This window comes from Roseovarius roseus (assembly GCF_043355935.2).
Lineage (GTDB): Bacteria > Pseudomonadota > Alphaproteobacteria > Rhodobacterales > Rhodobacteraceae > Roseovarius > Roseovarius roseus.
This window is the reverse complement of the sequence record NZ_JBHFPE020000006.1, coordinates 1-192,485: the sequence shown is the minus strand read 5'-3', so window position 1 is coordinate 192,485 and position 192,485 is coordinate 1. Positions and strand designations below refer to the sequence as shown.

At 60.7% G+C, this 192,485-nt stretch carries 169 protein-coding genes, 2 tRNA genes and 4 pseudogenes; 103 read left to right on the top strand and 72 right to left on the bottom strand.

The genetic code is table 11. The annotated features are described in order from the left end of the window. The first annotated feature begins 176 nt into the window (after positions 1-176). The gene (locus ACEWPL_RS12110) at positions 177-806 is read left to right on the top strand and encodes a tyrosine-type recombinase/integrase (RefSeq protein WP_420744348.1); all 630 of its coding nucleotides are present in this window, start codon (positions 177-179) and stop codon (positions 804-806) included. Positions 807-1,984: 1,178 nt separating this feature from the next. On the opposite strand, the gene ACEWPL_RS12105 is transcribed toward ACEWPL_RS12110, so the two are convergent. The 4 genes from ACEWPL_RS12105 to ACEWPL_RS12090 form a co-directional block, all read right to left on the bottom strand. Continuing rightward, the gene (locus ACEWPL_RS12105; protein ID WP_393930287.1) at positions 1,985-2,473 is read right to left on the bottom strand and encodes a VOC family protein; all 489 of its coding nucleotides are present in this window, start codon (positions 2,471-2,473) and stop codon (positions 1,985-1,987) included. A gap of 128 nt (positions 2,474-2,601) precedes the next feature. Beyond that, positions 2,602-2,955 (bottom strand): DUF1428 domain-containing protein, encoded by a 354-nt coding sequence (locus ACEWPL_RS12100; protein WP_393930289.1) that lies wholly within the window; start codon positions 2,953-2,955, stop codon positions 2,602-2,604. After that, the gene (locus tag ACEWPL_RS12095) at positions 2,952-3,671 is read right to left on the bottom strand and encodes a glutathione S-transferase family protein (protein ID WP_393930291.1); all 720 of its coding nucleotides are present in this window, start codon (positions 3,669-3,671) and stop codon (positions 2,952-2,954) included. Before ACEWPL_RS12095 ends, ACEWPL_RS12100 begins: the two co-directional genes overlap by 4 nt. Then, positions 3,661-4,095: a VOC family protein gene (locus ACEWPL_RS12090; RefSeq protein ID WP_393930293.1), complete on the bottom strand. Its 435-nt coding sequence runs from the start codon at positions 4,093-4,095 to the stop codon at positions 3,661-3,663. Before ACEWPL_RS12090 ends, ACEWPL_RS12095 begins: the two co-directional genes overlap by 11 nt. Positions 4,096-4,141: 46 nt before the next feature. Here ACEWPL_RS12090 and ACEWPL_RS12085 point away from each other — a divergent pair, with 46 nt between their 5' ends. The 5 genes from ACEWPL_RS12085 to ACEWPL_RS12065 all read left to right on the top strand — a co-directional run bounded on the left by ACEWPL_RS12085 (position 4,142) and on the right by ACEWPL_RS12065 (position 9,203). After that, a complete protein-coding gene (locus ACEWPL_RS12085) occupies positions 4,142-4,852 on the top strand; it encodes a winged helix-turn-helix transcriptional regulator (RefSeq protein WP_393930295.1) in 711 nt (236 codons plus the stop codon). A gap of 303 nt (positions 4,853-5,155) precedes the next feature. After that, complete coding sequence (locus ACEWPL_RS12080) at positions 5,156-6,799, top strand: AIPR family protein (protein WP_393930297.1); 1,644 nt, start codon at positions 5,156-5,158, stop codon at positions 6,797-6,799. Between the two features lie 74 nt (positions 6,800-6,873). Beyond that, a complete protein-coding gene (locus ACEWPL_RS12075; protein ID WP_393930299.1) occupies positions 6,874-7,140 on the top strand; it encodes a hypothetical protein in 267 nt (88 codons plus the stop codon). 128 nt (positions 7,141-7,268) lie between these two features. Then, entirely contained in the window at positions 7,269-8,684 is a 1,416-nt protein-coding gene (locus tag ACEWPL_RS12070; RefSeq protein ID WP_393930301.1) for an IS4 family transposase, read from the top strand. A gap of 144 nt (positions 8,685-8,828) precedes the next feature. Then, on the top strand, positions 8,829-9,203 hold the full coding sequence (locus ACEWPL_RS12065; protein ID WP_393930303.1) for a hypothetical protein: 375 nt from the start codon (positions 8,829-8,831) through the stop codon (positions 9,201-9,203). Between the two features lie 408 nt (positions 9,204-9,611). Here ACEWPL_RS12065 and ACEWPL_RS12060 read toward each other — a convergent pair whose 3' ends face one another. Further along, entirely contained in the window at positions 9,612-10,271 is a 660-nt protein-coding gene (locus ACEWPL_RS12060; protein WP_393930305.1) for a rhomboid family intramembrane serine protease, read from the bottom strand. A 190-nt stretch (positions 10,272-10,461) separates the two neighbouring features. Here ACEWPL_RS12060 and ACEWPL_RS12055 point away from each other — a divergent pair, with 190 nt between their 5' ends. After that, complete coding sequence (locus tag ACEWPL_RS12055) at positions 10,462-10,731, top strand: acylphosphatase (protein WP_393930307.1); 270 nt, start codon at positions 10,462-10,464, stop codon at positions 10,729-10,731. 386 nt (positions 10,732-11,117) lie between these two features. Continuing rightward, on the top strand, positions 11,118-14,435 hold the full coding sequence (locus tag ACEWPL_RS12050; RefSeq protein WP_393930309.1) for a hypothetical protein: 3,318 nt from the start codon (positions 11,118-11,120) through the stop codon (positions 14,433-14,435). Positions 14,436-15,163: 728 nt separating this feature from the next. On the opposite strand, the gene ACEWPL_RS12045 is transcribed toward ACEWPL_RS12050, so the two are convergent. Next, the gene (locus ACEWPL_RS12045) at positions 15,164-15,853 is read right to left on the bottom strand and encodes a helix-turn-helix domain-containing protein (protein ID WP_393930311.1); all 690 of its coding nucleotides are present in this window, start codon (positions 15,851-15,853) and stop codon (positions 15,164-15,166) included. Between the two features lie 55 nt (positions 15,854-15,908). Then, entirely contained in the window at positions 15,909-16,052 is a 144-nt protein-coding gene (locus tag ACEWPL_RS12040; RefSeq protein WP_420744346.1) for a hypothetical protein, read from the bottom strand. Between the two features lie 460 nt (positions 16,053-16,512). Between ACEWPL_RS12040 and ACEWPL_RS12035 the strand changes: the two genes are divergently transcribed. After that, the gene (locus tag ACEWPL_RS12035) at positions 16,513-17,157 is read left to right on the top strand and encodes a DUF2238 domain-containing protein (RefSeq protein ID WP_393930313.1); all 645 of its coding nucleotides are present in this window, start codon (positions 16,513-16,515) and stop codon (positions 17,155-17,157) included. Positions 17,158-17,349: 192 nt separating this feature from the next. Here the strand turns inward: ACEWPL_RS12035 and ACEWPL_RS12030 are convergent, their stop codons facing one another. Then, a complete protein-coding gene (locus tag ACEWPL_RS12030; RefSeq protein ID WP_393930315.1) occupies positions 17,350-18,000 on the bottom strand; it encodes a DUF1236 domain-containing protein in 651 nt (216 codons plus the stop codon). A 222-nt stretch (positions 18,001-18,222) separates the two neighbouring features. Beyond that, the gene (locus ACEWPL_RS12025) at positions 18,223-19,314 is read right to left on the bottom strand and encodes an IS630 family transposase (protein ID WP_393930317.1); all 1,092 of its coding nucleotides are present in this window, start codon (positions 19,312-19,314) and stop codon (positions 18,223-18,225) included. Positions 19,315-19,950: 636 nt separating this feature from the next. On the opposite strand from ACEWPL_RS12025, the pseudogene ACEWPL_RS12020 reads away from it, so the two are divergent. From ACEWPL_RS12020 to ACEWPL_RS12010, 3 genes and pseudogenes are all read left to right on the top strand, one after another. Beyond that, a pseudogene (locus ACEWPL_RS12020) lies at positions 19,951-20,378 on the top strand (VWA domain-containing protein); the annotation flags it as partial. 101 nt (positions 20,379-20,479) lie between these two features. After that, a complete protein-coding gene (locus ACEWPL_RS12015) occupies positions 20,480-22,810 on the top strand; it encodes an OmpA family protein (protein ID WP_420744345.1) in 2,331 nt (776 codons plus the stop codon). 70 nt (positions 22,811-22,880) lie between these two features. Further along, positions 22,881-23,243: pseudogene (locus ACEWPL_RS12010) on the top strand (XdhC family protein); the annotation flags it as partial. 594 nt (positions 23,244-23,837) lie between these two features. On the opposite strand, the pseudogene ACEWPL_RS12005 reads toward ACEWPL_RS12010, so the two are convergent. Both ACEWPL_RS12005 and ACEWPL_RS12000 read right to left on the bottom strand, forming a co-directional pair. Continuing rightward, positions 23,838-24,905: pseudogene (locus ACEWPL_RS12005) on the bottom strand (IS110 family RNA-guided transposase). Positions 24,906-25,193: 288 nt separating this feature from the next. Continuing rightward, the gene (locus tag ACEWPL_RS12000; RefSeq protein WP_393932264.1) at positions 25,194-26,357 is read right to left on the bottom strand and encodes a serine hydrolase domain-containing protein; all 1,164 of its coding nucleotides are present in this window, start codon (positions 26,355-26,357) and stop codon (positions 25,194-25,196) included. Positions 26,358-27,079: 722 nt separating this feature from the next. Between ACEWPL_RS12000 and ACEWPL_RS11995 the strand changes: the two genes are divergently transcribed. Further along, on the top strand, positions 27,080-27,895 hold the full coding sequence (locus ACEWPL_RS11995; RefSeq protein ID WP_393932266.1) for a hypothetical protein: 816 nt from the start codon (positions 27,080-27,082) through the stop codon (positions 27,893-27,895). Positions 27,896-28,157: 262 nt separating this feature from the next. Here ACEWPL_RS11995 and ACEWPL_RS11990 read toward each other — a convergent pair whose 3' ends face one another. The 13 genes and pseudogenes from ACEWPL_RS11990 to ACEWPL_RS11930 form a co-directional block, all read right to left on the bottom strand. Beyond that, a complete protein-coding gene (locus ACEWPL_RS11990) occupies positions 28,158-28,760 on the bottom strand; it encodes an ANTAR domain-containing response regulator (protein WP_393932268.1) in 603 nt (200 codons plus the stop codon). Between the two features lie 3 nt (positions 28,761-28,763). Further along, positions 28,764-29,924, bottom strand: coding sequence for a transporter substrate-binding domain-containing protein (locus tag ACEWPL_RS11985; protein ID WP_393932270.1), 1,161 nt, complete (start codon positions 29,922-29,924; stop codon positions 28,764-28,766). A 14-nt stretch (positions 29,925-29,938) separates the two neighbouring features. Next, on the bottom strand, positions 29,939-31,060 hold the full coding sequence (locus ACEWPL_RS11980) for an AAA family ATPase (RefSeq protein ID WP_393932272.1): 1,122 nt from the start codon (positions 31,058-31,060) through the stop codon (positions 29,939-29,941). Between the two features lie 71 nt (positions 31,061-31,131). Then, the gene (locus ACEWPL_RS11975; RefSeq protein ID WP_393932274.1) at positions 31,132-32,175 is read right to left on the bottom strand and encodes an aliphatic amidase; all 1,044 of its coding nucleotides are present in this window, start codon (positions 32,173-32,175) and stop codon (positions 31,132-31,134) included. Positions 32,176-32,225: 50 nt separating this feature from the next. Next, on the bottom strand, positions 32,226-32,927 hold the full coding sequence (gene urtE / locus ACEWPL_RS11970) for an urea ABC transporter ATP-binding subunit UrtE (protein WP_393932276.1): 702 nt from the start codon (positions 32,925-32,927) through the stop codon (positions 32,226-32,228). A 3-nt stretch (positions 32,928-32,930) separates the two neighbouring features. Next, entirely contained in the window at positions 32,931-33,659 is a 729-nt protein-coding gene (locus ACEWPL_RS11965; protein WP_393932278.1) for an ABC transporter ATP-binding protein, read from the bottom strand. 2 nt (positions 33,660-33,661) lie between these two features. After that, complete coding sequence (urtC, locus tag ACEWPL_RS11960) at positions 33,662-34,759, bottom strand: urea ABC transporter permease subunit UrtC (protein WP_393932280.1); 1,098 nt, start codon at positions 34,757-34,759, stop codon at positions 33,662-33,664. A gap of 11 nt (positions 34,760-34,770) precedes the next feature. After that, entirely contained in the window at positions 34,771-35,640 is an 870-nt protein-coding gene (gene urtB / locus ACEWPL_RS11955) for an urea ABC transporter permease subunit UrtB (RefSeq protein WP_393932282.1), read from the bottom strand. An 86-nt stretch (positions 35,641-35,726) separates the two neighbouring features. Beyond that, the gene (locus tag ACEWPL_RS11950) at positions 35,727-36,926 is read right to left on the bottom strand and encodes a transporter substrate-binding domain-containing protein (RefSeq protein ID WP_393932539.1); all 1,200 of its coding nucleotides are present in this window, start codon (positions 36,924-36,926) and stop codon (positions 35,727-35,729) included. A 986-nt stretch (positions 36,927-37,912) separates the two neighbouring features. Next, positions 37,913-38,507 (bottom strand): annotated as a pseudogene (locus tag ACEWPL_RS11945) (transposase); the annotation flags it as partial. 387 nt (positions 38,508-38,894) lie between these two features. Next, a complete protein-coding gene (locus tag ACEWPL_RS11940) occupies positions 38,895-41,624 on the bottom strand; it encodes a relaxase/mobilization nuclease domain-containing protein (RefSeq protein WP_393932284.1) in 2,730 nt (909 codons plus the stop codon). Then, positions 41,621-41,992, bottom strand: a complete 372-nt coding sequence (gene mobC, locus ACEWPL_RS11935; protein WP_393932286.1) for a plasmid mobilization relaxosome protein MobC — start codon at positions 41,990-41,992, stop codon at positions 41,621-41,623. Before mobC ends, ACEWPL_RS11940 begins: the two co-directional genes overlap by 4 nt. A 384-nt stretch (positions 41,993-42,376) precedes the next feature. Next, positions 42,377-43,252 (bottom strand): DMT family transporter, encoded by an 876-nt coding sequence (locus ACEWPL_RS11930; protein ID WP_393932288.1) that lies wholly within the window; start codon positions 43,250-43,252, stop codon positions 42,377-42,379. A 284-nt stretch (positions 43,253-43,536) separates the two neighbouring features. Between ACEWPL_RS11930 and ACEWPL_RS11925 the strand changes: the two genes are divergently transcribed. Beyond that, complete coding sequence (locus ACEWPL_RS11925; protein ID WP_393932290.1) at positions 43,537-43,758, top strand: DUF6494 family protein; 222 nt, start codon at positions 43,537-43,539, stop codon at positions 43,756-43,758. Positions 43,759-43,883: 125 nt separating this feature from the next. Here ACEWPL_RS11925 and ACEWPL_RS11920 read toward each other — a convergent pair whose 3' ends face one another. The 4 genes from ACEWPL_RS11920 to ACEWPL_RS11905 form a co-directional block, all read right to left on the bottom strand. Next, the gene (locus ACEWPL_RS11920; RefSeq protein WP_393932292.1) at positions 43,884-44,315 is read right to left on the bottom strand and encodes a hypothetical protein; all 432 of its coding nucleotides are present in this window, start codon (positions 44,313-44,315) and stop codon (positions 43,884-43,886) included. A 404-nt stretch (positions 44,316-44,719) separates the two neighbouring features. Beyond that, positions 44,720-47,020 (bottom strand): AAA family ATPase, encoded by a 2,301-nt coding sequence (locus ACEWPL_RS11915; protein WP_393932294.1) that lies wholly within the window; start codon positions 47,018-47,020, stop codon positions 44,720-44,722. Between the two features lie 101 nt (positions 47,021-47,121). Continuing rightward, a complete protein-coding gene (locus ACEWPL_RS11910) occupies positions 47,122-48,120 on the bottom strand; it encodes a GIY-YIG nuclease family protein (protein ID WP_393932296.1) in 999 nt (332 codons plus the stop codon). A gap of 115 nt (positions 48,121-48,235) precedes the next feature. Beyond that, positions 48,236-48,799: a hypothetical protein gene (locus tag ACEWPL_RS11905; protein ID WP_393932298.1), complete on the bottom strand. Its 564-nt coding sequence runs from the start codon at positions 48,797-48,799 to the stop codon at positions 48,236-48,238. A 129-nt stretch (positions 48,800-48,928) separates the two neighbouring features. Between ACEWPL_RS11905 and ACEWPL_RS11900 the strand changes: the two genes are divergently transcribed. The 4 genes from ACEWPL_RS11900 to ACEWPL_RS11885 all read left to right on the top strand — a co-directional run bounded on the left by ACEWPL_RS11900 (position 48,929) and on the right by ACEWPL_RS11885 (position 52,096). After that, entirely contained in the window at positions 48,929-49,162 is a 234-nt protein-coding gene (locus tag ACEWPL_RS11900) for a helix-turn-helix domain-containing protein (protein WP_393932541.1), read from the top strand. Positions 49,163-49,513: 351 nt separating this feature from the next. Next, positions 49,514-50,434, top strand: coding sequence for a PRC-barrel domain-containing protein (locus tag ACEWPL_RS11895; RefSeq protein ID WP_393932300.1), 921 nt, complete (start codon positions 49,514-49,516; stop codon positions 50,432-50,434). Between the two features lie 291 nt (positions 50,435-50,725). Beyond that, a complete protein-coding gene (locus ACEWPL_RS11890) occupies positions 50,726-51,661 on the top strand; it encodes a nitrilase-related carbon-nitrogen hydrolase (protein WP_393932302.1) in 936 nt (311 codons plus the stop codon). Positions 51,662-51,799: 138 nt separating this feature from the next. Further along, positions 51,800-52,096: a PRC-barrel domain containing protein gene (locus ACEWPL_RS11885; RefSeq protein WP_393932303.1), complete on the top strand. Its 297-nt coding sequence runs from the start codon at positions 51,800-51,802 to the stop codon at positions 52,094-52,096. A gap of 236 nt (positions 52,097-52,332) precedes the next feature. Here ACEWPL_RS11885 and ACEWPL_RS11880 read toward each other — a convergent pair whose 3' ends face one another. Further along, positions 52,333-52,689, bottom strand: a complete 357-nt coding sequence (locus ACEWPL_RS11880; RefSeq protein WP_393932305.1) for a response regulator — start codon at positions 52,687-52,689, stop codon at positions 52,333-52,335. A gap of 404 nt (positions 52,690-53,093) precedes the next feature. On the opposite strand from ACEWPL_RS11880, the gene ACEWPL_RS11875 reads away from it, so the two are divergent. The 11 genes from ACEWPL_RS11875 to ACEWPL_RS11825 all read left to right on the top strand — a co-directional run bounded on the left by ACEWPL_RS11875 (position 53,094) and on the right by ACEWPL_RS11825 (position 63,221). Next, positions 53,094-53,558 (top strand): MgtC/SapB family protein, encoded by a 465-nt coding sequence (locus ACEWPL_RS11875; RefSeq protein ID WP_393932307.1) that lies wholly within the window; start codon positions 53,094-53,096, stop codon positions 53,556-53,558. Beyond that, positions 53,548-54,285 carry a Crp/Fnr family transcriptional regulator gene (locus tag ACEWPL_RS11870; RefSeq protein ID WP_393932309.1) on the top strand — a complete coding sequence of 246 codons (738 nt, stop codon included), beginning with the start codon at positions 53,548-53,550 and terminating at the stop codon, positions 54,283-54,285. Before ACEWPL_RS11875 ends, ACEWPL_RS11870 begins: the two co-directional genes overlap by 11 nt. A gap of 200 nt (positions 54,286-54,485) precedes the next feature. Further along, the gene (locus ACEWPL_RS11865; RefSeq protein WP_393932311.1) at positions 54,486-55,949 is read left to right on the top strand and encodes a glycosyltransferase family 2 protein; all 1,464 of its coding nucleotides are present in this window, start codon (positions 54,486-54,488) and stop codon (positions 55,947-55,949) included. Continuing rightward, positions 55,946-56,914, top strand: a complete 969-nt coding sequence (locus ACEWPL_RS11860; protein ID WP_393932313.1) for a glycosyltransferase family 2 protein — start codon at positions 55,946-55,948, stop codon at positions 56,912-56,914. The genes ACEWPL_RS11865 and ACEWPL_RS11860 overlap by 4 nt, the downstream gene beginning before the upstream one ends. After that, positions 56,911-57,957: a glycosyltransferase gene (locus ACEWPL_RS11855; RefSeq protein WP_393932315.1), complete on the top strand. Its 1,047-nt coding sequence runs from the start codon at positions 56,911-56,913 to the stop codon at positions 57,955-57,957. The genes ACEWPL_RS11860 and ACEWPL_RS11855 overlap by 4 nt, the downstream gene beginning before the upstream one ends. A 3-nt stretch (positions 57,958-57,960) precedes the next feature. Further along, complete coding sequence (locus tag ACEWPL_RS11850; protein ID WP_393932317.1) at positions 57,961-59,061, top strand: acyl-CoA dehydrogenase family protein; 1,101 nt, start codon at positions 57,961-57,963, stop codon at positions 59,059-59,061. Positions 59,062-59,093: 32 nt separating this feature from the next. Continuing rightward, complete coding sequence (locus tag ACEWPL_RS11845) at positions 59,094-59,762, top strand: PIG-L deacetylase family protein (protein WP_420744344.1); 669 nt, start codon at positions 59,094-59,096, stop codon at positions 59,760-59,762. Between the two features lie 11 nt (positions 59,763-59,773). Further along, the gene (locus tag ACEWPL_RS11840) at positions 59,774-60,325 is read left to right on the top strand and encodes an SAM-dependent methyltransferase (RefSeq protein WP_393932321.1); all 552 of its coding nucleotides are present in this window, start codon (positions 59,774-59,776) and stop codon (positions 60,323-60,325) included. After that, entirely contained in the window at positions 60,322-61,434 is a 1,113-nt protein-coding gene (locus ACEWPL_RS11835) for a glycosyltransferase family 2 protein (RefSeq protein ID WP_393932323.1), read from the top strand. Before ACEWPL_RS11840 ends, ACEWPL_RS11835 begins: the two co-directional genes overlap by 4 nt. Before the next feature lies 1 nt (position 61,435). After that, positions 61,436-61,924 carry a YciE/YciF ferroxidase family protein gene (locus ACEWPL_RS11830; protein WP_393932325.1) on the top strand — a complete coding sequence of 163 codons (489 nt, stop codon included), beginning with the start codon at positions 61,436-61,438 and terminating at the stop codon, positions 61,922-61,924. Between the two features lie 196 nt (positions 61,925-62,120). After that, a complete protein-coding gene (locus tag ACEWPL_RS11825) occupies positions 62,121-63,221 on the top strand; it encodes an extracellular catalytic domain type 1 short-chain-length polyhydroxyalkanoate depolymerase (RefSeq protein WP_420744343.1) in 1,101 nt (366 codons plus the stop codon). A gap of 18 nt (positions 63,222-63,239) precedes the next feature. Here ACEWPL_RS11825 and ACEWPL_RS11820 read toward each other — a convergent pair whose 3' ends face one another. The 4 genes from ACEWPL_RS11820 to ku all read right to left on the bottom strand — a co-directional run bounded on the left by ACEWPL_RS11820 (position 63,240) and on the right by ku (position 68,019). Continuing rightward, positions 63,240-63,722, bottom strand: a complete 483-nt coding sequence (locus ACEWPL_RS11820) for a nucleoside deaminase (RefSeq protein ID WP_393932327.1) — start codon at positions 63,720-63,722, stop codon at positions 63,240-63,242. 54 nt (positions 63,723-63,776) lie between these two features. Further along, positions 63,777-64,628, bottom strand: a complete 852-nt coding sequence (locus ACEWPL_RS11815) for an SDR family oxidoreductase (protein WP_393932329.1) — start codon at positions 64,626-64,628, stop codon at positions 63,777-63,779. A 76-nt stretch (positions 64,629-64,704) separates the two neighbouring features. Then, on the bottom strand, positions 64,705-67,191 hold the full coding sequence (gene ligD, locus ACEWPL_RS11810; RefSeq protein WP_393932331.1) for a DNA ligase D: 2,487 nt from the start codon (positions 67,189-67,191) through the stop codon (positions 64,705-64,707). Further along, positions 67,192-68,019, bottom strand: coding sequence for a non-homologous end joining protein Ku (gene ku, locus ACEWPL_RS11805; RefSeq protein WP_393932333.1), 828 nt, complete (start codon positions 68,017-68,019; stop codon positions 67,192-67,194). Between the two features lie 246 nt (positions 68,020-68,265). Here ku and ACEWPL_RS11800 point away from each other — a divergent pair, with 246 nt between their 5' ends. Continuing rightward, the gene (locus ACEWPL_RS11800; protein WP_393932335.1) at positions 68,266-68,874 is read left to right on the top strand and encodes a DUF421 domain-containing protein; all 609 of its coding nucleotides are present in this window, start codon (positions 68,266-68,268) and stop codon (positions 68,872-68,874) included. Positions 68,875-69,236: 362 nt separating this feature from the next. Here the strand turns inward: ACEWPL_RS11800 and ACEWPL_RS11795 are convergent, their stop codons facing one another. Together ACEWPL_RS11795 and ACEWPL_RS11790 are read right to left on the bottom strand one after the other, a co-directional pair. Beyond that, the gene (locus tag ACEWPL_RS11795) at positions 69,237-70,628 is read right to left on the bottom strand and encodes an MBL fold metallo-hydrolase (RefSeq protein WP_393932337.1); all 1,392 of its coding nucleotides are present in this window, start codon (positions 70,626-70,628) and stop codon (positions 69,237-69,239) included. Between the two features lie 144 nt (positions 70,629-70,772). Further along, complete coding sequence (locus ACEWPL_RS11790; protein ID WP_393932339.1) at positions 70,773-71,735, bottom strand: sensor histidine kinase; 963 nt, start codon at positions 71,733-71,735, stop codon at positions 70,773-70,775. Positions 71,736-73,569: 1,834 nt separating this feature from the next. On the opposite strand from ACEWPL_RS11790, the gene ACEWPL_RS11785 reads away from it, so the two are divergent. Continuing rightward, positions 73,570-75,243: a flavin monoamine oxidase family protein gene (locus ACEWPL_RS11785; protein WP_393932341.1), complete on the top strand. Its 1,674-nt coding sequence runs from the start codon at positions 73,570-73,572 to the stop codon at positions 75,241-75,243. 26 nt (positions 75,244-75,269) lie between these two features. Here ACEWPL_RS11785 and ACEWPL_RS11780 read toward each other — a convergent pair whose 3' ends face one another. Then, a complete protein-coding gene (locus ACEWPL_RS11780) occupies positions 75,270-76,070 on the bottom strand; it encodes an IclR family transcriptional regulator (protein ID WP_393932343.1) in 801 nt (266 codons plus the stop codon). 239 nt (positions 76,071-76,309) lie between these two features. On the opposite strand from ACEWPL_RS11780, the gene ACEWPL_RS11775 reads away from it, so the two are divergent. From ACEWPL_RS11775 to ACEWPL_RS11740, 8 genes are all read left to right on the top strand, one after another. Beyond that, entirely contained in the window at positions 76,310-77,251 is a 942-nt protein-coding gene (locus ACEWPL_RS11775; RefSeq protein WP_393932345.1) for an ABC transporter permease, read from the top strand. Beyond that, positions 77,248-78,132: an ABC transporter permease gene (locus ACEWPL_RS11770; protein ID WP_393932347.1), complete on the top strand. Its 885-nt coding sequence runs from the start codon at positions 77,248-77,250 to the stop codon at positions 78,130-78,132. Before ACEWPL_RS11775 ends, ACEWPL_RS11770 begins: the two co-directional genes overlap by 4 nt. After that, complete coding sequence (locus tag ACEWPL_RS11765) at positions 78,132-79,922, top strand: ABC transporter ATP-binding protein (RefSeq protein ID WP_393932349.1); 1,791 nt, start codon at positions 78,132-78,134, stop codon at positions 79,920-79,922. Before ACEWPL_RS11770 ends, ACEWPL_RS11765 begins: the two co-directional genes overlap by 1 nt. A gap of 7 nt (positions 79,923-79,929) precedes the next feature. Continuing rightward, positions 79,930-81,309, top strand: a complete 1,380-nt coding sequence (locus ACEWPL_RS11760) for an MmgE/PrpD family protein (RefSeq protein ID WP_393932351.1) — start codon at positions 79,930-79,932, stop codon at positions 81,307-81,309. Next, a complete protein-coding gene (locus tag ACEWPL_RS11755) occupies positions 81,290-82,849 on the top strand; it encodes an ABC transporter substrate-binding protein (protein ID WP_393932353.1) in 1,560 nt (519 codons plus the stop codon). The genes ACEWPL_RS11760 and ACEWPL_RS11755 overlap by 20 nt, the downstream gene beginning before the upstream one ends. 54 nt (positions 82,850-82,903) lie before the next feature. Beyond that, a complete protein-coding gene (locus ACEWPL_RS11750) occupies positions 82,904-84,199 on the top strand; it encodes an NAD(P)/FAD-dependent oxidoreductase (RefSeq protein ID WP_393932355.1) in 1,296 nt (431 codons plus the stop codon). Between the two features lie 14 nt (positions 84,200-84,213). Beyond that, a complete protein-coding gene (locus tag ACEWPL_RS11745; protein WP_393932357.1) occupies positions 84,214-84,582 on the top strand; it encodes a RidA family protein in 369 nt (122 codons plus the stop codon). 295 nt (positions 84,583-84,877) lie between these two features. Continuing rightward, complete coding sequence (locus tag ACEWPL_RS11740) at positions 84,878-85,360, top strand: GNAT family N-acetyltransferase (protein ID WP_393932359.1); 483 nt, start codon at positions 84,878-84,880, stop codon at positions 85,358-85,360. A gap of 600 nt (positions 85,361-85,960) precedes the next feature. Here ACEWPL_RS11740 and ACEWPL_RS11735 read toward each other — a convergent pair. Beyond that, positions 85,961-86,845, bottom strand: coding sequence for an HAD-IIA family hydrolase (locus ACEWPL_RS11735; protein WP_393932361.1), 885 nt, complete (start codon positions 86,843-86,845; stop codon positions 85,961-85,963). 249 nt (positions 86,846-87,094) lie between these two features. Between ACEWPL_RS11735 and ACEWPL_RS11730 the strand changes: the two genes are divergently transcribed. From ACEWPL_RS11730 to ACEWPL_RS11695, 8 genes are all read left to right on the top strand, one after another. After that, the gene (locus tag ACEWPL_RS11730) at positions 87,095-87,874 is read left to right on the top strand and encodes a DeoR/GlpR family DNA-binding transcription regulator (protein ID WP_393932363.1); all 780 of its coding nucleotides are present in this window, start codon (positions 87,095-87,097) and stop codon (positions 87,872-87,874) included. Next, entirely contained in the window at positions 87,871-88,887 is a 1,017-nt protein-coding gene (locus ACEWPL_RS11725) for an ABC transporter ATP-binding protein (RefSeq protein ID WP_393932365.1), read from the top strand. Before ACEWPL_RS11730 ends, ACEWPL_RS11725 begins: the two co-directional genes overlap by 4 nt. A gap of 60 nt (positions 88,888-88,947) precedes the next feature. Continuing rightward, positions 88,948-90,222, top strand: coding sequence for an ABC transporter substrate-binding protein (locus ACEWPL_RS11720; protein ID WP_393932367.1), 1,275 nt, complete (start codon positions 88,948-88,950; stop codon positions 90,220-90,222). Positions 90,223-90,290: 68 nt separating this feature from the next. Beyond that, positions 90,291-91,184 (top strand): carbohydrate ABC transporter permease, encoded by an 894-nt coding sequence (locus ACEWPL_RS11715; protein WP_393932369.1) that lies wholly within the window; start codon positions 90,291-90,293, stop codon positions 91,182-91,184. After that, the gene (locus ACEWPL_RS11710) at positions 91,181-91,990 is read left to right on the top strand and encodes a carbohydrate ABC transporter permease (protein ID WP_393932371.1); all 810 of its coding nucleotides are present in this window, start codon (positions 91,181-91,183) and stop codon (positions 91,988-91,990) included. Before ACEWPL_RS11715 ends, ACEWPL_RS11710 begins: the two co-directional genes overlap by 4 nt. Further along, positions 91,987-92,784 (top strand): phosphodiesterase, encoded by a 798-nt coding sequence (locus ACEWPL_RS11705; protein WP_393932373.1) that lies wholly within the window; start codon positions 91,987-91,989, stop codon positions 92,782-92,784. Before ACEWPL_RS11710 ends, ACEWPL_RS11705 begins: the two co-directional genes overlap by 4 nt. A gap of 121 nt (positions 92,785-92,905) precedes the next feature. After that, positions 92,906-93,316 carry a sugar 3,4-ketoisomerase gene (locus tag ACEWPL_RS11700; protein ID WP_393932375.1) on the top strand — a complete coding sequence of 137 codons (411 nt, stop codon included), beginning with the start codon at positions 92,906-92,908 and terminating at the stop codon, positions 93,314-93,316. After that, positions 93,313-94,407, top strand: coding sequence for a DegT/DnrJ/EryC1/StrS family aminotransferase (locus ACEWPL_RS11695; protein WP_393932377.1), 1,095 nt, complete (start codon positions 93,313-93,315; stop codon positions 94,405-94,407). The genes ACEWPL_RS11700 and ACEWPL_RS11695 overlap by 4 nt, the downstream gene beginning before the upstream one ends. A gap of 6 nt (positions 94,408-94,413) precedes the next feature. Here ACEWPL_RS11695 and ACEWPL_RS11690 read toward each other — a convergent pair whose 3' ends face one another. From ACEWPL_RS11690 to ACEWPL_RS11675, 4 genes are read right to left on the bottom strand one after another with little or no spacing between them, the layout of a single operon-like run. Next, a complete protein-coding gene (locus tag ACEWPL_RS11690; protein WP_393932379.1) occupies positions 94,414-94,533 on the bottom strand; it encodes a DUF2474 family protein in 120 nt (39 codons plus the stop codon). Continuing rightward, entirely contained in the window at positions 94,533-95,564 is a 1,032-nt protein-coding gene (gene cydB / locus ACEWPL_RS11685; RefSeq protein WP_393932381.1) for a cytochrome d ubiquinol oxidase subunit II, read from the bottom strand. The genes ACEWPL_RS11690 and cydB overlap by 1 nt, the downstream gene beginning before the upstream one ends. A 3-nt stretch (positions 95,565-95,567) precedes the next feature. After that, complete coding sequence (locus ACEWPL_RS11680; protein ID WP_393932383.1) at positions 95,568-97,013, bottom strand: cytochrome ubiquinol oxidase subunit I; 1,446 nt, start codon at positions 97,011-97,013, stop codon at positions 95,568-95,570. Beyond that, a complete protein-coding gene (locus ACEWPL_RS11675; protein WP_393932385.1) occupies positions 96,896-97,285 on the bottom strand; it encodes a helix-turn-helix domain-containing protein in 390 nt (129 codons plus the stop codon). The genes ACEWPL_RS11680 and ACEWPL_RS11675 overlap by 118 nt, the downstream gene beginning before the upstream one ends. A gap of 178 nt (positions 97,286-97,463) precedes the next feature. Between ACEWPL_RS11675 and ACEWPL_RS11670 the strand changes: the two genes are divergently transcribed. The 4 genes from ACEWPL_RS11670 (at position 97,464) to ACEWPL_RS11655 (ending at position 104,707) form a co-directional block, all read left to right on the top strand. Beyond that, complete coding sequence (locus ACEWPL_RS11670) at positions 97,464-97,799, top strand: ABC transporter permease subunit (RefSeq protein WP_393932387.1); 336 nt, start codon at positions 97,464-97,466, stop codon at positions 97,797-97,799. Between the two features lie 226 nt (positions 97,800-98,025). Beyond that, entirely contained in the window at positions 98,026-99,843 is a 1,818-nt protein-coding gene (locus tag ACEWPL_RS11665; protein ID WP_393932389.1) for an autotransporter assembly complex protein TamA, read from the top strand. 5 nt (positions 99,844-99,848) lie between these two features. Next, positions 99,849-104,048, top strand: a complete 4,200-nt coding sequence (locus ACEWPL_RS11660) for a translocation/assembly module TamB domain-containing protein (RefSeq protein ID WP_393932391.1) — start codon at positions 99,849-99,851, stop codon at positions 104,046-104,048. Between the two features lie 155 nt (positions 104,049-104,203). Next, a complete protein-coding gene (locus ACEWPL_RS11655; protein ID WP_393932393.1) occupies positions 104,204-104,707 on the top strand; it encodes an SRPBCC family protein in 504 nt (167 codons plus the stop codon). Here the strand turns inward: ACEWPL_RS11655 and ACEWPL_RS11650 are convergent. Then, positions 104,700-105,938 (bottom strand): flavin monoamine oxidase family protein, encoded by a 1,239-nt coding sequence (locus ACEWPL_RS11650; RefSeq protein WP_393932395.1) that lies wholly within the window; start codon positions 105,936-105,938, stop codon positions 104,700-104,702. The genes ACEWPL_RS11655 and ACEWPL_RS11650 overlap by 8 nt on opposite strands. A 161-nt stretch (positions 105,939-106,099) precedes the next feature. On the opposite strand from ACEWPL_RS11650, the gene ACEWPL_RS11645 reads away from it, so the two are divergent. The 9 genes from ACEWPL_RS11645 (at position 106,100) to ACEWPL_RS11605 (ending at position 114,248) form a co-directional block, all read left to right on the top strand. Further along, positions 106,100-107,029 carry an ABC transporter ATP-binding protein gene (locus ACEWPL_RS11645; RefSeq protein ID WP_393932397.1) on the top strand — a complete coding sequence of 310 codons (930 nt, stop codon included), beginning with the start codon at positions 106,100-106,102 and terminating at the stop codon, positions 107,027-107,029. Further along, positions 107,026-107,787, top strand: a complete 762-nt coding sequence (locus ACEWPL_RS11640; RefSeq protein WP_393932399.1) for an ABC transporter permease — start codon at positions 107,026-107,028, stop codon at positions 107,785-107,787. The genes ACEWPL_RS11645 and ACEWPL_RS11640 overlap by 4 nt, the downstream gene beginning before the upstream one ends. An 88-nt stretch (positions 107,788-107,875) precedes the next feature. Continuing rightward, positions 107,876-108,688 (top strand): S49 family peptidase, encoded by an 813-nt coding sequence (locus ACEWPL_RS11635; protein WP_393932401.1) that lies wholly within the window; start codon positions 107,876-107,878, stop codon positions 108,686-108,688. 173 nt (positions 108,689-108,861) lie between these two features. Then, positions 108,862-109,809 (top strand): calcium/sodium antiporter, encoded by a 948-nt coding sequence (locus ACEWPL_RS11630; RefSeq protein ID WP_393932545.1) that lies wholly within the window; start codon positions 108,862-108,864, stop codon positions 109,807-109,809. A gap of 17 nt (positions 109,810-109,826) precedes the next feature. Continuing rightward, entirely contained in the window at positions 109,827-110,606 is a 780-nt protein-coding gene (locus ACEWPL_RS11625; RefSeq protein WP_393932403.1) for an SDR family oxidoreductase, read from the top strand. A gap of 302 nt (positions 110,607-110,908) precedes the next feature. Then, positions 110,909-112,783 (top strand): excinuclease ABC subunit UvrC, encoded by a 1,875-nt coding sequence (gene uvrC / locus ACEWPL_RS11620; protein ID WP_393932405.1) that lies wholly within the window; start codon positions 110,909-110,911, stop codon positions 112,781-112,783. A gap of 105 nt (positions 112,784-112,888) precedes the next feature. After that, positions 112,889-113,554 (top strand): CDP-diacylglycerol--glycerol-3-phosphate 3-phosphatidyltransferase, encoded by a 666-nt coding sequence (gene pgsA, locus ACEWPL_RS11615; protein WP_393932407.1) that lies wholly within the window; start codon positions 112,889-112,891, stop codon positions 113,552-113,554. Further along, the gene (gene moaD / locus ACEWPL_RS11610; protein WP_393932547.1) at positions 113,551-113,799 is read left to right on the top strand and encodes a molybdopterin converting factor subunit 1; all 249 of its coding nucleotides are present in this window, start codon (positions 113,551-113,553) and stop codon (positions 113,797-113,799) included. Before pgsA ends, moaD begins: the two co-directional genes overlap by 4 nt. 5 nt (positions 113,800-113,804) lie before the next feature. Next, positions 113,805-114,248 (top strand): molybdenum cofactor biosynthesis protein MoaE, encoded by a 444-nt coding sequence (locus ACEWPL_RS11605; protein WP_393932409.1) that lies wholly within the window; start codon positions 113,805-113,807, stop codon positions 114,246-114,248. A gap of 27 nt (positions 114,249-114,275) precedes the next feature. Here ACEWPL_RS11605 and ACEWPL_RS11600 read toward each other — a convergent pair whose 3' ends face one another. Further along, positions 114,276-115,493, bottom strand: a complete 1,218-nt coding sequence (locus ACEWPL_RS11600; protein ID WP_393932411.1) for a UbiH/UbiF/VisC/COQ6 family ubiquinone biosynthesis hydroxylase — start codon at positions 115,491-115,493, stop codon at positions 114,276-114,278. 93 nt (positions 115,494-115,586) lie between these two features. On the opposite strand from ACEWPL_RS11600, the gene ACEWPL_RS11595 reads away from it, so the two are divergent. The 4 genes from ACEWPL_RS11595 to ACEWPL_RS11580 all read left to right on the top strand — a co-directional run bounded on the left by ACEWPL_RS11595 (position 115,587) and on the right by ACEWPL_RS11580 (position 121,648). Continuing rightward, positions 115,587-116,915 carry an amidase gene (locus ACEWPL_RS11595; protein WP_393932413.1) on the top strand — a complete coding sequence of 443 codons (1,329 nt, stop codon included), beginning with the start codon at positions 115,587-115,589 and terminating at the stop codon, positions 116,913-116,915. 367 nt (positions 116,916-117,282) lie between these two features. Then, positions 117,283-120,267, top strand: coding sequence for a DNA translocase FtsK (locus ACEWPL_RS11590; protein WP_393932415.1), 2,985 nt, complete (start codon positions 117,283-117,285; stop codon positions 120,265-120,267). A gap of 80 nt (positions 120,268-120,347) precedes the next feature. Next, positions 120,348-120,962, top strand: coding sequence for an exopolysaccharide biosynthesis protein (locus ACEWPL_RS11585; protein ID WP_393932417.1), 615 nt, complete (start codon positions 120,348-120,350; stop codon positions 120,960-120,962). Between the two features lie 74 nt (positions 120,963-121,036). Beyond that, positions 121,037-121,648: a LolA family protein gene (locus ACEWPL_RS11580; RefSeq protein ID WP_393932419.1), complete on the top strand. Its 612-nt coding sequence runs from the start codon at positions 121,037-121,039 to the stop codon at positions 121,646-121,648. 72 nt (positions 121,649-121,720) lie between these two features. Here ACEWPL_RS11580 and ACEWPL_RS11575 read toward each other — a convergent pair whose 3' ends face one another. Next, on the bottom strand, positions 121,721-122,305 hold the full coding sequence (locus tag ACEWPL_RS11575; RefSeq protein WP_393932421.1) for a transglycosylase SLT domain-containing protein: 585 nt from the start codon (positions 122,303-122,305) through the stop codon (positions 121,721-121,723). Positions 122,306-122,526: 221 nt separating this feature from the next. On the opposite strand from ACEWPL_RS11575, the gene hspQ reads away from it, so the two are divergent. Continuing rightward, positions 122,527-122,853 (top strand): heat shock protein HspQ, encoded by a 327-nt coding sequence (hspQ, locus tag ACEWPL_RS11570; protein ID WP_393932423.1) that lies wholly within the window; start codon positions 122,527-122,529, stop codon positions 122,851-122,853. A 36-nt stretch (positions 122,854-122,889) separates the two neighbouring features. Here the strand turns inward: hspQ and ACEWPL_RS11565 are convergent, their stop codons facing one another. The 3 genes from ACEWPL_RS11565 to ACEWPL_RS11555 all read right to left on the bottom strand — a co-directional run bounded on the left by ACEWPL_RS11565 (position 122,890) and on the right by ACEWPL_RS11555 (position 125,612). Continuing rightward, positions 122,890-124,467, bottom strand: a complete 1,578-nt coding sequence (locus ACEWPL_RS11565) for a gamma-glutamyltransferase family protein (protein WP_393932425.1) — start codon at positions 124,465-124,467, stop codon at positions 122,890-122,892. A gap of 308 nt (positions 124,468-124,775) precedes the next feature. Further along, complete coding sequence (locus tag ACEWPL_RS11560) at positions 124,776-125,252, bottom strand: ATP-binding protein (RefSeq protein ID WP_393932427.1); 477 nt, start codon at positions 125,250-125,252, stop codon at positions 124,776-124,778. 21 nt (positions 125,253-125,273) lie between these two features. Then, entirely contained in the window at positions 125,274-125,612 is a 339-nt protein-coding gene (locus ACEWPL_RS11555; RefSeq protein ID WP_393932429.1) for an STAS domain-containing protein, read from the bottom strand. A 122-nt stretch (positions 125,613-125,734) separates the two neighbouring features. Here ACEWPL_RS11555 and ACEWPL_RS11550 point away from each other — a divergent pair, with 122 nt between their 5' ends. The 12 genes from ACEWPL_RS11550 to ACEWPL_RS11495 all read left to right on the top strand — a co-directional run bounded on the left by ACEWPL_RS11550 (position 125,735) and on the right by ACEWPL_RS11495 (position 136,089). After that, positions 125,735-126,187, top strand: a complete 453-nt coding sequence (locus ACEWPL_RS11550; RefSeq protein ID WP_393932549.1) for a GAF domain-containing protein — start codon at positions 125,735-125,737, stop codon at positions 126,185-126,187. Between the two features lie 94 nt (positions 126,188-126,281). After that, the gene (locus ACEWPL_RS11545) at positions 126,282-126,854 is read left to right on the top strand and encodes a helix-turn-helix domain-containing protein (RefSeq protein WP_393932431.1); all 573 of its coding nucleotides are present in this window, start codon (positions 126,282-126,284) and stop codon (positions 126,852-126,854) included. Between the two features lie 10 nt (positions 126,855-126,864). Next, positions 126,865-127,485, top strand: coding sequence for a LysE family translocator (locus ACEWPL_RS11540; RefSeq protein WP_393932433.1), 621 nt, complete (start codon positions 126,865-126,867; stop codon positions 127,483-127,485). After that, on the top strand, positions 127,482-127,880 hold the full coding sequence (locus tag ACEWPL_RS11535) for a GFA family protein (protein WP_393932551.1): 399 nt from the start codon (positions 127,482-127,484) through the stop codon (positions 127,878-127,880). Before ACEWPL_RS11540 ends, ACEWPL_RS11535 begins: the two co-directional genes overlap by 4 nt. Next, positions 127,874-128,251 (top strand): GFA family protein, encoded by a 378-nt coding sequence (locus tag ACEWPL_RS11530; protein ID WP_393932435.1) that lies wholly within the window; start codon positions 127,874-127,876, stop codon positions 128,249-128,251. The genes ACEWPL_RS11535 and ACEWPL_RS11530 overlap by 7 nt, the downstream gene beginning before the upstream one ends. 16 nt (positions 128,252-128,267) lie before the next feature. Then, positions 128,268-130,709: a GcvT family protein gene (locus ACEWPL_RS11525; RefSeq protein WP_393932437.1), complete on the top strand. Its 2,442-nt coding sequence runs from the start codon at positions 128,268-128,270 to the stop codon at positions 130,707-130,709. A gap of 64 nt (positions 130,710-130,773) precedes the next feature. Next, positions 130,774-131,670 carry a homocysteine S-methyltransferase family protein gene (locus tag ACEWPL_RS11520; protein WP_393932439.1) on the top strand — a complete coding sequence of 299 codons (897 nt, stop codon included), beginning with the start codon at positions 130,774-130,776 and terminating at the stop codon, positions 131,668-131,670. Between the two features lie 15 nt (positions 131,671-131,685). Further along, positions 131,686-134,136 carry a GcvT family protein gene (locus ACEWPL_RS11515; protein ID WP_393932553.1) on the top strand — a complete coding sequence of 817 codons (2,451 nt, stop codon included), beginning with the start codon at positions 131,686-131,688 and terminating at the stop codon, positions 134,134-134,136. Between the two features lie 97 nt (positions 134,137-134,233). Then, positions 134,234-134,656, top strand: coding sequence for a hypothetical protein (locus ACEWPL_RS11510; RefSeq protein ID WP_393932441.1), 423 nt, complete (start codon positions 134,234-134,236; stop codon positions 134,654-134,656). Beyond that, complete coding sequence (locus tag ACEWPL_RS11505) at positions 134,653-135,327, top strand: MotA/TolQ/ExbB proton channel family protein (RefSeq protein ID WP_393932443.1); 675 nt, start codon at positions 134,653-134,655, stop codon at positions 135,325-135,327. Before ACEWPL_RS11510 ends, ACEWPL_RS11505 begins: the two co-directional genes overlap by 4 nt. A 22-nt stretch (positions 135,328-135,349) precedes the next feature. Further along, positions 135,350-135,706 (top strand): ExbD/TolR family protein, encoded by a 357-nt coding sequence (locus ACEWPL_RS11500; protein WP_393932555.1) that lies wholly within the window; start codon positions 135,350-135,352, stop codon positions 135,704-135,706. Beyond that, positions 135,703-136,089 (top strand): ExbD/TolR family protein, encoded by a 387-nt coding sequence (locus tag ACEWPL_RS11495; protein WP_393932445.1) that lies wholly within the window; start codon positions 135,703-135,705, stop codon positions 136,087-136,089. The genes ACEWPL_RS11500 and ACEWPL_RS11495 overlap by 4 nt, the downstream gene beginning before the upstream one ends. 4 nt (positions 136,090-136,093) lie before the next feature. Here ACEWPL_RS11495 and ACEWPL_RS11490 read toward each other — a convergent pair whose 3' ends face one another. Then, positions 136,094-136,711 carry an enoyl-CoA hydratase/isomerase family protein gene (locus ACEWPL_RS11490; protein WP_393932447.1) on the bottom strand — a complete coding sequence of 206 codons (618 nt, stop codon included), beginning with the start codon at positions 136,709-136,711 and terminating at the stop codon, positions 136,094-136,096. After that, entirely contained in the window at positions 136,708-137,472 is a 765-nt protein-coding gene (locus ACEWPL_RS11485; RefSeq protein WP_393932449.1) for an SDR family oxidoreductase, read from the bottom strand. Before ACEWPL_RS11485 ends, ACEWPL_RS11490 begins: the two co-directional genes overlap by 4 nt. A gap of 137 nt (positions 137,473-137,609) precedes the next feature. On the opposite strand from ACEWPL_RS11485, the gene ACEWPL_RS11480 reads away from it, so the two are divergent. The 3 genes from ACEWPL_RS11480 to ACEWPL_RS11470 all read left to right on the top strand — a co-directional run bounded on the left by ACEWPL_RS11480 (position 137,610) and on the right by ACEWPL_RS11470 (position 141,358). After that, a complete protein-coding gene (locus ACEWPL_RS11480) occupies positions 137,610-139,127 on the top strand; it encodes a DUF2125 domain-containing protein (RefSeq protein ID WP_393932451.1) in 1,518 nt (505 codons plus the stop codon). Between the two features lie 124 nt (positions 139,128-139,251). Beyond that, on the top strand, positions 139,252-140,598 hold the full coding sequence (locus ACEWPL_RS11475; protein ID WP_393932452.1) for a TldD/PmbA family protein: 1,347 nt from the start codon (positions 139,252-139,254) through the stop codon (positions 140,596-140,598). After that, positions 140,585-141,358 carry a 3'(2'),5'-bisphosphate nucleotidase CysQ gene (locus tag ACEWPL_RS11470; protein ID WP_393932454.1) on the top strand — a complete coding sequence of 258 codons (774 nt, stop codon included), beginning with the start codon at positions 140,585-140,587 and terminating at the stop codon, positions 141,356-141,358. Before ACEWPL_RS11475 ends, ACEWPL_RS11470 begins: the two co-directional genes overlap by 14 nt. Here the strand turns inward: ACEWPL_RS11470 and ACEWPL_RS11465 are convergent. The 5 genes from ACEWPL_RS11465 to ACEWPL_RS11445 are packed head-to-tail and all read right to left on the bottom strand — an operon-like array spanning position 141,355 to position 145,025. Further along, positions 141,355-141,609: a hypothetical protein gene (locus tag ACEWPL_RS11465; RefSeq protein ID WP_393932456.1), complete on the bottom strand. Its 255-nt coding sequence runs from the start codon at positions 141,607-141,609 to the stop codon at positions 141,355-141,357. The genes ACEWPL_RS11470 and ACEWPL_RS11465 overlap by 4 nt on opposite strands. Continuing rightward, the gene (gene plsY / locus ACEWPL_RS11460) at positions 141,606-142,211 is read right to left on the bottom strand and encodes a glycerol-3-phosphate 1-O-acyltransferase PlsY (protein ID WP_393932458.1); all 606 of its coding nucleotides are present in this window, start codon (positions 142,209-142,211) and stop codon (positions 141,606-141,608) included. The genes ACEWPL_RS11465 and plsY overlap by 4 nt, the downstream gene beginning before the upstream one ends. Further along, on the bottom strand, positions 142,212-143,510 hold the full coding sequence (gene pyrC / locus ACEWPL_RS11455; RefSeq protein WP_393932460.1) for a dihydroorotase: 1,299 nt from the start codon (positions 143,508-143,510) through the stop codon (positions 142,212-142,214). Further along, positions 143,507-144,055, bottom strand: a complete 549-nt coding sequence (locus ACEWPL_RS11450) for a hypothetical protein (RefSeq protein WP_393932462.1) — start codon at positions 144,053-144,055, stop codon at positions 143,507-143,509. Before ACEWPL_RS11450 ends, pyrC begins: the two co-directional genes overlap by 4 nt. A 13-nt stretch (positions 144,056-144,068) precedes the next feature. Beyond that, positions 144,069-145,025, bottom strand: a complete 957-nt coding sequence (locus tag ACEWPL_RS11445) for an aspartate carbamoyltransferase catalytic subunit (protein WP_393932464.1) — start codon at positions 145,023-145,025, stop codon at positions 144,069-144,071. Between the two features lie 169 nt (positions 145,026-145,194). Between ACEWPL_RS11445 and ACEWPL_RS11440 the strand changes: the two genes are divergently transcribed. The 5 genes from ACEWPL_RS11440 (at position 145,195) to ACEWPL_RS11420 (ending at position 152,060) form a co-directional block, all read left to right on the top strand. Further along, positions 145,195-145,962, top strand: a complete 768-nt coding sequence (locus tag ACEWPL_RS11440) for a uracil-DNA glycosylase (protein WP_393932466.1) — start codon at positions 145,195-145,197, stop codon at positions 145,960-145,962. Then, on the top strand, positions 145,959-146,576 hold the full coding sequence (locus ACEWPL_RS11435; protein WP_393932468.1) for a LysE family translocator: 618 nt from the start codon (positions 145,959-145,961) through the stop codon (positions 146,574-146,576). The genes ACEWPL_RS11440 and ACEWPL_RS11435 overlap by 4 nt, the downstream gene beginning before the upstream one ends. A 3-nt stretch (positions 146,577-146,579) precedes the next feature. Beyond that, a complete protein-coding gene (gene moaB, locus ACEWPL_RS11430) occupies positions 146,580-147,122 on the top strand; it encodes a molybdenum cofactor biosynthesis protein B (protein WP_393932470.1) in 543 nt (180 codons plus the stop codon). A 72-nt stretch (positions 147,123-147,194) separates the two neighbouring features. Beyond that, entirely contained in the window at positions 147,195-148,664 is a 1,470-nt protein-coding gene (locus ACEWPL_RS11425) for an efflux RND transporter periplasmic adaptor subunit (protein ID WP_393932472.1), read from the top strand. A gap of 3 nt (positions 148,665-148,667) precedes the next feature. Then, positions 148,668-152,060 carry an efflux RND transporter permease subunit gene (locus ACEWPL_RS11420; RefSeq protein ID WP_393932474.1) on the top strand — a complete coding sequence of 1,131 codons (3,393 nt, stop codon included), beginning with the start codon at positions 148,668-148,670 and terminating at the stop codon, positions 152,058-152,060. On the opposite strand, the gene ACEWPL_RS11415 is transcribed toward ACEWPL_RS11420, so the two are convergent. Continuing rightward, complete coding sequence (locus tag ACEWPL_RS11415) at positions 152,061-152,873, bottom strand: protein-disulfide reductase DsbD domain-containing protein (protein WP_393932476.1); 813 nt, start codon at positions 152,871-152,873, stop codon at positions 152,061-152,063. 119 nt (positions 152,874-152,992) lie between these two features. On the opposite strand from ACEWPL_RS11415, the gene ACEWPL_RS11410 reads away from it, so the two are divergent. Together ACEWPL_RS11410 and ACEWPL_RS11405 are read left to right on the top strand one after the other, a co-directional pair. Further along, positions 152,993-153,583, top strand: a complete 591-nt coding sequence (locus tag ACEWPL_RS11410) for a YqgE/AlgH family protein (RefSeq protein ID WP_393932478.1) — start codon at positions 152,993-152,995, stop codon at positions 153,581-153,583. Between the two features lie 96 nt (positions 153,584-153,679). After that, on the top strand, positions 153,680-154,321 hold the full coding sequence (locus ACEWPL_RS11405; protein WP_393932480.1) for a pseudouridine synthase: 642 nt from the start codon (positions 153,680-153,682) through the stop codon (positions 154,319-154,321). Here ACEWPL_RS11405 and ACEWPL_RS11400 read toward each other — a convergent pair. Then, entirely contained in the window at positions 154,318-155,373 is a 1,056-nt protein-coding gene (locus tag ACEWPL_RS11400) for a serine/threonine protein kinase (protein ID WP_393932482.1), read from the bottom strand. The genes ACEWPL_RS11405 and ACEWPL_RS11400 overlap by 4 nt on opposite strands. A 114-nt stretch (positions 155,374-155,487) precedes the next feature. Continuing rightward, positions 155,488-156,933, bottom strand: coding sequence for an aldehyde dehydrogenase family protein (locus ACEWPL_RS11395; RefSeq protein WP_393932483.1), 1,446 nt, complete (start codon positions 156,931-156,933; stop codon positions 155,488-155,490). A 179-nt stretch (positions 156,934-157,112) separates the two neighbouring features. Between ACEWPL_RS11395 and ACEWPL_RS11390 the strand changes: the two genes are divergently transcribed. From ACEWPL_RS11390 to ACEWPL_RS11380, 3 genes are all read left to right on the top strand, one after another. Then, the gene (locus ACEWPL_RS11390; RefSeq protein WP_393932485.1) at positions 157,113-157,766 is read left to right on the top strand and encodes a peroxiredoxin; all 654 of its coding nucleotides are present in this window, start codon (positions 157,113-157,115) and stop codon (positions 157,764-157,766) included. Positions 157,767-157,902: 136 nt separating this feature from the next. Then, positions 157,903-158,877 carry a quinone oxidoreductase family protein gene (locus ACEWPL_RS11385; RefSeq protein WP_393932487.1) on the top strand — a complete coding sequence of 325 codons (975 nt, stop codon included), beginning with the start codon at positions 157,903-157,905 and terminating at the stop codon, positions 158,875-158,877. A gap of 189 nt (positions 158,878-159,066) precedes the next feature. Continuing rightward, positions 159,067-159,564 (top strand): lytic transglycosylase domain-containing protein, encoded by a 498-nt coding sequence (locus ACEWPL_RS11380; protein ID WP_393932557.1) that lies wholly within the window; start codon positions 159,067-159,069, stop codon positions 159,562-159,564. Between the two features lie 317 nt (positions 159,565-159,881). Here ACEWPL_RS11380 and ACEWPL_RS11375 read toward each other — a convergent pair whose 3' ends face one another. From ACEWPL_RS11375 to tsaD, 4 genes are all read right to left on the bottom strand, one after another. Continuing rightward, a complete protein-coding gene (locus ACEWPL_RS11375) occupies positions 159,882-160,409 on the bottom strand; it encodes a hypothetical protein (RefSeq protein WP_393932489.1) in 528 nt (175 codons plus the stop codon). Between the two features lie 139 nt (positions 160,410-160,548). After that, entirely contained in the window at positions 160,549-160,968 is a 420-nt protein-coding gene (locus ACEWPL_RS11370) for an EVE domain-containing protein (protein WP_393932491.1), read from the bottom strand. Positions 160,969-160,972: 4 nt separating this feature from the next. Then, the gene (locus ACEWPL_RS11365) at positions 160,973-161,242 is read right to left on the bottom strand and encodes a YciI family protein (RefSeq protein ID WP_393932493.1); all 270 of its coding nucleotides are present in this window, start codon (positions 161,240-161,242) and stop codon (positions 160,973-160,975) included. Between the two features lie 60 nt (positions 161,243-161,302). Next, a complete protein-coding gene (gene tsaD / locus ACEWPL_RS11360) occupies positions 161,303-162,382 on the bottom strand; it encodes a tRNA (adenosine(37)-N6)-threonylcarbamoyltransferase complex transferase subunit TsaD (protein WP_393932495.1) in 1,080 nt (359 codons plus the stop codon). A gap of 75 nt (positions 162,383-162,457) precedes the next feature. Between tsaD and ACEWPL_RS11355 the strand changes: the two genes are divergently transcribed. The 6 genes from ACEWPL_RS11355 (at position 162,458) to ACEWPL_RS11330 (ending at position 169,205) form a co-directional block, all read left to right on the top strand. Then, positions 162,458-163,189: a uroporphyrinogen-III synthase gene (locus tag ACEWPL_RS11355; RefSeq protein ID WP_393932497.1), complete on the top strand. Its 732-nt coding sequence runs from the start codon at positions 162,458-162,460 to the stop codon at positions 163,187-163,189. A 47-nt stretch (positions 163,190-163,236) separates the two neighbouring features. Continuing rightward, the gene (locus tag ACEWPL_RS11350) at positions 163,237-164,820 is read left to right on the top strand and encodes a hypothetical protein (RefSeq protein WP_393932499.1); all 1,584 of its coding nucleotides are present in this window, start codon (positions 163,237-163,239) and stop codon (positions 164,818-164,820) included. Positions 164,821-164,834: 14 nt separating this feature from the next. Further along, the gene (locus ACEWPL_RS11345) at positions 164,835-166,319 is read left to right on the top strand and encodes a heme biosynthesis protein HemY (RefSeq protein ID WP_393932501.1); all 1,485 of its coding nucleotides are present in this window, start codon (positions 164,835-164,837) and stop codon (positions 166,317-166,319) included. Positions 166,320-166,532: 213 nt separating this feature from the next. Next, positions 166,533-166,608 (top strand) — tRNA-Thr (locus ACEWPL_RS11340). Between the two features lie 82 nt (positions 166,609-166,690). Beyond that, on the top strand, positions 166,691-168,148 hold the full coding sequence (locus tag ACEWPL_RS11335; RefSeq protein ID WP_393932503.1) for an AAA family ATPase: 1,458 nt from the start codon (positions 166,691-166,693) through the stop codon (positions 168,146-168,148). A gap of 1 nt (position 168,149) precedes the next feature. After that, positions 168,150-169,205, top strand: a complete 1,056-nt coding sequence (locus tag ACEWPL_RS11330) for a 5-methylcytosine restriction system specificity protein McrC (protein ID WP_393932505.1) — start codon at positions 168,150-168,152, stop codon at positions 169,203-169,205. On the opposite strand, the gene ACEWPL_RS11325 is transcribed toward ACEWPL_RS11330, so the two are convergent. Together ACEWPL_RS11325 and ACEWPL_RS11320 are read right to left on the bottom strand one after the other, a co-directional pair. Continuing rightward, positions 169,185-170,480 carry a DNA cytosine methyltransferase gene (locus tag ACEWPL_RS11325; protein WP_393932507.1) on the bottom strand — a complete coding sequence of 432 codons (1,296 nt, stop codon included), beginning with the start codon at positions 170,478-170,480 and terminating at the stop codon, positions 169,185-169,187. The genes ACEWPL_RS11330 and ACEWPL_RS11325 overlap by 21 nt on opposite strands. 14 nt (positions 170,481-170,494) lie before the next feature. Next, on the bottom strand, positions 170,495-171,670 hold the full coding sequence (locus tag ACEWPL_RS11320) for a DNA cytosine methyltransferase (RefSeq protein ID WP_393932509.1): 1,176 nt from the start codon (positions 171,668-171,670) through the stop codon (positions 170,495-170,497). 359 nt (positions 171,671-172,029) lie between these two features. Between ACEWPL_RS11320 and ACEWPL_RS11315 the strand changes: the two genes are divergently transcribed. Together ACEWPL_RS11315 and ACEWPL_RS11310 are read left to right on the top strand one after the other, a co-directional pair. Then, positions 172,030-172,503 (top strand): very short patch repair endonuclease, encoded by a 474-nt coding sequence (locus tag ACEWPL_RS11315; RefSeq protein WP_420744342.1) that lies wholly within the window; start codon positions 172,030-172,032, stop codon positions 172,501-172,503. A gap of 59 nt (positions 172,504-172,562) precedes the next feature. Then, positions 172,563-173,945 (top strand): exonuclease domain-containing protein, encoded by a 1,383-nt coding sequence (locus ACEWPL_RS11310; RefSeq protein ID WP_393932513.1) that lies wholly within the window; start codon positions 172,563-172,565, stop codon positions 173,943-173,945. Positions 173,946-174,099: 154 nt separating this feature from the next. Here the strand turns inward: ACEWPL_RS11310 and ACEWPL_RS11305 are convergent, their stop codons facing one another. The 4 genes from ACEWPL_RS11305 to ACEWPL_RS11290 all read right to left on the bottom strand — a co-directional run bounded on the left by ACEWPL_RS11305 (position 174,100) and on the right by ACEWPL_RS11290 (position 178,634). After that, positions 174,100-176,508, bottom strand: a complete 2,409-nt coding sequence (locus tag ACEWPL_RS11305; protein ID WP_393932515.1) for a bifunctional DNA primase/polymerase — start codon at positions 176,506-176,508, stop codon at positions 174,100-174,102. A 1-nt stretch (position 176,509) separates the two neighbouring features. Then, on the bottom strand, positions 176,510-176,689 hold the full coding sequence (locus ACEWPL_RS11300) for a helix-turn-helix transcriptional regulator (protein ID WP_393932517.1): 180 nt from the start codon (positions 176,687-176,689) through the stop codon (positions 176,510-176,512). Positions 176,690-176,778: 89 nt separating this feature from the next. After that, positions 176,779-177,453 carry a hypothetical protein gene (locus tag ACEWPL_RS11295; protein WP_393932519.1) on the bottom strand — a complete coding sequence of 225 codons (675 nt, stop codon included), beginning with the start codon at positions 177,451-177,453 and terminating at the stop codon, positions 176,779-176,781. After that, positions 177,450-178,634, bottom strand: coding sequence for a tyrosine-type recombinase/integrase (locus ACEWPL_RS11290; RefSeq protein WP_393932521.1), 1,185 nt, complete (start codon positions 178,632-178,634; stop codon positions 177,450-177,452). Before ACEWPL_RS11290 ends, ACEWPL_RS11295 begins: the two co-directional genes overlap by 4 nt. A 346-nt stretch (positions 178,635-178,980) precedes the next feature. Between ACEWPL_RS11290 and ACEWPL_RS11285 the strand changes: the two genes are divergently transcribed. Then, positions 178,981-180,831, top strand: coding sequence for an EVE domain-containing protein (locus ACEWPL_RS11285; protein WP_393932523.1), 1,851 nt, complete (start codon positions 178,981-178,983; stop codon positions 180,829-180,831). 320 nt (positions 180,832-181,151) lie between these two features. Further along, a complete protein-coding gene (locus ACEWPL_RS11280) occupies positions 181,152-181,721 on the top strand; it encodes a T4SS efffector SepA family protein (protein WP_393932525.1) in 570 nt (189 codons plus the stop codon). 13 nt (positions 181,722-181,734) lie between these two features. On the opposite strand, the gene ACEWPL_RS11275 is transcribed toward ACEWPL_RS11280, so the two are convergent. Then, positions 181,735-182,835, bottom strand: coding sequence for a HigA family addiction module antitoxin (locus tag ACEWPL_RS11275; RefSeq protein ID WP_393932527.1), 1,101 nt, complete (start codon positions 182,833-182,835; stop codon positions 181,735-181,737). Positions 182,836-182,864: 29 nt separating this feature from the next. Further along, on the bottom strand, positions 182,865-183,197 hold the full coding sequence (locus tag ACEWPL_RS11270; protein WP_393932529.1) for a type II toxin-antitoxin system RelE/ParE family toxin: 333 nt from the start codon (positions 183,195-183,197) through the stop codon (positions 182,865-182,867). Between the two features lie 1,216 nt (positions 183,198-184,413). Here ACEWPL_RS11270 and ACEWPL_RS11265 point away from each other — a divergent pair. Further along, complete coding sequence (locus ACEWPL_RS11265; protein ID WP_393932531.1) at positions 184,414-185,076, top strand: DUF2971 domain-containing protein; 663 nt, start codon at positions 184,414-184,416, stop codon at positions 185,074-185,076. 61 nt (positions 185,077-185,137) lie between these two features. On the opposite strand, the gene ACEWPL_RS11260 is transcribed toward ACEWPL_RS11265, so the two are convergent. Beyond that, positions 185,138-188,440, bottom strand: coding sequence for a DEAD/DEAH box helicase family protein (locus ACEWPL_RS11260; RefSeq protein ID WP_393932533.1), 3,303 nt, complete (start codon positions 188,438-188,440; stop codon positions 185,138-185,140). 475 nt (positions 188,441-188,915) lie between these two features. Here ACEWPL_RS11260 and ACEWPL_RS11255 point away from each other — a divergent pair. Next, positions 188,916-188,986, top strand: a tRNA-Phe gene (locus tag ACEWPL_RS11255). A 345-nt stretch (positions 188,987-189,331) separates the two neighbouring features. Beyond that, on the top strand, positions 189,332-190,453 hold the full coding sequence (locus tag ACEWPL_RS11250) for a hypothetical protein (protein WP_393932535.1): 1,122 nt from the start codon (positions 189,332-189,334) through the stop codon (positions 190,451-190,453). A gap of 795 nt (positions 190,454-191,248) precedes the next feature. Here ACEWPL_RS11250 and ACEWPL_RS11245 read toward each other — a convergent pair. Together ACEWPL_RS11245 and istB are read right to left on the bottom strand one after the other, a co-directional pair. After that, positions 191,249-191,632: a universal stress protein gene (locus tag ACEWPL_RS11245; RefSeq protein ID WP_420744347.1), complete on the bottom strand. Its 384-nt coding sequence runs from the start codon at positions 191,630-191,632 to the stop codon at positions 191,249-191,251. Continuing rightward, on the bottom strand, positions 191,629-192,465 hold the full coding sequence (gene istB, locus ACEWPL_RS11240) for an IS21-like element helper ATPase IstB (protein ID WP_393930896.1): 837 nt from the start codon (positions 192,463-192,465) through the stop codon (positions 191,629-191,631). The genes ACEWPL_RS11245 and istB overlap by 4 nt, the downstream gene beginning before the upstream one ends. Positions 192,466-192,485 lie beyond the last annotated feature (20 nt).

The following is a 192,485-nucleotide window of genomic DNA, read 5'->3' as shown; positions in this document are numbered from 1 at the left end:
CGGAAGGTCGATCATGGTCTCGGTCATCGTGCTCTCCTTCGTTGTCATCGGTCTTTGAACAACCTCAGACTACGAAGCAGCGCGGTGGCCGCCAGACCCGGCCGCGCGCTGCGCTACGCCAAAAGGCTCCGCGCGCGGCCTCTTACACCACCCCGTGGGGCACTACCTTGACCAACGTGCTCCACACGGTGATCGATGGCTTAGGAATGAATTTGGTCTTGCCAATTCCTAAAAGAAACTGGCGTTTACCTAAGGTCGATGCGGTGTCACCCCCTCCGTTTTCGACCGAATGGATCAGGGATCGCCTCTTGGCGGAAGATGCGCTCGACGGACTCAATCCTGAAGCCAGAGCGATCTTGCTGATCTGTATAAACACTGGCGCACGTCCCTCCGAGGTTGCAACCCTTACGCCGGCGCGATTGGCTTTGAATGCGAACGTTCCGCACATTCAAATCCGGGCAGACGGACGTGTCGTTAAGACAAAGAGAGCAATCCGGGACATTCCGCTCGTTGGTGTGGCTCTCGAAGCTGCACGAGAGTTTCCAAGCGGCTTTCCTCGCTACCGTGAGACACCGTCCTCGCTCTCCGCCGCACAACTCAAATTCTTGCGGAATAACGGACTCATGGAATCCGAGGACCATGTGGTTTACAGCCTTCGGCACGCCTTTGAAGATCGGATGCTTAAAGCTAACTTTCCCGAAAGGGTAAAGGCCGACCTCATGGGACATGACATCAACCGTGAACGCTACGGCGCGGGTTTGCCGCTGGCCGACGCTGCTGCACTTTTGGCCGACATCTCGTTTTGAGCCGCCAACCACGCGCGGGCGCTAGTCTGCGCGTCGGTCTCATTTTCCCGATTCGTAACTGCGACTGCGAGCATTTGCTCTAGTCGCGCCCACACCGGGCCTAAGGCTGCATTATAAGGAAGGGTGTGAGCGATCTTGGTCATGGCGGCTTCAATTCGCGCGATATAAGTGGCATCGGCAGACACTGCGAGCGAAGCGGCTGCTTGTCGCGGCCGCTCCTTCTGCGAGTATGCCTTCCGTTCGCGCGCCATGGCGTGCCGTCTCCGTGCGCCGCAAGCTGCTGAAAGCATGGGCGTTCTTGATGTGTATCTCTATGGGGTCTTCTTGACCGGGCTGTTGTTAGAATAGCGCAAAGGGCATCACGGTTTCGCCTGCTAAAACTAAACCGACGGGTGAAACCTGTGGAAAACTATGAAGAAATCCGGAAAACTCACGCTTGGGAGAGCATCGATATCGGCGATGTAAACAGGCCGGGGCGGGGTGCCACCACCTCAGCTCTTTGCACTAAATGAAGCGGGTCGCAGGGCGAGGATTTATGGCGAAGGCGCCCAGAGTCCCAGGAGACGCCAAATAAACCTTTGGGAGCTCCTGGTCCAGCTGTTCGGGGGGAGGATGGCTAGATCAGCTATGCCGACACAGATGCCGGTCTCTTATCTCTGCCTTGCCGGTGCTATCGGCCTGAACCGGACCTTGGCCGGGATGATCAACGCTGCGATGCAGCTTCCCTGAAGCGCTCGTCCGTGACCTCGTGTAGCATGTACTGGAAGGCCAAGGTCAGCAGTGCAGGACAAAGCAAAGATCTGGACGTTCAATCATAATTTTTATTTTCGCGACATGTTTGGCTCGCAGGCTCGTGAACTCGAGTACGTGACAGAAGCGGGACGTCTCGTCATTCGCCCGGATCACCTCTCCGCTCGCTGCGCCAACCCTGCCATGAGAGATCGCGTGTTCGACATAACCTTCGCCGGCGTTCGTTCAATTCGCAGCGCCTCCAGAACGGTTGTTCTCCCCACGATCTGCCGGGTGGATGAGGTCTCCCAGGTTACCGCTGGATCGAAGGCTTCCGGGTCGTGCATGCCGGTTTCCAGGGTGATCGCGAGATCTTCCGCGAAGCCATTCTTCGGAGAGTTCCCGCAATCCTGGCTTCAGATGATCCGGGGCGTTTGTGACCTCATTTCTCAGGTTGCGCCCTGCAAAGCCGCCTCGATGCCTGCGATATCAATCTTCTGCATCTCCATCATCGCGGCCTGTGCGCGCGCCGAGGCGTCCCGGTCCGGGTGCGACAGCGCGTCCATCAGAATTTGCGGGGTGATCTGCCAGCGATAGCCCCAGAGATCCTTGCACCAGCCGCACATGATGGGCTCTCCGCCATTTCCCACGATGGCATCCCAGAGCCGGTCCGTCTCGGCCTGATCGTCGGTATAGACCTGCAACGAATAGGCATCATTGGGTTGCACATGCGGACCAGCATTGAGCAGCGCATAAGGCAGGCCAAGAAGGGTCATCTCGACCACCTGAACGGTCCCGGCTGGCGCGCTCTTCGCACCTTGGGGTACGCGGATCACGTTGTCCACATGGCTGTCCGGGAAGGTGGTGGCATAGAACTCCGCCGCCGCTTCGGCCTCGGTATTGAACCAGAGGAACACGGCAGCCTTTCGTTTCGTCATCGTCTTTCTCCTTTTAAAGGGCGATCGGGACAGTGCATCGGAGTGTCACGCAGCTATCTGCAGAGACCGTCCGACACCTTATCAGAACTCCAGCCCGTCAGATCGCCAGCCCTTGCATTGATCGCAGTTCACGCACTGTCCTCGAATATCGGGGTAAAGCCGCCCCACATCATGCGCTTGCCATCGAAGGGCATGTCCATCTCCTGCCAGCGCGGGTCGGTCTGCATGCTGGCGCCGCATTTGTCATGCGTTTCCTTGTCCGGCCAGATCATCCACGAAAAACAGACCGATTCACCATCCTCCAAAGCCACCGCGCGATTGAAATCGGTATGTTTGCCGTCGGGGATCTGATCGCCCCAGGTTTCCATGATCTGCAGGGCTCCGTACTCCCTGAAAAGCGGCCAGGCCTTGCGGGCGCTTTCGATATAGGCCTCCTTATTCCCGTTCGGGACGGGGGTGAGGAATCCGGCAATATAGGTCATATCGTCTCTCCGTGTATGGCTTGAAGCTCTGCCATCCATGCGTCGAAGCCGGGCGGCGGATGGCCCGTGAAACCGGCCATCTGCGCGGCCAGTGCTCTCTGAAAGGCGGGCCGTTCGGTGCCCCGCGCCACATAGTCGGCGAGGTTGGGAAAGGTTTCGACCAGCCCTTCGCCTTCTATGATCCGAAGAACGCTGACCATCATCAGATCGCCCGCGCTGAAGCGGCCCGTGAACCACTCCGCCGCCCCAAGACGATCCGACGCCTCCCGCAACCGTTCCGCGATCCGCGTGTCGATCCCCGGCAAACGCGGCGCCGACCAGGGCTCCGTGGCCTCGAAGATCGTCGCCATGGAGCGATCCATGATTGGCGGCTCCAGCGTGTTCAGCGCGGCGAAAAGCCATTCGAGCGCCCGCGGCCGCTCGGCGGGGTCCTCGGGCATGAGGCCGGGAAACCGCCCGGCGATATGCCAGACGATTGCACCGCTTTCAAACAGGGTCAGGTCACCTTCTTCGTAGGTTGGCACCTGCCCGAACGGATGCAGGGCACGATGCGCGGCCTCCTTCTGCTGCCCCTGCGGAAGACAGCGAACGGCATAATCCTGCCCGACCTCTTCCAGCGCCCAGCGAACACGCAGGTCACGAACCTGCCCCTTGGCGAAATCCGGCACCCAGTCATAGGCGGTGATGGTGATCGGAGCGTTCGCCTTAATCGGCATGAGACATCTCCGCTGGCCCCTTCTCGAGCGCCTCGGCGCTCATCCACATCGGCTCCCAGATGTGACCGTCGGGATCGGCAAAGCTGCGCCCGTACATGAACCCGTGGTCCTGCACCGGACAAGGATCGCCCGCGCCGCCCGCAGCCACGGCGGCGTCGGTGATGGCATCCACCGCCTCACGATCCACACGGCTGATACAAAGTAGAACCTGCGCTTCGGACGCGGGGTCGACCCGACGCCGGTCAGTGAAGCTCGACCAGAATTCATGGGTCAGCAACATCACCCGGATCTCGTCCGATAAGACGATGCTCGCCGCGAGGTGATTGGTAAATTTGGCGTTCTTGGTGAAACCGATCACCTCGTAGAACGCCATGGAACGCTCGAGGTCTGCCACCGGCAGGTTTATGAAGATCATCTGTGACATCGCGTTTCCTCCTGAGTCGCGTCGTCGATATGGACAGGCTAAGAGAATGAGATTACAAAAAGCAACCATGAAGTTACAAAAAGAAACTAAACCGGCGAAAGACCTCCATGGCCGCTGGTACGGCGATGCCTGCGGTACGGCATTCGGCCTCGAGCTCCTGGGGGAACGCTGGTCGCTTCTGATCGTGCGCGAGTTGATGTTCGGGCCGCGGCGCTTCAGCGACATTCGCGCAAACCTGCCGGGGATCAGTGCCAAGGTGCTGACCGAACGGCTTGCCGGACTCGAGGCAAACGGCGTGGTCCTGCGCTCGACCGCACCCGAGCCCGCACCTGCACAACTCTACGGCCTGACCGAATGGGGGTATGCCGCGGAACCGGTCATTCAGGAACTGGGCCGATGGGCCGCCGCCTCACCGTTGCACGACCCGACGCTCCCCCTGTCACCGGTTTCCTTCATGCTGTCGCTGCGAACGATGCTCGATGCAGGGGCGGCGCGGGACATGGAGGCCAAGGTGCTCTTTACCATCGGGACTGCGCAATTCACCGCCCGGCTTGCCAACGGTGCGATGCCCGTAATGCGTGGTGGTACGAAAAAACCCGACTTGCAGTTCGAAGCCCCCGCCGCTCCCCCCCTTGCGGCAGTCTTTTATGGTGGAGTGGCCGCCGAAACGGTGGGTGCGCGGATCACGGGTATCCCAAACAGGGTTCGCACGTTCATTTCTCTCTTCAAGCTACCACCCAAGTACGATCAGGCATAAGCGCCAAATGGTTAAAAGCCGCGTGTCGATATCAAGGGTCATAAAGCACTTGGGGTTTGCCTATCCCACGTTTGCGATGATAATCCAGCGAATGGCCTTTCCTTGGTCTTCGGAAAACGGCCCTTACCTGCCGTTCGGCCAGCGTGTTGCGACTGGCCATTCTTTGCATGGCGCGCTTGCCCAACTCGAAATAGACAACTATCAAAGCCGCTGACTCTCCTCATAAACGAGGAAGTAGGGCAGCCTGATCGTATAATAATATCGAACCACGTAGCGTGACAGTTCATCAAAAAGGCAGAAATTATGGCGAACATGTTCGATTGGAACGCTCTCGACCAAAAGATCAATGCAACGGTCGCGGAATACGATGAGCTTAGCAGATCAAAGGCGCTCACCGTTGTCGCAGTTTCCGAGATCATGGAGAACGATATTGATGAAGCTGTCGATGCCATAACCGATGGTGGAAACGACCGAGGTGTCGACGCCCTTTACATTGACGATCGCGACACGAAAAACGATATTCACATATTTCAGGCTAAGTGCGTTAAAGACTTTGAGAAGTCGAAGAATAATTTCCCAGGTGGCGAAATAGATAAACTGACATCTTTCGTGACGGATCTTACCAATCATGATACTGAAGCTCTCGAGAGCGCGAATAGCCTTCTGAAAGCAAAGGTTCTCGACGCACTCGAGATTTTGAAAGAGTCGAATGCAACGATAACGGTGCATTTTGTAGGCAATACCGCGCCTTTGATCGATAAGGAATTGAAACGGATTCGCACGGCATTCTCGAGGTACAAGGCTATCGAATTTAGAATGCACGATCTCGACACACTATCGGATTTCTTCCTCGAGAAACGCGCTCCGGAACTCGTTCGAGAGATCACAGCGATCGATACAAATTTCTTTGACCGGACGGACCAGGATTTGCGCGGGGTTGTGTGCTCGGTCGCAGCCATGGACATCGTAAACGCAATCAGATCAGAAGAAGAGCCCGATCAAGTCGAATCTGGTATCTTCGATCAGAACGTGCGCGTTTACCTGAAACGAAGAAACCGCATCAATCGCAGGATCATTGAGTCCGCGCTCTCTGACCACAACCATATGTTCTGGTATCAGAACAACGGCATCACGATGACGTGCGACAAGGTCGACCTTGGGCCCTCAAGACGGTCGCCAAAGATCAAACTAACGAACGTTCAGATTGTGAATGGTGGCCAGACATCGAACTGTCTTTTCGAGGCGGCAAAGGAAGATAAAGCAAAAGTTGAGGATGTCATTCTGCTTGTTCGGATCATTGAGACATCATCTGAAGATGTAAAAATGTCGATTGCCGAAACGACGAACAGCCAGACACCTATCAACGTCCGCGATCTAAGATCCAATGACAGGCAGCAAAGGCAACTCGAAGAGAGTTTTGCCGATCTCGGTTACTACTATGAGCGGAAGTCAGGGCAACACGCTGACAGAGACTCCTCGAAACGCGTCGATGCTCTTTCTTCAGGTCAGGCATATCTCGCTTACGGGATCGGCCTTCCTGAAACAGCCAAGAAAGACCGCGGGCGGGTTTTCGGAGATCTTTACGACACTGTTTTCGCCGAGGATCTCACGGCGAACAACTTACTGACGTCATTCAAGCTGGTTCGAATCGTGAATGAAAAGAAAATGGAAGTTCGGAAGAAAATCAGAGAGGGCGGCAACCTTGAAGCCGGAGAAATGTCATTGATCGACGGGTCTTTCCATGTGTTGTTCGCGATCCGACAAATCTGCAATCGGGACGAAATTGACATGTGGGTCTATGATCTTGCGAAAGACAAGCTCAACGAGGCCGTCTCCGTGGTTTCGAAGTTGTATTCTGAAGCGCAGAAATCGGACGCAAATTTCTCATCGAACCGTTTTTTCAAAGACGCACGAACGAAGGATCAGGTGACCAAGGCAGTTGGCTGATTATGGCGCTTTGCGGACATTGGCTTCCGTGATCAGTGCTTCTATCATCTACCGTAGATCAAAGAGGTGTTCAGATGGAACGCGAACCCAACCTTGTCATTTCCGGCGCCTCGCAGCGCATCGTTGAGGATGGGGTGCCATTCAAAGTGGACATCTACAAACTCGAAGGCGGGGATGGTTGGTCGCTGGAAGTTTTGACCGAAGACGGGACATCCATTGTCTGGGACGATCTCTTTGAAGACGACCGGGCCGCATTCGACGAGGCAATCAGCACCATTCGCAGTGAAGGCGCAGTCGCTTTTGCCAACGGTGGTTCAAACGTCGTCCCGTTTAAGCAGTAGGCGAACGGCCCACCTTGCAGTTACCCATAAGTTTGGTGCGGCGAATTGATTCACCCATCAGTCGTGCTCTTGCCCGCGCAGCCCCGATCATGATTCGTCATGTGGCACCGAATGAATGAGGTGCAGATATGGGACAGAATTGGGTGGGGACGGAAACTGCCAGATGTGATCTGGGAGATGTTCGATTGAACCGGCGGCTCGAAGCAATGCTCGCGGCCCTTGGAGATCGTCCGGGAAAATCGCTGCCCACGGCGTTTCAAGACTGGTCGAACACCAAGGCGGCATACCGTTTCTTTTCAAATGAGAATGTCAGCGAAGACAAGATTCTTGAGGGTCATTTCGCCGCCACTGGCTTGCGCTTCGAGGCCACCAACGGTCCCATCCTGATCTTGCAGGACACCACGGAATTCACCTTCAAACGGTCCGCTCCGGAGAAGGTCGGGCTCACGAAGATATCCACTGGACGCAAAATGAAAGAGGGCCGATTTCAAAAACATGCCGTCTGTGGCCTCCTGATGCATGCCAGCATGGCCATTACGCCGGATGGACTGCCGCTCGGTCTGACAGCAGCGAAATTCTGGTCGCGGAGCAAGTTCAAGGGGACCGCCGCTCTTAAACGCAAGATCAACCCGACCCGTGTGCCTATTGAAGAGAAGGAAAGCATGCGTTGGCTCGACAATTTGCGCCTGTCCACCGAATTAACTGGGGCACCTGAGCGCTGTGTGCATATCGGTGATCGGGAAAGCGACATCTATGAACTCTACTGCCTGGCCGAAGAGCTCGGGACGGGGTTCCTCGTGCGTAGCTGCGTCGACCGTTTGGCGGAGGATGGCGGAACGCCCATTGCCAAAGTGATGGCTGAAGTGCAATCCAGTGGCACGCATGAGGTCCGGTTCCGCGACGCGCAGGGCAAGGATCATTGCGCCGTGCTGTCTGTCAAACACGCGACCATGACTGTTCGGCCCCCGATCGGGAAGCAGAAGAAATACCGGCATCAGAACCTCCAGATAATCCATGCCGAGGAACTCAATCCGCCAGAAGGCAGAGCGCCTGTCTTCTGGAAGCTGATCACGAACCTGCCGGTTACGACCCATGCCGACGCCGTCCACAAGCTCGATTGTTACGCGTTGCGCTGGAAGATTGAGACCTTCTTTCGAACCCTGAAGACTGGGTGCCGGATCGAGGAACTTCGCTTAGCCACAGCTGATCGGCTGGCAAACTGCATCGCGCTGTGCTGCGTTGTTGCCTGGCGCGTATCGTGGCTGACAATGCTCAGCCGGGAGGCACCGAAAGCATCGCCTGATGCCGTCTTCACCAACACCGAGCGCAGCCTGCTTGAACGCGCAACGCCAGAACGCAAACGTAATATGCTACGCGATTTGAACTTCTATGTCAGGGCCGTCGCGAGGCTCGGAGGCTACCTCGATCGCACATCAGATGCGCCACCAGGGACGACGGTCATATGGCGCGGCCTATCCCGCCTCGCTGATCTTGCCGAAGGCGTTCGTATCGCAGAGGCACAGCCACCAGAGACTTATGGGTAACTGCAAGACGGCCCACACCGGCCATCGATCTTCAACACCGATGTGGCACTGCAGCTGCGACAGACCGGCCAATCGCGCCTTGCGCAGCAATGCAATAATGCTGAACCATTGCGGCACAAGCGGGAAATTTGCGATGGAAGGACTATGAGCAGCACAAGAACAACATGGAAAGACGTCAAGCCGAAGCTGTCCACCTTTTCCTCAAGCCAACTACTGCGACTTGTTCAGGACTTGTACCGGCTAAACAAAGAAAACGCGGCATTCATTCATGCCCGGTTCTTGAGCAATGATTCTGGGCAAGAACACCTTGGCCCTTACATGATGCGAATTCAGGATGCTCTCTGCCCAAAGCAGCCTTGGAAGCAAGATGTAAAGCTGGCTGAAGCCCGAAAAGCGATCAGTGAGTTCAGGAAGGCCGATGGAAACACTCGCGATTTGCTCACCCTCATGGTCTATGATGTGAAGTGTGGTAATGATTTCGCGTTAGAATTTGGGGATATCGACGAAGGCTGTCTATGACAGCTTGTGTTCAATGTTCTCGAGCATTGTCCAAATTTTGTTGAAACAGGATGATCGAGAATTATTTACGGCATTCCTACCGTTACTTGAGATGGAGTTTGCCCGGGTCGATGGTCAAATCGGCTGGGGATACCCAGATGAGTTGTCGGATCACCTTATAGACCTGAACGACGCGTTTGCGTAGATGCTCAACGTCTGTGGCATCTACACTGACGTTTACCTCGACATCGCGCTCGACTGCGCTTCGGACACGGAGGCTGCCCGGCCGCCCTCATCCGGGCAGCACGGGATTTCGTCGACAAGGACCCTGCCTTCGCCGCCCGGGTGGCACTTCTTGCCATTGCGCATCTACCCTTGGGCTGTTGCGAGGCGAAAAGGCCCCCAGATTTGTCTGGTCCGCAGGTTTCCTCAATTCCGTGCGAAGCTTTGCCCCAAAAGCCAGCCGGCGATCCAGCCGCCGAGATGCGCTTGCCAGGCAAGGCCGCCCGAGAAGACCACGAAAAGCGCGATATTGGCCGCAATAAGCCCCAAGATTGCCATGAAAATCGGCTGCAGAGGAAGCTCCGCTCGCCGGCGCATGTGATAGTCCATCGCCTGCCATAGCCCGATCAGGCCAAAGACCGCGCCCGACGCGCCGATCATCGGCGCAGGGTTGGATGACAGCAGCCCGAAACATGCCGCGCCCGCGATCGCCGACAGAAACAACATCAGCAATGTCCGGCCCGCCCCGACATGGGCCGAGACGAATTTGCCCAGCGACAAGAGCACGACGCTGATCATCGCAAGGTGGGCGAGTCCGCCATGCAGAAAGGCGTGGCTGATGAACATCACGGCGGTCTGCCCCGGATAGAGCGCCAGCTCTGTCCCGGCGAGGATTGGCTGCCAGAACGCTCCAAGCGCGAAGGCGGGCCAGCGCAGGTCCTGCCCCCCGAAAACGCCGAATGCCGAAAAGCTGAGGACCAGCTCGATCGCTGTCATGATGCCGACGAGAGACCACAGGAATCCCGGCGCACCGATCTGCTGCGTCGCGCGGGTGAACCGGCGATCACGTGGGGATGTAGGTTTCATGACTGTGAGATATCCCTTCAATGCAGGGGGGCCAAGATTGAAACGTCGATTCAGGCCGGGTCTATCAACATATCCGTCGAAGCTGATCTTGTGCGTATGACCCGATACGACATTGGGAGTGAAAGAGCTTGGCAACCCATGATATTGTCAAGTTGGACGGACAGGAACAATTCGACTAAGGGGGCAGTCCATGACGGCAAAACATGTGCTTATAACCGGCCGCGTGCAGGGCGTGTCTTTCAGAGCATGGACGCGCGAGCAGGCAAAAGAACTCGGCATCTCGGGGTGGATCCGCAACCTTCCGGATGGATCGGTCGAGGCCGTCGTGTCGGGGTCAAGCGAGGCGGTCGAGACGCTGATCGCGGCGTTGCACGACGGCCCGCCTGCGGCAAAGGTCAAGGATGTCCGTGCCACAGAGGCCGAAGTGCATGCTGAGCCAGAATTTCGTATTCATGGCTGAGCAACGAAGGCTTCCGCGTAAATTGGCCGCTATCGACTTGGTCGGCCCATCCCGGACGTTTATCGAGCCGCCTCGCGCCGCATTGCGGTATCTCTGAACCTGCCGTTCGTCGCCAGTCGCAGCATTCTTGACCGGCCAAGATCAGGAGCCGCTTTCCAACCTGAATGACTACCTGAAGTCTTTGGGCGAAGAGAGTGTCGCGACGATCAGCACGGGAACTGCTCAGGCTCCGTTCCCAACAGCCCAGCCCGAAGGGTGTACCCACCACACACGCGCAAACCCCATGGCTGGCGTTGTTCAGAAGGCCTACCGAATCCACTTTCAGGTCATATGGGCAACAACATCTAGCGCTTGCACGGCGCATATCATACCATAAACGAGAGACCTTGCCCAACCACTACATACCACTGGGTTGCGTCTATGGCCGCCTGGAATCCGAGATGAATAATTTTCCTCTACCTTCCGAAATCATGAGGCACAACAGGGCCTATCTATTCTCGGACAGCAAAACCGAGGGGGCATATATATTGGCAAAATCCGAGCTGAGTCATCATCTGGACAGCTTAACTCAGCGGAATCAGCACCAAGATTTTGAGATTTTTGCGCGAAAGCTGTGCGAGAGAGAAATTTGCCCAAACCTTCGACCGCAGACCGGGCCGGAAGGCGGCGGCGACGGAAAGGTAGATACGGAGACTTACTCCGTTGCGCCCGAGATATCAGACCGCTGGTTTCAGGGACTGCCAGACTCAGGCGCGCAAAGGTGGGGATTTGCCTTCAGCGCGAAAGAAAAATGGGCGCCGAAAGTTCGGAGCGACGTCCAGGGTATGGTTGATACAGGACGTACCTACGACAGGATCATATTCGTTACCAGCCGCGCGGCGCGATCCAAGGATCGCCTGCGGATCGAGGACGAACTCGTCAAGAAGTTCAACATTCCCGTCATGATTCATGACAGATCATGGATTATTGACCGGGTTTTTCAGCATGACCACAAGGACCTTGCATATGAGTATCTGAAGGCTGGTCAGTATGACGAGTCCAAGATGGTGGTCGGGCCGCGCGATTTTGAACGAAGAAAGACTCTGGACGCGCTCGAAGAACGGATCGCCAAGGGAGGACAAAACGGCGGAGAGGTTACGCAGCGAGTCGTGGACGCTCTGGAAGCCGCGCAGTTGTCGAGAATGCTGGAAAGGCCGCGGATCGAGACGGCCGGAAGATTTGACCGGGCAATAAAACTGGCAAAGAAGCATGGAACCAGACGGCAGAAGATGCAGGCAATTTATGAGCGTGCCTGGACCGATCTATGGTGGTTTGATGAAATTGACGCCATCAATGACTCCTACGAGGAGGTTGAAGCGCTTGCGTTTGAGGAGAACCACGCGGACGACATAACCAAGTTGTCCAATCTGTACACGGTTCTGACGGCGCGGGTCATGCAGGGCTGGGAAGGCGCTGAGGAACTTGGGGTAGAAGCGCGCGGCGAACGTCTGCGAGTCAAGGTTCAGGAGATTAGCGCAGACGCGTCCCGGCCAAACAATGCGCTTTATGGAAAGGCGCTTGGCCACCTGCTGGAGCTATCGTCTGCATCCGTCAAGACAGATGTAGAAAGCCTGGATGCAGTCTGGAACGGCCTTTCCGATGTAATTGATCAAGCACATGGACTTGGAGAATTTCCTGCTGAGATGATCGATCAAGTGATCGATGCGCTACAGCCCTTTGCTCCTGCCAGCGATGCATTCGATGCTCTGGTGCTTAAGCTAGCCGAGTTCATGGGCGAAAGGGCCAAAGAAGGAAAAGCCGGAAAAATTCTCTTTCGAAGAGGCGAGCAGCGGCTCGAAGCCGAAGAGCCAATTGAGGCCATTCGCTGGCTTGGCAAAGCGTCGATTTATTTCATGAAGGAGGAATACGCGGAAGAGCAGTTCGAAACGCTCTATTGTCTTTCTGTTGCCTATCGCGGCGCAGGCCTTCTGTGGGCAGCGCGCGCGACGTCGCTATCAGCGCTGGTCAGAATGGTCATTTTGTCAGATGGCACTGACGGCCCCAGGCCGGAGCTTGTTCCATCCGCAAGCCTCTTCGCCATGATATCCATACAGCTCGGACGGTTTGTCGATGCGCTGAATGTGATCCTCTGGCTGAACAGCCTGCATGAAGTTCTGCCCTTGTCCGATGAGGGCCGCGAAGGCCTCCGGAACAAGCTGCTTGAGTTTGACCGCCTTCTGATGTGTCAGATCGTCAACCTGGAAGCAGACGATCTCCGTGCGCTGTCCACTGTGCCCGACATGCTTGAGAAGCTGCGTTTGTTCTCGGCTCGCATGGCGTTGATGTTCTTGCTGGGCCATGCCGAAAGCCTGAAGCAGGATGGCTCGATCCCTGAAGAGGGCTCGATAGAAGAACTCAAAGAACTTGCAGAGCTGGCCGTCGTGCAGCCGGCGGCGCGAGACCTTCCCAAGCGCCTTCTAATGTACCAGGACCGCGAGTTTGAGGCCTCAGTGATCCTCCTGGGTGTAGAGGTGAAATTCGCTGCGGACGCGACGGTGTTCGGGCACTTGCTGTGCGAGGCCCATATCAGCGCGCTCGAAGGCTTCCTGGCAACATCTATTGAGACGGGTATGCTCGCCCACGCTTCAGAATTGTCTGTGAGGGTACAGATATGCGAAGGTCTCGGTGAACCTGATATTCTTTTTGATCCGGGTTCAATGGTGCTGACGGTCAAGTGGCCTGTCGAACTGGATGTCAGAGATGTTGCCCACCACCAGACGCTTTGCGATCATCTAATACAGTTTTGCGCGGGGGTTATCGACGCAATTGCTGTGGTGAATCCTTACAAGGACGACGGATTCATGTCGCAGCTCGTGGACGAGTTTGTTATCCAGCGGAGTATCAGCTTCAGCAATGCTTGCATTGGCAATCATCGGCTTTTCGGTACGCATGCATCAACTATCGCGGGACTGCAGTTCCTTTCCGAGAGGGAGTACCAGCTTAAGGGTGATGCGCCGAATCTGATAAGGGGAGCGTTTCTTGATGAGCGGAGCGGAGAGGACGAGGGATTTACGGACCCGGAGAAGATTGTTCAAAGTCATCGGGGTTATGTCGTCGAGTCCATCATTAACTTGCATTTGTGGGATAAGGCCGGATGGAACGGAATAATGTTTGCGGGTTATGGCCCGGCATATCCTCCCATGCTTGCGCTGCTTTTTCGTGATGAACAAATGGCGCGTTCAATATTCTCCGGGTGGCGCGACAAATTCGGGTCGCGTGATGAGGAGGATGCTATTCGGATTGCGCTCCTGAGGGGGGTTGATGCGGAGCATCCCTCACATTACCGCGCGTCGATCTCCAAGAATTTCGACCCCAAGAAATACGGTCTGGACCCAAGCAAGAAGTTTATGCAAGCCTCGCGGTTGCTGACCATGACCCCGCCGAACAGCAACAACTTGGATACGTTTCTATCTGACTTCGAGGAGAAGCAGTGCTTTCTTCTGGCACCTGCAATTCTTGGACCTGGCGGTCAACCGCAGTTTTTCACTGACCTTTCGATTTTGAAGCGAAAGCTCTATGTCAGAGAGGCATGGGAGATCGGCGTTCACGATCAAGACGGCCTGGCACTTCGTACCGACGACAACATCTTAGTGCCGGATGGGATTGAGAACCCGCCATGCTTTGAATTGATGGAATTGAAGAAGCGCCTTCGAGCGGCGAGATAAGACACTTACGCCTACCATGCGATCAACTGATTCTGCCACTCAGGCATCCGCTTCCGCGCAAGCAGGTCATTCGTGCGGCGCGCAGCGAACGGCCGTTTCCCGCCCGCGGTGTCGATCGAGCGGGCTCCAGTCTTAGTTCTTTCATGAATGTCCGCTTCCGCGGTGCGGTCGGGGTGACTTCGCGACCGCGGCGAAGGTCGGCTGTCCGCCCTGCCTGTCGGACTGTCGTGATCGGCCCTGCCATTCACGCCGAGCTTCCCGAATGACCGGTTTAATTGCTCGAGGGTCAATGTCCAAGGACCAGGCACTGACAGCCTTGCGCGGCTGGTCGAGGGATCAAGCTGCGAGGGGCTTCGGAAAATCTTGATCCATCACATACATGATGCCGATAAATCAGAGCAAAGAGATGACTGCCGGTTGCACAATGGTAACCAACTGCTGCGGGAAATGGCCTGCAGAACGTCGAAAGCATCTGCTCCCGGGATTCCGCAGGCTCCCACCCCATACCCCTTGGAAAGAAGGAAGTGCGCGACCTGTTAGGAACGCGCATTGCCCCTTCCGTTCGGACCTTTCGACATCGCAGCGGCGCAGGGGCGAGACGGCCCGCTGCGCGGCTTTGCCTTTTGGCTGCGACCTCTGACACGTTCAACCCTCTGGGTTGACGCCATCTGCCGCCATTTGGGCGGTCATTGGGTGTTCGGGGAGGCTACTGGTGCCTATCAGGAAACTCAAGCTGGTTCAGCCTCAGCAATTGAGTCGGTCAGAGTTTCAAGCCCATCGACAAGATAGCCATGCTTCATCAAAGCGAGCGTCGTCAGGAGACCGAGGCGCTCCAATCCCACATATTCAGTAGCCCAATTCTTTTTGCAAAAATTATTAAGGGTGATCGTCATTTCGAGAAGCTGTTCCTGATCCGCGAAAAGCGCGTTTCCCTCTTCCGGTAAGTACCAGGGCATGTCTCTGCTGCGAAGATTGACGACATTGTACTTGTCCCGCGATCTGGGCAGATGACCAGAGGCATGTTCGATCACCAACGCGAAGCGCCCTTTCATGACCTCCTGAACGGAAATACGGACTGCCTTAGATTGATCTCCGTCTGTAGTGCCGTTTTCAAAGGCTTCTCGCAAGAGAAGGCGTCCTTCGACCTTCAGGAACATCGAGGTCGAGGGAGTGCAATTCTCCGGAATTTTTCTCTGATACAGCTGGAAGGGCGGTCGCTCCATCCTGTCGCCGAATCGCATCAGCAGCGGCTTCACCTGATCCAGTCGGGCCCGAGATTGCCCTTTTTTCCATCGGCTGACTGTCGATTGATCAACCCGGCACAGCTTTGCTATCTCTCCTTGTGTCAGGCCAGACTTTATCACGATATTTACCAGCCGCTGTGTCTGCTCGTATTCCGGCCCCTTTTTTTTCGGCATTCTGCTTTTCTTTCGGATATCTGAGGGTGGGACGCCATGCGCCCCACCCGTATTGTCATGATTTCTTCGGAGTGGAGGGGCGGTGTTTCGGGTTCAATTGCTGGCCTCGATTGCCCTGGTTCTTCGCGTGGGTCTGGTTCTGCCCGGACGTCCCCTTGTTCGCGTTTTTCATGTCTGCAGCGTGGTTCGGTTTTTTCATCATGCTCTCCATTAGCATCTGGTTGACGATGAAGACTTGATGGCATTCTCAGATCATTGATTGAACCTGCGCGCGCCGCATAAACACGCATACTTCTGCATATTGTCGATTTTATGCAATTTGGGGACTGGTTGGAATGGTCATTAGCTGAACTTGCTAATGTTCAAATTGCCTTTCGCTCAGTTAACGCTGCGCCATCATATGAATCTTATTGTCCGCTTCCTGCGCATTGCTGACCTTGGTGGCTGGTGTGGCAGGGCGGTGGGTTGAACCTGAGCCCTAAGCCGCTTAGTCGGCCGCAAACAACCCGTCTCACGCATTCCGAGACCATCATGCTATAGTCTCGGCGCAGCCGAGCCCGTTGATCGAACGTTCCTTAAGCGTGCCCGGGATATTGAGGGGTACAGAAAGCGACACGCGTACTATAGAAAGTAGCACAGGACATATTCGGAGAGCCTGGATGCGCCCCAAGGGCCCAATCGCCGTCTTGCTGATTCGGGGCTTCCTGATTGTCGAGATCGTCACCGGTCTCGCCACTGGCCAGTGGATGCCGGTTTTCGTGGCGCTGGTCACGTTTGCGCTAACTGTACTGCCCTACCGGTTTGCCCAACTTTTCGGTCTGGAACTACCGCGATCAGTGCTGTCAGCTATCGTAATATTCATCTTTGCCACCCTGTTTCTGGGGGAGCTTGCAAATTTCTACGAACGCTTTTGGTGGTGGGATCTGGTTCTGCATTTCTTCTCGGCGCTGTCGATCGCTGCCATGGCTTTTTTGATGATCTTCATGCTTTTCGAGGGCGACCGCTACGCCGCGCCGCCTTGGGCCTTGGCCCTGCTCTCAGCCGCGGTAGCGTTGGCCATCGGTACGCTCTGGGAGGTTCTCGAATATGGATTAGATCAGCTTTTCGGCCTGAATATGCAGAAGTCCGGGCTGGACGACACCATGACCGACTTGTTGATTGATCTGACTGGTTCGGGGCTCGGCGCGCTGTCAGGCTATCTTTTTCTGAAGGGCCGGCAGTCCGGAGGGATAGGCGCGGCGATGGCCGAATTCATGGCGCTGAACCGACGCTGGTATCGGAAACTGCACAATCCGAAAGAATAAGACTTGCGAGCTTTGGCGTCTTCACGAGTTCATCCGGAACGGTCGCGGCCTCGATCTGGGCATAAAGGCGATGCTTCACGCGGCTCACTTCTGCGTGGAAATCTACAGTCTGGCGCCCTCCGCACAGAGGCCGCGCCCTCTCCTGAAAAGGATCGGGCGCGGCCAAACCGCTCAAAGTGACGCGTTACGAGATCAGCGAACGATGTGGACGACGCGCCGATCCGCAGGATCCACCACAGCGCGGACGCCATTTACATAGACATACCCAAACTCGGAATCTGGGATTTTAGAGATTTCGACGGTCTCAGGCAGGCCGGAGCCAACAACAACTTCGCCGTCCAGGTAGACCGGCTCGACCTCGTTCGAGACGACATAGGTCGTTACGCTCTCAGGAGGGGTTGCAACGGTCCCCGCCGCGCCGCCTGCGGCTACGCCGACTGCTGCGCCCACGGGACCCCCAATCAATGCGCCGGCAATGCCGCCAAAGGTGGCTGCTCCGGTCGCATTTTTCGCGATCTCCTTATCGTTGTTGACGGTCTTCACTTCCAACACTTTGCGATTCTCATAAACGACGACGGGCTCGCCTTCGAGGGGCGCTGAGAGATAGTCGCCATAGGCCCACCCGGTGGTGCCGTTGTAAGACACCTCGCACCAGTTATTGGCGTCGAGACAGCCAACGACATCGACCTCGTCGGATGCAGAAATGACGCCAACCACCTCATACTGAGGGCCGGGGCCCGCACGCAGATTGAGGTCTGTGAAGGATGTTGCTACAAGCTCGGCCGACGCTGCTGTACCGACAAGGATCGCGGCTGTAGATATACCAAATGCTAGTTTTCTCATGATTACCCTCTTTGCTCATTTTGCCGCATAGCTGCGACCTTCCGAGCAACTTACAACCAATTGGAAAAGTTTCGGGCAGTGCGTGCGCCGCACAATTTCGGCGATTATCTGCCGGTGTGGAGACAAAGGCCCGGCCCAGAAGGGCCCGGCTGTGCGATAGCTCAATGTGGGCGTTTTGCACATTTTTGCGCTCCCCAACTAGTGCTCTGAGTCTGACGCATCTTACCGGTTTCCTCGGATTTGATCGAGCTTGTCCAAGGCGCGGCGTTCACGGGTGAGAATATCCTCGGCGGTTTTGGTCCATTTGAAGGGCTTGGGCGTCTCGTTGTGGTGCGCCAGATAATCATAGATCGCGGCCTCAAGATCATCGACGCTGGAATAGCTGCCACGTCGGATGCGCCTCGACGTGATCTCTGCGAAAAAGCGTTCGACCAGGTTCAGCCATGACGCGCTGGTGGGCGTGAAGTGCAGCTTGAAGCGCGGGTGCTTGTCCAGCCAGGCCTTCACCTCGGGCGTTTTGTGGGTGGCGTAGTTGTCGAGCGCCAGATGCACATCGCGCCGCGTGGGCACAGCCTTGTCGATCTGGCGCAGGAATTTCAGGAACTCCTTCGCACGATGGCGCGGCATGCAATCGCCGATGACCGTGCCCGATTTCACGTCCAGCGCCGCGAACAGCGTGGTCGTGCCGTGGCGCTTGTAATCGTGCGTTACGGTCGCGGCACGGCCCTTCTTGAGCGGCAGTCCCGGCTGGGTCCGGTCGAGCGCTTGGATCTGGGATTTTTCATCGACACAAAGCACGACCGCCCGGTCCGGCGGGTCGAGGTAAAGCCCGACGATCTCGGTGACCTTCTCCTCGAACATGGGGTCATTCGAAACCTTGAACCCCTTGGTGAGATGCGGCTTGAGGCCAGCTTCGGCCCAAATGCGCCCCACACTTGACGGCGAGATGCCCATGGCTTCGGCCATCAAGGCACGGGTCCAGTGCGTGGCATTGGGCGGTGTTTCCTGCACGGTCTTCGCGATTACCTTCAGCCGGATCTCTCTGGGAAGGGGCGGGACACGCGAGGGCCGCGTCTTGTCGCGCTTGAGGCCCGGCACGCCTTCATCGAGATACCGCTCCTGCCAGCGCCAGACCGTCGGCTTCGACATGCACGTCCGCCGCATGATCTCGACTGTGCCATGCCCGTCCGCCGTCGCCAGCACGATCCCGGCCCGCCAGACCAGCTTGCGCGGCGTGTTGCGGTTGCTGATCAGGGCTTGAAGATCAGCACGGTCGGCGGGGCCAAGGCAAAGGCAGATGTCGGAGCGTCGCATCCGCTGATCATGCCACAGCCGGACATCATTGGGAATCCTATGTTAGGTGGGGAACACTAGGTGTTCAAGTCAGACTACTCATACCATCCGGATCAGGTCGGATCCGATCGCGGGTGGGAAAAATACATCGAGGTCTGTCGAGCGCGGCGGGGACAAATTCAGCCACAGTAGCATCGCGGGCATTGAGCACGATGTCTTCCTGATCATCATCATGCTTCTTATCTTTCGAGCCGCGATTTACGTACCTCTTCATGGTCAGATCGACGCGACAGCATCTGCCTACACTTCGCCGGCCAGTCTTTCGTCGGTCTTCATGCCGGTGGCGCCTTGCCATGCCCGGCAGTTGCGACCACCACGGGTCATACTTTGACGAATTCGGCGGCTTTCACATGGCCCTCCGCACCGGCCCAGGAAGAAACTTTGCAGCCGCCGCATGGCGTTGAAGACTTCGCGCCGACAGCGGAGCTTTCGCCCGAACCAACCCGGGCTTCGACATCCTGCCCAACAATCGAGAAGGGATTGGAGAATTACATCGAGGCCCGCAGCAGGGGCTACAAGACTGTCTCCCTTGAATTCGATGCGGTGTGCGTTGTGGACGACCCGGTCGAGGATGGCGTCGGCAATGGGGGGTTCGCCGATCTGGTCGTGCTTTGTGATATCTCGGGCTCGATGAGCCAATATAGCCGCATGGTGCTGCATCTCGTCCATGCCGTCGCCAATACCCGCGCCGGGAGCGAGGCAGCGGCCAAGGGCGGTTGGGGGCAGGTCCATGCCTTTACCTTCGGCACGCGCGTTTCCAACGTGACGCGGCACCTGGCAACGCGGGATGTCGATGCCGCCTTCGCCGCTGCGGGCCACGAGGTGCAGGATTGGGAGGGTGGCACGCGGATCGGCGATTGCTTGACCGCTTCAGCCGCGACTGGGCGCGCCGGGTGCTGGGGCAGGGGGCGCTGGTCCTTTTGATCGCCGATGGGCTGGACCGGGGCGCGCCGGACGCGCTGGCAGCGCAGGTGCAGCGCCTGAGGCTGACGGCGCGGCGGCTGGTCTGGCTTAACCCGCTGCTCATGTCGGGAACTATCGGGGATATGCGCGCGTTGTAGGTGCAAATTCCCGCCCGGCGCGCCGCGCCGTGCCCGATTGTACCCTAGCCCACAGGAGTATTCACATGATTCGCCATTGGCTGACTTCGACAACCGCCCTAGCCCTCGTCCTGAACGCTGCCGCACCACTGCCCGGTGCCGCCTATGGTAGGGCGCAGCCCCGAGCCGCTGCGAGCAACCCTGCTGTCGACATGCGGTTGGCCGAGAACGAGAATAACCCCGCCGCCCAGGAGCTGATGTCGGATGTTCTGGGTGAAACGGCCACAACCGGTTCAACCGAACAGGAGCCGGACACGGCGGCGGCCCAAGTCGCTGCCGAAGCCGCCGCCGCCGAGGAGGCCGCACAAGCAGCAGCTGCGGAGGCCGCAGCAGAAGAGGCAGCGCCCGTAGAAGCTGAAGCCGAAGCCGCCGCAGAGGCGGAAGCAGCGCAGCAAGCTGAAACCGAAGCGCAGGCGGCCCAACAGACGGAAGGCGAGGCGGATGCAGCCGCGACGGACGAAGCAGATGCAGAAGCCGCCCAGCAAGCCGAAGCGGAAGTAGAGGCGGCCCAGCAAGCAGAATCCGAGGCGCAAGCAGCCGAGCAAGCTGAGACCGAAGTTGAGACTGCCGCAACCACCGAAGCCGAAGCAGAGCAGGCCGCCGAGGCAGAAGCCGAAGCCACCGCAGATGCCGCAGCAGAGGCAGAAGCAGCGCAGCAGGCCGAAGCCGAAGCGCAAGCGGCCGAGCAAGCGGAAGCCGAGGCTGAAGCAGCCGCGACGGCCGAAGCAGAGACAGAAGCAGCGCAGCAGGCCGAAGCCGAAGCAGGGGCGGCTGAGCAGGCGAAGGCTGACGCTGCCGCTACGGCAGAAGCAGAAGCAGCCCAGCAAGCCGAAGCGGAAGCCGAGGCGGCCCAGCAGGCGGAAACAGAGGAAGAAGCAGCCGCAACGGCCGAAGCAGAGGCAGAAGCAGCCCAGCAAACCGAAGTAGAAGCGGAAGCGGCTCAGCAGGCCGAAGCAGAAGCGCAGGCTGCCGAGCAAACTGAGACCGAGGCAGAAGCTGCCGCGACAGCCGAAGGAGAGCCTGAAGCACAGCAGGCCGCCGAGGCAGAGGCCGAAGTTGACGCACAACCCGAAGCCGAGGCTCCGGTCGACGCTGAGAGCGAGGCCGCGGAGGCCGTCGAGGAGGCGGCGCCGGCTCAATCGGGTGAGAATGCTACACCTGAGATCGTCGGCGAGGCCCCACGCACGGAATCTACTGAAAATTCCGCGCCTGATGTCCTTCCTGAGGTCAGCGCCGAAGATCAGGCCAGCGCGGCCGAGCTTGCCGATGAAAGCGCAGCTACTGCTGCCGCTGCATCGGATGAAGGCGAAGTGGTCGAGACTCAAGACGTGACCGTGACCGAAGAGGATGCGCGCGCCTCTAACGAGGAATTCACCACCTCCGCTAGCGGCCAGAATGCTGCTGCGGCGCAGACTGTTGCGCCCAATACTGCGGATGATGACAATGATTTGCTGCAGAACCTGGGCATCGCCGCCGCAGCGGGACTTGGCGCCTATGCGATCGGCCGGATGCTGGATGGCGGCGGGCAGGTTGTCTCGAATACCGGCGACCGTGTCGTGGTGCAGGAGCCTTCGGGCGGCTACCGCATCATCAAGGATGACGATACACTTCTGCGCCGTCCCGGCAGCGATGTGCAGACCCAGACCTATTCTGACGGGTCGACCCGCAGCGCTGTGACCGCCGCCGATGGCAGCCAGACCGTGACCATCCGCGCCGCCGATGGCAGGGTTCTGCGCCGCACACGGATTCTGCCCGACGGGCGCAGTGTCGTGCTGTTTGACGATACCCAGAGCTTTGCCCGCGTCGATGTGAACGAGCTGGAGCGCGCGCAGGCCAACCGCGCAAGCGATTACGACTACAGCACATCTGACGTGGATCAGCTGCGCGCTGCGCTTGATTCGGCCAACGGCACGCTGCCCGACCGGACCTATTCGTTGAACCAGATCCGCCGCATCGACGCGGTGCGCCACCTGGTGCCGGTGATCGCGCTGGATGCGATCAACTTCAAGACCGGCTCGGCCGTGATTGGATCGGAAGAGGCGCAGGACTTGGCAGATCTGGGACGCGCGATGGCCGCCGCGATTGAGGAGGACCCCGGACAGGTCTTCCTGATCGAGGGCCATACCGATACCGTGGGCGACGCAAGCTACAACCTCGCCCTGTCGGACCGCCGCGCCGAATCGATCGCTCTGGCGCTGACCGAGTATTTTGACGTGCCCGCCTCGAACATGATCGTGCAGGGGTATGGTGAGCAGGATCTGCGCATTCGCCAAGAGGGCGATGTTCGCGCCAACCGCCGCGGCGCCGTGCGCAACATAACGCCGCTGCTGGGCGGAGACCGCCAGGCGCAACAGTAACCACCCGCCACGCGAGTTCCGATTGAGTGTTTCGGCCCTCCGCCCCATACTGGGAGCGGAGGGTCTTTTCATGGATGATCTGGACGACATTCCTCGCATCGCACTGGATTAGCACTGGGATGGGCGCGGAGCTGCGCTGGCCACCGTGGTGCAGACATGGGGCAGAGCGCCGCGCCGCATTGGCGGGATGCTGGCCATCTCGGGCGCGGGTGACATGGCGTGCTCCGTCTCGGGGGGCTGCGTCGAGGGCGCGGTGGTCGCCGAGGCGATCGCGGCCATATCCGAGGGCGCGGCCCGGATGCTGGAGTATGGCGTGGCGGATGGTGATGCCTTTGCCGTGGGCCTCGCCTGCGGCGGCACGATCCGGGTTTTGGTGCAGCCCGTGGGAACGGCCCTGCCCGAGGCGGTGCTGGCCGAGTTGGTGGAGGCTCGCTAGCGCGTCGTGCCATGCTTGCGCGCCACATCGGCCACCCTCACCCGGCATCATGCTTTCCGCCGCGATGTGCGCCTACTCCGCCTTCGTGCGCCGACGTCGCCCAGTCGGCCCCTCGATCACACGTCCAGCCGGGAAACCCCAACAACCGTCGAGCCGTCCAAATGGACGCCCATTTTGCCGTCTCTTTCCAAACTCCAGCACCTCCGCCACGCAAATGCGCGCAGAATGCCCTGATCAGTTCAGCGATGGCAGGAGGGGGTCGACGTCGCGCCTATGATTCACATTACTCAGCTGCGTATACTTTCATTGTATAGAAATCGGGCGTCTAAGAGATTTGGTGGTTCCGGCCCAAATGTATGTGTCGGCTGCTAATCGCAATCGAGAATTTGGCACGATTTCGGAAATCGCTCATATGTATCCGGCCTGTTGATCAGCTCGCGGGCCGTGGCCTTGATGGGGTTACGCACGCGCCGTCGTCTCATTACCGGCAAGGTCCATGATGACCATTTGGGCCGTCAGACTCTGGGGGCGTATTTTCTCCGTTCCATGCTGTTCTCTCTATCGCGAACTCCTTTGTGACCGTGGAAGGCATCAGATCGCTTCCATGGCAGCGTCTTTTGGCGCATCGAACCGGGTGCCGTGCCGCAGTAGGCTCCAGGCGGTTCGAGCGAGCTTGTTGGCAAGCGCGATGGCCGCCTTGTTTCGGGGCATGCGTGCCACCGCTTCGGTCAGCCACGGGCCGAAACTGAAGTCGGCCCATCGGTGTGGCCGCATCATGATCACTTTCGCCGCTTGCACGAACAACATCCTCAAATAGCGGCTGCCGCGTTTGGTGATCCGGCCGAGAATGGTGCGACCGCCGGTGCTGAATTGTCGGGGCACCAAGCCCACCCATGCCGCGAAATCGCGCCCCCGGTCGAATGCCTCGCCTTTGCCGACGGCCGCGACCATCGCCGTCGAAATCATCGGGCCGATGCCGGGGATCGTCATGATGTTGGCGCAGTTCTCCTCGGTGCGGCTGATCTCTTCGATCTCGCCAGAGACATCCTCGGTCCGTTTGTCCAGCCAGAGCCAGTCGCCATAGAGCCCGATCAGGATGCCGCGCATCCGGGGCGATATCTCATCCCGTCGCTGTTCGAGGATCGTCTCGAAGGAATTCTTCAGTGCCCGAAGCCCCGAACGGACGGTGATCCCCTGCTCGATGAGAAAGGCCCGGATCTGGTTGATGGTGGCCGTGCGCCGCGAAACCAGCCGTGCCCGGACTCGGTGCAGGGCCTGAAGGTCGAGCTGATCCTGGTCCTTCTCAGAAACGGTCCGGAGGTTCGGCCGCAACGCGGCCTCCGCGATGGCCTCGGCGTCGTTGTAATCGTTCTTCTGGCCCTTGTTGAACGGCTTGACGTAAATCGCCGGGATGATCCGCGGCTCGAATCCCATGCCCCGCAGTGTTCAACTGACAAAATGGGCGCTGAGGCAAGCCTCCATTCCCACCAAGCAGCGTGGTAGCCCTTCGAAGGTGGCGTTCAGGGCCAAGCGCTTTATCTGCTTGCGCATGACCAGCTGGCCAGACCGGTCGAACCCGACCAGGTGAAAGGTATCCTTGCCGATGTCGATCCCGACGACGGCGAGGTCTCCAATGTTTCCTGTCTTCTTTGCACACATGGCTGCTTCTCCTTGTTGCGCGGTTGATCCCGGTTAAGGATAACCCAACGGTGGGGAAGCAGCCGACACATCCCATTACCGGCCGTTCGTCCCAGCGATCGATGCTGCGGTACGGCCCATAGAAGGAGACATTCACTGCCCGGTCGGATTGATAGCATGCGGAATAAGTAGGGATTCTTCCTAACGTTTAGAGCCGACCCTTTCGATGCAACAATGGCTTGCGGATGTCTGTTCTCTACCCTTCGATCATTGCACAATCGATTGGTGGTATAGTTTCCTTTTCAGTCTTTAAGAAGGCAACGCTCGAATTTTTTCGATCGTCGCAAGCGTTTTTTCAAAAGATTCACTGTCTATAGGGCTGTTCTGGCTGGCAAACCACGCAACAGACAATTTTCTCGCAGGGTCCACGAACAAAAACTGCCCATGAATTCCAATCCCATAGATCATCGGCTTTGCGTCACGCTGGATGTACCATTTGGTACGATAATGCATATCCCGTTGTCCCAGATCATCGTAAAAATCTCCGTCTTTCCAGGCTTGGGGATCGCCGTTACTGACGATGTCTTCTATCCAACTCACCGGCACAACTTGCTTTCCATCACGTTGCCCACCGTTGGCCATCATCATGCCCACGCGCGCCAAATCCCTCGCGAGCAAGCATTTACCACCCGCTGCACGTGCGCCACCAATAAGATCCACGGTTATATAACCCGAGGCTTCTGCCCCTAGCGGTTTCCACAACCTTTCGGTCACAAGGTCGACGTAACGCATGCCACTCGCACGCTCAAAAACCCAAGCCAGCAAGTCCGTGTTCGGCGAAACGTAGTGAAACCGACCGCCGTGCGGCCCGTCAGCCTTGGTTAGCATCGACATGAAAGACCTTAGATCACCGGCTTCTTGATCTTTTGGAACCGGGTTCCAATTCGCCGCAAAGCGGTAATCGACAATCGGACCTTCGGTCGCAAGGTAGTCTTCGTCAAACAAAACGCCAGCACGCATGTCCAGCAAATCACGTATGGTCGCACCAGCATAAGCGGTATTCGAGACCTCTGGCACGTGCTTTGTAATCAGGTCATTTTCGGCCAATTCGCCACGCTCTACCAGTGTTCCTGCAACCAAGCCCAGCAGGGATTTTGATACGGACATCAGAATATGCGGATCGCGCGAGGTCATTCCATTGCGATAGGATTCATGGACCAATTTGTTTTTGTGCAGAATGACGACTGCATCGCAGTCTGTCTCAACCATAGCGTCATCGATCCCCAAGCTGGACGTATCCATGGTGCCGGGCTCCAGTTCCCAAACGTCTGTTGGGTCGTTTTGGATTTCAGCAGAAGGAATAATCTCTCGCACATGATGAAAAGCCCAGTGGCAAAAAGGCGCTTTGCGCCAATTGGCGAGAGAAGCGCGGTCTGGTTCCGCAGGCGGAAAGCCTTGCATGACTTTGGACATTTCAAATCTCTTGGTTGTGACCTGACAAACGTGGCACCAATATGAAAGGGATTCAATGATCGAAGTAGGGGCCCCTTTAACAGTCGGCTTTGTACGTCATTGCACCCGCAGCGAACGACCGCTCTCCGCCCTCCCTTTTGGTGGCATTCGCAGCCGCGGCGAGAACTGAGCACATGCGGCGAAGGGCTGGAAGGTCCCGCATCTCAGTCACTCGACTGCGCTGCCATCAAGGTCCGCTTTGGCCAGCTCAGACAGAAGCCTTAATGACCGCTCAGGGCTGACAGCGGTCATCGGGGCAACTCCTCAGGGGCGATGATGGTCCAGAATCGAGTGCTGCACCGCCGCAAGTCAGCTTCGAGCCCTCTTTACCAATTGCCGTCCCGCAGGATTTCGCAGGTGCAGGAAATCCAGTTCGCTGAGAACGGCCCAGACTTGCCGTTCAGTCCCTGGCCGATCGCCGCGGTGCAGCTTCACCAGACCGGCCATTCGAAGTATCGTGCAGCACGGTCTGGTAAGTGGCGGTCCGCAGTGCGAGCGGAGCAGACCTCGTAGATTTAAAATTGAGTGCATGCTTTCTCAGATTCGAGGCAGGAGACGGTATCCGCTGCAAAATTTTCGATTGCCAACACGGTCTCCACGAAATATCGCCGCGATAAAAATTTCACAAAATGTCTGGCGATACTTAGTTATTTATACGGCGTATGCAGGTTTGGAAAAGGCGGATGACGGTCAAACGGAGAAATCATGAAGTGCCGAAAGGCCTCTTGAAGAATTGGTTAGGCAACCGAGGCACTGTTAAAGGTTTTCACCATGTAGACCTATCCACTCAAGACCTTCGTTTTGAGGAAGGACGAGAAGCACAATTTGCAATTACGGACTACCTCTATGTACCAAAGCGCATTGACGGAAGGCGCGATGATTCATTAGAGGATTGGTTTTCGGTCGATGAGAATGGACTTGCTCAGTTTGCGCGAAGTGCTGCCGCCGGAAAGCTGCAGAGCTTCAAAAACCAAAAGCTCCTTAATCAAGCTATTCGTGGCTGTATCGCCCTTGGTAGTCGAAATGCATACAGCATGTACATGGCGACACAGGCCATGCATCCCGTGAATCAATCGATGCATGAGCTATCCGTGGCTAATGTGTTGAATTCGATAGCGTTGAAGTTCAAAATGTTTGCCTCTTGGCAATTCACAATTTTGTACGATCTTCCTGTACCACTCTTGATCAATGAGAGACCTTTCATGGAGACCACGCCGCTACGACTTGAATCAGTCGCTATGCCGCTTAGTCCGCGCACATTAATGGTCGGAACACCCAATGGTGTACCAGGCGAAACCAGGATGAAAATCTCGTGGTTCCAAGCCGGCCCTGAGCACTGTAACATTGCTGAAATCGTCAACCACTTTACACTGGAAATGGCGAGGCAATGGATAGTCGCGAATAGCTATGAGGAATTAGACGGCCTTCAATCTGAGTTAACTTCCGAGAGGCTTGGCGAGCGAATGCAGACGGATAAAATAATTGGCTTCCAAACTTAAATCATAAGCTGTAGCTATGTGTGTTTCTGAATCTGCACTGCGGGAATCCGATAAAATGGGCTCCAAGCGTGTATGCAGGGGCGCGCGGGGCAGCCGTCCGGCCTGCATCAGAGGCGGTCCATCAGAGACCGTCGCTTCCGGCCCATTACGGACTCCCGAATTGCGTTCATATTCTGCGCTGCAGCTTTGGCAAAGATGTCGTTCCCGCGACGCACGCTATGTCAGACGGACGTACTCACTGATCAGGAGGGACCGATATATCTTAGTCGTCGCCAAGGTTGCGCAGGATCCCATCAGCATTGATAATTGACTGGGCAATCTCGAACGTAGTCGTCCGTTTGGCCATCGCCTGCTTTCGAATGACTGCGTAGGCTCCCTTTTCGTCTATACCGTGATGTCGCATCAGGATGAACTTCGCGTCGTTGATTTTTTGCATGTTGCCCAGACGGTCGCGCAACTTGGACAAGTCTTTTTGAAATTTAATCTGTTCGGCCCAGTACCGCCGCGCCATGAGCATACTGCTGAGAACACCGGCGGCACGTATCGGCTTCGTGATCAAAGCGTGGGCACCGATCTCGAATATCGATTCCAGTGTGGAAGGATTCTCGTATCCGATTACGGCGACCACTGTCGGCGGCTCGTGCCCGCTGCTGCTCAAAAAGGCCTTGATACGACTGGTCGGTTGATCCGTGACATCAATGAACACCAGATCAAATTTCTTTTGCAGCACCTCAGGCAATGGCCACGCATTCTCGAAATTGCATCCGATCCGATTGACCTGCTGTAGCAGGTCGTCCGCGCTGCGGTCTCTTTGATGAACGACCAAAGTGTGGAGGTCCCTCAACTCCTGAATGAAATCACTCATGTATCATAGCGTTGTTTGGCTCACCTTCTGGGTCCTGAAGCTGCGGTCATGAATCTCAGGATACACCAGATAGGGGTCGGGCTTGATAGATCGGCGTAGTTTGTTTTCGATGACGAATTCGCCATTCGCGTCGACCCGTGCGATGCGCGATTGAAGGTACGTGTGGTTGTTGTCAGGGTCGATCTTGATCTGCCCTTGCGGGGCATCAAATGTCAGGCCAAGCAAGGCGTCGTGTAGTCTCTCGGTATCCATCTCGCCGACCTCTTCAAGAACGGCGGCAAACAAATGCACCTGGCTGTAAGCCGCCTCACAACCACTGGTCACGTCGCTAACTGTACCGAACTTCTCTTTGTAAGCTTTCAAGAACTTTCGGTTAGCAGGTGAGCTAATCGTGCGAAAATACGGCGCGGCAGTGATGTGCCCCACAGCGGACTCTGGGCCAATTGCGGCTATTTCGGCCTCGTTCGTAGTAAGGCTACCGATCGGGCATAGGCGTCCATCGCCGCCAGCTGCGTGATAGGCGCGATAGAAATCGATGCACATTTGTCCTACGACAGTCGAGAAGATCGCATCAGGCTCCATGTTCACGATTTCACGAGCGATGTCGGCGAAGCCCTCTGCGTCCGTGTCAAAGCCAAGATAGTGCTCACCCAGAATTTCGCCGCCGCCTTGGCGTACCACGTTTCGCATCACTCGGTTTGATTCGCGTGGGTAGATATAATCGGACCCTACAAAAAAGATGCGCTTGCCGAACGTGTTCATCAGGTAGTTTGCCAAAGGCACGCTGTTCTGGTTGGGCGTCGCGCCGCCGTAAATCACGTTGGGCGAATACTCGAACCCTTCATAGAGGGTGGGGTAAAAAAACAGTGCGTTTCGCCGCTCGACGATCGGCAAAACTTCCTTGCGCGAAGACGACATGTAACAGCCGAACAGCGCCGTGATCTTGTCGTCAACGATAAGCTTTTCGGCCATCTCGCCGTAGTTGGAGACAATTGAGCCGGGATTGTAGCTGATTGGTTCGATTATGCGTCCCCTCACACCTCCGCGCGCGTTGATTTCACCAATTGCAAGAAGAGTGCCGTTGAGCTGCGATTGCTCGATGATCGCCGTCACACCTGACGTCGAAAAGAGCGTTCCGATTTTCCAGCTCTCCTGCTTAGTCACTACATTTATCCCTTTCAAACATGCCCAAAGACGATTTTGTCGACGTTCAGGCTGGCGGTCAGCCTGATCGGGCTGGCTCCCTCGGACATATCGCCCTTCATACCCGGCTCCAGCAGAAAGGTCGCCAGTGGAAATTCCAGATGCCGCCGCATGGCACGCCTCAGTCCGCGCGCGCCAAAGCGCTTGTCGTAGCCCTGTTCTGCCAAGTACCCGCGCACGGTATTGTCGATGCTAATAACGACGTCATGTTTGCGCAATCTTCGGTTGAGGCTTTCCATCTCGACGTCGACAAGATCCGGCATCGTGTCACGGCCCAGCCAGTTGAACGTGTCGACATGGTCGATACGGTTCACGAACTCGGGTGGAAAACGATCCAGCAGACACTTCATCACAATATCCTGCGCACGCATGCGCGGGTCCTTGGCCTGCCCTTTGAACCTCGACAACAGTCCGGTTCGTCCCTCCTCCAGATCCATCAATTCGCGGGCGCCAAGGTTGGATGACATGAAGATGATCGCATTGCGGAAAGAATAGGTCCGCTCACCGGAGGCGACCGTCAGCAAACCATTGTCGAACACATTGAGCAGCGCCAGAACCACCTCGTTGCTGGCCTTTTCTAGCTCGTCCAGCAAAACGATACCGGGCAAGTTTCGGGTCCCTTCGATCTTTTCCTGATCAAGGATCGTGGTGCCCTCCTTGGAGCCAACATACCCTGGAGGGGCGCCCGTAAAGGAAGCCGCGTAATGCTCTTGTGCCAGCGTGTTCATGTCGATCCGGCACATCGCATCCGCATCACCATAGAGGGCGCGGGCGACAGTCCGGACTGTCTCGGTCTTGCCAACGCCGGTGGGTCCACAGAACAAGAGCGAGGCGAGTGGCTTGCGCGGATCGCCGATATCGGCGCGCACCACCTTGAGGATTTCCAGAACCTCGTCGATGGCGCTGTCCTGGCCGATTATCGAACTGCGCAACTCCTTCTCGACCACCCCCATGTCAAATGAGAAGCGCGAGTTGAGATAGCTGGACTCCGACTTTGCAGCCGCATGGCTGATGTCACGTGTATTCTCGTCTGCCAGGGCGCTTTTGAGTTGGTCGTCGCGCTGCACTGCATGCAGGCGGTCGGTCATGAATGGCATGGACGCGGTCCTTCAAAGTATTCCGGGCTCGAATGCGCGGCGCCCATTGGCGCCGCGCTTCAGCTCGCCGTTTAACCGGCCTCTTTTTCCTTGGCACCTGTCGGCAAGTTGCCTACGGGACATTGAGCTGTGCCAATTGTGTCGCGAGTAAATGCCTCCACATCCTCGCGGGTTTTCTCGGCGTCGTTCACCCAGTTGCGATAGAACTCGAACGGGCAATCCGCCACGCCCTTGTCGCCGTCGCCCGAGTTGTGCATGCCGGTGTATCCGCGGTGCAGAAGTTTGAAGAGGTGGTTCTGCGACTGGTCGTTCTGGCGGGCGTCGCGAATCTGCGAAACTGACAGCTGCGCATATTGGATGCCCATTTCCTCTGTGCCGCACTCGCCCAGTGTCCGCCCGTCGAACCCGATAAGCGATGAGTGGCCAAAGTAGCTGTAGACCCCGTCGAACCCGGATGCGTTGGCGACCGCAACATAGCAGTTGTTCGCCCATGCCATCGTCTGCGACATGCGAACCTGCTGTTCCTTTGCAGGATACATGTAGCCCTGGCAGCGCACGATCAGTTCGGCACCGCGCATCGCGCAATCGCGCCAGATTTCCGGGTAGTTGCCATCGTCGCAGATAATCAGGCTGATCTTCATTCCCTTGGGGCCGACGGCGACATGGGTGCAGTCACCTGGATACCACCCCTCGATCGGGCACCACGGCAGGATCTTGCGATACTTCTGCACGATCTCACCCTTGTTGTTCATCAAGATGAGGGTGTTGTAGGGCGACTTCTTGGGGTGCTCTTCGTGCCGCTCGCCGGTGATCGAGAATACGCCCCACGTGTTTGCCTTGCGGCACGCGCGCGCGAACACCTCGGTCTCGTCGCCCGGAACGGTGGCGGCGGTTTCCATCATCTCGTCAGGATCGTACATGATCCCTTGGGTGCTGTATTCCGGAAAGACCACCAGATCCATGCCGGGCAGACCCTGCTTCATTCCGATGATCATGTCGGCGATCTTTTCGGCGTTCTCCATCACCTCCGCGCGCGTGTGCAGGCGCGGCATCTTATAGTTTACGACCGCAACGCCAACGGTGTCGTCGCTGCTCGAAATATCTCCATGTCTCATGTCCTATCCTTTCATAGCGGTGGTTAGATTGTGGTCTTGAACCTGCGATCTCAGAACGTCAGGTGTTCCTCCACGACGGAGTCTGTCAGCTCGGAAGAGGTGCCGCTCAGAACGACGCGCCCCTTGTCGAGCACGAGAAAGCGATCGGACGCAGCACGCGCGAATGGCACGTTCTGCTCGACCAGAATGATCCCCAGTCCCCGGTCGCGGTTAAGCTGGATGATCGCATCCTCGATCTGTTTGACGATGTTGGGCTGAATGCCTTCGGTCGGCTCATCCAGCATCAGGATCTTGGGATCCATTGCCAGAGCGCGGGCAATCGCCAATTGCTGCTGCTGCCCCCCGGACAGATCGCCCCCCTTGCGCGAAATGAAATCGCTAAGCATCGGGAACATATCAAAAAGGTATTCAGGAATGTCGCGTTTGCCGTCGGAGCGCGCGAAGGTGCCCATCATGATATTCTCGCGCACGGTGAAACGCGGGATGATTTCACGCCCCTGCGGGATATAGCCGATACCCTGAATGGCCCGCTGCGGCGTCGAGCATTTCAACAGGTCGGTGCCGCCAAACTGCAAACCGCCCTGGCAACTGTCGGTAAGGCCCATGATGCTCTTGAGCAGGGTCGTTTTGCCGACACCGTTCCTGCCCAATACCGACAGAAACTCACCTGGTTTCAGATCAAAGGTCACACCCTGCAGGATTGGGCTTTTGCCGTAGTAGGAATAAAGGTTGTTCGCGCTCAGATGTTCCATGTCTCAGTGCCCCAGATACGCGGTCTTGACCGCTTCATTCGCCTCGATCTCTTCGATCGAGCCTTCGGCCAGCTTGGTGCCTTGATTCATCACGATGATCCTGTCGGCGACGGTGCGCACGAAGGACATGTCGTGCTCGACGACGATCAGAGTGTGGTTCGCGCTGAGCGAGCGGAAGATCTTGGCGGTGCGGTCCGTCTCCTGGATCGTCATGCCAGCTGTCGGCTCGTCCATCAGGATCAGGCGGCTGTCCTGGGCGATCAGCATGGCGATCTCGAGCCACTGCGTCTCGCCGTGCGACAGGTTACCGGCAGGTTCCCCCGACTTGTCCGCCAACCCGACCAGATCAAGGATATCCCGCACCTTGGCGTTGCGGCGCACCGACGGATTGGTCAGCGCGTGCCAGATGCCAGGTCTCGACGATCGGGCAACAGACAGGTTTTCGGCGACTGTGAGTTCCTTGTAGACGGACGGCACCTGGAACTTTCGCCCAACCCCAAGGCGCGCACGCTCAAATTCCAGGAGCGTCGAGATCTCTGTATTGTGCAGCTTGACCGAGCCGCCTGTGGGCTGGGTCTTGCCACATATCAGGTCCAGTGTCGTCGACTTGCCTGCACCGTTGGGTCCCAGCAAACACAGGATCTCACCCTGCTCGACATCGAAAGTCATGCCATCGACCGCCCTCAAACCGCCAAACGTCACTTGCAGATCTCTGACTTGAAGCTGCGCCATGATCAGCCCTCCTGCTTTGAATTGAGGGGAGCGTCGGCTTGCGGCGTCTCGCGGCTCGGCGCCTTGCGGCGCAGCGCACGGCCCGTGTCGACGATGACACCGTAGATGCCGCGCGGCATGAACATGACCACGAGCAGAAACATCACGCCCAACATCATGTGCCAGCCTTCGACGAATACGTCCGACAAACGGCCCTCGGCCAAGTTGACGAGGATCGCCCCGACTGCTGCCGCCAGCACGGATTCGCGCCCACCGACCGCGCACCAGATGACGATTGCCAGGCTGAACGAAACGCTCATGTAAGTGGGCGACGCGAACTCCAGCACCAGCGCGTAGAGCATTCCCGCCAAGCCGGCGAGACCCGCCGAGATGCAGAAAATGACCGTCTGATAATTGGCAACGTTGTAGCCGAAATATCGGGTCCGCTCCGGATCCTCGCGGATGGCGCGCAGGATCAGCCCGAACTTGGAATGTGTCAGGTAGAGGCCAAAAGTCAGCGCAGCCATCAAGCAGCCAGCAACAAGATAGTAGAAGGCAACGCTGTAGATATCGACAGCCCAGCCGAACAAGATCAGCGGCGCCAGCCCGGTCAGACCATTTTGCCCACCGGTGAAGCCCTGCTGCTCGATCACCAGCAGTTGGAATGCCACGAGGAATGCAAGCGTGATCACGGCAACGAACACACCCGCAATCCGGGCGCGGAACATGAAGATCGCGATCAGTCCACCCACAGCCGCAGGGACAAGAAGCCCGGCCAACAGGGTAAAAGCAAGCGAGTGAAAGGGCACCCATAGCAGCGGCAGCGCCTCTACGTTGTTCCACCCCATGAAGTCCGGCAGGCTCCCGCCGCTGGCCTTCAACTTCAGGTGCATCGCCATGGCGTAAGAGCCCATGCCGAATGTCGCGGCCTGCCCGAGGTTCAGCAATCCGGCCGTGCCCCAAGACAGCGCCAGTGCCATCGACACGATCGCCAGGCTGAGGTAGCGCGAGAAAGTGTTCAACTCGAACGCATCGTAGCCGAAGAAGGCGGGCACTGCGAAAAGGACCACCGCAGCAAAAATTGCCAGCCCCATAATATCATATGATAGTCTTGTGTTCATCAACTCGCTCCTCAGCGGCGTGTGTCAGAGGGGAAAAGACCGCGCGGGCGGAAGCGGATCAGCACAATGATCCCCGCCAGAACCGCGATCCGCCCCAGCGTGTCGTTGATCACGATCGAGAAAAGCGCGGTCACCTCGCCAATCAGCAGCGCAGCAGTAGCCGTGCCGACCAAGCTGCCAAGACCGCCGACGATCACCACGAGAAACGCATCCACGACCAGGCCCGTGCCCATTGTGGGAATAGTGCTGAACAAAGGCGTTATAAGCGCGCCCGCGATACCCGCCAGACCCGCGCCGTAGGCGAACGTGACCGAATAAACTTTTTTGGCTTCGATCCCGTAGCACTCGGAAATTCTGCGGTTCTGGATGACAGCCCGCAGCTTCATGCCAAATTCGGTCCGGGTCATCAGCAGCCATGTGCCCGCCAGAATGAACAGCGAGAAAGCGATAACGAAGAGCCGGTAATTGGACATAACAAGAGCGCCGATTTCGACATTGCCCGATAGCCACTCGGGGCCGCGCACAAATTTCGACTCGGCGCCGACACCCAACCGGATCGCCTGTTGCAGGATGATCCCGATACCCCAAGTCGCAAGAATAGTATCCAGCGGGCGCGTGTACAGTCGCTGCACGATGACCTTTTCGATTACCCAGCCCGCCGCAGCCACCGCCAGGAAAACCAATGGCAGCGAAGTGATCACGCCCAGCCCCGCATGGGTCTGTAACGCCCAAGTGGCATAAGCGCCCAGCATGACGAATTCGCCATGCGCCAAGTTGATCACACCCATGGTGCCGTAAATGATTGCAAGGCCCAGAGCGATGATGAGCAAGATCGAGGCGATACTCAGACCGGCAAAAACCTGGTTAAAAACTACGTCCATAGGACAGCCCTCTTCGTTAGTCCGGCTCAAGATGTGAGCCGGACTGTGTTGGGTGTTGAGGTTTCAGGTGGCGCGAAAGGCCAGGATCAGGCTTTGACCAGACCCTCGCCGGTGCATTCCTGCCCCGGATAGGCCGCGAAGGGCTTTGGTGCTATGCGCTCATCTGATTGCAGGATGACCTTGGCCTGCCCGTCCGACTGCCACTGGCCAACCTTTGGCCACAGATGGGCGTGCAGGTTATCGTCGATCAGAACTTCACCCTGCGGCGCCATGATGGTCATGCCCACCGATGCATCGCGGATCGCCGCGGGGCTCATGTTGGCCGGGTCAAGCTTCTCGAGCGCTGCCTTGAATTGATAGACTTGGAAGTAAGCCGCCTCACTGACGAAGTGCGTGACCTCGTCCGCGCCGAACCGTGCCTTGTAGCTTTCGACGAACTTCTCGTTCTCGGCCGATTCATGGCCCATGAAATACGGCGCAGAAGAGAAGTGGCCAGCCGCCGCCTCGCCGCCGATGGCCTTCACCTCGACCTCGGACCGGGTCAGGCTACAAACCGGCATCTTTTCGGGATCGAGTTCAGCCGCGTGATACTGACGGGCAAAGGCCACGTCCGAGTCGCCAACGAGGGTCGTGAATATCACGTCAGGTTCTTCGGCACGAATGCGGTTGATTGCCGAGCTGAAATCGGAATGACCCATCGGCACGTATTCTTCGTGTACAACCTCGCCACCGAGCTCATTCAAAAGGATGCGGCAATAGTTGTTTTCCTCTTTCGGATAAACGTAGTTGTTGCCGATCATGTAGAATTTTTTGCCAAAATTCTCGACCAGCCATGGAAGAAGGATGTCTTGCTGCTGGTTAGGGACCGCACCGCCATACATGATGTTGCGCGAACACTCGCGTCCCTCGTAGAGAGTCGGATACCAATACAGATTATTGCGCTGCTCGGCGATGGGCAGAACTGCCTGGCGACTGGACGAGGTGTAGGAGCCAAAGACGCTTACACATTGATCACGGATCATCAAACGGCGCGCACGATCGGCATAGGTCGCCGGGTCCGAGGCAGGATCTTCGATGATCGGGCGCAACTGCTTGCCATGTACGCCCCCTGCGGCGTTGATCTCTTCGATCGCCATCAGCGCGGCGTCATGCAGAGTATGCTCCACAACGGCCACAGCGCCCGTTAGCGAGAACAGCAGCCCGACCGGAATGTCGTCACCTGCTGCATATGCGCGGCTCGCGCTGCCAAGCAATGCCGGCATCGACAGCCCACCTGCCAAACCCATGGTTCCGGCAGCCCCCGCACGTCCAAGGAAATCCCGTCTCTTCATTGTTTCACTCCCCATTTATCTCACGACCGCGTCATGGTTAAACGCAAAAAAATAGCCCTCGACCGCAGTTGACGCTGCGATTGAGAGCTACATTGCTCGTAAATTTATGTATGAGCTCGCATTTGAACTCGAACTTATAGTTCAAGAAAAAGCGATTCTATGCAAGATAATTATTCACGCCGGCCTACAAGCTCGAGCTTCCAGTCGATTTCAGGGAACCGGATCTGGTACTAATGAACAACCTCTCTAAGGTGATTGTCTTGTCACTTGGGAGGGATATCTGAACGACGTAAACTTGAGCTTCTCCCCATTCTCTAGACATAATCATGCGGTAACTAAGCTGATACTTTGTATCTTCTGCTTCGGCTTGGTTGCGTCAGCTCACTTCTCGAGACAATAGCTGGCGGCTCGCTGCTAAAAGCGGTGTGGGGCATTGGAGATGCAGAAGGTCACCCATTTCCGGATGCCTGATTTCGCCCCGAAGCCACTCTTCGAGTTATGCGGTTAGACACGGTCAATTTTCACGCTCGGCAATATCCGCTTGGTGACGTTTTTGCTGAGGAAACGCATCTTGCTGTCAAATGACCTGTCCATAGCGGTCGGACACCGCCGAGGTGCTCAGGCAAAGACCGTGAACTCCTTGCTAAATCATTGTCGAGGGTCCTGAAGACCATGTTCTTCACGCCTTTGGCCTGCATCGCAAATGTCTTGAGAGCGAGTTGAGACGTTGCGATAGCTTGAATCCGCCCGTGGTGTCGACCAGAGGCCGTCGGCTTGGGTGCCCAGCTGAATGTCAGCTTCCGCAGTTGACCGGGGGTGCGCTCGCACCTGCAGCGAATGACGGGAATCCGCCCATTCTGTAAAAAAATTAACGTTTGCGAGCGCAGAAATGGCTTTTCCAAATGCGGCGCGAGCGCCCTCTCTATCAGGCTTTTTTGCGTTTGCTGCGGTGCGGGAAAGACCTTGGTCAGTTTCCGGAGGTTTTGGGCGGTGGCGGCGAGGAGGAATTCGTCACTTCCACCGCATGGGCCACGTAATCGCAGGCGCCCATACCGAGGATGCGTTTGAGGTGGGCGAAGAGCATCGCGACCTTTTTCGAAGCTTCATCCAGGTGTCGTATAGGCGGGTCTTGGCGATGTCGCGGGCGACCTGGCGGGCGTCTTCATGCTCTTCGCGGGTAATCTTGCGCGCCTCGGGGTTGGGGCAGCATTTGGCTTTGGATGGGCACGCCTGGCAGACGTCCTTCAATGCGCGGTAGCGGGCCGTTCCTTTGCCGGTCGGTCCCCGGCTCGGGTCTGAGTAGTTCCGGCGGAACTGCTTGAGCTCATGGCCTTCGAGGCAGGTGAATTGGTCGTTTTCGGCGTCCCACTCGAAGTCCGCCCGCGTCTAGGTGCCGCCACTGTGCCCGGACTTGTCGAACACCGGTATGTGCGGCGCGATCTCGCTATCGACCAGCCAGCCCAGCATCGGTCCGGTGCCGTAGGCCGTATCTGCGATCAGGCGTTCGGGATGCAGACCGAACCTGGCCTTCATCCTAACCCGACCGTCTGCTTTATCGTGGCGCGCTGCCGAACGCTATCGAGCCGCCAATAAGCCGCATCCTTGAAAAAGAATTGCGCAAACTGGCCTGACAGGCGTGCTGGCTCAGAGCTTCCCTTCATATAATATTGGAAAACCTACACTATGGATGCACAGCGGCTCAGGGCTACCGCAGGGTAATCGCCGCTCTGCGGCGGCGCGCGGCGGGCGTCCCGCGAAATAGTATATTGAGTTAAGCGCCGCATTTCGCCCTGACTGAGGTCGTGGCTCGTAAAACTATTTCGCAAACGAACTTGATGAAGCCCGTGGGTCAGGAGAACTTCCAGCCAGCTGAAGCCGAACGGGCCATGAGACGTCTCCGGGCTCTCCCGGTATCATTCGCTGTCAGAAGCTGGGCCCATCATTCGTCGATGGGAATGGCTGGTCGGCCGGATCCTCATCCACAGATACGGGCTCGGTCTCTCTTTCGGGCGGCACGTCACATCCGGTTTCCATCCTTTGCGGATCGGCGCCAACGGATTTAAAGGCAACCAGGACATCGAGCCAGTCCTTGCAGACACCCGCCGCACCCTCGACACGCGATGGTGGAGCAAGACGCTCGGCAGCAGGAAAGATTGCCCGGAGCTTGCCATCGAGCAGGCCCCCGGCGGCGTCATTGTCGAAACCGGAATGCACCGTCTTGCCTCGTCCGTGCTCGCGTAGTGCGGCTTCCGACAATGGACCGAAGCCGCCGCCCGTGCTGACGTAGATCGTGTCGCTTCGGTCCTCCATTTCGGCGAGGGCGAGGGCATCGAGCCCTCCTTCAAAGACAACCATTCGTGTGGCGATGGAGGAATCGCCAAGGACGTTCACGGTCTTGCGACCCCCTTTCGCAAAGCGGGCCGTGTTCTTCTCGCCATTCTTCTCCCAGCGTTGCTCGAACCCCTGGATGTCACCTGTCACGGGGTTTCGGTGGGCGAAGTAAATCCCGCCGAAGGCATCAGCTCTCACATCGCGGCGGAACCGAATGAGTGTCTTGCGGTCGATCCCGCGGGTCTCTGCATAGGATCGCTGGCGCCCGATATACGGCGCTTCCTCCCATCGGCGACGCGCGTCGGTATGATCCCCGTCGGGGCTATCGTTCACGGAAGGTGCAGACGCTGCCAGTGCGGGTGGGTTGCCTATGATGTCGCGGAAGGCCGCGCGTGCGCGCCCGAGGGTCTGGCCGGGATTGTCATGGAGCCAGAGATCGACGACCGAACCGCTCGTCCCCGACTTGTTGGACGTCCAGAGCCACTTCCCCTCGACCAGGCTTGCTTTGATCGTATCGCTGCCGCGTTGGTAAATCCTGAACCTCAACCCCTGCCTGTCGGCGCTATCGGGGTGCGTGCGAGATACATCTGACCAGCCGCCCATTCCCGCAATGATCTCGATATCGCAACGCTTCATCTCCTCAATCTCGGCCTGGTCATTGCCGCGAAGCTGATGCGCGATCCGGCGCCGCCCTTTGTCGTCCTGTTTCGCCATATCGGGCGCTGGCTGAGGGTTCGACACGGTCTGCATATCCGGAAGAGATGCGATCCAGTCATTCCGTTCCTCCCGATTGATCTTTCGGAGCGTTGATGGTCCTGGACCCCGGCCGAAGCCAATCGCCTCCTGCGCGGCCTTGGCTTCGGCCGTGATGTCTGCGACCATCAGGGCCTTCCACCTGCGCTCCTGCGCGTTTGTCGCGATCATGTCTTCTCGCTCTTTCAGGTCTGCCATGTGGCCCCTCTGCATGTTCCGGGCAGCTCGCTCAATACGGCGCTGGCGCTTTTCGGTCTGCTCAAGGGCTCGATCTGCCAACTCCTGGATGTCCAGCGGCACGCCGTGGACAGGAAGGCCCGCCGCGGCGCAGTCCAGCGCCGCTTGCCGAATGAACTCAAGGGTTCCAATGGGACGCACGGAAGACCAGCCTTTTGCTTTCGCCATGGCAATCATCGTGGCACGGGTCTCTGCCGTGCTCTGCGTTGTCGACAGCCTGCGGCCGAGATCGACAACGGCTGACCCATCCGCAAATGAGATTTCCGGAGGCGTGTCGGCAAGATTCACGAAGCGGATTGCCCGTGCTACTTTCGGATCGATGTGAATATCGGTGTAGATCCGGCGCAGCAGGGTGAGCTTGAAAGCAGATGCGCGCGTAGCCTTCTCATCTTCATCCGGCGGCGGCGCGACCAAGGCAGCGACCTCGACGCGGTTCACTTTCAGATCGTTCTGATACTCGGTTTCGGGCGGTTCGTACGGACCGAGTGATCTCTCCATTTTCGAGATGCTGAACTTCGATCCAAAAGCTGACGCTTTCGTATATTCGCTCGAGCCCATGATACCGACGCGCGCGCCGGATCCAGACTTGTAATATGTCAGGCCATACGCCCCGAGGGCTGCGTGGAGTTCCGTCCAACTGGAAGCCGCGCTTTCCAGCGCTGCAAATTTCTGCCTGAGACCATCCGGAATGCCGTGCTCGAACGTCTCGAAGCCTGTCGATTTTTCAAACTTGATATCAGCGGAGGATTTCGGGCGTTTTCCTGCCGCGCGAGCCTGCTTCTTCTTCTCCCAGGCGATGGGGTTTTTCTTCAGCTTGGCAATTTTGCGATCGTCTTTTTCGATGACGTCGAAGTCGAACCGTCCTCGATCGTGCGACCATCCCTGATCCAGCTCGATCTGACGGCAGGCGGCTTCCGCCTTCGCATGGTCATTCGACTTGGACCACACCTGACCCGTGAGAGGGTGGACCGTATTCACTATTGCATGAATGTGCTTGCGCGGCGTGTCATTATGCGTGCCGATCACGACCTGATGCTCAGCAAGCCCCAGCGAGTCAATCAAATACTCCATGGCCTCGATCATCTGCGCGTCGGTCGGCCTCTCCGTTTCATGCCATGACAAGACGAGGTGGTAATAAGGTTTCTGAACCCTCTCCGAGAGCTCCGAGGTCAGAAGCATCTCTCTCGGGGTATTCTTCCAGCTGGAGGATAAGAGATTGCGCGCCTCGATCTGACTGGCCTTTCTGCAGACATAATGAACGCCGGGTACGAATGCCTCACGGCCTCCACCGCTTCCTTTCTCGCCAGTCTTGCCAATAATTTCGCAGATCATTTCTGCAGAGCTTTCTGGACGCTTTCGCCGACCTGCCTAACTGCAATCCATGCGGCTTCGATGATCTTGCGTTCCTCCGGTCCGAGGGCAGTCAAGCGCCCAGCGTTCACTGCGCGCGCGAGCTGGTTGAGGTTGGAGCCGATTTTACCGATGTGGCCGAGACCCTGCACCGCGACCTTTCTTGCCGCGAGGTCCGGCTCGATCTCGCCAGTGATGAAAGCCGTCAAATATGCCTGATGATCGGCGTATCCGGCTGCATCTGCGCGCTCCATGAAGTCTGCCAGAACTTCGGGGGTCACGCGCTTGTAGATCTGCCGTGTAGCGCGCCGCTTGCTTGATCTTCTCTTGCCGTCATGTGCTCGTGCCATTGTTTCTTACTCAGGTAATTGCAGTTCCCTGATTTTAATCGACCCCCGTGAAAATCCTCCCACGCCTTTTTTTGGTATTCTCCTCCTACCGCCCAAATCTGACCCGCCGGCACCGTGAGGCGAAGAAGAGGTCAGGTCGTGAAAAACGATACATGACGACTGCCGCTCCCATCGGGATTGCCTGCCGAGGGATTTGGATCGACCGCATTTGCGAGATACGCTGAAGCGTCGGCACGCTTTGTCCGCAATGGTGTAGACGACGATCTCGCCAATCGTCTTTCGCGCAATCGGGATCCGACTGCGCCCAGTCCCTTTCAAGCCGGGGAGGGGTGTGCGGCGCTTGCGAAAATCTGACGCCGCCCATGAGAACATCGTTGGCGCGTGTCAGCCGTCCACGCGGTCCCCACGGTAGATGATGAACACACCGCTTGCCACGATTATGCTACCGCCGAGGAGGGTGGCCAGATCGGGAATGTCGCTCCAGACGAGCCAGCCGAGCAGCGTCGCCCACAGAAGTCCGGTATATTCGAAATGTGCCACGAGTGACGCCGAGGTGAAGCGGAACGCCTGCGTGATCAACGTCATGCCCGCCGTCCCCGCGACCGCGATGCCGGCGAAAAGCCAGAGATCGCCGGGCCGGATCGGGGTCCAGAAGAACGGACTGAAGATGCCGCTTATCAGCGCCCCGGCTCCGACCAGGTAGAGCATGAGAGTCCAGACGTTCTCGCGCGGGTCCACCCAGCGCGAGCCGATCATCAGAACCGCGTAGAACAGCGCGGTGCCCACTGGGTAGAGAGCCACCGCCTGAAAAGCCTCGCTGCCCGGGCGCACCACGATCAGCACGCCGACGAAACCGACGATCACTGCCGACCAGCGCCGCCATCCCACATGTTCGCCCAGCAGCAGGCTGGACAGCGCGATGATAAAGATGGGCGCCGCGAAGACCAGTGTGGTGGCTTCGGCAAGCCCGAGATGCCTCAGGCTGATGAAGTAGAGCACTGCCGCGCAGGTCCAGACGCTTCCCCGAAGGAGGTGGGCCATTGGCCGATGGGAGCGCAGGGCCACCTTGCCACCCATTGTCATCGCGATGGCGAGCGCGGGCGGTAGCGCGATGAGATTGCGCAGGAAAAGGATCTGGACCGGCGAATATCTGTCTGTCAGCAGCTTGGCGATGGTGTCGTTGATAGCAAGGCAGGCGATGCCGACGCACATCAGCACGATCCCCGAGCCGGATCGCATCGGTTCCGAGTCCGCTGGCATGATACAGGATCCTCATCGCTTGAATTGATGACACGCCCACCGTCTGTCGGAAATCGCAGGGCTTCAACCATGAACCCACTTGCCCCGGCTGCCGTGATGGATCCTGTGACCCCGCGTCGAAAGCAGGGCTCACTCGGCGCTCGCCTCGGAAACCTTTTGGCGGTGTTGCCCGCGACCGGTGCCGTGACATAGGCTTCGGTATCGATAACTGCGTGACTGCCGCTGACGCTGGACCCGGCAGAAAGGCGCCTGCCATGTCACGATTACAAAAAGGGAAGAGCTTCATGACCGATGACGATTTCAACATGTCGATGCGCAAGTTCCTCAAGCGCGTTGGCGTGACATCGCAGCAGCAGATAGAAGAAACCGTGCGTGCCGCCCGCGAGGCGGGTACTTTGCCCGGAGGCGCGCTGCACGCGGAGGTGGTGCTGAAAGTCGAGGGGCTCGACCTGTCACACCGGATCGAGGGCGAGATCAACCTGCCGGACGAGTCCCAAGGATCCTGACCCGTCAACAGATGTCTGATCCGGTGCGGCAAAGGCCGCCGACTCGTTGGTGTGCGCGACGACTGGATCCGCTTGTTAAGGGACTCCCCGGGTATTGTTTGCAACTCGTCATGGTCTGCTTACATCTAGTTGGAGGAAGTGTTTATCTGGGGATCATCGGGATCATCAGGAAATAAGTCATCCGCGGCGATGGTACTGGCGGATGATTTGATGGCAGAAGTGTTCCTGATGACCGCTTCGAGGGTTTTCTGCGGGTCATCGGCAGCGGCCTCGCGCGGCCCCTTCCGGCCGCTGGCTTTGATCGGCTCGAGCCTTAATTCGTCGCGCGCGTTCCGCCAATATTTCTTGAAGGTCGATTCCGTCAGCCTTGCCTCTTTGGGCAGCTTGGCTCTTACTATCTCGTAAATCGTCATGAGCTTGACGCCCGCGCTCATTTGCTTGTGGATGTCCGGAGCAAGGGCGACCTCGATCTTTTTCGAGGTCATTTTCCGATCTCCGGTTACGGACTTTTCGAGGTCTTTTCGAATGTCGTCCAAGGTATTCTTCGTAATTTCCATGTCGCTTACCGATCCATTTTTGGGTGTCCTTCCAATACTAGGTTCGTCTCTAGCCGCTGTTTTTCAAGGTTATTTCGAGGAGCTAGCAAATCTCCTAGCAAGGTGACTTCTCCGAACTGGCTGCCATACTTTTAGCAGGGTATGGGGACGGCAAGCCGTCCCCCCGGGGGCGCAAGCGCCCCGGCCTGCCCACATCTTCGGCGCCACCCCTGACGGGTGACTTCTCGATGCGGGATTGGAGACTTCTCGGCGCTTCTGAGGCAGCTTCTCGGCGTCAGGATTGGGCAGTAGGGCGGGAAGAGTTAGAGGTCTGAGGGTAGGGCAAGACAGTACTATTGCCCGGAAGTGCAGATCCGATTGCGCTCCGAAGCGATCCGCGGCGGGGGGCAAAACAGGTGCGAGTGTCAGGGGGATCGCTCATCTCGGAACGTTGCGTCGCCGTCTTCGACATGGCCGATTCCATGGCTCTTCACCGGGTCCGGACATCCTGGCATGTCCCGACCTAGCAAGCGGGATCCGGCCGGATGGACCTCCGTCCGGACCTCCTCCAGCCACGCCTCGAGCCTGTCGCCTTCGAGCATTCCCACCTCGACCAGATCCTCCGTCATCCGGATCAAGAGGTCGCGCTTTTCTTCGAGGATCCGGATCGCCCGGGCTTCGGCCGCCTCGAGGCGGGCCCGGATCCGGGCGGCGTTGTCCGGGACCCGGAGATAGGCGGCGGAGGTCATGTCGAGCCAGACGGGTCCCTCGGCGCCGAGGCCAAACCGCAGATCGATATCCGTTGCCGTCTGCGTTGCACGCGCGAGGTCCGACATCGCGTTGCCGCCCGCTCCGGCGGCCACGGTGCCGAGGATCAGCCGCTCGGCTGCGCGGCCCGCAAGTGCGTAGGCCAACTCATCCTCGATATCCGAGAGGACCGACTTGCCCGTAGCGTAGGACATCCAGGCCTGACCGCCATCGCGGGTCAGAACCACGCGCTTGACCCGGCCGATGCCCAGACATGTGCCAACGATGGCGTGTCCGCATTCATGCAGTGCGACCCGGCGCTCCCAGGCCGGATTGGCCTCCTCGGTCGTGTCGCCGAGGGCCCGCTGAAGGTCCTCTACCGTCACCTCGCGCGCCTCGCTCCGGGCGACGCTACGCGCCTGCCGCAGAGCGCCATCGACATCCGCAGCCGTGCCGCCGGTGGCCGCACGCACGAGGCGCGCCATCTCGGAGGAGGGGATCTCGGCGCCAAGCCCGCCCCGGAGCATCCCCTCGAGGGCGCGCAGGCCGGGCAGGGGGACGTTTGCCTTGGCGTCGATCCGTCCGGGCCTCAGGATCGCCGCATCGATATTGTCCGGGTAGTTGGTCGTGGCGACCAGCATGACGCCCTCATTTGAGGCCAGACCATCGAGGGCCAGCAGGAAGGCATTGATGACCTGCGTGCGGTAGTTTGTGTTATGGCGCTCAGGGTCGCCACGGTCGCCCACGGCATCGATCTCATCGATGACGAGGATCGCAGGTGTGGAGGCCGCAGCTTCCGCGAAGCACGCGCGCATGGCGCGCAGCATGTCTCCAAGATGACCGCATGCCTGCCATTCCGCAAAACTTCCGCGTACGAGCGCTACGTCCGCGCTGCCCGCCATGGCACGGGCCAGATGCGACTTACCGGTGCCGGGCGGCCCCCAGAAGAGCACGGACCGCTGGACATCGTTCCAATCGACCTTGCCCTTAGCCCACGCCTGTAAATCGGAGACCATGCGACGGGCAACCGCCTCGGCCTCGCCATATCCCTCGATGTCATCAAGGCTCAGCGCGGGGCGGGGCACCGGCTCCTCCACTAGTTCCGACAACCGCGCCGCGATCGCCCTGGGCGTGCCGGCGCGCAAGGCAAACATCAAGGAGGCGCCCGGCAGGCGGGCCAGATCACGATCGGGCGGCAGCAGATCGTAAACGAAGGGGTCGATCTTGCCCGCCCTGCTGTTATGCGCCGCGAGTAGGGCCATAAGGATATCGCGCGACAGAGGCGCAAGCCGAAGCGGTTTCGGGAGCATCCGCTGGATCTCCGCCGGAATCGCGGCGCGGTCCTCGGCGAGGATCAGGACGGGGCATGGCGCCTCGAGGCCCTGCGTCAGGGCTTCGGTGGTCCCCTGAGTGCTCCGGATTTTTCTGCGGTCATCCGCGCCCACCTCCACGACGCAAAGATCAGGGCTGTATGTCGGATCGCAGATACGATCCGGCGGGAGCAATTCCGTGTCCTCGGGCAGGATCGTCGCCGCGAGCATGAGGCGCGCATCGATCACATCCAGATCGCCTCCCGTCTCGATCAGCGTGACGGCGCCCGGCGCCATGATCGCGTCGAGGCGGGCCATAGAGCCAAGCGTCGCGCAGAGCCGGAACATCAACGCCAGATCCGTTCCGGGCACATGCACAACCGGGCGATCCAGACCGTCCGCATCGACAGTGAGAGGATCGCCGCCTGCGCTCCGGACGGCTTCCTGCTCCTCGAGCAGGATCTGTGTCGCGGTGGGCGATGTGGCGAGCCAATCGAGGGGACCGGAGCCGCGGTCAGACATCTTGCGGTCCGGGCGCCGGGCACGATCGCGCCGCTGCCACGGGCGGCCCTCGAGGCGCAGGTCATCCGTCGCATGCAGGTATTCATTGCGCAGGCGGGCCAGCGCGGCAGCCGCGAGAGGGGCCCATTCGGGTGGCGTGTAGGGCATGGCGAGATCCTTCATGAAGGCAATAGTCGGGTGGCCCCGCGCCGAGATGCGGCGCGGGGGAAGTAGAGCTGTAGAGGGGGCGGTGTGAGGGCCGTCTGACCTCAGTCTTCGCAGGAGCTCTCGGTCTTGTCCTTGCGCGGCCAGTGCGTGCTCTCGACCTCGTCGAGCATACGCCGGATGATCGGCTCGGCTTCGGCGGTGTAGACCTCTGACGTCACGTTGATCCAGGCCGCCAGCTCATCGCGCGGAATGACCTTCTCAGGGTGCTCGGCCCTGAGCTCCCGGTGCAGGGCGCGCTCCATACGCAGGGCAACTTGGCCGCTCCGCACCGGCACCTCGTCGATAAGCTCGGCCTCCACGTCCTCGCGCAGGCCAAGCTGGTAGCGCATCCGCCTTCCCGGATAGCGGCTGTAGCCGAGTTTGACGAACCACCCCAGCCCAGGCACCCAGAACCGCACCATGTAGAGCGCGCTTGGCGCCGCGGACCAACATTCGCCGCAGCCGCCGCAGTTGAAGCGGCCGGTCTCGAGATTGGCCGTGGCTACGCGCTGCGAGTGGCCACAGGCATCGTGCCACAGCAGGCGGTAGTTGGGGTTCCCCTCGGTGTCGGCGCCGATCAGGGTCCAGCCCCAAGTGGACGCCAGACGTTCGAGCTTCTTCGCGTAGCAGGTATCACAGTGATACCCGCGACCCTTGGGCGCGGGGCCCTCTTTCGCAAGCTTGGCGACGCGGCCCCACTGAAGCCGCGCGTCATGACCGCAGGGCAGCGTATAGATGGCATAGTGACGATCTTCCTCATCGCGCCTCTTGAAGACAAAGCCTGCCTTTGCGGCATCATCGAGCCGCGCCGCCTGCTGACAGCCGCCGCAGGCGGGCTGCGCGGAGCGAAGGTTGGAGACCCGGTGTGCCGTATGCGCGCCGCAGGTCAGACATTCGAGGACGACATGCAGGTGATCGAGGACACGGCGATCGATGCGATACCCTTTCTCTTCGGCGATGATCTCCCAAAGCTCGGGGATGGGACGGCGGAATTCCGACCACTGGTCATCAGCGATGTTGCGGGAGCCGTGGGGGATGTGGAGAGGTTTCTTGTGGAACATGGCGAAAGATCCTTTTGAACACGTCTGGAGAGGCCGCGCCCATGAGGGGCGGCAAAATGAGGAGGAGTGCCGCACGTGCGCGGCGATCAATTTTTTGGGGGGTGCTAAGGGAGCGTCAGCAGGCGTCTGCCCACATCTCGCTCAGTGCGTACGGCAGATCGTCCGGGTCACAGGCAGGCTGATACAGATCGAATGTAGCGATAGCCGCGAGGTGTTTCTGACATTCATCGAGCATTTGATTGATGTGCTGTGACAGCCGACTAGAAGCTGAGATGCGACGCCCAAACGCCGCGAGGCGTGCGCCGTCAAAAACAGTGTGGAAGTCCAGGAGGGACTGCGTGCTCATGAGCGTCGTCGTGCTCTTGGCCATATTCACCAAGGCGCGGTGAGATGCGTCATGCGCAGGTTTAGCGGTCAAAGCCGCGAGGACTTTTTCTACCGCGATCCAGGCCGCCTCAGCTTCACGCACCCAATCATCTACTGAAGGGTCACTCCCGTTGCGGTGGTCAAGCGCCCGCTCTGCTTCAATCGCGTAGTCGAGCGTATCGTTCAAGTGAGCAAAAGCCTTGATCACATCTGTAGGGACCAGCGGACTTGCTGAGTGCGTGGCATCTTTGCCAACCTCTGCGTGGAGAGGAATGGAAGGTGCTTTGTTATGGATGGGTGTTGACCAGGGCATTGAGTAATCTCCTTGACTTGCTTAGTTGCTGCCTTGTGATAATAAGTTAGCGCATCGTGCTGACATTGTCAACACACAGTGATAACTTTTAAGCACAGGGATATTAAATTGACCCCGGAGCAATTGAAGATGGCGCGGAACGCCGTGCGTTTGGGTGTTCGGGAGTTGGCAGAATTGGCAAATGTCGCCCCCGCCACTATCAGTCGATTTGAAAGCGGCCGGGGCGGAATGCAGATGCGCTCCGTAGACGCTCTGCAGTCTACCCTCGAGGGACTCGGCATTCAGTTTCTATCGACAGGTGATGTAGCGAAGGCGCACGGGGTAGCATTCTGCGATCGACCCTCTGACGCTGAAGCCCCATGAAGAGACTTAGTGATAAGCCGACCTTTATTTCAGCGAAGGGTTAGCCTGAAGCGACTTCGGAATCCGGGGGCTGGGAACGAAGGAGGGGTGTGCGTTCCGGATCTGGAGGACGGATTTTAATATCAGATTGACGCCGCGCTCGGCATTCGGATGCGTGATACGCGTTCATTGGCCGTCCACCTCGCCCAAGCTGGGGTTTGCCGTGTTGGGCAAACCCAGAGAGTCAGATGATGCGCCTTAGCAGACAGACATCATTGCGACCGGCAAGAATTTCTATGCGATACGGAACCGCGGGCCCCGCGCGATGTTGTGCTGGCGACGTGTTCGTCATGCAACAAACAGGAGTCTTCCATGAAACGGTTTTTGACTACGACGGCCATCGTCCTTGCCATGACTGGTGTGGCACAGGGCCAGACCAACGAGGGTAGCTTTGGCGAGGTCAAATATCAGCAGGGCGATTTCTACGCCTCTGATTTGATTGGTATGCGCATCTACAATTCTGAGAATGAGATGAACGCCGATGCGACCATCGCGGATGGCGGCGAGCAGGAATGGGACGACATCGGCGAGATCAACGATCTCATCGTCACCAAAGACGGTCAAGTCAGCGCAGTGGTTCTGGGCGTCGGTGGATTTCTTGGCATGGGCGAGCGCGATGTGACTGTTTCCATGGACGATATCACTGTCGTTCGAGAAGAGGGAGACGGCGACGATCGCTTCCTCGTTGTATCGACTTCCAAGGAGGCTCTAGAAGCGGCGCCTGCTTTTGAGCGCGATATGAACAATGGCCGGGGCGACCAGACTGCTTCAATGGCGGCTGAAGAGGACGGCACGAAAGTCGAGACGTCCGAAGCCGAGATGGCACAGACTCAAGAGGCATCAAAAGAGGCTGACGCGAATGCCAGCAATGATGATGCAGCGGTGGAAAGTGACCGCCCAATGCTGACGCGCCCGGCTGTCGAGCGCGAAGGTTATCGGGAAGCTGACATGGGAGCAGTGCGTCAAATGACGTCTGAAGACCTTGAAGGCACTCTGGTGTACGGCTCGAATGACGAAAGCGTCGGCGAGATTGAATCCCTTGTCCTCGGCGATGGCGGAAAAGTGGATAGGGTCGTTATCAACGTTGGCGGGTTTCTTGGCCTTGGCGAAAAGCCCGTTGCCGTGACCTTTGACGAACTGCAAATCTTGCAAGCGGAAGACGGTGACGATTTGCGGATCTACATCGAGAGCACCGAGGAAGCGCTGGAAAACCAGCCTGAATTTGAAGGCTAATTTCTGTCGTAACTGAAGACGAGCTAAGGGGCCCATCTCTCGCGGATGGGCCTCTCTTTTGTGGCGGACCGGAAGTCACGGTCGGACTGCCAGCAGCGTCGGAGGCTCGAGTCGACCGGAATGCAGAGCAGGCCTAAGAATGATGCTCTGTTGCATATAGTTTGATGAATGTGTGCCAGGTAAAGTTCATACCGAAACAAGACCGACATCCAATCCCGGGGGTCGGTTATGCTTCTTAGCTGATCCTGAAAGCGGAACCACGCTTGCCGGATCGCTCTTCAGGAAAAAAATATGGAAACCGTTTCGATCGACCTCTGGGCTGCCAATCTGGAGCCCGTAGTACCGGATTTGAAAAAATGGCTTATCGAACTTGAAGCGCGTGTTGCGCAGACGGCGGCGCGCGGTGGCCACATGCTGGTCCTTCCCGAGTTCGCCTGCGCGCAATGGCTGAGCTTTGCTCCTTTGGATTTGCCCAAGAACGATGTCATGGGCTGGCTGTTTGATTGCGGGCAGATCGCGCTTGAGTCAATTGCCGTGATGTCCACCACGCACGGGGTATCGATCCTTGCGGGCACGATCCCTTTTGCTGCTGGCGATGCGGACGGCGTACCCACTTTCGTGAATCGCGCGTGGTTGCTGACGCCGGAAGGCGATCGTCACAGCCAGGACAAGCTAAGCCTGACGCCCCTGGAAGCCCAAGGTTCCGGCGGAATAACGGTTCGTGGCAATACCATCAATGTCATCGAATGGAACGGTCTGCGTGTCGCTATGATAATCTGTCTGGACAGCGAATTTACAGACCTCTGGTCTCGCCTGGGAGGCCTCGACCTTGACCTGATCATCATCCCTGCCAAGACGGATATGATCACCGGCTACAATAGGGTGTTCAGCTGCGCACGGGCGCGCGCTATCGAACTTCAGACTGTGGTATGCGTCCTCGGGGCTGTCGGTGTGCCATTTGGTGAGGCAGTGACTGATACCGGGGTCGGCGGGGCCAGTGTCTTCACACCCTGTGATGTTGGAGTGTCTCTCGATGGGATACATGCCGCCCTCGCGCCGCAAACTGCTGCGCTCATGACCGACCACGTTCTTGTTGCGGCGGATATTCCGGTCGGTGCGTGCCGCCGATTGCGCAATGGCCATGCCGAGGCGGAAGTTTGTCCCGCCCTGTGGGACGCCGCTCATCTGGCAATAAACGATCCCTGCGTTTCGAACTTGGGCTATTAGATCATTCAAAAACACTAATGGCAGATGTTCGCGCGGATTTCCGCTCGAAAGTTTTAGCCACCTGCAAATGGAGGAACTCGGCGGGCAAGAGATTGTTGGATCTGTACTAGACATCATCAATCTTAGCGAGGTGCTATAATGGACCACTCCAAGCATACCCCTATCCGTGCAGATGAGCTGAATTCTATGAATGTGGATGGCGCCAATGTCTACGGCCCGGATGACAGTCATATCGGGGACGTGTCACATTTCCATGGCTCAGGCCAGTCGGCTCAAGCCATTGTAGATGTGGGGGGATTCCTGGGCATTGGGGCAAAGCCAGTTTCCCTGCCAATCTCCTCCCTGAACTTCATGCGCGACGAAAATGGAAATGTCCACGCGACGACCGCCATGACAAAGGACGAGCTGAAAAACCTGCCTGAGCACGAGCATTGAATTAGAACGCGCTCGCCCATCAATGAGGTGAGGGCTGACAATCCCGTATAAGTGTGTCAGCCCTTACCGTCACACGGGTCGAGGATTACGGTTAACTGCCTCCCAAACCTAATGAATTCTCCTTCCATCTCGCGTTAAAAAATGACTGCGCGACATTCAGTCAGTTGAACTGCCTCAGACCATTTCGGGATAGCTAATGTTTAAGCAACCCGACCAAATCTGGCCCCATGCCGGATTTATTTTCTTAGCATTTCATTTACAACGGCTAAAACTCTCGTGGGGTCAAACGGCTTGACCACCCGTGGCCGGTCGCCAAAACGTTGTCCGAGTTTTTCGTCGAGGTGATCATACCCGGTAAGAAAAGCGAAGGGGACAGATAGATATTCCAGACTTGCTGCGACAATAGCGCTGGTTCGAGCCTGTCCGAGATTGACGTCAAGCAGCGCACCATCCGGAACACTCTCCTCAATAGCCGCCAGAGCTGCATCGCTGTCGCTATAGGGCCCACAGACACTAAAACCCTCGTCCTCAAGTATCATGGACAGGTCGAGAGCGATGACAGCCTCGTTATCGAGAACCAGGATTCGGGCCATCACCATTTTTCCTCAATTGCCTCTAGGGAGACAAGCTGACGGACATTGAAACTAATGGCGGCAGGCTGCCTGCGGCAGCTCGGCCTAGACAGAGTTGAGCGCATTCGCCTCATGACACCTTGTCCTCCAGCCGTCTCAGTTGAGCACAGAGGTAATCCTCAACGATACCATTCCACACCGGTAGAGCGGAAAGTACTGAACCAGTTCAGTCAAACTCTACCGGGCTGAACAGTGCCGCCATTGAAAAGAGCATCACAACAGACCCCACAAATCCCATCGTACGATACACGACCATAGCCTCCTGACGCAGATCCTGCTTCAATACAGTTTAAACTGAAGCCTCCCACTTAGCGGTTAGAAGATGAGCGTGAAGCAGCAACATCGAATTTGAGAGTCCGTGGAAGATGGTCGATTTCAGTGAATTTATACTCCGTGTCCTGTTTTCCGGAGCATGTGGGCTGGTCGTCGGTCTCGATCGCGAGTTCAAGGGAAAGCCGCTGGGGGCCGGTGCCTACGTCCTGGTCGCGATCGGCTCGGCTGCCCTGATGACTGTCACCCTGAACTTCGCGCTGAGCGGCATGGCCGAAGATGATGCAATTACCATCGACCCCACCCGACTGATTCAGGGTATCGTCGGCGGTATCGGTTTTCTGGGAGCAGGAGCAATCATGTCGCCAAGCGATGACGGGCGGCTGAGAGGTGTCCGCAGCGGAGCAGCGATTTGGGCGGTCGGATCGATAGGTATCGCGTGCGGGCTGGGTTTCTTGAAAGAAGCGGCTTTCATATCGGCACTGATATTCGTGGTCCTCAATGTTTTTGGCTGGCTCCATATCCGGGGCAATAAAAAGGACGAGCTTCATGACCAGTAAAACAAGCTGCCTTATCACCAAGTTATCGCATTATGTCACTCTATCCGACGCTGACGCGCTACGACTGGCCAAGCTGGAAAAGGCCGAGCAGACGTTTGAGCGGGGGCAAGAGGTCTATCAGGGCGGAGACCAGAACAAAGATCTCTATGTTGTCAAGCACGGGTGGGCCTTCAGCTATACCGATTTGCCCGACGGTCGGCGTCAGATCGTCAAGATCCATCATCCGGGCGATATTATCGGCTTTCCAGATGTCGCCTTGAAGCACACCACAACCACCCTGCGTACAGTAGAAGACCTATGCTTGTGCCCATTTCCCAAGTCATCGTTGGATGAAATCCTGCGCGAAGCACCGAGACTTTCGGCGCTTTTGCTGTCGATCGCGTTGCGGGATCAAGTCGTTCTACTCGATGTGTTGAGGGCGATGGGCCGTATGAGCGCGCAGGAGCGGATCAGCTACATGCTTCTCGATATGATTTCGCGGCTGAGGATAACCAACCACGGTCTGACTGACACATTGCGGATGCCCATGACGCAGAGTCATATCGCAGATTACCTTGGACTGACCAATGTCTACATCAGCAAGACATTGCTCCAAATGGAAGAGAACGGTTTTATCCGCAGGGATCACGACCGCGTCCAAATCTTGCGGGAAGATGATATGATCAGGCTTACCGACTTCCATGATCGATACGCCGAGATGGATACCTCTTGGTTTCCGCAAGCTTGATCGTTTCAGCCTGATTCAATCCAGTTGAAAGCCAGGCCCGGTCCCCTTGGGCAGTATTGGGTCTCTGCGTGTGCCTCCATCAGTCATGCGCGAGGGAACCAAAGGCAACGGAGATCGTTGCATATTCGGTGACGGCTGGAAGTAGGCAAGTCACTGAAATTTAACAGATAAATCACGCTTAAACGCCTAGGGGGCGAACGATGAAACTTGGGCTTCTCACTGTGTGTGCCGTGTTGATTCTGTCAGCTGTCATTCCGGCGGTAGGCCTGGTAGTATGTTTGGTAATCATGGCAGTTCAGATCACGCTGATGGCGCTTCGGCCGATTGTCGCCTGTCTGCCGACACGATTGCCCAGAAGTCGGCAGAATGTCGCTGCCCCACGATTTTCGATCCACGTCGCAACGCATTCCGAGCCGCCTGAACTCGTGATCCGCACCCTGCGTGCGCTTTTGGATCAGGATTGGCCTCACGGCGACTATGAGATCATCGTGATGGATAACAATACTGCCGACCCGTCACTGTGGCAGCCGGTCCAGAGGTTTTGCGCCTCCTATCCTGACCGTGTGGTGTTTCTCCATCAGACCGGAGTTCAAGGCGCCAAGGCGGGTGCTTTGAACATCTCCCTGGAACACACCGATCCCAAGGCGACCCACGTTGTCACCGTCGATGCCGATTATAGTGTCCACCGCGATTTTCTAAGCCTTGCCGCCGAGGCGCTCAGAAGGACCGGAGCTGATTTCGTGCAGTTTCCGCAATCCTATGCGGGCACCGCCACGACCGCACCGGGGGTCGATGCCGAGCTGGAGGAGTATTTCCGCACAAACGCCGCAGCGGCGGATGAGGCTGAAGCTGTCCTGCTGACCGGCACACTTTGCGTAATTTCCAAAGAGGCTCTGATCGCCGTCGATGGATGGTCCAGTGCGACCACGACAGAGGATGCGGAACTCGGAGTGCGGCTTTGCAATGCCGGATATGCAGGCCGTTTCATCAATCAGGTCGTCGGGGAAGGCTTGCTGCCATTTTCACTCAAGGACCTCGAAAAACAGAGATATCGTTGGTGCAGTGGAAACGTTCAAACGCTTTTGAGACACATCTGGACGATCTTGATGCCTGCAGGCGTCTTCAACGCCCACAAAAGGCTGGTCGTCGTCTCGCAATTGACGGCTTGGTTCAATCTGACCCTCATCCCTTGCGCATTGCTGACGCTGTGGCTGTTGACCGGGCATGGTCACTCCTTGGCTGCCACAGTCGCTGCCAGCATCATTGTGCTCGGTCTGAGTGATATTGCAATGCGGGTTGCAGCGCGCGCTCTGCGCGACAATCAGCCACCCTCGGTTCTCTTTCACGCGCTTGCCTGCCGTATCGCGCTTGCTCCGCAATCGGCAAAGGCCACGTTTGACGCGCTGACCGGGAGCCACCTGAGCTTCATCGTGACCGACAAGTTTTGCGGCAAGGACGCATCTGCCCACGAGCCGCATTCTTGTCACATTCTTCTTTTCCTGACAGCGACCATTCTCCTGATCACGGTGCCGTCCGCCAACCCATTGGTTGTCGGCGCGTTAATGACCCTGATGTTGCCGCTGCCCGCCGCGCTGGTGACTGATCGAAGCCTGCATGCTTACCGAGAGACAATTGTCACATCCTTTACGGAGATCACCGCATGAGATCCGATCCGCTTGCCCCATTGGTCGACGTCATCATTCCGACCTTCAATCGCGCGCATCTGATCGCGAGGGCCATTCGCGCCGCGCTCGACCAGACTTGGTGGAATATTCGGGTCACAGTGATCGACGACGCCAGCACCGATACGACCCTGGAAGCTGTCCGCCCATTCTTTGAGAACCCGAATTTTAACTATGTTCGGCTGTCGGGCAACCTCGGTACGGCCCATGCCAAGAACGTCGGCTTACTGATGACGGATGGCGATGCCGTGACCTTTCATGACTCGGACGACGTGCCGCACCGCGACAAGGTTCTGCACCAGGTGCGCGTTCTGACAGCGCCTGACATTGGCGCCGACGAATGCTTGAACTGGAGCTTGTCGGGCAGGAAGGCTGGCCAGAGATTGGAGGTCAGTGCGGCGCTCACCCATCATGAACTGATCCTGCCGGACGGGCGCCGTGTCGAAATCAGGCGCGATATTTCTCTGCTGGACGACGTCTTTCCGAACCTTCAGATGGGCAGTCAGGTGCCGGGCGAGTGGACCCACATCAATTCCGGCCTGTTCCGCGCCGATGTGTTCGGGCGGCTCGGAGGGTTCGAGGAGTGCATCGAGGAAGATCGCGAATTCCGTAACCGTCTGATCCTGAATGGCGAGATCATTTGGATCATTCCCGAACTCTTGCTGACGAAAATCGAAACGCCAGGCAGTCTCACGCAGTTAGAGGTCTCGGATTACGATAGCGCCCTGCGCAAGACGGACCGCCTGATGGTCTGGGGAAAGGTCGAGGAATGGCGGCGCGACGGCACTGTCAGCCCGGTGCCTGTAGATATCGAGACCTTCGATGTCAGCTTTGTAAGCCGCCCCGATCTGCTGCGTCGCCGTGACGTTCCGATCGCTCCGCATACGTCGTCACAAGTGGAGAAAATCCTTTCATCGATTTCAACAGCACGAGTGGCTGCACAATGAAACAATTGCGCCATGAAACGAGAGCCGCCCGTATCGCTTTCGTCGATCCCTGCAGTGCCGCAGGCTATGATCTGTGTGACTTGGAGACTGGCGGGTTGGGAGGCACCGAAGCAACCATCTTGCGTGTGACGGCTGCGTTAAGGGCGCAATTCGAAATCACTCACTACCAGAGAGGGCGCATCCATCGCCACCTGTCCAGAGTTGGATGTCTCCGTCCTTTGGCAGAACTGCGCATTGCACCCCAACACGATGCCATCATTGTCATAAACCGCTGGAAGGTGGCGCTGAAACTGCGCAAGCAACATCCGGATGTGCCTATCTTCCTATGGCTGCATGTCTATCCCGGCCGGCACAATCGCAAGATGGGTGCGGCGCTGAAGGCCGTCGATATATCCGTGATATGCGTATCGGGTACACATGCCAGGGAACTCGGCGCCTTTCTGGGCGTCAACGATACCCCCCGGCTGCGTGTGATCTACAATCCACTGAGTGAGGACTTGTGTCCTGATGAGACTGCTCGCGATCCCAGGAGGCTCCTTTTCGCAAGCTCGCCCCACAAGGGACTGACCGAGGTGTTCCATCAGTTTTCCGTATTGCGACAAAGCCTGCCGGATCTGACGCTTGCGGTTGCCGATCCTGGATATCTTAGATGGAATATCGGATCCGTGCCCGACGGAGTGTATTTCATTGGATCCCTGTCTCATTCGGCGCTCATTCGGCAGATGCGGCGGGCGCTGTGCCTCTTTTATCCCCAGACCAGTTTCGCCGAGACATTCGGTCTGGTTCTGGCCGAGGCCAATGCGGTCGGCACCCCGGTGCTGGTTCACGCGGGGCTCGGCGCCAATGACGAGATTGTCGGATATGCGGATCAAAAGGTGGATGGGCGCGACCCTGAGCAGATACGCGCGCGCATCATGGCATGGCGTCGCGCGCTGCCGGTGGTCACGGCGAACCCCGACTTCCGAATACACAAGGTCGCGCAAGAATGGGCGGAGCTTCTTCAGTACGCCACCATGGTCCGGTCTCATGCAGGTTCGGAGTAGAAGATGAGAATACCCCAATCCCTCCATGCAGCGCCCTCGTCACCGGATGGCAATCACCCGGTTCCGCTTGGGGTGCTGGACGCCTTGCTTGCATCCGCCTCTGACGAGGAACGCGGGGACCGCTCTGTCACAAGCTCGATCGATTTGTTGCGCGATGCGGATTTGCTGGCGGATGACGGTGCGTCCGATCCCGCTCGGACTGCGCGGGCTTTGATGCAGGTTGGTGCGGTAAACCTTGGCGTCGGGCGTCTTTGGGAGGGGCATATGAATGCCCTGCACCTGATCCGACGCTACGGCACGAGCGGGTTGAAAACCGAGGTGGCCCGCCAAATCGCGGAAGGCGCCTTCCTGGGTGTCTGGGGGGCGGATGGAGAGGTACCCGTTACGCTGGATGTTTCTGGCAGGCACCTTAATGGACGCAAATGCTTTGCTTCGGGCCTCGGGGCAGTGACGCAGGCAGTTGTCACAGTCGATTCCGGACCAGATGTGCGTCTCGCGTTGGTCAATGTCACAGACGCCGGTCACGCGGATCCGTCCACGTGGAGCATGCGCGGAATGCAGGCGACGGCTTCGGGGAGCTACGAATTTACCGGCCTTGCCACCGAAGATATTGAATGGCTCGGCGGGCCGGGTGACTACCTGCAAGAGCCGCATTTCGTGGGAGGTGTCTGGCGTATCGCAGCCTTGCAAGCGGGGGCTGCGATCGGCCTCCTGGACACGGCAGCCGCACAGCTTCGTGCTATGGACCGGATGCAGGCCGAGGCGCAAAAGACCCGCCTGATGACCGTTTTGATGCGCGCCTGGGCCGGTATGGCGCTGACCGAGAGGGCCGCCATCGCAACGACCGATCGCCGGATCGAGACGGAGGAGATCGTGGCCGCCTCGATTGCGGCACGTCTCTTCACCGAGGAGGTAGCGCTCGATGCCATCCGGGCCGTGGAACAGAGCATCGGCTTGCGGCACTTCGAGACCGACTCGGAGACGGGGCGCATGGCTCGGGATCTGGCCGTTTATTTGCGGCAGGCCGCACGGGATGCATTTCTGCAGCGGGCGGCGCAGACCGCCTTGGGACAAGATGGCCGAAGCTGGGGGATTTTCGGATGAATGTCATGCGAAGCCATTCCCTGTCTAATGTCTTGCAGGGCCGCGAGCCGCTTGTCGTGCTGGCCCCCCATCCTGACGACGAATCTCTTGGCTGTGGCGCATTGCTGGCGCGTGCCTTCGCCGGTGGCGGCGCACATGTCATTTGCCTGACGGACGGAAGCGCCAGCCATATCGGCTCGACCCAGTGGACGCCTCAACGGTTGGCTCGTCAGCGCCGTGCGGAGTTGACCGAGGCGGTCGGGCATCTTGGTGGATCCGCACGCGATCTGACTTGGCTTGGCATGGCGGATAGCCGTCTCTACCAAGCGGATGCGACAAGCGTTGCGATAGAGCTTGAAGAGATCATTGCTAGATGCGGCGTCCGGCACGTCTTTGCGCCCGCTGCCGAAGATCACCATGAGGATCATCAGGCGACCGCAAGGATAGCCGCAGCGCTCCGTGCCCGCCGGCGCGATTGGTCATTCTTCAGCTACCCGGTCTGGTGCAGATGGGACGAGCCCGACTTTGAGCAAAAGATCACTCGTCACACTCCTGCATTTCTGAACCCCCGCAGCCTGCGTGCCACGAAGCGCGCCGCGATCCACGCGCACAAGAGCCAACTGGGCCAGATCGTTACTGACGATCCTTCAGGGTTCGTTCTGCCTGTGGAGTTTATCGAGAAATTCGTGAGGGAAGACGAAATCTTCTGGAGGATGCCCTGATGAGTGTAAGCTTGGACCATCTCCGTGCCCTCTACGCTGATACCTCGGATCCTTGGGGCTTCGAGCATAGCGACTATGAGCAAGCGAAGTTCGCGGCGACACGGCAGGCGCTTCGCGCGCCGCACTACACATCTGCCTTTGAATTGGGCTGTGGAAATGGACAGCTCGCAAAGCATCTGGCGCAGATCTGCGAGTGCTATACTGGGATGGATGCGGTTGGCGTGGCGATCGAGGCCGCAAGGCTGGCAGTTCCCAAAGCCCGGTTCGTCCATGACTTCTATCCTTGTCCGCTACCCAGCGGCGAATTCGATCTGCTCATCCTGTCCGAGATACTCTATTTTCTTGATGATGACAGTCTGCGGAGACTGGCTTCCGATGTTCAAACCTTCTGGCCGAAGGCGGAGGTTCTCTGCGTGACTTGGCTTGGCGAAACCGGCCATGATTTGCAGGGAAAGGAGGCCTTGGACGTCTTTTCGAACGCACTCGCATGTCACAATTTCGACTGTGTCGAGAAAACCGATAGGTATCGTATCGACCGCGGCTTGCCGAGAGGGCAATTATGAGCCGCTCGAAGGAAAAAGACATCGCCATCGTTATTCCAGCCCGTAACGAGGAGCGCCGGATCGGCACTTGTTTGAGCGCACTTGCCGGCCAATGCCCGGCCCGTGTCAAAGTCATTGTGGTCGTTAATAATTCGAACGACCAGACATGCGAAAGGGCTCGGGACACCGCCGCTGATTGCGGACTTCACCTGATAGCGCTGGAGCGCACCCTTGCGCCGGATCAAGGTGTCGGGACCGCTCGCCGCATTGGGTGCGATCATGCTCTCAACACGATGCCAGACCTTCAATATCTTCTTACCACCGATGCGGATTGCATCGTGGCAGGGGACTGGGTCAAGCGCAACCTGATGCATCTAGGAGCGGTGGATGCTGTTTGCGGCAAGATCGGCCTGATTGCGCAAGAGGCGAGCGTTGTCGACGCCATGGATCGCCGGCTTGCGACCCTGGAAGGCATCTATCGTGAGTTGGTGCAGGCCCTCTATGCCCGCCACGCCCCAGGTTGCCGTGATATCCGGAACACTCACGGCGAAGCGGCAGGGGCAAGCCTTGCCTTCTCCAAGCGGGCCTACCTCGCTGTCGGCGGGTTCGAGCCTGTCATGTGCGGCGAAGACCGAAAGATCGTGCGGGCACTGCGCAGCACTGGCCATAAGGTGCGACATGCCTCAGACGTCACGGTGCAGGCCTCCTGCCGCTTGACGGGCCGCGCAGTGGGCGGGATGTCGGATGCGCTGAAAGCGCGGACTACCGGTGTCAATTATGTGGTCGATGACTGTCTGCCGTCGGCCGACTGGCTGATAACGCACACCAAGGATAGCAGACTTGGCCCTTGGCCGCCGCTTGTACCCGCGAACGGCCGCCTCAGGGTGCGCGATCTTCCAAGACATATTGAGATGCTAATGCAGTTCGAGAATTCGAGCGGTGTCATACCCGCCTCGATTGCTGCGGTTGAACCAGTGTCAATTACTGACCCTGGCAGGCTGCAGCTGGACAGGGGGTCCGCGACGATCGCCGCCGACCCCGGCCTGCAGGCCCTTCTGATCCGCAAGGAGGGCAGGCCTGCCACCACTCAACCAAAGGCGTCGGTAAACCCGACCGCGAAAGGAGCGTAAGATGACAAAGTTGAAAGACCTGTACATTGAAGAGCTGCAGGATCTCTGGTCCGCAAACGATCAGATGTCGGAGGTGGTATCAGCCATGGCCGACAAAGCCTCCGATACCAAGCTGGCCGACCGGCTGAGCTCGGCTAAGGATGGAATCGATCATCACACCCGCCTGCTTAAATCTCTTCTGGAGGAGACCAATGCCGAGGCAAAGAAGGAGCACTGCAAGGGTATGGAGGGTCTCGTGAAAGAAGCGCGGAAACACGCGCTCGACAGCGGCATGACCGGTGCCGCGCTTGATGTTGCCATCATCGCGCAATATCAGCGCCTCTGCCACTATGGCATCGCCGGTTTCGGCACGACCAAAGCGTTTGCCGAAGCCCTCGGCAATAAAGACGCAGCCGGAAAGCTCGACCAGGCATTGGACAATATCTACGGGTCCGATGAATTCATGAGCGAGTTGGCTGAACGGTCATTGAACGTGGACGCCACGGCCTGATGCTTGAAAAATCTTGGTTAGGCTGTTTCGAAACAGCCTAACCGGGGTAATTGCAAGTTCTGAAGACATTGAGCGCGTTCGCCCGACCCCGGTGACGAAGTTTCGTTGGATCCGCTCTTTCAAACATTGTTCAGCTGACGGAAATGGCGCTGCACGCAATTGCGCTGATTTCAGATGTTTGTCGCCGAGGGGGCAGATGCGGATGTACGATCCTTTCAAACGCATGCGGTCCAGGATGCGGCGCAATATGCAGCGCGCGACATCGAAAGCCATGTCGGATGCATGGGACGCGGTGGTGCCTGCCGCCAAGCCAAAAAAGCGGAAGGCTGCGGAGCCTGCTCGGCCGGTCGATCGAGGGCCGAGGCCTGCCGCTTCGCCGCAAAGGCGAAGCGGGTCTCGCTCCGTGTCCAAGCCGCATCCACAACCGCGTGGCGCTGTGTTTGCCGCTGCAACATACACCTGCGATTTCGGCACACGGCCTTTCCGGCTATACACCCCCGCCTCAGCCAAGAGGGTGACCGGCCCACTGCCTCTGATCGTGATGCTGCATGGCTGCGGCCAGTCTCCCGAAGGTTTCGCGAAGGGTACCGACATGAACCATCTGGCGGAGGAATTCGGTTTCCTTGTCCTTTATCCTGGTCAGACGCGGGACGCGCATGCAGGCCGCTGCTGGAACTGGTTCAGGGCCTCGGATCAAAGGCGCGGTGCTGGTGAGCCAGCCCTGATTGCAAGCCTTACGCATTCCATCATGTCGGAAAGGCAGGTGGATCCTGCCAAGGTCTACATTGCCGGCCTTTCGGCGGGCGCTTCTCTCGCGCTGATCACCGCCGTCGCCTATCCGGATATATTTGCTGCAGTCGGGGCTCATTCCGGACTGTCTGTCGGGGCGGCCCACGACGCGCCTTCTGCAACGAACGCGATGCAGCACGGGGCAGCTGGGCGGCGGCATGTGTGCCGCATGCCGACTATCCTCTTTCACGGCGGGGCGGACAGGGTCGTCAACCCGCGAAATGGGCGCCTCGCAGCACTGCGCGCTACCGAGCCATTCGGCGGTCTGCAAGCTACTGAAAAAACCTTGAATAGCCCCCATGGCCGAGACTGCATTCGCACTATTCACCGCATCGGAAAGGGGCGACCCTACGTTGAACACTGGCTCATCAAGGGGTCCGGGCATGGCTGGTCAGGCGGTGCGGGGTCCGCCAGCTACACCGATCCGACGGGGCCGGACGCCTCACGCGAGATGGTACGGTTTTTCCTGCGGCACCGGACTACGAAACAGAAGCGCAGGAGTAAGTGAACGCGCCAACCAGCTGTTCTATTCCCGTCCGTCTTTATAAAGTGACAGAACGGCGGCCTCGCCGACGCCGCCGATATGCTCGAAAGCCTCTCCCGCAGCAGCGAAATCGGCGATCCTGAGCCTTGGGAAAACAAAGTACTTCCCTGCCACGCGTTCCTGCCGAGCCGCAAAGATCACGCGGCGTATGCCGGCGAACCGCATGGCCGATAGGCACATCTCGCAGGGTTGGAGCGTCGAGATCAACACACAATCGCCCAGATCTTCGCGATCCTCGCGCTGCGTAAGTGCGGCTATTGCCACCATCTCGGCATGCTTGGTCGGATCGCTCGCCGAATGCACCACGTTTTCGGCCACTTCAAGAATACGCTCGCCCGCCACAATCGCGGCGGCGATGCCAGTGCGACCGGATGATGCGGCCGCTTCAAGTGCGCGGTCTATGGCGCCCTGCAACGCCCTGGCTTCCGTCGGTGTCAGGCGAGGATCCGAGATTTGTGTGCTCACCTTGTGCCGTCTTTCATCTTCAATACCTTCGTGTGATCGCCTCGCCGCCGAGGTCTAGCTGCCCACCAGATCGCCGCCATTGGGATGCAGGACTTGGCCCGTGACATATGATCCATCATCGCAGGCCAGAAACAGGTACGAGGGGGCGACCTCATTTGGCTGGCCGGGCCTGCCCAGTGGCGATGACTTGCCGAACTCCGCAACCTTGTCAGGCGGAAAGGACGCGGGGATGAGCGGCGTCCAGATCGGGCCGGGCGCCACCCCATTGACGCGGATGCCTTCGGGCGCAAGTTTCGACGCCAGCGCGCGCATCATCGACAGTACTGCGCCCTTGCTGGAGGCATAATCGATCAGAAGGTCCTGGCCGCGATAGGCGGTGACAGACGTGGTGCAGATGATCGACGCGCCGCGCGACAGGTGCGGCAGCGCCTCTTGGATCACAAAGAACTGACCGGCCAGATTGGTGCGGAACGTGCGAAAAAGCTGCTCTTGCGAGATATCCGTGACGTCTTCGCGGGCATGCTGCTCGGCTGCGTTGGTGACAACAATGTCGACGCCGCCAAATTCCTCGACGGTCTTGCGAACCACGTCGGCGCAGAACTCCTTTTGCCCGACATCTCCGGCCAGCAGCAATGCCTTGCCGCCTTCCTCCTCGACCTTATCGCGCGTCAGCTCGGCATCCGAATCTTCTTCCAGATAGACAACTGCCACATTGGCCCCTTCGCGTGCGAATAGGATCGCCGTGGCTCGCCCTATGCCGGAATCCCCGCCCGTGATGATGGCGCTCTTGCCTTTCAGACGCCCGGAACCCGGGTGTCTCGGCATGTAGTCCGGCTCGGGGTCCATCCGGTGCTCACGGCCCGGCTGGGGGTCGGTTTTCATCTTGTCCAGCTCGCTGCTGCCCATGGCAAGCTCCTCCTTGGCGTGATGTGAGGCGAACGTGCGGTCAGCCCCGAGGGTTCCCAGCCGCGCCGGCGCCCGTTCACGTTCTCTCGGACCAGTCCTGAAGCGCCTCGATCACCCCGTCGGTCAGCGATTGCAGGTTGTCCTGTAGTGCCAATGCAGGGCAGTCGGCCTGCAGCCGCGTCTTCATGTCGCTCATCCGGAAGGCGGCGGGGCTCTCCAGTGTTTCCAGCTCGCCCCACGTCACCGGAACGGCAACGGGCGCGCCGGGGCGGGCCCGCAGCGAATAGGGCGCGATCGCGGTCGCGCCACGCTCGTTGCGCAGCCAGTCAATGAAGATGCGCCCCTTGCGCCGCGCTTTCGACATGGTTGCGGTATAATCGTCGGGCTGCTGCGCGGCCATGACATGTGCGAAGGTCTTGGCAAAAAGCTTGACCGTGTCCCAGCCCCGCGTCCGCCGCAGCGGCAGCCAGACATGCACACCCTTGCCGCCGGTTACCAATGCGCCTGATGTGAGTCCCAGCGTATCGAGCGCGTCCCGCACCTCGACCGCCGCCGCGCGGACCCTAGGCCAGTCCAGGCCCTCATCGGGGTCAAGATCGAAGATCAGTCGGTCGGGCCGCTCCAGCCGGTCGATCCGCGCGCCCCAGCCGTGGAATTCGATCGTGCCCATCTGCGCGGCCGAGATCAGGCTTTCGGGCCGGGTTGCATATAGATAGCCGGCCGTGTCGCCGTCGCTCTCTTTGAGGTTGATCCGGCTCAGGGCATCGGGCATCCCACCACTGTCGTGCTTCTGGAAAAAACAGTGGCCCTCAAGCCCTTGCGGGCAACGGAAGAGCGACAGGGGCCGATGCCCGACAAGCTTGATCATGCGGGCGCCGATCCGGTCGTAGTGGCGGGCGATATCGCCCTTGGTGCAGCCGGCATCAGGGAAAACGCGCCGGTCTGCGCTGCTGATCCTGACGCCGCCGACAAGAGCCTCCGAGACGGAGTCCCCGGTCTTGCGCTCTTTGTCCTCGGCCTCTTCATCCGGCATTTCCAGTTGAACCTCCGCTGCCGTCTTGTCCTCGCGCAACCCCAGAAAGCTGCCGTGGCGGACATATCCCTCATCGGTGAATTCGGTGAAGGACACCTCCGCCACCAATTTTGGCTGCACCCAATCCGCATCTTTGGCGATTTCGCGCGGGACATCCTTCACGGGAGGCGTCTTGCGTGCGGTCAAGGCCTTTGAGATCCGGTCCATCGCGTCCTCGGTAAAGCCGGTCCCGACGCGGCCCTTGTATCGCAGAACGCCGCCTTCATGCGTCGCAAGCAGAAGGGAGGCGAAGGCGCGGCCTTTCTTTTCGGACGGGGTCGCGCCGATGATGACGAATTCCTGCCGCCGCGTGCATTTCACCTTAAGCCAGCTTTTGCTGCGGGTGCCGCGATAGGGCGCATCGATGCGCTTGCTGATGATCCCTTCACCGCCGGATTTGCAGGCTTCGGCAAAAATCTCGGGGCCGTGGCCAATGATGTGACCGCTCATCCGCAGCGGGCCGTCCTGCGGCGCGGCGGTTAAGAGCTCGGCCAGCTTTTCACGCCGCTCCAGCTGCGGCGTCTTCTTCAGGCTCGCCGCGTCCAGCGACAGCAGATCGAAGGCGTAAAAGACCAGCGTCCCGCCCTCCTTCAGCGCCTTTTGCAGCGATGAGAAGGCCGAGCCGTTGATCTGCGCGGCCATCACCTCGCCGTCGATCAGGGCGGCGTCGCAGGGCAGGGGATCGAACGCCCCTGCCAGCCCGGCAAACTTCTGGGTCCAATCCTTGCCCGACCGCGTGAAGAGCCGCGTGCCGCCCTTGCCGAGCGCGGCGAGGCAGCGATAGCCGTCGAATTTCGTCTCGTGCAGCCAATCATCGCCCTCGGGCGGCGCATGGACCAACGTGGCAAGCTGCAAAGGCTCGAAGGCGGGGCGTTTGCCGCCGTGACCCGCGGCTGCGGCGACAGGCTTGGCCTTGGCGTCCTTCGCGATTTCGTCCATCGTACGACCCGTCGTGACCGACAGAGCCTCGCCGGTGGTGAAGGCATCGGGCTTCGCGCGGGCGTGATCGTCGCGCTCCTTGATCAGCAGCCAGTTCTCGCGCTTGCCCTTGCCGCGCATCCGCACCAGCGCCCAGCCGCCACGTAGGTGATGGCCGCGCAGCGTGAACTTCAGCTTGCCGTTCTTGAGGCCTGTCTCGACATCCCCCTCGGGCGTCCAGGTGCCCCGGTCCCACAGCATCACGGTGCCGCCGCCATATTGGCCCTTGGGGATCGTGCCTTCAAAGCCGCCGTAATCCAGTGGGTGATCCTCTGTGCGCACCGCCAGCCGCTTTTCCGTGGGATCGGGCGAGGGGCCCTTGGTCACGGCCCAGCTCAGCAGCACGCCGCCCCATTCCAGCCGGAAATCGTAATGCAGGCGCGTCGCCGCATGTTTCTGCACGACAAAGCTATGCGCGGCAGGGCCTGCGCCCGCCATTCCCTGCGGCTCGGAAGTTTGGCCGAAATCGCGTTTTCGCTTGTATTCTGCCAGCTTGTCGGGAGTGTCGGACATTTACGAGGCTTTCTTCCCACGGCCCTTCTTCTTGGGGGTCTCGGTCTTCTTGAGGCTTTCCTTGAGCGCGCTCATCAGATCCACGACATTCTCGCCGCGCTCGGCCTTGTCACCTTCCGCCTGCACGCGCGGCGTCTTCTTGTCCTTCCGCTTGGCCTCCAAAAGGTCCCTCAGCGCCTCGGCGTATTTGTCGGAATAGTGGCTTGCATCGAAGGGCGCCGTCTTGCGGTCGATCAGCGAGGTCGCCACCTCAAGCAATTCCTTGTCGGTTTCATCATCAGCAATATCGGTAAACATCTCATCCGCCTCGCGCAGCTCATCGGCGTAATGCAACGTCTCCATCAGCAGGCCGTCCCCGCAAGGCTTGACCACAGCGAGGTATTCCTTGCCGCGCATCGTCATCTGCCCGATCCCGACCTTGCCGGCCTGCCGCAGCGCATCGCGCACGACGCGGTAGGCGTCCTGGGCCAATTCGTCCGAAGCGGTGATGTAATAGGGCTTGTCGAAGTAAAGCGGCGGGATCTCGCAGGCCTCGACAAACTGGACCAGCTCGAAAGTTTTCTTGGTCTCCAGCTTGATTTCGTCCAACTCATCGGGGTCGATCAGAATGTATTCGTCATCGCCCACCTCGTAGCCCTTGACGATATCCTCGCGTTTCACTGGTCCGATGCCGTCAACGGATTTCTCATAGCGAACGCGCTTGCCCGAGGGTTTGTGGATCTGACGGAATGTGACGCGCGCCCCGGTTTTCGTGGCCGAATAGATCTCAACGGGTATCGACACAAGTGACAGGCGAAGCTGGCCTTTCCAGAGTGCGCGCGGTGCCATCAGATCCCCCTCTTTTCAATATGTTGCTCGCCGGCAGGGTCGCTAGAGATTCTGGCGCAGCTCCCAGCCCACATAGCGCGGCGGTGTCTCCCGGATTTAGGACAAAACCTCTAACGTGCCGTGCGGTTCCCCCCAGCGCCTCATCGACGGCAAACCGGACGTCAGAGCGATTTCAGCATGTGGTCGATCTCGCGCGGGCAATAGCGAAGCGTTTCTGTGCGTCTTGAAGCCCGGAACGATCCACGCATGCTTCACGTTTCCGAGTTAAAATCTGCCCGGGCCGATCCGGGCCTTGGGTTTGACAATGGAGAATCCCGTATGTTTTTTGAGCCGCCTCTTCTGGATGCTGTCGCAAAAGGCGTTGTTCTCAGCACAGTAGGCATCGCTTGGCTCATCCTGCTGGTCCGTATTGTAGGGTTACGGTCATTTTCCAAGATGACGAATTTCGACTTCGTCATGACGGTCGCGATGGGATCGCTTCTGGCTGGCGCGTCGCAGTCGAGTGATTGGCCACCCCTCTTGCAGACCTTTGCCGCGATGGCGGCTCTGTTCGCGGTGCAATACGGCGTCTCGCGATTGAGATATGCGTCGCCCCGGTTCGACGAGGTTGTGCAGAACACGCCCGTGCTTTTGATGAGGGATGGGGTGATTTTTCACGACGTATTGCGCAATACGCGCGTTACCGAAGACGACCTTATCGCCAAGCTACGTGAAGCCAATGCGGCTGATTTGTCGGCCATTCGGGCAGCGGTGCTGGAAACGACGGGAGACATTTCGGTCATCCACGGCGTACATATGGACGAGGTTGTCTTGCAGGGTGTGCATGATCCGAATTGCCGCACTTGCACCAATTAGGATACCTGTCCGCAACTGATTTTTCGCGGGTTCAGCCAGCTGCGGCGCAGCCTGCCTTGGGAACGGTCCAACTGTTATCTTCGCTTCATGGAACCGACAAGTTCTGTTGTCCTGCTCCGAACTGTAACAACCACGTCAGCTGAGAGTTTCTCAACGTCAGCCGGATGGAGGAGATGGGTCCGCCGCGCCTCCTCGGCTTTTCGGCACTCCTCATGCGGTTTCATCTTCAGCTTCCTGTCCTTATCGTTGGCCTGCAAGTTGATGAGGAAGCACAAGCCTTACTGATCTGATCGTCGTCCGGTGTGAATTATGCGGCGTGGAAGCGCTCTTTGGTCTGGACTGTCTCCTGCAAGAAGTTCTGCTCAACCTGGGCGGCGAGTTTCGTACCCAGCGGCTTGCCACGCCTTCCAGCTTCCAGGGACATTGCGCACGTTGTCAAATCCGTTCTTCTTCAGCAGGCTGGCCGCGATCGATGCGCGGAAGCCGCTGGCGCAGTAGGTCGCATAGGGGGTGGCGCGGTCGAGTTCGTCCAAAGTCTGCCGCAGCTTGCCGAGGAAGGCGTGGTGGGCGCCGGGGATGTGGCCACCCTCCCACTCATCGGGCTTGCGCACATCGAGCGGCGTCAGGCTTTCGGCATCCTTCAACTGATGCACTGATATTTGCGGGATCTGCGCGAAGTCACGCCCGGCCTCGCGCCAGGCGGCCATACCGCCGGCAAGGTAGCCGCCGAAATCAGTGAAGCCCGTGCGCCAGAGCAGGCGCAGAACGCCAGGCAGGTCAGTATCGTCATGCAGCACGAGATGGATCGGCTCGTCCGGGTCGAGCAGCCAGCCGGCCCAGACAGAAAGCTCGGGCTCTGCACCGATGTTCAGACTGCCCGGCACGTGGCCGGCGCCGAAATCCATCATGTCCCGCACGTCGAGGACCTGCGCCCCGCCGTCGATTGCCGACGCGAAACGCTCAACCGCCATCGGCTCGATCCGTGGCAGGTTGCGAAGCACCTCCGGCCCGTCGGAGTTCACTTGCTTCATGCGTGGGTAATGGGTCGGCACCGGAGGCGCGTCGCCAAGGATCGCCTCCTTGAAGTCTTCCAGATCCGGGATCCGCGCATAGCTGTTGAAGCGTCGTTCATAGCCGATCGTGCTCGACATCCGGTCCCCGATGTCTGGCCCGCAGGCCGATCCGGCGCCGTGACAGGGATAGATGATCACGTCATCGGGCAATGCCATGAAGACATCGCGCACGGTGTGGAACAGCTTCTCTGCCAGTTCCTCGGTCTCGTCCTGCCCAAGCAGGTCTGGGCGGCCGACGCTATCCACAAAGAACGCATCTCCGGAGAGGACACCCCAAGGGGTCTCGGTGTCCCCGTCGAAGAGCAGATAGGACATGTGCTCCGGTGTATGGCCGGGAGTGAAGCGGGCTTTCATCTTCATGCCGCCGAAGGTGAATTCGTCGCCATCGCGCACCGGCTCATGGTCGAACCCGTATTCGGCGCCAGCTTCCTCGCTGACATAGAGTTGCGCCTGTCCGCCTAGGCGGTCAACCAGCTCGCGTGCGCCGCTCAGGAAATCGGCGTGAATATGCGTTTCAAAAACATGGGTGATGGCCATGCCGAAACGGCGCGCCGCCTCGAGGTAGATCTCTACATCTGGGCGAGGATCTACCACGGCGCAAACATGCGCCGCATCGTCCCCCAGGATGTAAGAGCATTCCGCGACACCATCTGCCAGGATTTGTTCAAAGCGTAATGTCATATCAAATCCTCCTGGACGGAAGAACGCGATGCTCAAACATCGGTTCCTGTGGCGCTTTCTGGAACGCGCCTATGCCCCTTCACGATGCTGCGCTCAGGAGACAAACAAGCCTGCTTCCATCAAAAGGGGGATGGCACCGTCGGGCTATTTCGTCTCGAGCGACGCGAGGTCGAGATCGATTACGGCGGTCAATCCGGAGGACCGAAATTGTCGGTTGATCGTGCCTCCGAGGGAGGCTTGTACCACGCTTTCGCACATCTGCGTCCCGAAGCCTTCTCTCTGCACTTTCTGAGGATCGAGGCAGCAACGTTCCTGCCATTCGATCACCAACCGATCTCCACGGCGGCGCGCTGAGATCACAAGTTCACCGTCGCCCTGGCAGAATGCGCCGTACTTTGCAGCATTCGTGCAAAGCTCGTAGAAGACAAGCGCCATCGGCGTGAGTGCATCCGGAGCGATGGCCAGATCCTCCACCTTCAACTCAAATAACTGACCAGCTGTGAACGGCTCGACGATTGACGCGATGAGATCACGCAGCGATGTGCTGCTTGCATATTCTCCCTGGCGACCAGCGACCGCCAGCCTGTGTGCATCCGATAGCGCCATCAGACGTTTCCGCATTAAGGTGGCAAGTTCGTCAGCTGTCTCTACCTGCCGCGCATTGACGGTTATAAGGCTCCCAGCCACTGCGAAGCAGTTGCCGACCCGGTGGCGCATCTCGCCCAGAAGCATATTCTGCCGCTCGGCCGCCTGTCGTTGCTGTGTAATGTCACGCGCGATTTTCGAAGCGCCAATCACCTCGCCCGATGGGTTGCGGACAGGTGAGATCGTCAATGAGATTGGCACGAGCGTCCCGTTCTTGTGACGTCTTAGAGTTTCGAAATGCTCGATGCGTTCCCCACGACGAAGCCGCGAAATGATGTCTAACTCCTCGTGCTGTCGTTCCTCCGGGATGAGCATTGTGATCGGTTGCCCGACAACCTCTTCCGCAGTGTAGCCGAACAAGCGCTCGGCACCCTTGTTCCAACTTCGGATGATGCTGTGAAGGTTCTTGGTAATGATTGCATCATCGGAACTTTCGACGATCGCAGCAAGATACTCGTTCAAGTTTTGCGACATTTTAGTCTACTGCCCTTAGTGACCAGACGCTGGCCTGTATCACAGGTTTTCTTCTAAGACTTACTGTCCAACGCGTACTTTCAAAACGGCGGAAGATTGCTGTAAAAAGTTTTAACCGGTACTTCGCCTTACCGCAATCACACAGCCCTAAAAGGAATACTACCGCTCTTGCAGGAGGGAGCGCGGTCATGACAGCCCCGAACTTTCTATACGTGCGACGGCGCTGAGAGGGATTTTACATTAGGACGGGTCATGCTTTGAGAACACGAGGAGATCTTTGACGTATACCGTTGCTGCCGGCGGCGATCATGCGGCGCATTCGCTCCGGATGGTGGTTTCCGAGCCTGACGTTTGATGTCTTGTTTCCGGTGTAGAGCTCTAGGACTTGCACCGGGGCAGTGCTTCTATCCGTTCATAGAAGCATAATCCCTAGCAAGCTGAACGCTTCTTAGGAATCCGATCAGAAAAATCGTCTTTGGTTCGGTCAAAACCAATGCGACCTCCCCAGTTGACACACATCACGTCAAGCGTTCACAGCTAGGTTCGCAATGTGGACCCTAAGTTCTGCATGACAAATTGCATGACATTTTGGATGACGAAGATTTGTAATATAAAGCATTATCAATGCATTGCGTTAAATATCTCGGAGTGGAGAATCCTCCTCGGTCCGCCACGATTTTTCATGGAAATTGACGTAAGCCACTGAGCTCGTAGCATAAACTCGCACCTATTGCGCCCTGGTCCCCTCTGCATGAATGATAAATTGCATGACATTGGTCTATAAACATGGAGCCGGAGTGATGGGATTTCGCGATGCAAAAAGATCTGAAACTGACCAATCGGCGCGGTGTCTGGCACTTGGTGAGGCGCATCCCGCAGAGGTTTGAAGTGGTCGAGACGCGTAAGCGCATCGTGCCACTCCCACTTGAAACAGATTCCCACCGACTTGCACGAGAGAAGGCGGCGAGCGTCTGGCAGGTGTAGCTTGACCATTGGCAAGCGAAGATTGACGGCGGTCTGCCGATGCTCGTCTTGCATATGAGGCAGTCCAAAGGTGGCATAAGGATGAGGCTTCAACTCCCTTCCGATGGAGCGAGTCGCGACTTTTACTGATGACGCGCTGTTGCACCGGATTGAGGCCATGGGAGAAACTCAGAGCGTTTCATAAGTCGCGACGAGACCTGCCCATACCGAAGAGAGTCACTATCTTCGGTCCGGTCGGGCCTAAGGGCGGTTGAGACCGAGGGCGGATCATCTACTGATGGCGTGGCTGATTTTCAAACCCGCACACGGCGTTTGTGTCGCCGTGTGCCACGGCGCAGCATCGGCAGCACCCCTCTTGTAAAGGGCTTGGAGGTGGATCACGCAATCATCGTTCAATACGCCGATATGCCCTGAGAGAACTTGTATGTCGCCCCAACAAGAGCAACGAAGTCGGTTATTGTCTCATTCAGCCTTTACACCCACGGCGACAAGGTGAGACTCTCGAACGATTGCTCATTTTTGATTTCTCTGGTTCATTAACGTTAGAGGCCACGCTTGTTGGATGTCGCTGAGAACTGCCCCCTATGGAACCTTGCCCCTGATGGGATCTTCCGGGCCTACGCCAATTACATCGGAGAAAAGGCGACTTCACCTATCGTGGGTTTTCGTGCATTTGCGGCCCTGCGGGCGTTGATCTGGCCCCCACCGGGAGGGGGCGATCCTGATCGCCGCCACTCTGGACCTTGCTGGCATCGATTAGGTGCGAGAGGGAGGAATAATTTTTGGGACCGGCGACGCGAGCTAAACCTATCTTCGACCACCACCGACGAGGCCAAGGATGAATGAAAACAACAGACCGCGCCCCGAGGTGACCGCCTTCGGTCCCGATTTCACCTTTGCCTACGATTCATGGATAACCCATGCTGACGGGATCGGCAGCATTCCTGCGGAAAACCACGGCAAGAAGGTCGGGATCATCGGGGCGGGCATGGCCGGAATGGTCTGCGCCTATGAGCTGATGAAGCTTGGCCTGCATCCGGTTGTCTATGAGGCGGGGCAAATGGGCGGGCGGTTACGCAGCCAGGCCTTCGAAGGCGCCAACGACGCGATCGCGGAGCTCGGCGGCATGAGGTTTCCGATCTCCTCGACTGCCTTCTATCACTATGCCGATACCCTGGGACTTGATTCGCGCCCCTTTCCCAACCCGCTGACCGATGCGGCGGGATCGACGGTGATCGACCTTGCGGGCGAGACACTCTACGCCGAATCCCTCGACGACCTGCCGCCACTCTACCGCGAAGTGAGCGCCGCTTATGACGAGGCGCTGGAGGATCATGCGCAATTCTCCGCGCTGCGCGATGCCGTGAAGGATCGCGATGCCGCACGGGTGAAAGAGCTCTGGAACCCCATTGTCCGGGATTGGGACGACCGCAGTTTCTATGACTTTATCGCCTCCTCAGACGCCTTTCGGCGCCTGTCCTTCCGCCACCGCGAGGTTTTTGGTCAGGTCGGCTTCGGCACAGGAGGCTGGGATAGCGACTTCGGCAACACCATGCTGGAAATCCTGCGGGTCAACCTGCTCGGCTTCGATGACGATCAGCGATACATTATCGGCGGTGTCCAGCAGGTGCCAAAGGGCCTCTGGAAACGAGAGCCGGACCGCATGGCCCATTGGCCCGCCGGCACGTCGCTGCAAAAGCTCCATGGCGGCTCTACGCTGCCGGGCGTAGTGGCCATTCACCGCGAGGGCGAGACGGGCCCCTTCATCGTCCGCGACCGCTGGGGCCGTACGGAGCGCTACGACGCCTTGATCAGTACCTGCCAGAGCTGGGTACTCAGCACCGCCATCGATTTCGACGAACGGCTGCTCAGCCAGTCGATGTGGATGGCGCTCGATCGGACCCGCTACATGCAGTCTTCGAAAACCTTCGTGATGGTCGACCGTCCTTTCTGGCGGGACCGCGATCCCACGACCGGCCGCGAGCGGATGAGCGTGACCCTGACGGACCGGATGACACGGGGCACATATTTCTTCGAGAATGGGCCTGACGAGCCTGCAGTCATCTGCCTGACCTACTCCTGGATGTCGGATGCGCTGAAGATGGAACCTCTCTCGGTCGAGCGGCGGGTCGAGCTGGCCCTCGATGTGCTCCGCAAGATCTATCCCGACGTCGATATCGCCCGCCATATTGTCGGCAACCCGATCACGGTCAGCTGGGAGAGCGACGCGAACTTCCTCGGCGCGTTCAAGGGCGCCTTGCCCGGGCATTACCGTTACAATTACCGCATGTTCGGGCATTTCATGCAATCCGGGATGCCGCCTCATGAACGCGGCCTCTTCATCGCCGGTGACGGGGTGAGCTGGACGCCGGCCTGGGTCGAAGGTGCCGTTCAGACCGCGCTGAATGCTGTGTGGGGGGTGATGACGCACATGGGCGGGGCCTCGCCGGACACCAACCCTGGGCCGGGCGATCTCTATGCTGACCACGGACCGATCGATCTTGGCGACTGAGAATGCGCTGAGCCTGTCGGTAGGAATCATCGGTCTAGTCCATCTAAACGCTCTGTTCTGGCGCAAGTGGAGGGCAGCGAAAGGCACTCTCGGAGTTCCCTAACAATCTCCTCGATCCATGCATCATTCATCATTTCCAAAGGCGCATTGAACGAAACGGCTAAATTTACGTCGGATGAGTCGCGCCGCGGGATCGGCAGGCCTAGACCACCTTCCCCTGGAAGATAGTACGCCATGTTCAGGGCATAACCGCGCCTTCGCGCCTCGCCCACGTGTTCGGCGATTATCATCTTGTCGATGTAACGTTGCGAGGGATGACGCAGATAGCGCTCGGCATTGGACTCGATTATTTGGGCTGCGGCCTTTTCGGGTAACATGGACAAGAGCGCTAGGCTGCCGGCCGCTACGCCCATCGGCACTCTCCCTCCCAAGCCGAGTGAAAAATGCCGACGCGAGGAGCGGCTGACCATTTCGGCACACGCGGCATCGACCCCGGCCTGCACCATCAGAAAGACTGTAAAACCTGTTCGGCGCGCAAATTCTGTCATGCCAGGACGAAGCTTTTGGATCTGCGGTTCAAGTCGTTCCTGTCGCTGGGCGAGCATCGAGACTGCCGGCCCAAGCCTATAGTAGCCGTAGCGCCCGGTCGGTTCCGCGAAGCCCTTGTTCAGGAGAGAGGCAATGGAGCGATGCGCCGCTGATTTCCCGCCACCGATCCGCTGCACGATCTCTGAAAGGCTGAGTCCTTCAGGTCCGACCTCCCCCAGTGCAAGCAGAATATCGAGGGCGCGCTCGGCATTGAGAGACGATGTTCGAGAAGCGGTCATATTGCACAGATATTCCGTTTATTGGAACGGTACGTTAATTTTTGTTCCGATAGAAGGAATAATTTGACAGGTTGCGTGTGTATTAGTCTTGTATCGATGTGGAGGTTGGATGAGCTCTCTATGGGGGCTCGTCGACCGGAGCGGCTTTCCGCATCTCACAATCAGTGTGGGGAGGGCGTCGCTCTGGATTTTCACGTGAAGTGACTGCCGGGCATCCCGGCAACGCGAGGGGGAGGCAAATGCTGCCATTTCTGATCAAGCGTCTTGGCTTTGCGACGATCACACTCTTCAGCGCTTTGACGCTGGTGTTCATCCTCGTGCGCATCCTACCTGGCGATCCGGCAATGGTGATATTGGGTGACCAAGCAAGTGCCGCCAATATCGAGGCGTTGCGTGATCGGCTTGGCTTGGATCAGCCGCTGCTCGTGCAGTACGGGACATTTTTGCTTAATGCAGTGCAGGGCGACCTAGGCAACTCCTTGGTTACTGGAAGGCCTGTCATGGAAGAGATTCTGGCGGTTCTTCCTTATACTCTGGAGCTGACCATCGCCGCGCTGCTTCTCGGCGTCATGCTCGGCGTTCCGGCCGGGGTCTGGGCTGCAGTGCGACGCAACCGACTTCCCGATTATGTCTTGCGGTTCATCTCACTTTTGGGCCTGTCGCTGCCGGCGTTCGTCGCAGCAATCGTTCTCTTGATGATCTTTGCGATCCATTTCAGGTGGTTTCCGGTCATCAGTGCAGGCTCCGGAGATACGATCGGCGATCGATTGCGCCAGATGGCCTTGCCAACATTGGCGCTGGCACTGATCATGATGGCTTACATCACCCGTGTTACCCGCTCTGCCATGCTTGAGGTGCTGAACCAGGACTTCGTCCGTACGGCGCGCGCCAAAGGTGCCAGTTCAACTACGGTTGTCTGGACCCATGCGCTTGGTAATTGCATGATCCCGATCACCACGGTCGTAGGTCTCTATCTGGGGATCTTGATCGGTAATTCAGTTCTCACCGAGATCGTCTTTTCTCGGCCTGGTCTCGGCAAGCTTATTCTCACCGCTCTGACGCAGCGCGACTACACGCTGCTGCAAGGAATGATCGTCATCTACACGCTGATGGTCGTCGTGGTGAACTTGCTGACCGACCTGACCTATGGTTTCCTTGACCCGCGGATCAAATACAAATGACCCAACCAGTCTCCACTCCCATTCCTGAGCCTGTCGTTCGTCACAGTGGTTTCCAGAGCTTCTTTGGCAAATTGAATGTTTCGACTTGGATCGGCTTCACCATAGTCGTTGCACTGATATTGATGGCTACGTTTGCGCCGCTGCTGGCCACGCATGATCCGGCTCGACAAAACATCATGGATACGTTGACCATGCCAGGGTCGGACTACCTTTTGGGTGCTGACCAGTTTGGTCGGGATATTTGGTCGCGGCTTATCTACGGGGCACGCTATTCCCTTACGATCGGCTTCTTTGCGATCGTCATCGCTATGGTTGTAGGCACTTTGATCGGCATGATCGCGGGCTATGTCGGCGGGCGGATCGACATCATCCTTATGCAGATTATGGATGTCGTGCTGGCCTTCCCCGCATTGATCTTGGGCCTTGCGATGGTGGCGATGCTTGGCGCAACGTTGACCAATATCATCATCGCCATTGCGTTCACCGCGACCCCGGCTTTTGCGCGGATCGCGCGCGGGGGCGTCATCGCACAGCGCGATCGAGAGTATGTGGAGGCCTGTCTCGCGATGGGATTTTCGGGACCTCGCATTCTCTTTCGACATATCACTCCTGCAATCCTGCCCGAAGTCATGGTCATGGCCTCGCTCTGGATGGCGACGGCCGTACGAACGGAAGCTTCCCTCGCATTCATCGGACTGGGGCTTGCACCGCCCACCCCAACGTGGGGAGGTATGGTGCGAGACGGCTTCGACAACATTCTGAACTCGTTTCACTTGGCGCTTATGCCCAGCCTGGCAATCCTTATCTTGGTTCTCGCCTTCAATCTGATCGGTGACGGTCTGCGAGATGCGATCGACCCGCGTCTGAAGGATGCCTCCTAATGCCAGCAGATCCTATCCTTTCCGTGCGTGATCTAAACATCTCCTTTGGCAGCGCGACCGTTGTAGACGACCTGAATTTTGAAATCGCTCCAGGCAGTACGCTTGCCATGGTTGGCGAGTCGGGATCGGGCAAATCCGTCACTTCACTGGCAATCATGGGGCTTCTGCCCGATCGCGTTGGCCGGGCAGAGGGATCGATCAGGTTTGATGATCGAGAGCTTCTGACACTCCCGGAATCCGAGATGCGTCAAGTTCGTGGCGACCGGATCAGCATGATTTTTCAAGAACCCATGACGTCTCTCAACCCTGTACAGCGGATTGGTGATCAGTTGGGTGAGGTCATTCGCATTCACCGGGGGTTGAAGGGCGCCCAGTTGAAAGCGGCAGTCCTTGAGATGCTGAAAAAGGTGCGCATCCCCGATCCTGAAACTCGCATGCGTCAGTACCCGCACACCTTTTCGGGGGGTATGCGTCAACGCGTGATGATCGCCATGGCACTGGCTTGCGATCCGGCGCTGATTATCGCGGACGAGCCGACTACTGCGCTTGACGTAACAGTCCAAGCCCAAACGCTGGCGCTCTTGAAGGATTTGCAGCGGGAGACAGGAGCAGCGGTTCTTTTCATTACCCACGATATGGGTGTCGTGGCCGAGGTCGCTGACCATGTATTGGTCATGCGACATGGGCGCGAGATTGAAAGTGGCACGGTTCACGACGTATTCTCGAGTCCCAAGGACCCTTATACAAAGAGCTTGATTGAAGCTGCGCCCAGTGTCGCAGGTAAGCGCGCTGATGGCACCATACCCGCTCGCCCGGTGGATGGCGTGCCAATATCATTCTCCGGTGATCAACCCGTTTTGAAAGTCTCCGATTTGTCGGTCCGCTTTCCAATGCACAGCGGGTTTCTTGGTCGGGTGACGGGCATCGTCCACGCAGTCGACGATGTTTCGTTTGCAATTGGGAAGGGAGAGACATTGGGCTTGGTGGGCGAGTCCGGCTCAGGAAAATCTACGATTGGCAAGGCGATCATCAACCTCGCCCCAATCCACTCCGGCGAGATAAGCGTCTTGGAACAGCCCATCAACTACCATGATCCGCGCAGCTTGGCGCGGCTACGCCGTGATGTGCAGATGATTTTTCAAGACCCATATGGTTCGCTCGATTCCCGGCAGACTATTGGATCTGCAATCATTGAGCCAATGTTTGTACATGGCCTAGCCAAGGGCCGCGAAGCTGTCGAGAAAATGGAATGGCTGATGGAACGCGTCGGTCTCGACCCCGCCCGCGCCTCAAGCTTGCCGCACGAGTTTTCAGGCGGGCAGCGCCAGCGGATCTGCATTGCGCGGGCATTGGCGATGTCCCCGAAACTAATCATCGCAGACGAGGCGGTCTCAGCGCTCGATGTATCGATCAAGGGGCAGATCATCGAACTGATGATCGATCTGCAACAGGAATTCGGAGTTTCCTATCTCTTCATCAGCCACGATATGGCTGCGGTTGAAAGGATCTGCGACCGCGTCGCGGTGATGTATTTCGGCGAGATTGTCGAGATAGGCAATCGCAACGATGTGATAGGGCGACCCGGGCATGATTATACTCAGCGCCTTCTGTCGGCCATTCCTATCACCCATCCCGACCAGCGCGACACGCGCGTTCTTCCCACACTCGATTCCACCGCGCCTCGTAGCCCGATCAAGCCGCTGGATTATCGTCACCCTGCTCCGGAATGGAATGTGGCTGGCGAGAACCACTTCATTCGTCGGGCCTCGTCTGACATCTTAAACAAATAGGTTTCATATGCATGTGATAGAGGAACTCGCAGTCTTCGCGGCCGATCATCCGCAGGGTTGCCTCCCGCGAGAAGCCAGCGCGGCGGTTTCCTTACTTGTGACCGATTTGCTTGCCGCCACTGCTGCAGGGTTGCAGATGCCGCTCTCTGCAGCAGCTCGAGCAGCAGCGCCCATGCTGTACGGTAGCGGGCCGGCTCAGGTTTGGTACACTGATCTCAAGCTCTCGCTTGCCGGGGCGGCCATGGTCAACGCCGCCGCTGCAAGTGCTCTCGATATCGATGATGGACACCGCGGCGCCGCCGGACATGCAGGTGCGGGAGTTATCCCCGCCGCGCTAGCTGTGGGCCAGACGCTCGGGTCGAGCGATGCTCAGATTTTTGATGCGATTGCACTCGGATATGACGTGGCGCTGCGGATCGCTTCTTCGCGACCGACGGGAACTTTCGATACATATAGCAGCGGTCGCTGGGTCGGTTATGGCGTTGCGGTAGCAGCCGGACGGCTTCTGGGTCTTGATGCTCGGAAGATGGCCTATGCGATGGCCATCGCTGGCGCCGAGGGTCCGATCAGCTTTCCCACGGGTAGCTCGAAATACCAAGGCAGTACTGTGAAAGAGGGTATCCCGCCTGCTGTCACTGCTGGGCTGACAGGCGCGTTCAGGGCCCATGCCGGCGCGACCGGACCGATTGATCTTCTGGACCGCGAAGACCGCTTCAAGCGCGCCACCCTGACAGATGGCTTGGGTGAGGAGTGGTGGCTGCACCAGTGTTATCTAAAGCCCTACGCGTGCTGCCGCTACATGCATGCCGCAGTGGATGCGATCACTGAGCTGCGCCACCCTGGAAAGCCCATTATCAGCCTGCGGATCGAGACCTTCCCGCAGGGATTGAAATTGTCGAACTCCCGGGCTCCTGCGACGCTCGAAGCCGGGCAATACAGTTACTACTTTAGTTGCGCTCTTGCTGCGCTGAAAGGTTCCACTGCCCTCCAGCCAGTTGATCCTGCTTGGCTGACCGACGGTGCAGTATTGGAGTTGGCCGGACGGATTGAGCTGGCGGCGCATGAAGATTTTGATTCCTCGTTCCCCGTCGGAACACCTTGCCGTGTCATCATGGATCAGGGGGAGGGTCCGCAAAGTTTGACCGTGCTGCATGCCTTGGGGGATGTGGCCAACCCAATGTCGCGCAAACAAGTTATCGAAAAATTCCGCCGCATTGGCGCTGCTAATGTCACCGACGCACGCCAAGAGGCAGTTCTCAGTGCGCTCGATGGGCTTATGGACCATGGATTTGCACCGCTTTTTGCGGCTCTTGATGTGGATGCTGCGCAGACTGACCAAACGATTCATCAACAAGGAGGTAATAAAGATGAACTTCTCTTTTCCTAAGGGGCACATGCTCGCCGCCATTCTCGCGGCAACAGCGATTGCACCACTGTCGGCGTTCGCCAATACAGAGCTAAAGCTTGGGGCTGCTGCCGCTGATATCGGCAACCTGGACCCGCACTACTCATCCAGCACTACAGACCGGACGCTGGTTGCTTGGGTCTTTGGCGGCCTCGTTCGTTTTGCGCCCGGCTCCACTGATCCAGCCACAATCGAAGCTGATTTGGCTGAAAGCTGGGAAGCCAGCGAGGACAACCTTGTCTGGACTTTCAAGCTGCGCAAAGGTGTGGAGTGGCATCACGGCTATGGTGAGGTTACAGCCGATGACGTGGTCTTTAGTCTCAATAAGTCTGCGGACTCTGAGCGGTCGGCCTTTGCCAGCGATTACTCCGCCATCAAAAGCGTTGAGGCGGTCGATTCCCACACTGTCCGCATTACGCTGAACCAGCAGATACCCAGCGTTCTGGGATTGCTGGCCAACTACGCTGGCGGCTTCATCATAAGCGAAGACGCCTATGAAGAGCGCGGCGATGAGTTTTCGCGCCGTCCCGTTGGCTTTGGCCCCTTCCAACTCGATTCCATTGAGCCGGGCGTTGCCGTCCATTTTACTGCACATAAGAATTATTTCCGTGGCACGCCCGAGCTTGAGAAGATTACCTATCGCTTCCTCTCCGCGGCTTCGGCACGCGATCTGGCGTTCCTTTCAGGTGAAGTCGATGCAATTACGGGGCTTGCGGATCCGCGTTGGTTGGAGCGCACGACCGCGATTGACGGGGCAACTGTCGACATTTTCAACCCGGCAGAGCTCTCTCTTCTGCACATAAACACCACACGCGAGCCGTTCGACGATATCCGCGTGCGCCAAGCTCTGGCCTATGCCGTGGATGCAAGTCGGATCGCACAGTACCGCGGCGACGCGTTCACTCGGGTGGCGAAATCCGTCGTCCCGTCGAACAACCTCGGCTACACTGAGGATAATGGTCATGTCAGCTTCAACGCGGACCGCGCTCGCGAACTACTGTCCGAAGCGGGTTATCCCGATGGGCTGACCGTGCCGATGATCGGGAGCCAGCTTCCCAGCTATGAATCGTCTAACCAGGTTCTGCAGGCACAGCTTTCTGAGGTGGGTATCACGTTGGAGCTGGAGCCTGTCGAACACGCGACCTGGCATCAGATGATCCGCCAGGATCTAAGCCCGCTCGTGAATTACGGTGCGGCGCGCTTCCCGGTTGCGGATGTCTATCTAAGCCAGTTTTTCCATTCGGACGCTATCGTTGGCACGCCAACCGCAGTGACCAATTTTAGTCATTGCGATGTGGCCGATGAGCAGATCGAAGCCGCACGTACGGAAACCAATCAGGAGCGGCAGATCGAACTCTGGGAAGAAGCGCAGCGCGTGATTTTGGAAGAGGTCTGCGCGATCCCGGTGACCGAGACCGCCGGGGTCTGGGCGCGACGTGAAAACCTCAATTGGGGCCATGACTTCAATGGGTCGATGTCCCTTGGTCCGCTCGTGACTGAAGAGACGCACTTCACTGATTAATAAACCTCAGGGACCGCGGGAAACCGCGGCCCTTTCTCTTGACACGTGGCGACTATGTCCAAGCTTCCATTTCCGACTTATTCCAATATCTGCGGTTGGAACGCCATGTTGCCGATCCGTCGTCCGCACACTCCCGTTGCGGGCGATCAAACCTTTGATTACGCCGTGATCGGCGCAGGCTTTACCGGGCTTGCAATCGCGCGTCGCCTGCACGAACTGGATCCTCAGGCGCGGATCGCTGTTCTCGAAGCCACCACGGTCGGTGAAGGCTCATCCGCGCGCAACTCAGGCTTTACCGCCGCAGAGGTCCTGCCCCGTACTGCAACCATGAAGGGCGCTGAAACCGCACGGCGGCAGAGCGCGCTGATTGGACCAGCTTTCCACTGGCTAACCGGTTTGATCGAAGAAAAGGGCATCGACTGCAATATGCGGAAAGTGGGATCCATCCGCGCCGCCGCGACCGAAGCCGGCGAGGTCTCGCTGCGCAATGTGATAGAGGTCGCGCAATTTAACGGGATAAAGCATACGGTGCTCGGTCAGGCTGAAATCGCAGATCGGATCGGATCGGACTACTATCGCCTCGGCATCTATGTGAATGACACCTATCTCATACAACCCGCCGCCCTTATCCGCGGTTTGGCCGATACCTTGCCGGAAAATGTGTCGCTTTACGAGAACTCTCCGGTTCTCGGGATGACACGTGAGAACTCCGGTTGGGCTTTGACGACCAACGGAGGCATGATCCGCGCCAGTCAAGTTGCTCTGGCCAATAACAGCTTCATTCGCAGCTTTGGTTATCTGAAATTGCGTATGGCTACGATCTACACCTATGCTGCGATCACCGCCCCGGTCCCCGAGGCCGATCTTGGCCAATTGGGCAGTGCGGAAAATTGGGGTCTTTTGCCAGCACATCGTCTGGGCACCACGCTTCGGCGCATCGGACGAGACCGGCTGATGGTGCGATCACTTTATGCATACGAATCTGAGGTGAGCCAAGATGAAGCCATCTCCAAGCTGCGCAGCCGGTTCATAAACCGATGGCCGGACCTTGCGCACGTCAATTTGGAGTATGTCTGGGGCGGCACCACGGCCTTCACCATGAACGGGGCTCCTTGGTGGGGTCGACTGGAACCTGGGCTCTTCGCTTCGGGCGGCTGCAACGGTAGCGGCATAGCCAAGGGTACAATGCTGGGTCGGCACTTGGCCGAGCTGATGACCGGCGCCGGCACACCTGAGGCAGTCACCAAAGCCATGGGCACCGCGAGCCTGATCGCACCAGAGCCGTTCCGAAGCATCGGCTTCCAAATCATATCCGCCTTGGAAAGCCGCAAGGCCGGGCGCGAAACCTGACGAAAGGGCAGACAATGAAACTTGAGCGATTTGACGTTAATTCCCGGCGCAGCCGGATGACAACTTATAACGGCGTTTGCTACCTCTCGGGGCAGTTCTCGGACAACGTCGGAGACGTGGCCATGCAAACCCGCGAAACACTAGCCAAAATCGACGATCTACTAGCCCGGGTGGGAACCGATAAGTCACGATTGCTGACAGCAGAGATATGGATCACCACCATGGCAGATTTTCCCGCCATGGATGCGGTCTGGAAAGAGTGGGTAACTCCGGGCAATCCACCTCCCCGCTGTTGTTGCGCGGTCGAACTAGGTGACCCCGAAATGCGCGTGGAAATCATGGTTACTGCAGCTCTTGGCGAAGCCATTCTGAGCGATACCTGAGCCATCCGTAGAAATTTTGTCACTGGATTAGGCTGCGACTTGCAATCTGCTAATCTTTGATGGGAAAGAGATTGATGATGTCCCGATGCAAGAAGCCCGCGCTGGATCTCAAGTGAAGGCGGTTCTGGACATTCCGAAAGGTAGCATCGGCGCTGGCTCCCAAACTGGTCGAAGATGTGATCCTCGTAACAAGGCAGCTTGCCGAGGATCACATAACATTGTTCATCGTCATGCACGAGGTTTACGGACTCCCTCTAGCATCGCGTGTTCACACGGCGTGGAGGGGGCTTGATCTGTGGGCGAGATCGTGATGGCACCAGTAAAGCCAGACCACATTGACATGCTGGACTCTGCCCTGCGGCAGCTGGCGTTTGAACTGGGTGACCCCTATACCGCCGACGCCGCGATACTGGCCGAAGCTGTCTGCGGTCCCGCAGCATCTTGCCTTGCACTGCTCGCCATTCGCGGTGCCAAACCGGTGGCTGCCGTGCTTGCTGCGCCAGCTTTCTCGACCAGCCAGGGTGGTGCGGGCATCTTCGTCAGCGATCTCTGGGTCGCGAAAAATGCGCGCGGTCTGGGACTGGCCCGGCGACTGCTGGCCGCGACCATTCGGGAGGGTAGAAGCCGGAATGCCGGAAGATTTTTGAAACTCGCGGTTTATCATGACAGCCTTGGCGCGCGCGCAGCATACGACCGGCTTGGCTTCATCGCATCGACCGACGAAATAAACATGCTGTTAACCGGCGCAGCTCTCGAAGCGCTGAGCGAGAGGACATGAAACATCTGGAAGGCCTAAAAGATTGCACGACATTTGGGTGGGTGGATCCTACTCGGCTGGCTGGAGTTTCTTTTTAAGGCATTGAAATTAAACATCTTCTTGAATATATTTCGCTACACCACCATAATTGCCACCATATAGCCCGTTAGCTTGTCCTATGATGCAAGCGATTGCTGCGATGCGAACTTGGAGTTCGGCGATCTGGCGGTCGAACTTCCTCGCCATGAGACATTACCCCCGGCAGTTTCACACAGTGCATCATGACACCGCTCCATTCTTGGAGCCGTGAACCACGCAATGCGCCCAAAATCAATGGGTCCAGAGGCTAGCCTAGCAGAATGTACGCCAACTTCTTAAAGTTGCGGATCGCGGCTATGTCTTGGAGCATGGCCGGGCCGTTCTGGAAGGTGGAGCTGCAGACCTTGAAGGACACCCCACGGTTCGCAACGCATATCTAGGGTTCTAACACGCGGCCGAAGACGCATGCTCAATTGCGATCTCTGCTTGAGTGTTGGCAGGAAGGTGAGCTTGGCTCTCTGCAGGCTCAAGATGACCCACATGTGCCGGATGCCCTTCAAAAATGCCTGGTTGCGCTGTGGCTTAGATCCGCGGCAGTCGCCAATCGGGGTGCAGCGCGGCACGATTGCAGAAATCGGCGGTGTCGTAGCCGGCGAAGAGACCATCGCGCGCAACCAGGACAGTGCGCCATTCACGCGCGGCCGCTCCGAGGATGTCGGTGTGCAGCGTGTCACCGCACATGACGATCCGGCCGGGTGGAGTGCCGGTCAAGGTGGCTTCAACCAAGTCATAGACCTCGGGGAAGGGTTTGCCGAAAAAGCGCACCTGACCCGCCCCGCCATCCAGCAGGAGGTGGCCGTAATGGCCGGGCTCAAGCGAGAAGCCGTCATCGCGCGGCGCGACCAGATCAGCATTGGCGATCAGGACGGGGCGGTCATGCGCGGCGAGGGAGGCTTGAAGCAGGGCCTGCCGCGCATCAGTCCAGTCGCTCGAGGATAGAAACAGGAAGCCGTCGGCGCGATCGTATGGCGCGGGATCATCGCCGAGACGCAGGACGTCCTGGCCGATATCCTTCAAACTGTCCTCCGGTGCGGCGATAGCGCCCCACACGCCCGGCGTTAGCGCGCCCAAAGCGGCGTCGCGGCTAGTGATGATCTCATCGGGCGCCACGTCGATGCCGAGTTTGGCGAATTTGGACACCGCCCCCGCGCGGTCATAGCTGGCGGCATTGGTCAGGATGCGGATCCGGCAACCGAGGGCGCGCAGCTGATCAACGCGCCGGTCGGCGCCTTCAATCAGAGTATCGCCCACATTCAACACCCCGAACGCGTCAAACACAAAAGCTGCGGCCTCGCTTGCGATGTCGGTCAGCGCCGTGATGTCCTGCGTGCCGGACCGAGGCGGGGCAGAGGGCAGGCGCGGCCTGATCTGCTCGTATCGCTCAAAGATCGTCGGTGCGCTCAGCATGGGTGGTCTGGTCCCTCAGTATTTGCTGCGGTGCCTCGCTCGGGGAGGGCTGCGATATGAGCTGACTGTAGGGATTGGGCTTGAAATGACAAAGAGACAAAGCGCTCAAGGCCACATTTTTTTCGAGCGTTTGCTTGTTATTTAACCGTCTTTCAGGTGCAGCATTACTGTTACATGGGAGATTTATGTTGTTTTGAGGCTTTGGCGTCTCTAGCGTTTGAGGCGGTATATCAGCCGTTGGGGGGGGTGATGTCTGAACGTAAGCTCAAGCGGCGCGACACCATTCTGAAGATCGTGCGCGAGCGCGGAATGGTGACCGTCGATGCCCTGGCCGAGATGCTGGGCGTGTCGATGCAGACCATCCGCCGCGATATCGACATCCTGTGCGAGGATGACACGCTGCAACGCCGCCACGGCCGGATCGAATTGGCGCATCAGTCGCAGAACACGCCCTTCGATCTGCGCGCGGCCACGAACCCTTCAGGCAAGCACCGGATCGGCGAGGCGGCGGCGCGGCTGATCCCGGACGGTGCGACGATCTTCATCTCGATCGGCTCTACAACGCTCAGCGCCGCGCGGGCGCTGCGCAGCCGACGCAACCTGACGGTCATCACCAACAATCTCAGCGCGGCGATGGCGCTGAGCGATGAGATGTCCAATCGCATCATCCTACCGGGCGGCGAATTGCGCCTGCCGGACCGGGACATTCTGGGGAGTGATGTGGTGGATTTCTTTGACCGCTATCGTGCGGAATATGCCATTTTCGGCGCGGCAGGCGTGGCCGAGGATGGCAGCCTGCTGGAGTTTCACACCGTCGAGGTGCGCGCCCGCGAGCGGATCCGCGAGAATGCGCGCAGCTCGATCCTAGTGCTGGACAGCACCAAGTTCGGCCGCCTTGCCCCCGCGGCGGGTGAGAATATTCGCGAGGTCGATCACCTTGTTCTGGACCGGATGCCGGGGGATGACTTTGCCGCCATCGTTGGGGATATGGGCGCGCGTCTGATCCTCGCCGAAGGGAGGGCAGCATGACGGGCGCGCCTTATGTCAGCCTTGCCGGCATCGCCAAACGCTGGAACGGCCAGCTTGGGGTCGAGGACATATCGCTCGACATCGATGAGGGCTCGTTCGTCGCCCTTCTTGGCCCCTCGGGCTGCGGCAAATCCACCACCTTGCGCCTTCTGGCCGGGCTCGAGTTGCCCGATGAGGGCACGATCCGCATCGATGGGCGCGACGTGACCACGAGCGCTGCGTCGGGCCGGAACCTGTCGATGGTGTTCCAGTCCTACGCGCTTTTCCCCCATCTGTCGGTGGCCGAGAATGTCGTCTTTGGTCTCAAGGTGCGCCGCGTGCCCAAGGCCGAGCGGCAGGAGAAGATGGCCCGCGCGCTGGAGATCACCGGCCTCACCGGCCTTGAGGCGCGCAAGCCCGCCGAGCTTTCGGGCGGCCAGCGCCAGCGCGTCGCGCTGGCCCGCGCGATCATCGCCGGGCAGCGCCTGTGCCTGATGGACGAGCCGCTGTCGAACCTCGACGCGAAACTGCGTAATGCGGTGCGCAAGGACATCAAGAAGCTGCAGCGCGATCTGGGGATCACGGTCGTCTATGTCACCCACGATCAGACCGAGGCGATGAGCATGGCCGACAAGGTGGTGCTGATGAAGGAGGGCCGCATCCAGCAGATCGGCTCGCCCGATGATCTCTACAACCGTCCGGCCAACACTTTTGTTGCCGAATTCGTCGGCGCGCCGCCGATGGCGCTGATGCCGTCCGCGCAGGTGCCGGGGTTCCAGTCGAACCTGACGCTGGGTCTTCGGGCCGAGCATGTGCGCCTTGTGCCGCGCGGCGAAGGGCGGCTGTCCTGCACCGTGAGCGAGGCGGAATTCCTCGGCTCCGAGACGCTGATCGGCCTTGAGTGCGCCGAGGCATCCGGCCTGTCGCTGCTGCTGCCGGGGCTGCATGTCATGCCCGAGGGCGAACATGTGGATGTTACATTCAACGATGAGGATCTGCACCGATTCGACCCCTCTGGCAGACGCATCGCGTGATGCGCGGCGGGAGGCCGAAGACCAAGGACGACGACTTCACATCTCTAGGGAGGACCTGACATGAAACATTTTACCAGACTGACCACCACGCTGAGCCTGACCACCGCGCTGGTCGCGGGTGGTGCGTCCATGGCCGCCGCCGAGACCGAGCTGACCATGTATTATCCCATTGCCGTCGGCGGCGCGCTGACCGATGTGGTCGACGGCATCGTCGCCGATTTCGAGGCTGAAAACCCCGACATCAAGGTGAACGCGATCTATTCGGGCAATTACGACGACACCCGCGTGCGGGCCCTGTCGGCGTTGAACTCGGGCGAGCCTGCGCAGCTGGCCGTCATGTTCTCGATCGATGCCTATGACCTGATCGAGCAGGATCTGATCGTGCCCTTCGACGATCTGATCGAGGGCGAGGATGGCACGGAGTGGCTGAACAGCTTCTACCCCGCGCTGATGGCGAACGGTCAGGTCGAGGGCCAGACATGGGGCATCCCGTTCCAGCGCTCGACCATCGTGGCGTATTACAACAAGGACATGTTCCGCGAGGCGGGTCTTGACCCCGAAGCGCCGCCCAGCACATGGGACGAGATGGTCGAGATGGGCAAGGCCCTGACCAAGGACGGCACCAGCGGCATCATGATCCCCTCGACGGGCTATCCCTACTGGATGTTCCAGGCGCTGGCGATCCAGAACGGCAAGGAACTGATGTCGGATGACGGCCTGACCACCTATTTCGACGATCCGGCCGTTGTCGACACGCTGGAATTCTGGAAATCGCTCTCGACCGAGCATGGTATCATGCCCGAGGGCACCGTCGAATGGGGCACGCTGCGCCAGGCGTTCCTTGAGGGGCAGACGGCGATGATGTGGCACTCCACCGGCAACCTGACGGCGGTCAAGGACGCGGCCAGCTTTGATTTCGGCGTTGCCGAGCTGCCCGCGAACGAGCGCAAGGGCTCGCCCACCGGGGGCGGCAACTTCTACATCTTCAAGGATACCAGCGACGAAGAGCGTGCTGCCGCGCTCAAGCTGATCCGCTTCATGACGGCGCCCGAGCAGGCGGCGGAATGGTCGATCGCGACGGGCTATATGGGCGTATCGCCCGCCGCCTATGACACCGAGGCGCTGAAGGCCTACACCGAGGAATTCCCGCCCGCACTGGTCGCGCGCAATCAGCTGGAATCGGCTGTCGCCGAATTTTCAACCTTCGAGACGGCGCGCGTGCGCGAAGGGCTGAACAACGCGATCCAGTCGGCCCTGACCGGCGCCAAGGAGCCTGCCGAGGCTTTGGGCGAGGCGCAAACCGCGGCCGAGCGGCTGCTGAAGCCGTACCAGTAATCCGACCCTGCGCCGCCGCCTTGCCCCCGGAGGGCCGGGCGGCGGCACCTCATCAAAGGCCGCCCCGCATGAGCAGACATGTCAACATCGAACGCCGCCGCCAAGCCATCTACGGATGGCTGCTGCTGTCGCCTGCCGCGCTGCTGCTGTCGCTCTTTGCGTTCTATCCGTCGGTGGCCACATTCTGGTCCAGCCTCTTTTCGCGCGGCACAAGGCGCAACCCGTCCGAATTCATCGGCGGCGAAAACTATGCCGATCTCTTTGCCGACCCGACATTTTGGCTGGTGGTAAAGAACAACCTTTTCTATGCCGCAGTGACCATCCCGGTTTCCATCGTCATCGCGCTCGCCATGGCGCTTTGGGCAAATTCCAAACTGCCCGCGCGGGGGTTTCTGCGCACCGCCTATTTCACGCCCACCGTGCTGCCGATGATCGCGGCGGCGAACCTTTGGCTTTTCTTCTACACGCCCGGCCTCGGCGTGCTGGACCAGATCGGCGCGCTCTTTGGCCTGCCGTCGGTCAACTGGCTGGGCCAGCCGGAAACCGCGCTTTGGGCGATCATCATCGTGACCATCTGGAAGGAGGCAGGGTTCTTCATGATCTTCTACCTCGCGGCCTTGCAGACCATCCCCGAGGACCTGAAGGAGGCCGCCGACATCGAAGGCGCCAGCCGCTGGACCTATACGCGGCGCATCGTGCTGCCATTGCTGATGCCGACGACGCTTTTCATCATGGTCAACGCGATGATCAACTCGGTCAAGCTGATCGACCACCTTTTCATCCTGACCAAGGGCGGCCCCTCGGATGCGTCCAAGCTGATCCTCTATTACATCTGGGAAATGGCCTTTGCCTTTTTTGACCGGCCCCACGCGGCGGCGATGACGATACTTGTTCTTGGAGTGCTGTGCGTCGTGGCGGCGATCCAGTTCTTCTATCTTGACCGCCGGACGCATTACCAATGAGCGGGCTGGCCCGACATATTGAGGGCGCGGGCGCGTTCCTGTTGGCAGTGATCTGGATCTCGCCGCTGGTCTTTGCCTTCTGGGCGGCGTTTCATACGACCTCGGACGCGGTGAATTTCAACCTCGCCGCGCCCTGGACGCTGGACAATTTCCGCACCGCCTGGACCGGTGCGCCGTGGATGCGCTATTTTCTCAACACGTTCCTTCTGGTCACCATCGTTCTCATCGGGCAGTTCATCCTGACCACCCTCGCGGGCTTCGCCTTTGCCAAGCTGGAGTTTCCGGGCAAGAACCTCGTTTTCATCCTCGTGCTGATGCAGCTCTTCATCCTGCCCGAGGTGCTCATCATCGAGAATTACGCGATGATCTCGCGACTTGGGATGTTCGATACGATCCTCGGCGTCGGAATGCCCTACATGGCCAGCGCCTTCGGCATCTTCCTGATGCGGCAGGCGTTCAAATCCGTCCCGATCGAATTGCACGAGGCGGCGCGGATCGAAGGCTGCGGCCTTTTGGGCATTATCTGGCGGGTCTATGTGCCGCTGGCCAAGCCGACATATCTTGCCTATGCGCTGATCTCGGTCTCGACCCATTGGAACAACTTCCTCTGGCCGCTGATCGTGACCAATTCGCCCGATACGCGGCCCCTGACGGTGGGTCTGTCGATCTTTGGCGCGCCAGAGAACGGCGTCGATATCAGCGTCATCTCGGCGGCCACGATGATGACGGTCGCGCCGCTCTTGCTGGCCTTCCTGCTGTTCCAGAGGCAATTCGTGCAAGCCTTCCTGCGGGCGGGGATCAAGTGACAAGCGTTCTGCAAATCTCGGATCTGCACCTTGTGCGCGAGGGCGAACTGGTCTCGGGCCGCCTCGATACGGCGGCGTCGTTGGAGCGTCTGGTGGCGCGCATCGCCGAAATCCGTCCGGCCATCGACCCGCTGGGCGCGATCCTGATCAGCGGCGATCTCAGCGATGATGGCAGCGCCGAGAGTTACGCCCTGTTGCGCCAGAGCCTCGCGCGGCTAAACCTGCCGCTCTATGCGATACCGGGCAATCACGATCTGCGCGAGCCGATGCGCGCGGCCTTCGCACCGGACGGGTATCTGCCGGCCTCCGGCGGCCTGCACTGGACGCTGCGGTTGGGCGATGTCGACCTGATCGGCCTCGACACACTGGTCGAAGGGCAGGGCGGCGGTGCCTTGGATGCCGCGGCGTTGGTTTTTCTGGAGCATGCGCTTGAGGCCGCGAATGGTCGCCCGGCATTGCTGGCGCTCCACCATCCTCCCTTCCCCAGTGGCATAGCCTTCATGGACCGTATCGGGCTGTCCGGCATTGACGGGCTGGAGAGGGTTCTTGCAGCCACCCGGTCCGAGGTCCGTATCGTCTGCGGTCATATACACAGCACCATGATCGCATCGGTCGCCGGCAAAGTTGCGCTATCCGCGCCCTCGCCATGCAGCAGCTTTGCGTTCGATGCCCGCGCTGAGGCGCCGGTGGGCTATCATATATGCGAGGACGGGATGCTGCTTCATACTTGGCACGGCACATTCCGGTCGGTGCGGATTCCGATGAAGGGCGGGACGGGGCCATTCTCGTTCTGAGACGGCCACCTTGGCACGGCATCGACCCCTCGGGATTTGCCAAGGGGCGGCGCGGTAAACCCCTTTGCGGGCGCAGCGCAGATGTTATACCCAACTCAGGCCAATTCAGGAAAGACCGCCCATGCCGCTTAGTGACTGCCGGATCATAGATTTGCCCAAGATCGCGGATGCGCGCGGTAACCTTACCTTTGTCGAGGGGGGCAACCATATCCCCTTCGATATCAAGCGGGTCTATTACCTCTACGATGTGCCCGGCGGCGCGGACCGGGGCGAGCATGCGCATAAGGGGCTGCACCAGTTCGTCATCTGCATGTCGGGCAGTTTCGATCTGCTGCTGGATGACGGGTTCGCCTCCAAGCGGTTTCATCTGAACAGATCGTATTTCGGCGTCTATGTCTGCCCGATGATGTGGCGCCATCTTGACAATTTCTCGTCCGGATCGGTTTGCATGGTCATGGCGTCCCACGCCTATGACGAGGGCGATTACATTCGCGACAGGTCCGAATTCCTTGCAGCAGTAGGTGCGACATGAAGGTGCCATTCCTCAATCTCGGCGCTGCCAGTGCGCCGATCCAGCCCGCCATCGAAGCGGCGCTTCTGCGCGCCGCGCGTTCCGGCTATTTCATTGGCGGCCCCGAGCTTGAAGCGTTCGAGGCGGCTTTCGCCAGCTACCTTGGCAGCCCGCATTGCCTGGGTGTGGCGAATGGGCTGGATGCGCTTTATCTGGCGCTGCGGGCCATGGGGATCCAGCCGGGCGACGAGGTGATCGTGCCCTCGAACACCTATATCGCCACCTGGCTTGCCGTCTCGCAATGCGGCGGTGTGCCCGTTCCGGTCGAGCCGCGCGAGGATACCTACAACCTCGATCCGGACGGCGTTGCCGCCGCCATCACGCCGCGGACCCGCGCCATCCTGCCCGTGCACCTTTATGGACAGCCCGCGGACATGGACGCGCTGAATGCCATCGCGGCGCAGCATGATCTTCAGGTGCTCCAGGATGCGGCGCAGGCGCATGGTGCCAGCTACAGGGGGCGCAAGGTGGGCGCGCAGGGCACCTGCACCTGGAGCTTTTACCCTTCGAAAAACCTTGGCGCGCTGGGCGATGGCGGGGCTGTCACGACCGATCAGCCCGAAATCGCGGAGGCCGTGAACCTGCTGCGCAATTACGGCTCGGCCGTGAAATATGAAAATGACGTCAAGGGCGTGAACAGCCGCCTTGACCCCATTCAGGCCGCCGTATTGGCCGTCAAGCTGGAGGCGCTGGACACTGCCACCGCGCGGCGGCGCGAGATTGCCGCGATGTATAGCGCCGCTTTTGCGAAGGCGGGGCTGGATCATCCGCATGTGCCCGAATGGGCTGACCCGGTCTGGCATCTTTACGTCATCCGCCACCCGCAGCGGGATGCGTTCCAACAGCGCCTCGCCGAGGCCGGGATCGGCACGGTGATCCACTATCCCATCCCGCCGCATCTGCAAAAGGCCTATGCCGATGAAGCCCACGCCCCCGGCAGCCTGCCCCTGGCCGAGCGTCTGGCGCAGGAGGTTCTGAGCCTGCCCATGTGCCCGGCGCAGACGGATGAGCAGACGGAATATGTCATCGACCGCGTCATCGCCCTGGCCTGACAGGCGCTAGAACAGGAACAGCCTGATCCCGTAGGCCACCGCGCCCAGCACGGCGATGGACGCCAGCCATAAGGCGCCAAACCACGCCAGCCGTTTCCACAACGGGCCAGGTGCGCGCCCTGCCATCAGTGATAGCCCGCTTCCGGGTCGATCTTGCCGCGGAACACCCAGTAGGCATAGGCGGTGTAGGCCAGAATGATGGGCAAGAGGATGGACGCGCCGACCAGCATGAAGATCTGGCTGCGCGCCGGGGCCGCCGCCTCGTAAATCGTCACCTCGGTCGGTACGATATAGGGGAACATCGACACACCCAGCCCCACAAAGCAGAGTGCAAAGAGAGTGAGGGCCAGCACGAAGGGCCGGTATTCATGCTTGTGGATGGTGAGCGAGCGGAACATCATCGCGGCGATCAACAGCACCGCCGCGCCCACGCCCACCGCCAGCAGGATGTTCCAGCCGCCGAACCAGCGGCTGTAATAGCCGTCCTGCAGGAACGGCGTCCAAAGGCTGACCAACCCGATGAAGACGAGGGTGACAACGCCCAGCGGCCAGGCGCGCTTGCGCATCCGCTCTTGCAGCGGGCCTTCGGTCTTGGCGACCAGCCAGGTCGCGCCCAGAAGGGTGTAGCCGACCATCACGGCGATACCGACCGTCAGCGAAAAGGGCGTGGCCCAGTCCCACCAGCCGCCCGAATAGGCGCGGGCGGCCTCGTCGATCTGGATGCCTTGCAAGAGCGCGCCCAGCGCGATCCCTTGGCTGAGAGATGCCACCGCCGAGCCACCGATGAACGCCGCATCCCACGCCCAGCGTCCCCGCTCGGTCCGCCAGCGGAATTCGAACGCAACACCGCGAAAGATCAGCGCCAGCAACATGGCGATGATCGGCACGTATAGCGCGGGCAGGATCAGCGCATAGGCCAGTGGAAAGGCGGCAAAAAGGCCGCCGCCGCCCAGCACCAACCATGTCTCGTTCCCGTCCCATACGGGGGCGACCGAGTTCATGATGACGTCGCGGTCGCCCTTCTTGCGCTCGACCGCGAAGAGCATCCCGAGGCCCAGATCGAACCCGTCGAGCACGACGTAGACCAGCACGGCAAAGGCGATGAGAAACGCCCAGATGGTTGTCAGATCCAGTGAAAACCCTTCGGTGATGGGCATGGCTCAAGCCTCCTTCGGGGCGTTCGGGCGGCGCACCGCCTCTTCGGGGGCGGATGTGGTGCCGGCGGTGCGTGTCGGCCCCTTCACACTGTCCTTGAGGCGCTCTTCGTCCGACTTGGGTGGGCGCGACATCAGGCGCATGATGTAGAACGTGCCTGCGCCGAAGACCGCGAAGTAGATCACGATGAACGCGACCAGAGATGCCCCAACAGCAGGCGCATCCAGAGGCGCCGCGCTGTCTGCGGTGCGCAGAAAGCCATAGACCGTGAAGGGCTGGCGGCCAACCTCAGTCGTGACCCAGCCCGCCAGTACCGCGATCAGGCCCGATGGCCCCATCGTCACTGCCGCGCGGTGCAGCCATGGCGCGTGGTAGAGCTGGCCGCGCCAGCGCGCGATCAGCGACCAGATGCCGAGGCCCAGCATTGCAAAGCCCAGCGCCACCATGATGCGGAACGACCAAAAGACGATGGCGACGGGGGGCTGATCGGCGTCCGGGATGGTGTCCAGCCCCGCCAAGGGCGCGTTCAGGTCATGCTTTAGGATCAGCGAGGACAGCTTGGGGATGCCCACCGCGTAGTCCAGCGTCTGCGTCTCGTCATTCGGCAAGCCAAAGAGGTAGAGCGGCGCGCCGTCCGGATGGCTCTCGTAATGGCCCTCCATCGCCATGACCTTGGCGGGCTGATGTTCCAGCGTATTTATGCCGTGCAGATCGCCCAAGTAGATTTGAACAGGCGCCACGATGGCCGCCATCCACATCGCCATCGAGAACATGGTGCGCGTGGCGGGCGTCGCCGCCTCGCCCCGGCGGCGGTGGCGCAGAAGGTGGAATGCCGCGACCCCGCCCACGATGAACGCGGTCGTCAGGTATGCCGCAGTGACCGTATGCATGAGGCGATAGGGGAAGGACGGGTTGAAGATGATCTGCCAGAAATCCTCGGGCAGGAACTGGCCGGTGTCGGGGTCGATGCTGAAGCCCACGGGCGTGTGCATCCAGCTGTTCGCCGACAGGATCCAGAACGCCGAAAAGAATGTGCCAAAGGCGACGGCTGTGCAGGCCACCATGTGCAGCGTCTCGCCAACCCGCTCGCGGCCAAAGAGCATGATGCCCAGAAAGCCCGCCTCGAGGAAGAAGGCCGAGAGGACCTCGTAAGCCATCGGCGCGCCGATCACGGGGCCGGCCTTGTCCGAAAATACGCTCCAGTTGGTGCCGAACTGGTAGGACATGACGATGCCCGATACGACGCCCATCGCAAAGGCGAGGGCAAAGATCTTGACCCAATAGCGGAAGAGATCGAGGTATTTTTGCTGCCGTGTGCCCAGCCAGAGGCCGTTCAGCACCGCGAGGTAACTGGCGAGGCCGATGGTAAAGGCCGGAAAGAGGAAGTGAAAGGAGACGGTGAAGGCAAACTGGATACGTGCCAGCAGCACCGCGTCGAATGATCCAAGCATGGCATACCTCGCAATAGCCGTTGGCACTTGACGTAGCGGGCAGGGGGTGGGCGGCAAGGCGGACGCGCGGCTTTGGGGCGCGTCAAACGGACGCGCATGCTGCGGGGCAGCATAGGCGCCTCATGAGGAATGTTTCGTCGTCGCTTGGCATAGGCGTGGCGACGGTGGACCTTGACTGTATCGGCGCTGATATCCAGCTTGAGCGCGATCGCCTCGGTCGAGTGGCCCTTGAGCACCAGCGCGACGACCTGTCTCTGGCCGTCCGACAACACCGTCTCGCCCAGCGCGGGAGCCGCAGCTTCTGCTGGGCGTCGCCACGCTTCTGTGTTTCTCGGTGCTGGGCGGGTGGCTCAATTTCTCGCCGGAGCTCTGGACGGCGGTCGTCGGGCATGTGGTCTATATCACGCCTTTCGCGCTGATCGTCACCTGCGGTGCAGGTGCATGGCTTTGATGACACGCTCGAAGATGCGGCGCGCGATGCGGGGGGCGAATAACTGGCAGGTCTTCTGCAAGGTGACGTTGCGGCTAGTCCTGCCGGGTGTCATGTCTGCTGCGATCTTTGCCTTTCTGCTGTTCTGGGGCAATTTATACGTCACCCACAGCCTTGCGGGCACGGCGCGCACTCTGCCCTCATTTGCCTTCAGCGGCATCGCCGTCGGCTCCTCCCCGGGCTATCCAGCGCTTGCCACGGATACCGTGGTGCCTGTCCATTTGCGTCCGGGCCTTGCGGACTGGTTCCGCCGCGGCGCCGCCGCCAGGCAGGCCAGCAGCTTCAAGAGCAACTGATCAGCGATCACGATTATGTCAGTTGCGCCGCACGGACCCCTGCATGTGGCGTGCAAGTCCCTGAATTACATTGCGGACCTTTGCTCATTGCCCCGGTGCGGCTTGGTGATCCATCCCCATGACAAGTTTCGCACCGGAACCCGCTGGCCGGAAGGCGGTTGATACCCTAGAATCAGTCGAGTTGGCGCCCAATGTCAGCCGCGAACAGGGACATAAGGATATATCAGTGGGTTTCAGAACGGATGCGTTTACTCTGCCGAAAATTGCGGCGGTCGTCGCCTTTGCCCTCGCCGGATCGGCGGCCCACGCCGTTGACACGCTTAGATTCGTAATCCCCGCCGATGACGAGGATCTACGCCAGACCCTGATCGACGCCTCCCTCGTGCTGGCCGCCAAGCAGGACGGCCGCACGGACCCGCAGGATATCATCGCCGCCGCCAATGCCGATTATGCGCAATTGCTCGGGGTCCTTTACAAATACGGCTATTACAGCGGAGTGATCCGCATCCAGGTCGATGGCCGCGAGGCCGGAAGCCTGTCGCCCTTCGCCAAGCCGTCGGGTGTGCGCGAAGTGGTTATCCGGGTGGAGCCCGGCCCGCTCTTTGCCTTCTCGACCGCGCGCGTTGCGCCGCTCGCCCCCGGAACGGAATTGCCCGAGGATTTTGCGCGCGGTGAAGTCGCACGTGCGCCCATTGTCGGCGCCGCTGCGGATGCGGGCATCGAGGGCTGGCGCGAGGTTGGCCGTGCCAAGGCCGAGATTGCCGGGCAGGATATTGTCGCTGATCACAGGTCAAACACCCTGTCGGCGCAGGTCGCCTTGCGGCCTGGCCCCGTCGTCACCTTCGGCAATCTGGTTCAGACCACGAACAGCGCGGTGCGCCCCGAGCGGTTGCAGCAGATCGCAGGCCTGCCTACGGGCGAGCGGTTCTCGCCGGACGAGCTGGAGAGGTCGGCCAAGCGCCTGCGCCGCACCGGTGCGTTCAAATCCGTGGCCCTGACCGAATCCGAGACGCTGCGGGACGGCGACGTGATGGACATCCGGATGAATATTGCAGATGAAAAGCCGCGCCGCTTCGGCTTTGGCGCCGAGGTGTCGAGCAATGAGGGCGTCACCCTCTCGACCTTCTGGTTGCACCGCAACCTTCTGGGCGGTGCCGAGCGCCTGCGTTTCGGCGCCGAGATTGGCGGGCTGGGCAGCCAGACCGGGGGTACCGACGGCGGCGTCGACTATGAGGTCAGCGGCCGGTTCGAGCGGCCCGCGACATTCGGCGCGGACACGACCCTTTATATCGAAGGCCGGATCGCACGCGAGGACGAGCCGAACTACCTTGCCGACGTGGCCGAGCTGGGCTTCGGTTTCAGCCGGATCGTGACCGAGGAGCTGACGCTGGAGGCCGGTCTGGGCCTGCGCTATTCGGACGAGACGGACATTTTCGGCAATCAGGAGTTTTTCCACCTGCTGATCCCGTTCAAGGCGACCTATGACAGCCGCGATGACCCGCTCGACCCGTCTGGTGGCTTTTACGCACAGGCGGAAGCCACGCCGTTTATATCGCTCAACGGCGCTGACAGTGGCGGGCGCATCTTTCTGGACGGGCGCGCCTACCGCGAGATCGACGAGGGCGGTTTCCTCACGTTGGCCACGCGGCTGCAGTTCGGCAGCATCATTGGCGCCAGCCTGTCCGACACGCCGCAGGATTTCCTCTTTTACTCGGGCGGCGGTGATACCGTCCGGGGGCACCCCTACCAATCGCTGGGCGTGGACGTGGGTAACGGCCTGACCGGCGGGCGCACCTTTGTAGGCGCCTCTGCCGAGGCGCGGATCGACCTTGCCGGGAATTTCGACCCGGTGGCCTTCTTTGACGTAGGCTATGTCGGCCAAGAGAGTATTTACGACGATAGCGGCCGCTGGCACAGCGGCGCGGGCCTCGGAATTCGCTATGATACCGGCATCGGCCCCATCCGCTTTGACGTGGCATTGCCCGTGACGGGCAGCACCGGGGACGGCGTGCAGATCTATATCGGCATCGGACAGGCATTTTGAGACATATGATACAGTCACTCACAATCCGGGCCCTCCAAATCTGCGCGCTGGCCGCCGCGCTGCTGCTGCCGCAGGTGGCGGCGGCTCAGGACGATGATCGCGGCCTGCTGCAGGGCTTCATCGAGGACAACCTCTCCAGTGCGGGTCGAGAGGTCCGCATCGAAGGCTTCGAGGGCGCGCTGAGCAGTCAGGCGACGCTGGAGCAGTTGACCGTGGCGGATGACGCGGGCGTCTGGCTGACCCTGCGCGACGTGACGCTGGATTGGAGCCGCCTTGCCCTGCTGCGGGGCCGTTTTCAGGTCTCGCAGCTGACCGCTGGCGAAATCCTGTTGCCGCGTCTGCCTCAGGCGGACGATACCATCGACGTACCGGATGCCGAGGCGACGGGATTTTCGTTGCCCGATCTGCCAGTGTCGGTAAATGTCGACGAAATCGCAATCGAACGGCTGGTTCTGGGTGCGCCTTTGCTGGGCGAAGAGGTGACGCTGTCGCTTTTGGGCGCGCTGGAGCTGGCAGACGGCGCCGGCGCGGCAAAACTGGAGATCAGCCGTCTTGACCGTGCGAGCGACGCGATCACGCTGGATGTGGCCTATGCCAACGAGACGCGGAACCTTGGGATTGACCTGAACTGGACCGAGGCCGAGGGCGGCATCGCGTCCAAGCTGATGGGCATTCCCGGCGCACCGTCGCTGATGCTGGCCGTCCAGGGCAATGCGCCCCTGTCTGATTTCACTGCCGATATCGCGCTGGATACCGACGGCGAGCGTCGCCTGGGCGGCACGGTCAGCGTGGCCGCGCCCGCCCCCCAAGAGGGCGAGACCGACGCGCCGCTGAGCTTTGCCGCCGATATTCGCGGCGATATCGCGCCGGTCTTTGCTCCCGAATACCGAGATTTCTTTGGCACCGAGATGGCCCTGGTGGTCGAGGGATCGAAACCCGCCAATGGCGGGCTGGGCATCGAGACGCTGTCGCTGACCGCCGCCGCGCTGACGCTGGACGGCAGTCTGCAGATGGGCGCCGATGGCTGGCCCGAGCGGTTCGACCTGACCGGGCGTCTGGCCGCGCAGGATGGCAAGCCGGTGCTGCTGCCCTTGGCGGGCGAGCGCACGACCATGAACGAGATGGACCTCAGCCTGACCTATGATCTGGATCAGGGCGAGGAGTGGACGCTGTCGCTGACCGCAGACGGGCTGGAACGGACGGATTTGAACGTCGATCAGGCCTCGCTTGAGGGGGGCGGCACCATCTCCAAGGGCGATGGCTCGGCGCCGGGGCAGGTCGATGGTGCGCTTGATCTGGCGGTTGAAGGGCTTGCCATGATCGACGGCAACCTGTCGCGCGCTTTGGGCAAGACTCTGCGCGGCGATATCGTCTTTGACTGGACCCAAGGCGACCCATTCAATCTCAGCGAGCTGTCACTGACCGGCAGCGATTATGACATCACCGGCAAGGCCGCGCTAATTGGGCTGGGCACCGAGGAGGCGCCGCGCATTACCGCTGATGTCGCCGTCGAAGCCGATGATCTGTCGCGCTTCGCAGGGCTTGCGGGCGCGGATCTGGAAGGCGCCGTGCAGGTGCAGGTGAATGGCGGCTACACTCCGTCGGAGGGCACGATGGAGGCCACTGTCACCGGCAGCGCGCAGGACCTGGCTGTAGGTCAGCCCCGTCTCGATCCGCTGCTGCGCGGGCGCACACAGCTTGACGTGGCGGCGCGGCGCGGCAAGGACGGCACGTTCCTTGACCGGCTGAACGTCACCTCGCCCTCCACTGAATTGACCGCTACCGCCGCCTACAAATCCGACGGCAGCATGGCCGATCTGGAGTTGGCGGTGGACGATGCCTCGCTGATCGAGCCTGCCTTGCAGGGGCCTGCGCGCCTCACGGCGCGCGCCGATCAGGACGGCAATGTCTGGACCATCAAGGCCGGCGCCTCGGGCCCCGGCGAGGCCACCGTCACGGCGGATGGCACGGTAAACATGGTCGGCGGAAAGCCCGGCATTTTCGACATGCGCGCCAGCGCGGTCGCCAGCGATTTCGCGCCCTACTCGGCGCTTGCCGGGCGCGATCTGGGCGGCGCGGCCAGTCTGGTCGTTGATGCGCAAGGCAATCTGGGACAGCTGAGCGGTCAGGCTGACTTGGTTCTGAACGGTCAGGATCTGGCCGTGGGAGTTCCGCAGCTGGATCCCATCCTACGCGGTACGTCGACCGCCGAAATCTCGGCGCAGCGCAGCGCGGATGGCGCGCTGACGCTCAGCAAGGGGTTGCTGACCACGCCCAAGATCGATGCCGACGTGCAGGGCTATCTGGGCGCGGACGGCACGGCGCAGGGCACGGCGGATGTCACAGGCACTGATCTGGCCGTGGATATTCCGCATGTCGACCGCATCCTTGCCGGACGCTCGCGCGCGCAGATCGAGGCTGTCCGCAGTGCAGAGGGCACCATCACGCTGAAGCGCGGCGAGGTCGAGACCCCGATGCTGGATGCGGCGGCAAGCGGGTTCTATGCCGCCGATGGTGCCGCCGAGGTGCAAGTGGACGTGACCGGAGATGATCTGGCCATCGGCATTCCGCAGGTCGATCAGCTCTTGCGCGGCGCCTCCAGCCTCAATGCGGATGTGGCGCGCAGTGCGAATGGCAGGATTACCATTGACCGCGCCGACCTGGACACGTCGCAACTGACCGCGAGCGCCTCGGGAACGCTGGGCACTGACGGATCGTCGGCGGCCAAAATCGACGCGCGGCTGGCCAATGTCGCCCTCTTTGCGCCGGGCATTCCCGGCCCGGCGACGGTCAACGGGACGGTACGCGGCGATGGCAGCGGCTATGTCGTCGATCTGGCCGCGACCGGCCCGGCGGGCATTGCCGCAGATGTCTCGGGGCGCGTCGCCAATGGTGGGACTTTGGACCTGAGCGTGAACGGCCGCGCGCCCCTTGCTCTGGCCAATTCCTTCATCAGCCCGCGCAGCCTGTCGGGCGTCGCGCAGTTCGATCTGCGCGTTGATGGCCCGCCGGCGCTGTCGTCGGTGACCGGCACGATCAGCACCAGCGGCGCGGGCCTTGCCCTGCCCAAGGCCAAGCTGGCACTGGAGGGTATCAGCGCCAATATCAATCTCACCGGCGGAGCTGCGCAGATCGATGTGGGCGCGGGCGTCAACACAGGGGGGCGCCTGGCCGCGAACGGGCGCATCGGCCTTGCCGCGCCATATCAGGCGGATCTTGCCGTCGATCTGCAGAATGTCGGCATCACCGATCCCGGCCTGTATACCACCACGGCGAATGGGCGGATTACCTTCAACGGTCCGGCCACGGGCGGCGCGAATATCGCCGGGACGATCAATCTGGGCGAGGTCGATGTGCGCGTGCCCAGCGGCTCGATCGCGTCGGGCGCCAGCCTGCCGGGGCTGGAGCATGTGAACGAGCCTCAGGCGGTGCGCCGCACACGCGCCTTTGCCGATCTGCTGGACACCGGCAACGGCCCGGGCGCGGATGGGGCAAACGGGGGCGGTGCGGCTTATGGCATGGATGTGCGCATCAACGCGGAGAACCAGATCTTCATCAGGGGCCGCGGCCTTGATGCCGAGCTGGGCGGCGCGCTGCGTCTGCGGGGCACCACCGCGAACATCATCCCCGAGGGCCAGTTCGATCTGATCCGGGGCCGGCTGGACCTTCTGGGCAAGCGATTGGAGCTGACCGAGGGATATCTGCGGATGCAGGGCAGTTTCGTGCCCTATCTCTATCTGGTCGCCCAGACCACCAGCGGCGATATCCAGGTGTCGATCACGGTCGAGGGCCCGGCGGACGAGCCTGAGATCACCTTCTCGTCCCAGCCCGAGTTGCCCGAGGATCAGGTTGTCTCGCAACTAATCTTTGGCCGCGACCTCAGCCAGATTTCCGCCTTCCAGGCGCTTCAGTTGGCCTCGGCAGTGGCAACGCTGACGGGCAATGGTGGCGGCGGTCTGGTGGGGAGTCTGCGGCAGGGCGTCGGCCTCGATAATCTGGACGTGACGACGAATGCCGATGACACGACCGAGGTGCGCGCAGGCAAATACCTGTCGGAGAATATCTATTCCGAAGTCGAAGTGGACAGCGAAGGTCAGACGCAGATCAATCTGAACCTAAAGATCAGCGACAACGTCAAGGCCAAGGGGAGCTTTGGCGCAGAGGGCGATAGCGGTCTCGGCGTGTTCTTCGAAAAGGACTACTGAGCGCGCGTCGCGCTTTGGTGTTGGAAAGGCGGCCCCATCCGGGCCGCCTTTTTGCAGTCCGGCCGGTCGCGTCGCGGGCCCGCTTTTTGCCAGCTTGGCGGGGCGGACGCCTTGCGCTAACCTTCCCCGGACAGGGGTCAGGGGAGGATGCTGAAATGCAGATGAGTGACACGAGAACGATCGAGGCAGACAAGGCCACCGTCTGGGCGGCGCTACTCAGCCCCGAGGTGCTGAAGGAATGCGTGCCCGGCGCGACCGAGGTCACTGGCAGTCCCGAGGAGGGATTTGAGGCAGTCGTCACGCAGAAGGTCGGCCCCGTGAAGGCCACGTTTCGCGGCCATGTCACCGTTAGCAACTTGGTAGAGCACGAGAGCCTGACCCTGACGGGCGAGGGCAAGGGCGGCGCCGCCGGTTTTGCCAAGGGCAGCGCTGATGTGCGTCTTGACGAGGCGGACGGCGTCACCACGCTCAGCTACGATGTCGAGGCCAAGGTGGGCGGCAAGCTGGCTCAGCTGGGCAGCCGCATCGTCGACGGCTTTGCCAAGAAGATGGCCGATCAGTTCTTTTCCCGCCTCGAGGAAGTCATTGAGGGCCCGAAGGAAGAGGACGAGGCCCCCGAGGCCGAAAAGAAGGGCTGGCTGAAAAAGCTGATCAGCTGATCTTGGATGCCATCTGCGCGGCCACATCCCGCCCACTGGCATAGGCGCCATGCGCCGTGGCCTGCCATTGCGGCGAAAACGCCTCGCCCGCGAAGGCGACGCGGCCGGTGTCGCGAGTGATCATCTCGCGCCGGAACGCTGCCGATCCGGGCCGCGCATGCGAGTAGGAGCCAAGGACGAGCGGATCATTGGTCCAGTTCGTCGTGGCGCTGCCGGTGATGCGGCTTTCGATCTGCGCACCAAAGGCCTGTATCAGCGCGCCGCGCGCGTAGTCGATCATCGCGTCCGGCCCTGCCATCACCAGCGCATGCGCCTCCGCTCCGGCCATGTGGCACAGCATCATCGGCGCCTCGCCCGGCACGATCTGAAAATTCGTTGCCATGTCGTGCCCGCCCTGCTGGACGGTCAGAAAGCGTGTCTGTGCCAGCTCTTGGGGCAGCGCATCCATGGCGAAGGCGACCTTCTCGTAGACGCCGCAGGGCACGCGGTCCAGCGCGAAGGCCAGATCGGCGGCGGGCCCGTCGCTGAAATGGATGCCCCCGCGCGCCAAGACGTTGGTCGAGGCGGTGACGATCACGCCCGCGGCCTCCAGATCGCCCTCGTTTGTGACCACGGTCGCCCCATCGGGGCGCTGGTGAATGGCGCGGACGGGCGTGCCTGTGTGGATATTCAGACCCTTGGCCATCGCCGTGACAAGCGTGCCGTAGCCAGACAGAACAGGCCAGTTGTGGTCGGTATCGTCATAATCAGCATAGGCCTCGGCGGATACGCCCTCGGCATCGTCGCCCGCCATCAGCGCGAGGATCAGGCGCACGGTGGGTGTCCAACGGCTTGCATCGGGCAGAACCTCGGGGATCGGCACATCGCGGCCGGCGGTCTCGACCGCGTCGAAGGCGCGGGTGATCGCGGCACTGCAAAGCGCTGTCGTCTCTGCACTTTGTAGCGCGCCATCATCCCACACGGAGACGTTTGAGCCCAGATCGCCCTGCCGCGAATACCTCGCCCCCAGCTTGTCGGCCCACTCAACCAGCGGATTGACGTCCGCGCAATGCAGCCAGTGACAGCCGTGATCCCAGGGCGTCGGCAGGCCCGCTGCCGCCGTGTAGGCCCGCCCGCCCACGCGGTCCGATGCCTCCAGAACCAGATAGGGTATGCCGCGCGCCGCACATTCCAGTGCTGCGCCGATACCGGCCGCACCGGCGCCCACGATTATGATCTTCGGATCGCTCATTCGTCCTGCCCCTTCGTTTGGCGCAGCATACAAGGGCCGGGCGTTCCCGCAAGCCTGCGCGCAGGTTTGTGCGCCGGTACAGACATGGCCCTTGGCGCATGCGCGATTGCCTCCGCGCCCGAATAGTCTAGGTTCGCAGCGATCAGACAGAGGGGGCGGGCATGACGGCCATCGTCGACGTGCAGAACATGGGCAAGGTCTATGACGGGGGCTTTACCGCGCTCGGGGGCGTCTCGCTCCAGATCGAGGAGGGCGAGATCATCGCGCTGCTTGGCCCTAACGGCGCGGGCAAGACGACGCTGATCTCGGCGCTGTGCGGCATCGTCACGCCGACCAGCGGCCATGCCCTGGTGGGCGGGCATGATGTGGTCACCGGCTATCGCAAGGCGCGCGCGATGATCGGCCTGGTGCCGCAGGAAATCGCGCTGGAGCCGTTCGAGAAGGTCATCAACACCGTCCGCTTCTCACGCGGGCTTTTCGGCAAGGGGCGCGACGACGCGCTGATCGAGCGAATCCTGCGCCAGCTCAGCCTGTGGGACAAGCGCAACTCCCGCATCCGCGAGCTGTCGGGCGGGATGAAGCGCCGCGTGCTGATCGCCAAGGCGCTTTGTCACGAGCCGCGCGTTCTCTTCCTTGACGAGCCGACGGCAGGCGTCGACGTCGAGCTGCGCCGCGACATGTGGGAGATCGTCGAGGACCTGCGCAAGTCCGGCGTCACCATCATCCTCACCACCCATTACATCGAAGAGGCCGAAGCGATTGCCGACCGCATCGCCGTAATCAACAAGGGCCAGATCCTGCTGGTTGAACCCACCGCCGACCTGATGGCGCGCATGGGCCAGAAGACGCTACGGATCGACCTGATGCAGAAACTGGACGCGGTCCCGGCCGCTCTGGCCGAGTATGATCTGGCGCTGGCCGAGGATGGCCAATCGCTGAGCTATACCTACGAGGCCGGGGGCGAGCGCACGGGCATCACCCGCCTCCTGCAGGCCATCGCGGCCGAGGGTCTGGCGCTGCGCGACATTCAGACCACGCAAAGCAGCCTCGAGGAAATCTTCGTAGGTCTCATCAAGGAGGGCGAGGCATGAACCTGCCGGCAATCTGGGCGATCTACCTTTACGAGATGAAGCGCTTTTTCCGCACCCTGATGGAGAGTCTGCTGTCCCCTGTCATTTCTACCTCGCTCTATTTCGTGGTTTTTGGCGCGGCCATCGGCAGCCGCATCGACGAGGTTGAGGGCGTAAGCTATGGCGCCTTCATCGTGCCCGGCCTCATCATGCTGAGCGTGATGACCCAGTCGATCAGCAACGCGTCCTTCGGCATCTATTTCCCGAAATTCATCGGCACCATCTTCGAGCTGCTGTCGGCTCCGGTGAACTTCCTCGAGATCGTGCTGGGCTATGTCGGCGCGGCGGCGACGAAATCGCTGATCATCGGCATCGTGATCTTGGTCACGGCGGGCTTCTTTGTGGAAATCCAGGTGCTGCACCCCTGGGCGATGCTGGCTTTCCTCTTCCTGACCTGCATCAGCTTCAGCCTTTTCGGCTTCATCATCGGCATCTGGGCCGAGAATTTCCAGCAGCTGCAACTGATCCCGCTGCTGGTCATCACGCCGCTGATTTTCCTTGGGGGTGCGTTCTATTCCATCTCGATGCTGCCCGAAAGCTGGCAGACCGTCGCGCTGTTCAACCCGGTCGTCTACCTCGTCTCGGGCTTCCGCTGGTCATTCTTTGGCGTTGCGGATGTCAGCGTGGGCTGGTCTCTGCTGGCCATCGCTGCCTTTACCGGCATCTGCTTGGGGATCGTCTGGTGGATCTTCAAGACCGGCTACCGGATAAAATCCTGAGCGGTTTGCCCTACCTTTTTCATCACAGGAGCGCGCGATCTGGCGCGGCTGCCTTGTCTCGGACCCTTGGGGATTATACATCCCCGGAATGACAAATTGGTCCACGCTCAAATCCCGTCTACCTTTCCTCAAGTCCCGCCCGCGCGTCGCGGTCGTCCGGCTGAAAGGCACCATCGGCACCAGCCGCATGGCCCTGAATGATGAGGCGCTGGCGCCCATTCTGGAAAAGGCGTTCAAGCGGGGCAAGCCGAAGGCCGTCGCCCTAATCATCAACTCGCCCGGCGGCTCGCCGGTGCAGTCCTCGCTGATCGCCGCGCGCATCCGCCGTCTGGCCGAGGGAAAAAAAGTGCCCGTCCATGCCTTTGTCGAGGATGTGGCGGCATCGGGCGGCTATTGGCTGGCGGCGGCGGCGGACGACATCTGGGTCGATTTCGGCTCGATCGTCGGGTCCATCGGGGTGATCTCGGCCGGTTTCGGCGCGCCGGTCTTCCTCGCGCGTCAGGGGATCGAGCGGCGCGTGCATACCTCGGGCAAGTCGAAATCGACGCTGGATCCGTTCCTGCCCCAAAAGGAAGAGGATGTCGCGCGGTTGAAGGACATTCTGGAGGATCTGCACAGCGGTTTCATCGACTACGTCAAGGAGCGGCGTGGGAACAAACTGGCCGACAACGCGGATATCTTCACAGGCGAGTTCTGGCTGGGCCGCCGCGCAACCAAGCTGGGATTGGTCGATGGCGAGGCGCATATGATGCCCAAGCTGAAAGAGCTGTACGGCAATGACGTGCGCCTGATGCGCTATGGCCTGAAGAAGGGCCTCTTTGGCCGCTTTGGCGCAACCCTGGCTGAGGATGCCATCGCCGCCGTTGAGGAGCGCAGTCACTACGCGCGCTTTGGGCTGTAGCCCGTGATCGTCAAGATCGTCTCACTTTTCCTTGTCGGCATGGTCGTTCTGGCCATGTTCGGAAAACTGCGTTTTCCCGGACAGAAACGGCTGGCGGCGGCAAAATGCCCGAAATGCGGTAAATTCAGGATCGGCAAGGGGCCATGCTCCTGCCAGAAGGGGATTGGCAAGTGATGGTCTGGGCGCTCGCGAGCCTCGGTCTGGTTATTCTGCTGCTGGCGGGGGATGCGCTGGTCAAGGGCGCGGTCAATCTCAGCCTGCGGGTGGGCATACCGGCGCTGATCGTCAGCCTGACCATCGTCGCCTTCGGCACCTCGGCGCCCGAGCTTCTGATTTCGATCGATGCCGTGCTCACGGGTATGCCGGGGCTGGCGCTGGGCAATGTCGTTGGCTCGAACACGGCCAATGTCCTTCTGGTTCTGGGCATTCCTGCGATCCTCTCGGTGCTGCACACTAGCGGCTGCGAGACGCGCAAGACCTATATCTTCATGTTGATCGCATCGGTGCTGTTCATAGCGCTGGCGTTTTTCGGCATCTTCACCTTCTGGTCCGGCCTGATCCTGTTGGCGGCGCTGGCCTACATGCTGTTCGATGCGGCGCGCGATGCGACCCGCCACCGGCGGGCCGAGCGGTCGGGCCCCGTGGAGGAGGAAGTCGAAGGCGCGGATCCCGACATGCCGTGGTGGCGCATCGCGGTGTTTCTGGTTCTGGGCCTCGTCGGTCTGCCGCTGGGCGCCAGCCTTCTGGTTGATAACGCGTCGATCATTGCACGGCAGTATGGCGTCAGTGACAGCGTGATCGGCCTGACGCTGGTGGCCCTGGGCACATCGCTGCCCGAGCTTGCGACCACTGTCATGGCCGCGCTGCGCAAGCAGGCGGATGTGGCGCTCGGCAATGTGATCGGGTCGAACATGTTCAACCTGCTGGCCATCATTGGCATTACCTCGCTGATCGGGCCCATCCCGGTGGGCCGCGAATTCCTGACCTTTGATCTGTGGGTGATGCTGGCCGCGTCGCTGGCGCTGATCCCCTTCGTCTTCTTTCGGGTGGATATCGGCCGCGTCTGGGGCGTTCTCTTGACGGCGGCATATCTGGCCTATGTCACCATCGTATTGTTTTGACAGAACAGGGGGCTGGCATGGGTCGCGCATTGGTAACCGGGGCAGGCAAAAGGCTGGGCCGCGCGATGGCGATCGAGCTGGCGCAGCAGGGCCATGACGTGGCCATCCATTACCACAGCTCGCAAGATGAGGCCGAGACGGTTGCAGTCGAGATCCGCGATCTGGGCCGCAAGGCCGTCACCCTCAGGGCCGATCTGCTGGCCGAGGATGAGGTGACGCCCCTGATTCCGAACGCCGCCGAGGCGCTGGGCGGGCCGATGACCGTGCTGGTCAACTCCGCCTCGATCTTTGATCACGACACCCTTGCCAGTGCCACGCGCGATAGCTGGGATCGCCATTTCGAAAGCAACCTGCGTGCGCCCTTCGTGCTGACGCAGGCCTTGGCCGATCAGGTGCCGGACCCGCTGAACGATGAAAATGGCGAGCCAATGGCGCAGGGTCTTGTCGTCAACATGATCGACCAGCGCGTGCGCAAGCTGACGCCCGAATTCATGACCTACACGCTGGCCAAGATGGGGCTTTGGGCATTTACACAGACCGCGGCGCAGGCGCTGGCTCCGCGCGTGCGGGTCAACGGTATCGGCCCCGGACCTACCCTACGCGCCGCCCGCCAGAGCCGGGAGCATTTCGCATCCCAGCGCGCCGCGACGGTACTGGAACGGGGGGCGAACAGCTCGGACATCACCGGGGCGCTCAGCTACTTCCTGAACGCGCCTGCGGTCACCGGGCAGCTTCTGTGCATCGATGGCGGGCAACATCTGTGCTGGCAGACACCCGATGTTCTGGGCGTCGAATAGAGCCGTTTCGCAGCGCCGCCGGCAAAAGTTTTGCACCGCGGAAGTGACGGTCACGAAACCGTTACAAAAAGCCTAGCGTTTTCAGTATATTGCGCTGCAGCGTAAAAAATCCACAGTGATATCAGTCGCTTGTGTGCATGCCCAAAAAACAGGCAAATCGGCGAAGCCCGCGGTGCTAAAGGGAAATTCGAGTATGCAAGAATGTTACCCGCAGAGTTATCCACAGAAATGGTGGAAAGGATTCCCCTTGTGCGCGCCCTTCCAAGATTGCAGCCAGACGGCAGAATCATATCTATAGACCCATGACCGACCAGACCCCGCAAACAGCCGCTGTGCCCACCGGCCACAAGGTGATCCAATCCTACCTGCGCACTCTGGATGCGTCGCCCGGCGTCTACCGGATGCTGGATGCGCAGGCGCGCGTTCTCTACGTGGGAAAGGCGCGCAACCTCAAGGCGCGGGTCAGCAGCTATGCGCGGCCCACGGGGCATACGGGGCGCATCATGCGGATGATCGACGCCACCGCGTCGATGATGTTCTTGACCACGGCGACAGAGACCGAGGCGCTGCTTCTGGAGCAGAACCTGATCAAGCAGCTCAAGCCGAAATATAATGTGCTGCTGCGCGACGACAAAAGTTTTCCGAACATCCTCGTCACCAAGTCGCACGACTACCCGATGATCAAGAAGCACCGCGGCGCCAAGCGCGAGAAGGGGGCCTATTACGGCCCCTTCGCCAGCGCGGGCGCAGTCAACCGCACGCTCGCGCAACTTCAGCGCGTGTTCCAGCTGCGCAATTGCAGCGACTCGATGTTCGAGACCCGCACGCGGCCCTGCCTGCAATACCAGATCAAGCGCTGCACCGCGCCCTGTGTCGGCTATATCTCCAAGGCCGAGTATGCGGCGCAGGTCAGCGATGCCGAACGCTATCTCAGCGGCAAATCCACCGAGATTCAGGAGAAGCTTGCCGCGCAGATGGCCGAGGCCAGCGAGGCGATGGAATTCGAGCGCGCGGCCGCCCTCCGCGACCGGATCAAGGCGATGACGCAGGTGCAGACCGCGCAGGGCATCAACCCGCGCTCGGTCGACGAGGCCGACATCATTGCGCTGCATCTGGAGAACGGGCAGGCCTGCGTGCAGGTGTTTTTCATCCGCGCGGGACAGAATTGGGGCAACCGCGACTTCTACCCCCGCGTCGGCGCGGATGTGGAGGCGCCCGAGGTGCTGGAGGCCTTCATCGGCCAGTTCTACGACACCAAGGAGCCGCCCCGCCAGCTGATCCTGTCGAACGAAATCGAAAGCCCGGATCTCATGGCCGAGGCGCTCAGTGGCAAGCTGGGCCGCAAGGTGACGCTGACGGTGCCCCAACGGGGCGAGAAGGCCGAACTGGTCGAGTCCGCCCTGCGCAACGCGCGCGAAAGCCTGGCCCGCAAGATGGCCGAGAGCGCGACCCAGGCCAGGCTCTTGCGCGGTGTCGCCGATGCCTTCGGGCTGGATGCCCCGCCCGAGCGGATCGAGGTCTATGACAACAGTCACATCCAGGGCGCCCATGCCGTCGGCGCGATGATCGTCGCAGGCCCCGAGGGGATGCTGAAGAACCAGTATCGCAAGTTCAACATCCGCGGCGACGACCTGACCCCCGGCGACGATTTCGGCATGATGAAAGAGGTGCTGCAACGCCGCTTCAAACGCCTGCTGAAAGAGGATCCCGATCGCACCAAGGGCACTTGGCCGGGCCTGTTGCTGATCGACGGCGGGGCCGGGCAGGTCAGCGCCGTGCGGGCCATCATGGACGAGATGGGCGTCAGCGACATTCCCATGGTCGGCGTCGCCAAGGGGATCGACCGCGATCTGGGCAAGGAGGAGTTCCACCGCACCGGCCAGCGCCCTATCGCCCTGCCGCGCAATGACCCGGTGCTGTACTTCATCCAGCGCCTGCGCGACGAGGCGCACCGCTTTGCCATCGGCACGCACCGCGCGAAACGCTCCAAGGCGGTCAGCGCCACGCCGCTCGACGATGTGCCGGGCGTGGGGGCCGCGCGCAAGCGCGCGCTTCTGTCGCATTTCGGCAGTGCCAAGGCCGTGAGCCGCGCCAACCTTGCCGATCTCAAGGCGGTGGACGGTGTCAGCGAGGCGCTGGCGCAAAAGGTTTATGACTATTTCCACGACAAGGGCTGAGCGCCGGAAAATTCAAATTTTCCGAGCTGTTTCCGTGCGGAAAACAGCCGCCCGGTTGCCAAAGCGGGGCTTTCGCAGGTGCGGCTGGCGGGGTAGAGATAGGCCATGACATGGACGATCCCAAATCTGCTGACGCTGTTGCGTCTCTTGGCTGCCCCCGGCGTGGCGGTCATGTTTCTCTATTTCACGCGCCCATATGCGGATTGGTTCGCCTTGCTGCTCTTTGTCACCGCCGCGATTACCGACTGGTTCGATGGCTATCTGGCGCGCTCATGGAAGCAGGAGACGCGGCTGGGCGCGATGCTGGATCCCATCGCGGACAAGGCGATGGTGGTCATCGCGCTGATGGTCATCACCGGTTTTTCCGGGATGAATGCGTGGTTCCTGCTCCCCGCGACGGTCATCATGTTTCGCGAGGTGTTCGTTTCGGGCCTGCGCGAGTTTCTGGGTGATACAGCGGGCCTTCTGAAGGTTACGAAGCTGGCCAAGTGGAAGACGACATTGCAGATGGTTGCCATCGCCGTGCTCTTCTCGACCGGGGTGTTCGAGCATAATATCCTCGACCGGACGCGGGGCATGGATACGGCCATGGTCGACGATATCATGGCGGGCCGCGTCGCTGATGAGGTCGGGCTGGTCTGGAATTATTACGCAGCCATGATCACATGGTGGTGCGGTGTTGTCCTGCTGTGGCTGGCTGCGGCGCTGACGCTGATGACCGGCTGGGACTACATGGTCAAGGCATTGCCCTATCTGAAGGATGATCGCTGATGGATGTGCTATATTTCGCATGGGTCCGCGAGCGGATCGGCCTGCCGCGCGAGACGCTGACAACGGATGCTGCGACAGTGCAGGATTTGGTGGATGAGTTACGCGGGCGCGAGGCGCGGTACGACATGGCATTCAGCGATCTGGCCGCCTTGCGGGTCGCCGTCGATCAGGAACTGGCCGGATGGGATACATCGCTGGCAGGCGCGCGCGAGGTCGCGTTCTTTCCGCCAATGACCGGGGGCTGATCCGCATGGATGTGCGTGTGCAGGAGGCGGCGTTTGATTTCGGGGCCGAGGCCAATGCCTTCGCCGCGCGCCAGAGCCGCATGGGCGCCGTCGTCACGTTTACCGGCATCGTGCGCGATCTGGACGGCGACCTCGATCACATGCAGATCGAGCATTATCCCGGCATGACGGAAAAGGCCCTGCAGGAGATTGCCGAAAAGGCGCATGCGCGCTGGGATCTGGGCGATAGCCTGATCATCCACCGCTATGGCAGGCTGAGCCCCGATGACATGATCATGATGGTCGCCACCGCCTCAAAGCACCGTAAAGATGCATTCGAGGCGGCAATGTACCTGATGGACTACCTCAAATCCCGCGCACCTTTTTGGAAGAAGGAAGTGGCCGGGGGCGATGCCGCATGGGTGGCGGCGCGCGAGGAAGACGAGGATGCGCTCAAGGATTGGGAGTGACGCCTGACGGGTGCGCGCGCCTCGCGGCTATCGCATCAGCTCGGGCAGATCGCCCGTCAGTCCCGCCGCTTCGCGCATCATCGCGCGGCGCAGTGGGGCGACGGCCTGAATGGCGCCCATGCCCAGATCGCGTAGACCGCGCAGCAGAGGATTGTCGTTGGAAAAGAGCCGGTTGCTGAAATCGGTCGTTGCCGCCAGCGCCGCGATATCGAACCTGCGCCAGCGCTGATAGCGCTCCAGCACGCCCGCATCGGCGATATCCTCGCCCCGCGCGCGGGCCTCGCCCAGAACCTGGGCCAGGGCGGCCACGTCGCGCAGCCCGGCGTTCAGACCCTGTCCGGCGATGGGATGCATCCCGTGCGCCGCATCGCCCACCAGCGCAAGGCGCGGCGCGATCAGGCTGTTCGCCAGGCTCAGGCCCAGAGGATAGGTGTATCGCTTGCCCTTGATCGAGATATCGCCCAGAAAATCGCCGAACCGGGGGCGCAGCACGGCCAGAAAATCCTCGTCATCCAGCGCGGCAAAGGCGGCGGCGGTGCGCGCGCTCTCGCTCCACACGATGGACGACACATTGCCGGGCAGAGGCAGGATGGCCAGCGGGCCGGGCGGCATGAAGAACTGATGCGCAATGCCGTGATGCGGCAACTCGTGTGCGACGGCGCAAACCAGCGCGGTTTGCCCATATCCCCAGCCGGTGCGCGTGATACCCGCCCGCTGCGCGGTACCCGAGGCGCGCCCGTCCGCCCCGACAATGAGCCGCGTGCGCAGGCTGCGGCCCGAGGCAAGCGTCAGTGTCGCGCCGGTGCTGTCCACCTGTTGCGCGGTGACAGCATCGCCGGAAATCGTGGTGATGCGGCCCTCGGCGTCCATCGCATCCAGCAGGGCAGGGCGCAGGACGCGGTCCTCGCACATATGGCCCATTGGGCCTTCCTCCAGCTCGACATGGTCGAAATGCAGCGCGAAGGGCGTGAGCGGCCCGGCGCCCGCGCGCCCATCACTGACCTTGATTTCCAGCATCGGTTGGGTGCGGTCCTCGATCCTGGCCCAGACACCCAGACGGCGCAGCAGGCGCACCGACGCCATCGCCAGCGCATAGGCGCGCCCGTCAAAATCGCTGTCCGCACGGTCCGGGCGGGGCAGGGCGTCGACGACGGTCACGCCCACCCCCTGCTGCGCCAAGGCCAATGCCAAGGCGGGGCCACCCAGGCCGCCGCCGACGATCACGATATCACTATCCATTTTCATGGCCCTCAATATGGCCGCGAATGCGGGATTGTCCATGCGCTACCCTGCCGCTACGGTCTGTCCGATTTCAAATGTTTCAGGCGGAGACGGGCGATGCAGGACTGGCTAATCATGAGCGCGGCGGATCTGGGCCGCGCGATCGGCGCGGGCCGCATTGATGCGGTCGATCTGACCGAGGCATTTCTGGAGGCGATTGCCGCGCATCCCGCCGCGCCGCGCATCTATTCCGCAGTCACCGAAGCCCGCGCCCGCGCCGAGGCGCAGGCCGCCGCCACCCGCGCCAGAGAGGGCCAGCGGCGCGGTCTGCTCGATGGCGTGCCGATCAGCTGGAAGGATCTTTTTGACAGCGCTGGCACCGTGACGCAGGCGGGTAGCCGCCTGCTGGAGGGCCGCGTGCCGGAGCGTGACGCTGAGGTGCTGGCCAATGCCACAGCAGCCGGCCTCGTCTGCCTGGGCAAAACGCATATGAGCGAGCTGGCCTTTTCGGGCCTCGGCCTCAACCCGATGACCGCCACGCCGCCTTGCGTGAATGACCCAGAGGCGGTCGCGGGCGGCTCGTCCTCGGGCGCGGCGGCCAGCGTGGCGCATGGGCTGGCCGCGGCCGGGATCGGCAGTGACACGGGCGGCTCGGTGCGGGTGCCTGCGGCTTGGAACGATCTGGTGGGCCTGAAAACCACGGCCGGGCGCGTCTCGTGCAAAGGCACGGTTCCTCTTGCCGCACGTTTTGACACGGTCGGGCCGTTGACGCGCAGCGTCGAGGATGCGGCGCTGCTGCTCGCAGTGCTGGAGGGTCGCACGCCCGTAGATCTGCACGGCGCCTCGCTCACGGGCATGCGCTTTGCCACGCTGCAAAGTACGGTGATGGAGGGTCTGCGCGACGCGCCTGCGCGCGCTTACGCAGAGGCCTGCCAGCGCCTCGAGGCCGCGGGCGCCACGCTGACGCCGCTTACAATGCCCGAGGTGGACGAGGCGATGGACCTTTCGGCCACGCTTTTCTCGGCCGAGGCCTATGGCACCTGGGGCGACGTGATCGAGGCGGATCCGGACAAGATGTTCGGCCCCATTCGCGACAGGTTCAGAAGCGGGCGCGATGTGACCGCGCCGCAATTCGTTGCCGCCTGGCAGCGGCTGGACGCCTATCGGGCCATCTGGGCCGAGCGTGTGGCCGGCTATGACGCCGTGCTGATGCCGAGCGCGCCCAACCTGCCGCCCGATGCCGCGCGCCTGATGGACGACGGCGACTACTATGTCACCGAGAACCTTCTGACCCTGCGCAACACCCGCGTAGGCAACCTGATGGGCGTCGCAGCCATCACCTTGCCGACGGGCGTGCCCAGTTGCGGGATCATGCTGTGCGGCGCGGCAATGGGCGAGGAGCGCCTGCTGCGTGTCGCCAAAGCGGCGGAGGCGGCGCTGGGCTAAGCCGTTGGAATTGGATATTTTCCCCAAGAAAATGCCATCCTTGCCAAAAATACCACAATCGCGCGGCTGCGAATATGGTTTCGCTGGACGGACGCGGGCAGAGCGCGTAGTTTTGAAGGATACGGGGCGAAAACGATCCCGAACCTGAGGCAGTAGACATGTATTCCGAGCGGTTTTCGAACCTTGCGGCCCCTTATGTGGTGCGCCTTTGCCATGCGGCGGGCGCGCAAGCCGGGCGCGCGCTGGCGCGAATTCCCTTTCCTCAGGTCAAAGATGAAATCAGCCGGGCCGCGCGCGCATGCGCGCTTGGGGCCGGGCAGGGCGGCGCATCGCGCGGCACCTGCAGGGCGTAAGGACGAGGGACGAAATGGCATATCAGACACGCGGGCGCGATCCTCTTCTGGACAGCAACATGGCGCTGGCCATCGAGAAACGCGGCAAGGAACTGCTGGGCCTCGGCCTTCTGGGTGTGGCGGTTCTGGCCGCTATGATGTTCGCCTCCTACAGCCCCGACGATCCCAGTTGGCTGTCGGCGGTGGACACGCCGGTGCAGAACTGGATGGGCCAGACCGGCGCGACCATCGCGGCCACGCTTTTCATGGTGGTTGGCCTTGGCGGCTGGGGTGTCGCGGTCGTGCTGGCAGCCTGGGGCGTGCGTTTCGTGCTGCATCGCGGGCAGGAGCGGGTGATGGCCCGCATCATCTTTGCGCCAATCTGGGTCGCGGTCTTGTCGCTTTATGCCGCGTCGCTGACACCGGGCGCCGAATGGTATGCCAGCCACAGCTTTGGGCTTGGCGGAATTTTTGGCGACACCGTCATGGGTGCGGCGCTGGGTATCCTGCCCATCGGGGCGGCTGCGGGGCTCAAGCTGCTGTCGCTTGTTCTGGGCGGTGTCATGCTGGCATTGGGCGCCTTCGTCACCGGGTTCGAGCGCAGCGAGATCCGGCGCGGTCTGCGCTGGATGATTTTGGGCGTCGTCATGGCCTATTCGGCCTTGGTCGGCCTTGCCACGCGCGGTGCGGCGGGGGCTGCGGGTGCGGCGCGGCACGCGCGCGCCTCGGCGCAGGCGCGCCGGGCCGAGCCTGCCATGGCCGAGGCCGCCGAGGAAGCGCCGCGCGTCAGCCGCAGCGCCCATGCCAAGGTCTACGACGAGGCCGCCGAGCCGCCCCTCTACGCGCAGAGCGCACCGGGACAATCGCTTCATGCGCCGCAGCGCGCGACGCCGCGCGCGCCTGAAAAGCAGGGCGGGCTTCTGGGCCGGATCAACCCGCTGGCGCGCAAGCCCGAGGCGATGCCGACCCCCGAGTTGGTCGAGCCGCAGTCTGTCGCGGGCGATTACGCCATGCCGGGCGAGGACCGTATCAAGGAAAAGATCGCCGATATCATCAAGTCGCGCGTGCGCTCCGGCCCCGCCGCCCCGATTCAGCAGGCGGCTGCCGCCGCCATCGCGCGCGGTGGGCGCCGCGGGCCGACGCCGCTGGTTCTGGACACGTCGCGGCCCGGTTACCTGCCGCCCGAGCCGCCGCTGACGGCGGGCGCCGCCGCGCTGCCGCCTGAGCCTCGCCTGACTGCGTCCCGCGCAGAGATCGCGCCCCCCCGCGCGCCGGAGCCTCAGCCGCACCATGACACGCTCGATGATGCCTATAGCGCGGACGATATGGACGAGGCCGTGATCCTCGATGACAGCGCGCCCGCCACGCCGCAGCCTGCCCCGCGTGCACAGGCGCCCGAGCCGCGCAAGGTGGTTCAGCACCTTCAGCGCAAGGCGCCCGCGCCGTCAGCCCGCGCCGTGGCCGAGGCACAGCCCGCCCTCCAATTCGAAGAGGCGCCCGGCGTCGAATACGAACTGCCCCCGCTCAGCCTGCTGTCGAGCCCGGATACCATCACGCGCTATCACCTCAGCGACGAGGCGTTGGAGGAAAACGCGCGGATGCTGGAGGTCGTTCTGGACGATTACGGCGTGAAGGGTGAGATTGTTTCAGTCCGTCCGGGCCCCGTCGTGACCATGTATGAACTGGAGCCTGCGCCGGGTCTCAAGGCAAGCCGGGTCATCGGCCTTTCGGACGATATCGCGCGCTCCATGTCTGCGCTCTCGGCGCGCGTCTCGACCGTGCCCGGACGCACGGTGATCGGGATCGAGTTGCCCAACGACAACCGCGAGATGGTCAGCCTGCGCGAGATCCTGTCGAACCGCGATTTCGGCGATGGCAATCACAAGCTGCCGCTGGCCCTGGGCAAGGATATCGGCGGCGACGCGATGATCGCGAACCTGGCCAAGATGCCCCACCTTCTGATCGCGGGCACCACGGGTTCGGGCAAGTCGGTGGCGATCAACACGATGATCCTGTCGCTCTTATACAAGCTGACGCCGGATGACTGCCGGATGATCATGATCGACCCCAAGATGCTGGAACTCAGCGTCTATGACGGCATTCCGCACCTGCTGAGCCCTGTCGTGACGGACCCGAAAAAGGCGGTCGTGGCGCTGAAATGGACCGTCGCCGAGATGGAAGAGCGCTATCGCAAGATGTCCAAGATGGGCGTGCGCAACATCGACGGCTACAACTCCCGCGTGGCTGATGCGCTGGCCAAGGGCGAGATGTTCAGCCGCACGGTACAGACGGGATTCGATGACGAGACCGGCGAACCTGTCTTCGAGACGGAAAAATTCGCGCCCGAGAAGATGCCCTATATCGTTGTGATCGTCGACGAGATGGCCGACCTGATGATGGTTGCCGGCAAGGAGATCGAGGCCTGCATTCAGCGCCTTGCGCAGATGGCGCGGGCGAGCGGCATCCATATCATCATGGCCACGCAGCGCCCCTCGGTCGATGTCATCACCGGCACGATCAAGGCGAACTTTCCAACGCGCATCAGCTTCCAGGTGACGTCCAAGATCGACAGCCGCACCATCCTGGGCGAGATGGGCGCCGAGCAGCTTCTGGGCATGGGCGACATGCTCTACATGGCCGGGGGCGCCAAGATCACCCGCTGCCATGGCCCCTTCGTTTCGGACGAAGAGGTCGAGGATGTCGTCAACCACCTCAAGAGCCAAGGCCCGCCCGTCTATGTCGGCAGCGTGCTTGAAGGCCCGGATGAGGACAAGGCGAGCAATATCGACGCCGTTCTGGGCCTCTCGACCGGGGGCAATACGGATGGCGAGGACGCGCTTTACGATCAGGCGGTGCAGATTGCGATCACCGATCGCAAATGCTCGACCTCCTATATCCAGCGCAAGCTCGCCATCGGCTATAACAAGGCCGCGCGCCTTGTCGAGCAGATGGAGGATCAGGGCGTGGTCTCGGCCGCGAACCACGTGGGCAAGCGCGAGATCCTCGTGCCCGAGCAATAAGCGGAGCCCCATCCGGGCCCCGCACTGACCGGAACTGCACTGATGCACGCCGCGTTGATCGACAAGCTTGAGGGGTCAGCATGGCAGCAGCGCGAAAAACCAGTGCGGTCGAGGATGTCCTCGACAATATCCGCGACTTGGCGGAGCAGGACGGCAAAGAGGACGTCTCGATCGGGGACGTGACCGAGGCGATCGGCGGGCGCGGTTTTGGCCCGCTAATGTTCGTGCCTGCGCTGTTTGAGGAAACCCCTATCGGCGCCATTCCCGGCGTGCCCACCATCATCGCGTCGATCTGCGGGGTCTTTGCCATTCAGCTGGTTATGGGCCGCAAACATGCCTGGCTGCCCGGCTTCATTGAGAATCGTTCGGTCAGTGCGCAAAAAGTGCGCAATGCCGTCTCATCGCTGCGCGGACTTGCGGAATGGATGGACCGGCATTTCGGCAGGCGGCTGGACCCTCTGGCCGGACCGGTTGCCGCGCGTCTCGCCGGCATCGTCATTCTGGGCCTTTGTCTTACCGTGCCGCCCCTGGAACTGATTCCATGGGCGAGTTCGGTGCCGATGCTGTCCATCGCCTTTCTGGGGCTCGCGATGACGGTGCGCGACGGATTGCTCATGCTGCTGGGCTTTGCGGGGGCGGCCATGGCCTCGGTCGCGGTATACTGGTTTCTTGCGGGCAGCGGGGCCGGGGGATGACGGGGATGTTATCGCATATCACCGCGAAACCTGCGACAAGCGACACTGAAACTCCCAAGGACAGGGGCTACGCCATGTATCCATTACGCTATATCGCCGCCGCCATGGCGCTGATCCTCGCAACCGCGCTGCCCGCAGCGGCCGAGAAGCTGCCGCTGACCGAACTGTCGCGCTATCTGAACAGCTTTCAGACGGCCAGCGGCGCATTTACCCAGATCAACGATGACGGCACCATCAGCGAGGGCCGCATCCTGATCAAGCGCCCGGGCCGCGTGCGGTTCGAGTACAAGCCCCCCGAGGACATGCTGGTGGTCGCCGATGGCGACACGGTGGGCATCATCGACGGCAAGTCGAACGAGGGCCCGCAGGGCTATCCATTGAACCGCACGCCCCTGTCGATCATCCTTGCGCGCAACGTGGATCTGACCCGCGCGCGTATGGTCACGGGCCATAGCAGCGATGGAAACACGACAACCGTGCGCGCGCAGGATCCCGAAAACCCGGACTATGGCAGCATAGATCTGGTGTTCACCGCCAACCCGACCGAGTTGCGCCAATGGGTGATCAACGATTCCGGCGGCAGCCGCACGACCGTCATTTTGGGTGATCTGACCACGGGCGTCAGCATCGGCAATGACAGCTTCGTCATTCCGGGCATCGGCACGGGCAGCACGGGAGACCGCTGAGGCGGTTTCGCCCCGACCAAAAAGGGCGGCGCAATGCGTCGCCCTTTCTTCGCCTGATCACGGCTTATGCCGTCAGTTGCAGCGCTGCAACTGGGCCTGGTAGCGCGCCGCGCGCTGCTCGACCGTGCCGGCGACGCGGACCAGCCACGCCTTGTTGTTGTAGGTGCCGCGCGAATATCCCGTGCGGCCCTCGTGATAGGCAAGGTAGTGATTGCGGGCGTCATACATCGGGATATTCAGCGACGCCCGCGATTTGGACATGTACCAGCCCATGAAATCGGTCGCGTCATGGATATTGTCCCGCCGCGCCCGGCGCGAGCCGGATTCGGCGACATATTCATCCCAGGTGCCATCCAGCGCCTGGCTATACCCGAAGGCCGAGCTTTGCCGGCCCATCGGAATCACGCCCAGCGTATAGCGGTACGGAGTGCGCGCGTCCGAGACGAACTTGCTCTCCTGGTAGATGGTCGCCATCTGGACATGGGTGGGTACGCCCCAGCGCCGCTCGGCGGCACGGAAGGCGCGTCTGTATTCGGGACGTTCCCGCAAGATTGCGCAAGCATCCTCCATCTGGCGGGGAGATTCCCCATAGCCGCCACCGCGCCCGCAGGCCGCGACCAGCACCAAAAGAAGGAGCGCGCGAAGCTGTCTGCTCATAGCTGCCTCTGCTCTCGTTTTTGCGGCAGTCTTCGCTGCCTTCGTTTATAAGGTCAGCTTACCCAATTTCTTGCAAATGGGAAATCACGAATTTCGCGTGCCGCGCGCGGTCGCCGATGCGCGCATTTCATGGCTGACAGACTGTTTCCAACCAAACATGCAAGATCGTTGGACAAAGCATGCTTGAAACCATTACTCTCAACGTTTAAGGGCTGCAGGCTATGCTAAAGACACGTGCAAAATATCACCTCGGGCAAGTTGTCCGTCACAAGAAGCACCCGTTTCGCGGTGTCATCTTTGACGTCGACCCCGAATTTGCCAATACTGAGGAGTGGTATTCCTCCATCCCCGAGGACAGCCGCCCGGTCAAGGATCAGCCCTTCTATCACCTTCTGGCCGAGAACGAGCAGAGCTATTACGTGGCCTATGTCAGCGAGCAGAACCTGATCGCCGACTATTCCGGCGAGCCGGTCGAGCATCCCGATATCGACGACCTTTTCGGGCCGTTCGAGGACGGCCATTATCCGCTGCATTTCCAGCTGAACTAGGGCCGCCCCGCGCGGGCAGGGCAGCCCGGCCCGGCGCTAGTATCCCAGCGCGCAGCCATCCTTGCGCGGGTCCGATGCACCCTCCAGCACACCATCCTCGCGGATTTCGATCGCCTGCGCGCCGCCGATCGCCTCTTGCGGAATCACCACCTTGTGCCCGCGCTCGGCCAGATCGGCGCGCACGGCGTCGGAATAGCCGCGCTCGACCCGCATCTCGCCCTTGTCGGCAAAGGCACGGGGCGCGTCGATGGCAGTCTGTGGATCCATCCCGAAATCGGCAAGGTTCGAGACGAACCGCGCGTGTCCGGTAGACTGATACGCGCCGCCCATCACGCCAAAGGGCATGACGGCGCGGCCTGCATCGCACAGCATGCCGGGGATGATCGTATGAAAGGGCCGCTTGCCGCCGGCCAGTTCGTTCGGATGCCCCTCAGCCAGCGTAAAGCCCGCGCCGCGGTTCTGCAGCAGGATGCCGAATTTCTCGGACGCGATGCCCGCGCCGAAGCCGTGGAAGATCGAGTAGATCAGCGACACGGCCATGCGGTCCTTGTCGACGACGGTGATGTAGACGGTGTCACGGTGCATCGCCTCGGTCATCTGCGCGGCGGAGGGGATCGCACGCTTCATATCGATCATCGCGGCAAGGCGCTGCGCGGTGTCCATGCTCAGCATGAATTCCGTGCGCGTGGTGTGATCGGGATCGGCGATGATGCGGTTGCGGGTGTCATAGGCCAGTTTGGTCGCCTCGGCCTCCAGATGGACGCGCTCGGCCCCCAGCGGGTCCATCGCGGCCACGTCGAACTGCGCGAGGATGTTGAGGATGAGGATGGCCGTCGCGCCCTGCCCGTTGGGCGGATGCTCGACCAACTCGCGGCCCTTGTAACTGCCGCTGATCGGCTCTGCCGCATCGCTGCGATTTGCGGCGAAATCGGCGGCGGTATGCACGCCCCCGGCGGCGCTGAGCGCGGCCAGCATATCCTCGGCGATCTCGCCCTCGTAAAAGGCGCTGGCCCCCTTGGCGGCGACGCGGCGCAGCACCTCAGCCTGACCGGGAGCGCGGAAAAGCGTGCCCGCCTTGGGCGGCGTGCCGCCGGGCAGGTAATGCCCCAGCGCGTGACCCTGGAGCGCGGGGGCGGACTCTACCCAATCCCAGGCCACGCGCGGGGCGACCGGCACGCCCTCATCCGCATACCGAATGGCGGGGGCAAGGATCGCATCGAGGCCCAGCTTGCCGTGCTGCGCGCTCAGCTCGCAAAAGGCGTGGATCGCACCGGGGATGGTCACGGCGTCGGCGCTGCGCAAGGGCACCGCATCGAGGCCGCGGTCGCGGAGGGCCTTGGCATCGGCGGCAGCGGGCGCGCGGCCTGAGCCGTTGAATGCTTGCGCGCCCTCCTTGCCGGGCACGGTGAAAAGGGCAAAGCAGTCACCGCCGATGCCCGTCATCTGGGGTTCGCAAATGCCCAAAAGGACAGCGCCCGCAATGGCGGCATCCATGGCGTTGCCGCCCCGTTCCAGAATATCGACCGCGGTCTTGGCGGCCAGTGGATGAGAGGTGGCACACATGCCGCTGGAGGCCAGAACGGGCGAGCGGCCGGGCAGATGAAAATCGCGCATGAAAGCTCCTGCATTTGGATCTGCCGGTACGTTAGGACGCGGCTGCGCGATTGCCAAGAGATCAGGGACTATAGCAGGGAGAGCGGGACTACATACCCGAGCGATGCAAAGGGGCCTCGACGCTGCGCACTGGGTGGGGGCAATTAAACACAGCGCCGAGGGAAGCTTTTGCAGCTACATCAGTGTTCTGGCTGTGCACTCTGTCGGGAATGAGAAAGGAAAGCGGCAAGTTTGCGGCACCGGGGATTTGCCGTGATGTCCGGGTGATATGGCCGGACGCGTCGATACGGGCCACGGCTGGGAATTGCTTACTCCTGACCGGTCACATCCAGCGCCAGGTGGAGGTGATTGCGCCCATTGCGGCGCCGATAGCTGATCGCCGATGTCAGGCTGTGGATCATGAACCATCCGAACCCGCCTTCGGGCAGCTCGGTCTTCGGCCTGGTGATTAGCGGAGAGCGCCCGAGAGGCAGGCGGAGGCCGGGCAGGGGTGTGCCCTCGTCGGTAATGTCGACGGTCAGCCGCGTTTCATCAAGCATCGCTTCGATCCGGATCGGGCCGGGCTTGCCCGACGGATATCCATGCTCGGCCACGTTGTTGAGCGCTTCGGCCAGGACGATCTCGGCCGTGCCGCAGACATCGGCGCCTAGACGCGCCGCGCTGAGGAAGTCTCGCAGCTGGGCAAGGCCGTCGCGCACAGCGCCGGGGGACGCGCTGATGGTCAGGCCCAGGTGCCGGGGGCGTGGCGCGCGCCCCGATGCGGCGCGATTGGCTGCAGCCGTCATGGCATCTCCAATTCGGGGGGTCTACCCGGCCCGCCGGGGGGCTGCATCCTCGAGCGCCTCGTGGATGGTGAAGATTGTGTTCATCCGGGTCAGCCGGAACACCTTTTCCACACCGGGTGTCAGCCGCGCCAGATCGAGGCGGCGACCGGGACCGACCAGCTTGAGCGCCGCGACGATGGCGCCAAGGCCGCTGGAATCGATGAACTCGACCGCGCCGAGATCCAGAAGGACATCCTCGGCCCCCTCTGCCGTTTGCACGCGCAGCGCCTCCTTGAAGGCGATAGCCGCCGCCGCGTCGATCCGCGGTGCGTTGACTGTGATGACTTGGTAGGCGCCTTGCCTGTTGCTGGTCAGATCCATGTATCGCTCCGCTACAATCCTGTTGCTTCGCCTCACGCTAGGTCCAATTCGTTACCATCTGGTTCCCGCCTTCCGAAAAAGTTAGACGGGCCGTCAAAGACGCAGCAAATGGGGCGATGACCATGCGGATAGACTATGACGAGATGTCGAGGGTGCTGGCATCCCTGACCGAGGGCGAGGACGATACCGTATCCTTGATGGCGACGATGGCATGCGAGCTGCATCACGCCGATTCACGCTTTGACTGGACGGGATTCTACCGGGTGACCCAGCCCGAGCTGCTGAAAATCGGTCCCTATCAGGGTGGGCATGGATGCCTTGTCATTCCCTTCTCACACGGGGTTTGCGGCGCTGCCGCGCGCACGGGCGAGGTGCAGCTGGTCGATGATGTTGAGGCGTTTGCCGGGCATATCGCCTGCTCCAGCAGCACCCGGTCCGAGATCGTTCTGCCTGTACGCAACGGGGCGGGCGATCTGATCGGTGTGCTGGATATCGACAGCGATCGTGTCGCGGCCTTTGATTCTAGCGATGCCGAAGGCCTGACGCACCTGCTGAGGCAAACCTTCGGCGGCTAGACCGCCCGCAATTCGGCGTGAAATTATTCTTGCGTTTTTCACTGTTCAAGAGCAGCGTGAAAAAGTACAGCATAATTTCACGCCGAGTCGCCAGATGCTTCAGTCCCAGATCACTGCGCCGCATGCCTCAGGGGCCGATCTGCGCGCCCTGCGGCGGTCGCGGGGCGTCACGCTGGCGGATCTGGCGCGGCGCCTAGGGCGCTCGGTTGGTTGGCTCAGCCAGGTCGAGCGGGACCTGTCCCAGCCCAGCATTGCCGATTTGGAACTGATGGCCAAGGCGCTGGACGTGCCCCCATCGCTCTTGATGGCGCAGCCGGCGGCGCCCGAGGATGAGGCGGGCTATATCGTGCGCCGCGGCGCGCGCCGCCCCATCGACGCGGGCAGGCCGGGCCTTGCCGAAGAGCTTCTGTCGCCTGACCTCACCGATGATTTCGAGATGATCCACTCGACCTTCGCGTCCGGCGCCACCGCGCCCGAAACCGTCACTCGGCCCACGCAGGAAGTGGGCTATATCGTATCGGGCCAGCTGGACCTGACCATCGCGGGGCGCGACTTCACGGCCCGCGCGGGGGACAGTTTCCGCATCCGGGGCGAGGCCTTTTCCTGGCGCAACCCTTATCCGAAACCTGCCGTCGCGATCTGGGTCATCGCGCCGCCGGTCTATTGAGGGGCCCGCGATGAGCTGGGAGGGCTGGACCGTCTTTGCGATCTTCTGGGCAGTCTTCGTGACGACGCCCGGTCCGAACGCTGTCAATTGCATCACCAACGGTGTCACCCTGGGCTTTCGCCGGTCTCTGCCCGGTGTCGCGGCGATCCTGACACAGGCGGCGCTGTTTCTGGCGCTCTCGGCGCTGGGCGTGTCGGCCCTGCTACTGGCGTCGCCCATGGCATTCCAGGTGGCCAAGCTGATCGGAGCGGCGTTTCTGATCTATCTGGGCGTGCGCACATGGCGCCAGGCGGGCCGCGCGCTGCGCGCGGCGGATGTCGGTGGCGGCACGGTCTATGCGCGCGCCTTCCTGATCGCCACAATCAATCCCAAGAGCGTCGCGGGCTACCTTGCCGCCTTCACGCAGTTCGTGCAACCGAATGTGCCGATCGGAGAGCAGATGTGGGTGATCGTGCCAACGGCGCTGTCGCTGACCGCGCTCAGCTACATGGGGTACACGGCGCTGGGCGCAGGTATCGGCCGCTCGGCGCTGGGCGCGGTGGCAAGCCGCCCGCTGCGCCGCGGGCTGGCGGTCTGTTTCATGGTCTACGGCGCGCTACTGGGCGCAACAGCCATGCCTTGGAGAACGTGAATATGCTGCGCGGCGCGTGCCTCTGCGGTCAGGTGGCCTTCACGGCGGGGGCGCCCACCGGCACCGCCATCGCCTGTCATTGCGACGAATGCCGCCGCCAGTCGGGGCATCATTTCGCGGCCGTTCCGGTGGCCAAGCGCAGTCTGCGAATGACGCGCCAGGAGACGCTGCGCTGGTATCGCGCCTCACAGATCGGCAAGCGCGGGTTCTGCGGCGCCTGCGGCTCGACGCTGTTCTGGCGCGGGGATGAGGGCGCGCATGTACATCTGCTGATGGGCGCGCTCGATGCGCCCACCGGCCTGCGGCTGGGCGCGCATGTCTGGGTGCGCGAAAAGGGCGACTATTACGAGATCGGCAGCGATCTGCCGCAATATCGCGAGGATGAGACATGCTGAGCGGGCGGTGCCTTTGCGGTGACATCACGTTCGAGGTGAGGGGCGCGCCGCAGGGCGTCACGGTCTGCCATTGCGGCCAGTGCCGCAAGCAGTCGGGCCATGTCTGGGCCTCGGCCCATGTGCCCGAGGCCGATCTGACCATCACCGGGGCGCCCGAGTGGTTCGCGGCGAGCGAGGCCGCCATGCGCGGGTTCTGCGCGCGCTGCGGCAGCTTCCTTTTTTGGAAGGCGCATGACGAGGACACGATCAGCTTCGCCCTCGGCGCGCTGGACGCGCCCACGGGGCTATCCTTGGAGAAGCACATCTTCTGCGACGACAAGGGCGATTACTACGACATCGAGGACGACCTGCCGCAACTGGCGCGGTCCTGAGTAGGGAGACGGAACCATGAGCAACTTCCCCAGCACGGCCCGCGTGGTCATCATCGGCGGCGGCGCGGTTGGCGCGTCCGGCCTCTACCATCTGGCCAAGGCGGGTTGGACCGACTGCGTCCTTCTGGAAAAGAACGAGCTGACGGCGGGCAGCACGTGGCACGCCGCCGGGAACGTCCCGACGTTCAGCACCTCATGGGCGATCATGAACATGCAGCGTTACGGCGCCGAGCTCTATCGCGGCCTCGCCGAAGCTGTCGATTACCCGATGAACTACCACGTCACCGGCTCGCTGCGCCTTGGCCATAGCGAGGAGCGGGTGCAGGAATTCCAGCGCGCCTGCGGCATGGGCCGCTATCAGGGCATGGACATGCGGATGCTGACGCCGGACGAGGCGAAGGCGATGTATCCCTTCCTCGAAACGCACGATCTGAAGGGCGTTCTCTATGATCCGAACGACGGCGATATCGACCCATCGCAGTTGACGCAGGCGCTGGCCAAGGGCGCGCGGGATTTGGGCGCGCGGATCGAGCGGTTCTGCCCCGCGACGGGCGTCACCCGCGACGGCACGGAATGGATTGTCCACACGCACAAGGGCGATATCCGCTGCGAATATGTGGTGAATGCCGCAGGTTACTACGCGCAGAAAGTCGGCGAATGGTTCAAGCCCTATGGCGGGCGGACCGTGCCGATGATGGTCATGAGCCATCAATACCTTCTGACCGACGAGATCCCCGAAATCGCCGAGCATACCGCCAAGCACGGCAAGCTGCCGCTTCTGCGCGATGTCGACAGCTCCTACTACCTGCGGCAGGAGAAAACCGGCCTTAACCTCGGACCTTACGAGCGGAACTGCAAGGCGCATTGGATCACGCCCGATGACCCCTTCCCCGAGGATTTCAGTTTCCAGCTTTATCCCGACGATCTGGAGCGGCTGGAATGGTACATCGAGGATGCGATGGCGCGCGTGCCTTTGCTGGGGCAGGCGGGGATCAACAAGGTCATCAACGGCCCAATCCCCTATGCGCCCGATGGCCTGCCGCTCTTGGGCCCGATGCCGGGCGTGCCCAACGCCTTCGAGGCCTGCGTCTTCACCTTCGGCATCGCGCAGGCGGGCGGCGCGGGCAAGGTGCTGGCCGAGTGGATCACCGAAGGCAGCACCGAATGGGACATGTGGTCCGTCGATCCGCGCCGGTATACCGATTACACCGATAATGACTACTGCATCGCCAAGGGAATGGAGGTCTATGGCCACGAATATGCCATGCATTTCCCGTGGCATGAATGGCCCGCTGGCCGGGACAAGAAGCTCGGTCCGAACGATGCCATCGTGCGCGAGATGGGCGGCGTCATGGGCGCCTATAACGGGTGGGAGCGGGCCAACTGGTTCGCACAGCCGGGCGACGATCTGAGCGAGGAGGCGACCCAGACCTGGAACCGCGCCGGCCCGTGGGAGCAGCGCATCCGCGAGGAATGCGAGGCGGTGCGCGATCATTGTGGCGTGCTCGATCTGCCCGGCTTCTCGCGCTTCTGGGTGCGGGGGCAGGGTGCGGACGAGTGGCTGCGCGGCTGGGTGACTGGCAGCCTGCCCAAACTGGGGCGGATGAACCTCGTCTATGTCTCCGACAATCTCGGCCGCATCCTGACCGAGCTGTCCTGCATCCGGCTGGCCGAGGACAGCTTCGTGCTGATCACGGCGGCCACCGCGCAATGGCATGATGGCGAGCTGATACGTCGCGCTGTTCCCAAAGGCGTCACCGTCGAGGAGACGACGAGTGAGCGCAGCGCGCTGATCGTCACCGGCCCCGAGAGCCGCAACCTGTTGGCCCCGCTCACCGATGGCGATTTGACGCTGCCGTGGCTCAGCCACCAGCATTGCACCGTCGCCGGGCGCAAGGCGTTCCTGATCCGCGTCAATTTTGCCGGGGAATTGGGCTGGGAAGTGCATGCTGCGAACGAGGACATGCCCGAGATCTACCGCGCGATCCTTGATGCTGGCGCCAAGCCCTTCGGGATGTATGCGCTCAACAGCTTGCGCATCGAGAAAGGCTACCGCGCCTGGAAGGGCGACCTGAGCACCGATTATTCGTTGCTGGAAGGCGGGCTCGAACGCTTCGTCAAGTTCGACAAGCCGCAGGACTTCCCCGGCAAGGCGGCGCTTCTGAGCGAGAAGCAGCAAGGCAGCAAGAAACGCTTTGTCACGCTGATCGTGGAGGCGGGCGGGGCCGATGCGCCCTATATGTCGACGCTCTGGCATGGCGGCGAGATCGTGGGCGAAACCACCAGCGGCGCCTGGGGCTACCGCGTGAACGCCTCGGTCGCGCTGGGCATGATCCGCGCCGATCTGGCCGAGGCGGGAACCGCGCTCGAGGTCGAGATCTACGGCGAGCGCTTCGCCGCCACGGTCCAGCCCGACGCGCCGCTTTGGGACACCGATAACGAACGGATCCGCGCCTGATGTCCGCCCCTCTCAACAGAGGCCTCGTTGCGGCCATCCCTGCGCCATCGGTCAGGGTGCCCCTGTGAGCGAGATTACCCTTCTCGACGGCTCGATCGGGCAGGAACTGGTCAAGCGCGCCGGGGACGCGCCGACGCCGCTTTGGTCGACCAGCGTGATGAAGGCGCATCCCGGCCTCGTCGCCGAGGTGCATCGCGCCTATTTCGACGCGGGCGCGACTGTTGCCAGCACCAACACCTACCCCGTTCACCGCGACAGGCTGGTGCGCGCGGGGCTGGAGGGCGATTTCGCCGCGCTGATCGACTGCGCACTGAGCGAGGCTGAAACCGCGCGCACGGCCCATGGCAGCGGCCGCATCGCAGGCACCCTTGGCCCGCTGGGCGCCTCCTACCGCCCGGATCTCTGCCCGCCGCCCGAGGAGGCCGCGCCCCTTTATGCCGAACTGGTCGAGTTGATGCGTGGGCGCGTGGACATCCTGCTGGTTGAGAGCGCCGCATCGGTCGCACAGGCCGAGGGGGCGCTGATGGGCTGCAAGGGCGTGGATGTGCCCGTCTGGCTGGCCGTGACCGTGATGGATGACAACGGCAATCGCCTGCGCTCGGGCGAGCGCGTCGATGAGTTGGCGGATGTCATCGCCACCTACAGACCCGAGGCCGTGCTGATCAACTGCACCCGCCCCGAGGCGGTCGGCGCGGGGCTGATCCGCCTGCGCGAATTCGGGCTGCCCTTCGGTGCCTATGCCAACGGCTTCGATCACATCGCCGAGGGTTTTCTCAAGGAAGCCCCCACGGTCGATGCGCTGAGCGCACGGCGCGACCTCACGCCGGACCTCTACGCCGATTTTGCCATGGGCTGGATCGCGCAAGGGGCCACGATCGTCGGTGGCTGCTGCGAGGTCGGCCCCGATCATATCGCCGAGCTTGCCGCGCGTTTGCGCACCGCCGGTCACACCATTGTCTAACTACAGGAGGTTTGCATCATGGATCTGCCCACAAAGGCCCGCGTGGTCATTATCGGCGGCGGCGTCGTCGGCTGTTCGGTCGCCTATCACCTCGCCAAGCTGGGCTGGAGCGATGTCGTGCTGCTGGAGCGCAAGGCGCTGACCAGCGGGACAACATGGCATGCCGCGGGCCTCATCGGGCAACTGCGCGCGTCCAGCAACATGACGAAACTCGCGCGCTATTCGGCCGAGCTTTATACCGGGCTGGAGGAAGAGACCGGCGTGGCAACGGGGTTCCGGCAGGTCGGCTCGATCTCGGCGGCGCTGACCGGCGAGCGGCTGGAAGAGCTGCATCGGCAGGCCGCGATGGCCCGCGCCTTCGGCGTGCCGGCCGAGGAGCTGACGGCGGACGAGATCAAGTCGCGCTATCCGCATCTGAGTATCGACGGCGTGACCGGCGGTGTCTGGTTGCCGACCGACGGACAGGCGGACCCCGCCAACATCGCGCTGGCACTGGCCAAGGGCGCCCGCCAGCGTGGCGCGCGCGTGCAGGAGCGTGTGCGTGTGATCGGCATTGCGAAGACGCGGAATCGCGTCACCGGCGTCGATTGGGCCGCTGATGATGGCAGCGCAGAGGGCCATATCGAGTGTGACATGATCGTCAACTGCGCAGGTATGTGGGGGCACGAGGTGGGCCGCATGGCGGGCGTCAACGTGCCGCTCCACGCCTGCGAGCATTTCTACATAGTGACCGAGCCGATCGAGGGGCTGAGCCAGCTTCCCGTCCTGCGCGTGCCGGATGAATGCACCTATTACAAGGAAGACGCAGGCAAGATGCTGGTTGGCGCGTTCGAACCTCTGTCCAAGCCCTGGGGTATGGACGGCATCCCCGAGACCTTCGAATTCGATCAGCTGCCCGAGGATTTCGACCATTTCGAGCCCATTCTGGAGGCCGCCTGCAACCGCCTGCCCATGCTGGCCAGCGCGGGCATTCATACCTTCTTCAACGGACCCGAGAGCTTTACCCCCGACGACGCCTATCACCTTGGCCAGGCGCCGGGGATGGACAATGTATGGGTGGCGGCGGGCTTCAACTCGATCGGCATCCAGTCGGCGGGCGGCGCGGGCCATGCGCTGAGCCTCTGGATGGAGAGCGGCGAGAAACCCTTTGATCTGGGCGATGTGGATATCGCGCGGATGCAGCCCTTTCAGGGCAACAAGACGTATCTCTTTGAGCGCAGCAAGGAAACGCTGGGCCTGCTCTACGCCGATCACTTCCCCTATCGCCAGAAGGCTACGGCGCGCGGTATCCGGCGCACCCCCTTCCACCATCACCTGCTGAGCGAGGGCGCTGTCATGGGTGAGGCGGCAGGCTGGGAGCGCGCTAACTGGTTCGCGGATGAGGGCCAGGAGCGCGAGTATCGCTATAGCTGGAAGCGGCAGAACTGGTTTGAAAATGCCGCAGCCGAGCATCGCGCGATCCGTGAGAACGTCGGCATGTATGACATGTCCTCCTTCGGCAAGCTGCGCGTCGAAGGGCCGGATGCGGAGGCGTTCCTCAACCATATCGGCGGCGGTGATTTCAGCGTGCCCATCGGGCGCATCGTCTACACGCAATTTCTGAATAGTCGCGGCGGGATCGAGGCGGATGTGACCGTCACGCGCCTTTCCGAGACGGCCTATCTGGTCGTCACCCCCGCCGCCACGCGGCTGGCCGATCAGACATGGATGGAGCGTCACAAGGGCGCGCATAACGTCGTCATCACCGATGTGACGGCGGGTGAGGGCGTGCTGGCCGTGATGGGTCCGAACGCGCGGAAGGTGCTGCAAGCCGTCTCGCCCGCCGATTTCAGCAATGATACTAACCCCTTCGGCACTGCGCAGGAGATCGAGCTCGGGATGGGTCTCGCCCGCGTGCACCGCGTCTCTTACGTGGGTGAGCTGGGCTGGGAGGTCTATGTCAGCGCCGACATGGCCGGGCATGCCTTCGAGGTGCTGCATGAGGCGGGTCAGGCACATGGCATGAAACTCTGCGGCATGCATGCGATGGACAGTTGCCGGATCGAAAAGGGCTTTCGCCATTTCGGGCATGACATCACCTGCGAGGACCACGTGCTGGAGGCGGGCCTCGGCTTTGCGGTCAAGACGGGCAAGCCGGATTTCATCGGGCGTGACGCGGTTCTGCGCAAGAAGGATGAAGGGCTGGCGCATCGCATGGTGCAATTCCGCCTGACGGACCCCGAGCCGCTGCTCTATCACAACGAGCCGCTGCTGCGGGATGGCGAGATCATCGGCTATGTCAGCTCGGGCAATTACGGCCATCATCTGGGCGGCGCCATCGGGATGGGGTACGTTCCCTGCAAGGGCGAGAGCGTCGAGGAGGTGCTGGCCTCGACTTATGAGATCGACGTTGCGGGCACGCGGGTGCGGGCCGAGGCGAGCCTCAAGCCCATGTATGATCCCAAGAGCGAGCGGGTGCGCATGTAGCGGCGCGCCCCCACCGGGCAAGGCGATCCTACATTGCCATGATGCGCCTCATATGGTGAAAAGCTGGGGCGTATCCGCAATGAGGGAGAGACGATCCATGGCGCTCCGCCCGATTTTGACGACTATTGCCCTTCTATCGGCTCTCCCCGCCGCCGCCGAGGAAGAGGTCGGTGCGGCCGTCTCGATCGAGCTGAACGCGGCCAAGACGGTCGAGGGGGCCTGCACGCTGTCATTTCTGGTGCAGAGCGGCCATGACGCGCAGATCGACCAGGCCATCTACGAGACCGTCCTTTTCGATGCGTCGGGGCAGGTCGACCGGCTGACCCTCTTCGATCTGGGCAGCCTGCCGCCCGGCCGGCCCCGCGTTCGCCAGTTCTCGGTCGCTGGGGTAAGCTGCGAAGGGATCGGCAGCATCCTCTTCAACGGGGCGCAGACCTGTAGCGGCGCGGGCCTGCCCGAGGGCGCCTGCGAGCGGGGTCTGATCCTCTCCAGCCGCACCGATATCGAGGTGATGGGATGAACACCCTTCTTGATCCGTTCCGCCAAATTGCCGAGATCGGCGGCCCGGTTGTCATCCTGCTGATCGCGGTGTCGGTCGTGACGCTGGCCGTGATGCTCTACAAGATTTGGCAGTTTTCGTCAGCCGGAGTGGGGCGACATACCGCGCTCAAGGATGCCGTGGCCGCGTGGGATCATGGCGACCGCGAGGGCGCGCGCGCTTCGCTGGCCCGGTCGCGCAGCTACCTCGCGCCGGTGGTCGAGATGGCCTTCACCTCAGGGCCCGCCGATGCACAGCGTCTGGACGCGGAGGCCGAGACGCGCTTTGCCGGGCTGGAGCGTGGGTTTCGCCTGCTCGACTCGGTCGCGCAACTTGCGCCTCTTTTGGGACTCTTCGGCACGGTTCTGGGCATGATCGAGGCGTTTCAGGCGCTGCAGGATGCGGGCGCGCAAGTCGATCCGTCGATCCTGGCGGGTGGGATCTGGGTCGCGCTGCTGACGACGGCTGTCGGGCTGGTCGTGGCGATGCCGACCGCCCTTGTCCTCAGCTGGTTCGAGGGCCGCATGGATGCCGAGCGCGTTACCACCGAGCGGGCGCTGGCCACCATCCTGCACCCGCGCGGCATCCGCAACCACGAGGCCGCTGTGGCCGAGGACGCGGCGGCGGGCGGGGCGGCGCCGCAGCGTGCCTAGACGCCGCCGGGTGCGGCGGCGGCTGTCGATGACCTCGCTCATCGATGTCATCTTCCTGCTTCTGCTCTTCTTCATGCTCAGCTCGACCTTCTCGAAATTCTCGGAGGTCGAGCTGAGCGCGGCGACCGGTGGCGCGGCGCAGGAAAGCGGTCAGCGCCCCCTTTTCCTGCAACTGCGCAGCGATGATCTGACACTGAATGGCGAGGCATTGGCGCTGGGCGCACTGGCCGAGACGCTGCGTGCGCGGCCAGCCTCGGACGCGGCGCAGCCCTTGCTGATCGCCTTGGGCGATGGCGTCACGGCGCAGCGTCTGACCGATCTGCTGGTCGCGTTGCGCGGTATCCCCGGCATCTCTCCGACCGTTCTGGGCGGCGCATGAGACGTGCGCGCCCCTCCTCGCGGCGCGAGCCGACAATCGCGTTGATCAACATCGTCTTTTTGATGCTGGTCTTCTTCATGGTCGCCGGCACGCTGGCCCGGCCGATGGACAATGATGTGACCCTGGTGCGCACCGATGCGCTTGAAGGGCGCCCGCCGCCCGATGGGCTGGTGATCCGCGCCGATGCCACACTGAGCTATCGCGGCGAAGAGTTGGCCTCCGCAGGCGCGCTGCTGCCGCGCCTCGGCACCGAGGCCAACCCCGAGGTCCGGCTGGTGCCCGACCGCGACCTGCCGGCCGCTCAACTGGTGCGCATCGCGCGCGATCTGCGCGCGGCGGGGGCGGGCCGCATCGTGATCGTGACCGAGCGCGGGTTGAACTAGGCGCTCAGCGGATCAGCCGCTTGATTGCCACCACATGTTCGGGCGTCGCTGACAGGGCATGTTCGGCAAGGTTCATCACGGACTCCATGAGCGCCTCAGGCTCTGCAATCCGGTCGAAGAGGCCCCAGTCCAGCGCCGTCTGCGCCTCCAGCCGCTCACCGGCCAGAAGGACGCGCCGCGCGCGCCCTATCCCCACCAGCGCCACGAGGCGCGCGGGATCGGAGGGTTGCGGCAGATATCCAAGCTTCATCACCGGGTAGAAGACCTGCCCGCCGGGCACGGCGACGCGAAAATCGCAGGCCAGCACCATGCCCATGGCGCCGCCCGCAACCGTGCCGTTCAGCGCCGCGATGCTGAGGCAGGGCAGGGCGGCGATGGCCGATGACAGACGCTCCCACACCGGATGGGTGGCAAGACCGCCTTCCACCGCGGCCAGATCGGCACCGGCCGAGAAGACCTTGCCCGCGCCTGTCAGGATCAGCAGGCGTGCGGCACCGGGGCGGCCCGCGGCCTCGGCGATCTCGGCCAGCCGGATCAGCATGTCCTCGCTCAGGGCGTTCGCCTTGGCGGCGCGGTCGATGGTGACGGTCCAGATGCCGCCCTGCTCGTCCAGCGTGATCATGCCGCGTCCCCGAGGCCGATGGCCTTGCGGATCGCCGGATCGCGCAGCGAGATTTCCTGCCCCAGATGGGCATCCGCCCCCCCGCCGCACATCCAGAGGAGCGCGCGGGCAGGCCAGTCCGCCGGGATATGGTCTGACCAGTCCAACTGGCTGACCGGGTTGATCCCGCTGGCGCGGATGTCGCGCTGCATGTCGGTGGCGACCGTGCCGGGCGACAGCCCCATCGCGCGCAGCCCGAAATCCGCGCCCTCTGCATGGGCCGAGGCGGTCAGCATGGCCGCGCCCGCCTTGGAGGCGCAATAGGCGCTCCACCCTTCGAGCGCGCTATGCGCGGCGCCGGAGGATACCGCCAGAATCGTGCCGCCGCCAGCCTGCCGCATTCCCGGCATGGCGGCGCGCATGCCGTGAAAAACGCCCTTGAGGTTGATATTTATGGCGCGGCCCCATTCCTCCGGATCGGCGCTTTCCAGCGGGCCGATCGGCCAGATGACGCCGGCATTGCCGATCAGCACATCCAGACGGCCAAATCGCTCCTGCGCCTGCTCGACCGCCTGCGCGACATCGCCGTAGCGGGCCACATCGCCCGTGACGGCCAGCGCGTCCAGCGGACAGGCGACCTCCCCCAGCGCGCCTTCCGACCGTGCCATGAGCACCAGATTTGCGCCCGCCTCGGCAAAGACGCGCGCGGCTTCTGCGCCGATGCCCCGGCTGGCGCCGGTGATCAGCACGGTTTTCCCGGTCATATCTGGGGCGGATGTCATGGCTCTCTCCTGCGGTAATTGTAGGCTCTCGGACCTGAGTAGCGCCGGCCACCGCCATGGTCCAGTCCGCGGCTCTTGACGCTGGCCCCTATTGGCCCGAAGCTGAGCGCAAATTTTCAGGATAAACGAGGTCTCACATGAATTCCTATGGCACGCAAAGGGCCATGACCGCCGCGATGGCGCTGATGGTCACCGGCAGCGCGGCAATGGCCGACGTTACCCCCGCAGATGTCTGGGCCGACTGGCAGAATTACCTGACCGGTTTCGGCTTTGCCGTGACGGCGGATGAGGCGCAGACGTCATCGGGGCTGGAGCTGACGAATATCGTCCTGACGCAGACCCTGCCGGATGAAGGGGGCGAGACCACGATCACGATCCCGCAGGTCGCGCTGAATGACAATGGCGCGGGCACCGTGCGCATCGTCTATCCTGGCGAGATGCCGATCACCATCGCCGCGGATGCGCCCGAGGCCTATACGCTGGAGCTGCTCTACCGCACAGAAGGTATGGACAGCGTCGTGTCGGGCACCGCTACGCGGATGAGCTATGATTACACCGCCGATAGCATCGGCTTGGCCATGGGTGGCCTGACCGCCGAGGGCGAGCCTGTCGATCTGGGCGATATCCGCTTTGACATGCAGGACGTCGAGGGCCAGACGGTGATGATGCTGGAGGACGGGCGCGCCGCCGAGCAAACGGTGCGCACCGGTCCCGCAACCTATACCGTGAACTTCGCTGACCCCGAAGGCGGCGCCGTGGCCATGTCAGGTGAGTTCGAGACGCTGGAGATGATGGGCAATGTCATCATCCCGGACGCCGTTGACATGAACGACATGGCCGCCGCGCTGGAGGCGGGCTTTGCCATGGATGGCGGCTATATCTTTGGCCCCGGCAACAGCCGCTTCGAGTTCACCGACGAGGGCGCCGTGACCAGCGGCACCTCCTCCAGCCAGGGTGGCCAGTTGACCGTCCGCATGGACATGTCGGGCCTGGCCTATGGCGGCACGACCAAGGGCACGGCCATCGAGGCGATGGTGCCGCAGATGCCCTTCGCGCTGTCGATGGAAATGGACGAGAGCGCCTTCGATCTGCTGGTGCCGCTGGCCGAAGGGCAGGAGCCGCAGGATTTCGGCCTGAGCTTCCTGCTGGGCGGGGTAACGTTGGGCGATACCGTCTGGGCGCTTTTCGATCCCGAAAGTGTGCTGCCGCGTGATCCGGCCACGGTTGCGCTGGATGTGGATGGCAAGGCCAGTGTCTTTGTCAATGTCATGGACCCTGCTGCGATGTCCCGGCTGGAGTCGGATGACGCGGCCGCCCCCGCCGAACTGAACGCGCTGACGCTGAATCGCCTTCTGATCAGCCTCGCCGGGGCGGAACTGACCGGGAAGGGCGATGTCACCTTCGACAACAGCGATATGGTCAGCTATGGCGGCCAGCCCAAGCCGGTGGGCAACCTGTCCTTCGTCCTGACCGGCGCAAACACGCTGATGGACAAGCTGATCTCGATGGGCCTTCTGGCCGAGGATCAGGCGATGGGTGCGCGCATGATGCTGGGCATGGCTGCCGTTCCTGGCGAGGGCGAGGATGTGCTGAAATCCGACATCGAGTTTACCGAGGATGGCGGGATTCTGGCCAATGGCCAGCGGCTGAAGTAACACCGCTCAGGCGGATTGCAGACGGGCCGGGGGTATCCTCCGGCCCGTTTTGCGTTTGCCGCCCGCCCTTGTGCCGGGGGCCGGGGCGGACTACCTCACGAGGTGCATTCGAAAGGCTGATTTTATGACGCATACCCATGATGATCTGGCGCAGGCCCTTCTGGCGGCGGCGCGCCGCGCGGGCGCGGATAGTGCCGATGCGATGGTCGCCACAGGGGCGAGCCAGGTGATCGACGTGCGCGGCGGCGCGCTGGAGCAGGCGGAGAGGTCGGAGGCGACCGATCTGGGGCTGCGCGTGCTGGTCGGGCAGAGGCAGGCGAATGTGTCATCCTCCGACATCCGGCGCGAGACGCTGGACATTCTGGCCGAGCGGGCCGTCGCCATGGCCCGCGAGGCACCCGAGGATCCACATGCCGGGCTCGCGGATGCAGATCAGCTTGCCCGCGATTGGGACATGGGCGCATTGCAGCTGGCCGATCCCGCGCCCGAGCCCGAGCCTGCCGAGCTGCAGCGCCGCGCCGCCGAGGCCGAGGCGGCAGCCCTTGCCGTGGAGGGCGTCAGCCAGGTGCAGGCCTCGACCGCTGGGTATGAGCGGCGGCGCGTCTGGCTGGCTGCCAGCAACGGCTTTGTCGCCGGGCACACGCGCACCGATTGGTATGTCTCCTGTGCCGCCATCGCCGGGACCGGCGCGGGAATGGAGCGCGACTCGGACGGAGACGCGCGCATCTGGGATGCGGACATGCGCAGCGCCGCTGAGATCGGCACCCGCGCAGGTCAGCGCGCCGCCGAGCGCCTTGGCGCGCGCCGCCCCAAGACCGGCGCCTATCCGGTGCTTTTTGACGAGCGGATTTCGACCTCGCTGATCGGGCATCTGCTGGGCGCGGCCAATGGCGCCGCTGTCGCCCGTGGCGCGACATGGCTGCGGGACAAGCTGGGTCAGCAGGTTTTGCCGGACAGCCTCAGCATCATCGAGGACCCGCATCGGCCCCGCGTCGCCGGATCGCGCCCCTACGACGGAGAGGGCCTGCCGACCCAGCGCCGCGCCATCGTGGAAAACGGTATCCTCACTGGCTGGATTCTGGATCTTGCCAGCGCGCGGCAGCTGGACATGCAATCGACCGCCAATGCCAAGCGCGGCATGTCCGGCCCGCCGCGCCCCGGCACCTGGAACATCGCGCTGACCCAAGGGAGCGCCAGCCGCGAGGATCTGATCAAAGGCATGGGCACCGGGCTGCTGGTGACGTCGATGATCGGCTCCACGATCAATTCCAACACCGGGGATTACTCGCGCGGCGCCTCCGGTTTCTGGATTGAGAATGGCGAGATCGCCTACCCGGTGAACGAGCTGACCATCGCGGGCAACCTGCATGACATGCTGATGCGCCTCACGCCTGCCAATGACGCGCGCAGACATCTCAGCTCGGTCGTGCCGTCGCTCTTGGTTGAGGGGATGACCCTTGCCGGCACGTGATCTGCCCCTTCTGATCGACGCCGCCCGCAGGGCGGGCGAGGTGGCGACGTCCTATGTTGGCGGCAGCGTGCGGCGCTGGGACAAGCCTGAGGAAGCCGGCCCTGTCACCGAGGCGGATCTGGCCGTGAACGACGCGCTGGAGGCCAAGCTGCGCGGCGCGCGGCCCGCCTATGGCTGGCTCAGCGAGGAAAGCGCGCATGACCCGCTGCGCGCCGCCGCGCCTCGCACCTTCATCATCGATCCCATCGACGGCACGCGCAGCTTTATCGACGGCAGCCGCGCCTGGGCGCATGCGCTGGCCGTGGTGGATGAGGGGCAGGTGACCGCCGCCGTCGTCTACCTGCCCATGCTGGATCTGATGTATGCCGCCGCGCTGGGCGAGGGGGCCACGCTGAACGGCGCGCCAATCCGTGCCAGCGCAATGGACCGGGCCGAGGGCGCGACCCTTTTGGCCGCGCGCCCCATGCTGGAGCCGCGGCATTGGCGCGGCGCGGTCCCCGCCTTCAAGCGCGAGCATCGCCCGTCTCTGGCCTATCGTCTCAGCCTCGTGGCCGAGGGGCGGTTCGATGCGATGCTGACCCTGCGCAAGACGTGGGAATGGGACGTGGCCGCGGGCGATCTGATCCTGCGTGAGGCGGGGGCGCTCTCGACCGACCGGCGCGGCAACGCGCTGCGCTTCAACAACCCCGTGCCGCAGGTGGACGGAATGGTCGCGGCGGGGCCGCTCTTGCACCGCGAAATCGTGGGCGGGCTGGTTTAGCGCCGCTCCAGATCCAAGACAAAGCGCAGCACCTTCTCCTCGGGCATCTCGCACGGCTTCAGCTGCGCGCCTGAAGCCAGCCGATAGAGGTTCATGCTGATATAATCACTGTCGCCCAGTTCTTCGGCAACCAGCTTTTGCGCCGCGCCGCCGGAAAAATCACTGCGGGTGACGACATAGCGCCGCCCCTCCGCCACGCCGTGAAACGTGCCGAGGGGAAGCGCATCCCACGCCTCCAGAAACAGCGTCACTTGGCGCCGATCTTGGGCTCGGTTCCGGCGCGCAGACGCGCGATGTTGCTGCGGTGCCGCCAGAGGATCAGCGCGGCCAACACCAAGCCCAGCACCAGCATCGACCAATAACCCAGCAGCAGCATCCAGACCGGCGCGCTGAGCGCCGCCACCAGCGCCGAGAGCGACGAGATGCGCAGAACCGCCGCCGTCGCCAGCCACGTCGCGCAAGCCAGCAGGCCCACCGGCCATGCCAGCGCCAACATCAGGCCCAGAAAGGTCGCCACGCCCTTGCCACCGCGAAATTTGAGCCAGACCGGGAAGCAATGGCCGAGGAACGCGGCGAGACCCGCGAGTTGCGCCGCATCCTCGCCCGCGATCCAGCGCGCCAGCAGCACGGCCACGGCGCCCTTCAGGCCATCCAGCAGCAGCGTCGCCGCCGCCGCCTTTTTCGAGCCGGTACGCAGCACATTGGTTGCGCCGATATTGCCCGATCCAATCTCGCGCAGGTTGCCCAGCCCCATGGCGCGGGCAAGGATCATGCCCGACGGAATCGATCCCAGCAGGTAGCCGATGACGGCCCAGAGGATGAGGATGACGGCGGACGTCTCGATCAGGGGCATCTATTCGGCCTCGTAGACTGCGGCGCCGCCGACATAGGTAGCGAGCACGCGCCCCTGCATCCGGGCGCCATCGAAGGGCGTATTCTTGGATTTCGATCGCAGCGCGAACCGGTCGAGCACGAAGGGCTTGTTCGCATCGAAAAGCACCAGATCGGCGGGCGCGCCTGCCGCCATGCGCCCCGATTGCAGGCCAAGGCGCTTGGCCGGGTTCAGGGCCAGCGCGCGGAAGAGCGTCGGCAGATCCAGGTCGCCCGAATGATAAAGGCGCAGCGCGGCGGGAAGCAGCGTCTCGAGTGCCACGGCGCCCGATGCCGCCTCCTCGAACGGCAGGCGTTTGCTCTCCTCGTCCTGCGGTGTGTGCATCGAGCTGATCGTGTCGATCAGCCCGTCGCGCACTGCCTCGATGATCGCCTGCCGGTCCTCCTCGCTGCGTAGCGGCGGCTTGACCTTGAAGAAGGTGCGATAGCCCGAGACGTCCAGCTCGTTCAGCGTCAGGTGATGGATCGACGTGCCTGCGGTGATGTCGAGGCCGTTGCGCTTGGCCCTTTGCAGCGCCGGGAGGGCGCGCGCCGTGGTGATCTGATCGGCGTGGTATCGCGCGCCGGTCATCTCCAGCAGCGCGATGTCGCGGTCGAGGCCCATCCGCTCGGCCATCGGGCTGACTGCGGGCAGGCCATAGAGCGAGGCGAACTTGCCCGATGTGGCGGCGGCGCCCGCCGACAGGCCCGGCTCTTGCGGGTGGGCGATGACCAGCGCGCCGCAGGCGCGGGCATAGGTCAGCGCGCGGGCAAAGACCTTCGTGCTTTGCACGACATGGTCACAATCGGTGAAGGCGACGGCACCGGCATCCATGAGAAAGCCGATCTCGGTCATTTCCTTGCCCTCGCGCCCCTTGGTCAGCGCGGCCATGGGCAGGACATTGACCGGCGCCGCCTCGTTCGCGCGGCGGCGGGTGAATTCCAGCACTTCGGGGCTGTCGATCGCGGGCAGCGTATCGGGGCGCGTGGCCATGGTGGTCACGCCCCCTGCAGCCGCGGCCAGACCGGCGGAGCGGAAGGATTCCTTGTGCCGCTCGCCCGGCTCGCAGACCTTGACGCCGATATCGACGATGCCGGGCGCCAGATGCTTGCCCCCCGCATCGACCACATGCGCGCCGGAGGGCGTGCTGGCCTCCGTCACGTCCGGGGTGACCCGGCTGATGCGCCCCTCTTCGATCAGGACGCTGCCGCGCGTGACGGTGCCGGCCTCGGGGTCAATCAGTTGGGCGTTGATAATGAGCGTGGTGCCAGTGCCCGTCATGCAGCGATCCACACCATCACGGCGACCAGAAGGGCCAATACCAAGAGCACGATCATCGCGACGCGGCCCGACATGGCGGCGTCCGAGGGCGTCTTGCGCTCAGGCGTCTCTTCATATTCGGGCGTGCGCGCCGAGGCATCGGGCAGGGCGCCGAAGGTGACGGGGTCATGCGGCTCCTGAAAGGTGGCGATCAGGCGCACGGGCGCGCGGGGCGTCAACACCTGCGCCGTGCCCTGAAACGCGCGGGACGTGATGACCATCAGCGTGCCCTCCTGCGCCATGAGCTGCGCGCGCATCGGCTCGATCTGGTCGTCCGGGATGGCGTGCCCGTCGGCAAGGTAGCCGGGCAGGCCGACCCCGGTGAGGTCGGAGGCGTCGAACACCTCGATATGGTCCGCATCCAGCGCATCGGCCCCCAGCGCATCGCGCAGGGGCCAGCGGCCATTGCGCGCGGTGAAGGCCGCGATCTGGTCTGCCGGGATATCAACCGCAAACACACGCACGATGCCTGTCTCGCTTGCCTTGATGTCTATCTTGTCGCTCATGTCAGCACCTTTCTCAGACCATCACCGTTTTCGGGGTCGCGCGGGCGCGCAGGTTGCGCGCCAGAAGGTCCATCGCCGCCATCCGCACGGCGACGCCCATTTCCACTTGCTGCTGGATGACGCTGCGGCGGATGTCATCGGCCAGTTCGCCGTCGATCTCCACGCCGCGGTTCATCGGGCCGGGATGCATGACAATGGCATCGGGCGCGGCATGGGTCAGCTTTTCGGCGTCGAGGCCATAGCGGTGGTAATATTCGCGCTCGGACGGAATGAAGCCGCCATCCATCCGCTCGCGCTGAAGGCGCAGCATCATCACCACATCAACCCCCTCGAGGCCTTTCTTCATGTCGTCATAGACCTCGACCCCGAAGTCGTCGATGCCTGCGGGCATCAGGGTGGGCGGGCCAATGAGGCGGATGCGGTTCTCCATCTTGCCCAGAAGGATGATGTTCGAGCGCGCGACGCGGCTATGCGCGATATCACCGCAAATCGCGATGTTCAGGCGGTGCAGCCGCCCCTTGGCGCGGCGGATCGTCAGCGCATCCAGCAGGGCTTGCGTGGGATGCTCGTGCCGCCCGTCGCCCGCATTCAGCACCGCGCAGTTCACCTTTTGCGCCAGAAGGTCCACGGCGCCCGAATGCGGATGACGCACGACCAGAAGGTCGGGATGCATCGCATTCAGCGTCATCGCGGTGTCGATCAGCGTCTCGCCCTTCTTGATGCTGCTCGCCTGCATCGCCATTGACATGACATCCGCGCCCAGACGCTTGCCTGCCAGCTCGAAACTGGCCTGCGTGCGGGTGGAGTTCTCGAAAAACATGTTGATCTGCGTAAGACCCGCCAGCGCATCGCCATGCTTGGCGCCGCTGCGGCCCTGCTCGGCGTAGATGTCCGCCAGGTCCAGGACCGCGCGGATATCATGGGGGGCCAGAGGCTCGATCCCCAGAAGGTGGGTGTGGGAAAAGGTCACCGGCATCTCCTGATAAGCTGTGCGCCTTATCGCATGGGCGGGGGCGGCGTTCAATCGGCAAGCCGGGGGCGCGCGGGGCGGGGGGCGGGATTTTGAGTATTTTCGCCAAGATGAAGCTGCGGCGCTTTCGGTGCTTTCGCAGGTGGGGCGGTGGGGGTAGTTTGGCGGCATGGATTCGGCATTGGATTTTCACGGGCTGCGCGCGCTCCTGCAATGGCAGGTCGAACTGGGCGTCGACGAGGCGATTTGCGACGCGCCGATCAATCGCTACGAGGCGCCTGCGGCTGCGCCCAAGGCGGCGCCGGCTGCTGCTGCCGCGCCCGTCCGGCAGGAGGTCGGGCCGGATGCGGTGGAGGCCGCCCGGCAGGCGGCGGGCGCTGCGCAGGATCTGGACGGTTTGCGCGCCGCCCTTGCGGCCTATGAGCATTGCGAGCTGAAGCGCGGAGCGCGCAACCTAGTCTTCTCGGACGGGGTGCCGGGCGCGCGCGTGATGGTCATCGGCGAGGCGCCGGGGCGGGACGAGGATCGCGAGGGGCGGCCCTTCGTCGGGCGCGCGGGCCAGATGCTGGACCGGATGCTGACCGCCATCGGGCTGAGCCGCGAAGAGAACGTCTACATCACCAATATCATGCCGTGGCGCCCGCCCCAGAATGCGGACCCGAAGCCGGACGAGATCGACATGATGCGCCCCTTCGTGCAGCGCCATGTCGAACTGGCGGGGCCCGACATCGTGATCCTCATGGGCAATATCAGCTGCCAGACCGTGCTGAACACGCGCGGCATCACCAAGCTGCGGGGCCAGTGGCACGAGGCCTGGGGCAAGCCGGTGATGCCGTTGTTCCACCCGGCCTACCTCTTGCGCCTGCCGGCCGCCAAGCGAGCGGCATGGGCCGACCTGCTGGCGGTGCAGGCGCGATTGCGGGAGGGGGCGCAATGATCGACCCGTGGCTCTTGCTGGCCTTCCTGCCAGCCGCGCTGGCGCTGAACCTGACGCCGGGGGCGGACATGATGTTCTGCCTTGGGCAGGGGCTGCGGGCGGGGCCGGTGCCCGCGATGGCGGCAAGCGCGGGGATCGCGCTGGGTGCGCCGGTGCATGCGGCGCTGGCTGCACTGGGCGTCAGCGCGCTGGTGGCTGCGGCGCCGTGGCTTTTTGACGTGATCCGCTGGGTGGGCGTGGCCTACCTGATGTGGCTGGCCGTCGGCGCGCTGCGCATGGGGCCGCTGCGCGCAAGGGGCCGCCCGATGAGCGCTATGCGCGCCTTTCGCGAGGGGCTGGTGGTGAATCTGACCAATCCCAAGGTGATCCTCTTCGTCCTCGCCTTCCTACCGCAATTCGCCGATCCGGCGCGCGCCCTCTTGCCGCAATTCATTGTGATGGGCGTCATTCTGGGCCTTGGCGGGCTCATCATCAACGGTGCGGTCGGCGTCTTTGCCGGGGGGCTTGGGCGGCGCGTCGCCGCATCGCCACGCTTTGCGCGGACCCTCGGCTGGGCCTGCGCGGCGATATTTACCGCGCTGGCCGCGCGCCTCGCCATTCTTGAAAGGGTCTGAACCATGAGCCGCATCGACGAGAGCCGCGAATTCATCCCCGTGCGCATCGCCATCCTGACGGTCAGTGACACGCGCGCCGAGGCTGATGACCGCTCGGGCGATACGCTGGTGCAGCGGCTGGAGGCGGCAGGTCATGTCCTGGCCGCTCGCAACATTGTGAAGGATGAGCGGGACGCCATCGCGGCGCAGCTGCGCGCGTGGTGCAACGACGCGGGCGTCGACGCCATCATCTCGACCGGGGGCACGGGCCTGACCGGGCGCGACGTGACCGTCGAGGCGCACCGCGATGTCTATGAAAAGGAGATCGACGCCTTCGGCACCGTCTTTACCCATGTCAGCATGGCCAAGATCGGCACCAGTGCCGTGCAGAGCCGCGCGACGGCGGGTGTGGCATACGGCACCTACCTCTTTGCGCTGCCGGGCAGTCCGGGCGCCTGTAAGGACGCCTGGGACGAGATCCTGTCGCTGCAGCTGGATTACCGGCACCGTCCCTGCAACTTTGTCGAGATCATGCCGCGCCTTGATGAGCATCGGCGCCGCAAGTAGCGCGCTTGGTATTCGGGCGCGCTGCCTTATATATATAGCGCTTGAAGACACCCCCGCGAGGACAGCCCCGCCATGCATTTTCTGCGCCGCAGCCTGACCGGCCTGATCCTGATGTCGCTGACCTTGGGCCTCTTGGCCTATGCGGGCTATATTTTGAGCGCATCGGTGCAGGCCCGGATGGAGCGCACACTGGGCGCCGGCGCGCGCGAGGAGCGCGAGTTTGCCGTCAAAGTGGCACTGGCCACGCCCCAGACCATCGCGCCGACCCTTACCGCCTATGGCGAGGTGCAGAGCCGCCGCGCGCTGGAGCTGCGGGCCAAGGCGGCGGGCACGGTGATTGAGCTGGCCGAGGATTTCGAAGAAGGCGGGCAGGTCGAGGCCGGTCAGCTTCTGGTGCGGATCGACCCGGCGGATACACGCTCTGCCCGCGACCGGGCGGAAAGCGATCTGATGGATGCCCGCGCCGAGGCGCGCGAGGCGGAGCGGGCGCTGGAACTGGCCCAGGATGAGCTGAGCGCCGCGCGCGATCAGGCCGATCTGCAGGAGCGCGCCCTGCAGCGCCAGCGCGATCTGGCCGAGCGCGGGGTGGGCACCGCCGCCGCCGTTGAAACCGCCGAGCTGGCCGCCGCCGCCGCGCGCGGGACAGTGCTGACCCGCAGGCAGGCGGCTTTGGGCGCTGAGGCGCGCATAGACCAGGCCGCGACCGCGACCGCGCGCGCCGAGATCGCGCTGGCCGAGGCCGAGCGGCGGCTGGCCGAGACCGAGATCCGCGCCGAGTTCGCGGGCGCGCTGTCGGATGTCACCGTGGATGAGGGCGCTTTGGTCTCGAATGGCGAGCAACTGGGCACGCTCATTGACCGCAATGCACTTGAGGTCGCGTTCCGCGTCTCGACCGCGCAATTTGCCCGGCTGCTGGACGAGGATGGCCAGTTGCGCCGCGCGCCGGTCACCGCCGTTCTCGAGGCCTCCGGCGCGCGGCTGACCGCGCCCGGCACGATCACCCGCGCCAGCGCCGCAGTGGGCGAGGGGCAGACGGGGCGTCTGGTCTTTGCGCGGCTGGACGCGGCGCAGGGGCTGAAACCCGGCGATTTCGTCACTGTCGAGGTGGCCGAGCCGCCGCTAAGCCAAGTCGTGCGCCTGCCCGCCAGCGCGCTGGGCAGCGACGGCGCGGTGCTGGCGCTAAGCGAGGATGGCCGGCTTGAGCCTATCGCGGTGACGCTCCTGCGCCGGCAAGGCGATGATGTGCTGATCCGCGCGGCCGAAGGCGCTCCGACGCTGGCGGGCAGGCGAGTCGTGACCCAGCGCTCGCCGCTACTGGGCGCCGGGATCAAGGTGCGCGCCTTGGGCGACGCGGCCGAGGCTGCAGATGACACCTCTGAGATGATGGACCTCAGCGAAGAGCGCCGCGCGCGCCTGATTGCCTATGTCGAGGGCAGCCGCGACATGCCCGATGCCATGCGCACCCGCCTTCTGGACCAGTTGGCACAGGCCCGCGTGCCGGCCAGCGTGGTTACGCGGCTGGAAAACCGGATGGGCGGCTAGGGCATGGCGCGCGGGATCGGCGAGCGCCCGGGCGGCATCCTGTCATGGTTCACGCGCCATCCCACGGCGGCGAACCTGCTCTTGGTCGTCATGGTCGTGCTGGGCCTTGCTGCCGTGCCCAACATGCGCGCGCAGTTCTTTCCGGATGTGATCATCCAGAGCGTCACGGTTTCCGTAGAGTGGGACGGCGCGGGGGCCGAGGACATCGACGCCGCTATCGTGCAGGTGCTGGAGCCTGACCTGCTGGCTATCGAGGGCGTCGAGAGCACGAATGGCTCATCCCGCGAGAATTTCGGCACCATCGCGATCGAATTCCAGCCCGGCTGGGACATGTCGCGCGCCGCGACGGATGTGCAGGCCGCCGTTGATGCGGTGACGACCCTGCCCGATGCCGCCGAAGAGCCCGAGGTGCGGCGCGGCACATGGTCCGACCGGGTGACGGATGTGGTGATCACCGGCCCCGTGGGTGCTGATCAACTGGCGCTTTATGCGGACGAGCTGGTCACGCGCCTCTTTGCCGAGGGCGTCACGCGCACCACGCTCAGGGGGGTGGCCGCGCCGCAGGTCATCGTCGAGGTGCCGGCTACGCAACTGATACAGCATGACATCACCCTGACCGAGATTGCCGCAGTCATCGCCGCCGAGGTCGACGCCAACCCCGCGGGCGATGTCGAGGGCGCAGGCACCCGCGTGCGCACCGGCAGCGAAAAGCGCGACCCCGAGCAGATCGCCGCCATCACCCTGCGCGGCGGCATCGGCGATACCCGCCTCACCGTGGGCGACGTGGCAAAGGTGCGCGTTCTGGGCGCCGCGCGCGAGCGGACGTATTTCGTGGGCGACAATCCGGCCATCTCGCTGCGCGTCGACCGCTCGGAAGGAGGCGATGCCATCGGCATTCAGGAAACGGTGGAAAAGGTCGCCGCCGAAATGGCCAGCACGCTGCCCGAAGGGGTCAGCGTCGATCTGATCCGCACCCGGTCCGAACAGATCTCAGGGCGCCTGACGACGCTGCTGGACAATGCGGCGACGGGTCTGGTGCTGGTGGTGGCGCTCTTGTTCCTCTTCCTCAACGCGCGCACGGCCTTCTGGGTGGCAGCGGGCATACCCGTGGCCCTTCTGGCCGCTGTCGCGCTGATGTATGCGGCGGGGATCACGATTAACATGATCTCGCTTTTCGCGCTGATCATCACGCTGGGCATTGTCGTTGATGATGCCATCGTGGTGGGCGAGCATGCGGATGCGCGTGCGCGAAACCTTGGCGAGTCGCCCGTCGTTGCCGCCGAGAATGCGGCGCGGCGCATGGCGATGCCGGTCTTTTCCGCCACGGCGACGACGATCATCGCCTTTGGCGGGCTGATCACCATCGCGGGCCGGTTCGGGGATCTGATCGCCGATATCCCCTTCACGGTGATCGTGGTGCTGATCGCCTCGCTGGCCGAATGTTTCCTGATCCTGCCCCACCACATGAGCCATGCGTTGACCGCATCCAGCCGCAGGCACTGGTATGATGCGCCCTCGCGGACGGTCAATCGCGGGTTTGAATGGGCGCGCGAGCGTGTGTTCCGCCCTGCCATGGCCGGCATCATCTGGGCGCGCTATCCGGTGCTGGCGGGCGTCATCCTGATCTTGGCGTCTCAGGCTGCGCTGTTCGTGCGGGGCGACGTGACATGGCGGTTCTTCAACGCGCCCGAGCAGGGCAGCGTCACCGGCAATTTCGCCATGGCGCCGGGGGCCACGCGCGAGGATTCTCTGGAAATGCTGCGCGAGATGCAGCGCGCCACGCAGGAACTGGCGGATGAATACGAGGCCGAATACGGCGTCAGCCCGCTGGACTATGTCATCGCCGAGATCGGTGGCAATGCCGGGCGCGGCCTTTCGGGCGCCGAGACGAAAGAGCCGGATCAACTGGGCGGCATTTCCATCGAGCTGATCGAGTCGGACCTGCGGCCCTATAGCAGCTTTGCCTTTGCGGGCGATCTGCAGGAGCGGATCGTGCCCCACCCGCTGGCCGAAACGGTCAGCTTTCGGGGCTGGCGTAGCGGGCCGGGGGGCGATGCGCTGGACGTGCAATTCTCGGGCGCGGATGCGCAGACGCTCAAGGCCGCATCTCAGCGCCTGAAAGAGGCGCTGTCGACCTTTCCCGAGGTCAGCGGCGTTGAGGACGATCTGGCCTATGACAAGCAGGAGCTGGTTCTGGACCTGACGCCGCAGGGCGCCGCGCTCGGCTTCGGCATCGACGATCTGGGGCGCGAGCTGCGCGCGCGGCTGAACGGGATCGAGGCCGCGACATATCCCGTGGGGCCGCGCAGCGCCGAGATCCGGGTGGAGTTGCCCGAGGGCAGCCTGACCGCCGATTTCCTGGAGGAAACGCAGCTGCGCACGCCCGGCGGTGCCTATGTCCCGCTGGCCGAAATCGTCTCGGCCGAAACACGCGACGGCTTCTCGACCGTGCGGCGCGAGAACGGCGTGCGGCTGATCAGCGTGACGGGCGACATCTCGGAGGATGATCCGGCCCGCGCCTCCGAGATACAGGAGCTGGTGCGCGGCGACATCCTGCCCCGCATCGCCGCCGAGTTGCAGGTGGATTGGGCCATGTCCGGCCTTGCCGAGCAGGAGAGCGATTTTCTGAACGACGCGCTTCTGGGCCTGATGCTGACCCTGATCGGCATCTATCTGGTACTGTCGCTTGTCTTTGGCAGTTGGACGCGGCCCATGGTGGTGATGGCGATCATTCCGTTCGGCCTTGTCGGCACGATCTATGGCCATCACGCCTGGGACGTGCCGCTAAGCATGTTCACAGTTGTCGGCCTTCTGGGCATGACGGGCATCATCATCAACGACTCGATCGTGCTGGTCACCACGATCGACGAGCATGCCCGCACCCGTGGCCTGATCCCGTCGATCATCGACGGCGCCGCCGACCGTCTGCGCCCCGTGCTGTTGACGACGTTGACGACCGTTCTGGGCCTCACGCCGCTTTTGTTCGAGCGGAGCCAGCAGGCGCAATTCCTGAAACCCACGGTGATCACCTTGGTCTATGGTCTGGGCTTTGGCATGATACTGGTGCTGCTGGTCGTGCCCGCGCTGATGGCGGTTCAGCATGACGTTGCGCGGCAGATGGCGGCACTGCGGCGCGGGATGCGCTTTCGCGATGGGCGTGTGCGCGCCGCGATGCTGGCCGGTGCGGCGCTGATTGCCGTGTGGTTCGCGGTGACGATGGGCTGGGCGATCTTGGCGGGCGCTCTGCCGGGCGCAGTGGCGGCCCTCATGCCCTTCGCTATGAGGATGGGTGCGGTGCCGGGCGCACTGCTGGTCTTTTCGCTTGGCGCGGTGGTGCTGGCATTTCTGCTCTACGCCGTGCTGGCCATCGCGCAGGCACTGCGCGCGCGGGCCTGATCAGCCGCCGGGGCACCCCTGGATATCGACCGCGCGGCCTGCGCCAAGGACGGTCAGGCGCAGTCCCGAGCGGTCAAGTGCAAAGGGCCGGCCTTCGACATGCGCCAGCCGCGTTTCGGCGACCATCCAGTTGCCCTGACGGGCGGTGCGGGGCGGGGCGATCCAGATATTGGGATCGCTAGCCTCGATCACCAGCATCTCGGAGGTTGCAATGGGCGGCATGGTGAACTCGGCGCGCAGGGTCAGACCGTTTTTCTTGCCCGGCGCGACGATGCAGCGCACCTGGCCCACCCCTGCCTCTGCGGCGCTCATCGGACGGTCGGCCAGCGCCGCGATGATGCGCGGATCACGCTTTGCATCGGCGGCGGGCAGATGCGCGCCAAGATCCAGCGTCAGGGGGATGCATACGTCCCGGCAGACGCCGATATCGACGGTGCCGCCGAGCGTGATATCGCGCCCGTTCGATTGCGCCAGTACGTGCAGCGGCAAAATGACAGTGCCATGATAGCCTATGCTGGCAAGGCCGCCCTGATCGATGCGCTCTGGCGTGGGCCAAGCCACCTCGACCCCTGCCAGATTGCGCGAGGCGCGCCAGTCGAAGCGCGGCGGAATGCCGAGATCGCCGGGCGCGCGCCAATAGGTTTTCCATCCCGGCGCAAGGCGCAGCTCAAGCGCGGCCATGTGTGTGCCATCGTCCATGCGCCAGCCGGGCAACAGCCGCGCGGACTGCACCGCATCGAGCGATTGGGCGGCGGCGGGCAGCGCGGCAAGGCAGAGCACGGCGGCAAGAAGGCGTGAGGCGAGACGTTTCATCCCTCTCCTTTGCGCCAAGTCGGGGCGAAAGCCAATTCACAATCAGGTCAGACGCGCGCCCCGCCCAACTGGATGTCCGGCCTCTTGTAATGGCCGGGGCGAGCCGCCATTGTTGAGATATGATGACCACTTTTGATACTGCCTCGCTGACGGGCATGGACCTGACGGGCCGCATGCTGATTGCAATGCCGGGCATGGCCGATCCGCGTTTCGATCAATCGGTGATCTTTGTCTGCGCGCATTCCGATGAGGGCGCGATGGGCCTTGTCATCAACAAGATGGCCGACGATCTGAAGCTGAGCGACCTTCTGGAACAGCTGGATATCGAGGCCGCGCCGGGCGCGCGCCGCCTGCCCATCCATTTCGGCGGTCCGGTCGAGCCGGGGCGCGGTTTCGTGCTGCACGATGCCGGATATGCGTCGTCCATCTCGACGCTGGAGGTCAGCGAGGCATTCGCGATGACCGCAACGCTGGACATCCTCGAGGATATGGCGTCGGGCGAGGGGCCGGACAGCGCGCTGATCGCGCTGGGCTATGCCGGCTGGGGACCGGGCCAGCTGGAAGGCGAGATTGCCGAGAATGGCTGGCTGATTTGCGATGCGAGTGCCAAGCTGGTCTTTGGCACCCGTACGCCCGATAAATGGACGTCGGCGCTGGCCACCTTGGGGATCAGCCCGCTCGCACTTTCGGCGGAGCACGGCACGGCGTGAGGGCGTGGAACGCGCTGCGCGCTGGAGTCTTTTTGCCAAGATGAATGAGGGCGCGCGCGCTGGACGGCCCGCGCTGCGCAGGGTAGAGCGGACGGCATGCAGACACCTTATGATCCGCCCATGACTCCGCTGGACGTGGTCCACGAGGACTACGAAGTTCTGGCCGTGATGAAGCCCGATGGCCTTTTGTCAGTGCCGGGCAAGGGGGACCATCTGGCCGATTGCCTTCTGACGCGGGTGCAGGCGGCCTTTCCGACCGCGCTGCTGGTGCACCGGCTGGACCGCGATACCTCGGGGGTGATGGTGTTTGGCCTCACCGCCCATGCGCAGCGGTTTCTGTCCGAGCAGTTTCGCGAGCGAAAGGCGCGCAAGACCTATGTGGCGCGTGTGGCAGGGCGCATGGAGGGCAAGAAGGGCGAGGTCGATCTGCCGCTGATCGTGGATTGGCCGAACCGGCCGCGCCAAATGGTGTGCCATGAGACGGGCAAGCCATCGCTGACCGAGTATCGCGTATTGAAGGCCGGGGATGACGAGAGCCGTGTGCGGCTTTGGCCCAAGACGGGGCGCACGCATCAGCTGCGGGTGCATATGCTGGCGCTGGGGCATCCCATTCTGGGCGATCCGCTTTATGGGCCGGACGATGGGCAGGCGCGGATGATGCTGCATGCCGAGGAGCTGCGCATCAACCATCCCGAGAGTGGGCGCGGCATGTCCTTTCGCGCCAAGGCGCCTTTCTAACGCAGCACGCGGTCGGTGAGGTTGAGCCGGTTCGCGATGATCGGGGCGAGGGTCTTGGCCAACTCAGGCTCGCGCTCCTGCAACTGTGCCAATTCATCGAGGCGGTTGGCGGCGATGAGGGCCAGCGCATCCTCGCGGACGCTGCCATCGGCGTGGCGGGGCAGGGCGGTGACGGGCTGAATCGCCTCCGGCTTCGGCTGGGGCGCGAGGTCGGTGAGCGCATCGGTGCCGAGGGTGGTTTCCACGAAAGCATAGAGCCCGACGCCTTTGGCGGGGAGGGCATAGGTCGCCAGCGCCACATCGGTCACCTCTGGATGCGCCATCAGCGCCTCGCGCACGGCGGGGCCGTCGCGCTGGATTCTATCCTCGGTGCCCTCGCCGTCGGACCAGTTCATCAGGCGGCGGGTGATGAAGTTGTAGGCGCGCTTGCCCGTGGCCATCCAGATACGCGAGGGCAGCGCCTTTTGCGCCAGCATGCGCTGCTCGGACGGGGTCAGCAGATCCGGCGCATAGGCGCGTTTCTGTTTTAGCAGGTGGCGCAGATCCTCGCGCGCCATCACCCGGAAAAGGCGCCCGCGTCGGCGGTGGACCGAGGCAAGCTGAAAGTCGATCACGGCGGCGCGGCCATCCGGTGTCATCAGCCAGTTCTGCGGCTTGGCGATGTCGTTATGCGTGACACCTTTGCGCCGCATCTCGCGCAGGAGGCGGCGCGCGTCACGGTACCAGGCCGCATCGGAAGGCTGCGCCAGTTGCAGCGGCGTGCCGCGTGTCCAGCTGCGCAGAAGGCCCGTGCTGTCGGCGCGCACGAGGGCCGGGCAGCCCTCAATCCCCTGCACGGCGCGCAGGCCGCGGATTTCCTTGCGGGCAAGGGCCCATGCGATGGGGCGCGCATACCACGGCACGGTGTCGAGCTTGCGCAGGACCACGGGGTAGTCGGGGATGCCCTCAAGATCGCCTGAAATCGTCTCGGAGAAGATGTCGCGCTTGTGCACCGTCTTTGGAACAAAGGCGGCGGAGGCGATGCGGTCCGGGGAGTGCTCTGGCAGGCTCATGGCCCCTGTCCTAGACGGTTTTGTGGCGCGGGCCTAGACCTGCCGCGCAGGCGACGGCGCGCAAAGCGAAAGGGCCGGATTGCTCCGGCCCCTTGCATCTGGTTTTCGGCCCGATCAGGCGGCGGCGGGATCGTAGCCCGAGACCGACTTCACCTCGATGAAATCCTCGATGCCCCAAGGGCCGCCCTCGCGCCCGTTGCCGGACTGTTTCATGCCGCCGAAGGGCGCGCCCTCGCCGCGGCTCTCGCCATTGACCTCGACCATGCCGGCGCGCAGGGCGCGGGCGACACGGGCGGCGCGGCCCTTGTCCTGCGTTTGCAGATAGTCCGTCAGGCCGTAGGGCGTGTTGTTGGCGATCTGGATGCCCTCTTCTTCGGTGTCGAAGGGGATGATCGAGAGGACTGGGCCAAAGATCTCCTCGCGGGCGACGACCATGTTGTTGTTCACATCCGCGAACACCGTCGGCTTGACGTAAAAGCCGCGGTTCAGGCCATCTGGGCGACCGACGCCGCCGGCGACAAGGCGCGCGCCCTCGTCGATGCCCTGCTGGATCAGGTCCTGGATCTTGTCGAACTGCACCTTGTTGACGACCGGGCCGATGTGATCGCCCTCTTCGCTGGCGGGGCCGACCTTGATCGAATTGGCGATGTTGGCGGCCTTTTCGACGGCGGCGTCATAAACCTCGCGCTGGACGATCATGCGGGTCGGTGCGTTGCAGGACTGACCCGAGTTGTTCATGCAGTGGCGCACGCCGCGCTCGACCGCTGCATCATCGGCATCGGCAAAGACGAGGTTGGCGCCCTTGCCGCCCAGTTCCAGCGAAACGCGCTTAAGCGTGTCGGCAGCGGCCTTGGAGATCAGCTTGCCCGCGCGGGACGAGCCGGTGAAGCTGATCATGTCGACGTCGGGATGCTCGGTCAGTTGGGTGCCGACACCGGGGCCGTCGCCATTGACCAGGTTGAAGACGCCGGGCGGGAAGCCCGCCTCGTCCATCATCTCGGCGAAGACGATCGAGGACAGGGGCGATTCCTCGGAAGGTTTCAGCACCATCGTACAGCCCGCCACGGCGGCGGCGATCACCTTGAGCGTGACCTGGTTCATCGGCCAGTTCCAGGGCGTGATGAGGGCGGCGACGCCGATCGGTTCGTTGCGGATATAGCTGCCGGGGGTGTTCGGATCGTGCGGATGCTCGAACTCGTATTCCTTGGCGGCCTTGAGGAAGGCAGCGATATGCCCGGCGCCCGCGGCGGCCTGCTGCTCGCGCGCGAGATCGATGGGCGCGCCCATCTCGAGGCTGATGGCCTGCGCCATGTCCTCGGCGCGGGATTCGTAGACCTTCTGCAGCTTTTCGACCAGCGCGATGCGCTCGGCAGGCGAGGTATTCATCCACGCGGGGAAGGCGGCCTTGGCGGCGGCGACGGCGGCATCGGTATCGGCCTGACCGCCGAGGCTGATGATGGCGCAAGGTTCTTCATTGGAGGGGTTGATGACCTCGTGGTCGCTGGGCGATGCGGGGTCGGACCATTTTCCGTTGATGTAGAATTGGCGCTTCTCGATCATGTCGTGTCTCCCTTGAATTCATGCGGTCTGCTGGCGCGGCGCGCCTTGCCCCAAGACATAGACCCGGCCCATGACACCTGCAAGGTGGGCCGCATGTGTCGGGGGGTGCAATCCGCCCGGACGCATCCTATCTTGCGCCTTGGAAGCCCCGTTTACGCAACAAGGAAAGGACAGCCGACATGGCACTTCGTATCAACGACACCGTCCCCGATTTCACCGCCGAGACCGATCAGGGCAAAATCAGCTTTCACGATTTCATTGGTGATCACTGGGCGATCCTTTTTTCGCACCCCAAGGATTTCACCCCCGTCTGCACCACCGAATTCGGCGCCGTTGCGAAACTGGCCGATGAGTGGAAGAAGCGCGACACGAAGGTAATCGGCGTCTCGGTCGACGGGGTCGAGGAGCACAAGAAATGGAAGGGCGATATCGAGAAGGTCGCGGGCACCTCCGCAGGTTTTCCGATCATCGCCGATGAGGGCCTGGAAGTATCCAAAGCCTTCGACATGCTGCCGGCTGAGGCCTATATGCCCGACGGCCGCACGCCTAATGACAGCGCCACGGTGCGTGCTGTGTTCATCATCGGGCCCGACAAAAAACTGAAGCTGTCGATGACCTATCCCATGAATGTGGGCCGCAACTTTGCCGAGGTGGTGCGCGCGCTCGATGGCCTGCAAACGGCGGCGAAGGCCGGGGTGGCGACGCCTGCCGACTGGCAGGTGGGACAGGATGTGGTCATCCCCACCGCACTCAGCGATGCAGATGCCAAAGACAAGTTCGGTGAGTTCGATACCGTTCTGCCCTATCTGCGCATGACCAAGCTGAAGGGCTGAGGGCCGCCCGGCCTGCCGCCTGTCGCGCATGACGCGGCGGCGGGCCATACCGCCCGGTTTGCGCCACCAAGTAAGTGGTGGACAGTGCCGGTGATTTCCTTCTCACTGCGGCCAAATCACCGCGAGGAGGAAAAAAATGGCACTGACGGCAATCATCGAAGCGTATGGCGGACCAGAAGAATTCAAGCTGGTCGACCGCGAGGTGGGCGAGCCCGGCAAAGGTGAGGTGCGCATCGCGCACAAGGCGGCAGGCCTCAATTTCATCGAGGTCTATCAGCGCACCGGCCTCTACCCGTTGGAGTTGCCTCATGCGATGGGTATGGAGGCCGCCGGCGTGATCGAGGCGGTGGGCGAGGGTGTGACGCATCTCAAGGTCGGGGACCGCGCCGCCTATGCCTCGCAGCCGCCGGGCGCCTATGCCGAGGCGCGTGTGATGCCTGCCGCGCAGGTCTGCCCGCTGCCCGAGGGCATTTCGTTCGAGGAAGGCGCGGCGATGATGCTGAAAGGCATGACGGTCGAATACCTGTTCCACCGCACGACACCGCTGAAATCCGGCGATACGGTGCTCTTTCACGCGGCGGCGGGCGGCGTGGGCTTGCTTGCCTGCCAGTGGGCGCGTTCGGAGGGGATCACCCTGATCGGCACCGCTGGCACGGACGAGAAATGCCAACTGGCGCTGGATCATGGCGCGGCGCATTGCATCAATTATCGCACCGAGGATTGGGTAGCCAAGGTAAGGGAATTAACCGGCGGCAAGGGCGTCGACGTTGTGATGGATGCGGTCGGCAAGGACACGTTCAACGGCTCGCTTGATTCGCTGAAGCCGCTGGGGTTGATGATTTCCTTCGGCAATGCCTCGGGGCCGGTGCCGCCTTTCGAGGTGGGCATCCTGGGCAAGAAAGGCTCGCTCAAGATCACACGCCCGACGCTGTTCACCCATATTTCGGACCATGAGACCTGCCAGGCGATGGCGGCGCACTTGGCCAAGAAGGTGCTGGCCGGAGACGTAAAGATCAATATCGGTCAACGTTTTGCCCTGCGCGATGTGGCCAAGGCGCATGAGGCGCTGGAGGCGCGCAAGACGACCGGCAGCACCATTCTGGAAATCTGAGGGCGGGCTTGGGTGCGCATTGAACTCACGGTGCGCAGCCGGCTGACGCATCGTCAGCTTTGGGCGGGGCTTTGCCTGCAGCCCCCGTGAACGGGCGAAATCCCGCGCAGGCGGACCCGCCAGACTTGCCAGATGCGGGGTCTTTGGTCCTTAACGATTCTGGAGATTCCCTTGGAGACACCCCGGATCATGATTTTGCGCGCCGTTCTCGTCGCCTCGCTCGGCTTTGTTGCCGCCTGCGCCAGCACCCCGCCCAAGGATGCACCAACCATTTCCAGCAGCTCGCCCGCCGCGCTCTATCCCAACGAGACGCCCGAGATTAGGCAGCTGGTCAACAGATACGCCGATCATTATCAGGTGCCGCGCCCGCTGGTGCACAAGGTCATCCAGCGCGAAAGCGATTATCGGCCCAAGGCGCGCAACGGCCCCTATTACGGCATGATGCAGATCCTGCCTGCAACGGCGCGCGGCATGGGGTTTTCCGGCCAGAATGCGGATCTTCTGGATGCCGAGACGAACCTTCATTTTGCGGTGAAATACCTGCGCGGGGCCTGGATGGTGTCAGATGGAGACATGGACAAGGCCGTGATGTGGTATGCGCGCGGCTACTATTACGAGGCGCGCAACCGCTGCCTTCTGGTGGAAACCGAGCTGCAGACCCGCGAAATCGCCAAACACTGCCGGTAATCGGCGCTGCCGGTTCTCGCGGCCCCGCGGATGTTGAGATAAATTTGCGGCACTTGGTCTTTGCTTGGTGGCGCAGGCTGGGGTAATGTCAGCTTATCGGGCCAGGATGGCCGGAACCTAATCCAGATACACGTGTGGTGCGTAGGGAGCACGTGGGGTGGCGGAGGGTTTCGGCATGGGCCGGAACCCTCCGTTTTTATCTGCTCTCCGGTGGTTGCCATGATCGGCACCCGCAAAGGAACAAGGCCCCGCGATGCGGGGCCTTTTCCGTTGATGCGATCTGCTTGCGGCGCGGCAAGTTGGGCGCGTCCTTCAGCTCAATTCTGGCCCAGTTCCGTTGTGCACTTGCGCACTTCGTAGACGGCCGCCGAGGCGCCGGACATGTCCACAATATAGGTCTTGGGCGTTTCAGGGAACACGACCAGCTCTTCGCCAGCTTCGATATCCTTCACGAATTCGGCGTTGTTCACCAGAACATAGCCGCCTTCATAGCTGTCCTCGATGCTGGCGCCCACGCCGGTTGCCATGCCGGAATAGAGGTTGCCATTCGCAATGAACGCAACCGCCTGATCGCCGGGGACGACATCGGCATTCTGGCCGAAGAGACCAAGATAGCCCGCGCTTTCGTCCTTAGTGAAGCCGAACTGAACAATGGCACCCGACTCTGACTTGTATGACGCAAAGCATGATCCGCGCGTCACATTCTTACGGATTGTCCAAGCACCTGCGTCGCGAAATTTGCTGATCTCATCGCCGCGTGCGGGCAGAACATCGTCAACGGCGGCTGCGAGCGGCGTTGCAAGGGCGAGGGACAGAGCGCCGATGGCAGTAAAAAGCTTGGTCATGTGAAGTCTCCAGAAAATTATTGTCGCAAGATGCGCGACGCTAGGTCGGCGGGCATTTCAGCCCGCTTGGTTACAGCGTTAAAACGTTGGATCCGAAATTTGGTTCCAGACGCCCCTTAATAGCGCCCCCGTCCTTGTTTCAGTCAATGATTTTCGTCATTTCACAGATGATGCGCCACGCCTCGGGCGACACAGGCTGGACCGACAGGCGCGGCTGGCGCACCAGCGCCATGTCCGCAAGGCGCGGATCGGCCTTGATCTGGTCCAGGGTCACGGGTGTGTCCACCGGCTCTACCGCGCGGATGTCGACGCATTCCCAGCGCGGATCATCCGATGTGCTGTCGGGATGGATGGTCGCGCAAACCTCGACGATGCCGACAATCGCGCGCTCGTCTTGGCTGTGGTAGAAAAAGGCGCGATCGCCCAGTTCCATCTGCCGCATGATGTTGCGTGCCTGATAATTGCGCACGCCGTCCCATTCCTCACCCGCGTCGCCGCGCGCCTGCTGGTCGGACCAGCTCCAGGCCGAGGGTTCGGATTTGAACAGCCAGTATTGCATCGTCTCAGATCACTTTTTTCCACGGGATCAATTCGACGCTCTCGAAAAGGCCCGCATGGGCATAGGGATCCGCCTCGGCCCAAACCCGCGCCGCGTCCATATCGGGCACGTCCAGCACCACGAGCGAGCCGCACATCTGCCCGTCATCGTCCAGAAGCGGCCCGGCCTGCGACACCGGACCCGAGGTTTTCAGGTAATCGACATGCGCATCGCGCGTATCTAGGCGGATTTGCAGTGCGCCGGGTTTGTCGCGGGCGATGAGGGCGATCAGCATGTCAGGCTCCTGTGTAGGCTGTTTGCGCGCAGACTATCGCGGCGCGCTGACTTGCGCAATTTACGCCTTGGCGCCTTTCTTGCCCGAGCCGAGCATAGAGGGCGCGGCGCTGTCCAGCGGCCAGCGGGGGCGGGCAGACAGGGTCATGTCGTCGCGTTGCCCGGCGCGGTACAGCTCGGCCCCCGCATAGGCGATCATCGCCGCGTTGTCGGTGCAAAGGGCCAGCGGCGGCGCGATGAAGGCCGCGCCCGCCTCGTCGGCCACCTGCATCAGCGCGCTGCGAATGGCCTGATTGGCCGCGACGCCGCCCGCGACGGCGATCACCCGCAGGTCAGGGCAGGCGGCCAGCGCGCGGCGCATCTTTTCGGCCAGAACATCGCGCATCGCGGCCTGAAATCCGGCGCAAAGGTCGCGCCGGTCCTGCACCGTCAGCCCGCCATTTTCCGCTACGATCCCGTCGCGCGCCCGCAAGAGCGCAGTCTTGAGGCCCGAGAAGGACATATCGCATCCGGGTCGGTCCAGCATGGGACGCGGGAAAGCATGGCGCGCGGGATCGCCCAGGGCCGCCTCCCGCTCGACCGCCGGGCCGCCGGGCTGCGGCAGGCCCAGAAGGCGCGCGGTCTTGTCAAAGGCCTCGCCGGGCGCGTCGTCGATGGTGCCGCCAAGACGGGTGAAGTCCTGCGGGCCGTCGACGCGCAGAAACTGGCAATGGCCGCCCGAGACCAGCAACATGAGGTAAGGATAGGCCACGTCATCAGTGAGGCGCGGGGTCAGCGCATGGCCCGCCAGATGATTGACGCCGATCAGCGGCAGGCCCGCCCCGGTCGCCAGACCCTTGGCGCACATGACGCCCGACATCACGCCGCCGATCAGGCCCGGCCCGGCAGTGACCGCGATGGCATCCATATCGCGAAGCTTCAGCCCCGAGGCGCGCAGCACCTCGGCCACGCAGAGGTCCAGCTTTTCCGCATGGGCGCGGGCGGCGATTTCGGGGACGACGCCGCCGAATGCCGCGTGAAGCTGGCCCTGGCTCTGAACGGTCTGGGCGAGGATCCGGGCGGTGCCGTTTACGCGCAGGATGGCCGCCGCGGTGTCGTCGCAGCTGCTTTCAATCCCGAGGATGGTCAGGGTATCGCTCATCTTGTCCGCCCGTTGCGTGACCGCCGCCATCCGCGTATCACTTGGCCGACCCTGCCACAACTGCGGAGCCGCGCCTTGTCCCCTTCCGTCCTGATCACGCGGCCTGCGCCCTACGGGGCCCAATTTGCGCAGGAATTGCGGGCGCAGCCGGGGGGTGACATGCCGATGATCCTGTCGCCCGCGCTGGTGATCGAGGGCACGGGCACGCTGCCGGATCTGGATGGGTATCGCTGGCTGATCTTTACCTCGCGAAGCGCCGTGCGGGAATTTGCGGCGCGCAGCGACCGGCGCGATATTCCAGCCTATGCCGTTGGTGATGCCACCGCCCAGGAGGCACGGCGTGCCGGCATGACGGCCACGTCCTGCGGCGGCGATGCCCGCGAAATGGTGGCGCGCATCGAGGCGGATCAGGCCAGTGGCCCGATGCTGCATCTGCGGGGCGCACATGCCGCGGCGGATGTTGCCGGACTGCTCGGCAGCGCAGGAATATCCGTGGATGAGGCGGTGATCTATGCGCAGCACCTGGTGCACCTGACCGCTGAGGCGCAATCCTGCCTTGCGGGCACCGCGCCTGTGATCGCGCCCGTCTTCTCTCCGCGCAGTGCCGCCGCGCTTTTTGCCGATGGCGCGCCCAAGGCGCCCCTTGTCGTGCTGGCGATCAGTGCGGCCGCGGCGGCACGGGTGCCCGAGGGGGCGGCGCAGGCCGTGATCGTGGCGGACCGCCCCGATACCGCCGGAATGTTGCGGGCCTGGCCCGAAGCGGTCGCGGCGGCCTATCGCCTTGAGGGAACAAAGAGCGCGCAGTAAGGTTGTCAAACCGGGTAGTTGGGGCAGATTCGAAAGGGGCAAGCGACGTGGCAGATAAAAAAGGGTCCGAGGACAGCCCGCGCGCCGATACTGGCAGCAACAAAGCGGCGAAACCCACCGACACCAAAGCGACCGACGCCACACCGACAGGCCCGAAGCCGGGCCCGCCCTCAGCTGATAGTGCCGCGTCCTCCGGGAGCTCTGCCGAGAAGGCCGCCGACAAGGGCAAGGAGAAACCTGGGTCAAACAGCGCGCCCAAGACATCCAAGACGGCGGCCAAATCTGGCGCAAAATCGGCACCGGCCAAGTCATCCGCGCCCCAGACGACCGCGAAATCGTCGAGCGCAAGCGCAGCGTCGAAGGGATCTAGCGCGGCCTCCAGCACGAAGGACACGGCGCCGAAGGCTGCTGATACCAATGAGCCTGCCAAGGCGGCGGACAGCACGTCTGAGAATACATCCTCCAAATCCGGCGCGACGACGGCGACGAGCGTGCCCAAAACCCAGACATCCAAGCTAAGTGCGGGCGGCGGTACTTCATCCGCGAAATCGGATGACAAGCCGTCTGACGACAAGCCCAGCACCACCGCGCAGGCAGGCCAGACGCCCGCCTCGGACACGAAACCGGCAACGGCCACCACCGGTTCTGGCGCCCCGCGCACTGCCGAGAAGCCGCAAGCGACTCCTCCCGCCCGCAGATCGGGATTCCTGGGGATTTTCCTCGGGGGTGTCTGCGCCGCGGCCCTCGGGTTTGGGGCCGCCTACTACCTACTGCCGCAAATGGGGCTGATGACGCCGGTGGGCGCAGGCAGCGATCAGGCCGCGCGGATTGACGAGCAGGCGCAGCGGATCGACGCACTGGCCAGCCAGGTGGCGGCCTTGCCCGGCACGCCCGATGCCCCCGATCTCAGCGGAATCGAAGGCAGCCAGCAGGCGCTGGAAGGCTCGCTTGGCGGTCTGTCAGAGCAAATCGCGGAACTGACGGCGCGGCTCGATGCGGTCGAGAACCAACCCGCCGGTGACGGAAACGGCGTCTCGTCCGGGCAGTTGAATGCCCTGCGCAGCACTATTGAGCAGCAGGGTGAACAACTGGCCGCGCTGACCCAAGAGGCCGAAGAGCGCGACAATGCCGCGCGTGCTGCCGCGCAGCAGGCGCTCCGCCGCGCCGCGCTGACCCGGATTCGCACGGCGCTCGACACCGGCTCGGAATTCGCCTCGGCCTTGGGTGATCTGGAGAGGGCGGGCCTGCCCACCCCGGACGCATTGCAAGAAGTGGCCGAGACGGGTGTCGCCACCCAACCGGACCTGCAGGAGGCCTTTGCCCCTGCGGCCCGCGCCGCATTGACGGCTGCACGCCGCGACGGCGCGGATGGCGCGGCGGACGGGGTCTGGTCCTTCATGTCCGATCAACTGGGCGCGCGCTCGCTCGAGCGCAAGGAGGGGCCGGGCACGGACGCCATCCTGTCGCGGGCCGAGGATGATCTGCGCCAAGGCAACCTGCAAAGCGCCCTGTCCGAAATCGAGACCTTGCCCGAGATCGCCCGCGCCGAGCTCTCGGACTGGACCGCAGAACTGCGCGCCCGCATAGAGGCGCTCGACGCCTATGACGCGCTCGCCGCGAAACTGAACTGAAAGGGCCCGCCTCAATGCTGTGGTCAATCATCAAGATTGTAATTTTCCTAGCCCTCGTCGTGTTGGTCACCTTCGGCGTAACCAAACTGCTGGACCTGGACGGCGGCGTGCGTATCGTCATGGCAGGGCTGGAGCTGAACCTGACGCCGCTCACGGCGGTGATCGCGCTGTCGCTGCTGATCCTCGGGCTGTGGCTGCTGCTGAAACTGGCTGCGCTCCTGATCGCGCTGCTGAAATTCATCAATGGCGACGAGACGGCGCTGTCGCGCTATTTCGACCGCAACCGGCAGGAAAAGGGCTATCGCGCTCTGTCCGAAGGGATGATGGCCCTTGCCTCGGGCGAGGGGGACATCGCCATGGCCCGCGCCGCCAAGGCCGAGCGCTATCTGCGCAAGCCCGCGCTGACCAATCTGGTCACCGCACAGGCGGCCGAGATGCAGGGCAACCGCGCCAAGGCCGAGGAGGTCTATAAACGCCTGCTCAAGGATGACCGGACCAAGTTCGTCGGGGTGCGCGGGATCCTGCGGCAGAAGCTGGCCGACGGCGACACCGACACGGCGCTGAAATTGGCGCAGACCGCCTTCGGCCTCAAGCCCGCGCATGCCGAGATTCAGGATACGCTTCTGCGCCTCCAGACCGGGCAGGAGGATTGGGCCGGTGCCCGCGCGACGCTGGGCGCCAAGCTGAAACACGGCAATATCCCGCGCGACGTGCACAAGCGCCGCGACGCTGTGCTGGCGCTGTCGGCGGCGCGCGATATCGCCGTCGAGGGCAAGACCGTCGAGGCGCGCGAGGCCGCGATCGAGGCGAACAAGCTGTCGCCGCACCTCATCCCCGCCGCCGTCATGGCCGCGCGCAGCTATATCGCGCAAGGCGCGCCGCGCTACGCCGCCCGCGTAATCCGCAAGGCGTGGGACCAGCAGCCGCATCCGGACCTTGCCGCTGCCTTTGCCGCTATCGCGCCGGACGAGACGCCTCAGCAGCGGCTAAAACGCTTTGGGAAGTTGATCAATGCGCGCCCCGATCACCGCGAGTCAAAGCTGGTCGAGGCCGAACTGAACCTCGCTGCCGAGGATTTCCCGGCCGCCCGACGAGCGCTGGGCGATCTGGTCGAGAAAGACCCCGATGCGCGGGTCCTCACCATCATGGCCGCGATCGAAAAGGGCGAGGGCGCTGCCGACCGCGTCGTCAAGGGCTGGCTGGCCCGCGCGATGGCGGCCCCGCGCGGTCCGCAATGGATCTGCGGCAAGTGCCAGCATATCCATGGTGAGTGGGTTCCAGCCTGCGAGCATTGCGACGCCTTCGATACGCTGGAGTGGAAATCGCCCCCGCAAAGCGACGTGACCTCGCCCACCGGCATCGAGATGCTGCCCCTCATCATGGGCGGCGATCTGGACGAGGCCAGCGCAACCGATGTGGCCCGCGTGGTCGACGCCGAGGTGGTTCCGGACACGCCCGAGGAGGACACGGCCAAGGAAACCGCCGAGGCCAAAAAATAGACTTGGCCCGCCTCGGCACCGGTGCTATAGCGCCGTCACCCGAGGCGCCTTGCCGATGTTTTCACACGCGCAAGGCCCCCGCCAAGGGCCGCTGTAGCTCAGCTGGTAGAGCACGTCATTCGTAATTAGCGGGTCCGCTAGCGATTGACGTTTTCAACCAGTCAGTTAGAAGCACCGGCGTAGAACTAGTAGGGCCATAGTAGGGTCCAGGAAGCCGCTGTAGCTCAGCTGGTAGAGCACGTCATTCGTAATGATGGGGTCGGGGGTTCGAGTCCCTTCAGCGGCACCAGTTCTCTCCAAAGCTTTTCGTCTGTGAATAACTCCACAGTTCATCTAACTTCAGTACAAATTGGTATTTGACTGAGGCTACGATGAGCACGGATAGAGATGAAGAAGGCGTTCCCGAGTTAGAATTGTCTGATGCGACAGAGTCGCCTGCGGACCTAACGATCTTTGATCACCTGGGCGAAGCGTACAGTGGAACCGGTAGAGCTCAACTGACAAACGAGCAAAAAGACGGTTTCTCGAAACCGCTTGCTGACGCAGCGGAAATTCCACGTGACCACATCGACATTCGCGCGCTAAATGACGAAAAGCAGACACGCAGGGCGTTGTCGGAATCCACTTTCTCTCGTGTGCAATCAGACATTGAAACCCTTGATTGGGTGTTCGTCGGGCGGTGCACCGGCGAGGAGGATTCCTACCCCAAGATACTTAGCTATATGTCCGAAAACGTGCAGATCCTGGCCGGCATCTCGGTTTTCATTGGAGCGCAGCCAGAGTGGCACGTAATTGGCATGTACTATGACGAAGAGTTGAGGGAGACTGCCAAGAAGATTGCAGAGCGTCTCGGGTACGACTTCAAGAACACTGAAATCGTAAAAGTTCGTGATCGAAGAAATTTGACGAAGAACCTTAGCGACTATGATGACCCCTTGTCGTCGGATGTTTTCCTAACCGCATCAGCACGCTCCGAAATGGTTTCAGAGATCATGCGTAAGAAGTGCGTCGCTATCCAAGGCCCCCCTGGCACTGGGAAAACGGTGATCGGCAAGAGTATATCCTTGGAAATAGCAGGGGAAGAATCGCGAGTTCTTTCGCTTCAATTTCACCAGTCCTACTCATATGAAGACTTCGTGAGGGGCTGGCGGCCTTCGAAATCAGGCGACCTCGTCCTGAAAGATGGAACATTTTTACAGTTCTGTAAGCGAGCGGAAGGGGACCCGGGAAATCCGTATGTTGTCTTCATCGACGAGATCAATAGGGCAAACGTTTCTCAGGTCTTTGGTGAAGTACTCTCCCTCATAGAAGCAACTAAGAGAGACGCTAAATTTGCGGTGGATCTGGCTTATAGCCACGAAGAAGGCGACTCCGGATTTTATGTACCTAAGAATGTCTTTCTTATTGCGACGATGAACACAGCCGACCGGTCCCTCGCGATAGTGGACTATGCCCTTCGGCGGCGGTTTTCCTTTATCGACCTTGAGCCTGCTTACGGGGAAGACGAATTTTTAAAATTTGTAAGCGAGAATGGTGTAAATCGAACTATCGCCGAAGAGATTTCAGCGAGAATGATTGAGCTTAACAAGGTGATCAGCGAAGACACCAGAAATTTAGGTCCTGGGTTTGCGATTGGACACAGCTATTTTTGCGGCAAGGTGCAAGAAGGCGCTGATCTGTGGCGATGGTACATGAACATAGTTGAGCATGAAATTGCACCGTTATTGAGGGAATATTGGTCGGAGGAAGGCGACATGGCCGAAGAGCGCATCTCATTGCTATCGCAGCAGCTCCCTTCGCCCAGCTCGACGAGTGAACAGACTTCTTAGCATGACAAGTTCGACGCCAAGAATTTCAATATCAAACTTCTTCTACATGTTGATCTATGCCTGGTCTCATTACAGGCCAGATCAACTTAAGCTGTTTGGAAAAGATAGCTATGATAAACCGGTAAATTTTCTATGTTCGCTTTTGTGTCAAACAGTGAATCAAACTATCGTTCACGATCTTGCAACAGAGCACCAGCGTAAAACAGAACGTCTGCGTACAGTTCGCGGACGGATTGAGCTTAAAAGAACATTATTGTCGCCAGATTGGAAAGCTGGCGTAGTTGTTTGCAATCATCCGGTGGTGGTGACCGACACTCTGGAAAATCAGATTATTAAAGCGACTTTGCGACTGTTATCTGTATCGTCCGACTTGGATAAGTTCCAAAGAAGCGATGCAAGAAGAATTTGGTCAAAACTGACCCAAGTCTCTGATGTCGCACTTACGCGATCAGCGTTACGGAGAACTATTTTAGACCGGTCGATGCGCAGGTATCGTTTTCCGTTATCAATATGCGAACTACTGATTGATCAAGTTATGGTAAGCGATGGTAGCGGGAAGAATTGGTTCTCCAGTTATATCAGAGATGAAGTCGCGATGAGAAAATTGTTTGAAGCTTTTGTAGTCGGTTTGCTCCGGCATAAATTGAAGGGGCGGTTTCAGGTCGGGAGCCGTAGGTTCCCGCCATATATGGTGGATATTGAAGAGGGCGACGGGTCTCTGGTCCCGTCGATGAGAACTGACGTTACTCTGAAATCGGCGTCGAACATTCTGATTATTGATACGAAGTACACTCCGCAGGCATTTCAGGAACATTATGGAAGCCGAACTATTCGATCCGAGCATTTTTATCAGATTCAGGCCTATATCGAACATTCAAGCGCACACTTTCCGAAACACGATGTTTCAGGGGCGGTATTGTATCCAAAGGCCGGAACCGATCTTGACTTGAGCTTTAGATCTAAAGGTCGGAACTATACCTTCAAAACCGTAGACTTGTCTCAAGATTGGCGGCGCATTGAGAATGAAATCCTTAAACTAGTGCAGGATTGCGTCTAGGGATGCTAGTCCAACATAGTACGCCAACAGCGGTGGAACGGCATTTCCTATCATTCTGGCAAACATGCCTCTTTTCTGAACCCCGAAATCAAAAAAGTCAGGAAACGTCTGAATCCTCGCTCCCTCGTGAGGCGTGATTGTTCTTCGGCACGTTGGGTGAATAAATCTACCCTGCCCCATTACCAAAAAGCCAGTTGTCATGGTCGGGGCAGGCGTATCTGGTCTCATACGGCCATAAACTGAATTATAGCTATGTGATTTTAGCTTGTGACAATCTGGTCTCATTGAGTTGTCTAATTCGTACTTACTATTTTCAAAAAGCCAGTCGACCCGTGCTTGGCTTTCTTCGGACAGGGTAGATGCTTCGTCAAACGATCTTTGTGGCTCCAAATCCACCAGGTCCTCAATTGCCCAAAGGGGCGTTCTCGCCCTCTGGTCCACCAACCCATCCAGGTTCGCCTCCCATCTGCGAACCCGATCCGCGCCGTTGGCAGCAAAAACAAAAGTGCGCTTTCGGCTTTGTGGTACACCATAGTCTTTTGCATTTACGGTCCGGATCGCTACCGAGTATCCAAGCTCTTCGAGAGACCGTATGGTCGCTCCAAAGTTGCCGGTTCTGTCTCGTCTGACGCCTGGTACATTTTCAATGATTACCGCATTTGGCCTGAGAAGCTCTGCTGCGCGTGCCATCAAAAAGTATAGTGAATTTCTTGGATCGTTCCGGCGAGTATAGTTGTTTAGGTCAGAGTGGCCTTGGCACGGAGGGCCCCCACAAAGAAGATCAAGATGGCCAACCTTATCGATCAGCTCCTTTTCGTTGGCAGTCGGAGGTTGCCCAAATGCACCGTTAAATGCTTTGGCGATATCGCCAATGTGCAAGTTTTCCGGACGAAGATTATGCCCATAAACTTCTGCAATTTTTTGGTCGTGCTCTGCTGCAAATACGTGCCTTACATCGCAGCCAGAAGCTAAAGCTGCTTCCGCAATGCCTAGGCTCATTCCTCCACAACCGGAAAACAGATCAGCAATATTTATAGTAAGGCCGTTTGAATGTGAAAGAGATTGTGCATCTTTCCGAAGCCACGCTTGATAAAACAAATCTTGAGGACGCAAGCATTGATCTGCGAAAAATTTCTGATCTGGAAATGCAATCGTTCTTTCACTCAGAGGTTTCGATTCCCGCAACACCTTTCGTCTAATTTGGCCATCACTCGGAACGAAGCCTTCTGCAATTCCTTTACAAAGAAGCGCGTCAAATGAAGTCTGATGCAACATGTCAATCACGCCTGCTATGCCGCTTCCGTTTTTTCCACCAAACCTGCAGCCATATTATCAGCATGCAGCTCTATCGCGTTCAAGAAGCCTTCCGCAAATTTGAGTTTTCCTTCGCGCGCTCTCTTTAAGAAGCCTCTAGATGCTCTTTCAGATAGGGGCTTCACCGAGTGCTGAAGAAAGTTATCGATGCCATCACAGTGTATTGCCTCCGGAAACTCCCCGATGTCTACCTTCATGACGCCCCCACCAATATCAAAGGCGGCATTTGGCCAAATCCTGCTCGACCATTTTGAGGAAGAGTACTTTGCTGGGTCATCGCCAGGCTGCTTGAGCCTCGTGCATACCCAATTTGCAAGCCCGACAGGTATGGCGTTACCAACCAACTTCCAGCGAGCGCCAAGCTGGCCTCTCGGGCCTGTTGCTACTGAGGTCCAGCCAGCACTAAAACCCTGTAGGCGTTCGGCGTCTTCTATGCTCGGAGTTCCAACAAGACCGGATTCGCGAAACCATATCGCTGGAGGCGAGGGTACACCTACGCGAGAACCACCCTTTATCGTCGGGACACAGTTCGGTGCCCACCCAAGACCGTATCGGCCTTCGGTCCAGGAAAAGCCGCAAGGAGACTTTCCATCATCATCAATCCAGCTTGGCGTGTCCACGTCATCGCTAAAGAGAACTGTTCGGGGATCATGAATTCTTGATGCGACGATAACTACTCGCCGGCGCCGCTGGGGAACTCCAAATGCCCTTGCGTCGATAACTCGGTAAGCCCAGCGGTATCCGATTTTTCGCAGCGATTCAGTGACAAACCGTATGGCTTCTCCTTTGTGCTGCCAGAGCATAAACGGGACATTTTCCAGGACCACCCAATCGTGGCGTTTTGACCTTTCAAGAAGTTTGAATAGATCAAGGACGATCTTGGTATCGCGGCCCTGAATTCCACTATTGTCACCCACAAGACTTAGGTTCTGGCAAGGGAACCCTGCAGTTATGGCAAACGCAGCGGGCAAATCACTGAGAGTTGAAACGTCTGAGTGCATCTCCGCATCAGGGAATTGCTGCTGAAGGACCGCTTGCGCGCTGGCTTCAATTTCGCAAGAGAGTACAGTTTCAAGTCCATTTTCGCTGGCGCCTAGTTCGAAGCCGCCAATGCCCGCGAACAGGCTGACTACACCGTTGCCACTGTCCACTTAGCTTACCTCCCTCACGTCTTCCAGGCCATCAAGAGCTCATCATATCGCCATCTGTAACCAAGAAACAACTAGATATCGAGCAGTTTTGGCGTCGTTCTGGCAGCTTTCGTTCCATCGAAGCCGTTGCCTTGCATCTGGTAAGTTGTTGACATCTGGTCATTGAGACACATATTTGTTCTGCCTTTGTTCTGAATCTGGGTCAAGTTAGTTGTTTTTGCCTACTTGGCCAGGCTTGGATGAACTGTCCGAACATACTCCAAGCTGCGGCAAGCTACCTGTTCGGATATCGCTGCTCTTTCTAGTCCCGATGTTCTACTATTTCACTAACTTGGGCGGCCTCGTCTCCATTGAGGTGAATGCCAATGTTATCAAGAGAACGGATCATCATGGCTGACACAGTTGAACCTGAAGTACGTTCGAAAATTATGTCACGCGTACGTCGGCGTGACACCAAGCCGGAAATGGCTCTTCGCCGAGCCTTGCATCATCAAGGTTTTCGCTACCGCATCGACTATAGAGGATTACCCGGCTCACCGGACATCGTGCTTCCCAAGTGGCGGACTGCACTCTTCGTTCATGGGTGCTACTGGCACAGACACGCAGGCTGCCACAAGGCATCCACCCCTTCAAGCAATGTGGAGTTCTGGGAGGAGAAGTTCCACCGGAACGTGGAACGGGATGCTCGAAACTTGAGGCAACTGACGGATGCGGGCTGGCGAGTCGGGACCGTGTGGGAATGTGCGATTGGGCGGGAGCCGTCGAGCGATCTTGTGGATCGCCTCTGCGAGTTCATTACTCGGGGACAAGACTCCCGGCGCGTCTTTGAATAACTCAGCACCAGGCAAACGCTATGTTCAAAGTGAATAGTTAGGATGCTTAAGCGCACAAAATGTCCTTCATCTTCTACGACACCGAAACCACCGGCACGGACACCACTTTCGACCAGATCCTGCAGTTCGCAGCGATCCGGACTGATGACGATCTGAACGAACTCGACCGTTTCGAAATCCGCTGCCGCCTGCTGCCTCATGTCGTCCCGGCACCGGGTGCCCTGCTGGCCACTCGGGTGACGCCAGCGATGCTGACAGACCCCAGCCTACCGTCCCACTACGACGCCATGCAGACCATCGCGCAGAAGCTGCGCGAGTGGTCGCCGGCGATCTTCACCGGGTACAACACCTTCGCGTTCGACGAACCGCTGCTGCGGCAAGCATTCTATCAGACCGTGCAGCCGACCTACCTGACCAACACGAACGGTAATCAGCGGGCCGACGTGCTGCGCCTGGCGCAAGCGACGGCAGCGTTGGCACCCAACGCCATCACAGTACCGATCAACCACAACGAACGCCCCACGCTGAAACTCGACACGCTGGCCCCTGCAAACGGGTTCGCGCATGAAAACGCCCACGACGCTTTGGCGGATGTGGAAGCCACCATTTACATTGCTCGGCTGATCCGCGACCGCGCACCGGTTGTTTGGAATTCTTTGATGCCGTTGGTTGACAAGGGAGAGGTAACGGCGGCGCTGGCGTCCGGCGCACCGAAGGGCCTGGTCGAATATCACAAGGGTGTTCCATCATTGCGCGCCGTTGTCGGCTGCGGACACCATCCAATGAACCCGACCATGCAGGCTGTTTTTAATCTTCGCCGTGACCCATCTGAAGTCTTGAACCTGAGCGAGGATGATCTTGCCGAGGAGATGAAGGGACCGAAGCGGGCGCTGCGCACTGTCTACACAAACAAGATGCCAGCGTTGGTCGATCTAGGCCTGGTGGGGGATTTGCAGGGCGCAATTGGCCTGCCCACGGCTGAGATCGTCCGCCGGGCCGCTGTGGTGGCCGCTGATGGCCTGTTCGCCGCGCGGGTGGGTGTGGCAATGCAACAGCGCTACCCGCCCTTTGAGCCCGCTGTGGTGGTCGAGGGCCGGATGTATGAGGGCTTCCCAAGCCGTGCGGACGAAGCCCGGATGCAGGCTTTTCATGCGGCGGGCTGGATTGAGCGCGCAGAGATTGCCGAAGCCATCGAGGACGACAGATATCGCGAGTTGGCGCGGCGCATCGTTTTTCACCAGCAGCCGGAAGCGCTGCAGCCCGAACGCCGACAGATGCTTGAGGCTTGGCTGCAGAACCGGCTGCAGGGGCGCGACGGGGTTGAGGCCGGGCGTACCCTCGGCGACGCGCTGACCGATCTGGAAAGTATCGTTAAAGACGAAACCAACGCATCTGCGCTGCTAGAAATCCAGCATTGGTTGGAGGGTAACGACACAGGATAGCCACGAAGGTGGCCAGCGCAACGAAGACAGGGTTTAACAGGTTACCAGGGTTTGGTGCTGCCCACGTGTGATGGCAGGCAAAATAAACCCGGCATACCCGCAAAACCAGTGGGACCGACACTGCCGACCCCACCAGCGTTTTGAACCTGACCCTTTAGAAAGGCGTATCAATCGCCGGAGGCGCCCCGGGGGTCTCCAACCGGTAGCGTTTCACCCCTGACGGATCATCTTCGCAACGCAGAACACGCCCGCCGACAAGGCGGTCTTTGTTTTTTGACAGGTAACGCCCGACGCTGCGCGTATTGAACACCTGCTTATAGGTACGCTCCGCCAGAGCCTGATGCAGCGCTGCTGTCTTTGAACGGGGCGAACTGGCCGCCTCGTCCGCCAACTCCGCCAAAATGATCGAACGCCCGCCAAGTGCATCAGCCCATAGCTCAAGAAGCTCTGCCAGTTCGTTTTTCCGCGGGTCATCCGCGATGACACTTTCGCGCGTAACGGCGGGGTCTTCTTCCCCGAGCCAGACTAGGGCCTCGCGTACGAGATTCCAGCCCTCGAAGGACCCCATAGGGATCATGCGATTGGGCTTGCCCGCTACTACATACGCGCGCAGGATCGTGAGTGCTGCCACGACAAGGCGCGGGCGATCAGCCAGAACCTCATCAATGAGCTCGAACGAGTGCTCAATTTGGTCAGGCCGCTCGGCGCCGGTATCGATGCGACAGACCAGGGTGCGGCGACCCAGGTCGCCTACAACTTCGAGGTTGTTACCCGTCGCCATCACGAGGACGTTTGTAAGCACCTGCTTCATCTCGGACTTGCCTAGAATCCGCGACGCGATGATCTCGGACGTCAGCATCGAGCATAATGTATCGCCCCCCAACTGGCGCTCGCAGTTGTCGATTACCAAGACCGCGTCCCCGGCCATTAAGATGCTGGCAAGACGCTTTTCATCTTCTTCAGGGGTCTTCCCCTGTGAGATGATGGTCGGCTTGTAACCAGAGGCAATCACACCGACAGCCTCGCACATGAGTGTCTTGCCAGAACCTGCCGTAGGCGCGTCTATCGCGAAAAGCGGAGAGGACGGCAGAACGCGGCGAATCACCGAGGTGATCACGGCAGCCAACAGCACGGACCAGTCGGCCGGGGTCGGCAGCTGGTATTCGCGAAAGGGCTTCTTCAGGACTCGCATTGCCTCTTGCGCGTCCGCACGTGTCGGCGTTTCAGGTACCTGGGGAAACACCACGCCCCCGGGATCATAGAGTAGGCCTGACGCGGAATCATATCCAGGGTCCTGCAGGATCGTGCCGTCCGCGCGCATCGTGGGGCAGGACACGACACCCCGGAGCACCGGCGCGTGCCATTCTCCGACGCGCGCCAACAGCGCTCGTGCGTGTTCAGTGGGCGGGTTGATGGGGTAAGGTTCCTCCTTGCCGTATTTCATCCAGACCGCCGAGATTGCGAATTTTTCCCTCAGCCAGGCCGCGCTGACAGGATGGATCAGCAAGGCCCCACTGGGGCGCTGTACGCCGTCGTCGCCCTCACTTTGAGGCAGGCGCACGACCCGCACTAGATTTTCGCCCCGCTGGTAGACACCAAGACCGGCGGCAAGCAGGGCTTCCTCGGCTTCATCTACCTCCGACGGCAGGTTACCTCCTTGAACGAAGATCACTGGGCGGCCTGGACTTCCGCCTTTCTGTGAAGGGGCCTTGGAGCCCAGCCACTTGCGAAACGCCGGTTCTGCCTCTTCGATCTCAAGGCGAGAACAGAGCTCAGGCAGCCCCCATGCGCCCTCACCTGCATCGATGCGGGCGCGGGTGGCAGCGGCCTTACCACGGCGTTTCTCCGCTTCCTCATCGCCCGCAAGCGAGGCGACGCACTCGATCAGGTCGTCGATCATTTCATCATCGAAACCCGCACGCACGAGTACGCCCGCGATCATCATGCAGACTTCATCGCGCTGGCCTGCCACCACCGGATAAGCCATCGCAGTGGCGGAAAGCACAGCGATTACGCCGCACAGTTTCAGGAATTCGCCCGGTTCTGCTTTTGGAACAGACGTTGCACCGGCGTGCCATTGCACCCGTTCCCCGGTCGGATGGATCGAAGGCGGAAACATGGTTTGGTGACCGGTCCCCCGTACCTCCAACAGCATCGCGCGGGCCGCCTTGAGTCTGGTTGCGACCTCCTTGGGCAGCTCAAAGGTATAGCGGCCCTTCTTGAGTTCGGCCAGGGTGATACGGTGGCTGTAAGGCGAACCGGGACGACCGAAGCTCGGCAAGGTATCAAGAATAATCTTAGCAAGTTCAGCCGCTTCAGGGCAGTCAAAGTCGATGTCGGTCAGATTTCCCGAGCGTATTCCCAGCGCGATGCCGACGTTGCTGTTATCGGAAAACTCGGCCTGGATTTCGGCTTCGGACCATACCCGCGGTTCTTTCCATTTACCCGCTGGCGATTTCTTGCGAGGGGGGAGCCGAAGCGGCTCCCATCCTATTTTATGATATTCCACGGCTGCACCAGCAGGCGAGGACATGGCGTTGGAAAGGCTTGTTTTGTCGGCCATATCAGTCGCCAAAGTACCAGCTAATGAGATCGCCATAGCGATAACGAACGGCTTTGCTTTCGAGCTTGACGAATTTTGGCCCCCGCCCTTGCGTGCGCCACTTCTCGAGCGTTTGGGGGCTAAGGCGAAGCAGTATCGCCGCTTCTTTCGTCGTAAGCAGCTTGTCAGGGTCTTTATTCATTTGATGTCTCCGTTTTTGGTTACGGGCCATCAATCGCAGTTTTTAGGTGGGGCTATCTAATGCTGCCAAACGTACTTTTTTTATGTCGTTCAGCGGTTGGGGTTCTTGGCATAGGTAAGCAGCATAGACACAGGTGGATTTTCACCACTGACCTTGCCAAGTATCCAGTACAGGTCGTGCACCCACTCAGAAATGCGGCTTTCCTGTTCATTCTGATAAACGAGGGTTTTTCCTCCAGACATGAATTCTCCCCAGAATTTTTGACAGGTTTCGCAAAAAAACCGCACCCAATCAGGATTTTGCCTCTGGCCATGATGACCTTCATATCGCGAAGCTTCTTCCAAAATTGAAATTAGCTTATTCAGTGCAGGCAACAGACTTTCAAAGTGATCGTAGGCATTGCAGTGTTCCAGAAGCGCTCGAGCTGTCTCGTTGCCTGTCAAACCATGGAGCAAGTCCTCTGCCTTGCCTAGTTGACCTGATGCCTGTGCAATTTTGCTCCGAGCTGATTTGACTGTCGGTTGATCTTTCGGCGGAAGTATTTTGCCATCAGTTTCTGGCACCTCTGACCCTGTTTTCATGATCCGAACCAGGTCAAACAGGAGCGCCTGATGCTCAGCAACCGCTTCGATGCCGTGCTTCTTGCACATGTCAGGGTTGATGCCTTCGATAAGCTCGGTTCTTTGTTCTTTGGTTAAAGGCTTGCCGCTGTAGAGCCAAGTATTCTCAAAGCTTGAATAATCATATGGCTCGCCGTCAGTCATAATGCTTTCCTAATTTCTGATTGCGCCGCAAGTTGAAGAATCTTGGCCGCCACTAACGATACGGGACCACGCAGGCGTTCCGCGCTACTAACGATATACCCCGCCGTTACGTCCCCCGACAGCCGGTGGTTCAACAGCCGCTTCAACGCGTAGTGGGGGACATCCAGGCTCTCCGCGATGGTAATGAAGGTCCGGCGAAGATCGTGCAGGGTAAACGCGACCCCACTGCGTTCAGTCACCCGCGCCGTGAATTTTTTGGTCTCTACGATATGACCTTTGCGGCCTACGCTTGGAAACACCCAAGGCGACGCGCCTGCTTGTTGCTCATGACGCTCTTGCAGCAAGGTCACCAGGTAGTCTGACAGCGGTAGGTCCAGTGGATCACCGTTTTTGGTCTTTGGGATGTGCAGCGCCCTTTCAGTCAGGTCGATTTGCTCCCAGCGCAGGGTAGCGATTTCATTGCGCCGCATACCGGTGAACAGAGCGATCAGAAGGAAGTCGCGCGAATATTCCGGCTCGTCCATGACTGCGGCCCACCATGCTGGCAAATCATGTGCGGCCACAGCGCTACGGCGTCGGCGCTCGGGATACCAGGCACGGGCTTGGGTTAGGATATTGACTGGGTTGGGCGGGAACTCATCATGCGCAGCGGCTGTCACATTATATACCGACCGAAAATGGCGCATTACATTGTTCGCCGTAACCTCGCCGTTTGCCTTACCGATGCGCTGGTGGCGCGTGAGGATCATTTGTCGGGTAATGGAAGTGACCGGCGTGCGTCGCCAGTCTTTTAGGTACAGGTCGACCGTCCGTTGGTAGCGATCGCGCGTACTACCAACGATGGAGGTCCGTGTTGCAAAGAACCGATCAAAGGCCTGGCCAACGGTCACGCTCTCTTGCGCAACGCGGCGCTTTTCCGCGTTTGGATCGACCCCCGTTGCCATGTCGTTGAGAATACTGAGGGCACGTTTGCGGGCTGCATCGACACCGAAGACGTCGGCTCGGCCGATTGTGACGCGGCGCGTCCGGTTCTGCACCTGGCCTTCGGCGAAGTAGACCTTGGACTGTGCACCCGCACGTAGACCAAAACCTCGCAACATCTCGTCGCGGTAAAGGACTTGGCCCTTTTCGGGGTGGGGCAGTGCTTCAATCACGCGCTTGGTGAAACGAAGTGTTGGCATGTGAGACCTCCTATAGCCTCAACTCAACTTAACCGCTAAATCTCGAAAAAACAATCATTATCAGAGACTTATCAGGCTGCATCCGGCGTTGTCGTACATGCGTGGGCGCGAGCCAACGTCAGCGGGATCACCGGCTAAAGAGATATATCCGCCAACTGTGTCCTTCAGGCCAAGATCGGGTCGATGATGCCGTCATGCCCAAAGGTGTCCAAATAGGTCGGCAGAGAGGGTGGACCGGCAGTGGCCTGCGCCTCCAAAGCGTCCATAAGGTGCCGGTACCGATGACCATCATTGACCAAGCGGGCATGATGAGACCATTTTTGGAATGTTAATATGGGAGTGAGGCGTGGCAGAAATAGACCGGCAGATAATAATCGAGCGGATTAGAAATACGCCAAACTACGACAAGCTCCGGAACCTTGAGACGAATATTGTCAATAACGACGCGATGACACCGGAGATAGAGGCGGCGATAAAGGCGCACTATGGGTCACTCGCGCGACAGGTAGTAGCCGATAAGACCGGCATCGACCTGACCAACCTGACACCAGCCGAAGAGAAGATCGTCCTTGCTGTTGCCGAATACGTCGGCCTCATGAAGCGAGACCACAAGACTGCGTCTCGAACGTTCCAGCAGCTGAAAAACCGTGGCCTGATCGGAGCCGCGGAAGCTGCAGTCTCACGGAAAAAACCAACTCAGGGTTTCACAGTCTTGAACGATGCGGATCGGGCTGACCTATCCTACGAGCAGATCATCATCGATCATCGTGAAGAGTTTTCAGAACGCGCCCTGTGGTATGCTCGTAGAGCGCTCGATGTACCGAATTCTACAGCCAAGCCTCCCACGAACGAAGATGCATCGACACAGACTCGAACCGAAGCGCTCTTAGATTGGCTGAGGACGCGCCGGTCTTCATCGCCTGGGATGATCACGCCGTACAGCAATGCCGAAGCAGCGGCGGCTATGGGTATTGGCGATATGGCGAAGTTTGGCCGCACTCATGGGAACATACAATCACGGCTTGATTTCGCGTGTTACCGGCTGAGCCTGCCGCCTTTGGGCATGACAGCTAAAGAGCGGTTCTCGCAGGCGTGGCAATGGGGTGAGCGAGGGTGGGATTTTTCGCGTGAGGACATGCAAAAAGCTGCGCAGGGTAAGGCGTGGTCAGACGACGATTTTGACCGAGTCCTGAAAATGACGCGCACCTTGCCTGGTGGCTCTTCAAAGCTCTGGAAAGACGAGGCGGCGCAACATCCAGGGGCAATCCAAACATGGGCAGACGGCCTTCCGCTGGCCGAGGAAGAGGCCTTCTGGGTACTCGTGTGCAACCCGCAGAAATGGGCGATCGATGAGTTCCTAGCGCGCGGTATTGAGGTGGACTCATGGGGAGTGCGCCGCTCTGATCGTGACAAGTTCAAGCCTGGTCAGCTGGCTATCATCAGAGTTGGACAGGATAGGCGCAGCAAGTCAGAGCGGGACGGACGGCCTCAGCTTGAACCCGGGATCTACGCCATCTGTCAGGTTCTAACTGACCCGTACGAAGCTACTGGCGCGAGTGATGAGTTTTGGTCTCCGGGCAAAGAACGGGAAGCAGGTTGGCCAACTGTCAGTATTCGCTACTTGAAGACATTTCTGGATAGCCCGCTGCGCATCGAGAGCCTGCAGGAAAAGGCACCGGGTGTGTCAAAGCTGTTGCTGGAAGGGTTTCAGGGCTCCACCTTTCCGATTTCTGGCGATGACTTTCGGGCGGTTGCAGCCTTTCTAGGCATGCGGGTCGATGACCTTCCGAAACCCCAAGTTGCGCCCGATCTGGCACAGGCGCTGCAGATTATCGAGGATAAGTACCAGGATGCCGCGCCTGAGGTAAAGCAGCGGCAAAGCCAGTACATCGAACGCGGGCCTGTGGGCGCAAAGGTGAAGAAACTTAACGGTTTCAAGTGCCAGATCTGCGAGGCACTTGGCTGGGGTCCAATCGCGTTCAGAAAGCCCAGTGGCGAGCCTTATGTTGAAGCCCATCACGTCATGCCAGTGTCAAAGCTCGAAAAGGGCTCCTTGCATGCAGCGAATATCATGACGGTTTGTGCCAATCACCACCGACAACTGCATTACGGCGGAATCGATGTCAGCATCGGAGATGAGAAATTTGGACTGGAGATCGAAGGCCACCAGATCAGCATCCCGAGACCAACGGTTTGAACCATCAAATTGAAGGCCGACATAACTATTCCCCCTTTGGCTCAAACCGGGTCCAGTGGAGCGGGCCGATTGGGGTTATGGCACAAGGACCCGTGCATGGGGTGGGGTACCACCGCCGAAGGCAGTTAGCTGGATTAGCTCCGGGGAATGTGCTGGCACCAGTCTAGGCAGCTGCATCTTCGCGAAGAAGGTCGTACCGCGCGTAGTGCCCACCAAGGCGCACCGCGTATTAAGACAATATGTAACATGTTGTCTTGACGTCTGCACAGCAGATATGTTACCTATTTCCTTGTGGATAATTGGATCGAACGGAGAAGAACATGATGCCCGTAGTAAGATTGAACGATGCGACGTTTGCCGACCTGAAGACGTTGGCGACATGGCTAAGCACAGAGACGCCATCGCAGACGATCGATGCGATCGTTGCGCAAACAATGAGAAATCTCGACCTGGAGAGGGATGTTGATGAGGCAACCGATGACAGCGAAGCAGACGACGTGCTGGAATTCAGAACCACGCCTGGCCTAGCATTCACTCGCGTTCTAAATGCAACCGTCGATGGTCAAGGGCTCCCGAAAGCAAACTGGGCGTCACTACTGCTTTCCGTGATTGCTGCTGTGAAAAGCCAAGGGCTTGCCGCCGACGAGCTGGTCAAGACACTGGATATACCTGCCAGCCGATCGAAGCTTAGCACCCAAGGCTACACTTTCCACCAGCACCTGGGTATCTCGATCCAAGGGCAGTCGGCGCAGGATGCCTGGAAAGAGTGCGAAAGGCTTGCAGCCAAATTCCAAGTTCCTGTCGAGGTTCACTTTCAGTGGCGGGACAACCCGAAGGCGCAACACCCTGGACGCCAAGGTACACTGCGGGTGGGACACAGCGCCGAGTAGCGCTTGTTGGGCCTCAAGCTTTCGCAGATTTTACCCATTCAAAGCGAGTCTTCAGTCCATTTAGATTTCTGTAAGGTAGGATACCGCGATGTTGGAGCATCCCAACAATGATGCCAGGATGAATGCCAACCTCGTTGGCGAACAATCGCACAGCTGCCTCTGAGCGAGGGGCCGTTTGGCAAAACTGGTCAAAGCGGTTCCTCTCAACCAGTTGCTCCTCCGCCCAGGCATCTGCCTCGTCTTCAGCGCCGTCACCGACCCCGCCTTGATCATCCGCGAAGGTTCGCCCACGGTGAAGCATAATGTGGCCAGCTTCATGGAAGAACGTCCACCAGAAGTGATCATTCGACTTCATTCGAAGCGACATTTGGATGATGGCACGGCTACCATCGATCCAGCGTGCTGAACCGAATAGCCGCGTCTTTGGCAGGGGCGGTTCAAACACCACCGCAACCCCGGACGCGGCGCAAAGCTCAATCATGCGAGGAGCAAATACCTCAGGCGGTTCACAGGTAAGTCCACGCACTTCGGCTATCGCCTGAACAAACCTATGCTCATCAAAAGCAGGTAGCTTCATTGCCCGCGCATGACGTTCACCAATCAATAGCCATGCAGCAACATGGTTCTCGTCGGATTCAAAGCTCTTCGAGTGCCGGTGTTGAACGGCCAGATTTCGCAGCTTGGCCTCGTAAGCGCTTGGCGTGCCGATGCCCAAAAATGTGAGCAAGCTTTCGCACATAACCTCAATGCTCGCCCCCCTAGGAAGCACGTCTCGAGAGACCAGATCCTTTACCGGGAACTTGCCTAAGAATGCCTTACATTCATCCGCGTTTTGCTGACGGACTTTGCGCGCTTCGTGCAGGTCCCAATCCGACTGCAACCCAGTCCAAATGTCGGCCTTCATCCCGAGCACGTGTTCGAGTTTCAGAGCTGTCTCCGCACTAACCGGATTCGTACCATTGATAATCGTGCTGACCAGCTTGGAGCTAAGCCCCGCAAGCCGCGCGAACTCAGCTTGAGACCAGCCTCGGCTCTCAAGGTACTCTGCCAGATGTTCCCCAGGATGAACTGCCCAGTCAGGAGACCAGGCATCACTCCTCTCTGCTACGCTCATAATCTCATTCCTCTCCGCTCGTCGCATCGTCAGTGGTAATCGATGACGTCGAGAATTCGTATTGCCGTCACTTCGGACGGATTGGGCGCGGTGGTCTCTGCATTTCCGCTCGGAGCCACAATTGGCTCAAAGATCAGGCGCCAGTTGCCGGAGATATCGACCGCATAACTGCCCGAATAGACACCCTTAAGAGGGTGGCACCGGGGCGGCGGGTCGGTCGGGACGTCAGCCAGGCACGTAGCGTTCTTGATGACACCAAGACGCATCATGAGGCGTTTCGCCCGATCTCCATACGCCTTTTGCATAGCTGCCGCAGATCCCATCTGGCGCTTGAGTTTGTTGCTCGCGAACTCGATGTGCATCGAAGCACCCTTGTTACCTAACAGGTAATGCCTGTTGATTCGTTACGCAATAGGTAACATGTGGTGAGCGCTGCGGGAACCCTACGCTAAATGTGCGAAACTCTAGGGCCCCGCAGCGGGCTTTGATGTTGGCACAGCTCGCCAAGGACGTTGCGCCGGGAGCGGCCAAACGTCCCCCAACAGCACGGCCCATGCTTGGGGTGGGGTGCACCGGGTTTACGGTGTTTGCGGGGTTTGGCACGGCCCTTGCGCCACGCAGCCAGCAATTAACATAAGAGCGCCTTACGCGTGTGGGTTCAGCAATGGTATATGTGGTCATGGTTGTCTTGACGCTTGGAGATCTGTTTTCATGAGGCTTCTTCGAATTGATGAAAGAAATCAATCGCTCCTGTCGGAGTTTCCTGAAACAGCAATGGGCATACAGGTTCTTTCTGAACAGGAAACACCAGTAGGCGAATGGCTGGTTGTTCTAGGCGGCCAAGTTGCCGTGTTCTTGGCTGATCTATTCCCGATATTGGAAGCCAGAGAACCTCTGAGCTACCTGCATGAACCTTGGCTCAGTCGTGATGAAAGGGGGCTTGATTCCGACCGAAAGGACTTGTTCAGAGAATGGTTGGCAATGCTTGAACCGTTCGAACTTAGCTTGGAGGGGCACCAAGTAGTTCCTTACGTTCAGTTTCGACACTTCCCGATTGGTCCCTTTCCAAAGCCACCGCAACCTAGAAGCTGGACTTACGGTCATCTGCCTTTCATTGGAGTAACTGGCACAGATGACGTCTTCTATCGTTGGGAACCATGGCCTACCAGCAAGCGAATTGACCAGACCAGCGGACAGGTGGCGCCTAACACATTCACCGCTCCGACGTCAGAGGTGCAATTCATGCCAACAGGCTTCTCAGCCGTTGCTCGGTTGGCCCTTCCAGGATTGCTCCCAGCCTGCTTCAGATGGGAACTACGTCCTCCGCCCTTCACTCATTTGCGTTGCGGAGCATCCGTTCCAATGTATGGGCAGTCAGGTGGTGGCGTAGAGGTAGCTTTCCAAAACGGATTCAAGAATGTGGGTCCGATTGCAAACCCAGTTGTCCTGCCGGCGCTATGAGAACGGAGCTGAGGAGACGATGAAAAGGAAACGAGGGATCCCAAATGAAACAGCTAATTGGCAAGCAAATAGCCTCCAAAGTGATCCTTGGTTTATCCTTTTGAGGGTCAAAAGATAATGCTCGCCTTTCGGTTCCTGGATGAAAAATACGCAATCATTGCGCTGCGAGAGAGACGACTGCGCGTCTCTCGGATAGAAGAGCAGAACGATGAGTTTGAGTTCATCGGCTTGGCACTCAAGGACCGCGAAGACAGAAAGTCTCTACTGGAGATGCGAACGCACCTGCACAATAAGAGCGGTATCATCTGTATGAGTAGGCGTTGGAGCAACCCACTACTGTGGGGCCACTATGCCGATAAGCTCAAAGGCATCGCTCTTGGGTTTGAGGTGGCCACTTCACGGTTCCACAAAGTCCATTATGTCTCTGAAAGACCAACCCTCCAAGACCTCGGCCACAAGGCTCTCGATGACATCACTCCTGCTGATATCAAACAGCTGATGCTGACTAAGTTCAATGCGTGGTCGTATGAGCAAGAGAGAAGAGGCTTCTTCGAGCTTAAAGAAGGCGAGCAGATCAACGGGACCACTCATTATTTTGAGCCGTTCTCGGACCATATGAAGTTAACGCAGGTTATTGTTGGTCCCCGTTCCTCGATAACGCGCGCCGAGATCGCGGACGCCCTAGGGGATCTTTCGGACAAAACCTCAGCCTTCAAAGTGAGAGCTGCATTTCAAGACTTCAAGATTGTACGAAACAAGCTCGCCGCCCTTTGGAGCTAGAGTTGCATGCCACGAACCGCTATGCCGGATTAACATAATGGACCACAGGCGCCCTCTTCGATCAGTGCTCCCCCGTCCCGCCCGAGAAAAACACGACTGAAACCCGCCGCCCGATCTCTGGCTCGTGGTCCCGTGACAGCAGCTCCGCTTCCTCAATCACCTTAGACATCTTGGCGTGTATGTCGTCAGCGCGGACAGCGTCGCCTTCGAGCTTATCCAAAATTGCCTGGATCGCGATGTAGCCCTTTGGCAGCCCATCGAAGGCAAAGCTGTCTCGCACGTCCAACTTGGCTTCCTCCCAAAAGGGGTCAAGCAGCCTGCTCCACGACTCGCAGATCATTTCGATAGCGGGAAGCGATAGGTGCCCGAACAGCTGTTCGTCATCTTGTTTTTCATCTGTTCGACCCGTCATGAACTCAGCGCACGCCTTCATCAGGCTTTCAACGCGTGCCGGGCGTAGATGCCATTCAGTAAGCCGTCCCAGCTGCTCGGAGATGGTTTCAAGCGCGCCAGCCAGTTCGTCTTCGGTCATCCTGATCTGATGCAAGCCGAGGCTTATGGTTCGCTCGTACGCTGACTCAATGGTCTGTGCGCATGCCAGCTGACCCCGGTCCACCGTCAGTGCAGTATCAGAAGGCTGCAGCAGCAGCAAACGCGGCGGGAAAAAACTGTTTGGCTTGTCGAAGCCTTTCAGGTGGAGGGCAGTGAAGCTCTCTCTGGCAGACAAGAGCGCCAGTTCAGCGCCCCAGGTGCCTTCGATTCTTGCCTTGTTGATGAGCCCGTAGCGCTCCGGAGAGATCTTCTCTTTGGTCCGAGCGAGAACGTCGTGAAAGTTGTGTTCGCGCAATCGCCTGGGCGACCCAAGATAAGTGATGACGCTTTCTAGGATCACTTCTGCATCCTCGGACCCAACCTCCTGCACAGCGTCGATAAGCTCTTCGCCTGCGAGCGTCCGATAGTTCGCGATGCGGTTGGCCACCTTGTCGTCTGATGCAAACTGACCGACCGGCACATCGACGAGGTGGTAGTTCACGATCCCAAATTGGCTGTCGATGCGGTCGATACGCCCCAATCCCTGGATGAGCTCTTTCAGGTTCGAGGTGACGCCTAGGAGAACAAGTGTATCGGCTGACTGGAGATTGATGCCCTCAGCCATCTTATAGGTAAGGAAGACCGACGCAGGCCCTTTCGGGGCGTTCTTTCCACCAGGGCGGAAGTAGGACTCCAGAGACTTGCCGTGCGTGATGCGTTGAAAGCCATCTGGTCCACTCCCAAAAATTGCCTTCACGGCCCTCTCATCGCCCTTCGTCTGGTTGCCGACAACAAAGTTCGTGTGGTGGCCGCGGCGTGAAAGCGCTTCCGCGAATATTTCCAGCGTGTCTGTGCGTTCTGCAAGGAAGACAACCCGATCCTTCTGATCTTGGATGCGCAGGCAGGCTTGGTACCGCTTTTCGTCAAGGTCGCGTAGTGTCTGCGTGTTGAGCTTTCGGGTGAGGGCATCACACTTTTCAGGGGTCGCCAACGCGTCGATGCCCAGCAGCGAGAACATGTTGACCTGACCTGGATGCGGCACCCTTCTCCCATTCTTTGAGCCTTGCTCGAATTCCCGCAGCCACTTCCCGATCACCCCGTGGGACATCTCCCAGGCGGCCTGCGCCGCGTTCACTCTAAGAATATTCAGCAAGTTTCGGATGTGGAGCTGATCTTGAGTGCTCTGCTGCGTCTTGACGTGACCGAACCGACTTTTCTCAACGGCCGTGACCCTGCCCCCAGGAGCAAGTTCGTGGCAGAGTGCTACGATTTCGTCGAGACGTACCTTCTGGGGCTTGGTGAGCGTCAACGTCTTCGGTCGCCCATGATTGGCAAGCTTGGGATAGCTGTGCTTGGAGCGATCCTCGTCCTCGCCAATGCATCGGCGCTGGCGGCGCGCCAGAAAGGGCGAAATCAGCTCAGAGAGTTCCGTGCGAGCCTGTCGCGAAAGCGCAGTTTCCGGTTCAGACAAGACAGCGAGTGGCGCCTTGTGATCGAAGATGTCTGGCGATCTGTGCTGCTCTCGGTCGAACAGCTCACCCATGGCCTGGATGTAGTCCGGCGTCATGAAGATGGACGCGCGCTTCTCTTGCATGTGTGCAAGCCAGTCGACGTCACGATTGCCGAGCAGCGTGGCTGACAAGCAGACATTCCAGCTTGGTGGCGCTAGCTCGACCGCCGCGGCCATCTGGGATGCCTGTTCGAAGCCGGGTGTCACCGTATGGCTTTCGTCGATGATGAGCACGCCGAACTGATCGAGCCTCAACCCAGTCTTGGTGTCATCACCGGCTCCTCGCAGATGCTGTTTCGCAAGTTTGGTGTTGGCTATCGGCCGTAAAGAATTCGTGGAATGCTTTTCCCAACTCGGGATGACCTTTGGCGGCGCGATGACAGCCGCATTCTTCCGGACCACACCATGGACAGGAGAGCTGGGTATCACCCGCAAAAACGTGTCTGATAAGGCCTCCGCAAGGTGGCAACCGATCTCGGTTTTTCCCGACCCTGTAGGCGCCTCGACGAAGGCAATGCCATGGTCGTATGTGATGGAACATGCCTCGTAGGTAAGTTCTTGTTGGTACCCGTAAAGCTTGTGACCGGTAATTCCCCTGCGTCCGCCCGTGAGCCAGGGCTCAAACCCCTTCTGTTCCGAGATCATACGCGCCATGGCGTCTTCGGCCGTGACGGGCTTTATCAGCCTGTCGAGAATTTCGAGCGCTTCTGCGGTCCAGTCAGCAGAGACGTCCCAGATCTGTTCCGCCGCACGCGTGCGCTCAATCTGAAGCTCGTGCGAACCTGCATCGAGCCCATCTGCATACTCAATATTGCTGTAGAGCCCCGAGCGAGAGAAGTTCGCTGAGCCAGCCACCGCGCCTATTGGTGAACTCACAATCTTGGAATGCATCCGACGATCCCCGTTGATCCCCAAGCGGGTCTGGGCCAGCACAGGGTCAAAGACGCGAAGCTCAATCTTGCCAGTTTGGATCGCCCGCTTTGCCAGCACCGCGAGCAGGTCATCGTCGTCCTCGATCTGCAGGCCGGACTTCTCCAGCCAATAGAGCTTCATTTCTTCAGTCACAGGTCTCGGCTTTGCCAAACGTCGAGAGTTCCCCGTATCGATACCGAATGATATCCGAATGCGGATGTCTGGGTCTGTGTTAGGGTCTTTTAGTTCCTTGACCTCTTTCATCAGGACAGCGAGCGAAGAAAGGAAGTCTTGATAGCCAGTCACGATAAGGCAGTCGCCAGACGTGATGTGCGGCCGATAGAGGTCGATGACAGGGCGGTCGATATTGGTCCCCACCTTCGGCCCCGCCTCAAGGTCAGTCTCGGCCAACCCAGTGGCCTTCGGTTCGTCAATGGTCTGTGGCTTCGAGCGGAGCCAATTCGGGAGCGAAAACAATAGCTAATACCAGCTTTTGCGAGGTTCTCGGAGTATGACTGATGCTTTTTCTCCGGGCAATGAGGCTTTTTACTGGCATAGCGTCCGTCTACCGATTTCGTCCACGCTTGGGGCAAAATAGCCCGCGAGAGAGGGTGGACTGGGAGCGGCCTACAGCTGCAAACGCGATCGGCCCGTGCTTGGGGTGGGGTGGGCCGGGTTTACCCGGTTTGCCGGGTTTGGTGCAGCTAGGGCGCTGTGCAGCTGGCGGTGAACATGATGGAAATCATCAAAAAATGACCCAAGGCAAGCATCCTTACTAAGTGTAAACCGGGCTATAACTGCCATGTTGACCACGGTTCGGTTTGTCCACTAGGGTGACGTTGCCGCCTGGTGACGAGATTGCCTAGCCGCAATGCCCGTATTGGGTGGACGTATAGCTCAGTGGTAGAGCATTAGCTGAAAAAGCTAAGAGCGTTGGTTCGAACCCGACTACGTCCGGATCAAAGAAGGCGGTGGTGTCACCCACCGTCTTATTTATTGGCGTTGAAGATGTATGTTTCTCTCTACTACCCTATTTCGGACTTTCGAGACCTAAGGGCAGCCGCGACAATTCGCAATCCGCCGTGGCCAGTGTTCATGGAGAACGTAAAACCGTTTCAACAGAACCTTGGGAAAATAAGAGAGCGGCCGCGAGGAGGAATCCGAGGCTGGGTACAAGAAGGAGTAATCTGTGAAATAGGAAGATCAATTGAGATAGGTCATCAAAAGCGTACTAGAGTTCTGAAAAGGTTTTACTTTGACGGCTCTTTTTCTGGGTACTTCTCAATAGGTATCTCTGGGCTCATGGATAAGAATCAGAGAGCCTATGCAATTGATGACCTGGTCCAGATCGCAAGCACTGCATTGTTGCGACAAGTTCGCTCGCGGCATACTGACAACACAGTGTCGCTTGACTCTTATGGCAAGCTTGCAGCTGAAATCTATGCCAATGGCACTAATTCGAGTGGTCGGGCACATTTTCACAGAAACGGCTTAGGTCGTTGGGTGTCGAGTTCTCGTCCGATGGTTATTATCGAAATGCCAAGCGACCGTATTTCGGCCTCGGTGAAATATTCAAGGTTTGAGCAATGGCCTTTTATGCAGAACAAAGTTCGCTTTGTTTCGGGCAGCTCTGATACTGGCAAAGAGATCGAGTTGCCAATGGCTATTGTTGAGAAGAAATCCAGAAGTGAGGATCAGCGATCGCGACAAGCGAGAATGGTATTGGCGCGTTTGTATTGTGAATTTTGCCTTTTGCAAGACTCAGTTTTCTTGCTGGCGTCCAATGAGGCTGCAGAAATATCACGCGAAAAAAGTGACTACTTCTGTGGAAGAATTAGTGACTCTCTGAGTCGCCTAACGGGAAAGAAACGCTTGACTGCTTTGCGCGACCCTGAGTTCTATCAGGTATTCACCAAGGTGTTTCTAGACACCTTCGATGTCGCCAAGGTGGATGAGTTGGCACATGGCTTGGAAATGCACGGGGCACGCCGAAATCTTCGGCAAGCTTTGCTGAATTCACATCTGTGGACTAGGATTGCGAACGAAGCCGAGCTGGAACTTGTATTGGAGAAAGTCATGGGAAATAAGTATGAAAATAAGGGCGTTGTGGGCGCTATGGGCGACAACGCAAGTGCGAACAATAGCAATTTTTCGCAGAATATTGGCGTAGTTTTCTCTGACGAGGAAATGGCAGAGTTGGTAGACGAACTTGAGGCCCTCAAGGTGGCTTTGCTACAGGATACTTCCACTGGGTCTTTGTCTGCGGCCGCGGCAGTCTCCGAAGCCCAAGAGTCTGCGAAGGCAAAAAATAGTACCAAGGTCGCAATGGCTCTCAAGAATGCTGGTAAGTGGGCTTTCGACGTGGCCACTAAGATCGGCGTCACTGTTGCAGCTGCCGCAATCAAAAAAGCCGCAGGCCTTTAGGTGCTTTCATCGATTATCTCGGCGCATTAGGCCATGTCCAAGGTCTGATATCCGCCGCGTAGTGGGTGGCATGCACCCTGACAAATTATCATACCCAATGTCTATCCGAGCTCGAAAGCGTCCTTGGATGCAAGCGCCTCAAACGCCCACCTAGGATAGTGTGCACTAGCCGCAGGAACCTAGCTGATCACGAGATGTCGTTCGAAACCCGGCTACTTGTGCTGGTGGTGGGTTCGAAACGCACTGGTGAGCGTGGTATATGAAACTGCTAAATCAAGAGCGGGCGTGACAGGTCGAGAAGACAGTCAGATCGTATGACGATACCACATCCATCCACAACTAGGGCACCGCGTTACTGGAGGCTTCTTCGGCAATATTGTGGAGTGCTGTTACTTTGCTCTCTATAGCTACCTGGCTGGCGTTCTCGCTCCTGTTTGCATCCCGTTAGCTTGTTCCGCCACCGGAAATCCCTGGGCGAATGGTTCTCTTTAGTAGGGGATTAGTAGGGAATGTACGTCAAACGTTCTCCGGCTTGGTCTGACACCGTCCAAGAGCGCTTCTCAAGATAGTTATTTAATCGTAATGAGTTATGCGGCTATGGGCGGCTTCTTCCGGTCACGTCCAAGGCATGGACGGCAAAATTCGTAATGATGGGGTCGTAGGTTCGAGTCCTATCAGCGGCACCAACAGGCCATTGAAATAGTTAACCATCACTTGGCATTGCCTGAGAGCTGTCGGCGACGGACAGGATCACGTGGGTTACTACCTGTTCGAACGGTGGGCACTGGCTTCGGATCACGCGGACGCAGGCGGGACGGCCAGCACGTCGCGGTCAGCCATGCGCAGGACCGCTTCGGCGACGCTGCCGAGAAAGAACCTCTCGAGTCCGCTTCGGCCCTCCGTTCCCAGAACAACTAGATCGGCCACCTCTTCTTTGGCGGCTTTCATGATTTCCTCGGCTGTCGGATGAAGGCCGAAGCGCACAATCGGACGCGAGCATCGCACGCCGGTCGCCTTCACGAATTGCTCGAGATCTTTCGCCGCCACTTCACGCTGTTCTTCGACATAAGCCTCTTGGTTGTCCGTAGAGACGCTATTGTCAACGCCGACTGAACTTTCCCCAGAAGTGCCGAAGTAAAATTCCCCACTCTGGCGGGTCCGGTAATCAGCCGGTTTCAGGAATTGGCAGTTTCCTTCTTGGGTGGGCGGCCACGGCGCTTTGGCGGAGGTGGCGGCGTGATCGGGGCGTTGGCGCGAACGTGTTCGGGGATGAGGTCCGCGTGGCTGCGTAGCCTGTAGCTGGCACCCTCGATCTGGACGACAACGGCGTGATGAAGCAGTCGATCGAGGAGCGCGGTGGCGACGACGGGATCGCCGAAGACTTCGCCCCACTCGGCGAAGCCGCGGTTTGACGTCAGGATCATTGCCCCTTTCTCGTAGCGGGCGTTCACGAGCTGGAAGAACAGGTTGGCGCCACCTTGGCTGATGGGCAGATAGCCGATCTCGTCGACGATCAGCAGCGAGGCGCGCGTGAAGAAGCGGATCTTCTCGGCAAGCTGGCCCTGCCGTTCGGCCTTGGCGAGGGCGTCGATCAGTTCGGCCAGCGAGGCACGGTAAACCTGGCGGCCGGCCTTCACGGCAGCGACGCCGAGCGCGGTGGCGAGGTGACTTTTCCCGGTGCCTGGCGGACCCAGAAAGTGGACGACCTCGGCGCGCCGGACGAAGTCGAGCTGGGCGAGTGCCGCGATGCGTTCACGGTCCAAGGACGGCTGGAAGCTGAAGTCGAAGCTCTCGAGTGTCTTGACGGGCAGGAGCTTCGAGGTGCGCAGGGCGACGTCAATCCGTCGGGTTTCGCGCGTCGCGTATTCTTCGCTCAACAGCGCGTCGATCGCTTCAATGGCGGTGATCTCGCCTTTTTCGAGCCGCTGGACGGTGTGATCCAAGGCCTCCATGGCGCGGGGCATCTTCAGCCCGACCAGCGCGCCACGGATTCTGTCGAGAAGCTCGGTCATGAGTACGCTCCTCCGGTCGC

Bases quoted from the DNA above. Each gene is read 5' to 3' on its own strand.
- ACEWPL_RS12105 (WP_393930287.1), bottom strand. From the start codon at position 2,473: ATGACGAAACGAAAGGCTGCCGTGTTCCTCTGGTTCAATACCGAGGCC.
- ACEWPL_RS12100 (WP_393930289.1), bottom strand. From the start codon at position 2,955: ATGACCTATATTGCCGGATTCCTCACCCCCGTCCCGAACGGGAATAAG.
- ACEWPL_RS12095 (WP_393930291.1), bottom strand. From the start codon at position 3,671: ATGCCGATTAAGGCGAACGCTCCGATCACCATCACCGCCTATGACTGG.
- ACEWPL_RS12090 (WP_393930293.1), bottom strand. From the start codon at position 4,095: ATGTCACAGATGATCTTCATAAACCTGCCGGTGGCAGACCTCGAGCGT.
- ACEWPL_RS12085 (WP_393930295.1), top strand. From the start codon at position 4,142: ATGAGATTACAAAAAGCAACCATGAAGTTACAAAAAGAAACTAAACCG.
- ACEWPL_RS12080 (WP_393930297.1), top strand. From the start codon at position 5,156: ATGGCGAACATGTTCGATTGGAACGCTCTCGACCAAAAGATCAATGCA.
- ACEWPL_RS12075 (WP_393930299.1), top strand. From the start codon at position 6,874: ATGGAACGCGAACCCAACCTTGTCATTTCCGGCGCCTCGCAGCGCATC.
- ACEWPL_RS12070 (WP_393930301.1), top strand. From the start codon at position 7,269: ATGGGACAGAATTGGGTGGGGACGGAAACTGCCAGATGTGATCTGGGA.
- ACEWPL_RS12065 (WP_393930303.1), top strand. From the start codon at position 8,829: ATGAGCAGCACAAGAACAACATGGAAAGACGTCAAGCCGAAGCTGTCC.
- ACEWPL_RS12060 (WP_393930305.1), bottom strand. From the start codon at position 10,271: ATGAAACCTACATCCCCACGTGATCGCCGGTTCACCCGCGCGACGCAG.
- ACEWPL_RS12055 (WP_393930307.1), top strand. From the start codon at position 10,462: ATGACGGCAAAACATGTGCTTATAACCGGCCGCGTGCAGGGCGTGTCT.
- ACEWPL_RS12045 (WP_393930311.1), bottom strand. From the start codon at position 15,853: ATGCCGAAAAAAAAGGGGCCGGAATACGAGCAGACACAGCGGCTGGTA.
- ACEWPL_RS12040 (WP_420744346.1), bottom strand. From the start codon at position 16,052: ATGAAAAAACCGAACCACGCTGCAGACATGAAAAACGCGAACAAGGGG.
- ACEWPL_RS12035 (WP_393930313.1), top strand. From the start codon at position 16,513: ATGCGCCCCAAGGGCCCAATCGCCGTCTTGCTGATTCGGGGCTTCCTG.
- ACEWPL_RS12030 (WP_393930315.1), bottom strand. From the start codon at position 18,000: ATGAGAAAACTAGCATTTGGTATATCTACAGCCGCGATCCTTGTCGGT.
- ACEWPL_RS12025 (WP_393930317.1), bottom strand. From the start codon at position 19,314: ATGCGACGCTCCGACATCTGCCTTTGCCTTGGCCCCGCCGACCGTGCT.
- ACEWPL_RS12015 (WP_420744345.1), top strand. From the start codon at position 20,480: ATGATTCGCCATTGGCTGACTTCGACAACCGCCCTAGCCCTCGTCCTG.
- ACEWPL_RS12000 (WP_393932264.1), bottom strand. From the start codon at position 26,357: ATGTCCAAAGTCATGCAAGGCTTTCCGCCTGCGGAACCAGACCGCGCT.
- ACEWPL_RS11995 (WP_393932266.1), top strand. From the start codon at position 27,080: ATGACGGTCAAACGGAGAAATCATGAAGTGCCGAAAGGCCTCTTGAAG.
- ACEWPL_RS11990 (WP_393932268.1), bottom strand. From the start codon at position 28,760: ATGAGTGATTTCATTCAGGAGTTGAGGGACCTCCACACTTTGGTCGTT.
- ACEWPL_RS11980 (WP_393932272.1), bottom strand. From the start codon at position 31,060: ATGCCATTCATGACCGACCGCCTGCATGCAGTGCAGCGCGACGACCAA.
- ACEWPL_RS11975 (WP_393932274.1), bottom strand. From the start codon at position 32,175: ATGAGACATGGAGATATTTCGAGCAGCGACGACACCGTTGGCGTTGCG.
- urtE (WP_393932276.1), bottom strand. From the start codon at position 32,927: ATGGAACATCTGAGCGCGAACAACCTTTATTCCTACTACGGCAAAAGC.
- ACEWPL_RS11965 (WP_393932278.1), bottom strand. From the start codon at position 33,659: ATGGCGCAGCTTCAAGTCAGAGATCTGCAAGTGACGTTTGGCGGTTTG.
- urtC (WP_393932280.1), bottom strand. From the start codon at position 34,759: ATGAACACAAGACTATCATATGATATTATGGGGCTGGCAATTTTTGCT.
- urtB (WP_393932282.1), bottom strand. From the start codon at position 35,640: ATGGACGTAGTTTTTAACCAGGTTTTTGCCGGTCTGAGTATCGCCTCG.
- ACEWPL_RS11950 (WP_393932539.1), bottom strand. From the start codon at position 36,926: ATGGGTTTGGCAGGTGGGCTGTCGATGCCGGCATTGCTTGGCAGCGCG.
- ACEWPL_RS11940 (WP_393932284.1), bottom strand. From the start codon at position 41,624: ATGATCTGCGAAATTATTGGCAAGACTGGCGAGAAAGGAAGCGGTGGA.
- mobC (WP_393932286.1), bottom strand. From the start codon at position 41,992: ATGGCACGAGCACATGACGGCAAGAGAAGATCAAGCAAGCGGCGCGCT.
- ACEWPL_RS11930 (WP_393932288.1), bottom strand. From the start codon at position 43,252: ATGCCAGCGGACTCGGAACCGATGCGATCCGGCTCGGGGATCGTGCTG.
- ACEWPL_RS11925 (WP_393932290.1), top strand. From the start codon at position 43,537: ATGACCGATGACGATTTCAACATGTCGATGCGCAAGTTCCTCAAGCGC.
- ACEWPL_RS11920 (WP_393932292.1), bottom strand. From the start codon at position 44,315: ATGGAAATTACGAAGAATACCTTGGACGACATTCGAAAAGACCTCGAA.
- ACEWPL_RS11915 (WP_393932294.1), bottom strand. From the start codon at position 47,020: ATGCCCTACACGCCACCCGAATGGGCCCCTCTCGCGGCTGCCGCGCTG.
- ACEWPL_RS11910 (WP_393932296.1), bottom strand. From the start codon at position 48,120: ATGTTCCACAAGAAACCTCTCCACATCCCCCACGGCTCCCGCAACATC.
- ACEWPL_RS11905 (WP_393932298.1), bottom strand. From the start codon at position 48,799: ATGCCCTGGTCAACACCCATCCATAACAAAGCACCTTCCATTCCTCTC.
- ACEWPL_RS11900 (WP_393932541.1), top strand. From the start codon at position 48,929: ATGGCGCGGAACGCCGTGCGTTTGGGTGTTCGGGAGTTGGCAGAATTG.
- ACEWPL_RS11895 (WP_393932300.1), top strand. From the start codon at position 49,514: ATGAAACGGTTTTTGACTACGACGGCCATCGTCCTTGCCATGACTGGT.
- ACEWPL_RS11890 (WP_393932302.1), top strand. From the start codon at position 50,726: ATGGAAACCGTTTCGATCGACCTCTGGGCTGCCAATCTGGAGCCCGTA.
- ACEWPL_RS11885 (WP_393932303.1), top strand. From the start codon at position 51,800: ATGGACCACTCCAAGCATACCCCTATCCGTGCAGATGAGCTGAATTCT.
- ACEWPL_RS11880 (WP_393932305.1), bottom strand. From the start codon at position 52,689: ATGGCCCGAATCCTGGTTCTCGATAACGAGGCTGTCATCGCTCTCGAC.
- ACEWPL_RS11875 (WP_393932307.1), top strand. From the start codon at position 53,094: ATGGTCGATTTCAGTGAATTTATACTCCGTGTCCTGTTTTCCGGAGCA.
- ACEWPL_RS11870 (WP_393932309.1), top strand. From the start codon at position 53,548: ATGACCAGTAAAACAAGCTGCCTTATCACCAAGTTATCGCATTATGTC.
- ACEWPL_RS11865 (WP_393932311.1), top strand. From the start codon at position 54,486: ATGAAACTTGGGCTTCTCACTGTGTGTGCCGTGTTGATTCTGTCAGCT.
- ACEWPL_RS11860 (WP_393932313.1), top strand. From the start codon at position 55,946: ATGAGATCCGATCCGCTTGCCCCATTGGTCGACGTCATCATTCCGACC.
- ACEWPL_RS11855 (WP_393932315.1), top strand. From the start codon at position 56,911: ATGAAACAATTGCGCCATGAAACGAGAGCCGCCCGTATCGCTTTCGTC.
- ACEWPL_RS11850 (WP_393932317.1), top strand. From the start codon at position 57,961: ATGAGAATACCCCAATCCCTCCATGCAGCGCCCTCGTCACCGGATGGC.
- ACEWPL_RS11835 (WP_393932323.1), top strand. From the start codon at position 60,322: ATGAGCCGCTCGAAGGAAAAAGACATCGCCATCGTTATTCCAGCCCGT.
- ACEWPL_RS11830 (WP_393932325.1), top strand. From the start codon at position 61,436: ATGACAAAGTTGAAAGACCTGTACATTGAAGAGCTGCAGGATCTCTGG.
- ACEWPL_RS11825 (WP_420744343.1), top strand. From the start codon at position 62,121: ATGCGGATGTACGATCCTTTCAAACGCATGCGGTCCAGGATGCGGCGC.
- ACEWPL_RS11815 (WP_393932329.1), bottom strand. From the start codon at position 64,628: ATGGGCAGCAGCGAGCTGGACAAGATGAAAACCGACCCCCAGCCGGGC.
- ligD (WP_393932331.1), bottom strand. From the start codon at position 67,191: ATGTCCGACACTCCCGACAAGCTGGCAGAATACAAGCGAAAACGCGAT.
- ku (WP_393932333.1), bottom strand. From the start codon at position 68,019: ATGGCACCGCGCGCACTCTGGAAAGGCCAGCTTCGCCTGTCACTTGTG.
- ACEWPL_RS11800 (WP_393932335.1), top strand. From the start codon at position 68,266: ATGCTTCACGTTTCCGAGTTAAAATCTGCCCGGGCCGATCCGGGCCTT.
- ACEWPL_RS11795 (WP_393932337.1), bottom strand. From the start codon at position 70,628: ATGACATTACGCTTTGAACAAATCCTGGCAGATGGTGTCGCGGAATGC.
- ACEWPL_RS11785 (WP_393932341.1), top strand. From the start codon at position 73,570: ATGAATGAAAACAACAGACCGCGCCCCGAGGTGACCGCCTTCGGTCCC.
- ACEWPL_RS11780 (WP_393932343.1), bottom strand. From the start codon at position 76,070: ATGACCGCTTCTCGAACATCGTCTCTCAATGCCGAGCGCGCCCTCGAT.
- ACEWPL_RS11775 (WP_393932345.1), top strand. From the start codon at position 76,310: ATGCTGCCATTTCTGATCAAGCGTCTTGGCTTTGCGACGATCACACTC.
- ACEWPL_RS11770 (WP_393932347.1), top strand. From the start codon at position 77,248: ATGACCCAACCAGTCTCCACTCCCATTCCTGAGCCTGTCGTTCGTCAC.
- ACEWPL_RS11765 (WP_393932349.1), top strand. From the start codon at position 78,132: ATGCCAGCAGATCCTATCCTTTCCGTGCGTGATCTAAACATCTCCTTT.
- ACEWPL_RS11760 (WP_393932351.1), top strand. From the start codon at position 79,930: ATGCATGTGATAGAGGAACTCGCAGTCTTCGCGGCCGATCATCCGCAG.
- ACEWPL_RS11755 (WP_393932353.1), top strand. From the start codon at position 81,290: ATGAACTTCTCTTTTCCTAAGGGGCACATGCTCGCCGCCATTCTCGCG.
- ACEWPL_RS11750 (WP_393932355.1), top strand. From the start codon at position 82,904: ATGTCCAAGCTTCCATTTCCGACTTATTCCAATATCTGCGGTTGGAAC.
- ACEWPL_RS11745 (WP_393932357.1), top strand. From the start codon at position 84,214: ATGAAACTTGAGCGATTTGACGTTAATTCCCGGCGCAGCCGGATGACA.
- ACEWPL_RS11735 (WP_393932361.1), bottom strand. From the start codon at position 86,845: ATGCTGAGCGCACCGACGATCTTTGAGCGATACGAGCAGATCAGGCCG.
- ACEWPL_RS11730 (WP_393932363.1), top strand. From the start codon at position 87,095: ATGTCTGAACGTAAGCTCAAGCGGCGCGACACCATTCTGAAGATCGTG.
- ACEWPL_RS11725 (WP_393932365.1), top strand. From the start codon at position 87,871: ATGACGGGCGCGCCTTATGTCAGCCTTGCCGGCATCGCCAAACGCTGG.
- ACEWPL_RS11720 (WP_393932367.1), top strand. From the start codon at position 88,948: ATGAAACATTTTACCAGACTGACCACCACGCTGAGCCTGACCACCGCG.
- ACEWPL_RS11715 (WP_393932369.1), top strand. From the start codon at position 90,291: ATGAGCAGACATGTCAACATCGAACGCCGCCGCCAAGCCATCTACGGA.
- ACEWPL_RS11710 (WP_393932371.1), top strand. From the start codon at position 91,181: ATGAGCGGGCTGGCCCGACATATTGAGGGCGCGGGCGCGTTCCTGTTG.
- ACEWPL_RS11700 (WP_393932375.1), top strand. From the start codon at position 92,906: ATGCCGCTTAGTGACTGCCGGATCATAGATTTGCCCAAGATCGCGGAT.
- ACEWPL_RS11695 (WP_393932377.1), top strand. From the start codon at position 93,313: ATGAAGGTGCCATTCCTCAATCTCGGCGCTGCCAGTGCGCCGATCCAG.
- ACEWPL_RS11690 (WP_393932379.1), bottom strand. From the start codon at position 94,533: ATGGCAGGGCGCGCACCTGGCCCGTTGTGGAAACGGCTGGCGTGGTTT.
- cydB (WP_393932381.1), bottom strand. From the start codon at position 95,564: ATGCCCATCACCGAAGGGTTTTCACTGGATCTGACAACCATCTGGGCG.
- ACEWPL_RS11680 (WP_393932383.1), bottom strand. From the start codon at position 97,013: ATGCTTGGATCATTCGACGCGGTGCTGCTGGCACGTATCCAGTTTGCC.
- ACEWPL_RS11670 (WP_393932387.1), top strand. From the start codon at position 97,464: ATGACACGCTCGAAGATGCGGCGCGCGATGCGGGGGGCGAATAACTGG.
- ACEWPL_RS11660 (WP_393932391.1), top strand. From the start codon at position 99,849: ATGATACAGTCACTCACAATCCGGGCCCTCCAAATCTGCGCGCTGGCC.
- ACEWPL_RS11655 (WP_393932393.1), top strand. From the start codon at position 104,204: ATGCAGATGAGTGACACGAGAACGATCGAGGCAGACAAGGCCACCGTC.
- ACEWPL_RS11650 (WP_393932395.1), bottom strand. From the start codon at position 105,938: ATGAGCGATCCGAAGATCATAATCGTGGGCGCCGGTGCGGCCGGTATC.
- ACEWPL_RS11645 (WP_393932397.1), top strand. From the start codon at position 106,100: ATGACGGCCATCGTCGACGTGCAGAACATGGGCAAGGTCTATGACGGG.
- ACEWPL_RS11640 (WP_393932399.1), top strand. From the start codon at position 107,026: ATGAACCTGCCGGCAATCTGGGCGATCTACCTTTACGAGATGAAGCGC.
- ACEWPL_RS11635 (WP_393932401.1), top strand. From the start codon at position 107,876: ATGACAAATTGGTCCACGCTCAAATCCCGTCTACCTTTCCTCAAGTCC.
- ACEWPL_RS11630 (WP_393932545.1), top strand. From the start codon at position 108,862: ATGGTCTGGGCGCTCGCGAGCCTCGGTCTGGTTATTCTGCTGCTGGCG.
- ACEWPL_RS11625 (WP_393932403.1), top strand. From the start codon at position 109,827: ATGGGTCGCGCATTGGTAACCGGGGCAGGCAAAAGGCTGGGCCGCGCG.
- uvrC (WP_393932405.1), top strand. From the start codon at position 110,909: ATGACCGACCAGACCCCGCAAACAGCCGCTGTGCCCACCGGCCACAAG.
- pgsA (WP_393932407.1), top strand. From the start codon at position 112,889: ATGACATGGACGATCCCAAATCTGCTGACGCTGTTGCGTCTCTTGGCT.
- ACEWPL_RS11605 (WP_393932409.1), top strand. From the start codon at position 113,805: ATGGATGTGCGTGTGCAGGAGGCGGCGTTTGATTTCGGGGCCGAGGCC.
- ACEWPL_RS11600 (WP_393932411.1), bottom strand. From the start codon at position 115,493: ATGAAAATGGATAGTGATATCGTGATCGTCGGCGGCGGCCTGGGTGGC.
- ACEWPL_RS11595 (WP_393932413.1), top strand. From the start codon at position 115,587: ATGCAGGACTGGCTAATCATGAGCGCGGCGGATCTGGGCCGCGCGATC.
- ACEWPL_RS11590 (WP_393932415.1), top strand. From the start codon at position 117,283: ATGGCATATCAGACACGCGGGCGCGATCCTCTTCTGGACAGCAACATG.
- ACEWPL_RS11585 (WP_393932417.1), top strand. From the start codon at position 120,348: ATGGCAGCAGCGCGAAAAACCAGTGCGGTCGAGGATGTCCTCGACAAT.
- ACEWPL_RS11580 (WP_393932419.1), top strand. From the start codon at position 121,037: ATGTATCCATTACGCTATATCGCCGCCGCCATGGCGCTGATCCTCGCA.
- ACEWPL_RS11575 (WP_393932421.1), bottom strand. From the start codon at position 122,305: ATGAGCAGACAGCTTCGCGCGCTCCTTCTTTTGGTGCTGGTCGCGGCC.
- hspQ (WP_393932423.1), top strand. From the start codon at position 122,527: ATGCTAAAGACACGTGCAAAATATCACCTCGGGCAAGTTGTCCGTCAC.
- ACEWPL_RS11565 (WP_393932425.1), bottom strand. From the start codon at position 124,467: ATGCGCGATTTTCATCTGCCCGGCCGCTCGCCCGTTCTGGCCTCCAGC.
- ACEWPL_RS11560 (WP_393932427.1), bottom strand. From the start codon at position 125,252: ATGACGGCTGCAGCCAATCGCGCCGCATCGGGGCGCGCGCCACGCCCC.
- ACEWPL_RS11555 (WP_393932429.1), bottom strand. From the start codon at position 125,612: ATGGATCTGACCAGCAACAGGCAAGGCGCCTACCAAGTCATCACAGTC.
- ACEWPL_RS11550 (WP_393932549.1), top strand. From the start codon at position 125,735: ATGCGGATAGACTATGACGAGATGTCGAGGGTGCTGGCATCCCTGACC.
- ACEWPL_RS11545 (WP_393932431.1), top strand. From the start codon at position 126,282: ATGCTTCAGTCCCAGATCACTGCGCCGCATGCCTCAGGGGCCGATCTG.
- ACEWPL_RS11540 (WP_393932433.1), top strand. From the start codon at position 126,865: ATGAGCTGGGAGGGCTGGACCGTCTTTGCGATCTTCTGGGCAGTCTTC.
- ACEWPL_RS11530 (WP_393932435.1), top strand. From the start codon at position 127,874: ATGCTGAGCGGGCGGTGCCTTTGCGGTGACATCACGTTCGAGGTGAGG.
- ACEWPL_RS11525 (WP_393932437.1), top strand. From the start codon at position 128,268: ATGAGCAACTTCCCCAGCACGGCCCGCGTGGTCATCATCGGCGGCGGC.
- ACEWPL_RS11510 (WP_393932441.1), top strand. From the start codon at position 134,234: ATGGCGCTCCGCCCGATTTTGACGACTATTGCCCTTCTATCGGCTCTC.
- ACEWPL_RS11505 (WP_393932443.1), top strand. From the start codon at position 134,653: ATGAACACCCTTCTTGATCCGTTCCGCCAAATTGCCGAGATCGGCGGC.
- ACEWPL_RS11495 (WP_393932445.1), top strand. From the start codon at position 135,703: ATGAGACGTGCGCGCCCCTCCTCGCGGCGCGAGCCGACAATCGCGTTG.
- ACEWPL_RS11490 (WP_393932447.1), bottom strand. From the start codon at position 136,711: ATGATCACGCTGGACGAGCAGGGCGGCATCTGGACCGTCACCATCGAC.
- ACEWPL_RS11485 (WP_393932449.1), bottom strand. From the start codon at position 137,472: ATGACATCCGCCCCAGATATGACCGGGAAAACCGTGCTGATCACCGGC.
- ACEWPL_RS11480 (WP_393932451.1), top strand. From the start codon at position 137,610: ATGAATTCCTATGGCACGCAAAGGGCCATGACCGCCGCGATGGCGCTG.
- ACEWPL_RS11475 (WP_393932452.1), top strand. From the start codon at position 139,252: ATGACGCATACCCATGATGATCTGGCGCAGGCCCTTCTGGCGGCGGCG.
- plsY (WP_393932458.1), bottom strand. From the start codon at position 142,211: ATGCCCCTGATCGAGACGTCCGCCGTCATCCTCATCCTCTGGGCCGTC.
- pyrC (WP_393932460.1), bottom strand. From the start codon at position 143,510: ATGACGGGCACTGGCACCACGCTCATTATCAACGCCCAACTGATTGAC.
- ACEWPL_RS11450 (WP_393932462.1), bottom strand. From the start codon at position 144,055: ATGAGCGACAAGATAGACATCAAGGCAAGCGAGACAGGCATCGTGCGT.
- ACEWPL_RS11440 (WP_393932466.1), top strand. From the start codon at position 145,195: ATGGATTCGGCATTGGATTTTCACGGGCTGCGCGCGCTCCTGCAATGG.
- ACEWPL_RS11435 (WP_393932468.1), top strand. From the start codon at position 145,959: ATGATCGACCCGTGGCTCTTGCTGGCCTTCCTGCCAGCCGCGCTGGCG.
- moaB (WP_393932470.1), top strand. From the start codon at position 146,580: ATGAGCCGCATCGACGAGAGCCGCGAATTCATCCCCGTGCGCATCGCC.
- ACEWPL_RS11425 (WP_393932472.1), top strand. From the start codon at position 147,195: ATGCATTTTCTGCGCCGCAGCCTGACCGGCCTGATCCTGATGTCGCTG.
- ACEWPL_RS11420 (WP_393932474.1), top strand. From the start codon at position 148,668: ATGGCGCGCGGGATCGGCGAGCGCCCGGGCGGCATCCTGTCATGGTTC.
- ACEWPL_RS11415 (WP_393932476.1), bottom strand. From the start codon at position 152,873: ATGAAACGTCTCGCCTCACGCCTTCTTGCCGCCGTGCTCTGCCTTGCC.
- ACEWPL_RS11410 (WP_393932478.1), top strand. From the start codon at position 152,993: ATGATGACCACTTTTGATACTGCCTCGCTGACGGGCATGGACCTGACG.
- ACEWPL_RS11405 (WP_393932480.1), top strand. From the start codon at position 153,680: ATGCAGACACCTTATGATCCGCCCATGACTCCGCTGGACGTGGTCCAC.
- ACEWPL_RS11400 (WP_393932482.1), bottom strand. From the start codon at position 155,373: ATGAGCCTGCCAGAGCACTCCCCGGACCGCATCGCCTCCGCCGCCTTT.
- ACEWPL_RS11395 (WP_393932483.1), bottom strand. From the start codon at position 156,933: ATGATCGAGAAGCGCCAATTCTACATCAACGGAAAATGGTCCGACCCC.
- ACEWPL_RS11390 (WP_393932485.1), top strand. From the start codon at position 157,113: ATGGCACTTCGTATCAACGACACCGTCCCCGATTTCACCGCCGAGACC.
- ACEWPL_RS11385 (WP_393932487.1), top strand. From the start codon at position 157,903: ATGGCACTGACGGCAATCATCGAAGCGTATGGCGGACCAGAAGAATTC.
- ACEWPL_RS11380 (WP_393932557.1), top strand. From the start codon at position 159,067: ATGATTTTGCGCGCCGTTCTCGTCGCCTCGCTCGGCTTTGTTGCCGCC.
- ACEWPL_RS11375 (WP_393932489.1), bottom strand. From the start codon at position 160,409: ATGACCAAGCTTTTTACTGCCATCGGCGCTCTGTCCCTCGCCCTTGCA.
- ACEWPL_RS11370 (WP_393932491.1), bottom strand. From the start codon at position 160,968: ATGCAATACTGGCTGTTCAAATCCGAACCCTCGGCCTGGAGCTGGTCC.
- ACEWPL_RS11365 (WP_393932493.1), bottom strand. From the start codon at position 161,242: ATGCTGATCGCCCTCATCGCCCGCGACAAACCCGGCGCACTGCAAATC.
- tsaD (WP_393932495.1), bottom strand. From the start codon at position 162,382: ATGAGCGATACCCTGACCATCCTCGGGATTGAAAGCAGCTGCGACGAC.
- ACEWPL_RS11345 (WP_393932501.1), top strand. From the start codon at position 164,835: ATGCTGTGGTCAATCATCAAGATTGTAATTTTCCTAGCCCTCGTCGTG.
- ACEWPL_RS11335 (WP_393932503.1), top strand. From the start codon at position 166,691: ATGAGCACGGATAGAGATGAAGAAGGCGTTCCCGAGTTAGAATTGTCT.
- ACEWPL_RS11330 (WP_393932505.1), top strand. From the start codon at position 168,150: ATGACAAGTTCGACGCCAAGAATTTCAATATCAAACTTCTTCTACATG.
- ACEWPL_RS11325 (WP_393932507.1), bottom strand. From the start codon at position 170,480: ATGTTGCATCAGACTTCATTTGACGCGCTTCTTTGTAAAGGAATTGCA.
- ACEWPL_RS11315 (WP_420744342.1), top strand. From the start codon at position 172,030: ATGCCAATGTTATCAAGAGAACGGATCATCATGGCTGACACAGTTGAA.
- ACEWPL_RS11310 (WP_393932513.1), top strand. From the start codon at position 172,563: ATGTCCTTCATCTTCTACGACACCGAAACCACCGGCACGGACACCACT.
- ACEWPL_RS11305 (WP_393932515.1), bottom strand. From the start codon at position 176,508: ATGGCCGACAAAACAAGCCTTTCCAACGCCATGTCCTCGCCTGCTGGT.
- ACEWPL_RS11300 (WP_393932517.1), bottom strand. From the start codon at position 176,689: ATGAATAAAGACCCTGACAAGCTGCTTACGACGAAAGAAGCGGCGATA.
- ACEWPL_RS11295 (WP_393932519.1), bottom strand. From the start codon at position 177,453: ATGACTGACGGCGAGCCATATGATTATTCAAGCTTTGAGAATACTTGG.
- ACEWPL_RS11290 (WP_393932521.1), bottom strand. From the start codon at position 178,634: ATGCCAACACTTCGTTTCACCAAGCGCGTGATTGAAGCACTGCCCCAC.
- ACEWPL_RS11280 (WP_393932525.1), top strand. From the start codon at position 181,152: ATGATGCCCGTAGTAAGATTGAACGATGCGACGTTTGCCGACCTGAAG.
- ACEWPL_RS11275 (WP_393932527.1), bottom strand. From the start codon at position 182,835: ATGAGCGTAGCAGAGAGGAGTGATGCCTGGTCTCCTGACTGGGCAGTT.
- ACEWPL_RS11270 (WP_393932529.1), bottom strand. From the start codon at position 183,197: ATGCACATCGAGTTCGCGAGCAACAAACTCAAGCGCCAGATGGGATCT.
- ACEWPL_RS11265 (WP_393932531.1), top strand. From the start codon at position 184,414: ATGCTCGCCTTTCGGTTCCTGGATGAAAAATACGCAATCATTGCGCTG.
- ACEWPL_RS11250 (WP_393932535.1), top strand. From the start codon at position 189,332: ATGGATAAGAATCAGAGAGCCTATGCAATTGATGACCTGGTCCAGATC.
- istB (WP_393930896.1), bottom strand. From the start codon at position 192,465: ATGACCGAGCTTCTCGACAGAATCCGTGGCGCGCTGGTCGGGCTGAAG.